Origin of the sequence: Thermomicrobium sp. CFH 73360, from assembly GCF_023806465.1 — a bacterium.
GTDB lineage: Bacteria > Chloroflexota > Chloroflexia > Thermomicrobiales > Thermomicrobiaceae > Thermomicrobium.
Genome location: NZ_JAMSLS010000001.1, coordinates 230,687 through 461,372, shown reverse-complemented (window position 1 = coordinate 461,372; position 230,686 = coordinate 230,687). Strand labels below are relative to the sequence as shown.

Annotated in this window: 207 protein-coding genes, 4 tRNA genes, 1 pseudogene, 1 riboswitch and 1 other annotated feature (2 of these 214 cut by a window edge); of the genes and pseudogenes, 113 read left to right on the top strand and 99 right to left on the bottom strand. The window is 60.9% G+C overall.

From position 1 onward, the window contains the following. Together mgtA and NET03_RS02040 are read right to left on the bottom strand one after the other, a co-directional pair. A protein-coding gene (mgtA, locus tag NET03_RS02045) for a magnesium-translocating P-type ATPase (protein ID WP_252127223.1) crosses the window boundary here: on the bottom strand, positions 1 to 2,129 show its 5' portion. The gene continues 403 nt to the left of window position 1, outside the view; 2,129 of the gene's 2,532 nt are visible here — the first part of the coding sequence; it begins with the start codon at positions 2,127 to 2,129; the stop codon falls past the left edge of the window. Next, complete coding sequence (locus tag NET03_RS02040) at positions 2,122 to 2,700, bottom strand: MFS transporter (RefSeq protein ID WP_252127222.1); 579 nt, start codon at positions 2,698 to 2,700, stop codon at positions 2,122 to 2,124. The genes mgtA and NET03_RS02040 overlap by 8 nt, the downstream gene beginning before the upstream one ends. A gap of 258 nt (positions 2,701 to 2,958) precedes the next feature. Between NET03_RS02040 and NET03_RS02035 the strand changes: the two genes are divergently transcribed. Next, complete coding sequence (locus tag NET03_RS02035) at positions 2,959 to 3,639, top strand: cyclase family protein (protein ID WP_252127221.1); 681 nt, start codon at positions 2,959 to 2,961, stop codon at positions 3,637 to 3,639. On the opposite strand, the gene NET03_RS02030 is transcribed toward NET03_RS02035, so the two are convergent. The 6 genes from NET03_RS02030 to NET03_RS02005 all read right to left on the bottom strand — a co-directional run bounded on the left by NET03_RS02030 (position 3,617) and on the right by NET03_RS02005 (position 6,424). Next, positions 3,617 to 3,883 carry a hypothetical protein gene (locus NET03_RS02030; protein WP_252127220.1) on the bottom strand — a complete coding sequence of 89 codons (267 nt, stop codon included), beginning with the start codon at positions 3,881 to 3,883 and terminating at the stop codon, positions 3,617 to 3,619. The two genes, NET03_RS02035 and NET03_RS02030, sit on opposite strands and share 23 nt — an antisense overlap. 3 nt (positions 3,884 to 3,886) lie before the next feature. Then, complete coding sequence (locus NET03_RS02025; protein ID WP_252127219.1) at positions 3,887 to 4,387, bottom strand: hypothetical protein; 501 nt, start codon at positions 4,385 to 4,387, stop codon at positions 3,887 to 3,889. Between the two features lie 46 nt (positions 4,388 to 4,433). After that, positions 4,434 to 5,036 carry a thioredoxin family protein gene (locus NET03_RS02020; RefSeq protein WP_252127218.1) on the bottom strand — a complete coding sequence of 201 codons (603 nt, stop codon included), beginning with the start codon at positions 5,034 to 5,036 and terminating at the stop codon, positions 4,434 to 4,436. A gap of 46 nt (positions 5,037 to 5,082) precedes the next feature. Next, entirely contained in the window at positions 5,083 to 5,982 is a 900-nt protein-coding gene (locus tag NET03_RS02015; protein WP_252127217.1) for a TIGR03560 family F420-dependent LLM class oxidoreductase, read from the bottom strand. After that, the gene (locus NET03_RS02010) at positions 5,979 to 6,170 is read right to left on the bottom strand and encodes a hypothetical protein (protein ID WP_252127216.1); all 192 of its coding nucleotides are present in this window, start codon (positions 6,168 to 6,170) and stop codon (positions 5,979 to 5,981) included. The genes NET03_RS02015 and NET03_RS02010 overlap by 4 nt, the downstream gene beginning before the upstream one ends. A 68-nt stretch (positions 6,171 to 6,238) precedes the next feature. Beyond that, entirely contained in the window at positions 6,239 to 6,424 is a 186-nt protein-coding gene (locus NET03_RS02005) for a hypothetical protein (protein ID WP_252127215.1), read from the bottom strand. Between the two features lie 179 nt (positions 6,425 to 6,603). Between NET03_RS02005 and NET03_RS02000 the strand changes: the two genes are divergently transcribed. Beyond that, positions 6,604 to 8,400 (top strand): hypothetical protein, encoded by a 1,797-nt coding sequence (locus tag NET03_RS02000; RefSeq protein WP_252127214.1) that lies wholly within the window; start codon positions 6,604 to 6,606, stop codon positions 8,398 to 8,400. Positions 8,401 to 8,464: 64 nt separating this feature from the next. Here the strand turns inward: NET03_RS02000 and guaB are convergent, their stop codons facing one another. The 4 genes from guaB to NET03_RS01980 form a co-directional block, all read right to left on the bottom strand. Then, positions 8,465 to 9,967: an IMP dehydrogenase gene (gene guaB / locus NET03_RS01995; RefSeq protein ID WP_252127477.1), complete on the bottom strand. Its 1,503-nt coding sequence runs from the start codon at positions 9,965 to 9,967 to the stop codon at positions 8,465 to 8,467. 53 nt (positions 9,968 to 10,020) lie between these two features. Then, positions 10,021 to 10,830, bottom strand: a complete 810-nt coding sequence (locus NET03_RS01990; protein WP_252127213.1) for a ParA family protein — start codon at positions 10,828 to 10,830, stop codon at positions 10,021 to 10,023. A gap of 33 nt (positions 10,831 to 10,863) precedes the next feature. Next, positions 10,864 to 12,081, bottom strand: coding sequence for a radical SAM family heme chaperone HemW (gene hemW / locus NET03_RS01985; protein WP_252127212.1), 1,218 nt, complete (start codon positions 12,079 to 12,081; stop codon positions 10,864 to 10,866). Positions 12,082 to 12,339: 258 nt separating this feature from the next. After that, complete coding sequence (locus NET03_RS01980; RefSeq protein ID WP_252127211.1) at positions 12,340 to 13,482, bottom strand: FtsW/RodA/SpoVE family cell cycle protein; 1,143 nt, start codon at positions 13,480 to 13,482, stop codon at positions 12,340 to 12,342. 397 nt (positions 13,483 to 13,879) lie between these two features. Here NET03_RS01980 and NET03_RS01975 point away from each other — a divergent pair, with 397 nt between their 5' ends. Continuing rightward, positions 13,880 to 14,356 (top strand): Hsp20/alpha crystallin family protein, encoded by a 477-nt coding sequence (locus tag NET03_RS01975; protein ID WP_252127210.1) that lies wholly within the window; start codon positions 13,880 to 13,882, stop codon positions 14,354 to 14,356. 122 nt (positions 14,357 to 14,478) lie between these two features. Here NET03_RS01975 and NET03_RS01970 read toward each other — a convergent pair whose 3' ends face one another. Then, the gene (locus tag NET03_RS01970; RefSeq protein WP_252127209.1) at positions 14,479 to 15,699 is read right to left on the bottom strand and encodes an MFS transporter; all 1,221 of its coding nucleotides are present in this window, start codon (positions 15,697 to 15,699) and stop codon (positions 14,479 to 14,481) included. A gap of 329 nt (positions 15,700 to 16,028) precedes the next feature. Here NET03_RS01970 and NET03_RS01965 point away from each other — a divergent pair, with 329 nt between their 5' ends. Both NET03_RS01965 and NET03_RS01960 read left to right on the top strand, forming a co-directional pair. Beyond that, positions 16,029 to 16,241, top strand: coding sequence for a hypothetical protein (locus tag NET03_RS01965; RefSeq protein ID WP_252127208.1), 213 nt, complete (start codon positions 16,029 to 16,031; stop codon positions 16,239 to 16,241). A gap of 104 nt (positions 16,242 to 16,345) precedes the next feature. Next, positions 16,346 to 16,433: transfer RNA gene (locus tag NET03_RS01960), tRNA-Tyr, on the top strand. Between the two features lie 584 nt (positions 16,434 to 17,017). Here the strand turns inward: NET03_RS01960 and NET03_RS01955 are convergent. Both NET03_RS01955 and argF read right to left on the bottom strand, forming a co-directional pair. After that, positions 17,018 to 17,383: a hypothetical protein gene (locus NET03_RS01955; protein ID WP_252127207.1), complete on the bottom strand. Its 366-nt coding sequence runs from the start codon at positions 17,381 to 17,383 to the stop codon at positions 17,018 to 17,020. Between the two features lie 66 nt (positions 17,384 to 17,449). Further along, a complete protein-coding gene (gene argF, locus NET03_RS01950) occupies positions 17,450 to 18,415 on the bottom strand; it encodes an ornithine carbamoyltransferase (RefSeq protein WP_252127206.1) in 966 nt (321 codons plus the stop codon). Positions 18,416 to 19,230: 815 nt separating this feature from the next. Between argF and NET03_RS01945 the strand changes: the two genes are divergently transcribed. From NET03_RS01945 to NET03_RS01920, 6 genes are all read left to right on the top strand, one after another. After that, on the top strand, positions 19,231 to 20,757 hold the full coding sequence (locus tag NET03_RS01945; RefSeq protein WP_252127205.1) for an Nramp family divalent metal transporter: 1,527 nt from the start codon (positions 19,231 to 19,233) through the stop codon (positions 20,755 to 20,757). Between the two features lie 294 nt (positions 20,758 to 21,051). Then, positions 21,052 to 21,375 (top strand): 50S ribosomal protein L21, encoded by a 324-nt coding sequence (gene rplU, locus NET03_RS01940; protein WP_252127204.1) that lies wholly within the window; start codon positions 21,052 to 21,054, stop codon positions 21,373 to 21,375. Positions 21,376 to 21,395: 20 nt separating this feature from the next. After that, positions 21,396 to 21,695: a 50S ribosomal protein L27 gene (rpmA, locus tag NET03_RS01935; RefSeq protein ID WP_252127203.1), complete on the top strand. Its 300-nt coding sequence runs from the start codon at positions 21,396 to 21,398 to the stop codon at positions 21,693 to 21,695. Further along, complete coding sequence (gene rpmE / locus NET03_RS13695) at positions 21,692 to 22,012, top strand: 50S ribosomal protein L31 (protein ID WP_252127202.1); 321 nt, start codon at positions 21,692 to 21,694, stop codon at positions 22,010 to 22,012. The genes rpmA and rpmE overlap by 4 nt, the downstream gene beginning before the upstream one ends. 110 nt (positions 22,013 to 22,122) lie before the next feature. After that, complete coding sequence (locus tag NET03_RS01925) at positions 22,123 to 22,332, top strand: hypothetical protein (protein ID WP_252127201.1); 210 nt, start codon at positions 22,123 to 22,125, stop codon at positions 22,330 to 22,332. A 150-nt stretch (positions 22,333 to 22,482) separates the two neighbouring features. Continuing rightward, on the top strand, positions 22,483 to 22,734 hold the full coding sequence (locus NET03_RS01920) for a 4Fe-4S dicluster domain-containing protein (RefSeq protein WP_015922371.1): 252 nt from the start codon (positions 22,483 to 22,485) through the stop codon (positions 22,732 to 22,734). Positions 22,735 to 22,815: 81 nt separating this feature from the next. Here NET03_RS01920 and NET03_RS01915 read toward each other — a convergent pair whose 3' ends face one another. From NET03_RS01915 to NET03_RS01905, 3 genes and pseudogenes are all read right to left on the bottom strand, one after another. Then, entirely contained in the window at positions 22,816 to 24,234 is a 1,419-nt protein-coding gene (locus NET03_RS01915; RefSeq protein ID WP_252127200.1) for an aspartate aminotransferase family protein, read from the bottom strand. A 516-nt stretch (positions 24,235 to 24,750) separates the two neighbouring features. Continuing rightward, a pseudogene (locus tag NET03_RS01910) lies at positions 24,751 to 25,305 on the bottom strand (EAL domain-containing protein); the annotation flags it as partial. Positions 25,306 to 25,320: 15 nt separating this feature from the next. Then, positions 25,321 to 25,725, bottom strand: coding sequence for a hypothetical protein (locus NET03_RS01905; protein ID WP_252127198.1), 405 nt, complete (start codon positions 25,723 to 25,725; stop codon positions 25,321 to 25,323). A gap of 376 nt (positions 25,726 to 26,101) precedes the next feature. Here NET03_RS01905 and NET03_RS01900 point away from each other — a divergent pair, with 376 nt between their 5' ends. Genes NET03_RS01900 through NET03_RS01890 form a run of 3 tightly spaced genes read left to right on the top strand, consistent with a single transcriptional unit; the run spans position 26,102 to position 28,601 of the window. Then, positions 26,102 to 26,245 (top strand): thioredoxin domain-containing protein, encoded by a 144-nt coding sequence (locus tag NET03_RS01900; RefSeq protein WP_252127197.1) that lies wholly within the window; start codon positions 26,102 to 26,104, stop codon positions 26,243 to 26,245. A gap of 27 nt (positions 26,246 to 26,272) precedes the next feature. Next, positions 26,273 to 27,604, top strand: a complete 1,332-nt coding sequence (locus NET03_RS01895) for an NHL repeat-containing thioredoxin family protein (RefSeq protein WP_252127196.1) — start codon at positions 26,273 to 26,275, stop codon at positions 27,602 to 27,604. A gap of 16 nt (positions 27,605 to 27,620) precedes the next feature. Further along, positions 27,621 to 28,601 (top strand): CapA family protein, encoded by a 981-nt coding sequence (locus NET03_RS01890; protein WP_252127195.1) that lies wholly within the window; start codon positions 27,621 to 27,623, stop codon positions 28,599 to 28,601. 12 nt (positions 28,602 to 28,613) lie between these two features. On the opposite strand, the gene NET03_RS01885 is transcribed toward NET03_RS01890, so the two are convergent. Further along, positions 28,614 to 28,826: a hypothetical protein gene (locus NET03_RS01885; RefSeq protein ID WP_252127194.1), complete on the bottom strand. Its 213-nt coding sequence runs from the start codon at positions 28,824 to 28,826 to the stop codon at positions 28,614 to 28,616. 175 nt (positions 28,827 to 29,001) lie between these two features. Here NET03_RS01885 and NET03_RS01880 point away from each other — a divergent pair, with 175 nt between their 5' ends. Beyond that, positions 29,002 to 29,313, top strand: coding sequence for a metal-sensitive transcriptional regulator (locus NET03_RS01880; RefSeq protein ID WP_252127193.1), 312 nt, complete (start codon positions 29,002 to 29,004; stop codon positions 29,311 to 29,313). Between the two features lie 19 nt (positions 29,314 to 29,332). Beyond that, positions 29,333 to 31,873 (top strand): heavy metal translocating P-type ATPase, encoded by a 2,541-nt coding sequence (locus NET03_RS01875; protein ID WP_252127192.1) that lies wholly within the window; start codon positions 29,333 to 29,335, stop codon positions 31,871 to 31,873. A 24-nt stretch (positions 31,874 to 31,897) separates the two neighbouring features. On the opposite strand, the gene NET03_RS01870 is transcribed toward NET03_RS01875, so the two are convergent. The 3 genes from NET03_RS01870 to NET03_RS01860 are packed head-to-tail and all read right to left on the bottom strand — an operon-like array spanning position 31,898 to position 36,152. Further along, positions 31,898 to 33,679, bottom strand: coding sequence for an ATP-binding protein (locus NET03_RS01870; protein ID WP_252127191.1), 1,782 nt, complete (start codon positions 33,677 to 33,679; stop codon positions 31,898 to 31,900). Beyond that, positions 33,676 to 34,827 carry a DNA double-strand break repair nuclease NurA gene (locus NET03_RS01865; RefSeq protein WP_252127190.1) on the bottom strand — a complete coding sequence of 384 codons (1,152 nt, stop codon included), beginning with the start codon at positions 34,825 to 34,827 and terminating at the stop codon, positions 33,676 to 33,678. The genes NET03_RS01870 and NET03_RS01865 overlap by 4 nt, the downstream gene beginning before the upstream one ends. Positions 34,828 to 34,853: 26 nt before the next feature. Continuing rightward, positions 34,854 to 36,152: a glycosyltransferase gene (locus NET03_RS01860; RefSeq protein WP_252127189.1), complete on the bottom strand. Its 1,299-nt coding sequence runs from the start codon at positions 36,150 to 36,152 to the stop codon at positions 34,854 to 34,856. A 382-nt stretch (positions 36,153 to 36,534) separates the two neighbouring features. Then, a riboswitch (cobalamin riboswitch) is annotated at positions 36,535 to 36,722 on the top strand. A gap of 154 nt (positions 36,723 to 36,876) precedes the next feature. On the opposite strand from NET03_RS01860, the gene NET03_RS01855 reads away from it, so the two are divergent. Continuing rightward, positions 36,877 to 39,183, top strand: a complete 2,307-nt coding sequence (locus tag NET03_RS01855; protein WP_252127188.1) for a ribonucleoside-diphosphate reductase subunit alpha — start codon at positions 36,877 to 36,879, stop codon at positions 39,181 to 39,183. Between the two features lie 34 nt (positions 39,184 to 39,217). After that, positions 39,218 to 40,204, top strand: coding sequence for a ribonucleotide-diphosphate reductase subunit beta (locus tag NET03_RS01850; RefSeq protein ID WP_252127187.1), 987 nt, complete (start codon positions 39,218 to 39,220; stop codon positions 40,202 to 40,204). Positions 40,205 to 40,479: 275 nt separating this feature from the next. Here the strand turns inward: NET03_RS01850 and NET03_RS01845 are convergent, their stop codons facing one another. From NET03_RS01845 to NET03_RS01770, 16 genes are all read right to left on the bottom strand, one after another. Beyond that, entirely contained in the window at positions 40,480 to 41,823 is a 1,344-nt protein-coding gene (locus NET03_RS01845; protein WP_252127186.1) for an amino acid ABC transporter substrate-binding protein, read from the bottom strand. A 310-nt stretch (positions 41,824 to 42,133) separates the two neighbouring features. Further along, the gene (locus NET03_RS01840) at positions 42,134 to 42,853 is read right to left on the bottom strand and encodes an ABC transporter ATP-binding protein (protein WP_252127185.1); all 720 of its coding nucleotides are present in this window, start codon (positions 42,851 to 42,853) and stop codon (positions 42,134 to 42,136) included. Next, on the bottom strand, positions 42,846 to 44,612 hold the full coding sequence (locus NET03_RS01835; RefSeq protein WP_252127476.1) for a branched-chain amino acid ABC transporter ATP-binding protein/permease: 1,767 nt from the start codon (positions 44,610 to 44,612) through the stop codon (positions 42,846 to 42,848). Before NET03_RS01835 ends, NET03_RS01840 begins: the two co-directional genes overlap by 8 nt. Beyond that, complete coding sequence (locus NET03_RS01830) at positions 44,612 to 45,490, bottom strand: branched-chain amino acid ABC transporter permease (protein WP_252127184.1); 879 nt, start codon at positions 45,488 to 45,490, stop codon at positions 44,612 to 44,614. Before NET03_RS01830 ends, NET03_RS01835 begins: the two co-directional genes overlap by 1 nt. A 282-nt stretch (positions 45,491 to 45,772) precedes the next feature. Next, positions 45,773 to 47,101: an amino acid ABC transporter substrate-binding protein gene (locus NET03_RS01825; protein ID WP_252127183.1), complete on the bottom strand. Its 1,329-nt coding sequence runs from the start codon at positions 47,099 to 47,101 to the stop codon at positions 45,773 to 45,775. Between the two features lie 95 nt (positions 47,102 to 47,196). Then, complete coding sequence (locus NET03_RS01820; RefSeq protein ID WP_252127182.1) at positions 47,197 to 48,216, bottom strand: catechol 2,3-dioxygenase; 1,020 nt, start codon at positions 48,214 to 48,216, stop codon at positions 47,197 to 47,199. A gap of 165 nt (positions 48,217 to 48,381) precedes the next feature. After that, positions 48,382 to 49,323: an amidohydrolase family protein gene (locus NET03_RS01815; protein WP_252127181.1), complete on the bottom strand. Its 942-nt coding sequence runs from the start codon at positions 49,321 to 49,323 to the stop codon at positions 48,382 to 48,384. 92 nt (positions 49,324 to 49,415) lie between these two features. Then, positions 49,416 to 50,024 (bottom strand): class II aldolase/adducin family protein, encoded by a 609-nt coding sequence (locus NET03_RS01810; RefSeq protein WP_252127180.1) that lies wholly within the window; start codon positions 50,022 to 50,024, stop codon positions 49,416 to 49,418. 131 nt (positions 50,025 to 50,155) lie between these two features. Beyond that, entirely contained in the window at positions 50,156 to 51,148 is a 993-nt protein-coding gene (locus NET03_RS01805) for a PhnD/SsuA/transferrin family substrate-binding protein (protein ID WP_252127179.1), read from the bottom strand. Between the two features lie 215 nt (positions 51,149 to 51,363). Further along, on the bottom strand, positions 51,364 to 52,080 hold the full coding sequence (locus tag NET03_RS01800; RefSeq protein ID WP_252127178.1) for an ABC transporter ATP-binding protein: 717 nt from the start codon (positions 52,078 to 52,080) through the stop codon (positions 51,364 to 51,366). After that, entirely contained in the window at positions 52,064 to 52,837 is a 774-nt protein-coding gene (locus NET03_RS01795; protein WP_252127177.1) for an ABC transporter ATP-binding protein, read from the bottom strand. Before NET03_RS01795 ends, NET03_RS01800 begins: the two co-directional genes overlap by 17 nt. A 2-nt stretch (positions 52,838 to 52,839) precedes the next feature. Then, complete coding sequence (locus NET03_RS01790; protein ID WP_252127176.1) at positions 52,840 to 53,889, bottom strand: branched-chain amino acid ABC transporter permease; 1,050 nt, start codon at positions 53,887 to 53,889, stop codon at positions 52,840 to 52,842. 18 nt (positions 53,890 to 53,907) lie between these two features. Next, positions 53,908 to 54,765 (bottom strand): branched-chain amino acid ABC transporter permease, encoded by an 858-nt coding sequence (locus NET03_RS01785; RefSeq protein ID WP_252127175.1) that lies wholly within the window; start codon positions 54,763 to 54,765, stop codon positions 53,908 to 53,910. Positions 54,766 to 54,914: 149 nt separating this feature from the next. Beyond that, entirely contained in the window at positions 54,915 to 56,267 is a 1,353-nt protein-coding gene (locus tag NET03_RS01780; protein WP_252127174.1) for an ABC transporter substrate-binding protein, read from the bottom strand. Between the two features lie 97 nt (positions 56,268 to 56,364). Beyond that, a complete protein-coding gene (locus NET03_RS01775; RefSeq protein WP_252127173.1) occupies positions 56,365 to 57,345 on the bottom strand; it encodes a VOC family protein in 981 nt (326 codons plus the stop codon). 33 nt (positions 57,346 to 57,378) lie between these two features. After that, positions 57,379 to 58,914, bottom strand: coding sequence for a 4-hydroxyphenylacetate 3-hydroxylase family protein (locus tag NET03_RS01770; RefSeq protein WP_252127172.1), 1,536 nt, complete (start codon positions 58,912 to 58,914; stop codon positions 57,379 to 57,381). A 221-nt stretch (positions 58,915 to 59,135) separates the two neighbouring features. Here NET03_RS01770 and NET03_RS01765 point away from each other — a divergent pair, with 221 nt between their 5' ends. From NET03_RS01765 to NET03_RS01725, 9 genes are all read left to right on the top strand, one after another. Beyond that, positions 59,136 to 59,957, top strand: a complete 822-nt coding sequence (locus NET03_RS01765) for an IclR family transcriptional regulator (protein WP_252127171.1) — start codon at positions 59,136 to 59,138, stop codon at positions 59,955 to 59,957. Beyond that, on the top strand, positions 59,894 to 60,820 hold the full coding sequence (locus tag NET03_RS01760; RefSeq protein WP_252127170.1) for an acetaldehyde dehydrogenase (acetylating): 927 nt from the start codon (positions 59,894 to 59,896) through the stop codon (positions 60,818 to 60,820). Before NET03_RS01765 ends, NET03_RS01760 begins: the two co-directional genes overlap by 64 nt. Before the next feature lie 5 nt (positions 60,821 to 60,825). Then, positions 60,826 to 61,887, top strand: a complete 1,062-nt coding sequence (gene dmpG, locus NET03_RS01755; RefSeq protein ID WP_353655766.1) for a 4-hydroxy-2-oxovalerate aldolase — start codon at positions 60,826 to 60,828, stop codon at positions 61,885 to 61,887. Beyond that, positions 61,847 to 62,395: a flavin reductase family protein gene (locus NET03_RS01750; protein WP_252127168.1), complete on the top strand. Its 549-nt coding sequence runs from the start codon at positions 61,847 to 61,849 to the stop codon at positions 62,393 to 62,395. Before dmpG ends, NET03_RS01750 begins: the two co-directional genes overlap by 41 nt. 36 nt (positions 62,396 to 62,431) lie before the next feature. Then, the gene (locus tag NET03_RS01745; protein ID WP_503007980.1) at positions 62,432 to 63,271 is read left to right on the top strand and encodes an alpha/beta fold hydrolase; all 840 of its coding nucleotides are present in this window, start codon (positions 62,432 to 62,434) and stop codon (positions 63,269 to 63,271) included. Between the two features lie 13 nt (positions 63,272 to 63,284). Next, the gene (locus NET03_RS01740; RefSeq protein WP_252127166.1) at positions 63,285 to 63,497 is read left to right on the top strand and encodes a tautomerase family protein; all 213 of its coding nucleotides are present in this window, start codon (positions 63,285 to 63,287) and stop codon (positions 63,495 to 63,497) included. 17 nt (positions 63,498 to 63,514) lie between these two features. Then, positions 63,515 to 64,243 (top strand): 2-keto-4-pentenoate hydratase, encoded by a 729-nt coding sequence (locus NET03_RS01735; protein ID WP_252127165.1) that lies wholly within the window; start codon positions 63,515 to 63,517, stop codon positions 64,241 to 64,243. 1 nt (position 64,244) lies between these two features. Continuing rightward, entirely contained in the window at positions 64,245 to 65,048 is an 804-nt protein-coding gene (locus tag NET03_RS01730) for a 2-keto-4-pentenoate hydratase (RefSeq protein WP_252127164.1), read from the top strand. A 245-nt stretch (positions 65,049 to 65,293) separates the two neighbouring features. Continuing rightward, positions 65,294 to 65,653, top strand: a complete 360-nt coding sequence (locus tag NET03_RS01725) for a hypothetical protein (protein WP_252127163.1) — start codon at positions 65,294 to 65,296, stop codon at positions 65,651 to 65,653. Between the two features lie 419 nt (positions 65,654 to 66,072). Here the strand turns inward: NET03_RS01725 and NET03_RS01720 are convergent, their stop codons facing one another. Then, positions 66,073 to 67,914: a methyl-accepting chemotaxis protein gene (locus tag NET03_RS01720; RefSeq protein ID WP_252127162.1), complete on the bottom strand. Its 1,842-nt coding sequence runs from the start codon at positions 67,912 to 67,914 to the stop codon at positions 66,073 to 66,075. Between the two features lie 201 nt (positions 67,915 to 68,115). On the opposite strand from NET03_RS01720, the gene hemE reads away from it, so the two are divergent. The 3 genes from hemE to hemG are packed head-to-tail and all read left to right on the top strand — an operon-like array spanning position 68,116 to position 71,657. Next, the gene (hemE, locus tag NET03_RS01715; RefSeq protein WP_252127161.1) at positions 68,116 to 69,150 is read left to right on the top strand and encodes a uroporphyrinogen decarboxylase; all 1,035 of its coding nucleotides are present in this window, start codon (positions 68,116 to 68,118) and stop codon (positions 69,148 to 69,150) included. A 21-nt stretch (positions 69,151 to 69,171) separates the two neighbouring features. Then, positions 69,172 to 70,128 (top strand): ferrochelatase, encoded by a 957-nt coding sequence (hemH, locus tag NET03_RS01710; RefSeq protein WP_252127160.1) that lies wholly within the window; start codon positions 69,172 to 69,174, stop codon positions 70,126 to 70,128. A gap of 8 nt (positions 70,129 to 70,136) precedes the next feature. Then, positions 70,137 to 71,657, top strand: coding sequence for a protoporphyrinogen oxidase (hemG, locus tag NET03_RS01705; RefSeq protein WP_252127159.1), 1,521 nt, complete (start codon positions 70,137 to 70,139; stop codon positions 71,655 to 71,657). On the opposite strand, the gene NET03_RS01700 is transcribed toward hemG, so the two are convergent. After that, positions 71,654 to 72,460, bottom strand: a complete 807-nt coding sequence (locus NET03_RS01700) for a tyrosine-protein phosphatase (protein ID WP_252127158.1) — start codon at positions 72,458 to 72,460, stop codon at positions 71,654 to 71,656. The two genes, hemG and NET03_RS01700, sit on opposite strands and share 4 nt — an antisense overlap. A gap of 433 nt (positions 72,461 to 72,893) precedes the next feature. Between NET03_RS01700 and NET03_RS13455 the strand changes: the two genes are divergently transcribed. From NET03_RS13455 to mrdA, 7 genes are all read left to right on the top strand, one after another. Next, on the top strand, positions 72,894 to 73,094 hold the full coding sequence (locus NET03_RS13455) for a Sec-independent protein translocase subunit TatA/TatB (protein ID WP_286207021.1): 201 nt from the start codon (positions 72,894 to 72,896) through the stop codon (positions 73,092 to 73,094). Positions 73,095 to 73,242: 148 nt separating this feature from the next. Further along, complete coding sequence (gene crcB, locus NET03_RS01690) at positions 73,243 to 73,611, top strand: fluoride efflux transporter CrcB (RefSeq protein ID WP_252127157.1); 369 nt, start codon at positions 73,243 to 73,245, stop codon at positions 73,609 to 73,611. A 10-nt stretch (positions 73,612 to 73,621) separates the two neighbouring features. Next, the gene (locus NET03_RS01685) at positions 73,622 to 73,990 is read left to right on the top strand and encodes a DUF190 domain-containing protein (protein WP_252127156.1); all 369 of its coding nucleotides are present in this window, start codon (positions 73,622 to 73,624) and stop codon (positions 73,988 to 73,990) included. 95 nt (positions 73,991 to 74,085) lie between these two features. After that, a complete protein-coding gene (locus NET03_RS01680; RefSeq protein WP_252127155.1) occupies positions 74,086 to 74,517 on the top strand; it encodes a hypothetical protein in 432 nt (143 codons plus the stop codon). 3 nt (positions 74,518 to 74,520) lie between these two features. Then, positions 74,521 to 75,279 (top strand): ribonuclease III, encoded by a 759-nt coding sequence (gene rnc / locus NET03_RS01675; RefSeq protein WP_252127154.1) that lies wholly within the window; start codon positions 74,521 to 74,523, stop codon positions 75,277 to 75,279. A 4-nt stretch (positions 75,280 to 75,283) separates the two neighbouring features. Continuing rightward, positions 75,284 to 76,258 carry a ribose-phosphate diphosphokinase gene (locus NET03_RS01670; protein ID WP_252127153.1) on the top strand — a complete coding sequence of 325 codons (975 nt, stop codon included), beginning with the start codon at positions 75,284 to 75,286 and terminating at the stop codon, positions 76,256 to 76,258. 516 nt (positions 76,259 to 76,774) lie between these two features. After that, a complete protein-coding gene (mrdA, locus tag NET03_RS01665) occupies positions 76,775 to 78,946 on the top strand; it encodes a penicillin-binding protein 2 (RefSeq protein ID WP_252127152.1) in 2,172 nt (723 codons plus the stop codon). Here mrdA and NET03_RS01660 read toward each other — a convergent pair. The 6 genes from NET03_RS01660 to NET03_RS01635 form a co-directional block, all read right to left on the bottom strand. Further along, positions 78,934 to 79,296, bottom strand: coding sequence for a hypothetical protein (locus NET03_RS01660; protein ID WP_252127151.1), 363 nt, complete (start codon positions 79,294 to 79,296; stop codon positions 78,934 to 78,936). The two genes, mrdA and NET03_RS01660, sit on opposite strands and share 13 nt — an antisense overlap. A gap of 51 nt (positions 79,297 to 79,347) precedes the next feature. Further along, positions 79,348 to 80,454, bottom strand: a complete 1,107-nt coding sequence (locus NET03_RS01655; RefSeq protein ID WP_353655765.1) for a phytoene desaturase family protein — start codon at positions 80,452 to 80,454, stop codon at positions 79,348 to 79,350. Positions 80,455 to 80,530: 76 nt separating this feature from the next. Then, positions 80,531 to 81,931 carry a cryptochrome/photolyase family protein gene (locus NET03_RS01650; protein ID WP_252127150.1) on the bottom strand — a complete coding sequence of 467 codons (1,401 nt, stop codon included), beginning with the start codon at positions 81,929 to 81,931 and terminating at the stop codon, positions 80,531 to 80,533. A gap of 79 nt (positions 81,932 to 82,010) precedes the next feature. After that, the gene (locus NET03_RS01645; RefSeq protein WP_252127149.1) at positions 82,011 to 83,381 is read right to left on the bottom strand and encodes a L,D-transpeptidase family protein; all 1,371 of its coding nucleotides are present in this window, start codon (positions 83,379 to 83,381) and stop codon (positions 82,011 to 82,013) included. 99 nt (positions 83,382 to 83,480) lie between these two features. After that, complete coding sequence (locus NET03_RS01640) at positions 83,481 to 84,977, bottom strand: hypothetical protein (protein ID WP_252127148.1); 1,497 nt, start codon at positions 84,975 to 84,977, stop codon at positions 83,481 to 83,483. A gap of 8 nt (positions 84,978 to 84,985) precedes the next feature. Next, the gene (locus NET03_RS01635; RefSeq protein ID WP_252127147.1) at positions 84,986 to 85,756 is read right to left on the bottom strand and encodes an MBL fold metallo-hydrolase; all 771 of its coding nucleotides are present in this window, start codon (positions 85,754 to 85,756) and stop codon (positions 84,986 to 84,988) included. Between the two features lie 155 nt (positions 85,757 to 85,911). On the opposite strand from NET03_RS01635, the gene NET03_RS01630 reads away from it, so the two are divergent. The 3 genes from NET03_RS01630 to NET03_RS01620 all read left to right on the top strand — a co-directional run bounded on the left by NET03_RS01630 (position 85,912) and on the right by NET03_RS01620 (position 90,190). Beyond that, positions 85,912 to 88,104, top strand: a complete 2,193-nt coding sequence (locus NET03_RS01630) for a sensor histidine kinase (RefSeq protein ID WP_252127146.1) — start codon at positions 85,912 to 85,914, stop codon at positions 88,102 to 88,104. Between the two features lie 116 nt (positions 88,105 to 88,220). Beyond that, entirely contained in the window at positions 88,221 to 88,898 is a 678-nt protein-coding gene (locus tag NET03_RS01625) for a response regulator (RefSeq protein ID WP_252127145.1), read from the top strand. Positions 88,899 to 88,999: 101 nt separating this feature from the next. Then, positions 89,000 to 90,190, top strand: a complete 1,191-nt coding sequence (locus NET03_RS01620; RefSeq protein WP_252127144.1) for a CaiB/BaiF CoA transferase family protein — start codon at positions 89,000 to 89,002, stop codon at positions 90,188 to 90,190. On the opposite strand, the gene NET03_RS01615 is transcribed toward NET03_RS01620, so the two are convergent. From NET03_RS01615 to NET03_RS01605, 3 genes are read right to left on the bottom strand one after another with little or no spacing between them, the layout of a single operon-like run. Next, complete coding sequence (locus tag NET03_RS01615; protein ID WP_252127143.1) at positions 90,187 to 90,993, bottom strand: ECF transporter S component; 807 nt, start codon at positions 90,991 to 90,993, stop codon at positions 90,187 to 90,189. The genes NET03_RS01620 and NET03_RS01615 overlap by 4 nt on opposite strands. 5 nt (positions 90,994 to 90,998) lie before the next feature. Further along, positions 90,999 to 91,931 (bottom strand): BtuF-related (seleno)protein, encoded by a 933-nt coding sequence (locus NET03_RS01610; RefSeq protein WP_252127142.1) that lies wholly within the window; start codon positions 91,929 to 91,931, stop codon positions 90,999 to 91,001. 19 nt (positions 91,932 to 91,950) lie between these two features. After that, entirely contained in the window at positions 91,951 to 92,331 is a 381-nt protein-coding gene (locus tag NET03_RS01605; protein WP_252127141.1) for a winged helix-turn-helix transcriptional regulator, read from the bottom strand. A gap of 406 nt (positions 92,332 to 92,737) precedes the next feature. Here NET03_RS01605 and NET03_RS01600 point away from each other — a divergent pair, with 406 nt between their 5' ends. Both NET03_RS01600 and NET03_RS01595 read left to right on the top strand, forming a co-directional pair. Then, entirely contained in the window at positions 92,738 to 93,301 is a 564-nt protein-coding gene (locus NET03_RS01600) for a YceI family protein (protein WP_252127140.1), read from the top strand. A gap of 884 nt (positions 93,302 to 94,185) precedes the next feature. Continuing rightward, a complete protein-coding gene (locus NET03_RS01595; protein ID WP_252127139.1) occupies positions 94,186 to 95,100 on the top strand; it encodes an LLM class flavin-dependent oxidoreductase in 915 nt (304 codons plus the stop codon). Positions 95,101 to 95,102: 2 nt separating this feature from the next. On the opposite strand, the gene NET03_RS01590 is transcribed toward NET03_RS01595, so the two are convergent. Next, the gene (locus NET03_RS01590) at positions 95,103 to 95,822 is read right to left on the bottom strand and encodes a PIG-L deacetylase family protein (protein WP_252127138.1); all 720 of its coding nucleotides are present in this window, start codon (positions 95,820 to 95,822) and stop codon (positions 95,103 to 95,105) included. 18 nt (positions 95,823 to 95,840) lie between these two features. Then, complete coding sequence (locus NET03_RS01585; RefSeq protein ID WP_252127137.1) at positions 95,841 to 96,653, bottom strand: serine hydrolase; 813 nt, start codon at positions 96,651 to 96,653, stop codon at positions 95,841 to 95,843. A 78-nt stretch (positions 96,654 to 96,731) separates the two neighbouring features. Here NET03_RS01585 and NET03_RS01580 point away from each other — a divergent pair, with 78 nt between their 5' ends. The 3 genes from NET03_RS01580 (at position 96,732) to metE (ending at position 101,059) form a co-directional block, all read left to right on the top strand. Then, positions 96,732 to 97,961, top strand: coding sequence for a DUF711 family protein (locus NET03_RS01580; RefSeq protein WP_252127136.1), 1,230 nt, complete (start codon positions 96,732 to 96,734; stop codon positions 97,959 to 97,961). An 80-nt stretch (positions 97,962 to 98,041) separates the two neighbouring features. After that, a complete protein-coding gene (locus tag NET03_RS01575) occupies positions 98,042 to 98,509 on the top strand; it encodes a hypothetical protein (protein WP_252127135.1) in 468 nt (155 codons plus the stop codon). A 258-nt stretch (positions 98,510 to 98,767) separates the two neighbouring features. Next, positions 98,768 to 101,059, top strand: a complete 2,292-nt coding sequence (gene metE, locus NET03_RS01570) for a 5-methyltetrahydropteroyltriglutamate--homocysteine S-methyltransferase (RefSeq protein ID WP_252127134.1) — start codon at positions 98,768 to 98,770, stop codon at positions 101,057 to 101,059. 87 nt (positions 101,060 to 101,146) lie between these two features. Here the strand turns inward: metE and NET03_RS01565 are convergent, their stop codons facing one another. Further along, the gene (locus tag NET03_RS01565) at positions 101,147 to 102,355 is read right to left on the bottom strand and encodes an MFS transporter (protein WP_252127133.1); all 1,209 of its coding nucleotides are present in this window, start codon (positions 102,353 to 102,355) and stop codon (positions 101,147 to 101,149) included. Positions 102,356 to 102,718: 363 nt separating this feature from the next. Here NET03_RS01565 and NET03_RS01560 point away from each other — a divergent pair, with 363 nt between their 5' ends. Next, the gene (locus NET03_RS01560) at positions 102,719 to 103,651 is read left to right on the top strand and encodes an LLM class flavin-dependent oxidoreductase (protein ID WP_252127132.1); all 933 of its coding nucleotides are present in this window, start codon (positions 102,719 to 102,721) and stop codon (positions 103,649 to 103,651) included. 294 nt (positions 103,652 to 103,945) lie between these two features. On the opposite strand, the gene NET03_RS01555 is transcribed toward NET03_RS01560, so the two are convergent. From NET03_RS01555 to NET03_RS01545, 4 genes are all read right to left on the bottom strand, one after another. Beyond that, positions 103,946 to 104,602 carry a DedA family protein gene (locus tag NET03_RS01555; protein ID WP_252127131.1) on the bottom strand — a complete coding sequence of 219 codons (657 nt, stop codon included), beginning with the start codon at positions 104,600 to 104,602 and terminating at the stop codon, positions 103,946 to 103,948. A gap of 251 nt (positions 104,603 to 104,853) precedes the next feature. After that, positions 104,854 to 105,501, bottom strand: coding sequence for an enolase-like domain-containing protein (locus NET03_RS13690; protein ID WP_353655764.1), 648 nt, complete (start codon positions 105,499 to 105,501; stop codon positions 104,854 to 104,856). A gap of 247 nt (positions 105,502 to 105,748) precedes the next feature. Then, entirely contained in the window at positions 105,749 to 106,810 is a 1,062-nt protein-coding gene (locus tag NET03_RS01550; protein ID WP_252127130.1) for a tartrate dehydrogenase, read from the bottom strand. A gap of 93 nt (positions 106,811 to 106,903) precedes the next feature. Next, positions 106,904 to 107,428 carry a macro domain-containing protein gene (locus tag NET03_RS01545; RefSeq protein WP_252127129.1) on the bottom strand — a complete coding sequence of 175 codons (525 nt, stop codon included), beginning with the start codon at positions 107,426 to 107,428 and terminating at the stop codon, positions 106,904 to 106,906. 422 nt (positions 107,429 to 107,850) lie between these two features. Between NET03_RS01545 and NET03_RS01540 the strand changes: the two genes are divergently transcribed. Further along, a complete protein-coding gene (locus tag NET03_RS01540; protein ID WP_252127128.1) occupies positions 107,851 to 108,999 on the top strand; it encodes an acyl-CoA dehydrogenase family protein in 1,149 nt (382 codons plus the stop codon). Positions 109,000 to 109,588: 589 nt separating this feature from the next. After that, a complete protein-coding gene (locus NET03_RS01535) occupies positions 109,589 to 110,707 on the top strand; it encodes a threonine synthase (RefSeq protein WP_252127127.1) in 1,119 nt (372 codons plus the stop codon). A gap of 1,008 nt (positions 110,708 to 111,715) precedes the next feature. Here the strand turns inward: NET03_RS01535 and NET03_RS01530 are convergent. Next, the gene (locus NET03_RS01530) at positions 111,716 to 112,543 is read right to left on the bottom strand and encodes a c-type cytochrome (RefSeq protein ID WP_252127126.1); all 828 of its coding nucleotides are present in this window, start codon (positions 112,541 to 112,543) and stop codon (positions 111,716 to 111,718) included. Between the two features lie 216 nt (positions 112,544 to 112,759). Between NET03_RS01530 and NET03_RS01525 the strand changes: the two genes are divergently transcribed. Continuing rightward, a complete protein-coding gene (locus tag NET03_RS01525; RefSeq protein ID WP_252127125.1) occupies positions 112,760 to 113,518 on the top strand; it encodes a hypothetical protein in 759 nt (252 codons plus the stop codon). An 812-nt stretch (positions 113,519 to 114,330) separates the two neighbouring features. Here NET03_RS01525 and NET03_RS01520 read toward each other — a convergent pair. The 6 genes from NET03_RS01520 to ggt all read right to left on the bottom strand — a co-directional run bounded on the left by NET03_RS01520 (position 114,331) and on the right by ggt (position 119,627). After that, the gene (locus NET03_RS01520) at positions 114,331 to 115,074 is read right to left on the bottom strand and encodes a plastocyanin/azurin family copper-binding protein (protein ID WP_252127124.1); all 744 of its coding nucleotides are present in this window, start codon (positions 115,072 to 115,074) and stop codon (positions 114,331 to 114,333) included. A gap of 89 nt (positions 115,075 to 115,163) precedes the next feature. Continuing rightward, entirely contained in the window at positions 115,164 to 116,006 is an 843-nt protein-coding gene (locus NET03_RS01515) for a sulfite exporter TauE/SafE family protein (RefSeq protein WP_252127123.1), read from the bottom strand. A gap of 1 nt (position 116,007) precedes the next feature. After that, positions 116,008 to 116,373, bottom strand: a complete 366-nt coding sequence (locus NET03_RS01510; protein ID WP_252127122.1) for a DUF1634 domain-containing protein — start codon at positions 116,371 to 116,373, stop codon at positions 116,008 to 116,010. A gap of 181 nt (positions 116,374 to 116,554) precedes the next feature. Continuing rightward, entirely contained in the window at positions 116,555 to 116,989 is a 435-nt protein-coding gene (locus NET03_RS01505) for a DUF1634 domain-containing protein (RefSeq protein WP_252127121.1), read from the bottom strand. A gap of 1 nt (position 116,990) precedes the next feature. Continuing rightward, on the bottom strand, positions 116,991 to 117,836 hold the full coding sequence (locus NET03_RS01500; protein WP_252127120.1) for a sulfite exporter TauE/SafE family protein: 846 nt from the start codon (positions 117,834 to 117,836) through the stop codon (positions 116,991 to 116,993). Positions 117,837 to 117,926: 90 nt separating this feature from the next. Then, positions 117,927 to 119,627 carry a gamma-glutamyltransferase gene (gene ggt, locus NET03_RS01495; protein ID WP_252127119.1) on the bottom strand — a complete coding sequence of 567 codons (1,701 nt, stop codon included), beginning with the start codon at positions 119,625 to 119,627 and terminating at the stop codon, positions 117,927 to 117,929. Between the two features lie 491 nt (positions 119,628 to 120,118). Between ggt and NET03_RS01490 the strand changes: the two genes are divergently transcribed. Next, entirely contained in the window at positions 120,119 to 121,081 is a 963-nt protein-coding gene (locus NET03_RS01490; RefSeq protein ID WP_252127118.1) for a tyrosine-type recombinase/integrase, read from the top strand. Positions 121,082 to 121,089: 8 nt separating this feature from the next. On the opposite strand, the gene NET03_RS01485 is transcribed toward NET03_RS01490, so the two are convergent. Then, positions 121,090 to 122,706: a bifunctional aminoglycoside phosphotransferase/ATP-binding protein gene (locus tag NET03_RS01485; protein WP_252127117.1), complete on the bottom strand. Its 1,617-nt coding sequence runs from the start codon at positions 122,704 to 122,706 to the stop codon at positions 121,090 to 121,092. A 451-nt stretch (positions 122,707 to 123,157) separates the two neighbouring features. On the opposite strand from NET03_RS01485, the gene NET03_RS01480 reads away from it, so the two are divergent. The 5 genes from NET03_RS01480 to NET03_RS01460 are packed head-to-tail and all read left to right on the top strand — an operon-like array spanning position 123,158 to position 128,910. Then, positions 123,158 to 123,925 (top strand): hypothetical protein, encoded by a 768-nt coding sequence (locus tag NET03_RS01480; protein ID WP_252127116.1) that lies wholly within the window; start codon positions 123,158 to 123,160, stop codon positions 123,923 to 123,925. A gap of 30 nt (positions 123,926 to 123,955) precedes the next feature. After that, positions 123,956 to 124,936 (top strand): metallophosphoesterase family protein, encoded by a 981-nt coding sequence (locus tag NET03_RS01475; protein ID WP_252127115.1) that lies wholly within the window; start codon positions 123,956 to 123,958, stop codon positions 124,934 to 124,936. Then, complete coding sequence (locus NET03_RS01470; RefSeq protein ID WP_353655744.1) at positions 124,933 to 125,592, top strand: cyclase family protein; 660 nt, start codon at positions 124,933 to 124,935, stop codon at positions 125,590 to 125,592. Before NET03_RS01475 ends, NET03_RS01470 begins: the two co-directional genes overlap by 4 nt. 36 nt (positions 125,593 to 125,628) lie before the next feature. Beyond that, positions 125,629 to 127,266: an APC family permease gene (locus NET03_RS01465; protein WP_252127113.1), complete on the top strand. Its 1,638-nt coding sequence runs from the start codon at positions 125,629 to 125,631 to the stop codon at positions 127,264 to 127,266. 24 nt (positions 127,267 to 127,290) lie between these two features. After that, the gene (locus NET03_RS01460; protein ID WP_252127112.1) at positions 127,291 to 128,910 is read left to right on the top strand and encodes an APC family permease; all 1,620 of its coding nucleotides are present in this window, start codon (positions 127,291 to 127,293) and stop codon (positions 128,908 to 128,910) included. Between the two features lie 200 nt (positions 128,911 to 129,110). Here NET03_RS01460 and NET03_RS01455 read toward each other — a convergent pair whose 3' ends face one another. Both NET03_RS01455 and NET03_RS01450 read right to left on the bottom strand, forming a co-directional pair. Beyond that, the gene (locus NET03_RS01455) at positions 129,111 to 129,899 is read right to left on the bottom strand and encodes a hypothetical protein (RefSeq protein WP_252127111.1); all 789 of its coding nucleotides are present in this window, start codon (positions 129,897 to 129,899) and stop codon (positions 129,111 to 129,113) included. Positions 129,900 to 129,916: 17 nt separating this feature from the next. After that, positions 129,917 to 131,737 carry a protein kinase domain-containing protein gene (locus NET03_RS01450; RefSeq protein WP_252127110.1) on the bottom strand — a complete coding sequence of 607 codons (1,821 nt, stop codon included), beginning with the start codon at positions 131,735 to 131,737 and terminating at the stop codon, positions 129,917 to 129,919. Positions 131,738 to 132,158: 421 nt separating this feature from the next. Here NET03_RS01450 and NET03_RS01445 point away from each other — a divergent pair, with 421 nt between their 5' ends. The 3 genes from NET03_RS01445 to NET03_RS01435 are packed head-to-tail and all read left to right on the top strand — an operon-like array spanning position 132,159 to position 133,858. Continuing rightward, the gene (locus NET03_RS01445) at positions 132,159 to 133,085 is read left to right on the top strand and encodes a PLP-dependent cysteine synthase family protein (RefSeq protein WP_252127109.1); all 927 of its coding nucleotides are present in this window, start codon (positions 132,159 to 132,161) and stop codon (positions 133,083 to 133,085) included. Positions 133,086 to 133,100: 15 nt separating this feature from the next. Further along, positions 133,101 to 133,379: a ubiquitin-like small modifier protein 1 gene (locus NET03_RS01440; protein ID WP_252127108.1), complete on the top strand. Its 279-nt coding sequence runs from the start codon at positions 133,101 to 133,103 to the stop codon at positions 133,377 to 133,379. Beyond that, the gene (locus tag NET03_RS01435) at positions 133,376 to 133,858 is read left to right on the top strand and encodes a M67 family metallopeptidase (RefSeq protein WP_252127107.1); all 483 of its coding nucleotides are present in this window, start codon (positions 133,376 to 133,378) and stop codon (positions 133,856 to 133,858) included. The genes NET03_RS01440 and NET03_RS01435 overlap by 4 nt, the downstream gene beginning before the upstream one ends. Positions 133,859 to 133,939: 81 nt before the next feature. Here the strand turns inward: NET03_RS01435 and moeB are convergent, their stop codons facing one another. Further along, on the bottom strand, positions 133,940 to 135,136 hold the full coding sequence (moeB, locus tag NET03_RS01430) for a molybdopterin-synthase adenylyltransferase MoeB (protein ID WP_252127106.1): 1,197 nt from the start codon (positions 135,134 to 135,136) through the stop codon (positions 133,940 to 133,942). Between the two features lie 113 nt (positions 135,137 to 135,249). Here moeB and NET03_RS01425 point away from each other — a divergent pair, with 113 nt between their 5' ends. Both NET03_RS01425 and NET03_RS13450 read left to right on the top strand, forming a co-directional pair. After that, on the top strand, positions 135,250 to 135,735 hold the full coding sequence (locus NET03_RS01425; RefSeq protein WP_252127105.1) for a PaaI family thioesterase: 486 nt from the start codon (positions 135,250 to 135,252) through the stop codon (positions 135,733 to 135,735). Continuing rightward, entirely contained in the window at positions 135,732 to 135,854 is a 123-nt protein-coding gene (locus NET03_RS13450) for a hypothetical protein (protein WP_286207018.1), read from the top strand. Before NET03_RS01425 ends, NET03_RS13450 begins: the two co-directional genes overlap by 4 nt. On the opposite strand, the gene ispE is transcribed toward NET03_RS13450, so the two are convergent. Genes ispE through selD form a run of 3 tightly spaced genes read right to left on the bottom strand, consistent with a single transcriptional unit; the run spans position 135,851 to position 138,661 of the window. After that, positions 135,851 to 136,744, bottom strand: coding sequence for a 4-(cytidine 5'-diphospho)-2-C-methyl-D-erythritol kinase (gene ispE / locus NET03_RS01420; RefSeq protein WP_252127104.1), 894 nt, complete (start codon positions 136,742 to 136,744; stop codon positions 135,851 to 135,853). The two genes, NET03_RS13450 and ispE, sit on opposite strands and share 4 nt — an antisense overlap. Further along, positions 136,744 to 137,622, bottom strand: coding sequence for a 16S rRNA (adenine(1518)-N(6)/adenine(1519)-N(6))-dimethyltransferase RsmA (gene rsmA, locus NET03_RS01415; protein WP_252127103.1), 879 nt, complete (start codon positions 137,620 to 137,622; stop codon positions 136,744 to 136,746). The genes ispE and rsmA overlap by 1 nt, the downstream gene beginning before the upstream one ends. Beyond that, a complete protein-coding gene (gene selD / locus NET03_RS01410; protein ID WP_252127102.1) occupies positions 137,591 to 138,661 on the bottom strand; it encodes a selenide, water dikinase SelD in 1,071 nt (356 codons plus the stop codon). Before selD ends, rsmA begins: the two co-directional genes overlap by 32 nt. Positions 138,662 to 138,998: 337 nt before the next feature. Here selD and NET03_RS01405 point away from each other — a divergent pair, with 337 nt between their 5' ends. Beyond that, on the top strand, positions 138,999 to 139,814 hold the full coding sequence (locus NET03_RS01405; protein WP_252127101.1) for a Nif3-like dinuclear metal center hexameric protein: 816 nt from the start codon (positions 138,999 to 139,001) through the stop codon (positions 139,812 to 139,814). Here NET03_RS01405 and NET03_RS01400 read toward each other — a convergent pair. After that, positions 139,811 to 140,983, bottom strand: coding sequence for a pyridoxal phosphate-dependent aminotransferase (locus NET03_RS01400; RefSeq protein WP_252127100.1), 1,173 nt, complete (start codon positions 140,981 to 140,983; stop codon positions 139,811 to 139,813). The two genes, NET03_RS01405 and NET03_RS01400, sit on opposite strands and share 4 nt — an antisense overlap. 211 nt (positions 140,984 to 141,194) lie before the next feature. Between NET03_RS01400 and groES the strand changes: the two genes are divergently transcribed. The 8 genes from groES to NET03_RS01360 all read left to right on the top strand — a co-directional run bounded on the left by groES (position 141,195) and on the right by NET03_RS01360 (position 149,741). Then, complete coding sequence (gene groES, locus NET03_RS01395) at positions 141,195 to 141,500, top strand: co-chaperone GroES (RefSeq protein ID WP_252127099.1); 306 nt, start codon at positions 141,195 to 141,197, stop codon at positions 141,498 to 141,500. A 49-nt stretch (positions 141,501 to 141,549) separates the two neighbouring features. After that, positions 141,550 to 143,172: a chaperonin GroEL gene (gene groL, locus NET03_RS01390; RefSeq protein ID WP_252127098.1), complete on the top strand. Its 1,623-nt coding sequence runs from the start codon at positions 141,550 to 141,552 to the stop codon at positions 143,170 to 143,172. A gap of 158 nt (positions 143,173 to 143,330) precedes the next feature. Then, positions 143,331 to 144,527 carry a glycosyltransferase family 4 protein gene (locus NET03_RS01385; RefSeq protein ID WP_252127097.1) on the top strand — a complete coding sequence of 399 codons (1,197 nt, stop codon included), beginning with the start codon at positions 143,331 to 143,333 and terminating at the stop codon, positions 144,525 to 144,527. Then, the gene (locus tag NET03_RS01380; protein ID WP_252127096.1) at positions 144,524 to 145,462 is read left to right on the top strand and encodes a lysylphosphatidylglycerol synthase transmembrane domain-containing protein; all 939 of its coding nucleotides are present in this window, start codon (positions 144,524 to 144,526) and stop codon (positions 145,460 to 145,462) included. The genes NET03_RS01385 and NET03_RS01380 overlap by 4 nt, the downstream gene beginning before the upstream one ends. Further along, complete coding sequence (locus NET03_RS01375; protein WP_252127095.1) at positions 145,459 to 146,772, top strand: hypothetical protein; 1,314 nt, start codon at positions 145,459 to 145,461, stop codon at positions 146,770 to 146,772. Before NET03_RS01380 ends, NET03_RS01375 begins: the two co-directional genes overlap by 4 nt. Continuing rightward, entirely contained in the window at positions 146,769 to 148,052 is a 1,284-nt protein-coding gene (locus tag NET03_RS01370) for an SH3 domain-containing protein (protein WP_252127094.1), read from the top strand. Before NET03_RS01375 ends, NET03_RS01370 begins: the two co-directional genes overlap by 4 nt. Then, positions 148,042 to 148,851 carry a class I SAM-dependent methyltransferase gene (locus NET03_RS01365; protein ID WP_252127093.1) on the top strand — a complete coding sequence of 270 codons (810 nt, stop codon included), beginning with the start codon at positions 148,042 to 148,044 and terminating at the stop codon, positions 148,849 to 148,851. The genes NET03_RS01370 and NET03_RS01365 overlap by 11 nt, the downstream gene beginning before the upstream one ends. A gap of 338 nt (positions 148,852 to 149,189) precedes the next feature. Beyond that, positions 149,190 to 149,741: a hypothetical protein gene (locus NET03_RS01360; RefSeq protein WP_252127092.1), complete on the top strand. Its 552-nt coding sequence runs from the start codon at positions 149,190 to 149,192 to the stop codon at positions 149,739 to 149,741. 31 nt (positions 149,742 to 149,772) lie between these two features. Here the strand turns inward: NET03_RS01360 and NET03_RS01355 are convergent. Next, positions 149,773 to 149,846, bottom strand: a tRNA-Glu gene (locus NET03_RS01355). An 87-nt stretch (positions 149,847 to 149,933) separates the two neighbouring features. After that, positions 149,934 to 150,752: a hypothetical protein gene (locus tag NET03_RS01350; protein ID WP_252127091.1), complete on the bottom strand. Its 819-nt coding sequence runs from the start codon at positions 150,750 to 150,752 to the stop codon at positions 149,934 to 149,936. Positions 150,753 to 151,208: 456 nt separating this feature from the next. On the opposite strand from NET03_RS01350, the gene NET03_RS01345 reads away from it, so the two are divergent. The 4 genes from NET03_RS01345 to NET03_RS01330 all read left to right on the top strand — a co-directional run bounded on the left by NET03_RS01345 (position 151,209) and on the right by NET03_RS01330 (position 155,355). Beyond that, a complete protein-coding gene (locus NET03_RS01345) occupies positions 151,209 to 151,670 on the top strand; it encodes a GatB/YqeY domain-containing protein (protein WP_252127090.1) in 462 nt (153 codons plus the stop codon). A gap of 124 nt (positions 151,671 to 151,794) precedes the next feature. Beyond that, positions 151,795 to 153,879 carry an HD family phosphohydrolase gene (locus NET03_RS01340; RefSeq protein ID WP_252127089.1) on the top strand — a complete coding sequence of 695 codons (2,085 nt, stop codon included), beginning with the start codon at positions 151,795 to 151,797 and terminating at the stop codon, positions 153,877 to 153,879. Continuing rightward, positions 153,876 to 154,358, top strand: a complete 483-nt coding sequence (gene ybeY, locus NET03_RS01335; protein WP_252127088.1) for an rRNA maturation RNase YbeY — start codon at positions 153,876 to 153,878, stop codon at positions 154,356 to 154,358. Before NET03_RS01340 ends, ybeY begins: the two co-directional genes overlap by 4 nt. Continuing rightward, positions 154,285 to 155,355 (top strand): glycosyltransferase, encoded by a 1,071-nt coding sequence (locus NET03_RS01330; RefSeq protein WP_252127087.1) that lies wholly within the window; start codon positions 154,285 to 154,287, stop codon positions 155,353 to 155,355. Before ybeY ends, NET03_RS01330 begins: the two co-directional genes overlap by 74 nt. Here the strand turns inward: NET03_RS01330 and NET03_RS01325 are convergent. From NET03_RS01325 to NET03_RS01310, 4 genes are all read right to left on the bottom strand, one after another. Beyond that, the gene (locus NET03_RS01325) at positions 155,270 to 156,496 is read right to left on the bottom strand and encodes a competence/damage-inducible protein A (RefSeq protein ID WP_252127086.1); all 1,227 of its coding nucleotides are present in this window, start codon (positions 156,494 to 156,496) and stop codon (positions 155,270 to 155,272) included. The genes NET03_RS01330 and NET03_RS01325 overlap by 86 nt on opposite strands. A 77-nt stretch (positions 156,497 to 156,573) precedes the next feature. Next, positions 156,574 to 156,646 (bottom strand) — tRNA-Arg (locus NET03_RS01320). 58 nt (positions 156,647 to 156,704) lie between these two features. Then, complete coding sequence (locus NET03_RS01315; protein ID WP_252127085.1) at positions 156,705 to 157,616, bottom strand: class I SAM-dependent methyltransferase; 912 nt, start codon at positions 157,614 to 157,616, stop codon at positions 156,705 to 156,707. 1 nt (position 157,617) lies between these two features. Continuing rightward, positions 157,618 to 158,625 (bottom strand): glycosyltransferase family 2 protein, encoded by a 1,008-nt coding sequence (locus tag NET03_RS01310; RefSeq protein ID WP_252127084.1) that lies wholly within the window; start codon positions 158,623 to 158,625, stop codon positions 157,618 to 157,620. A gap of 808 nt (positions 158,626 to 159,433) precedes the next feature. Here NET03_RS01310 and NET03_RS01305 point away from each other — a divergent pair. Beyond that, positions 159,434 to 160,636, top strand: a complete 1,203-nt coding sequence (locus NET03_RS01305) for an HAD-IIA family hydrolase (protein WP_252127083.1) — start codon at positions 159,434 to 159,436, stop codon at positions 160,634 to 160,636. Here NET03_RS01305 and NET03_RS01300 read toward each other — a convergent pair. From NET03_RS01300 to NET03_RS01235, 14 genes are all read right to left on the bottom strand, one after another. Beyond that, on the bottom strand, positions 160,633 to 161,637 hold the full coding sequence (locus NET03_RS01300) for a methyltransferase (RefSeq protein ID WP_252127082.1): 1,005 nt from the start codon (positions 161,635 to 161,637) through the stop codon (positions 160,633 to 160,635). The genes NET03_RS01305 and NET03_RS01300 overlap by 4 nt on opposite strands. A 10-nt stretch (positions 161,638 to 161,647) precedes the next feature. Beyond that, entirely contained in the window at positions 161,648 to 162,529 is an 882-nt protein-coding gene (locus tag NET03_RS01295) for a dimethylarginine dimethylaminohydrolase family protein (protein WP_252127081.1), read from the bottom strand. 82 nt (positions 162,530 to 162,611) lie between these two features. After that, the gene (locus NET03_RS01290; RefSeq protein WP_252127080.1) at positions 162,612 to 164,357 is read right to left on the bottom strand and encodes an ABC transporter substrate-binding protein; all 1,746 of its coding nucleotides are present in this window, start codon (positions 164,355 to 164,357) and stop codon (positions 162,612 to 162,614) included. A 20-nt stretch (positions 164,358 to 164,377) separates the two neighbouring features. Next, a complete protein-coding gene (nikC, locus tag NET03_RS01285) occupies positions 164,378 to 165,289 on the bottom strand; it encodes a nickel transporter permease (protein ID WP_252127079.1) in 912 nt (303 codons plus the stop codon). Between the two features lies 1 nt (position 165,290). Next, positions 165,291 to 166,301 (bottom strand): ABC transporter permease, encoded by a 1,011-nt coding sequence (locus tag NET03_RS01280; protein WP_252127078.1) that lies wholly within the window; start codon positions 166,299 to 166,301, stop codon positions 165,291 to 165,293. 336 nt (positions 166,302 to 166,637) lie between these two features. Next, a complete protein-coding gene (locus NET03_RS01275; RefSeq protein ID WP_252127077.1) occupies positions 166,638 to 168,659 on the bottom strand; it encodes a CocE/NonD family hydrolase in 2,022 nt (673 codons plus the stop codon). Positions 168,660 to 168,662: 3 nt separating this feature from the next. Next, a complete protein-coding gene (locus tag NET03_RS01270; protein ID WP_252127076.1) occupies positions 168,663 to 170,021 on the bottom strand; it encodes an FAD-dependent oxidoreductase in 1,359 nt (452 codons plus the stop codon). A 21-nt stretch (positions 170,022 to 170,042) separates the two neighbouring features. Continuing rightward, a complete protein-coding gene (gene rsmG, locus NET03_RS01265) occupies positions 170,043 to 170,789 on the bottom strand; it encodes a 16S rRNA (guanine(527)-N(7))-methyltransferase RsmG (RefSeq protein WP_252127075.1) in 747 nt (248 codons plus the stop codon). Then, positions 170,786 to 172,675: a 1-deoxy-D-xylulose-5-phosphate synthase gene (dxs, locus tag NET03_RS01260; RefSeq protein WP_252127074.1), complete on the bottom strand. Its 1,890-nt coding sequence runs from the start codon at positions 172,673 to 172,675 to the stop codon at positions 170,786 to 170,788. Before dxs ends, rsmG begins: the two co-directional genes overlap by 4 nt. 179 nt (positions 172,676 to 172,854) lie before the next feature. Beyond that, a complete protein-coding gene (locus tag NET03_RS01255; RefSeq protein ID WP_252127073.1) occupies positions 172,855 to 173,559 on the bottom strand; it encodes a hypothetical protein in 705 nt (234 codons plus the stop codon). 14 nt (positions 173,560 to 173,573) lie between these two features. Continuing rightward, a complete protein-coding gene (locus NET03_RS01250; protein WP_252127072.1) occupies positions 173,574 to 174,950 on the bottom strand; it encodes a sensor histidine kinase in 1,377 nt (458 codons plus the stop codon). Between the two features lie 147 nt (positions 174,951 to 175,097). Beyond that, positions 175,098 to 175,772: a response regulator gene (locus NET03_RS01245; protein WP_252127071.1), complete on the bottom strand. Its 675-nt coding sequence runs from the start codon at positions 175,770 to 175,772 to the stop codon at positions 175,098 to 175,100. Positions 175,773 to 175,778: 6 nt separating this feature from the next. Next, complete coding sequence (locus tag NET03_RS01240; RefSeq protein WP_252127070.1) at positions 175,779 to 177,614, bottom strand: hypothetical protein; 1,836 nt, start codon at positions 177,612 to 177,614, stop codon at positions 175,779 to 175,781. Beyond that, entirely contained in the window at positions 177,611 to 180,031 is a 2,421-nt protein-coding gene (locus NET03_RS01235; RefSeq protein ID WP_252127069.1) for a flippase activity-associated protein Agl23, read from the bottom strand. The genes NET03_RS01240 and NET03_RS01235 overlap by 4 nt, the downstream gene beginning before the upstream one ends. A 102-nt stretch (positions 180,032 to 180,133) precedes the next feature. Between NET03_RS01235 and NET03_RS01230 the strand changes: the two genes are divergently transcribed. Both NET03_RS01230 and sppA read left to right on the top strand, forming a co-directional pair. Beyond that, a complete protein-coding gene (locus NET03_RS01230; protein WP_252127068.1) occupies positions 180,134 to 181,009 on the top strand; it encodes a pyruvate, water dikinase regulatory protein in 876 nt (291 codons plus the stop codon). 18 nt (positions 181,010 to 181,027) lie between these two features. Beyond that, positions 181,028 to 181,984: a signal peptide peptidase SppA gene (gene sppA, locus NET03_RS01225; RefSeq protein ID WP_252127067.1), complete on the top strand. Its 957-nt coding sequence runs from the start codon at positions 181,028 to 181,030 to the stop codon at positions 181,982 to 181,984. A gap of 5 nt (positions 181,985 to 181,989) precedes the next feature. On the opposite strand, the gene NET03_RS01220 is transcribed toward sppA, so the two are convergent. From NET03_RS01220 to NET03_RS01210, 3 genes are all read right to left on the bottom strand, one after another. After that, positions 181,990 to 182,787, bottom strand: coding sequence for a slipin family protein (locus NET03_RS01220; protein WP_252127066.1), 798 nt, complete (start codon positions 182,785 to 182,787; stop codon positions 181,990 to 181,992). Positions 182,788 to 182,807: 20 nt separating this feature from the next. Continuing rightward, positions 182,808 to 184,205, bottom strand: a complete 1,398-nt coding sequence (locus tag NET03_RS01215; RefSeq protein WP_252127065.1) for an NfeD family protein — start codon at positions 184,203 to 184,205, stop codon at positions 182,808 to 182,810. A gap of 74 nt (positions 184,206 to 184,279) precedes the next feature. Beyond that, a complete protein-coding gene (locus NET03_RS01210) occupies positions 184,280 to 186,832 on the bottom strand; it encodes an AAA family ATPase (protein WP_252127064.1) in 2,553 nt (850 codons plus the stop codon). A 234-nt stretch (positions 186,833 to 187,066) separates the two neighbouring features. Between NET03_RS01210 and NET03_RS01205 the strand changes: the two genes are divergently transcribed. Continuing rightward, positions 187,067 to 188,101, top strand: coding sequence for a sigma-70 family RNA polymerase sigma factor (locus NET03_RS01205; RefSeq protein WP_252127063.1), 1,035 nt, complete (start codon positions 187,067 to 187,069; stop codon positions 188,099 to 188,101). Between the two features lie 86 nt (positions 188,102 to 188,187). Here NET03_RS01205 and pyrB read toward each other — a convergent pair whose 3' ends face one another. Continuing rightward, a complete protein-coding gene (pyrB, locus tag NET03_RS01200) occupies positions 188,188 to 189,156 on the bottom strand; it encodes an aspartate carbamoyltransferase (protein ID WP_252127062.1) in 969 nt (322 codons plus the stop codon). Between the two features lie 304 nt (positions 189,157 to 189,460). Between pyrB and NET03_RS01195 the strand changes: the two genes are divergently transcribed. Beyond that, the gene (locus NET03_RS01195) at positions 189,461 to 190,645 is read left to right on the top strand and encodes a site-2 protease family protein (RefSeq protein WP_252127061.1); all 1,185 of its coding nucleotides are present in this window, start codon (positions 189,461 to 189,463) and stop codon (positions 190,643 to 190,645) included. Between the two features lie 19 nt (positions 190,646 to 190,664). Continuing rightward, entirely contained in the window at positions 190,665 to 191,093 is a 429-nt protein-coding gene (locus NET03_RS01190) for an Hsp20/alpha crystallin family protein (protein ID WP_252127060.1), read from the top strand. A 9-nt stretch (positions 191,094 to 191,102) separates the two neighbouring features. Here the strand turns inward: NET03_RS01190 and NET03_RS01185 are convergent, their stop codons facing one another. Continuing rightward, positions 191,103 to 191,927 carry an acetyl-CoA carboxylase carboxyltransferase subunit alpha gene (locus NET03_RS01185; RefSeq protein WP_252127059.1) on the bottom strand — a complete coding sequence of 275 codons (825 nt, stop codon included), beginning with the start codon at positions 191,925 to 191,927 and terminating at the stop codon, positions 191,103 to 191,105. Next, on the bottom strand, positions 191,924 to 192,826 hold the full coding sequence (accD, locus tag NET03_RS01180; protein WP_252127058.1) for an acetyl-CoA carboxylase, carboxyltransferase subunit beta: 903 nt from the start codon (positions 192,824 to 192,826) through the stop codon (positions 191,924 to 191,926). The genes NET03_RS01185 and accD overlap by 4 nt, the downstream gene beginning before the upstream one ends. Positions 192,827 to 192,901: 75 nt before the next feature. Between accD and NET03_RS01175 the strand changes: the two genes are divergently transcribed. From NET03_RS01175 to NET03_RS01100, 16 genes are all read left to right on the top strand, one after another. Further along, complete coding sequence (locus NET03_RS01175) at positions 192,902 to 194,188, top strand: glucose-1-phosphate adenylyltransferase (protein ID WP_252127057.1); 1,287 nt, start codon at positions 192,902 to 192,904, stop codon at positions 194,186 to 194,188. A gap of 25 nt (positions 194,189 to 194,213) precedes the next feature. Beyond that, on the top strand, positions 194,214 to 195,701 hold the full coding sequence (locus NET03_RS01170; protein ID WP_252127056.1) for a glycogen synthase: 1,488 nt from the start codon (positions 194,214 to 194,216) through the stop codon (positions 195,699 to 195,701). Between the two features lie 49 nt (positions 195,702 to 195,750). Continuing rightward, complete coding sequence (locus NET03_RS01165) at positions 195,751 to 196,833, top strand: hypothetical protein (protein ID WP_252127055.1); 1,083 nt, start codon at positions 195,751 to 195,753, stop codon at positions 196,831 to 196,833. Between the two features lie 372 nt (positions 196,834 to 197,205). Further along, on the top strand, positions 197,206 to 199,146 hold the full coding sequence (locus tag NET03_RS01160) for a peptide ABC transporter substrate-binding protein (RefSeq protein ID WP_252127054.1): 1,941 nt from the start codon (positions 197,206 to 197,208) through the stop codon (positions 199,144 to 199,146). Positions 199,147 to 199,212: 66 nt separating this feature from the next. Beyond that, a complete protein-coding gene (locus NET03_RS01155; RefSeq protein WP_252127053.1) occupies positions 199,213 to 200,172 on the top strand; it encodes an ABC transporter permease in 960 nt (319 codons plus the stop codon). Positions 200,173 to 200,203: 31 nt separating this feature from the next. Next, the gene (locus NET03_RS01150; RefSeq protein ID WP_252127052.1) at positions 200,204 to 201,166 is read left to right on the top strand and encodes an ABC transporter permease; all 963 of its coding nucleotides are present in this window, start codon (positions 200,204 to 200,206) and stop codon (positions 201,164 to 201,166) included. Positions 201,167 to 201,177: 11 nt separating this feature from the next. Further along, positions 201,178 to 202,488: a threonine synthase gene (gene thrC, locus NET03_RS01145; RefSeq protein WP_252127051.1), complete on the top strand. Its 1,311-nt coding sequence runs from the start codon at positions 201,178 to 201,180 to the stop codon at positions 202,486 to 202,488. Beyond that, positions 202,478 to 203,422 carry a homoserine kinase gene (gene thrB, locus NET03_RS01140; RefSeq protein ID WP_252127050.1) on the top strand — a complete coding sequence of 315 codons (945 nt, stop codon included), beginning with the start codon at positions 202,478 to 202,480 and terminating at the stop codon, positions 203,420 to 203,422. The genes thrC and thrB overlap by 11 nt, the downstream gene beginning before the upstream one ends. An 806-nt stretch (positions 203,423 to 204,228) precedes the next feature. Next, positions 204,229 to 204,516 (top strand): hypothetical protein, encoded by a 288-nt coding sequence (locus NET03_RS01135; protein ID WP_252127049.1) that lies wholly within the window; start codon positions 204,229 to 204,231, stop codon positions 204,514 to 204,516. Between the two features lie 190 nt (positions 204,517 to 204,706). Beyond that, a complete protein-coding gene (gene rpsF / locus NET03_RS01130; protein ID WP_252127048.1) occupies positions 204,707 to 205,024 on the top strand; it encodes a 30S ribosomal protein S6 in 318 nt (105 codons plus the stop codon). Positions 205,025 to 205,061: 37 nt separating this feature from the next. Then, positions 205,062 to 205,520 (top strand): single-stranded DNA-binding protein, encoded by a 459-nt coding sequence (locus NET03_RS01125; protein WP_252127047.1) that lies wholly within the window; start codon positions 205,062 to 205,064, stop codon positions 205,518 to 205,520. Between the two features lie 27 nt (positions 205,521 to 205,547). Further along, complete coding sequence (gene rpsR / locus NET03_RS13685) at positions 205,548 to 205,871, top strand: 30S ribosomal protein S18 (RefSeq protein WP_353655743.1); 324 nt, start codon at positions 205,548 to 205,550, stop codon at positions 205,869 to 205,871. Between the two features lie 59 nt (positions 205,872 to 205,930). Further along, positions 205,931 to 207,313, top strand: a complete 1,383-nt coding sequence (locus NET03_RS01115; protein WP_252127046.1) for a peptidylprolyl isomerase — start codon at positions 205,931 to 205,933, stop codon at positions 207,311 to 207,313. Positions 207,314 to 207,377: 64 nt separating this feature from the next. Continuing rightward, positions 207,378 to 208,379 carry a DUF1648 domain-containing protein gene (locus tag NET03_RS01110; protein WP_252127045.1) on the top strand — a complete coding sequence of 334 codons (1,002 nt, stop codon included), beginning with the start codon at positions 207,378 to 207,380 and terminating at the stop codon, positions 208,377 to 208,379. 22 nt (positions 208,380 to 208,401) lie between these two features. Next, on the top strand, positions 208,402 to 209,064 hold the full coding sequence (locus NET03_RS01105) for a CDP-alcohol phosphatidyltransferase family protein (RefSeq protein ID WP_252127044.1): 663 nt from the start codon (positions 208,402 to 208,404) through the stop codon (positions 209,062 to 209,064). 26 nt (positions 209,065 to 209,090) lie between these two features. Next, complete coding sequence (locus NET03_RS01100; protein ID WP_252127043.1) at positions 209,091 to 209,915, top strand: lysophospholipid acyltransferase family protein; 825 nt, start codon at positions 209,091 to 209,093, stop codon at positions 209,913 to 209,915. Here the strand turns inward: NET03_RS01100 and rimO are convergent. Continuing rightward, positions 209,879 to 211,291, bottom strand: coding sequence for a 30S ribosomal protein S12 methylthiotransferase RimO (gene rimO / locus NET03_RS01095; protein WP_252127042.1), 1,413 nt, complete (start codon positions 211,289 to 211,291; stop codon positions 209,879 to 209,881). The genes NET03_RS01100 and rimO overlap by 37 nt on opposite strands. 336 nt (positions 211,292 to 211,627) lie before the next feature. On the opposite strand from rimO, the gene NET03_RS01090 reads away from it, so the two are divergent. Further along, a tRNA-Ala gene (locus tag NET03_RS01090) sits at positions 211,628 to 211,699 on the top strand. Between the two features lie 54 nt (positions 211,700 to 211,753). Further along, positions 211,754 to 211,968, top strand: a binding site (T-box leader). 49 nt (positions 211,969 to 212,017) lie between these two features. Beyond that, positions 212,018 to 214,507, top strand: a complete 2,490-nt coding sequence (leuS, locus tag NET03_RS01085) for a leucine--tRNA ligase (protein WP_252127041.1) — start codon at positions 212,018 to 212,020, stop codon at positions 214,505 to 214,507. Positions 214,508 to 214,514: 7 nt separating this feature from the next. Here the strand turns inward: leuS and NET03_RS01080 are convergent, their stop codons facing one another. Beyond that, positions 214,515 to 215,147, bottom strand: coding sequence for a YdcF family protein (locus tag NET03_RS01080; RefSeq protein WP_252127040.1), 633 nt, complete (start codon positions 215,145 to 215,147; stop codon positions 214,515 to 214,517). A gap of 58 nt (positions 215,148 to 215,205) precedes the next feature. Between NET03_RS01080 and NET03_RS13680 the strand changes: the two genes are divergently transcribed. The 16 genes from NET03_RS13680 to murA all read left to right on the top strand — a co-directional run. Further along, positions 215,206 to 215,919 carry a regulatory protein RecX gene (locus NET03_RS13680; protein ID WP_252127039.1) on the top strand — a complete coding sequence of 238 codons (714 nt, stop codon included), beginning with the start codon at positions 215,206 to 215,208 and terminating at the stop codon, positions 215,917 to 215,919. A gap of 360 nt (positions 215,920 to 216,279) precedes the next feature. After that, complete coding sequence (locus NET03_RS01070; protein ID WP_252127038.1) at positions 216,280 to 216,762, top strand: acyl-CoA thioesterase; 483 nt, start codon at positions 216,280 to 216,282, stop codon at positions 216,760 to 216,762. Beyond that, positions 216,756 to 218,873 (top strand): acetate--CoA ligase family protein, encoded by a 2,118-nt coding sequence (locus tag NET03_RS01065; RefSeq protein WP_252127037.1) that lies wholly within the window; start codon positions 216,756 to 216,758, stop codon positions 218,871 to 218,873. Before NET03_RS01070 ends, NET03_RS01065 begins: the two co-directional genes overlap by 7 nt. Positions 218,874 to 218,883: 10 nt before the next feature. Then, positions 218,884 to 220,167 (top strand): acyl-CoA dehydrogenase family protein, encoded by a 1,284-nt coding sequence (locus NET03_RS01060; RefSeq protein ID WP_252127036.1) that lies wholly within the window; start codon positions 218,884 to 218,886, stop codon positions 220,165 to 220,167. 535 nt (positions 220,168 to 220,702) lie between these two features. Further along, positions 220,703 to 221,344 (top strand): MBL fold metallo-hydrolase, encoded by a 642-nt coding sequence (locus tag NET03_RS01055; protein ID WP_252127035.1) that lies wholly within the window; start codon positions 220,703 to 220,705, stop codon positions 221,342 to 221,344. Positions 221,345 to 221,375: 31 nt separating this feature from the next. Further along, positions 221,376 to 223,031, top strand: coding sequence for a CTP synthase (pyrG, locus tag NET03_RS01050; RefSeq protein ID WP_252127034.1), 1,656 nt, complete (start codon positions 221,376 to 221,378; stop codon positions 223,029 to 223,031). Positions 223,032 to 223,074: 43 nt separating this feature from the next. Further along, complete coding sequence (locus NET03_RS01045) at positions 223,075 to 223,329, top strand: AtpZ/AtpI family protein (RefSeq protein WP_252127033.1); 255 nt, start codon at positions 223,075 to 223,077, stop codon at positions 223,327 to 223,329. Between the two features lie 7 nt (positions 223,330 to 223,336). Then, a complete protein-coding gene (gene atpB / locus NET03_RS01040; RefSeq protein WP_252127032.1) occupies positions 223,337 to 224,230 on the top strand; it encodes a F0F1 ATP synthase subunit A in 894 nt (297 codons plus the stop codon). Between the two features lie 108 nt (positions 224,231 to 224,338). Continuing rightward, positions 224,339 to 224,545 carry an ATP synthase F0 subunit C gene (gene atpE, locus NET03_RS01035; protein WP_252127473.1) on the top strand — a complete coding sequence of 69 codons (207 nt, stop codon included), beginning with the start codon at positions 224,339 to 224,341 and terminating at the stop codon, positions 224,543 to 224,545. Between the two features lie 120 nt (positions 224,546 to 224,665). Then, entirely contained in the window at positions 224,666 to 225,163 is a 498-nt protein-coding gene (gene atpF / locus NET03_RS01030) for a F0F1 ATP synthase subunit B (protein WP_252127031.1), read from the top strand. Between the two features lie 14 nt (positions 225,164 to 225,177). After that, entirely contained in the window at positions 225,178 to 225,720 is a 543-nt protein-coding gene (atpH, locus tag NET03_RS01025) for an ATP synthase F1 subunit delta (RefSeq protein WP_252127030.1), read from the top strand. Positions 225,721 to 225,739: 19 nt separating this feature from the next. Next, the gene (atpA, locus tag NET03_RS01020; protein WP_252127029.1) at positions 225,740 to 227,272 is read left to right on the top strand and encodes a F0F1 ATP synthase subunit alpha; all 1,533 of its coding nucleotides are present in this window, start codon (positions 225,740 to 225,742) and stop codon (positions 227,270 to 227,272) included. A 25-nt stretch (positions 227,273 to 227,297) separates the two neighbouring features. After that, complete coding sequence (locus tag NET03_RS01015) at positions 227,298 to 228,188, top strand: F0F1 ATP synthase subunit gamma (protein WP_252127028.1); 891 nt, start codon at positions 227,298 to 227,300, stop codon at positions 228,186 to 228,188. A 31-nt stretch (positions 228,189 to 228,219) separates the two neighbouring features. Next, positions 228,220 to 229,632: a F0F1 ATP synthase subunit beta gene (atpD, locus tag NET03_RS01010; protein ID WP_252127027.1), complete on the top strand. Its 1,413-nt coding sequence runs from the start codon at positions 228,220 to 228,222 to the stop codon at positions 229,630 to 229,632. A 13-nt stretch (positions 229,633 to 229,645) separates the two neighbouring features. Beyond that, complete coding sequence (locus tag NET03_RS01005) at positions 229,646 to 230,101, top strand: F0F1 ATP synthase subunit epsilon (protein ID WP_252127026.1); 456 nt, start codon at positions 229,646 to 229,648, stop codon at positions 230,099 to 230,101. Between the two features lie 11 nt (positions 230,102 to 230,112). After that, a protein-coding gene (murA, locus tag NET03_RS01000) for a UDP-N-acetylglucosamine 1-carboxyvinyltransferase (RefSeq protein ID WP_252127025.1) crosses the window boundary here: on the top strand, positions 230,113 to 230,686 show its start. Its footprint extends 701 nt past the window's final position; 574 of the gene's 1,275 nt are visible here — the first part of the coding sequence; it begins with the start codon at positions 230,113 to 230,115; its stop codon lies off the right edge, out of view.

Genomic DNA, 230,686 nt, shown 5'->3' with positions numbered 1-230,686 from the left:
AGCATCGCAGTCCGGACAAATCCGATATCCCAGCGACGTGGGGAGGCAGTCAGCTGAGGGTCAACCCGGTCGCGGGGAATGGCAACTTGCGCGAGATCGTACAAAAAGTTGTTCAGCAGAATCTGGTGCGGAAGCAGAGGTAAGAACGGCAATAATGCGGCCGCACCAGCCATGCTGAAGACATTGCCAAAGTTGGAACTTGTCTCCATGAGGAGGAACGTCATCACGTTGGAAAAGGCGCGGCGTCCCTCCAGGATTCCCTCATGGAGTGTCGAGAGGCGTCGGTCCAGGAGCACGATGTCCGCAGCCTCCCGTGCGATATCGACAGCGTTCACGACCGAGATGCCGACGTCCGCTGCGTGCAAGGAGGGTGCATCGTTAATCCCGTCCCCCAGGAACGCGACTGCATGACCGTGGGCCTTGAGCGCGAGTACAATGCGGTGCTTTTGTGCTGGTGTGACGCGTGCGAAGACATCTGCCTCCTCGACCAGACGCTCGAGTGCAAGGGGCTCAAGGTGTTCAAGTTCGCTGCCAAGAACAATTCGCTCAGCTGGGAGTCCAACGGCACGACAGATTGCCGCTGCCACGAGTTCGTTATCACCGGTGAGAAGTTTCACGCGTACTCCATCAGCGGCAAGCTGTGCGAGCGTTTCCCTCGCTTCGGATAAGGGCGGGTCGGCAAAGGCAAGGAATCCCGCTAAGACAAGCTCGTTCTCGTCCTCAGGACGAAGTGGATGGGGTGATTCCCACACTCGCCAGGCGACTGCGAGCACGCGGAGCCCTTCGGTGCTCAATTGCCGGAAGAGACTTGTGGCGTTCTGTCGCATCGTCTCTTCGAACGGGTGCACGATGCCACGTTCGTCTTCAAATGCGGTGCATGCTGGCAGGATCGCCTCCGGAGCGCCCTTGGTGATCAGGAGTAACGGCTCACCCAGGAGGCGAACGACGACCGAGACCCGGCGGCGTTCGAAGTCGAAGGGAAGTTCGTCTACTTTTGTGAAAGTCGGCAGTGTAGGAAGTTCGGTAGCCAGCAGGGCCTGATCGAATGGGCTTACCAAGCCAGACTGGGCGCGTGCGTTGATCCAGCCCAGCTGCAGTACTCGCGAAGAGTCGTTCCCTGCGAGGGTCAGTGCCCGCATCAGACGCATCTCGCCGAGCGTCAGCGTTCCCGTCTTGTCACTGCAGACAATGTCGATGCTGCCGAGGTTTTCGATTGCTGGCAGCGACTTGACAAGCACGCGTCGTCGCGCCATCCGGATTGCTCCCTGCGCGAGAGCGATCGTGACGATCATTGGCAAGAACTCCGGGGTAAGTCCAACAGCGAGCGCGACGGCGAAGAGCAAGGAGTCCAGAGGTGCACGACCAAGGGAGAGCGTGACGGCGAGGACGACGAGCACCAGCGCAACGATGGTACGAGTGATGAGATGACTAAACTCGCGAAGACCGCGTTGGAACGCGGTCTCAGGGGGCGGCGCACCGAGCCGGGCGACGATACCACCGAAGAGCGTGTTTTTCCCCGTCGCTACCACCTCAGCGATGCCGGAGCCGGAAACGACTGAGGAACCGAGAAACACCATGTGTGCAGCGTCCGGATCCTGGCTCGGCGGTGCAGTTGGATTCGCCTGTTTCTCGACCGGAAATGATTCGCCTGTTAACGCTGCTTGCTGGACTGTGAGGTGTATCGCTTCCAGCAGGCGTGCATCGGCGGGTACCAGATCGCCAGCCGTCAGGCGAATGACGTCGCCGGGTACGAGTGTCCAGCGTGGGAGCTCCTGCCAGGCTCCGTCACGAAGCACAGTCGCCGTCGGCACGATGCTGACTGACAGGCGCTCCACGGCGCGCTGCGATCGATACGCTTGGACGAAGTTCACTGTCGTGCTGGCAAGGACGATCGAGACAATGAGCGTGGCATCCACGAACTCCCCGAGGAGTGCTGCGATCCCGCTCGCGACGAGCAGGACAAATGTCAACGGCTCGATGAACAGCTGTAAGAACTGCACGAGCGCTCGGCGGCGCCGCGGGGGTACGGGTTCGTTCGGCCCAAAGCGCTGAAGGCGCTCGGCTGCCTCTGCGCTGGTCAACCCGAGCGGTATTTCGGTATCTGTCGCAGTACTCGTCTGTTCAGCCATCGTCTGTTCCAACCTCGTTGACGACAACGGACTGGAGAAGGGGCTTTGGTTCGGGCCAGCGAACGAATCCCCAGGCAAGGAAACTCATCACGACCATCATCGCGATTGTTCCACCCCAGAGTGCCAGGCTTGTTCCTCTCTCAAGGAGTGTTCCGGCGATCCAAGCCGATTCTCCCTCGCCGATCGCCCAAACGACACTGGAGAAGGCAAGAGACCGAGCTCGATGCTCTAGGTCAGCGAGCGCGATCACAACCCCACCCGCTGCAGGAACGAACAGGAGTTCAGCCACGGAGTAGAGCAGTGCCCCGAGGAAGGCGAGTAACGGCTCCTTCGGCGCGAATCCGATAACGGTGGAGGCAAGCGCCCATCCCAAACCGGTACCGGCAAGCAGGTATACCAGCGGTGTCTTGCCGATCCAGCGCGCCACCAGTACTTGGGCACCCACAACGAGCATATTGAGGGCGAAGAGCAGGCCGAGAGCGCGCTCCGGAAAATTCGCTTCAGAACGGAGAAAGGGAGGCACGCTCACTTGGAACTGTGTAAAGCCAGCGACGGCGAGGAGCAATACCACCTGGCTCGCCAGGAACCGCCGATTTCTCAGGACGTTTACCAGTCCGGTTCGACCTCGCGACGAGGCTGTGTGATGACCATTATGCATGGAAGTTCGTGCTCAAGCATTTGTTCATCCTTGTCCGAACGCCTTGTGCAGCCTACCTGTTTTCGCTCATCCGGTCACGAGGGCTGAAGAGGACGCTGTACGATCACAGTGTCACTCGGCGTCTTCTACGCTGCACTCGGTGTACGCGCGAACGAAAGAAGGGGGCTGCGGATGGTCGTCATCGATCTCACACATCCTTTCGATGCGAGTATTCCAATGTTCCCGGGGTTGCCTCAGCCAGAGCTCGTGGAGTATCGAACGCGTACAGCAACGGCTGCTTCGTATGCCAGCAGCACGAGCTTTGTGATCCACCGCTATACGTTCATCGGAAATTCCGGAACCTATCTGGATGCACCATTCCACCGGTACGAAGGTGGTGCAGACCTGGCGACGCTTCCTCTGGAGCGGACTGCCGACCTCCCAGGCGTTGTCATCGATGTCCGTTGGTTGGTTGCACAGGGGCGGCTTGGGGTCGGCGCGGAACGCTTTGCCGGCTTGGAACTGGCAGGATGTGCCGTTCTCATTTGCACTGGCTGGGATCGCCACTGGGGAACGGAGCGGTACTTGGCAGCAAATCCGCATCTGGTGGGTGAGGCTGCCGAGTCACTGATCGCGGCGGGCGCGGTGCTTGTCGGTATCGACAGCTGGAACATCGACAATGTCGCCGATCTCAGCCGCCCCGTGCACAGTAAACTGCTCGCCGCAGGCATACCGATCGTCGAGAACCTGCGGAATCTGAGCTCACTCGTTGGACGAGCGTTCCGTTTCCATGCCGCACCGATCCCGATCCGTGCTGGATCAGCAGTACCGGTGCGGGCCTACGCAGTGTTCAGCGAGACGGCGGGGCGGTAAAGTCGTGGGGCAGGCCATCAGCTGTCGGGAGCCCGACGAGTTGGCGGAACCGTGCCCACAGCTCTTCTTCGGTCCGTGCTGACTCGCTCTCCGCAGCTTCGCGGGCCTGGTGCCAGCGCTCGCGGAGCGATGCTGCCAATGCACGCCGTCGTTCCGAGGAGAGGGCGGCGGCGACCGCTGCTCCGGCCGCGATACCGAGAGCACTACTGGCGAGGAACCGGAGGAGTCGGTATGCTGTGGCCATCGCTCACCTCCGCTTCGCGGTGATCGAACGGTCCAAGAGTGCCCCAGCTAGTAGTCCGACGATAAATGTGGCCAGCGTTGCGAGAGGGAGGCGGAGGAGCGCCGGGCCAGAAAGGTCGCGTACGAGAGCGATCCCAATACGCCCTTGCTCGATGATCGCGTGGTCAGCTCGGAGGAGACCAATACGAGCACGCGAGGCACGGAGCTCCCGGACGCGAGCGAGGGCGATCGCACTGCGGAGGGTTACGGCCCGTTCAGCTTCCAGAGAACGAATCGCGCTGCGATCGACCTGCGCGCTGCGTGCTTCGACGTGGTTGGCCGTGGACTGTTCGAGACTGACACGGGCTCCGGTCAGGTGCTCGACGCGGCTCTGCTGCACAATGACCATCTGCCCCTCGACACGCTCGGCGTGTACGCTGGTGGCACCTGTCGCTTCTGTAGGGACATTTCCGCCGGGCTGCCGGTAGTGCGTGTGGTGGATGCCTGGCTGCTGCGTGTCATGCATCGATCCGATCCCTTCACGCGGCGCGGCCAGCGAGCGAAACCGCCCGTCAAGCCGCGCGGACTCGTGCTGTTTTGGCGATCTCGGCCAGATCCTCAAACAGGTAGCGTGTCCAGCGGTCGAACTGCTGTTCACGCCACTCGTTCAGGAACGCCCGAACGGCCAGACGTGTCTCCGGTGGCATCTCTGCCCATGGGCGTTCCACTCCTTCGAGTTCTGGGTGCGTACGGGCGAACTCGGTGAGCGCCGCGCGCAACTCCGCAGCAGCGCGTTCCGGTCGCTCGATGAGCACGCCCAGCTCTTGGAAGTCTGCGTCTAGCAAGACAAAGGTCGGAATAGCCTGTGTGCCATCTGGCCGCCGATAGTGTGCGGCGAGGTCTTGATGCTCACTTCGTCGCACAAGGCGCACCTCAACCGTTGGCACACGCTGGGCGAGCGCAATTACCATCGGGACGAACTGGACCGAATCCGGGCACCAGTCCTCGGTCATGATGAGAATGTGCAACGGTTCCTGTCCGAACGCTGCCCAGTCACCCGGCATGATACGCGTCCGGGTGATGTTCCGTTCGAACTCCGCGCGATACTGCTGCATCGAGGCGATATACTCGTCAGGCGTCATTGCCTGCTCCCAGCGTTCGGCTGCAAGGCTCATTGAGCCCACCCCCTTTCCGCTGGACTCATCCTACACCGGCAGCGTCTCAGACACTGAACTCACCCCGTGCCGCGCGGTGTCGCAATTCGGGAATCACTTCCCGTGCACAGCGCTCAAGTACCGGCCACTGTGCTTCCGGCGGCATTGGGAAAACGAGATCGGTGAAGCCGTGTTGGAGATAGGCGATCGCGAGCGAGCGAAAACGTTCCACACTCTCAAACGGCGGTCGCCACGTGAAGACCGAACAGCGGAGTGTCGCTGGATCTCGCCCGAACTCACGCGCTGCCTGGCGGACGAAGCGAGCGAGTTCGCCGACCTCGTCCGGTTCACCACGCGTGTTCCAGATGTCGGCGTAGTGTGCGGCGAGCCGAAGCATACGCGGCTTGAAGGCACCGACGATCAGCGGGATGCGAGGCTGTTGGAGCGGCTTCGGCTCGAATGGTGCGTCCTCGAAGCGGTAGAAGCGACCGTGGAAGGTGACGCGTCGCTCGCGCTGCAGTCGATCGATGATCTGGATCGCTTCCTCCAACATAGCGATCCGGTCAGCGACGCTTGGGAAGGGGAACGAATAGGCACGGTGTTCGCGCTCCCACCAACCAGCACCGATGCCGAGTTCGACCCGTCCGCCTGAGGCATGGTCGAGCGTGACCGCCATTTTGGCCAGCACGCCGGGGTTCCGGTAGGTGTTCCCACTCACCAGGACGCCGAAGCGGAGGCGCTGGGTCTGGACACCGAGCGTGGCGATCAGTGTCCAGGCCTCAAAGTACGGGGTGTCCTCATTGTCGGCCGCCAGAAAGTGATCAACGACCCAGGCGGTGTCGAAGCCGAGTTCTTCGATCCAGCGCCACTGGGCCAAGAGTTCGGGGAAGGGGCGGCGGTTACCGGTCCCGATGCCGAAACGCACGGGCGGAGAGCTGTTCGCCGGGGCAGCAGACTGCTCGCTCATCCGTTCCGTTCCTCTTCACCGAATTCTGGCGTCACCATGTGGAGCCGCCGCTCGTGCTCTGCAAGCGTCGCAAGGATCGTGTCAGCAACCCGTTCGGCGAATGCGCGGAGAGCAGGATACCGTTCCAGCTCGCGGTCGAGATCGCGGAGGAGAGATTCGACGAGACGGTCGCGGTCCAGATAGGTCATGGGTGCCTCCCCTGGTCGATACCGCGCTGGTGCTCAGTATCGACCACGGAGAGGCTACACGGCAAGTCTCAGACGATGAAGGCGCGCTCAATGAGGCGGCGGATCGGTTCAAAGTCACGGCGCGCTTCCTCAACGGTCGGTACGCCGCTGCCCGCCTCGGTAACCAAGGCGCTGTAGTAGGCGGCGAAGCCGGGGTCACTGATCGGTGGTCGATCGCGGTGCAGGATCCTCAGCAGTCGTTCGATGGTCCGCATGGTCTGGTTCCTCCTTTCCTGCCGTATCGGCAGCATCTTGAGGATATCACGATATCGCGATATCGACAAGGGACGGGTTGTTGCCATGTGTTGACTACTGCGCTAGGCTTCCAGAGAGCCCAGCGAGGGGGATGCGGGACGTGCTCGGCTCGTATCCGAGCGGGAAGGGAAGGGTGACCATGTGGCAACCGGCTCACCTGGTGGCGCGCGTTCGGCTTCTCGCGGTGGCGGTCTTACTCCTTGGAGCAGTTCTCTCGGTTCTCCCGGTTGCTGCTCAGGAGTCAATGGGCGGCTGGAGCGGTTACGTCGAGGCGTGTGGAACGAATGGCGGCTTCGCCCAGCAGGAGTTTGCGCCTGGACCGGGTACGCCGCCTTACGGGACTGGAAGCCTGCAGTTCTCTGTTGCCGTGGTGAACGAGGGTCGGATCTGGTCGCAATTGGTCCAGCCGACGGTCGCACGAACTGCGCTCGCCGTAGTGAGGGAAATTCGCTATTGGACGTTCGTAACGCGTGGCGGTGCCGTCGCCCCACACGTGTTTCTCGACGTGGACCTCAACGATGACGGGGTTGCCGATGACCGGTTGATCTACCAGCCGGAGCTGAACGGCACGGTGACGCCGCTCACCTGGCAGGAATGGGAAGCAGTCGGAGGGCGCTGGTGGTCGCAGCGAGGGCTCGGTGGGCTCTTGCCGAGCGCTCCCGGCCCGCTCGCAAGCTATCTGCAGGCCTTCCCTGGAGCTCGGCTGGCGGTGCCAGAGAGTGGGCAAGGAGGGCTCGGTGTGGGGGTCGGATGTCTCGGGAGCGGTTGGGGTGGCTGGCAAGGTGCCATCGACGCCCTGCTCTTCCGCAGTGATCCGTTCACTGTCTTCTGGAACTTCGAGTCGACCGGTGTCGTGACGACACGAGGCGGTGGTGTCACAGCCGGACCGACATTCCGGGAGTTAACTCCCCATCCCTGGGCGACGGTCGCTCCCGGTACCGTGCGCATCGCGGTGACCGCCACGAGTGACGTCGGTCTGCGCTTCGTACGCCTCTGGCTCAACAACAATGAGCTCTCCCCGACGGTCACTGGCGATGACAGGACAAAGATTGTGAGTGTGCAGCAGACCTTGCAGCCCGGCTTTTTTACCGTTCGTGCGACGGCAACCGATATTCACGGCCGTTCCTTTACGGCCCAATGGCAGTTCGTTGTCTCTGCGAACGCGCGTGACGGATGGTGGTTTACGGCCGACGGGACGCCGCGCCGGGTGCAAATTGAGCAGTCGCTGCGCGCGCTCAGCGAAGCATTTCGCTGGCACTTCTTTGGTATCTCCTGGGATGGCGCCTACCATCCGGAGATGCCGACCCATGGGACGGTTGCTTCGACGATCCGATTTGTCACGCGCTCCCCGATGCATTTCATGACGCTGCCACCCACGGATCCCGTTATGATCGCGGTCGAAGCGCGCTCGACTGACCAGCCGCTGGCGAGCGTCGAGCTCCGCTTGAACGGCCAACTCCTGAACGTCGAGATCTCGCAGGACGATGCGCGGAGTTGGTTCGTCTTTACCACGCGTCAGCTTGAGCCGGGGCTGTATGGCGTGACCGCGACCGCTCGCGACACGGCTGGTCGGACGCTCACGATGAGCTGGGGTTTCGTCGTGTCGAGCAATCCCAACGAGAGCCCATGGTTTACGCCTGATGGTCGCCTAAAGGCGGATACCGTCTCGCGGACTCTCCGTACACTGGTGGAGGGGTTCCGTTGGCACCTCTATGGCGTTTCGTGGGACGGGCAGCCGCATCCTGAGTTCCCCACTCATGCCACGAGTGTCTCTGGGCCGCAGCCACTCCGGCAATGGTTCGACAGTCAGGGGCGACCCAACCCCGAGGCGATCACTCAGGAGCTTCGCTCCCTCGAAGAAGTCTTCCGCTGGCACTTCTGGGGAATAAGCTGGGACGGCGGCCGCCATCCTGACATCCCGACTCATGCCAACTAAGATCGGGGGCGGCCGGTCGATCGACCGGCCGCCTGCTCAGCATGCGACATGGTCGGTGAGGCCGCTACGGGCTCAGACGGTAATTTGGTGCTTCCTTGGTGATGATGACGTCGTGTGGATGTGATTCGCGGAGGCCGGCGTTCGTCATCTGGATGAACCGGGCCTTTTCCTGTAGTTCGCGGATTGTTCGGGCACCGCAGTATCCCATCGCGGCACGCAAACCACCGACGAGCTGGTAGACGACATTCGCCAGCGGCCCCTTGTAGGGGACGCGTCCTTCGATCCCCTCGGGTACGAGTTTGGCGATGCTATCGACGTCCTGTTGGAAATATCGATCCTTGCTATACGAGCGGGCCTTCATCGCACCGATCGAGCCCATGCCGCGGTACTCCTTGAACCGCTCGCCCTGATAGAGGATCACTTCACCAGGGCTTTCGTCGACGCCCGCAAGCAGACTTCCGAGCATCACGGTGTCTGCTCCTGCCGCAATTGCTTTGGCAATGTCTCCGGAATACTGGATCCCGCCATCGGCGATCACCGGTACCCCGTACGCTCGGGCAACGCGCGCCACGTCCATGATCGCCGTGATTTGGGGAACGCCAACACCAGCGACGACCCGCGTCGTGCAGATGGAGCCGGGGCCGACGCCAACTTTCACCGCATCCGCACCGGCTTCGATCAGCGCTCGTGCAGCCTCACCCGTAGCGATGTTCCCCGCGATCACGTCCACATCCCAGCGTGCCTTAATCGCCTTCACCATCTCGATGACCGCACGGGAGTGTCCGTGCGCGGTATCGACGACGAGGACGTCGACCCCTTCCTCGATGAGTGCTGCTGCCCGCTCCAGTGACTCCGGCCCGACGCCCACTGCCGCGCCGACGCGCAGCCGTCCCTGGGCATCCTTGGTGGCGTTGGGATACTGGATCCGCTTTTGAATGTCCTTGACAGTGATGAGCCCTTTGAGGATGCCGCGTTCGTCGACGACGGGCAGTTTCTCAATCTTGTACTTGTGGAGGATCTCGCGCGCCTCATCAAGGGTTGTGCCGACTGGCGCAGTGATGAGGTTCTCCTTGGTCATCAGGTTGGCGACCGGCTGATCCAAATCGTCCTCGAAGCGGAGGTCACGATTGGTGAGGATGCCAACGAGCCGTCCCTGCTCGTCGGTAATCGGCACGCCCGAAATGTGATAGCGCTCCATCACCGCGAGTGCGTCGCGAACTTTGTCGGTCGGGCCCAGCGTCACCGGCTCAACGATCATGCCCGATTCGGAGCGTTTTACCTTGTCGACCTCAGCGACCTGCTCCTCGATGGAAAGGTTGCGGTGGATGATCCCGATTCCGCCCTCCCGTGCCAGTGCGATGGCCATCCGGGCCTCGGTCACGGTGTCCATCGCCGCTGAGACGATTGGAATATTGAGTTCGATCCTTCGCGTCAGCCGTGTCCGGGTGTCGACGTCCTTGGGGAGCACGGCCGACTCCGCAGGAACGAGCAGCACATCGTCGAACGTGAGGCCGATCCCAATGAGCTTCTCAGCCAAGACCTCGTCGAGCGTCGGCACATCGGTCATCGGTACGGGTATCGAGTCAGATGTCACGGTCATTGCCTGTCACCCCCTGGTTCTCATGGTGTTCCTTGGGCGGATTCGATCGGCTCTGGGACTGTGCAGAGCCCCAGTCGCTCGAGCAGTTCCGCGCCGAGTTCGTTGTACGCGCGGGCCGCGCGGGAAGCGGGATCGTACTCGAAAATCGTTTGCCCATGACTCGGTGCTTCGGCCAGCCGAACAGCGCGCGGAATGATCGCGCGGAAGACCCGGGCGCCGAATGCACGCCGAACTTCCTGGACGACCTGTAGCGCAAGTCGCGTCCGCGCATCGAACATCGTCAGTACCACACCGATGACGTCAAGCGGCGGGTTCAACCGCCGCTTCACAAGGTCCAGTGTTGTGACCAGTTGGGCCAGCCCCTCCAAGGGCAGGTACTCGCACTGGATCGGTACCAGGACAGCGCGTGCTGCGACCAGCGCGTTGACTGTCAGGAGCCCAAGCGAAGGCGGACAATCGACCAAAACGACCGCATACCGTGGTGCCAGGTGTTGCAAAGCTGCTCGCAAGCGGAATTCCCGTTGAGGCGTCGCGACCAACTCCACCTCGGCACCGGCGAGGAGCCCAGACGAAGGTAGAAGATCAAGCCCAGGCCGTACGTCAGCAAGGACGGCTGACTCGGCACCCTCCGGCTCCAGTAATGCCTCATACACGGTCGTCTCGAGCTGCCCGCGATCGATGCCCAGACTGCTCGTCGCGTTCGCCTGTGGATCGAGGTCAACCAGCAACGTGCGAAAACCACGGTGGGCAAAAAATGCTGCGAGCTGCACAGCGGTCGTAGTCTTACCAACACCACCCTTTTGGTTCGCGACCGCGATCACTCGCTCCACGCCGCCCATCCCCGCTTGCGCGGTCGGTGTTAATTATCCCAGTCTACCACGCGGATCCAAGAAGCGGACAGCAACCTCATTTGCGACCCACACACCGTGCGGTGTCAAGCGAAGACGCTCTCCATCCCACTCAATCAGATCGAGCGCTGCCAGTTCCGCGAGGACCGGGCCATAGAGCTCCACCAGGTCGGCACCATGCCGCGCTCGAAAGGCGGTCGCCGAGACGCCATCCACTACCAGGCGAAGCCCAAGAATCATCGTCTCGACGACTTCTGTCCGCTGGTCAATGAGTTCTGTCTGCACGACCGGGAGTTCACCGCGCCCCAGGCGTTCAATGTACCGAGCGGGAAGCCGCTCATTGACTGTTCGCCGTCCGTCGAAATAGCCATGAGCGCCAGCGCCAGCACCGACGTAGTACCCATTACGCCAGTAGATCTGATTGTGGCGCGAGCGCCAGTTGCCTGACCGTGTCCAGTTCGAGATCTCGTAGTGCTCGTATCCGTGAGCCGTAAGGAGTTCCGCTGCGAGCTCGGCAAACTCGGCCATCGTGTCATCGTCGAGTGGACGGAGCACGCCGCGGCGGACTCCGCGTTCGTAAGGGGTACCCGGCTCAATGGTGAGTGCATAGAGCGAAAGATGTTCGGGTTCCCAAGAGAGAGCGGTTCGGAGGTCACGCATCCAGTCTTCACGCAACTGTCCTGGCCAGCCGTAGATGAGGTCGAGATTGATGTTTTCGAATCCGGCGGCTCGCGCAGCACGGAAGGCCTCCACTGGTGTCTCGGGGCGATGAGCACGTCCGAGTACCTTGAGTCCGTGCCTGGCCAACGTTTGCACACCGATGCTGAGGCGATTCACCCCGGCAGTGCGGTATCCGGCAAGCTTCGCCACGTTGAGCGTCTCCGGATTCGCCTCCAGCGTCACCTCCGCCCTGTCGAGGACCATGAACTTTTGGAAGATCGTTTCGAGGAGTTCGGCGACCTGAGCCGGTTCGAGCAACGACGGAGTGCCGCCGCCGAGATAAATGGTTTGGAGCGGGCGTCTGTCCACCTGTTCGGCCCAGAGAGTGAGTTCGCGCTGTATGGCAGCGAGGTACGCAGGGACGAGCTGCTCCTGCCGTGCATAGACGTTGAAATCACAATAGGGGCAGATACGGCGGCAGAAGGGAATATGGATGTACAACCCCAACGGTGTCTCGCGTGGCTGTGGTGCGGCTTGCTCGAGCGCTGCCTGCGGAGTGGTGTGGGCCATCATACACGAGCTCCAGATCTTGCGCTATTCTGTCAATTATACTCCATCGGGCAATTGCGTGTTGGCCAGGCCGGCTCCAGGAGAGTCCCTCATCGAACTTTCTGGAATTCCAGCGGGCTGATCGGCAGTCGGTCCCTTCGCAGGTTCTTGAACCGTGTCCGGGCAGCTGACCTGGATTCGGCGTATTGCTCCCGATCTCGGCGTCGGGCGGTGTCCTGTTGCCTGAATCCTCCGAGCCTCTTCCCAGCGAGGAATCCCCAGTCACTGTCTGCCGAACGCGGTACGTCGTCGATGTGTGAGGAGTCCCTGAATAAGGCCGAGTGCGGCGAATTGTGTCCAGATAGCGCTGCCGCCGAGGCTGATGAAAGGCAGCGGAACGCCGGTCACGGGGAGCAAGCCGACATTCATCCCCATGTTGACAAATGCCTGGAAGAAGAAGAGGCCCGTCACCCCTGTTGCGAGTGCGCGGCTGAACAGATCGTCGACAAGGAGTGCCGCGCGACTGATCCGCCACAGCAAGAGGAGATAGGCCGCCACGAGTGCAACGCCACCGACGAAGCCGACCATGCCCATAGCGTGGGCAAAGATGAAGTCGGTATGCCGCACGCGTAAAAGACCGAGTTGGCTCTGCAGGCTCCCGGCGAGTCCATTGCCCAAGAGACCCCCCGTCCCGATGGCGATCTGGGCCTGGATGATGTTGAACCCTTCACCGAAGTAGTCCCGCTCCGGCTGGTACGAGATAAGGAGTCGCTCGCGCATATAGTCATGCAGCACAAAGTGCCAAGCGAAGAGCGCGGCAAACGGGCTCGCGCCCACCACACTCAGCAAGTGGAGACGCCGGACCGGACTCACCAGCATCACCACCAACCAGATGGCAGCGAAGCAACCAGCCGTCCCAAGATCGGGTTGTTGGTATACCAGGGCCATCGGGACGGCGACAATGAGGCCAGCCAAGAGGAAATTGCGAAAGTGACGCATCTCGACACCACGGTCGGCAACGAACGCGGCGAGTGCGATCAGGACAGCTATCTTGGCTGGCTCCGACGGCTGGAGCGTGAGTGGGCCGAGGTCGATCCAGCGGCGCGCACCGCCGATCGTCACGCCAAGAAGATCGACAGCGACGAGCCCGACAAGTGCGACGGCGTAGATCGCCCAGGCAAGTGCCTTCACGTACCGCGGGTCGACCCAACTGAGCACAGCCATCAGAAGCAGTCCGAGGACAATCGCGAAAGCTTGCCGAAAGACTGGCCCACCGAGGCGCAAGGGCCCAGCACCGTCGGCACTCCAGATCGCTACCAGCCCAAAGCCGGAGAGTACAAGTGCTGTGACGAGCAGCGCCCAGTCGAAGTTGCGGAAGTTCGCCTGTCGTTCATGCGAATGGAGTGAGAGACCAGCCGTGACCACGTGTTTCCCACCTCGGGGATGGCCCGCGCCGCCGCTGACAGGAGTGTACACCGAGCGTGTGTCAGGGGGATCGACTGCCAGGCGCTTTCAGGCAAGTGACGGGAGACGGAGGAGGGAAGCCCGGTCGAAGTCGGTCGTCCGGCGGTGCTCGCGAACGGGAGATTGTCATGGAGTCGCACTTGGAGACCGAGTTCCTCGCCAAACGGTATCCGGTCCCCCGATCGGCGAGCGCGGCGCTTCTCTGGTGCGGCAGCCGGGGAGCGTGTGGGGATCAATTGCCTCGCTAACTATGACATGCATGAGGACATGCTCTTGACACGGATTGTGCAGTCTACTATATACATTCCGTAGAAGCATCGATGAGCTCGTGCAGCCGCGATGCGAAAGGAGGAGAGCCATGGTGGAGCGCTGGAGTCCGATCGCGGAGTTCGAGCGGCTCTGGAGTGAGATGGATCGCCTGGTGAGCGAGGCCTTCGGCCGCACGACTCGACCGTTCTTCGCGCGAGCGCTCACAGCTCGGCCGGCGATCGATCTTTTCGACACTGGCGAAGCGCTCGTCGTCAGGGCGGCGGTGCCGGGGGCGAAGCCGGAGGATCTCGAAGTCAGCATTGAGCAGAATACCCTGACCATCCGCGGTCGTTGCGGTTCGATGCTTGACGAGGAGACTGCAAAGCACGTGACCTGGTACCGGCGCGAGCTTGGGTATGGTGAGTTCAGCGAGACGCTGACCTTGCCGGCACCGGTGGACGCTGACGCCGCCCAGGCGCACATCGAGCACGGGATTTTGACGCTAACCTTGCCCAAGACGAGTGAGGCACGCGTCAAGCGGATTCCGGTGCAGCAGCCGACGGCGTTAGCGGCCGCGGTCAACTGATCGCACTCGAGGCGTCCCTCAGGACGAGCCCGGGCTCCGGCCCGGGCTTTCGCTTTCGACGAGGGGCAATTCTTCCTGTTTCTTCGTATCAAAGACACTCGTCTGCCAAGGCTTGTCTCTTGTCAATGGCGTTGCGAGGGGGAGCCGGCCGAGGCATGGGCGGGCTGTTGAGCATGGCGTGTCTCCGGAACGAAGACCACGAGCATACCGGCTGCGAGCAGTCCGAGACCAGAACAGAGGCCGGCTGTCACGGCGATGCCGAGTGCATCGGCCGCGATTCCAACGGCGAGTGGTGCAAGGGCCTGTCCACCGTCGCCGATGAGACGCCACAGGCCGAGGAACTCGCCGGTGCGTCCTAGTGGAGCCAGGTCTGCACCGAGCGTCATCATCGTTCCAGAACCCAAGCCGTTTGCGAGGCCGATGAGGAGACCCACCAGGAGGAGCTCGGTATAGCTTGAGCTCAGAGGGACGAGTGCCATGCCGAGACCGAGTAGCAAGAAGGATGGGACAGCTGCCGCTTTGCGGCCCCAGCGATCCATGACCCATCCGGCTGGCCAAAAGAGTGCCATGTCGACCAGAGCCGAAAAGCTGACGATCTGCCCGATTGCAGCAGCACTGAGACCGAGCGCGTCTGCACCATAGAGTGGGATCGCAACTTGCCGGGTCTGTCGGAGCATCTGGCCGAAGAGTTGTGCTGTCCCAGCGCTTACCAGGACACTCCAGCGTGAGCGCAGCACGTCACTGATCGCGGCCAGCGGTGCAGGACGCGTCGTCACGACCGGTCTCGCAGCGGGCTCGAAGGCGACTGCGGCGATGACGAAGGCGACCACAGCCACAACCGCCGTGACAACGATTGCCCAGCGGAGGCCCAGCAGGGTACCGAGCCATCCTCCCAGTGCTGGCCCGAGGAACCATCCGAGCCGGTTGATTCCCCCGAAGACGGCAATTGCTCGCCCACGCTGTTCAACTGGCACGACGGTCGCGAGATACGCGTGCCGGGAGAGCCCCCACAACGCAATCCCCACACCGGTCGCCAGTCGAAGGGCGATGAGCACAGCGGGGACTTTTCCTGCGAATGCGACACCGACTGTCGCAGCGGCGTAGATGAGTGAGCCGGCTAGAAAGGCTCGACGGTAGCCGATACGGGTGAGGAGCGTGCCGACCGGCACGTCTGCCGCCAGCGTCCCGACCCAAGTTGCGGCAATCGCCAGCCCGGTAACCGTGTAGCTGGCACCGTGCTCGCGCAGGAAGAGCGGGAGCACTGGTACCATGACACCCTGCCCAAAGGCGAGGAGAACTGTGGGGAGATAGACTGGCCAAAGGAGATCCCGTGTCCCGCGCACTGCAGCCTCCGTACCCGCGCCACATGGTGGCATCGTCGAGCGCACGATGCAAGTGATTCGGTCGGCTCACTGGGGAGGCCTGATACAACTCTCTCGCCACAAGTGGCAGTGTATGGCTTTCTGATGACACGGTCGAGAACGGCTTTGGGATGGCAGTGGAGCTCCAGTGATCCTCCGTGGCCAGCGCTGCGCGAGCCGTGTTTCGGGTGTTGTCGCTTTGTGCCCAGCCCTGCGGAGCCAGGGCTTGCTCACGTCAAACTTTTTGCCAGTGATCGTGACGGTCGAAGGCTTCTGATCCCGCGCATCTCGGTCTACTCGGGAAGCGCGGTGTGCTGTATTGGTGGGATAAGGCAACATGGCCAATTCGGCCAATTGGCCAAGTGGCAACCTCGTGGGCCGAACCACCGGTTGGGCTCACGACTGGAACACGCACGCGCGTGGTGTCGCGGCGGCTGCCCAGCCTCAGCAACGTACGGGCGATGCGCAAGAAAAGCGACCACTATAGCGAACTGAAGGCAGAGATCGAAGAGGCGAAAGGCTAAGAAGACGTTTAGGTTTGCACAGGCTCCTTGCACTTTACAGAATCTATGGCGTATACTTTCTTCGCGACCCAGGGGTGAGGGGGACACCTCCGGGTCGCTTTTGTGGGGAGATGCCCGAGCGGTTCAAGGGGCCGGTCTGTAAAATCGGTGCGCTGACGCGCGTCGGGGGTTCGAATCCCTCTCTCCCCACCAGATCCGTCAACCTTGCAGCCGGAAAATGCCGGCCATCTCCTGGCGCTGCCCCCTCTTTCGCATCACTGGTGACCGCTTTCTGCGGACTACCCAAAGCCCGCCCGAGGTTTCGATTCCCCGATCGGCGGTTGTGGAGTCGGGGAGTGCAACAAGCACTTGTTCCGTGCTGCCTCGCGGTTTGCTCGGCATCGCGTCATTCGGCTGAACGATTCCGCCAGCGGGTGTTTTTCTCTTGTCGACGTGCCTAAGTCTGGTTTATCGGGATTGCTTGTCGGTGCTGCTCGTTACTGGGAGAGGGAGTGCATGCACGGTCGGCAGCGCTGACAAGCCTCCATGATTCGCTGTGTGACGGTCAATGCGTCGCAACGTCGAGCAATGCCACAGGGCCAAAGGCATCAGCCGAGCGTGCAGGATGCAGGTCTGTACCGCATGAGTCGAAGAAAGGCAAAGCTTTGCTCTGCGGGTAGCTCCGCTGCGGCAGGCTCTCGGTCGCAGCGGATACGGTCGATAACAGTATCTCCGAGCGGGCGCGCGCTCTTTTACCCTTGTTGTAAAACAGCGCAGCGACTCGTCCGGACGATTGATCACGACGACGCGGGGAGCGGAAGCGACCCTGCCGCTTCTGCCACAGTGATTGCGAGTTCTCTCGGCAAACCTGCATCGGCCAAGAAATCGTGTATCTCACCTGGCGTTGTTGCGGAGCCCCGGCGAACACGGAGACGCTGGTGCTCAGCGACGTCCTCCAATACCCAGAGCCGAGCCTGAATTTCCCAACCAGACTGTTGGCGGCCGACGATGATGCGCCCTGCGAGTGCCTCACCAATGGCTGCACCACGCCGGTCAGTGCGGTGCGTCACCAGTTCAAGGTTTGACCTCGCCGCCCGCCAATCGCATACCCAACCGGCGATCTCATTAGGAAGTTGCGGCGGTGCACCAGTGACACCGGTCATGCGTTCTCCTTTCGGCTTCATTGTATCTCGCGTCTACCGCAAGCCAGTGTCAAGGTATGCTCTGGACTACCGCAGCACCCCTGGGCCGGCATCGCTCAGGAGTTCGACCAGCAGCGCCTTGTGCAGGTGCAGCCGGTTCTCCGCCTGATCGAAGATCACAGATTGCGGCCCGTCTGCGACCTCAGCGGTCACCTCTTGCCCGCGGAACATGGGGAGACAGTGCATGAAGATCGCGTGTGGTGCTGCGGCAGCCATGATCGCTGGCGTGACCCGGTAGGCTTCCAGCGCCGCGAGCGCCTCATCCGGAACGGTTTGTCCCATGCTGACCCAGACGTCGGTGTAGACAACGTCCACCCCTCGTACAGCCTCGATCGGGTCAGTGAGTACCTCGATGCGTGCGCCGGTCCGGGCGGCGATCTGCTGCGCTCGCTGCACGATTTCTGGATCCGGTCGGCAACCTGGAGGCGTGGCTATACGGACCGAGAGCCCGACAAGCGCACCCGAGAGAGCCAGCGAGTGGGCCATGTTATTCGCGCACCCCAGATAGGCGAGGGTCCGCCCATTCCAGCCGCCAAGGTGTTCCTGAATGGTGAGCATGTCCGCCAGGCCTTGCGTGGGGTGCGCGAGGTCAGACAGGCCGTTGATGACCGGCACGCTAGCGTGGGTGGCGAGTTCGACAACGTCAGCGTGGCGGAAGACACGGGCCATAATCGCATCGACGTACCGTGAGAGAACACGAGCGGTATCGGCGATAGTCTCGCCGCGGCCAAGCTGGAGATCGGAAGTCGAGAGATAGAGTGCGTGGCCACCGAGCTGTGCCATCCCGGCTTCGAAGGCGACGCGAGTACGCGTTGACGGCTTCTGGAAGATCATGGCTAAAGTTTTCCCGCGAAGGAGATGGTGTTGTGGCTCGCCGGCGCGGTGCTGTGCTTTGAGCTGTGCGGCAAACTCGATGAGGGCAACCGCCTGCTCGGGCGAAAGATCGTCGTCAGTCAAGAGATGGAAAAGCTTGCGAACCGTCGGGACAGCCATGGCAACCTCCTCTTCATGCTGCACACGATCCGGCCTCGGACGAACCGGTGACGCCTGGACCTAGACCTGTGCCTCATGCGGAGGTGCACTGTCCCCATTCCTTTCCGATCGGGCAACCACGCCCTGCTCCGACTATCGCAAATCCAGGGCTGCGTGTCAAGAACCGCTGGCGTGATTGCGAGGTCATGCTGCCGGTTGTCTACCGCTTCCAACGTGGGTCGTGCAGGGGATCAAGGTTCTGATGGTTCCTATCATCACACTGGCCGTTTGACTGTTTATCGGAAGATGCCCGTGGTGTCCTGCGGCTGTCTCGTCAGATCGCGCGTGTGGCCGACGGTCGAGCCGAGGTCAGCAGTGCTGAATGGCGACGGGCGTCCGTCAACACCGGTCTGAAGCTTGCCCCCAGTCCCGTGATGACCGGACGCGGCAGGTTAGGCATCGAGCTCCCTCGGGCATGACCAGGCCTCTTTGGAGAATCAAACCACCGGAGGGGCTGGGCAAATCCGGTGGCGATCAACTGTCTGGGGGGGAAGTCTGATGATAGGTTGCCTGATCGGGCTGGTTACGGGGCGGGAGAGTGGTGAAGTGCGGCTGTCCCTGGGAAAGACCACGCTATTGACAGTGTCATGAGTTGAGTTTAGAGTACTATCGAGCGTCGTAACGCAACGGAACAAGGGGAGCTGCCGGGCGTTGTTGACAGTGCTCTCGCAGTTCTTGTCGGAAGACGACAAAGCGTGGGGCTGTCTTCCTCATGATTGTATCTGTGCGTCCAAAGAGCGGGTCGAAGCACTGTGGCCTACAGAGAGGAGGGTTCCATGGCTGTAGGAGGTGACGGTGGTGTTGTGCGTGAGGCGGTACAGCTCGGTCGCGGCCGTCCGCCACTTCCGCTGGTTGATCTCCCGGAGCCTGAGGAGGTGTTCAGGGTTCCGCGGATCAACTTCAAAGCGGCTATCACTGCCGTTATCGGACCCAGTCTCATCGCGCTGGGGTTGTCGATCGGTTCGGGTGAATGGCTTCTGGGACCGCTGGCCGTAGCGCAGTACGGCTTTGTTGGGATTGGCTGGGTTATCTTGCTCTCTGCACTCTTACAGACGTTTTATAACGTCGAGATCACCCGCTACGTCATGGCGACCGGTGAGGTTCCGGTGCTTGGCTGGGCACGTGTTCCACCGGGGTGGTGGCTATGGGTACCGGTCGCGCTCTTAATGGTGTATTTCGCGAATATTTGGGGAGGGTGGGCTGCAGGGGCCGGTGAGGGACTGTACGTGTTGCTCACGGGGAACCTCGTTGATCAGCCGAATGAGCGGACAGCAGCGCGCTGGCTTGCGGTCTTACTGCTGGGTATTGTGTTCCTGCTTGTGCTCTTTGGCCGGAAGATTGCCCGGACGCTGGAACTCGTCAATTGGGTAGTGGTTGGCTTTATCCTGATTACCCTTTTGCTGGTGAATCTCTTCATTGTCCCATTCGAGACGTGGTGGACGGCGTTGCGTGGCCTCCTGACGCCCGCGCTGCCACCAGCGGGAGTGGATGCAACACTGCTCGGTGGGTTGGCTGGGTACACCGCTCTTGCATCTGGATTGAACTGGTACAACATGAATTACTACCGCGACCATGGATACGGTATGGGTGCACGGGTCGGATTCATTGCTGGGTTGGTTGGTGGTAAACAGGAAGAAGTCTTGGCCAGTGGCGTGACCTTCCCTGACACGCCGGAGAACGAACGTCGCTGGAAGCGGTGGTTCCGTCTTCTCTTGCTGGATCAGTGGGTCGTCTTCTTTGGTGGTGCTCTGGTTGGTATGTATCTAACCACTCTCCTGGTCTATCACCTTGCCAATCTACCCGGGGTCGAGAAGCCAACGCGGGCAACAATGCCCACCTTCGCTGCCGATGTCTTGTCGCGGGAATACGGGAGCTTTCTGTATACGTGGGCGCTCATCGTCGGGTTCTTCATTCTGTTCAGTACCCAGCTTGGTGTTTTTGAGTCGTTGGTTCGCAACATGTCGGACGCACTGTATGGTCTGAGTCCTGCCTTCCGGCGGGCGATTGCCGGGGATCCCCGCCGCTTCTATTACCCGTTCATGATCCTCTTGCTCGTGGTTATTAGCTTCCTGATTTTCCAGGCACTGCCCACCGAGTTGATTCTGATCTCCGCCAACATGGCGAATCTCGGAACGCTCGTCTTCCCATTCCTTCTCATGTACTTGAACCGGCGCTTGCCACGGCCAGCTCGCCTACGCTGGTGGTCATATGTCCTGCTCGTGGCAAATACGGTGTTCTTCGGATTCTTCTTCGTGAACTTCCTGTGGACGCAGATCTTTAAGACGCCACTCGTGAAGTTCTGATCGGTGACAAATGAGCGCGGCGTCCCGGCGGCAGGTCGGGACGCCGCATGCTCGTCCACCTTCTGCGGGAGGGGGCTGCGAGGGGAAGATTGAGAACTCCCTGCTTGCCCGGTACCGTGAGAGCGATGAGGAGTTTTTACCGCCCCGCCAGCGCAGCCCTGGACGTGCTCCCCAGGCTGAGGATGACGCGACACCCAGAAAGTTGACGTGGCGCTCAGAGCACGCTAGGCTTGAACTCTGTGGGTGGGCACACCCACACGCTGGGACGTATTTGCCCTTGGGGAAGGAAGAGACGTGTACGCGGTCGTCCGAACGGGTAGCAAACAGTACCGAGTGCGCGTCGGCGACATCGTCGAAGTCGAAAAGCTCCCGGTTGAGCCCGGGCAAGAGGTCACACTCGATGACGTCCTGCTCGTCGAAAAGGACGGGGCAGTGACAGTCGGGCAGCCAGTCGTGCCGGGCGCTCGGGTTGTGGCGCGAGTGCTTGACCAGGTCAAGGGCCCAAAGCTGATCGTCTTCAAGATGAAGCCGAAGACGCGCTATCGCCGAAAGACTGGGCATCGTCAGGGCTACACGCGGCTCCAGGTGGAGGCGATCGAGCTCGGCATAGCATCCTGAGTGATGATTGGAGGACAACGATGGCGCATAAGAAGGGTGGCGGTTCGACAAGGAACGGACGTGACAGTCGTGCCAAGCGGCTCGGCGTAAAGCGCTTCGACGGACAGTTTGTCCATGCTGGAAGTGTGCTGGTGCGGCAGCGGGGAACCGTCTTTCGCCCGGGTCGTAATGTGGGGATTGGTCGTGACTTCACGCTCTTTGCGCTGGTCGATGGCTTTGTAAAGTTCGAGCCGATCTCGCGCGACAAGCGGCGGGTGAGCGTCTATCCTGCGCCAGTCGTCCAGGCACAGCCAGCTGTGGCAGGGAGTACAGTCGCATGAAGAAGGGAATTCATCCACAATACTATCCCCAAGCAACGGTGATTTGCACGTGCGGCAATACATGGACGACGGGCTCAACGAAGCCGGTCCTGCGCATTGAGCTGTGCCCCAAGTGCCATCCGTTCTTTACCGGCGAACAGAAGATTGTTGATACGGCTGGGCAAGTTGAACGCTACATGCGCCGCTTGGAGAAGGCGCAAGCTCAGCCGCGCAAGAAGAAGGAAGAGCGGCGGCGCAAGCGGCTCGAGCGGCGGGCGCTGCTTGTTGAGCGCGAAGAGGGGCAGGAAGTCGCCGAGACGGCTGAAGGAGAGGCCTGATCGCTGTTCGGTTGTCCAGTATGCTATACTTTTGGTGCGAGTCGTCCGAGTTTCTCCTGTTGGTGGCGACTCGACACCGCGCGGGGGGCGCGTGTACAGGGAGGCGGGTCATGACAGGTTTTAAGGCACTGACGCCGCGCCCCGAAGAGCAGCGCGAGCAGATGTGGCTCGAAGAGCTGGGCTTTACGCCCGAGCAGATTGCTCGCCTGCGTGAGCTGCGGGACATGTACCCCTACATCGAGTACATGGATTCGCGCAAGCAGTGGAATCGGTTGCGCTTCGTCAAGTGGCTTTACTCGCGGGGGGAGATCCCGCGGTAATCGTGGCTGTGGTGAGCGACGCGGGGCTTCTTGCTGTGCCTCGCGTTTTTGTTTTCGGGTTCTCACGAGAGTACACTTGCTGCACAACCAACGGCGGTTGGCGCGCGCCCGCGACGGCGTACAGAGACGGAAGGCGGAGGAGCAACACCGATGACATACGTGATCGCAGAGCCCTGCATCGGCGTAAAGGATGCCTCCTGTGTCGAAGTGTGCCCCGTCGACTGCATCAAGTCCGATCCGGAGGCAGAGCAGTACTTCATTAATCCAGACGAATGCATCGACTGCGGAGTGTGTGCTGAAGTCTGCCCCGTCGAGGCGATTTACTTCGAGGACGACCTCCCTGAACAGTGGCGACATTACCTGCAGAAGAACCGCGAGTACTTCCAGAAGCAGCGTGTATAGTACGATTGCGATTGGAACCGAAAACAGAGCGGGCGGGGATTACCCGCCCGCTCGCTGTTCTCCTCACAATGGTGCAATCCCTCACTGCGCGATACCCGGCATAGCAAGAGTGGCCGGATCAGCTACCGGCTGTTCACGGAGCGAGCGCGCCACTTCGAGCGCAGCCTCATGCGCAGCTTCCAGTGTCGCTCGCACATCGGCCTCGCTGTGGGCCGTGGAAAGAAACCATCGCTCCAGGTGATAGGGGTGGAAGTAAATGCCGCGCTTGAGCATCGCACGGTGGAATCGATCGTAAATATCAATACTTGTGTACGCATGAGCCTCGCGATAGTTGCGGATCCGATCCAGCGCGGGGGCATCTGGCTTGGCGAAGAAGATGTGCCACACCGGGCCAATCCCTTGGACGATGCAACGCAAGCCCGCTGCTTCACAGGCTTCGCGAAGCCCCTCCCGGACGCGTTCACCAAAGCCGTCCAGGATGGCCCACAGCTCCTGACGTCGTGTCTTCATCTCGGTCAGAACCGCGCGAGCAGCGGCCAGCGCGAGCACATTGGCGGTGTAGGTACCGCCATGCATCACCTGATTCGTTGCTTCCAGCTGCATCACTTCGTGTGAACCGCCGAAGGCGGCGATTGGGAAACCGGCTCCCAGCGCCTTGGCATAGGTCGCGATGTCTGGAATCACGCCGAGCCGCTCCTGAGCTCCCCCTGGTGCGAGGCGGAAGCCGGTGATCACCTCATCGAAGATAAGCAGTGCGCCATATGCGCGGGTGATTTCGCGGAGGAACTCCAGGTATCCAGGCTCGGGAAGGATCACACCGGAATTGCATTGAACTGGCTCGACCAGGACACCAGCGATCTCATGCCCATGCTCCAGGAAGAGCCGCTCCAGACTCTCACGCTCGTTGTACTGCGCGATGAGGAGTGCGTCGCCATAGACCTCGGGGATGCCTCGCGAACCGGGAATTGGCCGCGGACTGTAGGGCCGCAGTTGCGGGCGCCATACGTCGGGGTGACTCGACCACAGGTGGGTATCGGCCCAGCCGTGGTAGGCCCCCTCCATCTGGACGATCTTCGGCCGACCGGTGTAGGCGCGAGCGAGACGGGCAGCTGCCATTGTTGCCTCGGTACCGGAGTTGGCGAACCGCAGGAGCTCGACCCCTGGCACCAGCTCGGTAAACAGCTCGCCGACTTCGGCATCCAGTTCATAGGGGAAGGTTGCGAGAGTGCCGTATCGTTCGATCGCTTCGATGACGGCTTGGATCACGCGCCGTGGCTTATGACCGAAGATGAGGGGACCGTAACCCAGACTGTAGTCGATGTACTCGTGGCCATCGACATCCCAGAAGTGGGAACCCTCACCGTGGGAGAAGCAGAGTTCAAGACCTTTCTTCAAACGCGCGTAAGAGCTTTCTCCGCCAGCAATTGTCTGGCTAATTCGTTCAAAGAGCTTCCTACTCTGGGCGAAATAGTGATCGCCCAGCAAAAGTTCGGTACTCATACAATCCCTCCATGGTTGATCCAATGGCTGCGCAGTCACGGGGGCAGCCACGCCCGGGCGTATCCAGCCTGACGGTGGGTGACAGAGCGGGGCACCGTCGTGAGGTGGACCGCACGTACGGAGTCTAGCCGAGACTCCGGGGGGGCTGTCAAGGGGGCGGATCCGGCATTATCAGGGTACGGTAATGCACCTGCCGGTCATCCATCGGGGCAGAGCGCTGGCTATCTGGGATAGTGACCAAGCGTGGTCGCTTTCGTCGCTATCCCCTCTGATGACCCAAGTCTAACGGGCCTCTGGTAGTCACTGACACCAGACGGCAGAAAGGGTGATGACGCGATCATTGGCCGGATAACGGATCCAGAGTTCGAGAGACCGTTGCTGCGTTTCGGTGGGCACTGACTCCTCTCGGCCACAGGCCTGGGTACGGATCGGTATGGGGAAGAGAGTAGAATTCAGAGAGCGAATTGTCCGGTTGGGACAAGCACGGGTCGGGGTAAGGCTTATTGTGCCGCAACTTCAGTCAAGAATGCGCGGACGGCCGAAGAGGTATCCTTGGAGGAGATCAACCCCGAACTCCTCGCTCTTGCGTGCGTCCTCCTCTTCCTCAATGCCTTCGGCGATGACTATCGCTCCGATGTGGTGAGCCATGTCCACCACTTTACTCGTGATCGCCTGCTTAACGGGGTCTTCACTGACCCCTTGAACGAGCTGTCGGTCAATTTTCACGAAGTCCGGTTGGAGTGCACTCAGCCAAACGAGGCTCGAATAGCCTGACCCAATATCGTCTAATGCAACGCGAAAACCATGCCGCCGATATTCGGTTAAGACGTCATTCACATGACGCAGGTTGGTGAGGGACTCTGTTTCGATGACTTCGAACACGATGTGTGACGGATCAATATCCAGTTGTTCGGCAGCCTGCCAAGTTGCGCGCAGGCAGGTCGCTGGATCGTAAACAGCTGTGGGACTGAAGTTGATAAACACCAGCCCGGAGAGGGAGTGTTGTGCGACACGCTCCAATGCGACTAGACGAGCTTGAACGTCGAGCTGGACCAATTGCCCAAGTGCTCGGGCAGCGGCGAGGAGTCAAGCTGCAGAAATTTCCTCGCCGTTCGGCAATCGGGCCCGCAGGAGTGCCTCATGACCGACAACTTGATGTGATCCCGCTTGTACGATGGGTTGGAATGCAGAAGTCAGCTGTCCCTCTCTGATCACTCGCTCGAACCATTGATGCTCGAAAGCGGCGATGAGACGGCGAAGCGACCGTACCCTCGGGACGTCGCTAATTGAGAGCGAAACGCTTGAGCTCAGCAGGGCTTGTGTGGCGTCGAGCTCTTCCTCGGTGAGTAGATGAGTCAGGCGACGCAAGAGAGTCTCCCGGGTGGTTCCCGTTAAGAATTCGACTACCACGCAGGTCTGGTCGGCCGCATCCTTCACTGTGAGGCCGAGCTGGTTCGCTGCATTCCGAATCTTCTGCGCCGTGTGGAGCATGGGTGGCCACAACAGCAGGTATTTTCCCTCCCTTAGAGGGGAGCGACTCGTGAGCGGTCTCGTACACTCGCAGGCCATGTTACCGGGCTCCTATCGCACAGGGCACGCGGGTGCCCACTGACTCCATTTCAGTACTACGGCTGGTTATGGTCTTCAGAGGAGCCCATGTGCCACATGCCACGACGACAAACACAACTCGATTGTGATCTCGACCGGCCTGACCCAGGGGTCCTAGGACCGGCGACAATCTGCCATTATCTGTGTGCTGCGGCGTGCCGATTTTATGGTGACGTTCGCCTCGTTCCGGCTCAGGGTGATTCACGGTTGGTATGATCGACCCGATAACTGCGGAATGAGTGTTTCGGGGAGGACCGTCATGCGGCGGTGGGATGATGCGTACGGTCCAGTACGGGCCCCAGACTTTCCTTCCGGACTCACCTGGTTCAATGTGCGGCGCCCGTTAACGCTGGCTGATCTCCAAGAACGTCTGGTGATTCTCGACTTCTGGACATACTGCTGAATCAATTGCCTGCACGTCCTGCCCGCGTTGCGGGCGGTTGAGGAGCGGTATCCGGCGCAGGTCGTCGTCATCGGTGTTCACTCGCCAAAGTTTCCGAACGAGCGTGAGCCGGCAAACGTGCGGCAAGCGATCCTCCGCGAGGACATCACGCATCCGGTCGTGCACGACCCGGAGTTGCTCCTCTGGAGGAGGTATGCCGTGCGGGCATGGCCGACGCTCGTCTTTGTCGGCCCTGATGGTCGTATTCTCGGGGTTCACGAGGGGGAGATACCGGTTGAGAGCCTGGTGCGGGCGGTTGCCCAACTGCTCGCCCGCGCCGGTGTGACAGCAGCAAGCCCGCTCGATTTCCTGGCGCCTGAGCAGCGCCCGCGCACGCCACTCGCATTTCCGGGGAAGCTCGCTGTCAGCGAGGCGCGTGATCGGCTCGTGGTGAGCGATACAGGGCACCACCGGTTGGTGGTAGCGGCACTTGACGGGACAGTCTACCAGGTGATCGGGGATGGAACACCCGGTCTGCGCGATGGCTCGCTCGATGAGGCGCGCTTCTGCGAACCGCAGGGGGTCTTTCTCTACGGCGATTTCTGCTTTGTTGCTGATCGCGGCAACCACGCGATCCGTCGCGTCGATCTGGCACGGGGTGTCGTCGAGACGATCGCCGGAACGGGACGCTTAGGGCATGGTTTCCCAAGCGCTGGTCCAGCGCGCCAACTCGATCTTCGCTCGCCATGGGCGCTCTGGTATCGAGACGGTTTCCTGTTCGTCGCAATGGCCGGCAGTCACCAGATCTGGGCATTGGATCTGGCCACGGGTCTCTTTCAGCCCTATGCCGGCTCCGGTATGGAAGGGATTCAGGGCGGGCCGCTCGACCGTGCCTGGTTTGCTCAGCCTTCTGGTCTGACCAGCAATGGACACATCCTCTACGTTGCCTGTCCGGAGGCGAGCGCAGTCCGAACGGTCGATCTGCCTGGGACCCCGAACCCGAAAGTCGGGCGGCTCGTTGGGACTGGTCTGTTCGACTTCGGCGATCGGGATGGGACGGGCGATGCGGTGCGCTTGCAGCACCCGCTCGACGTTGCCTGGTCAGGCGGGGAGCTCCTGGTCGCCGATACGTACAATCACAAGGTAAAGCGTCTTGATCCCACAACGCGGACGTGCATGACGTGGGCTGGCGACGGACATCCAGGTCATGAGGATGGGCCGCTCGAGCGCACCCGATTTTGGGAGCCGGGCGGGCTCGCTGTCGCTGGCGATCGGGTCTTCGTCGCAGACACGAATCAGCACGCCGTCCGTGTGATTGACCACGTGCGGGGCGTGGTAGAAACCTTGGAACTGCGTGGACTGATGCCGCCAGGAAGCTGAAGTGAGATATCCGGCGATGGTGCGCTCGTCGATCCGGCTCGCTTTCATTGGCGACGTAATGCTCGGACGGCTCGTCAACCGGGTGCTGCGCGACGTGCCGCCATCCTATGTCTGGGGCGATGTGCTACCGGTGCTCCTCTCGGCTGATGCGCGGATTGCGAACCTCGAATGCGTCCTCTCTGACCGTGGTGAGCCTTGGCCAGGAAAACTTTTCGTCTTTCGGAGCGACCGCAAGAACGTCGCCGTGCTGACGGCAGCCCAGATCACGGCCGTTTCGCTTGCCAACAACCATGTGCTCGACTTTGGCGACATGGCGCTTAAGGAGATGCTCGATGCCCTGGATGAAGCTGGGATCGCTCATGCTGGTGCCGGGCGCGACGCACGGGAGGCACGGCGACCAGCTGCTTTTGTCGTCTCCGGTATACGCTGTGCCCTTCTCGCCGCGACGGACAACGAGCCGGACTGGGAAGCGGAGCCGAAAAGCCCAGGCGTGTTTTTTGTGCCTTGTGACCCCGGGGACGTGCGTTTTCAAACACTCTGCGAACTTGTTCGCCAAACCGCTGCGAGCCATGACCTCGTCATCGTCTCTTATCACTGGGGTCCGAACTGGGGTGAGCGACCACTTCCCGAGCATGTGCGGGTTGGGCGTGCGCTGATCGAAGCGGGAGCGCGCATCGTGTACGGGCACAGCGCACACATCACGCGTGGAGTAGAGTTCTACGGTGGGGGAGCGATTCTCTATAGTTGTGGCGACTTCGTCGATGACTACGCGGTGGATGAAATCGAACGGAATGACGAGTCATTCGTCTTTACGGTGGTAATGGATGGTACGATGCTCCGTGAGATTCAGCTGGTCCCGACCATTATCGCCGACTTTCAGGCTCGCCGCCCCGATCCGATCCGGGCAGCACGCCTGTCCGAACGGATGCGTCGCCTGTGTGCCGAACTTGGTACTCGCGTCGAGATTGTGCCAGAAGGATTGCGCCTCCTCCCCTGACGAGGGCAGCTCTCAGGTGCGTTCGAGTGGTCGGATGCCGCTCCCTTCATCCTTCCCTCCAAGTGAGGGTGGCAAGTTCGCGGCAGAGTGATTCATCTCTCGGGAACTCATGTCTTGCTCGCTGCGCCGTTTCGGCGTTCCTTGCAGGACCGAACAGTAAGGTGTTCCACCCATCAGCGGATCGAACAGTGCGCTCTCCTGGGCGCTGCCGCTAGCGGTGGTCATTGATTCCTCGTTCGTCTGCGACGTGGTGGGGCAGAGAGTCTGTCTCTTTCCTCGCGTCCGGAGTGATCAGCCGGTACCGATACGATGGTAGGGTCTTGTGCGCCGTGTTGTCGGGCAGTGGATCAAAGGTGTATCCTGCAACAGAGATACCCTGGAGGGGTATGTGGAGGCATCTATGGAGGAACAGCGCGAACAGCGGGAATGCGAACGGCGAGTCGATTCCTATCGTGCTGACAAGGCACGCATCCTTGCTCGCCTGCGCCGGATGGAAGGGCAGGTGCGTGGCATCATCCGCATGGTGGAAGATGATCGCTACTGCGTCGATATTCTCGTGCAGCTCTCATCAGTGATTGCCGCGGCGCGGAGTATCGGCTTGGTGCTGTTGGAGGACCACATCCGTGGTTGTGTCCTGAACGCCGAGGACAAAGAGGCGGCGATCCAAGAGCTGACCGAAGCGATCGAGCGCTTCACCCGGAGCGTGAGCTGACCTGGTTCGGGGGACGAGAATGAGCGAGCGAACAGAGCGCCCAATGGAGCGGCCGACGACGATACGGCTCGCGATTCAGGGAATGACCTGTGCGTCCTGTGTGCGGCGCGTGGAGCGGGCGATCACGGCCGTGCCAGGTGTAGCCGAAGCAAGTGTGAACCTGGCCACGGAGGAGGCTGTCGTTCAGCTGGCGCGACCCGACATCGCCCTCGACGAGCTTCTCGCCGCCGTCGAACGAGCTGGCTACCACGCCAGCCCGCTCGGCAGCGAGCCGCCTGTCAGCGAAGTGAGCGAGGCGACGGTGGAGTTCGGGATTGAGGGAATGACCTGCGCGTCGTGTGTTCGGCGTGTCGAGCGGGCACTTCTCGCGGTTCCTGGTGTCCACAAAGCCATGGTCAACCTGGCAAGTGAGCGAGCGTTGGTGCGCTTTGACCCAACGCGGGCGAGCATCGACCAGATGCTGCGGGCGGTTGAGGAGGCTGGATATCGGGCGGCAGTTGTCCCAACCGAGATACCGCTGGAAGAGGTGTCTGACGAGGCCGAGCAGCGGCGAGCGCGTGAGTTGGCACGACTGCGGCGGGACGTGAGCCTCGCCTGGGCGCTTGCTGTACCGGTGGTGACGGTGAGCATGCTCATGCCCTCTTTCCCATGGGTAGGACTCTTGCTGCTCGCCTTGACCGTGCCGGTATGGGGCTACTTCGGTCGACGATTTCACCTGACAGCACTTCGGAGTCTCCGGCATGGGCAGTTCACGATGGACACACTCGTGAGCCTCGGTACCAGTGCGGCCTTCTTCTCGTCGCTCGCGAGTACGATGCAAGTGCTTTTGACGGATCATGGACATGGGGCGCACTACTACTACGACGTTGCCACAGTCGTCATCGCTGCGATCTTGCTTGGCCGCTATCTCGAAGCGCGTGCACGCGGCCAGACGTCGGCAGCGGTGCGCCGGTTGTTGGGTCTTCAGCCGAAGACGGCGCGCGTCCGGCGCGGTGGAATCGAGGTCGAGATCCCAGTGCGTGAGGTGCGCCCAGGTGATCTCGTTATCGTTCGTCCAGGTGAACGAATTCCCGTAGACGGAATCATGGTCGAAGGAACTTCGACGGTGGACGAGAGCATGCTGACTGGCGAGAGCCTACCGGTCGAAAAGCAGCCGGGTGACCGGGTCTGGGGCGGAACGCTCAATGCGACGGGTTCGTTTGTGCTGCAGGCGACGGCAGTGGGGCACGCGACGGTGCTGGCCCAGATCGTGCGGCTGGTGCAAGAGGCACAGGGGTCGAAGGCGCCGATCCAGTCGCTCGTTGACCGTGTGGCGAGCGTCTTCGTGCAGGGTGTTATTCTCGTGGCGCTACTGACCTTTGGTGCCTGGTGGCTTGCCACGGGTGATCCGCTGCATGGGCTACTCCCGGCTGTCGCTGTCCTCGTGATCGCCTGTCCCTGCGCCATGGGACTAGCAACCCCCACCGCGGTCATGGTCGGCACAGGGAGGGGCGCGGAGCTTGGAGTACTGCTCAAGCGAGCAGATGTGCTCGAGCGGATCGAGCGCCTGACGACAGTCATACTGGACAAGACTGGTACGGTCACGGTTGGTGCTCCGAGCGTGACGGATATTGTCCCGCTCTCGGGGTGGGGCAGCGTGGACGTTCTGCGTTTCGCCGCGGCGGTCGAGTCGCGGAGTGAGCATCCGCTCGCGCGGGCGATCGTCCATGCGTTGGAGGGAGCAGTAGGCATAGCGGTCGAGCAGTTCGAGGCGGTACCTGGGCAAGGCGTGAGCGCCCTGGTCGACGGACGGACGATACTCGTCGGGACGGCACGGTTCCTGAGGGAGCGTGGTGTGGCTGTCACACCTGGTGAAGAGGAAGCGGCCGCGCTCGAAGCAGCCGGGAAGACGGTGGTCTTTGTTGCCATCGACGGGCGACTTGCCGGGCTGATTGCGTTGGCCGATCGGCCCCGTCCTGAGGCGGCAACGGTGGTGCGAGCGCTCCGTGAGCGCGGCCTACGGGTGGTGCTCTTGACTGGTGATAACGCGCGGACGGCGCGAGCCATTGCTCGCGAAGTGGGCATCGACGAGATGCGAGCTGAGATTTTGCCTGATCAGAAGGTAGCAGTTGTCCAGGAGTTTCGTGAAGCAGGACAGGTCGTGGCGATGGTCGGTGACGGCATCAACGATGCTCCAGCGCTTGCGCAGGCGGACGTTGGGATTGCAATGGGAAGCGGGACGGATGTTGCACTCGAGGCCGGCGACGTTGTCCTCGTTCGCCCCGACCTCCGCGGTCTCCTTGTGACGTTGGAGCTCGCCCGGCGCACGATGGCGACGATCCGCTGGAACTTGTTCTGGGCCTTTGCCTACAACACGATCCTCATCCCCGTTGCAGCGGCTGGTTTCTTGAACCCCATGCTCGCCGGGCTGGCGATGGCGCTAAGCTCCGTCTTCGTTGTGACGAACTCGCTGCGGCTGCGCCGCTTCATTCCGCGGACAATCACGATGGACGGTGGAGCGGGCGTGGCGACACCCGTCAAGGAACTCGTGGCAGCAGGGCGGTGTGAGCTCCGGCGATAGGCGGCTGTTGCCTGGCTGGCCGACTCAGGGGGCGAGCGCTCGCGTCGGTAGCGTGAGGCCGTTCGCCGTCAGGAACTCTTCAACGTCCGTGAACGCGTTAAAGAAGAGCGGGGTGCCGGCAAAGGAGAGTGGGGAGACGGGGCCAACGGTCATGAACGAGTACACACGGCTCGTGGGGGCAAAGCTCGAATGTGGATCCCGGAACAGCCGGTAGAGTGTGAGCGCATGTTCGTCACCACCGGCGAAACTCTCGAGCGCGCGGTATTCCTGACCAAGTCCCAGACCATAACCAAAGAAGGCGATGCGAAGCTGTGAGATGATCTCCGCATCGAGGCTGGCCAGCGTCTGACTAATGACGAGCCAGCCCACCCCGTACTTCCGAGTTGTTCGGACTGCGTCCTTGAGCAAGGTGCGAATCTGGGCTCGGGGAGTATCCGGATCAAGATAGCCAGACGGAGCGAGTCGATGGGCCTCGTCGATGAGGATAAGAGTATTCAGGTTTTGTGACTGTTGGTAGGCCTGCTCGGCTGCAACACGGATTGCTTCGAGGAGACGTCGGATAACAATCTCTTGAATCGTCTCGTTCCAAAGGACCGAATCGTTCTGCCCACTGCGATCAGTCCCCGAGAGGTCGAGCGCAATGATCAAGCGATCTTGCGGTCGGAACAAGCCGTTGACTATACGTGCGATCGTTCGTGCCCGAGTGTTCTGCCGGTCATTAAAGAGTAAGGTGAGGGGCCGCCAGGAGTGGTGATAGAGTTCATCACGGTCGGCGTTCCTCAGAGCCCACTGGAAACGCGTGCGAGCCTCAGCGGAACGGTAGAAAACGCGTTGCACCTGCTCGTCGCTCAGGATCTGCCAGACAAGCTGGAAACTTCTCGGCTCGTGTAGGGCCGTTAAGGCAAGCCCTTGCTTGCGAAGGCGTTGGGCGAGTTCCCGGGCAGCGAGTTGACGATTTTCGCGGGCGCCAAACGTGAGTTTGTCGAAGAACTCCGATGTGGTGAGGAGTTCTTCGAACAGTTCCCACTGATCCAGGATCAAGTCCCGCACGGACATGACAACAGTCGTTCGCTGGAGCCGTTCCTCGAGTAGATCGCGTAGCGGCAGGAGGAATTGACCTGGGGCTGGTTGCCCACGCAGGTCCTTGCTGTACTCGCCTTGTGGGTCGATGATGAGGATTGCCATTTCCGGATGACGCGCGTAGGCGACGAGTAGCATTTTGGCAAGGACGGATTTCCCCGAACCGGTTTTGCCGAAGATCCCGAGGTGGTACGCCTCGCCGGCACCACGCGGACCAATCCCAAAGTGCTTGAACCAGAGCGGCAGCTTCGGACCAGAGCCGTACACATGACCAAGATAGAAGAGATCTTCACGGGCATGGGCGAGCAGTTGCCCGAGCACGTCGTCAGTCACCGCATAAATCGGAGTACCGGTTGGCGGGACGGTACCGAGCATTGAGGGAAGGAAGTGTCCATTCTCCTCGCAGAATACCGCGCTGACTTCGAGGATCCCGCGATGAGTGTCTTGCCGCTCACTGACGGCATCAATGCGACCACGCTGCCGGACGAGACTGCGAATGGTCGGATCTTCATGCCACACATTGCGCAGTTCAACTTCGGTGATCTGCCCGAGTGCGTAGTGGCGGCGATCGTCTTGGAAGAACGGCAGAAGGACCAGTTCCCCGACAAGCTTGCGACGCGTCGCCGCATCGAGAAGTTCCAGAGTCAATTGTCCCGTCGAGGACGGGGAACCGACGACACCGATTGGCTCAATACCATCAACGGTGAGCAGCGCTGAGCCGTTCATGGTGAGCGGAACGCCTCGCTCCGGTAACTCTCCAGTGCCAGGAAGACCTCTTCGAACACAGGATACTCGCGGGAGGCAGCTTCGCGCACGGCATGACGCAAGGCGCGTGTCGCTCGACGCAGGTGGCGAATCATCCGATCGGCGAGGAAAAGTGGGAACGGCTCGAAAAGTGCTCCCGTGCTGCTCTGGAAGCGTACGACCTCAAGGACGGAAGCCAGGCGTTGATGGTCGGTAGCGGTCGCTCTGGGGAGCTCGATGCGAAGCGCTGGCAACCAGCGGTGGGGGCGGGTGTACACGGCTTGTAACGTGTCGACACGCTGGAGCACCTTGTGGACAAGGTGGTCAGTCCGGGCGCGGTAGTGGGCGGGTATTACTGAGATGCCGAAACCATGTGGACGACGCGCCTGGCGCAGTGGCATGGGACGCGTGTATTCGCCTGGCTCCAAAAGGGACGTCAGGAGGGCACGGTCATCGATCTTGTCCTTGACACCAAGGAGACTCGCCACCTCCCGTCGACTTGTGTACTTTGGGATGCCCACCCAGCTTTGGCGGTGATCTGGTGGATCCAGCAAGCGAAGCAGCAGTTCAAGTCGCTGCGGTAGGCTGTCCCAGAAGTGTTCGGCGCTTGCAGGCTGCTCAACTTGTGCTGCCAGCGCCCGAGCCGCCTGATCGAAGGCGATCAGGGGTGTCGCCAATGAACCGTCGAGAAGGACGACGTCATGCGGGGCCTGGACGGCGAGTTCGACTTCAAGTCCAGCCATCATGGCGCGCGTCAAGAGGTCGTTTGCGTCGGAGTGCGGCTCGAGGCTGACCCAGACGGCATGGCGTGGCTCAGGCCAGTAGCGTTGCTCTGAAGGGGGCGTTAATCCTTCGACGGCCAATGCGCCTGCGACCAGGAGGTCATGCGCCAGCAGCCGCTCGACGGCGACGGAGCCGTCAATCCCGCAGCTCGTGGGCGTTGGGACCGCTGGAAGGTCGTCAACCCGCGCAAGTAACCCCAGAGCAGCCAGCTGATCCCGGAGCTCGGCTCGCCGTGCTGTGCGCTCTTCAAGCTGCGCGACCACCGAGCGGGCCAGAGCTGGGGTCCTTGCGAGCAACGCCTCGACGAGCGCAGCAGGAAGGTCAAGGAAAAGCGTGTGCGTTCTCATCGAGTACCTGACTGCACCCCCTGTACTCACGTGCGGTAGAGCGGCTGTTTGGTGCGTGCGAGCTCGGCGATCAGGCGTGCTGCGCGTCGGCGTCCGTCTGCCGCCTGAATCCGGCTGCTCGCCGCTGCCAGGCGTGCCTTGCGCTCCTGGTTCGTCAAGAGGTCTTCAAGAGCACGGAAAAAATCATCGTCGCGGAACTGATAGGGGTGGAAACGATAGCCAAAACCGCATTCTGCCACGCGCTGTGCATTGTCATGCTGGTCCCAGAAGAGCGGCAGAACAAGCATCGGCTTGCCAAAATGCATGCACTCCGTCGTGGTGTTGTTGCCGCCATGGGTAATCACAGCATCGACCAGCGGTAGTATCGAAGGCTGAGGCAGATATTCGTCACCCCACACATTGTCCGGAAGGGCAAGTTTTCCTTTTTGAGGCCCGAGACTGATAATCACCCGGTAGTCGGTGCGCCCAAGCAAGTCAACCAGCCGACCCATCAGTTCCGGCTCAGCTGATCCCAAACTTCCGAGACTGACGTACAGCAGCGGACCACCGTCGTGCAGTTGTTCGGGGAGTTCAAACGGTGGTTCGGTGTCGCGAACTGAGGAGTCGATACGATGCCAGGTTGGCGCAAGTGGTTGGGAACGTGGGTAGTCAAGTTCTGCCGGATAGAGGTACAGGTTGAGATAGGAGCTTTCCCAGATGAACGCATGCTCAGGTAGTGGGGGAGCGCCCTGCTCACGGCAGAAGGAGTCGAGCTTCTGGTGGAGAGAGCCAACAGCGCACCAGTACTCACGCTGCCAGGCGTCCCACTGTGAACGGTCAGTGGTTGGTAGACCGCTCAAGGCCGGAGGGAGGTTTGGATCAGGAATTTCCAGTGGGTTGCAGGATACGATACGAACCCAAGGGACACCGGCTGTCACGACAGCTGGGAAGGCAACCACGTTGTCCTCGACGATGACATCAGGGCGAAGTTCGGCAAAGATCTCACGGAGTCTTGGTTCCACGTAGAGTGCACCGTCGATCAAGGACTCCCAGATCGGGGCGATGAGCGTGTGGATCTGCTCCAGCGTACTCTCACGGAAATGTGGCGCAGTGTTGGCGATAAAGTCTTTCCAAAACTGTCCAGGCTCTTCAGGTTGTTCGGGTGGTGGGGTCAGCCGCATCAGTCGCTCTTCGAACCCTTTGGCCTCGAGTGTTCCGGCAAACGACTCCTCGACAACGAAGACAACACGAACTCCGAGTTCCTGGAGGGCACGGCCGATGCCGATACAGTTATTGGTCGGTCCGTAGGCACCTTCAGGAAAGAAGACGACTGTCGGCTGAGCCATACACTCCCCCCTTGGTCTTTGGTCCTGCAGCCTTTGGCATCGTCATCATAGCAGAAGATTGGCTTGCACGAAGCCTATAGGGAGTTTCTGGAGGGCCTTCAGCTGTACTAAGGGGTTCCTGATTTTCTGGTCGTGTGGAGAGAGCTTCCATGCCGTCCTTGCCGCGCAGAACCGCTGCCCAATGTCTTTCTTGTTTGGTTTCCCGCGCGCTGTGCCAAGTGGCACAGGTGCACACGAACGGAGCTGGACGCTGCATTGCCCTGACTGAGCGATCGGGTGGGTCTTTCTGGAACATCTTGTCAGGCATACTACCTGCACGTACACTGTGGATGTGACCACGAGATGTAGCGGTGCAATTTGGGAGAAGCGCAACATCTTGTGGTCTCTCCAACCCAGGGCGGGTGCTGGGAAGTCCGGTGTAATTCCGGCGCTGCCCCGCAGCGGTGAGCGGGGACGAACACTGCACCTGGTCGTTGCGACCGGAAAGCCACTGGCGGAAGATCCGCTGGGAAGGCGCAGCTAGTAGGACGATCCGCAAGCCCGAAGACCGACCCGTCCTGCAGGACACAGCGGTACCGCGCCTCGCGGGTGGGTGCGGGCCGGAGATCGGTGACGCGCAGGCGAGCGCGCTGTCGCGGGTGCTGCGTTCCCCGGGGAAGTATCCGCACCGACTCCGTCCTACCCTGCCTCCTGGGCGCGGGAAGAGAGAAGGGAGGACGGAGCAATGGCAACGACGCTTCCACTCGAACTGCAAGCGGTGATCCCGCCGCAGACGAGTCTTCTGGAAGCCCAAATCCTTGCAGTTCTCCAGCAGTTGCCAGATCGCCCCGAGGCGGAGAAGGAGGCGGCGGCACTGCTCTTGCGGAAGATCGCCCTTGAGGCGGATAGCGGCGTTGTTCTGTCCTATCCGGAGCATTTCCGCCGGTACATCGAGCGCGGCATTGCGTGTGGAGCACTCGACGAACGGCTGGCCGGCTTCGATCTTGAGCAACTTGCAGGAGCCTTAGATCCGGCTCGTGACCGTTTGCTCGGATACATGGCTGTAGCCACGCTGGCGGATCGTTACCTGGTGCGAGATCCTGAAACACGGCAGATCCTGGAACGACCGCAGTCCCTCTTCATGCGCGTGGCCATGGGATTGGCGCTGGCCGAGCGGCCTGAGGAGCGGACCGCCTGGGCTCTGCGCTGGTATGACCTCCTCAGCAGCCTCCGCTACTTGCCGAGCACACCGACACTCTTCAATGCTGGGACGCCACACCACCAACTCGCCTCATGTTATCTGGCCGAGGTGGAAGACAGCCTGGAAAGCATCCTCGGCTCGGCCTACGAGTTTGGGATGTTGGCCAAATATGCCGGGGGCATCGGTGCTGCCGTGACTCGTATCCGGGCGGTCGGAGCTCCGGTGCGCGGAATCAACGGGACAAGCGGCGGCCTCATTCCTTTCCTCCATCTCTACGATGCGCTGATTGCCTCGATCAGTCAGGGTGGGCGGCGCCGGGGCACGATGTGTGTCTATCTTGAGCCGTGGCACCTTGAAGTGGAGGCGTTCCTTGATCTTCGGCGGAATGCTGGTGATCCGTACCGCCGCACGCACCAGCTCAATACGGCGCTTTGGATTCCCGATGAGTTTCTGCGTCGTGTTGAGGCAGATGAGCCATGGTACCTGTTTGACCCGGCAGTCGCCCCGGAACTTCCGGACCTCTTCGGAACGGCGTTTGCAGCCCGGTATCGCGAGCTCTGTCGGCAGGCTGAGAGTGGGCTTCTCCCGCGGCGTGCGTGGCGCGTGCTGCCCGCTCGCGAGCTTTGGCTGCAGATCTTGGCAAGCCTCATGGAGACCGGCCATCCCTGGATCACCTTTAAGGATGCGGGCAACCTCCGTTCCCAGTTGCGTGGGGTGGGCATCATCCACTCAAGCAATCTCTGCACTGAGATCTTTCTGCCGACGAGTCGAGAGGACGTCGCAGTCTGCAATCTCGGCAGTGTCAATCTGGCGCGGCATTGCGGGCCGAATGGTGAGCTGGCTTGGGAACGGCTTGCCGAGACGGTACGGCGAGCGATGCGCGCGCTCGACAACGTGATTGACATCAACCTCTACCCCTCTGAGCGGGCCGAACGTGCAAACTTGCGCAATCGTCCTGTCGGTCTGGGCCTGATGGGCTTTGCCGAGCTCCTGGCTCGGCGTGGGGTTTCGTACGCTGCTCCAGAGGCTGCCGAGATCGCCGACCAGATTGCCGAGTTCTTGAGCTATCACGCTATTGCCACCAGCTGTGAACTGGCAGTGGAGCGGGGAAGTTTTCCCACGTTCGCGGCATCACGTTGGGCAGAAGGGGTGCTCCCCCTGGATACGCTCGCGGAGCTCGAGGCGGAGCGTGGACTGCCCATCGAAGTCGCGCGCTCAAGCCGGCTGGATTGGGAGACGCTGCGCGAGCGCGTGCGGCGTGGCATGCGTAATGGCGCCGTAATGGCCATCGCTCCAACGGCGACCATTGCGCTGATTGCCGGGACGACGCCGAGCCTTGATCCCTACTATGCCAACGTCTTCAGTCGGCAGACGCTCTCTGGGAAGTTCCTCGAGGTGAATCCGGTGCTTGTCGAGGAGCTACGCCAGCGAGGGCTGTGGGAGACGCTCTTACCGGAGATCGTCGCTGCACGAGGTGACCTGCGGGCCGTACCAGGATGCCCGCCGGAGCTCGTCGACCGATTCCCGACAGCCTACCAGATTCCTGCGGAGGCGTACATCGAGGTTTCAGCTCGCGTACAGAAGTGGGTGGACATGGGGGTGAGCCGCAATCTGTACCACGCGGCCGATCGGCCGGGGCAGCTGAGTGCAGCCTACCTCTCCGCATGGCGCAAGGGCTTGAAGAGTACCTACTACTGCTTTGTGCGGTCACGAATGGAAGTGGAGCAGTCGACTGTTGCGGTGAATAAGGCGCGGCGGCGGCCGCAGTGGGTGCAGCGGGCCGAGCAGGATGTGCTGGCGCGAGAGAGTGTGGCCTGCACCCTGAACGGCGTTTGCGAGAGCTGTCAGTGAGGTCATGCATGACGCTGGAAGGAAGGGTACGGCAATGGGTCGGAAGCTACTCGGTGGTGATCCTCTCGCGGCTGTCGAGCTCTTCCCGCTGAGTCATCCGTGGGCCTATGCGCACGTGCAGCAGGCGAAGCACAACACCTGGTTTCCGGAGGAGGTGCCGTTGCACGACGATGTGCGCGATTGGTTCGAGCGGCTCACCGACGAGGAGCGGCGGGCGGTCGAGATGTTCCTCGGCTTCTTCAACCCGATGGAGTCGCTGGTCACGACGAACCTCCTCTTGAGCCTCTATAGGGTGGTGACTGCTCCCGAGGCGCGGCTCTATCTTGCGCGTCAGGCCTGGGAGGAGGCGAACCACGTGATGGCCTTCGAATATGTGATCAAGACGTTACCACTTGACCGCGAGCGGGTCTTTGGACTGCATCTCGAGTATCCCGCGGTCGCGGCCAAGGAGGCCTTCCAGCGTCGCCTGACTGAGGCGTGGCTGGCGTTGCCGGAGACGGAGACCGTGGAGGGGTTGCAGCGGCTGGTCCGTAACCTCGTCGGCTATTTCGTCGTGTTGGAGGGGATCTTCTTCTATTCGGGTTTTGCACTCGCACTGGCATTCCGGCAGCGCAACCTTCTGCGCGGTCTGTGCAGCATCGTCGACTGGGTGCTCAAGGACGAATCCCTGCATCTCTCCTTCGGGATCCATCTCATCACGACGATCCTCGAGGAGCATCCGGAGATCATGACCCCGGAGTTCGGGCGTGGTCTTCGTGAGCTCATTCTCGAAGCAGTCGCGCTGGAGGAGGCATACAACCGGGCCGTGTTACCGGAGCCGCTGATCGGGATCGACGCGGAGTCGTTGAACGGGTATGTGCGATTCATCGCCGACCGGCGGCTCGAGGAGCTCGGGTTACCGCCGGCCTTCGGGAATCCCAACCCACTGCGTTGGATGGCAACGCAAGTGGACGTGCCAGAGATCGTCAATTTCTTCGAAGCCCGGAATGTGCACTACGAAGTGGGACGAGAACGGCGCTAGAGGGGACACTTCGGCCCAATCGCGGGTAGCCGTCCCTGCTGGCGGCGAGAATGACCCGAAAGGCTGAGCTGTCCTCGAGAGCGTGGGAGAAGCGAGTACGCGATGCAGTACGCCTCACACGTTGTGACTTCTTCGAGGAGGTGGTCCGTGGACGTCCGAAAACGGCTTCTCCGCGTGCGTGTACACCCAGACGCCGCTCCGCTTTGGTGAGGGGAGCTGGAAGAGGGAGCGGAGGGGGGCGAGGACCTTCGCTCCCCCTCCGCAGTCGCCACCAATCAGCCCTTCCAGTTCGGCTTGGGAACGAGGGGCTCCGCGGCAGCCCGGTCCCGCGGCATGATAGCGACATACTCGAGCTTGCCGTCCGGTTGGCGCTGCCACTGCCCGATAAGCCAGTTGCCTAGGAAGGCGTTGCCAGTCAGCTTGACCGGCCCCATGATGGTGTCGAAGGTTCCATTCTTGAGTTCCTCGCCGATCGCCTTGCGGTCGACCTTGCCGACACGCTCGAACGCCTGCTGGATGGCCTGACCGACAATATAGTACACATGACCACCCCAGCGGTCGGCTTCCTGGCCGGTGAAATCGCGGTAACGGTTGTAGAAATCGACGATTTGGCGATTGCGGACATCGATGCCACCGAGCCCCATAACGCCTTCCGCATCCTCGCCATATGTGCCGATGAAGAATGTGTAGTTCGGTCCGTTGGCAGCGAAGAAGACGGTTGGGTTATAGCCGAGAACCTTCATCGCTGGCACGTACAGCATGGAGTCGTTCGGGTAGGAGATTGCCACGACCGCATCGGGATTGAGACGCATGATTTCGGTAATGATGGATTGCATGTCGCTGATTTCCATGGGATAGCCCTGGTCGTAGACGATCTCGAAGCCAGCGGCCTGCAGGGCCGGTCGGAGTGGCTTGACGAAGTCAAGTGCGAACTCGGCATCGACGTAGGGCATGGCGACGCGCTTGCCGACCTTCCCTTGCCCATTGAGGTACTTGAGCAGTTCGACAATCCCCTGCTCAGCGTACTGCTCCGGTCGCCCGAGGAAACTGAAGAAGTAGGGAAAGCGTCGTGCATCCTCCTCTGTGACCCAGGTTGCGACTGCAGCCTGCGGATAGCCGTTTTGATGGAAAATCGGTGCGACAGCGTGGTTGATACCCGTCGAATACGGAGGAATTAAGAAGTCGACCTTCTCCTGAGTGATGAGCCGCTGGACCTGGCGGATGCACTCCTCAGGATTGCTCTGGTCGTCGGCCCAAATGATATCGACCATGTAGCGGCCGTCACTGAGCTGGATGCCGCCTGCATCGTTGACATCCTTCTGCCACAGCTTGTAGCAGTTGACGATCGTCGCCTGGGCGCCGGCCGCGAAGATCCCGCTGAGCGACACCGCGCAGCCGAAGCGCAGTGTCTTCGTGGGCTGAGTGGCAGCGACCGTCGGCGTCGTGGCCGCGGCGGCCGGAGTGGGCGTTGCCGCTGGTTGCTGACCAGGAGGGGCGGTGGTCGGCGTGGGCTGCGGAGCGGGCGTTGGTGTAGCCTGGCCCGGGCCACATGCCGCCAAGAGGGCAGAAGCGCCGAGAGCTGCCGCGGTAACGAGGAACCGTCGTCGTGAGACACGCATACTCTTCTCCTCCCCGTTCACTGCCGAACGAACTCTGGACTGTGAGTCGGCGTACCCGAACACTGGAGAACTCGTAGTTACCCGCAGCCTCCTCTCCTCCAGTATGTGCCTGACCAGCAAACTACACTTTCGGTCAGGCGATCGCTTTGTCGTCTGTTCAGCTCTACGCTTTCGATAGTTTATAGGAAAACCATGCGTCCCGCAAGTCACGGATTCCGGTATTCTGAACGACCATCCGCGCAAGGGCCCGCGCTGACGGAGACGTACGTACCTTGTCCGGAACGATGAGGCGTAGCGTCGCGAAGCCGCGCTATTGGGTGCCCAGATAGGCTGCACGAACGACCGGGTCGTCCCGGAGTTCGGCCGCGCTCGCGGCATGGACGAGTTCGCCGTTACTGAGAACCGCGCCACGTTGGGCAACGGCGAGACTCAGGTGAGCATTTTGTTCGACGAGCAACACGCCGATTCCTTCCGCGGCGATTTGGGGTAGGACGCGGAGCAATTGTTTGGCGAGTACGGGGGCCAGTCCGAGCGTCGGCTCATCCAGGAGGAGGAAGCGTGGAGCAGAGAGGAGTGCCCGGGCCACGGCGACCATCCGCTGCTCGCCACCACTCATCGTACCGACTCGCTGGTTCCAGCGTTCCTTGAGGCGCGGGAAGAGACTGAGGGCGAACTCCATCAGTTCTTGCTCCCGCGCACGTGCCCGCCGTGGGAATGCACCGAGCAGGAGATTCTCGCGCACGGTGAGGTCCGTGAAGGTTCCACCCCGCTCCGGCACCAGAACCAGCCCTTGCTCGACCACCTGAGCCGTCAGGTTGCGGCGGACGAGACTGGTGAGATCGAGACCGTCCAAGAGCACGTGACCGCTGGCTGGACGAACCATCCCCATCGTCGCCCGGAGGAGAGTCGATTTCCCCGCGCCGTTCGCTCCGAGTACGACCACGATCTCACCCGGCGCCACCTGCAAGGACACATTGCGAATCGCCGCGTGGAGTCCGTAAAAGACCGTCAGATCGCGGATCTCAAGCATCGTCCGTCTCTCCGAGGTAGACTCGAACCACTTCCGGGTGCGCGAGCACTTCTTCTGGTGTGCCTTCGGCGATCTTCTGGCCGAAGCTCATGACGATACAGCGGTCACAGAGGCGCCGCACCGCCTGCATGAGATGCTCGATGAGCACGATCGTCGTTCCCCGTCCCCGTAGGGACTCGATGAGTTCCATCCCGATCAGCATTTCCGATGGATTGAGCCCGGCGAGCCACTCGTCAAGCAGGAGCAGTTTCGGCCGGAGTGCGAGGGCCCGTGCTAGTTCCAGGCGCTTCTGATCGATGAAGTTCAACTGGCCAGCGGGAACGTGGATAAATTGTCCCATCCCGAGTTCCTCGAGCAGCTCGCGAGCGTACACGCGGGCTTCCCCGAGTGAGCGGACGTGTCCGCCGAACAAGGCGGCCGGAACCACATGATCGAGGCACGTCAATGCAGGATAGATGCGGACGAGCTGGAAGGTCCGCGCGATGCCAGCTCGCGCGATTTCTTCCGGCGCTTTGTGTGCGAGCGACCGACCGAGGAAGAGAATCTTCCCGCGGTCCGGCTCGTAGACCCCGGAGATGAGATTCAGGACCGTCGTCTTGCCCGACCCGTTCGGCCCGATGATGCCGAAGACCTCACCTTCACGAATCGTGAATGAGAGGTCATCGACCGCAACGATGCCACCGAACGCTTTCCGGAGTCCCTGCACCTCGAGGAGAACCGACCCGTCCGGTGAAGGACTGCGTGTTGGGCTACTCATCCCATCGACGCTGGGACTCGCACCGCGTACGGGGGTCGAAGGCTCGAGGGGAGCACTGAGAGATGCTGGCGGCGCAGCGGGAGCGGGGGCTGCGCGACGCAGCTGCTGGAGTTTGGGTAGGAGGCCGAGGATTCCATCAGGGATGGCGAAGACGATCATCATGAAGAGGACACCGAGGATGAACGTGTAGGTCGTCGGAAAGCGTGCATTCAACTGGTCAAAGAGGAACACGAGCGGGACGGCTCCCACGAGTGGTCCCCAGAAACGCTGCATCCCACCGAGGAGCGCGATCACGGCCGGCATAAAGGAGAGCGTGGGATTGAACGCAATGTTGGGGTCCAGGTAGGTCCAACGGGGTGCGACGATCGCCCCGGTGACCGCCATGATTGCCGAGGTCAGGGCGAGGACGACGACCTTGACCGCAGTGGTCCGTACTCCACTATGCCGCGCTGCGAGTTCGTCCTCGCCGATCATGAGCAGCGCCAGACCGTACCGCGATCGAGCGAGCAGCCATCCACCGAAGAGCGTCAGTGCGAGCAACGCGGTGAGGCTCCAGTAGATTTGCCGCGCAGTGATGTCAGTAATGATGTAGACCCCAACCGATCCGGTGACGCTCCGCTGGTACCACGTCATTAGCTGGCGGATGAGCTCGGCGAGGCCGAAGGTGAAAATGGTGAAGTACATGCCTTGAATCCGTAATGTGGTAAGACCGACGAACACCGCGAGGACGGCCCCGATCAGTGCGGCGAGCGGGTAGAGTGCGATCATCGGCACGCGTTCGTAGAAGAGCCCGACCGTGTATGCCCCGACGCCGAAGAATGCCGCTGTGGCGAGACTGATGTACTTCGTCGGTCCGGCGAAAAGTCCCCACGCCGTCGCCAGGACGGCGTTGAGCAGAATCGAGAGGCCGAGTGCGATGTAGAAGTCGTTTCCAGCGAACGGTACGAGTGCTGTGAGCAGCAAGAGAACCGGCAGAACGGCGACACGCGCAATGGACGTCATCACCGGAGTGCCCTTCCGAAAATCCCCGTCCGCATCGTGAGGACTGCGAGAACGAACAAGCCGTAGACCGCAGCGAGCGTCAGGCCCGGGCTGATGAAACGGGCCACGAACGATTCGGTGACACCGAGGATCAAGCCGGCGAAGAGCGCTCCCACTGCATTGCCGACGCCACCCATGATCACGACGACGAGTGCCTTCAGCGTGAAGGTGACCCCCATCGGCACATTGAAGGTCTGGAACATGCTGATGAGCACACCCGTCGCGGCGCAAATGAGGCCGCCGAAGGCGAATGTGAATCCCGCCCAGCGACGAACATCGATCCCCGCAAGGGGCGCCCCGTCCGGATCGACAGCGATGGCGCGGATCGCTGTGCCAATACGCGTTCGGACGAGCAAAAGATACGCGAATGCACCAAAGGCGAGGGCGAGAATCAAGGCGAGCAGGCGATTCGCCGGGACGACGCTACCGAAGAGCTGGATGGGAACGAGCAAGTAGGAGTAGCTGAACAGCTGGCCACCGAAGATCGCGAGCATCGCCCCGGAGACCACGAACGAGAGTCCGAAGGCCAACAGGATGCTCGAGGCCTCCATCGCACGCCAGGAGCCTCGACGCCGCTCGAGCTGCACGAAGACGAGGTGGTAGACGAGGAGGTGAACGACGAAGCTCGCTGGCAGAAGGACGACGAGCGAGATGAGGGGACTGAGCTGATACCGCTGGTAGAGTAAGGTCGCGAAGACGGCTGCGGCGATGAGAAAGTCACCGTAGGCCAGGTTCAGGATCCTGGCAACCCCGTACTGCAGCGTCAAGCCGAGTGCCAATAACGCGTAGATACCACCGTAGACGATGCCTGTCACGAGTGCATCGAGTAGTGATGCCATCTCCCCTCCGTCGTTTTCGGCCGCACAACCGATCTCTCGGTTCCGACTCAGTGCCTCGGCAGCGGAACTTTAGCGATCAAGCAGATTGTAATGGACTTGGGCCACGGTTTTCAAGACCTTTTGCTCCCGCATGGGCTCGGTTGTGGCTGGTCGAAGCGGGCAGAGGCCTGGTCACGAAGGGGCGATGGTCGAGGTGCCCCCCGCACGCGTGCGGAAGGCACCTCGACGACGTGGCCCGCTCATCCCGCGCCCGCCACGGTGGTATGGCCGGGCGAGGCCCGGTCACTTCTTCCAGGCCGGCTTCGGCACCAGCGGTGCGGCTGCAGCCCTGTTCTTCGGCCACAGTGCGAGGAACTCCCCATTCTGCCACTGACCGAGCAACCAGTTTCCGTAAAAGATATTGCCCTCGAGTTTGACGGTGCCGATGATCGTTTGGAACGAGCCGGTAGCGATTTCCCGAATGATGGCCTGACGATCGATCTTGCCCACGCGCTGCAACGCTTGCTGAAGTACCTGTAACGACGAGTAGCAGATGGGACTACCCCATCGGTCGGGATCCTGGCCGGTAACCTGCTTGTGGCGCTTGTAGTAGTCCATGAGGCCGGGACTCTTCGGATCGATCCCACCAAGTCCCATAACCCCCTCGGCATTCTGACCGAACTTGCCGATGTAGACCGGGAATGCTGTGCCGACGGCGGTGAGGAAGACCGGCGGATTGAAATCCACTACCATCGCGGCTTCGGGGAGCGTCAGGGTATCACCCGGATAGCTGCAGGCGACGAATGCGTCTGGTTGCCGCTGCTTGATGTCAGTCAGAATCGGTTGGAAGTCCGTCGTGCCGAGCGGGTATCCCTGGTCGTACACAAGTTCGAATCCGGTCGCTCCGAACTTCTTGCGCGCAGCTTGGGACAACTCGAGGCCGAAAGCATCGTCGACATAGATGAGCGCGACCTTCTTCCCGATCTTCCCCTGGTTCACAAGGTCACCGAGGAGGTCGGCGATGGCCTCAGAGTACTGACTGGACGTGCCGAGGAACGTGAAATAGCCAGGCCACTGCTTGACGAGTTCGGGGGTCTTGTCGCTCAGGTTGGCGACACCAAGTTGGGGGTATCCGAACTCATGAAACACCGGTGCGACAGCGAGGTTCATCGCGGTACCCCATGGCGGCAGGAGGAGATCCACCTTGTCCTGATTGACGAGACGTTGGATTGCCTTGATTGCCTCTTCAGGGCTGCTCTGATCATCGTATTCGATCAACTCGACGGTGTAGACGCCGTCACTGAGGTCGATCCCGCCGGCGTCGTTGACATCCTTGGCCCACAGAATGTAGTTCGGATAGATGGTAATCCCGGCTCCGGCAGCGTACGGGCCACTCTTCGAGATGGCGAAGCCGACACGCATGGTCTTGCGCGGCTTCGTGGCGACAACGGTCGGTGTCGCTGCTGCGGCTTGAGTCGGCGTCGGCGACGGCTGCTGGACCGGTGGTGGCGTCGGCGATGGTTGCGGTGCCGGAGTGGGCGTCGCTTGGCCACCACCGCAAGCTGCCAACAGGGCCGAGACACTGGCTGCTCCAACGAGACCGAGAACCGCTCGACGTGTATACCGGTGCATCCTATTCCTCCTCCTCCATCAGAGAACCCGACAACCAGCAGTCAGCCCGCTTCTTTCCCGAGCGATATGCCGATCACCTCCGATGAGTGTGCAGCTCATTCAGTGGGCGCTGTAGCAGCACGCTCCACTCCGATCTGTGCTGCTGGCGTCCCGTACACCCAGTATTCGGCGGGGAAGCTGCCGCCGAGCCAGGGCAGGCCACCCTCCTGCGCAGCACGTTCGATGTGCTCCTCGGTCCAGCGGATGGGGCGCCAGTCAGGCTCGAAGATGAGGTAGCCTACATCGCCGAAGAGCTCGACCCGATTTCCGCCTGGCTCGTAGACGTAGAGCGGCATTGCTTGCGTGATGCCGTGCTTGGCTGGCCCGAGCTCAATATGGACGCGATTCTCACGGAAGAGGTCGCCGACGTCCCAGAGCTGATGTGGGTAACCGTACCAGTAGCAAATGTGGTGCAGCCGACCACCTGGACCCGCCTCGTCGTGCATGAACGCGATTTCATGCACCATCGGGCTGACCGAGAGCCACACACCACGGTATCCGCCCGCACGCGCTTCGATGTATTCGCGAAGCTGAAAGCCCAGCGCTTCCATCATGAAGTCACCGCAGCGCTTGACATCCTTGGCAAAGAGGTTGATATGGTCGAGGCGGCGGACCGGCACACCGCGTCCCGGCCGCTTTTGAGGCCGATTGGGGAGACGACTTTGAAGATCTCCGGGGGCCTCGTACCATTCGACCTCCCAGAAAATCTCCATCGGATGTCCCTCAGGTGTCGTGAATCGGTAGGCTGGGCCGTGCCCGATGTCGCCGTCGATCCATCCGTGACCGAGACCTGTCGCTTCGATGGCGTGGACGCGGCGCTCGAGTGCTCGAGGCGAGCGGGCCCGCCACGCGGCGTGTCCAAGCCCAGGCTTCTCAGAAGGGGTGAGCTTGAGCGAGGTGAGATAACGCTCGTCGTAGGCTCGCAAGTATGCTGACCCGTCCTTCCGCGCCACCTCTTCCATGCCTAAGAGATCGCGGAAGAACCAGAGCGACCGCTCAAGGTCCGGCGTCAGGAGTTCGATATGTGCGAGTTGTGCGACATCGAAGATGTACCCGTAATCTGCTGCGGCCGACATGCTGTACCTCCCCTGCCAACCACCTTCGATCGCCAGGGATCCGAACCGGGTGCTGTCTACTCAGTAAGATAAATGGCGATATTAAGAGCGTGCAAGCCCTGGGTTCAGATAATCAGAACCACTGGAAAGTTCAGGTCTCAATCATTCACTATAGCAGAACTCATCTCAGTCAATGAGAGGACTTTGTGTCGACTCCTGTGAGAGAACCGCTGGGGGCCACATTGCCAGATCGAACGGGAAGTCCGAGCCAGGTACAAGGCGATCCGGCCCCACTACGGCAGATAGGTACTCGATCGTCTCGTGACGCCACAATACAGTGTCGTACCAGAAGCGGCCGAGATACGCCGTTGGCGGCGCTGCAAGTTGCCGTCGCACCGCCTCCCAGACCTCATAGCCCTTTTCGAGTCGACCAAGCTGGTAGGGGAGGTACCCACCTCCATGAGCGAGAAGAATGCGCGCTCCCGGATATCGGTCGAGCACGCCACCGAAGATGAGGTCCACTGCGGCGACTGTTGTCTCCCACGGCACGCCGACAAGGTTCGGTAATTGAGGACGTGCGAGTCGTCCATCGCGGCTCAGAAGCGGATGAAGGAAGATAATCGCCTGTCGCTCGTCGGCAGCACTCCAGAATGGCGCAAAGAACGGGTCGCTGAGGAGGCGATCTCCGACACCTGGGCCGATAATTGCTCCACGCATCCCCTGCTCCATGGCCCAGACGAGCTCGGTTGCGGCGGCGTCTGGATCATTGAGCGGGACGGTCGCGAGGAGCGCGATTCGATTCGGGGCCCTGGTTCGCCAGGCGAGAAGTGCCTCGTTATATGCGCGTGCTGCTTCTCTCGTGAGGCTCGGCTCAGCGTCGTAAAGGAACAGTTGTGGGATGGGAGACAACAACGCTCGCTGAACACCCGCAGCTTCGAGCGCTTGGAGAAACTGATCACGGTCGTGGAAGACGGGTTTAAGCTCGAACGGCCAACGACCGCCGATGATCAGGAAGGGCGCCTTGCTCGGATCGCGTCGCTCGAAGCGCGCGTCAGCCTGCTCGCTGTGCTCCCGCAACCAATCCACCATCCCCTGAGGAATTGCGTGGATGTGGTGATCGATCGTCATCACACCTCTCCTTGATCCGTGCGAGCCGCTCTTGTCGAATCGTCAGTGCGGAGCATAGAGAACAGGAGACCGTCTGCCAGCCTTCCGTTCGCCTATACGGGACAAAGGTGCAATTTCAGCGGTCCCTTTCCCTCCGCCTCCGCTCCACACACCGTACAAGGAGTTCCCAGGCGGCCGAACGTTGCATTGGCCCGTCGCAATGTTCCCGCTTGTTCAGTGCTTCTGCGTCGCTGGACCATGTCTGAGGTCCTCCAGCAGCCATCGCGAGGAGCTGCTTGTGACAGGCTCGCTCGAGCAGAAGGGCGCGGAACACTGCAGTGGGAACATCTGGCCCCGACGATACCATGGTGAACGAGGAGGATCGCTGGCCGATCCCCAAGCGTGCCAGCGAACTGCTTGCCGAGGTCAGGTGTCGTGATCAGATCTCCGGTCAGTGTGAAGCGAGGAATATCGGGTGGAACGAAAACCGTCGCCTCGTGACTGATCGGCCGCAAAGGAACGCCGAGCGCGGCAAAGGCCAGCGCATGGGGCGGATGCGTGTGGACCACGGCGTTGACATCCGAACGGGCGCGCATGATTTCGGTGTGGATCGGGTATTCGCTATGACGTTTCCCGGAACCAACCAGGACGGTTCCATGCCAATCGACAAGGAGGACGTCACTGGGCGTGACTTCCTCGAAGCCGAGTCCCGCTGCTTTCATTCACACACCGCGACCATCCGGATCCCGTACTGACACGTGTCCTCATACATAGTCGTCCTGTCCCTCAAGGATGAGTACCTGACAGGCAAGTGCAACCAGCTCGCGAGGATCAATCCCCATACCTGCACCCCTCAGATCACGAACTCCTCCAACGTTGAAGGAGCGAAGAGATCCTCGACGCGGAACCGTTGTCGGATGAGACCCTGTTCGTGCGCGTAGCGGATCGCTGTCTCGAGGACGTGTCGATTCGCGTCGATGCCGTAGGGCCAGTAATCCTCACCAAGGAGCGTCCGTGTGCGCTCGACTTCTGCATGCAACCAGGGCAGCATCACTGCCAGTGCTGCGGTCTCTCGCAGGTCAGTCAGGGCGATACGACGAGCCGCTTCAAATGCCTCGAAGAGATTGCGGGCGACCCAAGGAAAGCGTTCCAAGACGTCATCACGGATCACGACGACGTGCATGATAGGGAAGATGCCGGTCCGGCGGAGGTACTCAGCCTCGACCTCGGGATAGTTGGGGAACAAGCGGCCCACTGCGGGATCTCCCTCGAGAAACACGGAGGGGGCGCGTGGAGCGATCATTGCATCGAGTTCGCCGCGGACGAGGAGCTCGGTCAACGTGGTGTTCGGGGGGATTGGATGGATCCGGAGTCGATCCGGAAGTTGGAGTGGTAACTTCTCTCGTCGTCCTGGCCGTTCTTCACCACCCACATACCACTCGATGTCTTCCGGACGGACGCCGTAATCGTCGGCGAGGATTCCACGTACCCACAGGAGTGCCGTAAGCTGGTATTCGGGTATCCCCACTCGTCGTCCAATCAAGTCACGCGGTTCCTTGATACCGGCGCGGGTGTTCACGTAGACAGCGGAATGCCGAAACATTCGGGAAGGGAAAACAGGAATTGCCGTAAGACGTGGCTCACCACGGTCCCGCGCGATGAGGTAGGAGGACAAGGAGAACTCAGCGACATCGTACTCCTGGTATCGAGCCATACGCCAGAACGTCTCTTCAACCAGTTGGGGTAAATAAATGAGCTCGATACCGCGGATCGTTACACGACCATCGACGAGCGGGAGGATCCGGTCATACGGCGCGGCAGCAAGGGTGAGCGTAATCCGCGACATCGTCGGGTTCCCTTCATCATGCCACCTCGGATGTTACCGAGGGCGCACGTTCACCCATCCGGCGCCTCTTCGGTCGTCGTCTGACGGCAAACGTCTCTCGGGCGCGAGGGGCGGGTGCACGGTTGCAGCCGAGGGCAGCCACCGGTCAACGACCGTTTCCACGTGCAGAGACGAAAGGATGGCGAGGAAGGCATTGCGGCCGGACCGTCTTGGTGTCACACCTCGACCCGCAGACCGAGGTACGTCTCCTGCAGATCCCGGTTTGCGAGGAGGTCTTGCGCCGAGCCGTGCCAAATGACTCGCCCCTCATCGATAATGTACGCAACGTCGATTACCGTGAGGGCAAGATCGAGGTTCTGCTCGGCGAGGAGAATCGAGAGCCCCGCCTGCTTGAGTCGCTGCAAGATTTCCCCGACGCGCTGCACCATCACTGGTGCTAGTCCCTCGGACGGCTCGTCGCAGAGCAGGACGACCGGTTGGGTCATTAACGAGCGTGCAATGGTGAGCATTTGCTGCTCACCACCACTGAGGAGCGTCCCGCGAATCTTCCCGCGTTCCTTAAGGATAGGGAAGAGGCGGTAAATTTCCTCGACTGTCCACCGCACGCGCTGGTCGGAGCGTGGTGGGCGAGCACCAAGGAGGAGGTTTTCCGTGACCGTGAGTGAAGGGAAGATCCGCCGACCTTGTGGGACAAGTGCGAGGCCCTTACTCGAGATAACGTATGGTGGCAAGCCGACCAGCGATTCCCCACGCAACCGAATTTCTCCTGCCAAGCGCGGAAGGAGCCCCATGATAGCACGCATCGTTGTTGTCTTGCCGGCCCCGTTGCGACCGAGCAGCCCGACGACTTGCCCCTCTTCTACGGTGAGGGAAAGACCGTTGAGAACAAATCCTTCACCATAGCCACCGTAAACGTCACGCAATTCCAGCATCGCGTCCTCGCATCGCTCCCGCGAGATAAGCAGCCTGCACTTCCTCATTCTGCTGGATTTCGTCCGGTGTTCCGTCAGCCAGCACCGCCCCGTGGTGCAGCACGGTGATGCGATCGGCAAAGGAGAAAACGACTCGCATGCTGTGCTCGACGAGCACAACCGTCATGTCTCGTGGGAGTTGTTTGAGCCGTTCGATAAACGCGGGTATCTCGTCGACGGCCAGTCCAGCGGCTGGCTCATCAAGGAGCAAGAGTCTGGGGCGCAGGGCGAAGCGTGCAGCGAGTTCCACCCGCCGTTGGTAGCCGTGGGGAAGATGCCGGACTTCGATGTCACTCACGTCGAGCAATCCCCACTCCTCAAGCACCTGCTCTGCCCGGCGCTGAATCTCACGGTCGCGCTCGACGAGTCCACCGAGTCCAAGGGGCGTGTGGCGTCCGCGCAGCAGAGCAATCAGGATGTTTTGGCGTGTCGTAAGCTCATGGAACACTGCCGGTTGTTGATTGGTTTTCAGAAGGCCCACGTCGACGCGACGATGGGCGGGGAGTTTTGTGACTTCTCGCCCGAAGACGTGGACACGACCGCGTGTGGCCGGGAGGAACCCCGCGATGACATTCAGTAATGTTGTCTTCCCCGCGCCATTTGGCCCAATGATTGCTCGCCGCTCCCCTGGCTGGACGGTGAGCGAGATGTCTTCGAGAATAGTGAGACCGCCTATGACCTTGCTGACGTGATCGAGCTGCAGTGCTGGTACGGCCATCGTTAGGACCTCTCGATGACTTGTTCGACCGCGCGTTCAGATGGCGTGTGATGTGCTGGTGCTGTCGGCCGAGGAAGCGGAGCTTCTCGCCGCAACTGGGCACGGATCTCACGAATGCGATTCGGCAACCGCACAATTCCCTGTGGAAGCAGGAGAACGGTTAGGATGAAGACAATGCCGAGAATCATCACCCAGCGCTGAGTGAAGGCGCTCACTTCATAACGCAGGAGAAGAACAAGGATTGTCCCGATCGCTGGGCCCCAGAAGGTGCCGGCACCACCGAGAATGACCATCACCATCCCTTCGCCAGCGAGAAGCCAACTAATCTGCCCTGGCCCGACAAAGCCTTTGAAGTACGCGAACAGGCCCCCGGCCAGCGCACCGTATCCGCCAGCGAGCGCATAGGCCACGTACTTCAACGTCCACGTCGGATAGCCAAGGCCTTCTAGGTACCGCTCATTTTCGCGGATACCCACGAGCGCAAGTCCAAAAGGAGAGCGGACCACCCATGCGATGGTAGCGATCGCGATGCCTACGACGATAAGCGTCAGGTAATAGAAGTTGGCGGTATCAGATACGCGGCCGAGGAGAAACGGCAGCTTTGGGGTCGGAATACCGGGAAGACCGTCGTCACCCCCGGTGACTCGACGCCAGAGCCAGACGATCCCGAAGAGTACCTGTGTCAAGGAAAGCGTCAGGATGAGGAAGTACGCGCCGTGGGTGCGCAAGACGAACGGTCCCGTGATGAGCGCGAGTGCGATTCCCGCACCGACTGCAATGAGTAAGGCTAGCGGTGCCGGGGTGCCAAAATATTTGGCAAGGAGCCCGACTGCGTAACCGCCGGTTCCGAAAAAGGCAGAATGGCCGAGCGATGGTAGGCCAGCGTACCCGAGCAGGATGTTGAGCGACATTGCGAAGAGCGTGAAGATCAGAATTTCTGTTAAGACGCTGAGAGGGTATGTCGGAAGGACGAACGGTGCGATGAGCAGCAGAACGAGCAGCCCGAGGATCGCGGCCGGTCGCCACTGAGCGGTGATGGACTTGGCGTTCATGGTCTCCTCCCCGTCCCTTCACGCTGCGCGGCCCAGTAGGCCTTGCGGACGAACGATAAGGACCAACGCAGCGAGTGCCCACACGGCGAAGAAGGAGGCCTCAGGCCAGAACGTCCGCACGATTGTATCGACCAGAGCGACAACGATGCTCGCGATAATGGCACCGGTCACTGATCCCAGACCTCCAAGGACAACGACGATGAGGGCCATGAGCTGCAATTGAATGTCCGTGCCCGGTGCCACGCCAGTCACCGGGGTACCGAGCGCTCCACCCAGGCCACAGAGCAATGCTCCGAGCGAGAAGACGATCGCGAAGATTCGGCGAGCATTGATGCCAAGGCACTCTACCATTTCGAGATCGTCGACTCCGGCGCGCACGTAGGCACCCCACTTCGTCCGTTCCAGGAGATACCAAACGAGGACAGCGAGCACTGCGCCAATTCCGATCAGTGCGACTCGATAAATCGGAACAACTGAGCCAAAGAGCTCCATCGAACCGCGCAGGAGTTCTGGTGGACGGAGTCGCAGGGGGTCACCACCCCAGATCCAGCGGGTCACGTCTTGCACAATGTACGCAACACCGAGCGTCAAGCAGACCTGCAGCAGCTCCTTTCGGTGGAGACGCTGCAAGAAACCGCGCTCAATCAGGACTCCGACGACGAGCGCAGCGAGGGCACCGGCGACAAGGGCGAGGAGGAAATTCCCCGTGGAGCGGGCCACCGACCAGCCAATGTACCCTCCGATCAGGTACAGTGATCCCGTCGCAAGATTGACAAACCGCATGAGCCCGAAAACCACCGAGAGCCCGACCGAAACCAAGAAGAGGAGGCTCGCATAGGACAACCCGATAACGAGGCTCGCAGTGTTGACCGGCACCGATCGTCCCTTTCCGCTCGCTTCATCGGTTCGTGTCTAGCCTTTGCGGCGAGCGCCGTCGATACCTCAACGATACTCGAGCGACTCAGAAGACGCAAAAGAGCGAGTGTTGAGGGTGGCGGTAGCAGCCGCCACCCTCAACGATGCGATCAGAACGACAGGTCGTCGACGTTCTCGCGCTTGCCGAGAACCACGTTGCCAAGCGTTCCGTCTGGCAGCCGTTGGACCTTACGGAAGTAGACCGTCAGCACGACGTTCTGCGTCTCCGGATGGAAACGGAACGGTCCAGCCGGGCCGACGAACTGGACATCCTTGATTGCCTTAAGAAGCGCCTGCTTGTCCTCGACTTTGCCCTGAACCTTGATGAGGGCTTCTGCTGCGACGCGACCAGCGAGGTAGCCCTGGTAGGCGAACTGGTTCGGAATTCGTCCGTACTTCTTCTTGAACGCGTCGACAAAGGCTTTGTTCTCAGGCGAGTCGATGTGTGGCGAGTAGTGCAATGAGGTGACCACATCGAGCGCTGCATCCCCTTGCTGGTCGAGGTAGGCCTCGTCCACAAGATCACCAACACCAATCAGCGGGAACTGGTCTTTCAGGCCGAAGTCCGCGTACTGCTGGACAAACCGAACGGCGTCGGCCCCAGCGAAGAACGCCCAGACTGCGTCGGCCTGCATTTGACTGATGCGCTGGAGGAACGGTGCGAAGTCAGCGGTGTCTAGTGGCGGATAGACTTCGCCAGCGATTTCTCCTCCTGCATTCTGGAACGCCTTCTTGATTGCTTCAGCCTTCTCGTGCCCGGCGACAAAGTCGGATGCGGTGAAGATGAGCCGCTTGTAGCCAAGCTGCTCAACGGCATAGGGGCCGAGGGGCCACTCGTACTGACCGTTGGCGAAAGAGACACGGAAGATGTAGGGACTTCGTCGTTGTGGATCACGCGTCAATGCCTGTGCACCGGCGTTGTCCACAATGGTGGGTACTCCAGACTGGTGAATGTAATCGCGGACGGCAAGTGCCACACCGCTGTGGTTGTAGCCGATAATGAGATGGACCTTGTCGCGCTCCACGAGCTGCTTGGTCTTGGTGAGGCCCTGCTCCGGATTTGAGGCGTCATCCTCTTGAAGAAAGGTCACCTTGCGTCCTGCTACGGTGTGGTCGATCGACTCAAAGTAAAGCTGAATTCCCCGGGTCAGGTTTTCGGCGAGCGCTGCAAAGACACCGGTATAGCCGTGAATAAGCCCGATGCGCACCGGCTCAGCCGCAGCAGCCGGTGTGACAACGACGGTGGGGGTTGCCGCCGCTGCTGGGGTTGGCGTGGCGGCAGGTGGTGTGGGAGTTGCTGGGGCGGGCGTCGGCGTAGCTGGTGCCGGGGTGGGCGTCGGCGTTGCCCCACCACCCGCACAGGCACTGAGTAACCCGCCAAGTGCAGCCACACCCACTCCAACGAGCATGCCGCGCCGCGATACTCGTCGACCGAGTACCGGATGGGGTTCTGGATGAGCCATCATTCCCCTCCTCACGTCATTGAGAACCGACCCGACCCACGCAACGTAGTGACGGAGCCAGCAGAGTTTACCCTGCCGGCTCCGTGACCAGCCCTACCTAGACACGCACAGTGACCTTTTCCGGTGTGCCATAGGTGTAGAACGACTCCGGCATGGTCGATGCGCCGAGCCAGACAGTACTCGAGTAGAGATCCGATTCGTGCGAGACGTCCCAGACAACTGTCTGCCAGTTGGGATCGAAGATCAGATATCCGGCGTCGCCCCAGAGTTCGACTCGGTTGCCGCCTGGCTCAAAGACGTAGAGGAACATCGCCTGCGTTGTGCCGTGCTTCCCCGGGCCAGCTTCGATCTTGATACCCCAGTCGCGGCAGGCGTCAGCGACGTCATAGCAATGTTGCGGATATCCGTACCAGTACGCGATGTGGTGCAGGCGGTTCCCCTGACCAGTGCCGTCGCGCATGACTGCAATTTCGTGAACGAGTGGGCTGACGGAAAGCCAGGATCCCACCTTCTTCCCGTTGCCGTCGATCTTTGTTTCGCGCAACTTGAAGCCGAGATACTCGCGCAAGAACGCTTCGTGCGTCTCGACGTCAGTCACAAAGCAGTTGATATGGTCGAGCCGGCGCACCGGCACGCCGTCGAGCGGTCGCCGCTGTGGACGGTTCTTGAGTGCGCTCTTCTGATCCTCGGGGGCCTGATAGTACTCCAGATCCCAGACCAGCTCCATACGATGCCCATCTGGCATGCGGAACTGGTACGCACGCCCAGCGCCGTACTCGCTCTCTTGCCAGCCAAGCCCCAAACCTGCTGCCTCGATTTTGGCCGCTGCCTCATCGAGGAGCTCCGGCGCCGAGACGCGCCATGCGGCGTGCCCTAAGCCGGCCTGCGGTGCTTCGGTCAGCTTCAGTGTCCAGAGGAACCAGTCTTCATAGGCCCGCAGGTACACCGACTGTCCCTCACGGTGCACCACGCTCATGCCCAGGAGTTTGGTGAAGAACCAGAGGCTTTCCTCTGGCTTTGGTGTGTAAATCTCGACGTGCGCAAGCTGCGCGACCACCGGAACGCGAACGTCTGCCATGACTCACCCTCCTTTCGGGCGATTTCCCCAACCTCACCGTCCGGTACCGTCCGGTTCCCACACCCATGTAGAGTCGCGCCAGCCTGTGAGATCGTACTGGTTGAGACAGTCGTCGACGAGGGCCTTCCACTGTTGCATGAACCCGCGTCGCTCTGCCCACTGCAGCGGATCGAGGTACTTCTGCTCGTGGTTGCCCGCGTAGTTCAATTCGTAGAGACCGTGGCGGCCACCGAATTCGGAATACAGTGCATCCCAGACGAGCTTGTAGAGCTTGCTGCGCTCCTCAGCCGTCATCCCGGTGCCGCGCAAGTAACGATCGAGGATCGGTCGCACCTCCGGATTAAGGAAGTCTCGGTAGCTTGAGACGTTGATAATGGGCGCACCGCCCAGGATGCGCTCGTAGATCTGGCGGATCCGATCCCAGGCGAAGTTGGTATAGACCCGCGCCGCAGCAGCATATTCGAGTCGCGGCACAACCGAACCACCGAGACTTGGCTCGGGATCGCTCACCATAGCAGTGACAATAGCCCACAGGAGGTGCCGCAAGGCGACGAGCTCGCCAACCAACACCTGATTACCACGGAAGTCCGCTGTCCCGTTGCACTCCAGCCCCTTCTGCAGGAGCCCAATCATGAACTCCAGCTTGATCATGAAGCGGATCGTTGTCTGGAGGTTGAAACGGTTGAAGAAGCCGGAATCGGCGTAGAAGCGCTTGCACTTGGCAACGTCGCGGTAGATGAGGACGTCTTCCCAGGGAATGAACGCCTCGTCGAGCACGAGGAAGGCATCGTTTTCATCGAAGCGGCTGGACAGCGGATTGTCGAAGGGGCTTTCGGCATTCAGCTCATAGGAGGCGCGCGAGATCAGGTATTGTCGCGGATTGTCCATCCGGACGAAGAAGACGAGCGCCACATCTTCGTCGCGCCCTTCCTGAAGCCGAGCTGCGCTTCCGCTATTGACACCGACGAAGGTACCGTGTGTCAACGCCGAAGCTGTCGCGACCTGTTTGGCGCCACTGACGATAATCCCGCCGTCCGTCTCCTTGACGACGTGGATATACACGTCGCGGACCTCGCTCGGCGGCCGGTTGCGATCAATGGGCGGGTCCACAATCACATGGTTCATGAAAAGGACACGGGTCGCGTATTCTCGATACCAGCGCCGGGCGGTCTCGCCGAAGGGTGCATAGTAGTCGGGATCAGCGCCGAGCGTCGCCATGAATGCTGCTTTGTACTCGGGCGTGCGCCCCATCCAGCCGAAGCTCATGCGCTGCCAGAGAGTGATGGCCTCAGCCGCCTCCTTCAGGTCCTGGACTGAGTAGGCTGGGGCGAAGAACTTGTGGGTCAATATACCCCAGCGATCGACCGTGGTTAAAGTGTCGCGGGTCTCGGGCGCGTGGAGCGCGTCATACAGGCGCGCAACCGACCGTGCGGCATTGCGGAACGCCGGGTGGATGGTGACGTCCTTGACCCATTCGCCGCGAAAGAAGACCTTGCGCCCGTCACGCAAACTCTCCAGGTACTCCTCCCCCGTCATCGGACGAGTTGGTGTCCCCACCACTTGTGTCATCGGCCCATCTCCTCGCGAACGTGTCCCTCGGGCAATTCTCCACTCCAGTCTCCAACCTAGAATGGCTGGCGGGCTCGTGTCAATGGCTGTGTTCAGTTATACTGAACTCGCAGCGTTGGCGGGCGTTCCTGAGCAGAATCACGCGTTGAGGGTTCGTGCATCCTGAACAGGGCGCTTGCTGGTTTGGCAACGCGCTGGTATCGTGAAGGTCGGAGGGCGTTATGCTCCAGACGGTGCAAAAAGCAGCACAAGTCCTTCGTCTTTTTACTCCCCAGCAGCCGGAGTGGGGCGTCACGGAAGTTGCCGCTGCGCTGGAGATTCCCAAGTCTGGGGCGCATGCGCTGCTCCGGACGCTGGCAGCGGAGGGACTCCTTCAGCGAACGGGAAACGGTCGGTATCGCCTGGGCTGGACGCTTTTCGAGCTCAGTCAGACGTTGCTTGACTCGAGCGCGCTCTTGCGAGCGGCCCGCCCGATAATGGAACGACTAGTGGCTGGCTGGGGGGAGACGACGCACCTGGCGGTGCTGGTGGACGGTCAGGTGCTCTACGTTGAGAAGCTCCAAGGCGACCGTGCATTGGAGATTGTACTCTCAGGGGTCGGCAAGCGCTTACCGGCTCACTGTTCGGGAGTTGGGAAGGTACTCCTCGCACACCAGCCATGGGAAAACGTGCTGCGGATTGTCGAGACAACCGGACTTGTCAGCTTCACGCCGAACACAATCACGACGGTTGAGCAGCTCCGCGCGGAGCTGGAGCGGGTGCGGCAACAGGGCTTTGCCTACGATCAAGAAGAAGTGATGGTCGGGCTGTGCTGCGCTGCCGCCCCAATCCGAGACGAGAGCGGGCAGGTCATCGCGGCAATGAGTCTCTCGGTGCCGGCCTATCGCTTCTATCCAAACCAACAGCGATTGACGACCGCGATCGTGGATGCGGCACGGCGGGTCTCAGAGGAACTTGGGTATTACCAGGAGGACTGGGCATGGGGGAACGGCAAGCGGTCAAAGTCGCGATCCTCGGGACAGGCAACATCGGTACTGACTTGATGTACAAGCTTTTGCGGAATCCCGGCCACATGGAACTTGCCATGTTTGCTGGGATTGATCCGCAGTCGGAAGGGATTGCACGAGCCAAAAAGCTCGGCATTCCAACGAGCTACGAGGGGATCAAGGGGATCCTCGACGATCCAGACATTCGCATCGTCTTTGACGCCACGAGTGCGAAGGCGCATGTCCGGCACGCCAAGATGTTGCGGGAAGCGGGCAAGATCGCGATCGATCTCACCCCGGCAGCGCGGGGGCCCTATGTGGTGCCGCCAGTCAATCTGGGGGCACATCTCGATAAGGACAACGTGAACCTGATCACCTGTGGCGGCCAGGCCACCATTCCGCTGGTCTACGCGGTCAGCCGTGTCGTGCCGGTGCGGTATGCCGAGATCGTTTCGACCGTGGCCAGCCGCTCGGCAGGGCCAGGAACGCGGCAGAACATTGATGAGTTCACCTTCACGACTGCCCACGGTCTAGAGGCGATCGGGGGAGCAGAACACGGGAAAGCGATTATTATCCTCAATCCGGCTGAACCTCCGATCATTATGCGCAACACGGTCTACGTCATTCCGGCGACTGAGGAATATGACGAGGCCGCAATCGTTGCCTCAGTCGATCAGATGGTCGCTGAAGTGCAGCAGTATGTCCCAGGGTACCGACTTAAGGATGCGCCAGTGTTCGATCGACGCCGCACGCCATGGGGCGAACGGACCGTCATTGCCATGCTCCTCGAAGTGGAGGGGGCCGGAGACTTCCTCCCGCCATACTCAGGGAATCTGGACATCATGACTGCAGCGGCCTGGCGAGTGGGTGAGCTCTTTGCGCAACACCTGCTCGGAATCCGGCAGGAGGTGGCGGCATGAAGGCGCTGAAACCACCGCGCGTCACCGACACCACCCTGCGAGACGGCTCCCATGCCATGCGTCACCAGTTCACTCGCGAGCAGGTGCGGGCGATCGTCTCCGCACTAGACGAAGCGGGAGTGCCGGTGATTGAAGTGACGCATGGCGATGGCTTGGGCGGGAGTTCGATCCAGTACGGGTTCTCTGGCACAAGTGAACTCGATCTGATCGAGGAGGCTGCGAAGGCGGCCAAGCGCGCCAAGATTGCTGCGCTCCTGTTGCCGGGAATCGGGACGCGGAAAGAGCTCGCGGCCGCGATCGAACGCGGCATCAAGGTCGTGCGGATCGCCACGCAGTGTACCGAGGCTGATATCTCCGAGCAGCACTTCGGCATGGCGAAAGAACTGGGGCTGGAGACGGTCGGCTTCCTGATGATGGCTCACATGCGTCCGCCGGAGTTCCTGGCCGAGCAGGCAGCGCTCATGGAATCGTATGGGGCCGACTGCGTTTATATTGTCGACTCGGCCGGTGCGATGCTGCCGGACGATGTTCGGCGGCGGGTGGCCGCGCTGAAGGAGCGGTTGTCGATCCAGGTTGGCTTTCACGCCCACAACAATCTCGGGCTTGCGATTGGCAATACCTTGGCAGCCATTGAAGAGGGTGCGGATCAGGTCGATGGCTGCCTCCGTGGGCTCGGAGCTGGGGCTGGAAACGCACCGACCGAGCTGATCGCGGCGGTTTTGGACAAGATGGGCCTGAATCCGGGGCTTGACGTGTTCAAGCTGATGGACGCGGCGGAGTACATCGTTGCTCCGATCATGCCCTATCAGCCCATTCCTGATCGGGATGCGATCACAATCGGATATGCAGGGGTGTACTCGACGTTCCTCTTGCATGCCCGGCATATCGCAGCAGAGTTCGGGCTCGATCCGCGTGAGATCCTGGTGGAACTCGGACGGCGCCAGGCGGTCGCGGGGCAAGAGGACTGGATCCTTGATGTCGCGCTTGACATCGTTCGTGCCAAGCGTGCGGCGGAAGGAGCGGGTGATGCACGCGAACCGGCAGCCGTCGAGCGACCAGCTGACTGAGGAAAGCGCTCCGGACATTGACCCCCGGCACTTCCGGCGCACGTTGGGACGATTTGCGACCGGCGTGACCGTGGTGACGGTGGCACGGCCGGAAGGGCCGCATGGGATGACGGCGAACGCCTTTCTTTCCGTCTCGCTCGATCCGCCGCTTGTGCTGGTCTCGGTTGACCGGCGGGCACGGATGCACGCCTACCTCGGCGAGACCAGCCGGTACGGGGTAAGCATCCTGGCTCGCGATCAGGAGATTGCCGCGCGGCATTTTGCGGGGAAGCCGCAGCCGGGATTCGATCCGGTCTTCCGCTGGGTGGCCGGGGTGCCCTTACTTGAAGGCGCAGTGGCACAACTCGTCTGTGATGTCTGGGAACGGGTAGCAGCTGGTGATCACACGCTCGTCCTGGGGCGGGTTCGCTGGCTGGATTACTGGGATCGGGAACCGCTCGTCTTTTTCGGTGGCGACTTCCGCTGTCTAGAGGTCCAGCTGCACGATACCAGCATGTGGTGGTGGTGAGCTGGTCGCCGTGGGGAAGGGGAGAGGCTCGTGACGGTGAGCGAGTTCGTTGTGCAGGCTGGCCGCCTGCCAACGCATCTGTATCGGGCTGGCCAGGGACAGCCGGTCATTTTCCTCCACGGTTCAGGACCTGGCGTGACGGCTTGGGCGAATTGGCGCTTTGCCGTGCCGGCACTGGCTGACCAGTTCGACTGTATTGCTCCCGACCTCTGGGGATTCGCCCGCAGCGGACACCCCGATCCGCCCCCTGTGGGTGCACGGGCGTGGATGGATCTGTGGGTTGAGCAGGTGATCGCGCTCATGGATCACCTTGGCATCGAGCGGGCGCACCTGGTTGGGAATTCAATGGGTGGCGCAATCGCTCTGCATCTTCTGCACCGCCACCGAGAGCGGTTTGGGCGTGTTGTACTCATGGGCACTGCGGGGGCACCGCACCGGATGACGCCGCAGCTCGATGTCGCGTGGGGATTCTACGAGGAACCGACTGCAGAGCGGCTTGCGCAGATCATACGGTGGTTCGTCTACGATCCAGCCAGCGTCGGGGGCGATCTGGACGCGATAGCGCGCGACCGCCTTCAGGCAGCGCTTGACCCAGTGGTACGTCGGAGCTACGAGGCGATGTTCCCAACGCCACGGCAGCAGCACCTGGATGTGCTGGTGCTCCCCGAAGAGGCGTACGGAGCGATGGATCGGGCGATCCTCCTCGTGCACGGACGCGACGACGTGGTGGTTCCGTTGGAGACCAGTCTGTGGCTCTTGCCGCGGTTACCGCGGGTACAGCTCCACATCTTCGGACAGTGCAGCCACTGGGTGCAGATCGAGAAGCGCGAGAGTTTCAACGCGCTTCTTCGTGCTTTTCTCAGCGGAGCGCTCTGACTGAGGTGCGACGATGCTGGTTCTCAAGATCACGATGGTCGAAGGCCGGACACCGGAACAGAAGGCTGAGCTGATCCGCCGTCTCGCTGAGGTAGCGGCACGGCATTTCGACGTGCCAATCGGTGAGATCCGGACAATTATTTACGAGGTTGGTCGTCACGAGTGGGGCATCGGTCCGATGACAATGGCGGAGCGCGACGCTGTTCCGCCCCAGACAGGGGCATGAGGAGGGATGGGCTGACGATGCTGAGCGAGTCGGAGAAAAAACTTCTGGATGCCATTGTGAGCGCGCGGCGCGAGCGCCGGCCACTGACACCGTTGGCAGAATCGCTTGGTGTCGATCTGGCCGGCGCCTATCGTGTCCAGGCCGCAGCGTTCGCTGGCCAGGAACTGATCGGCTATAAGCTCGGCTTGGTGAGTCCCGCCAAGCAGCGCCAGATGGGTCTTTCAAGCCCAATCTACGGTCGCGTGACGCGAGGGATGCTCCGTGAAGGAACCGTTTCGCTCGGAGAGTTTGTCCAACCGCGCATTGAGCCTGAACTCGCTGTGGTCCTGAGAGATCCGGTGGCGCCTGATGCCTCACCCGGTGCCGTGATCTTAGCTGTCGGCGCGGTCTTCCTCGGGATCGACCTCTTAGATAGTGTCTGGGAGGGCTATCGCTTCAGCGCGCCCGACGTTGTCGCGGATAATGCGTCGGGTGGCGCATTCTTCCTGGGCGATCGTGCGCTGCCCTGGCCGACGGAAGGTGAACTCACGCTTGCGCTTGACGGGAAACTCGTCGCGGCGGGACCGATTGCTGCTCTTGAACCAATCGCTGAGCACATCGCGTGGCTGGCGCATGCGGTTGGCGGGCTCGAGCCCGGTCAGGTGATCTACCTTGGGTCGCCGTCTGCTGCAGTGCCAGCCAAACCAGGACTACTCGAACTGCGTGGGCCGTGTGGGGCTGTCCTTCTGGCGCGACTGGAGGCGTGAGATGACGGAGCAGGTCGTGACGGTGGACATCCAGGCGGTGGCACAGCAACTCGAGGCGGCGCTCGTCAGCAAGCAGACGATCCCGCCGCTGACAGAGACGTTGGGACCTCTCACGTCCGAGCAGGCCTACGCGATTCAGACACAGTGGACAGAGCTCCGCGTCGCAGCGGGTGAACGCGTCATCGGACGCAAGATCGGCCTGACCAGTCGGGCGATGCAGGAGCAGCTTGGGGTACGGGAGCCAGATTACGGCAGTCTCTGGGCATCCCGGTATTTTCCCGCAGTGGGTGGTCGCGTCGAGGTGCCTCGGGGCCTTCTGATCCAGCCACGTCTGGAAGGGGAGATCGCGTTTCTCATCGGCCGCCGACTGCAGGGTCCTGGTGTGACCTTGCAGCAGGTTCTCGCGGCGACAGAAGCCGTGGCGCTCTCCGTCGAAATCGTCGATAGCCGCATCGAAGCCTGGAGGATCAAGCTGGCTGATACGATCGCTGATGATGCCTCGTTTGGCGCGTTCACGGTGGGTCCGTGGAGTCGTTCGCTCCTGCATGAGGATCTCCGGACAGTGGGCATGGTCATTCACAAGAACGGAGAACTCGTGACGGAGGGAATCGGCGCCGCCGCACTGGGGCATCCAGCTCGATGCGTGGCCTGGCTTGCGAACAAGCTCGCAGAGTTCGGGGTTGCACTTGAGCCTGGGGATATTGTCCTGTCCGGTTCGCTTGCACGTGCTGTGCCAGCTGAAGAGGGAGACATCTTTGTGGTCGAACTCCACGGACAGCCGCCGTTGACGGTGCGCTTTGTCTGATCACGTGCGTGTGGGGGCTGACACCCGCTTTCGTCTGGAAGGAGTGGGCGGAAGAAGGCCACATAGGTCTGTTCTTGGCTCCTCCAGCGCGTGAGCTGGTTGGCGGTTTGCAGTTGCTCCAGAAGACGCGGGAGCTCCTTGCGGCTGGACACGATGCCGCAGCGGGCATTTGTCCCAAACCATGGAGCTGGCTCTCCAAACGCGGGCAGCGGCGTTGGCAACGGCCACGACCGTGTGGTTACAAGGTGCTCGTCTTCGGGGTGGGGGGCTTCAGGTGCATCCGCTGGGAGGACGACGACCTGAAGCCGGGTAATGGTGAAGGGTATGTCGCGTTCCACCACTGTTTCCGGCGGAAGCCAGGAGTAGAGATCGAGTGCTTTACGAGCGAACTCGGCGAGTCGCTGCCGAGCGGCACGCTGTTCAGTGGTAAGTCGCGGGTCACTTGGGTCTTCCAGGCCGAGAGCATAGACAGAAACGTGAGAGAGACGTCCTCCGGCATTGACGGTGAAAAATGTAGTCGGCGCGTCGTAAATACCCTCGAGCGGATAATCTGCGTCGCCTGCAAGGAGACCAGCTGCGGCTGCCTCACGGAGGAGGAGTTGTAGTCCTTGCTCCGTAATACGGCCTTGGAGGACGTTGAGGAGGGCGGGCGGCGGGTAAATAGTGATCTGCGGGCCGAGTGTGACAACCGTGCCATCCCCGTACACCGAGAGCTGCGGGAATTCGGTTGGTAAGCGGAACGGTGGGATAAACCCACCACTCGTTTCGATACGTAGGACGAGTTCGTCCGAGCCAGTTGGATGAGGGATCGGTGTTGGCTCGGGTGTCGGGGGAGAGACTCCAGGGGCACAGGCTATAACAATCACAAGCGCGAGAGCAGCAAGTATTGCACGATTGCCGTCTAATCCTTGCCCCTGTTGGATGTCTCTTCCTGATGCTGGATACATGGGCGGGAACCTCCCAGCCTTGACGTCTCTTCTGATGAAGATAGACGTCGCTCCAGACCGCGAGGTTCCCGCGACGACTATTCGGCCGCGACCAAGAGTTGTCTGGGAGCAGACTGGCGGCCCCTCAGCTCCTCAGTTTCGGGGGCAAAAGCAGATGCTGCCTGACCGAGGGACTGCGATTGCTCCTCGATGAGTCTGGCGAGCCGAGCTGTCTCGCGGGCGACCTCGCGGAGGATGTCACCTTCACTCGCCAGTTGCTCTGCACGGCTCACATTGACTCGCAAATGGCCCTCGAGTTCTTGCCACTGGGCATGGACACTCTGCATCGTCGCCTGGAGTTGCTCAGCAGCTGCGGCGTGGTCGCGGGTGACGGCGGACACGATCTCCAAGAGATGCGTGACTTGCTGGGCGGCGTGGCGTACTCGTGCGCCTTCCTGATCGATCGCAGCGACAGCCCCAACGAGTGCTCTGGCTCGCTCGACAATCTGGGTGACCGCTCGTTCAGCGTCACCCGCTAACTCGGAGCCATGCTCAGCTCGTTGAGCACTCTGTCGCGCTGTGTGCGCTGCGCGACCGATCGACGCAGTGATTGCCCCGACCAGGTTGAGGATTTCGCTTGTCGCATGCTTGGCGCGTTCCGCGAGTTTGCGCACCTCCTCAGCGACGACCGCAAATCCCTTCCCGGCCTCGCCGGCTCGCGCTGCCTCGATGGCAGCATTGAGGGCCAAGAGATTTGTCTGCTCCGCGATCTCCTCGATCGCTTGTCCCATCTTGCCGACTTCATCGGCGAGTGTTGTCAGTTGCTCAACCTGCTCAGCCAATTCGCGCATGTCGCGCGTGAGAGCTCGGAGTTCCGCAAGCGTTGCGGTCACCACGCGGCCTCCATCCTCGGCGGTTTGCAGTGCCGTGTGTCCGTCTTCCGCGCCGCGGGTAGCCTGGGTGACAATAGCCTCTAAGCGGCTGGCCAGTTCGCCCATGGCCTCGTGGAGTTGCCGGGTGGCAACTTCCTGTTGCCCAGCTCCACGCGCAATGTTCGCTCCTGCCTGGTTGATCTGCTCGTGCAGAGCGGCGACACGGTCGACGAGCTGCTGGTCGCGGTGACTGGTCGCAGCGAGGTCTTGATTTGCCGAGGCAATTGCCTCAGCGATCCGCTCAAGGTCTGAACCGGTTCGAGCGAGCGAGCGACTCAAGGCCGCAGCGCTACTGCAGCTCCCAGTGAGCGTGGTTACTGCTTCAGAAAGCCGACGACGCAGCTCGCCATGCTGATCGGTCAGGTCTTCGCGACTGTCCTGTACTGGGATGGCATCCAGATCAAGGCCGACTGAGTGGAGATAGTCGAGAAAGAATGCTTCGGTGACAGCTTGCATGTCGTAATTGAACACGACAAAGAGTGCGCGTTCGGCGTGTGCGCGCAGGCGTGGACGAAGACGAAATGCACGGCGTAGCTCGTCACGGACGAGATCGAAGTAGAGCGCGTAACTCCCGAGGTACCACTTCAGCGGAAGGTTGATACGGTTGTGCACGGCGCCGATCTGAAGGCGCATAGCGTAATACTCCGCGCCAAAGGTGCCACCCCGTGCAGCTTCCTCAAAGATCGACCGAAAGTAGGCTGCCTGGGTGCGCTCCAAGCCGGTGCGCAGCTCTTGGAGCGTGATGCCCTTACGGCGTGCGAATTGTTCAAAGAACCGGCGCGTCTCAGAAAAGGCAAATTGATGGTCGTAGAAGCGGCGCGCAATCCGCTCGGCGACCCGTTCTCCCCAGGGTGCAAGCTTGGCCAGCACAGCAATGTCGGCAGGCGTTAAGCGGATGAATTCTCGGCGAAGATCCAGATTACGATCGTTCACACGTAGCGCGTGTGCCAGGCTCCGTCCGGCTGAGACCCAACGCTCCCGGGATGAGACGCTTTTCCCTGCGTCCATACCGCAGCTCCTTCCTTGTCTCATGGTGGTGATTCGGGCGTGCTCAGAGGGCCTGGTATAGCCAATCGTTCCTAGGATGCGTGTGGGAAACAGGACAGCGACACGGTACGCACAGTGGTAGACTCCGAGCCCAGAGAGAGCCCTCGTTCACGCGTCGTGACGGCGAGCGCGTGCGGGGAAGCTGCGAGACAGGAGTACACAATGACAGATTCACGATTCCTGCGTGCCTGTCGTCGTCAAGCGACGGACAGCACGCCAGTGTGGTTGATGCGACAGGCCGGTCGCTACCTCCCAGAATATCGTGCGCTGCGCGAGCGCTACAGCCTTCTCGAGCTCTGTCAGCACCCGGAACTCGCTGCCGAGGTTACGCTGCAACCGCTGCGACGTTTCTCGCTAGACGCTGCGATTGTTTTCGCGGATATCCTCTTACCGCTACTCGCGCTGGGAATCGAGGTCACCTTCGCCGTTGGTGACGGCCCGGTGATCGGGCAACCCTTGCGTGATCCGGCCAGAGTTTCGCGGTTCCCCGATCCAGATGAGACGGCACTGGTGCCAGTTGCTGAGGCGATTCGCATAGTACGCGGGGAGCTGCCAAGGGAAATTGCCCTGATGGGTTTCGCTGGTGCTCCGTTCACGCTGGCAAGTTATTTGATCGAGGGTGGGAGCTCACGCCAATTTCTGGCAACCAAGCGGTTCCTTCTCACGCATCGGACCGAATGGGAGTTGCTGCTCGATACGCTTACCGATCTCACGATCCGCTACCTGCGGTTGCAGGTGGCAGCTGGTGCCAACGCCGTGCAGCTCTTCGATAGCTGGGCAGGGGCACTGGCTCCAGTACTCTACCGAGAAGCAGTGCTCCCATGGACACAACGGATTGTCCAGGAAATCCGGTCCCTTGGCGTGCCAGTGATTGTCTTTAGTACGGGAACGGCGGGGTTTCTGGATCTGGTTGCGGAAACAGGTGCGGATGTCATCGGCGTCGACTGGCGAGTTGAGCTCGACCGTGCCTGGCAGCTGATTGGCGATCGAGCGATCCAAGGGAACCTCGACCCGGCGTGGCTGCTCGCCCCACGGTCCGATCTCGAGCGAGCTGTGCGGGATGTCCTGCGGCGGGCCGGTGGACGTCCTGGGCACATTTTCAACCTCGGGCATGGTGTTCTCCCAGAGACTCCACCTGACGCGGTCGCATACCTTGTGGAGTTGGTGCATGAGTGGCCGCTCGTGCCGCAGGACTGATGCAAGGAAAGGGGTGTTGTGATGGCGCCAGAGCGAGTCGCGGTCTTACTGATGGCTTACGGCGGGCCGAACAGTTTAGACGATCTGCCCGCGTATCTGGCCGATGTCCGCCACGGTCGGCCGTACACCCCCGAACTTCTGGCAGACCTCACCGAACGCTACCGTGCTATTGGTGGGCGCTCACCGATCCTTGAGTTGACGCGAGCGCAGGCGGAAGGCGTCGCGCGTGTTCTTCAGGAGACGGCGGCAGAAGACGGAGCGACGTACCAGGTGTACGTCGGCATGCGGCACTGGCATCCGTACATTCGTGAGGTAGTCCCGCAGATCCTGCATGATGGGGCTGATCGTCTGGTTGCTGTGGTCATGGCACCACACTATTCGCGGATGAGTGTCGGGGCATATCTGGCACGGCTCGAGGAGGCTCTGTCAGAGCACGGTGCCACCCTCCCGGTGCATGCTGTCGAGAGCTGGAAGGACGAATCGGACTTCATCGCCGCGTGGGTGGATCGGATTCATACGCTGTTACAGCGGATACCAGAGACAGAACGCGATGAAGTTGTGCTCTTGTTCACGGCGCACAGCCTTCCGACGCGGATTCTCGACTGGGGTGATCCATATCACGAGGAAATCTTGACGTCCGTGCGCCTCGTCGCCGCCGCTTTCCCAAACCAGCCCTGGCGATTCGCCTTCCAAAGTCAAGGTGCGAGTGAGGAACCGTGGCTTGGCCCGACCGTGGAGGAGACGCTGGACGAACTCGCGCGACTCGGTGTGCGGCGGGTGCTGCTCGTCCCGATTGGCTTTGTGTGTGATCACGTTGAGGTGCTCTACGATGTCGATATCGCACATCGGTCGCATGCGGAGTCGCTGGGGATTGTACTGGAACGACCAGCTATGCTCAATGACCATCCGTTGCTCTGCCGGGCGATCGCTGCGGCGGTCCGTCGCACCTTGCAGCAGGCTCGAGTCGGAACACCATGAGCAGCCAAGTGGAGATCGCAGTCATTGGAGGCGGCATTGCCGGACTGGCCGCGGCGTGGGAGCTGGAGCGCCTCAGTCCGGCGGTGCGCGTGACGTTGATCGAGGCGAGTGGGCGACTCGGCGGATGGATCCGGACAGAGCGCTGGGGTGAGCTACTCATTGAGCATGGCCCCGATTCCTGGGTCGCTTCGAAACCTAGTGCGGCCGAACTGGTCTGTGCACTCGGGCTCACACGGGAGCTTATTGGTCTACGATCTGATCGGGCTGGTGCCAGCATTGTGCGATACGGGCAAATTGTTCCCTTGCCGGACGGTTTGTCCCTTCTCGTGCCGACCCGCCTCGGGTCGCTGCTGGGCAGCCCGCTCCTTTCTCCGTGGGGCAAATTGCGTGTTCTCGCTGAGTTTCTTGTCCCTCCGCGCCGCGATGAGGCGGACGAGTCGCTCGCAGCGTTCGTGCGGCGGCGGTTCGGGCGAGAGTTCTATGAGCAGGTCGCCGAGCCGTTGCTGGCCGGTATTTATGGTGGTGATGCCGAGCAGCTGAGTCTTCTCGCGACCTATCCACAGTTCCGCGAACTTGAACAGCGGGCGGGGAGCCTCCTCCGAGCGATCGTCCGTGGGGCGACCAGGTCTGCCGTGTCAGCGCTGAGCGAGCCGTCCTCGGCGGCGCATGAATTGGAGAAGTCCTCATCGAAGCGAGTGACAGTGCAGCGACCGCACGTGAAAGACCCACAGACTGTCCAGGAGTCGGTATCTCGTCTGCCGCGCTCGCCGTTTCTGACGCTACGCGGTGGGATGGAACAGCTTGTCCTGGCCACCGTGGCAAGTTTCCGTTACACAAACCTTCGCGTCGGTGTTGCGGCGACGAACATCCGAGCACGGGCAACGAGCTTCACGATCGAGTTCGTCGACGGAACAGAACTCGAGGTCGACGGCATTGTCCTCGCGGTTCCAGCATGGAACGCAGCGGAACTCTTGCAGGAGCTTGACTCCGAGTCAGCAGAACTTTTGCGTGCGATCCCCTACACCTCAAGTGGTGCGGTGACGCTCGTCTATGAGCGTGAGGCGCTCGAACCGATCGCTCGGAACCGGGGCTTTCTCGTCCCAGCGCGGGAAGGGCGCCCGATCTCAGCAGTGACCTGGGTAACAAATAAGTTCGAGGGGCGGGCCCCAGAGCATCTCGCGGTTGCGCGCGTTTTCTTCCGGGGAAATCGCGGCTGGTCGGCAGGCGATGCCGTCCCGGAGGCGCTCGTCGCGGTGGCGCTCCGGGAACTCCGCGCCTTGACCGGTGTCCGAGCAGAACCTCTCCATGCTGTGGTCTCTGACCACGAGCGAGCTCTGCCACAGTACTTGGTCGGTCATCGTACACGGGTCACGACGCTGCGGCGGCGCTTGGCCAACTGGCCTGCGCTGGCGCTGGCTGGCGCGGCGTATGACGGGGTTGGGGTACCTGACTGTATTGCTAGTGGACAGCGCGCAGCGCGAGCGGTGGTCGCAGCGTTGGGGCTGTGCCAGACGCAGTGTCCGTCTTAGACCCCGACCCACGTGCGCAGGCGCTCGAGGAATGTCGTGGGTGCAGCAAGGAGTTCCGGATCGGGATTGGGCGGTGGAACCTCACGATCCCGCACGACGGCAAGCGCGGTATCCCGCAAGCGCTCAGCCGCCTCTGGACTCGCGAGTGTTGCGACGCGCTCGAGAGCATCCCGGAGACGGGGCGCTCGCCAGTCTGGACTGTGAGCATCGCTCGCCAGGATGCTAACCGCACCGGCACGCACCAAGCGAGCGGCCGCGTGCTGAGCGGCGTGACCGTTCCGTCCAAAGAGTGAGTCGGCATTCATCTGAAGAAGCGCACCGGCCTGGATGGCCTCAAGGACAAGTGCTGGCTCCCGCTGAATCGGGATGTATCGTTCGACATGAGCCAAGATCGGGCGAAAGCCAGCGGAGCGAAGTTCGAGGAGCTGTGCGGGGAGTGTCGTTGGCCACTGTGTCCAGTCGGGAAGTTCGACGAGCACCCATCGCGTGCCTCCGATTGGCAATGCGGCGCCACGCTGCAAGCGTTCTAGAAGATCGGGCAGGAGTTGTTCCTCCATACCGATAAGGAGTTCCAGGGGAAGTTCCTGTTGTGCCGCTCTCTCACGCAAGAGTTCGGCGGTTATGCGAACCATGTGTGCGTCGCAACGGCGAGCGTGCGGCGTGGCGACGAGGATGCTTGTCCCGTCCTGCACCGCAATACGAAGCATTGTCAGCGCCTGATCGAGGTCTCGCGCACCGTCATCGAGACCGGGCAAGACGTGACAGTGGATATCGACTTGTATGGAGAACGATCGCTGCTCCACGAGACGGACTCCTTTCCCCTCTGAGTCTACGCTCCCATGAGGGCTCCGTTTGTGGCAAGCTGATGTCGATCTCCGTGTCTGAACCAAAGAGAGAAGAGAGGGCACTCGCAGAGCCAGAGGGTGCAGCGCATCGGAGAACCGGACAATTCGTGACGAAAACGCAGCTCTCGAGTGAATTGCACTGCAGGATCGGCTCGCACAAAGACGAGCGGGGGCTAGCTGTCTGGAGGCGGTGCTCATGCTGGCGGGACATGCTGTGACACGGTGGGATGAAGCGAGAAGAGCATGCGAAATCGAGAAGATGGGCCTTGTCGACGGCGAGGGATCGGTCATCGAGGTGAACTCGCCAGAGTGGTTGCCAAGAGCGGGCTGCAGGTGTTCAATTGCCTCAGCGCGGGTGTGCCCGTGACGGCAGAGGAGGCAAAGGCGAGCTATGCCCAATATTGGATGGCAAGAGCTGCTGATCGTCCTGTTCATTGTGGTGATCATTTTCGGCGCGGGGAAGCTCCCGGAGATTGGTCGTGGTCTCGGGCAGAGTATCCGCGAGTTCCGCCAGGCGGCTCGCGAGGCGCAAGAAGCGCAAGCGCAGCAAGCCGAGCAAGCGCAGAGCAATTTGCCTGACAAGACTGCGTGAGCAGCTTCGTTTGATATTCTTGTTGCATCTGATTAGCATTGGGCGCTACCGCAAGCGTCAATGCGTCGTGTGCTGATTTCGGCTCCTGCGGTGCGCAGGAGTCTTTTCGTGCCTTTCGTCGGACGACTAGGTGGATTGGGAAGTGAAGATGGAATTCCTGCTCGTGGCGGTGGGCGGGGCGATCGGTGCGACTTTACGCTACCTTGTGACAAGTTGGATCCAGCAGCGTGTGGATTTCTTCCCTTGGGGTACACTGGCAGTCAATCTCATCGGGAGCTTGCTCATCGGTATGCTTCTCGAGATGACACTGCGCGGATATCTCTCCGGTCAGGCGCGGTTGCTCATTGCAGTTGGTCTTCTTGGTGGATTTACGACCTTTTCTTCTTTGAGTTGGGAGACACTCATGCTGCTCGAAGAGGGTGACATGATCCCTGCGCTGCTCAACGCATTCGGCTCGCTCCTCGCTGGTGTGATGCTTGCCTGGCTTGGCAGCGTGCTGGTCCGGTGGATGCTCTGAGGAGCGAACAATGCGACTGGTAGGTCCGGCAAAGTGGCTGCGCATTTACGTCGGAGAGCGTGATCACTGGCACGGAAAGCCGCTGTATGCGGCAATTGTCGATCTCCTGCGGCACGAAGGCATCGCCGGGGCGACCGTGCTCCGGGGCATGGCAGGATACGGTGCGAGCGGGCTCTTGCATACCGCGCGGATCGTGCAGCTTTCGGTCGATCTTCCTGTTGTCATTGAGGTGATCGATACCGCAGAACGGATTGCTCGAGTGTTACCGAAGATCGACAAGATGGTCAGTGAGGGGCTCATTGTTGTGGCGGACTGCGAGGTTATCGCCTATCGGTCCCGTCGGCAACGGGGTGATGTGACTGAAGGAACAGGGAGCTGACCGCGACGGTTTCAGAGAGCCTCGTGGTGTGCGAGAATAACGGTGCGTCAGCGCACGGGTTGTCAGAGCGGGTGGTGAACGGCGGGGGACGCAGAGTGGACGAGGCGCAGCGGTTGCTGCATTATCTCGCCGAGCACTATACCGGCCGCGAGGAGGCGAAAGATCTCGAGCGGAGCTCTGCGGGGCTCGAGGAACACGAGATCGCGGCCGAGCAGCGGCGCGTGATGCGGCGAGAGCATCAGCTCGCCGAAAAACTCGCGCGTGCGTTCCAGCGGGGGCTACGCCGGGCCTACGCGGCGTACCTGGCCGGTGGCAATGCGATCACGCTCGATGACCGCAAGCGTGATGAGAATGAGATGGCAGAGGCGCTGATCCACTTTCTTGTTGGCACCGGTTTGGCGAAATCGACGACGCGTGAAACTGAGCCGCTGCATTACCTCTACATCATCGCCGTCGACTGGGATGCTTTAGCCCGCGTCGCACGGGAAGCACAGATCGACTTGGCAGCGCTGCTCGAGGTTCACTGAAGGATGGGTGAGCACGAAACGGCGCGAGCAGAAGCTCCAGCTCGCGACGAGCGGCTCGAGCGAGCCATGGAGTCGCTTGGAATTCGGTTTCGGCGCCCTCACCTTCTGCGCCAGGCGCTTACCCACCTTTCCTATGTTCACGAACGAAGCCGCAGCCTTCGGACAGCGGTCCAAGAGGCCAACGAGCGACTCGAGTTCCTCGGCGATGCCGTGCTCGAGCTCGTCGTGAGTGAGTTTCTTTACCGACGCTTTCCGACTGCCAGCGAAGGTGAACTCACTGCGTTTCGCGCGGCGCTCGTCCGTACGCCAACACTTGCTCGCTGGGCGCGTCGGCTGGGGCTTGAATCGTTCTTGTACCTCGGACGCGGCGAGGAACCGCGGCCCGGCCGACCAGTCCGTGAGCGCATTCTGGCTGGGGCCTTCGAGGCGGTCTTGGCGGCAATTTACCTCGATCGCGGAATCCGGGCCGCGCGAGTCTTTCTGCAGCGGCTTCTTGTTGAGGAGGCAGAAGGGCTTATCGTTCTGGGTCAGGACGAGAATTACAAGGGAAGACTCCAGGAACTCACCCAGGAACGGTTGCACATCACACCGGTTTACCGCACCATTGCAGTGACGGGGCCGGCGCATCAGCGTACGTTCACGGCTGAGGTGCTGATCGGCGAGCGGCCGTACGGAGTCGGGCACGGTCCAAGCAAGCGAGCCGCTGAGCAAGAGGCAGCTCGGCGCGCACTCGAACGATTGCGGGCGGAGGGGATCGGCTGACCAAATGGGTGGACTCTACGACCAGCTAACGATCTTCGGCGGGAATTCGAATCCCGAACTCACCCGGGCGATCTGCGCCTATATCGATATTCCGCCTGGACGCATTGAGGTCTTCAAATTCAGTAATGAGAATATTTTCGTTCGTATCGGCGAGAGTGTCCGCGAGAATGATGTCTTTGTCATCCAGTCTTTTTCAAGTCCTGTCAACGAGAGTATCATGGAATTACTCATTATCATCGATGCACTGAAACGTGCCTCTGCCGGACGGATTACTGCGGTCATCCCGTACTACGCCTATGGTCGGACTGACAAGAAGGACCAACCGCGCGTACCGATCACGGCACGGCTGATCGCGGACATGATCACGGTTGCAGGAGCGGACCGGATTCTTACTGTTGACCTGCACGCAGGTCAGATTCAAGGCTTCTTCAACATCCCCGTCGATGAGATGACCGCACTCCCGATCTTGGCACGGTACTTCCAAGAGAAACGTCTTGAGAACCCGGTTGTGGTCTCGCCGGATCTCGGAAGTACCAAGCGTGCTCGAAACTTCGCCGAGGAGCTCGATGCGCCGCTCGCCATCATTGAAAAGCGGCGTCTGGGCAACGATGACCGCACGGAGGTCTTGAACCTCATTGGGTCAGTGGACGACGCTCAGGTCATCTTGATCGACGACGAGATCGATACGGCTGGGTCGATCACCCAGGCTGCCGAGCTCTGCATCGCTCGTGGTGCTCGTGAGGTCTATGCGGCCTGCACGCATGCTGTCCTGAGTGGCCCAGCAGTCGAACGACTCGCGCTCAGTCCGATCAAGGAGATCGTCGTCACTGATACCATACCCTTGCCGCCGCACAAGCGGTTAGACAAGATTACTGTTCTCTCGGTAGCACCGCTCCTCGGGGAATCGATTCAACGGATCCACACTGGGGCAAGCGTCAGTCTGGCCTACCGAAGTGCTGGGCGTTTGCCGCTACGTTGAATCCGTCATCCGCCAACCTGGACACACCCGGGAACCCCGGGGCCCGACTGCAATGCGTGAGAAGCGAAGCGGCTTCGTCCACGATGGTTGTCATGAGTGGACCAGCATTGGTTGCAGCCCAGCCCGCAAGGCGTCATAACCGGTACTCCGTGCATCGCCCGGAGTGAAGGCGCTCACTCAGGCTTTCAGTGGAGGTTTTCGGAGTTCAGGGCGGGATTTAAGCGGCGCCAATATCAGGCTACAGCCTCGGCTGCGCGTCTGGAAAGTTTTCACCCCGCCTGACACGGGGAACTGATGTCTTACAACTCAGAGTGAGCGAAGACAGCGGCCGTGTCACGTGACCCACTACTTCACGATCGTGTCGGGAACCGTGCCGCCGAGCGACAGTGTGCTGCAGGCAGTCGCCGGGAAGGAACTTCGCGCTCCGGATTCAGGCTCGCTGCTTGACGATACGCAGGGAAACATGGAACGATACTCGGGCGCTTGGGCGGGCGAGGAGCTGGTGAGGTGTGAACAATGTCCCGCTCTCCTTTTCGGTCTCCGAGACGACGGCGGAACCTTGGCCCACTGCTTGCAAGTTTCGTGGCTTTCCTCGTCGTGACCGGGGGACTCGCGGCTGTAGCGCTGCAGTACGGGGCAGCAACACGCGGGACAAACAGCACTCCCACTGGTGTTCCAGCGACTGTGTCGGCTTCTCCCCCGCAAGAAAGCCCCCAGACAGCGAAGGAGGCTGCTGAGGCATTTGTCCGCGCTTGGCAGTCCGGTGATTACCGATCAATGTACGCACTGATTACTCGCGCAGCGCAGCAGGCGATTGATGAGGACTCGTTCGTCGCGCGCTATGAAGGCATCGCCCGCGAGATTGGTCAAGTGTCAATGGAAATTACGCTCGGTGAGCCACTTCCTGGTACTCTGCGGTTTCCCATTCATGTGGTTCGGGAATCTGCACGTGTTGGTCGTCTTGAGGAAGATAACGCGATACCGGTGATTCGCGAAGGAGATGGATACCGGATTGACTGGACACCCTCGCTGATCGTTGCGGATTTGGGCGATGGGCGTGTGCGCTGGATTCCGACGGTACCACAGCGTGGGCGAATCCTGGACCATAAGGGGCGGCCGCTTGCAGAACTCGGCCTGGTGAACAGAATCGGAGTGATTCCAGGACAGATCCAAGACGAGAAGCTGCTGCTCGAGCGGTTGAGTCAGCTCTTGAACCTGGCGCCAGAGACCATTCGGCAGCGGTATGCTGGTGGGCAACCGGACTGGTTTATGCCAGTTGCGACACTCCCGGATCCGATCGATCCCCAGCTCTTGGAGCAACTCGCGGGGATTCCTGGGGTCGTCGTCCGGCAGTGGCCGGAACGCGTCTACGCACTGGGACCAGCTGCGGCTCATGTGACCGGCTATCTCTCTGAGGTAACGGCTGAGGAGCTCCGGACACTGGCTCGTGAAGGATACGAACCTGGCGATCGGATTGGCCGAACCGGGATCGAAGCCTGGGCCGAAGACTGGCTCCGCGGGCGGCGCGGAGGGCGTCTTGTGATTGTGGCCCCCGATGGACGCGAGCGGCGCGTGCTCGCCGAGGTCCCTGCCCAACCGGCGGCTGATGTCGTCACCACCATTGATCTGGATCTTCAACGTGCAGCCTATGAGGCGTTGGGTGATCGGGTTGGGAGTGTCATTGCTCTTGATCCCAAGACGGGAGCAATCCGCGCGCTCGTCAGTCGCCCAAGCTTTGACCCGAATCGCTTCATCCTCGGTCTGCGCCCGGACGAGTGGCAAGCGCTCAACGATGAACAAAGCCGGCCGTTGCTCGACCGGGCGACCCAGGTTGGCTATCCGATTGGCTCAACCTTCAAAGTCGTAACGATGGCTGCCGGGATGGAGTATCTCGGTGTGGACGCACAGCGTGTCTTTGACTGCCCACCGACGTTCAGCTTGCCGGGCGGTTCGGTCGTCTGGCGTGACTGGAATCCACGAGGCCAGGGAGCGCTGACGCTCCACAACGCACTGGTTCAGTCGTGTAACACGGTTTTCTTTCAAGTCGGGGCAGCGCTTGACGAACGTGATCCAAACCTGTTGCCTCAAATGGCACGTGCCTTCGGTTTTGGCTCGGAGACTGGCTTGTCTGAACTTCCTGAGAATCCTGGTCTCGTTCCCGATCCGGCCTGGAAGCTGCGCGAGCGGGGTGACTACTGGGCTCGCGGCGACGCGGTGAACCTTTCCATTGGGCAAGGATTCTTTCTTGGTACACCACTCCAGGTCGCGGACGCCTATGCGGCTGTTGCCAACGGGGGTACGCTCTGGCGACCGTATCTCATCGAACGGGTGACAGCGATCGACGGGAGTGATCGTGCACGGACAGAGCCAAAGGCCCGCGGTACGCTCCCCATTGCGGCCGAGCACATTGCGGCGATTCGCTCAGCACTCCGTGATGTCGTGGCACGACCCAATGGGACGGCGTACAGCGTGTTCCAAGGCTTTCCGTTGCCGGTTGCAGGGAAGACAGGAACGGCCGAGTCGGGTCAAGATGCTCCACACGCTTGGTTCGTGGCGATTGCGCCCGCAGACAATCCGCAACTGGTGCTCGTGGTGATGGTCGAACATGGGGGAGAAGGGTCCCGTGTGGCAGCCCCGATCGCACGGCAGATCCTTGAGGCAGCAGTCGAGGTCGGTTATTTCCATTGAGTCGTGCTGCGCATGACCCCGGGCTCCACGGCCAGCGATGGTTCGTCGGCCGAATGGTGGAGGTCCGCTCGGTACAACCGGGCAATGGCTCGAGCGACACGCAGCCCAGCAAGAGCAGAGGCTGGGATGGACTGGCCTGGGAAGACACTGTCGCCGACGAGCCACAGGTGTGCCCCGATCTCGGTGGGCCATCCGACGAAGGGGTGGCGCTGCGGGAATCCGCCGACCCAACCATACGGTCTCCGTGTAAAGCGTGCAAAGGCGAGGGGTGTGCCAGGAAGGACGAAGCGGATTGCTTGCCGCAACCACGGGAGCGCTGCACTTGCAGTGGCGACCATTTGCTCGATCATGCGGGCGACAGCCTCTTGGTAACTCTCGCGACTCTGGTGGGCGAGCTTCCACTATTGCGCATACTGGGTGTGGGTACTCATCGTGGCCGCTCTGCGACCAACTGGTGCTCTGGTGGAGTCCCACTCCGGGCTCAGGGAGAGGAAGATCGAGCGTCCTTCACCGAGAGGGCCTGACGCGACGACCTGGTGATGGAGAGCAATATCTGTTGGCACTATTGCATCCTCGAGAATCAGGTACAAGACGAATGCCCCCCATCCTTTGGGTGGAGTGGTGAGGCGTGCCCTGAACGAGGAGGGGGCATCGTACCAGATTTGACGAAGGCCCCAGGGGGTCAGCGCAGCGACAAGTTCGTCTCCCGTGAGAGTGAGGCCACGATTGGTTGTTACTTCCCATGTCTTCCCGCGGCGACGAATACTGGTTACCTCGTGTCGCAGCAGCACTGTGCCCCCGTAACGCTCGATCGTGGATACCAGGGTCCGGGCGATTCCCCCAACGCCACCAGCCACTTCCACCACGCCGCGATTAGGGAGGTCGAGTGCTGCGGCAGCGTAGAGTGCGTAAATCTCGTGCGACGTCGCCTGAGCCGCGATGAGGAGCTGCGCGTCAATGAACCGTCGGAATGTTGCATCGGCTGGCAAGCGATAGACGACGGGACGGAAGAGATCGGCGAGAAGCCGTGGGGAGGGGCGTGCTTGCAGGATCCACTGACCAACGGTCCCGAGCAGCTCCCGGAGTGACCAGAGACGGCGAGGATGGAGTTCCGGGAGTCTGAGGGCGAAATCCCAGAGCTGCGATGCTGTCCTTTCTTGCCAATGCCAGAACGGTAGGCTTTGCGGAAAGAGCGAGCCATAGACGTCCCACCGACGCTCATCACCCCAGCGCGGGACCATCGGGCCATCAAGCAAATGAACAACCATGGCGGGCTCGAGTGGTCGAACCGGCCAGGTGCTGACACCGGCGGCCCGACCCAGAAGTTGCATTGGCCCACCGGGGAGAAAACCAGCCGTGAGCGTTGCACCGGCATCGAACCAGTGCCCTTGGTAGCGGAAGGTTGCTGCGCAGCCCCCAGGATAGACGTGCGCTTCAAGGACGGTCACGGGGAACCCTGCATGGGCCAGCGCTGCGGCAGTGCTCAGCCCGGCGATTCCCGCCCCAATGATGAGAATATGCGGCTGAGAATATGCGGCGTCGTTCCCATCTGGTAAGGCTCCCTTGCCGCAATGTCAGTGCCGCTCATCGACCTGTGAGGACGCCCTGGAACCACTCGAGAGCGCGTTGGCGGGCGACTTCATAGGTGACGATTGGTCTTGGATAGTCGCGTCCAATCTGGCAACCGATCGCTCTTTGGAGCTGGTCTGGCATCCGCCAGGGAGCGAACAGGTAGTCATGGGGGACGTTACGAAGCTCGGGGAGCCACTGGCGAGTCCAGGAGCCAGAGGGATCGAAGAGTTCACCTTGGCGAATCGGGTTGAAGATACGGAAGTACGGGGCAACGTCGGTCCCAGTGCCAGCTGACCACTGCCAGCCACCGACATTGGCAGCGAGATCGCCGTCAATCAACTGCTGTCGGAAGTATCGTTCCCCGTGTCTCCAATCGACCAGGAGGAGTTTGGAGAGAAAGTTGGCGACGAGCATCCGCGCACGATTGCTGATCCATCCCTCCGCAGCCAATTGTCGCATCGCAGCATCAATGACGGGATAGCCGGTTACACCGTCGCGCCATGCGCCAAACAGTGGTTCCTGGCCTGGCCACGGAACGTGCCGAAACGGTTCCCGCATGCTTCTATAAACGCTCTCGGGGTATGCCGCCAGAAGGTGCTGATAGAACTCACGCCAAAGGAGCTCGTTGAGCCACGCGCGTACGCCGGAAGCCGCTTCCGCCTCATTCAGCAATACGGCTGCTCGGGACCAGGCCTCGCGTACGCTCACAAGCCCGAATCGGAAGTAGGGTGAGAGCTGCGAGCTTCCGCTTCCGTCGAGACGGTCGCGGTCGCTTGCATAGCGGGCGATATCACGCTGAAGGAAGGCATCGAGACGTCTGCGTGCTGCTGCTTCACCGGGGGGAAAACGGGTCGGCACAGCGGTGGGAGCGTTTGGGAGTGGGTCGCTCACCACGTTGGGAAGCGGTGGTAAGTGTTCCGGTGCCGGGATGAGATCGGCTGCCGATGGTTGAGGGAGGCGCCACCAGGCGCGAGCGAACTGCGAGAACACCGTGTAGGGGCGCCCCTCTGGCGTCAGAACGGTCCCCGGCGGATGGATGGTCAGGCCACAAACCAATCGAAGCGGTACCGTCTCGGCGAGTGCCATATCGCGTCTTCGGGCGTACGGAGTCACGTCGGCCTCGGCAACGACGAGGCGAGCACCGACCTCGCGAACCACGGCCGGAATGACGATTCGCGGATCACCGATGCGAACAACGAGGCGGCTGCCGCGCTGTTGGAGGTCACTGTCAAGGCTACGGAGCGAGGCCAGTAAGAAGGCAATGCGCCGATCGCTCTTGAGTGGTGCCTGGATGAGCGACGGGTCGATCACGAAAAGCGGGAGAACCGGCGCACCTTCGGAGAGTGCGACACGGAGGGCATGATTGTCGTGGAGACGTAGGTCTCGACGAATCCACCAGATGGCTGCTGTCATGGTTGCGTTTTCCGTTCGTGTGTCGCAAGTCAATGCAGAGCAAGAAAGCTGCACAGCTCACTCGCTATAAGCCCCAAAATCAGTAATGAATACTGACGACTGAGCCGATATTCAGGAAATTCCAGAACCACTCGGCGTCACTATTCTGGAGACCAACGCAACCGTTCGATGTAAAGCCACCAAACTGTGAGGGCGGAGTCCAGTAGTTCCCGTGGAGAGCATAGCCCCCCGACTTAAAGTATTGGGTGAACTGCACGTTCGTCAGGTAGTAGTAGCCCGGCGATCCCGGTGGAATGCCCACGGTGGCAGCGTCCATCGTCTCGTTGCGGACCCGGTAGAAAATCTGGAAGACCCCAACAGGTGTTTTGCCATCACGTCCCGCGGTGATGATAGCGACGTAGACCGGCCGGTCGCCGTCATAGGCGACGGCGTAAAAGGAACGGAGACTGACGTCGACCCAGCGGCCGCCGAAGCGCCGTGGCGGGACGTCCGGGACGAGTGGTTCCACCCAGGCGGCGGCGACGTAGCGGCCGTCACCGACTTCATACCAGATCGGATTACCCTCAACTGGATCGCCGAGGGTGAGACCTCGGATCGGCACCGGGTGGCGAGCGTACGTCCAGGCGAGGATCGGGGCGCTGTTCCTGGGTGCACTGCGGATCGCCAAGGTCGTCGCGGTCACTCGGCCAAAGACCGCTCCCTCATCGGTTGCCACGGCCCGCGACCATCGGTAGTCCAGGAGCTGTGATGGCGCCTCGATCGCGTCCGAGCGTTTGGGGACTGGACTGGTATCGACACCGCGTGCCTGCGCATACTGCGCACCGAGCCGACCGAGGAGCACTTCGAACGGTGTGCCCTTGTTTTCTGGGTGGTACTCAAAGCGCGCTCGTTCGAAGTACTGAACGGTATAGTACTGTCCTGTATCAGGATTCCATTCGGCAAATTCCTCCGAAATTGGGTAGCCGAACGTGTACAGGCCGCCGTTCGCTTCCCAATACGCTTTGAAGCCGTACGCAAGGGTGTGTCCGGTTTCCGGGAAGTATCGCCGCTGCGGATCGGTGTTGGCGATCTGTGGGTCGATCTGGATCGGACGGAAAGCCATCTCCTGACGCCGGGATTCCGTCAGCCAGTTTCCAAGAAGGGTCGCCAGCACGACATATCGGGTGCCCTGATGTTGTGGATGGTACTCGAAACGAGCACGCTCAAAGTACTGGACCACTAAGCCATCCTGTGTAAAAGGCTCGGTAATGGGAAAGCCAAAGGTCATCAGACCGCCATTACTTATCCAGGCCCATAGGAAGTCACCGCTCAGGTGGTGGCCCGTCTGGGGGAAGTACAGAACGAGTTGATGCCAGTCGGCAGCAGCAGCGGGTCGGGTTGTTGGCGCAGTGAATGAGACCAGAAACAACACGAGAAGTGCCACCGAGCTGGAGACCAGGCGACGAGGCATACGGAATCCCTTCCCTACCCTGTTGGAGGCCAACCAGGAGATCCCCTGACCTCCCTCTACTAGTCTAACGCAGTATTGTGCCGATCGGTTCCATCTCGTTTAGGAAGGGGCAGTGAACTCGCGGAGCTGCGCCGCGTACTGGTTGGTCGTCCACTGAATAATGCCCAGGTTTGGGCTGAACCAAAGCGTACTGTTGAGATAGGAGAGGACGAGCGTTGGCGGGTCACTGGACTGCACCGTGAGTCGCCAGGCAGGCACGACGCCATAGGGAGTACTGACGAGCGTCTGTTCGTCGACCTGGACACGGAGCGCCAGGGTATGTGCAGTTACCCGTGTCGAGAGATAGGTGACGCTCGTTTCTCGGACGGTCCCCTCAATGAGGTCGCCGGCGCCAAACAAACGCAAGGCTGGCCAGAAGACAACCGTCTCAATGAAGGTACCCGCGCGGGTGAAGCGTTCCCACCCGCAAAGCGCGATCCCGTTCTCCGTGACTGCCCAGTATGTGATCCAGCGGCTCGAACCGCGGAGTTCCTCACGAACAACCAGCTCCGAACCGGCAATGAAGCTCCTGTTCGGCCCACTGACCAGCCAAGTCTCATCAAGGCGACTACTCGATGCGAAGACTGCCCGTGTCCCTGGCTGCATACCGAAGTACCCAGCGCTCGGGTGGACGCGAACCGTTGGCGTCAACTGGTAACGCCACCGCCAGTAGTGCTGGCCAATATTTCCCATTTCCACCTGCCAGCCGGGGGGATTACTCGGGGTATACGTGAGGATACGGCGCTCAAACGGCTGAACCAGTACCCATGTGGGCTCGCCGCGGAGACGCACCTGAACCCAAAAGGGGTCGGCAATCGGATAGCCAAGCACAAAGAGCCAGTCGAAGAGCGGATCGACGAGCGTGGGCGCACCGTCTTGCCAGACAAGTCCAGGCTGTGTCATGAAGGCCCAGAATACTTGTGGGATGTTGTACCCAACCGGAGTGCCGACCGGGCCAGTGTAGGAAACATACCGGACCAACGCTACTCCGGGATCGCTCGCTGCCTCTGACCGCTCCCGCCAGCCTTCCGGTGTGAGCCAACTCGTTGCTGCTTGACCGGTTCGATCTGGTTGCGTTCGATCAACAACGGTTGCCAGATCAGCATAGGTAGGAAACGGATTGTCGGGATCGCCGGCGATTGGGATGCGAGCCCCAGAGCCGGCATTCAGGAACAGCTCGTCCCCGAGCTGGATTGTGCCACTGACCAGTTCGCGGGTGAGCAGTCCGCCGGTGACATACCAGGGGGAGGACGGGTCACCGGCGGGTCGCGTCAACTCCATGCGTCCCTTGTCAAAGTATTGGACGAGACGGGCACGTTGTGGCGACTCTTGATACCGCTCGGTCAACGCGCCACTCAGCGGTGCTGGCCCCCAGATCCAGGAGCGCTCTGTGACTCCCGCGGCAACTGGGCGATCGACGTATTCCCAGCGTGCCGCGAAAGCGGGATCGGCAAAGAGCGGCTCAGCACGTGCTGGGAGAGGGGGAACGCTCGGCTGGCCGAGCACGCCGACCAGAATGAGAAGGACCAACCATCGCAAGGAGCGGCTGTGCACCATCTCCTCCTTCACACCCAGACTTGTAGCCCATCGTGCGCCAAGGAGACACCAGCTGGGAGTCGCTCGCTCCATTCGATATGGACGACCTCGTGGCTCACGTGAGTGAAATAGGTTTGTCTTGGCCGAAGTTCCTCGACAATGACTAAAGCTTCCGCCAAACTCAGATGCGTCGGGTGCGGCCGGTCGCGAAGCGCGTTCAGCACCAGAACCTCGACGCCACGCAGCAGCGCGAGCGATGCGGGCGGTATCGTTTTCGCGTCAGTGACGTAGGCGAGCGGCCCACAGCGGAATCCGTAAACCGTCCAGCCGCCATGCAGAACTGGTACCGGAATAATGTGGTAGCCGAAGAGCTCGAAGGGACCGTCGAACTCATGCAAACGCAAGTCTGGTTTCCCGCCGTAGAATGGCAATGGATCGCTAAATGCGTATCCGAAGCGCGTGCGGAGTTCACGCGCTGTTGTCGGGTCGGCGTAGACTGGCAACGGGGCTTGCGCCAGGTAGTTGAACTGGCGGAGATCGTCGAATCCTCCGACATGGTCGGCGTGAGCGTGGGTGAACAAGACTGCGTCAACGCGGGTCAATCCAGTGGCGAGAGCCTGGAGCCGGAGCTCCGGCGCGGTATCGATGAGGATATTCCGTTCACCGAGATGCAGGACGACCGAACAGCGTGTCCGTCGGTCGCGCGGGTCAGCCGACGTACAGGCGCGGCAGTGGCAACCGATCACCGGTATTCCGTTCGAGGTTCCCGTTCCCAGAAACGTCAGTCCCAGCACAGTCATTGTCTCACTTGCCGGTCCCCGTTTCCGTCGAGGTTGTGGCTCGCGAAGGACCAGCCTCCCGTCCGGACCGGTACCGATGATACTCGTTTTCTCTCTCGATACTGTCGATCGTTTTGATGAGCGCGGTGGAGTGGCCGCGACTGTAGGATTGGGGCATGAATCATCGCTGTCTCAAGTGGCTGAGGCGGGAGAAGGTCATACCGCGAGAGGGCGCAGTGCGTGGCTCCGATAGTGCACTGCCATCCTGGTTCAACCACGTGCTCGACCTTGTGGTGCGTGTTCCGGTCGAGGGTCTGGCCTGGGATGAGCTTGCGGTTCTCGTGCAGCAGGCACTGACAGCTGATCTGGTTCGTCTCTGGACTTACCGCCCCGAGGAGGGGCTTCGTCTCCTTGCACAGCGGGGTGAAGCGACTGCACCTCCCAAAGACGTGACCCGTCCAGCTCCGTCCGGCTTTGAGCGTTTGTCACCATGGACACTTGTCACTGGCCCGCTCGTTGGCACATCGTGGGAAGCGGTGCTCGGCCAAGGGGATCAAACTGAGCTCTCGCGGGACAGGATCGCGCAGGTCCTCGTGCTGCCGCTTCATACTGGTGGGCGTGTCGTTGGTCGTGTAGATGTCGGCCGCCGACGCGCGCTGGCGTTCACTGAGCCGGACCGTGCGCATGCAACGCTTCTGGCTGGTCTGCTCGGTCTTCTCATCGGCCAATTGGTCAGCTGTTCAGAACCCAGCGCATCCGAACGAGCGGCGCGCCTTCTCCGTGACGCACTCGCCACGGCCACCAGCGCACGGGAGGCGATTGTGTGTCTCCTCGAGGCAGTGCGCTGGCGAAGTCGTGCCGAGGCGATGGTGCTTGTGCGCTGGACGGGTGAGGAGCGGGCAGAGCTCGTGGCGGGCGTTGGTGCCCCGGGAGTACAGCCGGACCCAGCCGCTATCGCGAGTACGCGCGTCGCAATGATCCTCCGCGGGGTGCTTCTACAGGGGCGAGCTCAGGAGTGGCGTGACAGGACGATCGTCGGTCTACTCTTTCCGACTGGTGTCTCCTCTGCCCTCGCGGTGCCACTTCCAGAACATGGCGAAATGACACGGGGGCTCATTCTCGCTGCCTGGCGTGAGAGCGATGCGGAAGGTGAGGAGGAGGCACGTGCGCTGTTGGCGACACTCGGAGCGAACTTGATGACGCTTCTCGTTCTGGTCAATGAGGAAGAGCAACTTTCTGGTGCTCGCGCACACGCTCAGTGGGTAGAAGAGGTTGCAGGAGCACTTGTCGAGCAGGGTGAACCAGGAGCGGTGGCTCGTGCAGTTTGGTATCTGCTTGTTGGACGCTTTTCGGTCTCCGCGGTCGGGCTGGCCCTCCGCCGAGGTACTGAGCTCACCCTCCTCTGGGTGACGAAGGGGAGACCACACTCGCTCCGCCGGGACGTCGCTGGGGAATCACCTCTTGCTCCGTATCTGACAGCAGGACGAGTGACTCGCCTTGACGCAGAGCAGTGGGAGCGGTGGCGTACGGTCTTGCCGCAGGATCTTCGGCCGGTTAGTGGGCTTGTCGCTCCCTTTCCGCATGGTGAGGGAGCAGTGGTTGTGTTAAGCGAAAGGACATTAGAGTCGGAGATTGAGGGCTGGCTGGAGCGTCTTGCAGCGGCGATCGGCGCGCACACGCAGGCACTCAACCAACGTGTTGATGAGGGTGTGGCCCGTGAGCGCCGGGAACGTGCACTCGTTGACACACTAACTACGGAAGAGCGGGAACGACGGGAACTCGTCGAGGCGATCCATGACCGAGTTCTGCAAGGACTCGCTTCCAGCCTCTATCGGATCGAATTCACTTTGCGGCGAGCTGAACAGCAACCGATCGAACAGACGATGCTCGAACTGGAACAGGTCCGTGATCTCCTGGCAGATCAGATTGCGACGTTACGCGATACAATCTTCCGGCTCCGGCCAGCATCGTTGGACCATTTGGGCCTCGTGGCTGCGCTGCGTGACTATTTCTCGCAGCTCAAACGCACACGGGGGCTCGATGTGGAGTTCTTAGGCGAGCTGCGTGAGCGGCCTGCACCGGACATTGAAGCACAACTCTATCGTATTGCGCAGATCGTGATCGAGCAGGCGCGGCTGCCAGCTGGGATCAGCCGGCTTGCCATTCGATTGCGACAGCGGCGGGATGGGGCAGTGCTGCTTGTGCTCGCCGATGACGGGCCGTGGGTGGGGCAGGAGATGTGGGAACGTCTACCTGGAATCGCGCTAGCCGAGGAATGGGTGCGCCTGAGCGGAGGAACGATGCAAGCCACAGGTTTAGCGGATGGCGGGACTGCAGTGGCAATCACAGTGCCAGCTCGTCGCGAATGAACCTGATCAGGGAATAGGACAATCCGGTGATGACAAATGGGCGGGTGGTGGGGTTGAATGGAGCAGGGCTTGGGCTGTCCCTGAGCACGACCAGAGCAGGTAAGCGGGAGCGAGAGATGGCAGGCGAGCAGCGGATTCGGGTGCTCATCGTGGACGATCATGATCTCTTCCGTGAAGGGCTACGACAACTCATCGAGAGTGACGGGACGATCGAGGTGGTTGGAGAGGCGGCGAACGGCCAAGAAGCCTTACGGCTCGTCGCCGAGCTCCAGCCGGATGTGGTACTCATGGACATTAACATGCCGGGTATGGATGGTATCCGGGCCACGGAGGCGATTGTCCAACAGCACCGTCACGTGCACGTCATCATGCTCACGATGTACGACGACGAGGAGTATGTGCTCCATGCAATCCGTGCTGGTGCACGAAGCTATCTCGTCAAAAACAGCAAACCAGAGGAGCTGCTCCGCGCGATCCATGTCGCGGCCGAAGGTGGAGCCACGATCGACCCCGAACTCGCGCCGATCCTGATGCGTGAGTATCAGCGCCTGCTCGCCAAAGCACCGACACGAGGTCAGGAGCTTTCGGATCGTGAGTTGACGATGTTGCGGCTCCTGGCCCAGGGATACAACAACCGCCAGATTGCCGATGCGTTGAACTTGGCCGAAAGCACAGTGAAGAACAACCTTTCGGCGCTCTTCCAAAAGCTCGGTGTCCGTGATCGCACCCAGGCGGTCATTTACGCGATCTCGCATGGCCTCGTCCCGCGCCCGACGGACGTCCCGCGGCGGTAGAGATCTAGCGCCTGGCGAGTGGATATGGCAGAGTAAGAGTGGCGCCACCGGGGAACGGTGGCGTTCGCTGTTACGGATGGATGGGTGGGAGGCGAGCAGGGATGGAGCGGCTTCCTCTGAGCGGTGTCCGCGTTGTTGATCTCACGCGTGTGATGGCTGGCCCATACTGCACAATGCTGCTCGGTGATCTCGGTGCAGATGTCATCAAGATCGAGCGACCGGGTGCGGGTGATGATACCCGGGCCTGGGGCCCGCCGTTCATCGATGGCGTGAGTGCGTACTATCTCTCGGTCAACCGCAACAAGCGCAGCATCACGCTCGATCTCAAGCATTCAGCGGGGCAAGAGGTCTTTTGGCGGCTTGTGGACCAGGCTGACGTTGTCGTCGAGAATTTCAGCCCTGGGACTGTCGATCGGCTGGGTATTGGATATCAGGCGGTGCGCGGTCGGCGGCCCCAGATCATCTATTGCTCGATTTCTGGCTTTGGGCAGACTGGCCCGGGCAAGGATCGTACAGCATATGACCTCATTGTCCAAGGCATGTCGGGCCTCATGAGCGTGACTGGTTTTCCTGATGGAGAGCCGGTTCGCTTCGGCGTGCCGATCGCTGATATCGCTGCGGGTATGTTCGCTGCGCTCGCGATCGTCGCGGCGCTCTATCATCGGGCGCAAACCGGCGAGGGCCAGTACATCGACACGTCGATGCTTGGTGGCCAGGTAGCTCTCCTGACGTATCAGGCTGGGATCTACTTTGCAACTGGAGAAGTGCCGAAGCGCACCGGGAATGCGCATCCAATTGTCGCGCCCTACCAGACCTTTCGAAGCGCTGATGGTCACGTGAACATCGCTGCAGGAAACGATGCCATCTTCACGCGCATGTGCCGGGCGTTGGGGCTGGAGGACTTACTTGACGATCCGCGATTTGCTTCCAATGCTGGTCGAATCACGAATCTGCCTGAACTCGTTGAGCGCATCGAGGCGGTGACGCGTACTCTGACGACAGCCGAGATTGTTGCCCGCCTTGATGCGGTGCAAGTTCCGTGTGGGCCAATCTACACCGTGCCAGAGGTCTTTGCCGACCCGCAAGTCCAGCACCTGGAGCTCGTTCAGCGCATCCCGCACCCGACTCTCGGGGCAGTGGATCAGACAGGTTTCCCCTGGCGGTTCTCGCGAACACCCGCGGCGATCCGTCGGCATCCACCGCTGCTCGGCGAGCACACCGATGAGGTCCTGCAGGATCTCGGCTACACCAGTGATCAGATCGCGGCGATGCGCCAGGTGGGAGCGATCTAGTCGGTGGCAACGAGTTCGTGCCACGGCCGCCAACCGAGACGATCTCGCCACCGTTCGAGCGCCTGACACACTGCCTCCCCCAGGAGTAAGGCCAGAAGGGCGTTCCCGAGGGCGCGTGTGCCGTCGAAAAGGAGTGAGGTGGTGAGATAAAAGCGGGCATAGGCGTGAAGGGTTTCACTGAGCGACATTCCTGGCGTCCAGTAGAGCCCACCACTTTCGGTGGCACCCGGCGCGGTGAACGGCCAGAACCAGAGGTTCATCAGTGCGCCGAAGAGGAAGCCCCAGAAGGCGCCAAACGCAGCCAGCCAGAATCGCCGGGCCCTTCCTGAACGCCGTGGTAACCATCCGGCTGTGGCACCCATCCATCCAGCAGAGAGCATTTGAAAGGGTAACCATGGGCCTATCCCACCGGTGAGGGCAGCCGAGATCAACAATGTCAGCGAGCCCATTAAAAAGCCGAATCGTGTGCCAAAGATGTAGCCGCTCGCGATGATCAACAGAAAGATTGGGCTTGCACCGATCAGACTGGGAATGAACCGCAAAACGGAGTCGATCGCAACGAGTGCCGCCAGCAGGGCGACCGCACGTGAGCGTTCCGTCTGGGCGCAGTGCTCATCGGTCAGCTGCGTGAGAAGCACAACGAGTGAGGTGATCGCAAGGAGCGCGAAGAGCAAGATTATTTCAACACCACGTTGCTGTGGGACTTCCAAACCGAGTGCCGCGAGCAAGAAAGGATAGAGGAAAGCGACAATTCCACCGATAGTGGCAAGTGCAAGGCTCACATGACTCGTGAGGGTTGCCACGCGACTCATACCGACGGAAAGAGCTGCACAGGCCGAAGCGGTGCGGCGTGCCGCTGGGGATCCAGAACGCAGCGCTCGGGGTGAAAGAGTGCGGCAAGAATTTCGACGCCGTGTATCACACGTGGTCCAGGACGACTGAAGAAGTTCGATGCGTCGACAGCCCAAACTGCGTCCCGGATGACGGCCGGTGTCAGGCGCAGTGCCGGATGCCCGAGCAGTTCGCTGCTCAGCCGCCGTGTTTTCTCAAGATCGTAACCACAGGGCATTGCCACAAGGATATCCGGGGCTGCTTCAGCCACGCGTTCCCACGTGACCGTGAAGGAGGGACGTCCGGGGATGCCGAGCACGTCTACACCGCCAGCGTGCGCGACCATCTCTGGGACCCAGTGGCCGGCGACGATCGGCGGATCGAGCCACTCTAAGCAAACAACACGGGGTCGGGTTGCTGGCTCACCAACGCGCTCTGCAATCCACGCGAGCCGCCGCTGGAGTGCGGTGACCACTGCATGCGCAGTGTGCGAGCGATCAGTGGCGGCTCCGACCGTGAGGATCGAATCAAAGATCTCTCGAAGAGTCGTTGGCTCGACGGAGACAACGCGCGGTGGTCGTGGAAGTGTGGTGGCGAGTTGGCAGACGTCGTCAACCGAGACGGCACAGACCGGGCAGAGCGCTTGGGTAAGAATCAGATCGGGCTCGAGCGCTCGAAGGAGCGCAGTATCGAGTTCATAGAGGGGGAGTCCAGCGGCAACGCGTTCTCGCACGGCGGCGTCGATCTCCGCTTGACTCAGTCCAGGCGGAAGTAGGCTGCGCGTGACGCGCGGCTTGGAGCGTACAGCAGGCGGATAGTCACACTCATGCGTGACGGCAACGAGTTGGTCGGCGAGGCCGAGTGCCCAAACGATCTCGGTCAAGCTCGGGAGCAGCGAAACGATGCGCACTGGCACGCATCCTCGTCGTTCACGCGGTCGACGCACCGGAGGCGTTGTGAGGAACCATCTCGTCCTCAGCGGACGGAGGCTCCGGGGCGAGCCACCGTTCTCCGTACTCGCGCAATTGCTCAATGACTGGTAGCGCTGCCCGTCCCTTCTCCGTCAGTGCATACTCCACACGTGGCGGAACCTCGGCATACGCATGCCGCGTTACAAGCCCCTCCGCCTCCAGATAGCGCAGCCTTTGGGACAAGACAGCGGGACTAATCCCGGTGCCGATCAGGAGCTCCTGAAACCGGCGGTTCCCTTGTGCCAGTTCGCGCAGGATCAACAGTACCCAGTGGTCGCCGAGTAGACGTGCCGCGCGAGCGATCGGGCAAGTCGCTTCTTGATGAGTGTCGCGTCGCATCGTTCATCCTCACTTCGTCATTGTACCGTATGAGGATCAGAGAGACGTGTCCGCTGTAGCTCAACACCCGCAGCAAAGTGTTGAACAGCCGAACGCAATACCATGCTCGTCGTTGCTTGTCTCCGCTCGGTGACGTTGTGCCCAAGAGGTGTGGGGAGACAGATGCGCATGCGGTTTTTCGTTCACCGAGCGTATGCCGTTCACGGGAAGGCTGCAACGCGCCAGCGGAGCTCGTGCTTCACGCGTCGCAGCGCTGGCGTGCAGGTGGACGCGGATTGCCGCGCAGGCGCACCAAGAGCGGTGCCGGGCATGACTGGGTCCTTGACAACCGATCATCATGAAACTATTATACGCGTAGTTGCTACGAAATACGTAGCTAAAGGGTGGTAACGGAAGGAGGACGGGAATGACATCTCTGACCCCGGAGCTAACGGGTCTTGCACGTTGGGAGATTGACCCCACGCACAGCCAGATCACCTTTGCTGTGCGGCATCTTATGGTGACCACAGTTCGTGGTCAGTTCAAGAACTTCTCCGGTTGGGTCGAGTTTGACCCGGCACATCCAGAGAACGGGAAGGTGGAAGTGACTATCGATGCTGCCAGCATCGATACACGTGAAGAGCGGCGTGATGCACATCTGCGCTCTGCTGACTTTCTGGATGTCGAGCACTATCCAACGATCACTTTCGTGAGCAAGCGGATTGAACCACTCGGTGGGAACCGATTTCGTGTGATCGGTGATCTCACGATTCGTGGTGTCACGAAGGAAGTTGCGCTCGACGCGGAGTTCCACGGCGTTGCCAGGGATCCATGGGGTGGCATACGAGCGGGTTTTGAGGCGCGCACAAAGATCAACCGGCATGACTTTGGCGCGAGTTGGAATGTTGCGCTCGAGGCAGGTGGTTGGCTGGTCGGTGAGACAGTGGACGTCTTTATCGAGGTAGAGCTCGTCCGCAAGGAGGCAGGCTGAGACTTCAGAACGGGACAAGGTTCTTCTTACCCCGTTCCATTTCCCAAGGAGCGCGAGGCGGGACGGGAAACTGCTATGTCGGTGAATGATGATCCCGCCCCGCCTCATGGTGAACAGAATTGATGAGTTCGTGGATTGTTGCATACTGGCTCGCTCCGCGGCTCGGAGAGCGTCCTTCGGGGGCGCCAGATGGTCAACGTCAATTTGGTTGCTTTCCGAGGGTGCGATTGTCATGACCGGATGTCCACCGGAGGTCGAAAATGTGTCTTGGCTCCTGCCGTGTGCTGGTCATCTCTCGGATGGCAACACTTGGGCAGAGCGCGGATCGGGTCCATGGGCTTAGGTAGTGCGGTCACCGATGGATCACGAGCGGCTGGTTCGCGCTCGCGGCCGTGACGGGTGTCGCCGGTGCCCTCGTCTTTAGGGTGCGTTGGAGAAGTGAGTGGATGGCTTGTGTCGAATACGCTGCAGCATGGACGCTCGAAAATTCTGGCTCGGGATAGTCGCGGGAAGTGTCAGCGGGGGGCTCGTGTGGGAAACTTGCAAACTTGCAACAATCGGCACGAGGTGCGTGCATCGTTAGGACTGCGGCAAGAAAGCTCGACCGGATATTCTTGACGGATGCACAGAGCGAACGAATCGCTCCCACGGTGCTGGATTCTTCACGGGTGATGACAGCTCGCGTCGTTCCCGGCATGCTCCGGCGGTGCTCTGGATTGCGGTCGCTCCCTGCCAGGCGTGTATGGTTGGCGGCAAATGTTCTGAACTGAGAGCGGACACGGGTACTGGCCGCTGAAGGCGCTCAGAAAGCGGCCCAATTTGCCGGCAATTAAACAGGAGCAGGGTCGGGGGCTGAGTTCGAACCGGGGTGAGCAGAGAACCGAATGAGCACTGAACGCACGATACGATTCGGGCTGAACATTGATCCGCTGGTCGATCGTCCAGAGGAGACAGCTGCGCTCTTCACACTGGCAGACGAAGCCGGTCTTGCACTGATCGCGATGCAGGATCATGCCTACAACCCACGGTTTGCTGAGACCTGGACGGTGTTGACGGCTGTTGCGCTTCGGACGCAGCGTGTCCACGTGCTCACGAACGTGGCCACCCTTGCCCTGCGTCATCCAGTGATGCTGGCCAAGGCTGCGGCGACACTCGATCGACTGAGTGGTGGGCGTGTCGAGCTCGGCCTTGGTGCGGGTGCCTTCTGGGACGGGATCGCGGCAATGGGTGGGCCGCGCTGGCCGCCGCATGAGGCGCTGACTGCACTCAAGGATGCAGTGCGACTCTGCCGCCTTCTCTGGGACGCTGCGGGTACTGGGCAGCCAGTGACCTATGAGGGACGCATCTTTCGAGTCAGTGGACTCACGTTCGGTCCAGCTCCAGCGCATCCGATTCCGCTCTGGGTTGGGGCCATCCGACCACATTCGCTGCGCCTCGCCGGAGCACTCGCGGATGGTCTGACGATCTCCACGCCGTATGTCCTGCCCGAACGGTTGGTCGAGGTGAATCGACTGGTTGACGAAGGTGCAATGAGGGCTGGCCGAGATCCGCGGTTCGTTCGCCGGCTTTACAACCTGCTTGGTGTGCTTGACGTACCGGGAAGTCGCCCGCTCCGGGTGAATCGCCCCGGCTTCCTCAGCGGCTCGGTTGAAGACTGGGCCGACGCGATTGCCCGATTCGCGGAAAGTGGAATGGACACCTTTCTCTTCTGGCCGGTGGCTGGGGACTATGTCACGCAAGCGCGTCGCTTCATTGAAGAGGTCATTCCACGCGTGCAGATACTGCTTGGCCAGCGTTGACCTCACTCGAGGTCGACCCAAAGAAATGCCTCGGCGAGTTCCAAGCCGACGGAAGCCCCCGCTTCACGTGCTCGCGTGCGGACGCGCGTTTCCATTCCGCCTGGGAAAGCTCCCAACTGGCTGGTGTGGCAGCGGAGTGCTGCCAGTTTGCGCTCAAAGACCGGCGCGATGTCAACGAACGTATCGGGGCGGTCGGAGCCGAAGAGCAAAGCGATCCGCACCACGTGCGGTTGCAGCCCTGCCGCACGTTGTTCCGGGAAGAACGTTGCCAATCGACTGGCGGGAAACGCTGCAGCGAGTGCCGCCGCGCCGACTGCCCGATGATCGGGATGTTGGCGGTAAAGGCGTGTCAGGGGATCGTGCGTCACCACAATGTCGGGTCGGAAACGGCGGATTTCTGCGGTGAGCTGTGCGCGGAGTGCAAGCGAGTCGAAGACCTCCCCGTCGGGAAGGCGCAAGAAGGTCACGCCTTGGACGCCGAGCTCGCGGGCTGCCGCGAGCTGCTCGGCCTCACGGACTTCGGCAGAGAACTCGTGGGTATCCCAGTCTCCAGGCGCACCCTTGTCCCCAGAGGTCACAATGACATAATGCACACTCGTGCCTGTCGTGACCCAGCGGGCAACAGTCCCAGCACAGAAGAATTCCGGATCGTCCGGATGGGCACCAATGATGAGGACACGTTCCGCAGTTGGTGGCTCACCGATAGAACGTGGTGTCGTCATCGATGATTCTTGCTCCTCTCATGAACGGTCGGATGGCTTACGGTTCGTCTCCATCCACCACTCGTCATAGATAACACGAGCCAGATCGGCGAGTGCACGGCGAGTGAACTCTGCATCGTGGACATCACTGGCGAGAAGGACGAGTGTGGCTCGGCCGTGCGGGGCCCACAGGAGCGTGGCATCGTGGAGAAAACCTGGTAGACTCCCGGTCTTGTTTCCTAGGCGGACATGAGCGGGAAGTCGCGCGGGGATAATGTCGCGAAACTGCTGCGCAGTCAGAATCGTCCGCAAATCCGTAAGCCATGGCCCTTCTGGGATGATCTCACCCTTTTCCACGGATACCAAGAGCTGAGCGAGATCGCGGGCACTTGTGACATTTTCTTCCGCGCCAGGGAGCGCAGCACGTCCGGCGAAGCGACGGCGGAGAGCGGTTTGGGCGAGACCGAGTTCGCTTGCCAGTGCGGTGAAGGCCGACCAACCCAGGCGGTCGATGAGGAGATTTGATGCGGTATTATCGCTGACAATCACCATCAAGACAGCGAGGTCGCGCAGCGTCAGAGTTGGCTGCTGTTGGAGCCAACGGAGGACACCACTGCCGGGAACAACCACGTCTGGCGTGACTGCTACTGGCTCGTTCGCGTCAAGATCACCGCGGGCGAATGCGCGGTAGAGGGTCACAAGGATGAGCAACTTGATAGTGCTTGCCGCAGTGACAGGGTGATCAGCGTCGTGTGTGATCTCCCACTGACGATCGAGATCGGAGAAGAAGAGCCTGACACGAGCCGGAACGCGTTCCAGAGCCAACTGGATTGCTGGGGGATGGGACGCCATGCCCGTCCGCACCTTCCGCCTCAGTGGCAGTATAGCGGTGTCGATACGACAGGTGAGGCCAGTTTGAGGGGAGCGACAATGCGCGTGCGAGCGGTGACGATTGGGTGGAAAGCGATCTGGCGTGCCGGCACGATCACGAATGGCGAGGAGATCGCGGGGCTTGCCACACAGATACGCGGGGCTCTTGCGGGGAACGAGCTCGAGCTTCAGACCGTGCGGTTAGCGACCCAACCTTTCCCGACCATTGTGTCACCGAAGGAGGTACTGGAGTTCGCACGGCAGCTGTGTGAACTGGCTCATACGTTTGGCTTCGACTATGTCTCGATGGGACCAGCTCGACCGCACGAACGGGCATGGTTCCCAGGGATGCTTGAGGCACTGGTGCGAGAAGAGCGACTCTTCGCTGCGATCGCAGTCACAGACGAGGGGGGAGCGATATCGTTGCCGGCTGTTGGTGACTGTGGACAGGTTATCGCGACCCTCGCCCAGCGGACTTCAGGGGGCTTTGGGAACCTGCGCTTTGCGGCACTTGCCCTTTGTCCACCAGGCATCCCGTTCTTCCCAGCAGCGTATCACGATGGAGGACCACCCGCATTGGCGATCGCTTGGGAAGTGGCGGATGAGGCAGTCGAGGTCTTGAGCACGGCGTCGAATCTCGCGGACGCGGAGCGGCGCTTAGAAGAACGCTTGACGCAAGTGGCGACGCGCGTGGTACGCACGGTGCAGGAACTTGCCGAGGCGGTGGGTGTGCGCTTCCTCGGACTCGACTGTTCCCTCGCTCCCTATCCCGAGGAACAGCGAAGTGTCGCCGCAGCATTTGAGCGGCTGGGGTTGGTACCGTTTGGAGGGCCGGGCGTGCTTGCGGTGGCGGCGATGATTACTCGTGTCCTGCAGCGACTCCCGGTGCCGCGGACCGGCTTCTGCGGTCTCATGGTACCGGTGTTAGAGGATGCTGTCCTGGGGCGGCGAGCGCGGGAAGGCCGTTTACATCTTCACAGCCTCCTCTTGGTTTCTGCGGTCTGTGGTGTCGGGTTAGACGTTGTTCCCTTGCCTGGTGACGTCACGGCGCCTCAGCTGAGTGGTATCGTGCTTGATATGGCCACACTTGCGACACGTCTCGGCAAGCCGCTGACAGCGCGTCTGATGCCCATTCCGGGTCATCGTTCCGGAGAGGGTGTACGTTTTGATTTTCCCTTCTTTGCTCCAGCTGGAGTCTTGGCAGTCGAAGGCTTGGTACCGACGCAGTGGTTCGGAAACGATTCTGGACAGAATACTGAGGCAGGTTTAGACGATAGAGGTACGATGTGAGTGGGGCTTGCATCAGCTCTTGTGAGAGAGTAGAATGTTGATGTTGACAGTGTAGGTTGGTGTTTTGACGGAGGATGACGATGGCCCGGATCGTGATCACTATCGAGGGTGATTCTCAGGAAATCGGTGCGATTCAAGAGGTTCTCCAGCGTCTCGCTGGCTTGGCGGCAGGAGAATTCGAAGTGAGTGAGCTGCCCCGGGTGCCTGGTGAGCGAGAAGCATGGACGTTCGAAGAGTTCCGGCAGTTCTGGAGTCGGCTGCAGGACGGAGCCCGACAGATCTTGGCTGAGATTGCGAAACGTCCCGAAGGGTATCCGATGGTCGAGCTCGAGCGAGCGCTTGGGGTGCCGGCTCGGGTGATTGGGGGGCGCTTGAGTTCGGTCGGGCATGCAATGCGGCGCTTCCCACATAAGGAGGAGCCAGTCGAGTTCCGTACCGGCGGTGACGAGGCACCAGGCCGGCGGATTTACTTTATGAGGCCAGAAATTGCACGGATGATTCGGCGCTTGGCCAGTGAAGGGGCTGCTGAGGAAGCAGCTGACTCATGAGTGGGCGCTGTGCGAAGAGCGAGTTCGCCCGGCGCTTCCCCACGTGGGCGGCTGCTAGGTAGTGTGGGCGGCGACGTTCGCTGCCTCATCAGGGCTGAGCAAGGTTCCTGCTCGCGCCCGAGTCTGGTGATGCAGTGTCTGCCCGTTAGCACATTTTGACGCATAGCGACGGTGCGTGTTATCGTCGCCCTTAAGGGGCGAGTGTCACCTCGGTTTCTCTGAACAGACGTGGGCTCCAAAGTTGGGGGGAAGCGTCCCATGGCCAAGAGTTCTCTCCTCGGCTACCCTCGGATTGGGAAACAGCGCGAACTCAAGCGTGCATTGGAGCGGTACTGGGCCGGCGAGAGCGACGAGGCGAAGCTGCTTGCGACTGGGCGCGCAGTACGCGAAGCTTCATGGCGCGTGCAACGCGATGCGGGGATCGATCTCATTCCATGTAACGATTTCAGCTTCTACGACCACGTGTTGGACACGATCTGCCTCGTTGGACTTGTACCGGAGCGCTTCGGTCCACCGGAACCAGAGGTGAGTTTCCGGACGTACTTTGCGATGGCGCGCGGCGCGCCCGGCATTCCCGCGCTGGAACTCACCAAATGGTTTGACACGAACTATCACTATTTAGTACCGGAATTCGATGCTCCCGGACCGCGCTTCGCTAGTGCCAAGCCGTTTGAGGAATTTGCGGAGGCGACGGCGATCCTCGGCCGCCCGGCCAAGCCGGTTCTACTCGGGCCGCTCTCTCTCCTGCTTCTCGGCAAGCGGCACACGCGTCCGCTGGTCGAACATCTCGAACAGCTGGTGCCGATCTACAGTGAACTGTTGGAGCGACTAGCCCGTGCTGGTGCGGAATGGGTCCAAATCGACGAGCCGGTGCTGGTCCAAGATCGAACTGAAGAGGAACTCCAGCTTCTCCGTCGGGCCTACCAGGCTCTCGGTCATGTCAGTACGCGCCCGCGGATCATGTTGCAGACCTACTACGGGAGTCTGGACGACGCCAGTTGGGACGTCGTCACTGGCCTGCCGATCGAGGGGATTGGCCTCGACTTCGTCCGTGATGATGAGAATCGCGCTTTGTTGAACCGACACGGCTTCCCACAAGGGAAGGTTCTCGGTGCCGGGGTGGTCAATGGGCGGAACGTCTGGCGGACGAATCTGGTCGAGGCGCTCGAGAAGCTGGAAGAGATCGCTGAGCACGTCACGCCGGATCGAATTTGGGTGCAACCATCCTGCACGCTCCTGCATTTGCCGCACGATGTACGGCTGGAGACCTCGCTTCCCGAACCAGTGCGCGCACTCCTGGCGTTCGCGGAGCAGCGTCTCGAAGAACTCGTCATCCTTACCCGCGCCTTGAACGAGGGACGACAGGCGATCCTCGAGGAGCTGGAACGGAACGCGGAGGCCTTCCGCGTTGCACTTGATGGGGCGCGTCTATACCGCCGCGATGTGCGCGAGCGGCTTGCTGCGTTGACCGAAGACGCCTTCCATCGCTCGTCTCCCTATGAGGTGCGCGAGCCTCTCCAGCGGGCACGCTTCCAGCTCCCGCTCTTTCCGACGACAACAATCGGGAGTTATCCGCAGACCCCCGACATACGGCAGGTGCGGGCTCGCTGGCGGGCCGGTAAGCTGAGCGACGAGGGGTACTGGGCGTTCATTCGCGAGCGGATCGCCGAGGTGATCCGGCGGCAAGAAGAGATCGGCCTTGATGTCCTGGTACATGGTGAGTTCGAGCGGCCGGACATGGTCGAGTATTTTGCCGAGCAGCTTGAGGGGTTCGTCCTCACCGAGCATGGCTGGGTGCAATCGTACGGGAGCCGTGTTGTCCGGCCGCCGATCATCTTCGGCGATGTCGCGCGTCCCAAACCAATGACGGTCGAGGTCAGCCGCTATGCCCAGTCGCTGACACAGAAGCCGGTCAAGGGGATGTTGACCGGACCGGTGACGATCCTCAACTGGTCTTTCGTGCGGGAGGACATTCCACGTCGTGAGGTCGCTTACCAGATCGCGTTGGCGTTGCGAGACGAAGTGCTTGACCTCGAGGCTGCTGGCATTCGTGTCATTCAGATTGATGAGCCGGCCCTCCGCGAGGGACTGCCGCTGCGGCGTTCCGGCTGGCCAGAGTATCTCGACTGGGCCGTGCGTGCCTTCCGGCTCGCGAGCTCCGGCGTGCGAGACGACACGCAGATCCACTCTCACATGTGCTACAGCGAGTTTAACGACATCATCGAGGCGATCGATGCGCTCGACGCAGATGTGATTTCTATTGAGAACAGCCGCAGTCACGGTGAACTCCTCCAGGCGTTCCAGGACTACCAGTACCCGCGGCAGATCGGACCCGGCGTCTATGACGTGCATTCAGCACGTGTCCCAAGCGTTGAGGAGATCGTGCAGCTCCTGGAGCAGGCACTCCAGTATCTGCGTCCTGAGCAGCTTTGGGTGAATCCGGATTGTGGGCTGAAGACACGTCGCCCTGAAGAGGTCTGGCCGTCACTGCAGAATATGGTCGAGGCGGCTCGTCGCCTGCGCGAGCGGTATATGGTGGCGGCCCATTAAATGCGTGCCATAGTTGAGTGGCCGATGTCTCGCAGGCCTCTGTGCAATGGAGGCCTGCGAGCCTTTTCGTGGTGTTTTCTGGACGTGTCAGCGACTCGTGGCCGTCAGGCGCTCGCCGGAAGCGCTGGCGAGTGCTGGGCGGCGGAAGACCCAGGCGGGTACGACCCAGCAGAGTGCGAGTGCAGCGAGGAGCGCCGTTGCATTCAAGGCCAGCGCGAGCTGGAGACCGATACGGTCCGCAATCCAACCGGTCACAGGCGCACCGATACCCCCAGTGACGAACCCCATACCGAGGATGAAGCCAGAAGCGACGCCGGTTCGGCCAGGCAAGAGTCGCTGCGCTGCCACGAGGGTGATCGAGATGGAGGCGTCGGCAAGTAAGCCGAAGGCCGCCGCAGCGATCAGCCCGAGCGGTCCTCCGCTTGCGGCGAAGGCCAAGAGAGCGGGGATAGCAAGTGTGAGCGAGCCCAGGAGGACCCGCCACGAACTGATTCGATCGGCCAAGATCCCACCCAGGAGTGTTCCCAGAGCACCACTTGCGACGATGACAGTTGCAACCACGCCGTACAGGAGTTCGTACCCCATTTCTCGATACCAGACCGGGGCGAAGGTCGCAACGGTCATGAACGTCCAGCTGCGTAACATAACGATCGCCAGAATGGGCGCGAGCGCGCGCCAGTCTGTCCGCTGCGGGGAAGCGTGGTACGGCCGCTGGCTGGACGAAACCTCTGTGAAGCGTCCGAGTCCCCAACGGACGAGTACGGCGGCGACGAGTCCAAGGGGGAGCGCAACTAGTGTTCCAGCCGACCCAAAGGAGCGAAACAGCAGGGCACCAACCAACGGACCAAGCGCGTACCCCACGGTGCCGCTGACGGTGTAAACGGACATCGTCGTGTTCCGATGGTGTTCCGGAGCAAGTTGTGCAGCACGGGAGGCACCGACCGGGTGATATGCCCCTGAACCAAGGCCAGCCAGAAACGCCAATGGATAGAGGAGTTCAGGATGATGCACAAACCCGTAGAGACTTAGAAAGAGTCCGGACCAGGCCAGGCTCAGCGGTGCGAGACGGCGTACGCCCCAGCGGTCGGCAAGATACCCGAAGAGCGGCTGGGTCAAGGAGACAGCGGCGGTATAGGCAAGGGCGAGTGCGCCGATCGGCCCGTAGTCGAGCTGGAGTTCGAGTGCTAAGAGCGGGTAGAGGGCTGGCAGGAGCCCACTCATCAAGTCGACGCTGAAGTGCCCGAGCATGAAGGTCGCCAGCCGGGCACGTTGCCAATAGCCTCCAGCGCGGCGCATCTCAAACCTCCCGTGCGATCCTAACGCAACGAGACGTCCATGCGCAGGGGAGAACGTCGGTTTCGTGACCGGGCTTGGGCTCAAAAACTTATCCACTGTGGGCATGGTCGTTGTCTATCAATGGTTCAGGGTGCCGGTGTAGCGGCGTAAGTGGATCGGGCGCTGCAAGCAGTCGACACATGAGGTCCTCGTCCGTGGAGAAAGCTACCAGATGTGATCTGCACAATCGTCTTCACTGTGCGTCGAGCGGGGGTCGTTCGGCGAAGATCTTCGCCACTCCGCGGTCTTGCCCCCTTGTCGAAGGTGAGGTTCTCGGCGAAAAGTGAGGTGCACAATGCGACGGACCAGAGGGGAGGGAGCAGGATGCCTGAGCCGAGGCGTCGGAGACCACTTGAGGTCGGTATCCTCGTGCCACAAGGCGAATTCCGCTGGAATGGACGGCTTCCGCGCTGGACTGACCTGAGGGCGATGGCCCGTTTGGCCGAAGATATCGGTCTGGACTCGCTGTGGGTTGTGGATCACCTGCTGTATCGAACGCCGGATGGTGAGCCAGAGGGAATTTGGGAGTGCTGGTCCTTGCTTTCCGCCTTTGCCGCTGTAACCGAGCGGATCACACTGGGAACGCTCGTTGTCTGTACGAACTGGCGCAACCCTGCGCTCATCGCCAAGATGGCTGAGACGGTCGACGAGATCAGTGGTGGTCGTTTGATCCTGGGTCTCGGTGCGGGGAACACGGAGCACGAGTTCCGCCGGTCTGGCTTTCCTTGGGAGCGACGTGTGAGTCGTTTTGCTGAGGCGCTCCATATCATCCATGGCCTGCTGCGGAATGGCTGGATCGATTTTTCAGGGGAGTTCTACACTGTGCGTGACTGTCTCTTGCGCCCGCGTGGTCCGCGCCCAGAAGGCCCGCCGATCCTCATCGGTGGTAATGGACCAAGGGTTCTACGCCTGGCTGCACGCTACGCGGATATTTGGAACACCTATTACGACTTCACTGGGAATCGCGCGGCTGGTCTTGGTCCACAGTTGGAGGCATTCCGGGCTGCGTGCGTGGCCGAGGGGCGGGATCCGAGCACGGTGACGCTCTCTGCCTCCGCCCTTATCGCTTTTCCTGGTCATGGCCGGATCTACGGGGTGGTTGCTGACCCAGTCAGTGGGACGCCGGAGGAGATCGCGGAAGAATTTCGGGCCTACGCGCGTGCTGGCATCCGTCACTTGCAGCTGCGCATCGAGCCTAATACGCTCCAGGGACTTGAGCAGCTTGGTCGGGTGCTGGAGGTCCTCGACCGCGGGTGAGGTGCGGCTGGACTGGCGCGCCCGCCCCGCCGCCTTCTCTGAACATGCTGTACTTGTTTTCGCGATAGTGTACGGCTGGCTTTCAAATTATAGACACGATAGTGTTTTGTTCTTAGCAAGTATTAATGGAGTGGATGAGGCTTATCTCTTATGGATTCTCGAGCATACTTTGTGGTCGTGAGTGTGCATGATGGCTTATCGAGTATCCGGTGCATACATCAGTGCAACCAAAATCCGCAAAGCATGAAGTCGCCGCTGCTGCGACACGTCCTCAGTTTCGCACGGAGTGTTGTCTCACGGTCGTTCCGTGTGGCGTGCCTCCCACGGGTGGCGATCGAGCGAGTGCGACCGCTGTCGGCGCGTCCGTCGGTGCCGGTAGATGAGGATCGCAAAGATGATGCCGGCGGCAGCAGCAACCGCCGCGACGGCCGCTGTATACCGATCTACCCAAACAACAACAACTTCCCAATTTTCTCCGAGGAACCAGCCACTCCCGATCAGAAGCGTGTTCCACGCTGTGCTTCCGACAATCGTCAGAACACTAAATCGCCAGAACGGTAACCGAAATGCACCGGCGGGAACGGACACCACGCTTCTGGCAACAGGAACTAACCGGCCCCAGAGGACAAGCAGCGGTCCCCAGCGGAGAAACCAACGATCAGCAGTGCCTAGCTTGTGTGCGTCCAGTTGGAGCCAACGCCCGTAGCGGAGAAGGAGCGAGCGCCCACCATAACGTCCAGCTGCATACAGAATGACGGCTCCAGTGTACGATCCGAGCGTTGCGATCCCGATGGCAAAGCGGATGTCGAGGTAATTCCGACCAGCAAGAAAGCCGGCCAAAGGAAGGATCACCTCGGAGGGAATTGGTGGGAAGACTGTTTCCAAAACGAGTAAGAGGAACAACCCGAGATAGCCAAGTGTGGTGAGGATCTCGCTGACCCAGTTCTCCACGCCTCTTCCATCCTCTCTCCCTGCCCCAGTTTCCTCGGGCTGTCACATGCTCCGCTTGGCGGACAGTCGAAGAAACGGCATCGACCGATACGCCGCCCGTGTCTTGCGAAGCATACAGGCCCTGATCAGGAAGGCAGTAGAACAGGGTAACTAAGGCCGAACATGCGCGGATCGATCAGGTGAGAGACGTCGTGCTGTTCTGTTGCCCTGTTGCGTTTTCCTATGCCTAGCGTAATGATTTTCAGGATCGCTCAAATCCCCGGCAGGGGATGAAGACATCGACAGCGCGTCGGAGGAACCACGGCTTTCATCCCTCGCGTCTCTCTTGTGTTCATTATCAGCAATTGGAGTTGCTGCGCGAAGGCCGAGCGCCGCGTCCAGCCAATGAGGCAAGAACGGCGCCCCGATCCAACTGAAGCGTAGGGGATGCGCTGGCGGACTGTGGCGCGTTTCTCCACTGAGCTCCAGCTTGTCCCGGCGTCGCTTCGCCTCCGTCTGCGCCCAGCAACGCGCTGAAGCGTGCCACAGTGCGGCGCAGCCCCTCGCTGCCGTTGGCTGGTTCCCAGAGCGGGAACTACTTCTGCGCGCGAAAACTTTTCGGCGTTGCGCTGACGGGCACGTGCTGTTGCCCGCTCCAGTTCACGCGAAAAACCGAGCGGACTGGCGCAGACAGGTAGCTTGGTGCGGACTGGTGCCCCGAACAATGGGTGAACTGAAGCGTCGTCCCAGTACCGAAGCAGATCCCAAAGAGCGCAGTCGATGGCCGAGATCGCCATCATGACGGCTCCCTTACGTCCGTGCACTTGGGATCGGTCGAGTTCGCCCCACCGGCGTTCGATGACGAGCAGATCGGTGCTGAGGCGAGGTGGGCGGAGCTGCGTTCGTCCCCAATGAATCACCAGTACAACGTCACAGGTGAGTGGACCGAATAGGCCGTGTACTTCCACGTCCCACCCAGTTTCAAGGAAGCGTTGCCGCTACTGGTACGGGGCAGGGCTGTCCTGCTTGGGATGGCATCTCTTGCGCGGGTCGACCCGGTATTCGGCGCAAAAATCCAGCCTGTGCACAAGACGCTGCTCCCAGAAGTTGCCGCTGTGATCCGGCTCACTCCATTCCCCGCCGCACGTCTGTGTTGTGGTGGGGATCCTAGCCCATGAGCAGCTCGATGACCCGCTCGGCGACCTCGTCAGTTGTTGCGTTTCCACCCAAGTCTGGCGTTAAGACTTTCCCTTCCTGGGTGAGCTGCTCGAGGGCCCGCATGATGCGCGCTGCTGCGCTGTGGAGTCCGAGGTGCTCGAGCATCATCGCGCCGGCCCAGATGGAACCGATGGGGTTGGCGATCCCCCGCCCTGCGATGTCGGGGGCACTGCCATGCACCGGCTCAAAGAGGGAGGGGTACCGTCGATCGAAGGCGAGGTTAGCACTGGGTGGCAGGCCCAAGCTTCCCATGAGAGCACCGCCAAGATCGGTGAGGATGTCAGCAAAGAGGTTACTCCCCACGATGACATCGAAGCGCTCTGGAGCTCGGACCATGAGGGCAGCTGCGGCATCGACGAGCAGGGACGTGACGGTGACGTCGGGGTAGTCACGTGCGACCTCGCGGACGACCTCATCCCAGAGCACCATCCCGAAGCGCTGGGCGTTGGACTTGGTGATGCTGGTCAGATGCTTGCGTCGCGTGCGGGCAAGCTCGAAGGCGTAGCGGACAACCCGTTGGACGTTGAAGCGGGAGAAGACAGCGGTTTCGAGAGCGACCTCGTGAGGTGTTCCTTCATGGACGCGTCCACCGACACCGGCGTACTCGCCCTCGGTGTTCTCACGGATGAAGACCATGTCGATGTCCTGTGGACCCTTGTCGCGGAGTGGCCCGCGGATGCCGGGGAGGAGCCGGATGGGACGGACATTGACGAACAGGTCGAAGCGCTTGCGGATGGGCAGAAGGAGGCCCCAGAGCGTGACGTGGTCTGGGATGCGCGGGGGGTCGCCGACTGCGCCGAGGTAGATGGCATCGAACTGGCGGAGTTGATCAAGTCCGTCTGGGGGCATCATGGCGCCGGTGGCGCGGTAGTAATCGGATCCCCAGGGAAAGACCTGCCAGGTGAGTACCGCCTGGCCAGCCACGGCTGCTTCCAGAACGCGTTGGCCGGCAGGGATGACCTCCTTACCTATGCCGTCCCCTGGAATCACAGCGATGCGAAACTGTTGCATGGCACCTCCTTGCTCGGTCGAGCCACTCTCCTGCCATTCGGCGGCATCATACTGAGTGTGGGACCTTGGGCAAAGTACGTACGGGTGCCCGGATCATGAAGCGACTGCGTGGCGGAACGCCGCAGCAGCCTCCTCATTGCGCACCACGAAGACGATGCGCTGAGGGAGGTCTGCGCCGCTGGCAGCGTGGTCGTGCACGGCGCGGACCATGGCCCGAGCGCAGGTAGCCAGGTCGAGCCCGCCGACGCCGGTGCCGAGAGCTGGGAAGGCAACAGAGCGCAAGCCTCGTTCTGCGCAGCGCGTCAGTGCGGCACGGGTTGCGGCGTAGACATGCTCCGCAGTGGCGGGGATCAGCGAGCCGTCGTCTGCGTAGCCCATTGCTGCAGCGTGGATGACGGCACGGTAGGGCAAGCGACCGGCGCTGGTGACGACTGCCTCTCCCACACGGATGGGGCCTTGGGCCACTGCCTCGCGCTCGATCTCTTCACCCCCAGCACGCTTGATGGCACCAGCCACGCCTGACCCCATCCACAGTCGATTATTCGCAGCATTCACAATGGCTTCTGTATCAACCGTCGTGATGTCGCCGATCTGGATTTCGATGGTCGGCTGGGTCATGGCCGTCCCCCTTCCTTCGGTGGCAGTATTGCTCGACCACTCTGTCAGCCGAATCGTACCGCGCGGGAGCACGCTGAGGGTGATCATCCGACCCGAAGCTATGGCGTGAGGCAGGTTGTTTCCCTGCTGCACAGTCGAGCGTCGTGCTGCTGGAGGCGCCAAAGATTCTGACATGTGAGGGGTGTTCTCAAGCCGATAGACACTGGTGTGTGAGAGAAGTTGCCTTGCACAGGGACACCCTACCGCACCCCGGAACCGACCTGGGCAGAAGTACCGTATCTCTTACCTCTTGAACGCAGACGACCAGTCAAGCAATGCAGGGTGAGTTGTGGTCGAAGCGGATCGACGCGGAAAGCTGGACATGGAAGTGAGTCTATGCCTAAATCGTGGGCGGGTGGCAGGAGCGTGAATGGGGGGTTCACATGGACTTCAGGCTGACACCCGAGCAGGCGGAGCTCCAGGCTCGGGCGCGTCGCTTTGCTGAAGCGGTTGTCAAGCCCATCGCTGCGCTTTACGACCAGGAAGAGCGACATCCGCACGAGCTGATTGTGGAGGCGCGTCGCGAGGGATTGACCGAGATCACCATTCCGCGGGAATACGGGGGCCGGGGGCTTGGTGTCATTGAGTTGGTGTTGGTCGCGGAGCAGCTGGCGTGGGCCTGCGCAGGCTTCACTGCGGCGGCGTGCTCCAGTTGCCTGGCAGGTGAGCCGATCGTCGTCGCTGGAACGGAGGAGCAAAAGCAGCGATGGCTATCGAGACTCGCAGCAGGCGAGTATGCGAGCTTTGCGTTGACAGAGCCTGACGCAGGTTCTGATGTGGTAGCACTGACGACGGTCGCCAGGCGGCATGGTGATACATATGTCTTAAACGGACACAAGCGCTGGATCGGGAATGCGCCGATCGCCAGCTTCTTCGTCGTCTTTGCCAAGACCGACCCGACTGCCGGGCGGAACGGCATCAGCGTGTTTGTCGTCGAGCGTGAGAGCCCGGGGATCACGACAAGACCACTCCGCAAGCTGGGGCAACGCGCGATCTCCAACGGAGAGATCGAGTTCCAGGACGTCGTCGTGCCGGCAGCACAGTTGATCGGGCGCGAAGGGGATGGGTTTGCCATCGCCATGCAGACCTTGCGGCGGACCCGCCCCATGGTTGCTGCCTTTGGCGCGGGGATCATTCAGCGATGCTTGGACGAGTCGTTGGCGTATGCCCAGCATCGGCGGGCCATGGGCCAGCCGATCATTCGGCATCAGGCGATCGGCCATAAGCTAGCCGACATGCGGATCCGGCTTGATGCGGCCCGCCAGTTGACGTATCTCGCGGCGTGGTTGGCAGATCGGGGCGAGGACAATACGCTGGCTGCGGCAGTGGCCAAGGCTTTCGCTGCTGATGCGGCAATGTGGGTGGCGACGGAGGCAGTACAGATCTTCGGCGGGAATGGATACAGCCCTGACTATCCAGTGGAGAAACTCTTCCGGGATGCAAAGCTTCTCCAGATCTATGAGGGAACGAGTGAGATTCAGCGCAACGTGATTGTCCGGGAGTTGGTCCGGCTCGCTGGAAATCGGCGCTAGCTCGGTTCGAAACGAGAAGCGTGGCAGCGACGCTGCACGCTGCACTCCGCCATCTCAGCCGCGGACGTGCATGGCCGCTCGAGGTGAGATGAAGTTCTCAGGGTGACTGTCGTGCATTCTCCGTCTCACCACGGTCGCGATGACACGTCGAAGCGGGACAGTGCATCGTGGCCAGGATCTGCCATGGTGGTGTCATTGGCGTCCAGCGAGATGGGCGAAAACGGTAGTTGAGGCAGAATGCACAGCGAGGTCGAGCAGTAGTACCGGAGGAATGGTCACGCACCGGTCTCGGGCGACCGTAGGCTGTAGGCTTTGACACCGCGGTGCTGTGGCGCGAGCGTTTCATCGGTGGCCAGGCTCTGGGTTCTCGGGTACCAGCTGCCAAGCCGGCTCTTTCCTATTCGCGGCGCGCGTGGTGGTGTGGGCAGAATGGGACCGATGGTTTGCTGTACCGAGAGGCCAGAGTCTGTGGGGCATGTAGGAGTAGGTCGCACGGATGAGTGGGGCAGGCTGGCCGCGGTCGACCGGTGTGTCACTATGCTACCTGTTGAGTGTTGCGAGCGAGTAAACGATGAGAGAGGGAGCATTCATGGAATGGCGGTACCGCTGCACGCGTTGTGAGGGGTTGTTGGTACCCGAAGCGACAACGTGGTGCTGTCCACGCTGCGGTGGTGTGTTGAGGATCGATCCGCCACTCCGACTCGTCAGGGACGCAATTGATGCCGAAGACAGAACACTGTGGCGTTATGCTGCAGCATTGCCGGTCGCACGACCACCGCGCACACTCGGCGAAGGCCTGACGCCTTTAGTCGAGGGAGAACTCGATGGGGAGCGAGTGCGCTTTAAGCTGGACTTTCTGTTACCAACCGGTTCGTTCAAAGACCGAGGGGCAAGCGTGCTTCTCGCCTTCTTGGCTGCCCAGGGTGTCCGCAGGGTGACGGTGGATTCGTCCGGGAATGCCGCGGCGGCTTTTGCCGCCTACGCGGCGCTACACGGATTGGAGGTATCGGTCTTTGCTCCCGCTGGAACGTCACCGGAGAAGATCGTCCAGGCCCGTGCCTACGGAGCGGAGGTCAACTTCGTCGCTGGACAGCGTGACACGGTCGCCGCTGCTGCGCAGGCGGCGGGACGAGCTCCGGAGACAGCGTACGCGAGTCACAATTGGCATCCTCTTTTTGTCGAAGGCACGAAAACTTGGCTGCTCGAGGTGTGGGAGCAACTCGGTCGACGTTGGCCGACAGCGTGCTTTATACCGGTTGGTGGAGGGAGTTTACTGCTCGGGGCATACCTCGCTCTCCAAGCCCTCGGCGGGAATGGGCCGGCCCTCGTGGCTGCCCAGCCGGAAGCCTGTGCGCCGCTGGTGCGGGCCTGGACGCGTCCAGATCAGGTGTTGGAGCCGGTAGAGCCAGGGGTGACGCTCGCTGAGGGGACACGGATCGGCCGGCCACCAAGAGGCGAGCTCCTACTCGAGACGCTTCGGATGAGTGGTGGTTGGCCAGAAGCGGTGCCGGAACCATTGTTGATCGAAACGACTCGGCTGCTGTGGCGGCAGGGCCTGTTTGTGGAACCAACCGCAGCGCTGGGAGCGGCGGCTTATCGGTTAGTACGGCGACGTGGTTGGCTGCCAGGAGAGCCGGTTGTGATCGTTCTCACTGGCAGCGGGCTGAAAGCAGCGGGTGCAGTGAAACACATGCTGGATCAGCGGTGACTGAACCGGAGCACGATCGGCCTCATCGTGCCTTGTTTTGGGCGACTCTTTGTCTGTCTGCACCGAAGGTTGTGTCGCGCTGTACGGTGGATCCTCGCCGAATCTCGTCGTTCGCGAGGCGGGAGATTCCTCACCAGGGCTGTGGGTGGAGCCGACGGCATTGCCGGAAACTTGGAGACATGCCAAACCGTTGCAGCAGCCCGATCGGATCGTGAAAAGCGGTGCAGACCGGTCAGTGTGATCTCTGATCCAGAACAGTGGGGACATGGTACCAGTGGCAGCACTCCGCATTCCTCACTTGGCCAGCGGGTCGTTACCCTGCGTTGCACCTTCACACGCAAGCCACCGCAAGTGACGATAGAGGAACGTTGGCTGAAAGAACGTTGGCTGCAAGGTGGCTCGCTTCTGTCGGTTGGCCGAGGAAATCAAGCCGGGTGTTGATCTGGGGAACAGCGACAGCGGGAAAAAGCGGTTCCGACGAGCCTCGGTTCCCGCCCCTCCGTAAGCCGTGACGAGGTTTCACCTCCCCACTCGACGCCGGCCGGAATCATCACCGCGCACGTTCCAGGGCCATGCGCAGGAGAACGCCGTCCGGATGTCCGGAGCAGTCACTCAGCTGACGCTAAGTGCTTCCGAGCGGGCCGTTGCCGACTCCTCGGAACCGCACTCTTAGTACAGCACATCAGTGACCGGTTGTCAAGAGGGTCTTGCGTAGCCGACGGAGGCGCGCTGATTCGGCGAAGAGTTGCCTGCGCACTGGCGTAGCTTGAGATGTTGAACAGCCGGACAACGTGCTCCTGGCATGCCCCGAGGGGCGCGGAGAACGTTCCTGGAACTGCGCTGCTTTGGGAAAGCACGCTCAGCGAACCAGATGTGGCGATGAGCCGCACGGAAGCGCTGTGCGCGACGTTCTTTGTTCTCTTGAGGGCACGCGTCTGACAGGAGAGCGGCTGGTGAGTGAGGCGGGGGCTACTCGTGTGTCGGCGATTACGGTGATGTGCTGCTGATTTAGGGACGCGACATGCGGAATGTGGCGATGTACTGAAGCAGCGCACGAAGATCGGCTTCCGAAAGGATGTCGCTTGAGTACGCGGGCATTCCTTCCTCGGTTCCTTCCCGAATTACCCGCACCGCCCGCTGGTCGGTAGCGCGAAGTTGGAGGCGACCAGGCGCATTGCCGCCAGCCCCATGACAGTTGACACATCCGAGTGCCACATACAGCGCGGCGCCGCGAGGTGCTCCATCCTCTGTTGGGTCAGCGGCAGCGAGGTCTTCAGTCGTCGGAGTTGGTATGGCGGGCAGGGGAGGCGCCGTGCTGCTGCCGAGATGGCGGAGATAGGTCACGACAGCCCAGATTTGTTCATCCGAGAGCCGATCGCGAAAACCGGGCATACCGGTAAAGCTCAAGCCATTTGCGATGATCCAATACAGTTCTGTATCGGAGCGCGCCTGGGTGTCAGCATCATTCAGCGCGCTGGCTGGTGGATAGCTGAGCACCCCAAGCCATCCTTTGCCATCGGCATCGGCTCCGTGGCACTGGGAGCAGGCGCCGAGATACACGATACGTCCTGTCTCAAGTGCCCGCGGAGGAGCGCTGCTTGGCGGAGTCACCCGAACCGCACCTCGTGCCGCGGCCCGGTCAATCATCGTGCGTGCGAGTTGGCGCTCAAAGGCCCAATCGGTGCGGTGCGCAAGCAGGGCAGGCCCCCAAAGCCAAGCACTGAGGACGAGGAGAAGAAGCGTCAGAAAGCTCCCAGCAAGGAGCCAGGCGGCGCGACCGAGCCATGCCCGTCTCCGCTGGCGACTGGGCGTCAATGTCTCGATCTGTTCAGCCACGGTTTCGACCCCTTCGTTGCCCTCGACGTCTGTCCTGGGCGAGGAGAGTGTTGCTTGACTACCAAAAGGTCAACAAGTTTGGGGAGCGGTACCACCGTGCTGGATGCCAAGCGCTACACTACCGTATGATCACCTGCATACTACTCCATTGGCGGCAGAGGGATGGAGCCCGAGCCTGGAGGACCCGGATCCCCGTCGGCTAGTCACACCCCTGCGGTGAATCAGCGCGCTCCTCGCGTTCGTGGGTTGCTCGCCGTCTTCCTGACCGTTCTGTGGCCAGGCATCGCACACCTTGTGGTCGGACGCTGGCAACACGGCGTGACAGTTGCTTTGCTGCCTGCGCCTGTGCTCGGGGTGAGCGCTGCGCGAGTGGTCCTCTTTCTGGCGCGAGGCATCACGATGGCCCTCTGGCCGGGGACGATTGCACTCCTCCTTTTCGCAATTGCGCCCTTCTTCGCCGACCGGCTCGTTGCGTTGCTTGATCGCGCTCGCCTCAGCGGTCTGTGGCATCGTCAAGGGTCGCAGTGGCAGCGTCCGGTGTTGGCGACCGGCTGGGTCGCTCTGTGCCTCCCACGTGCTCTTCCACTTGTTATGGTCGGCAATGAGCTTCTCCGGTGGCACCGTTGTCTCATGACAACCCTCCCGTCTGGGCGGGCAACCGCCTCCACGGCCAGCTGGAGCACAACACGGGCCCGGTTGGTCACACCAGCAATGCCCCGGCAGGGTTTGTCAACCACACCCTTCCCCCGGATGGCTGTTCCGGCGGAAGATAGTGCGCATTTGCCACCGGCCCGCGAGCTCGTGCCACCGCAACCCACAGACGAGCCGCCTGCAACCCCGACAGGACCTCTGATGGTGGTGCCGACACCTGTTCCAACATCAGTCCCCCATCCACTTGCGGTGGTACTCGAGGATGGATGTCTGGTGCTCTGGCTGGTTGGGACTGCTGCTCTTCCAGGTCTTTGGAATCTGTGAGCGGACATTCTCATTATGGCTCTCGCCGATATCCGTACGGGACGTGCAGCGCTCTTCGGTGTGCCGCGCAATTGCGTTAAGCTTCCCATACCACAAGGGTTCGCTATGGAGGATCCACTGTCCCGATCTGGCCAACGCACTCTCCACAGCAGGCTTGCAGTGGGCTGACTGATTCCTTGGTGCGGTCAATCCGGGAGTGACGGCGCGAGCCAGTTCGCTCGCCAAGCGTCTGGGGCAACCGCAAGATGACCCAGCGACGGTTGATCTGAGTGAATTGGTACAGTGGTCGATGCGCTCGACGGCGTGACACTCGACATCTCACGCCCAGTCACGACATGGTGCTCACCGCCGCTTCCAGGTGAGGAAAGGCGCTATTCTGAGATTCCAACGAGACGACAACACCTGGATGGGCAGTAAGCACTTGCGTCGGTGCGGTCGTGCACCGAGGTGAGCGATAATGACCCAGATGCAGCGACAGCGATGCGCCCTGGTGGCGCTCCACCGGTAGGCTGATCTCCCGGTTGTCCTCCTACGACTCCCACAAATCCTTGACGCCATGGAGGGGGGCGGTCCGGACGGATGTGCCGTGGGATGCGCTTCTCCCTCGGAGAGCTCGCGCTTGCCATTGAGGCGACGGCAGGCGTGACCGTCGGGTTGATGCCGTCCGCCGAGAGCAGGCCTGGACGGCCGGGGGATACTCCTTTACGGACTCAGCACGCACCCAAGAGGCGGTCGAGCAAGCGTTCACCGTCGACACGATCCCGCCTGCTGAGATGCTCCCAACTGCCTGTGCCTGGATGCCGTGACAGCTGTCACAGCCAGGTGCGCCGTCTGGCTGCCCATGCTCTCGTCACTCCTACTGCAAGGAGCAGTGCCAGGCCGACGAGTGCTACGAGTGTGCTGCTGCCGCGTTGCGCTCTCCCTGTCGCCGGCACCACCTGGGGGCACAGCGTCGGAGTTGCGCTCGGGGGCGGCGGAAGTGTCGGCGAGGGGACAAGAGTCGGTGCAGCTGTCGGGGATGGCTGTGGGGCTACAGTCGGCGACGGGATCGGTGTGATCGCTATCGGTGTCGGTGTTGGAGGCTGTGGTGTGGCGGTCGGCGCAACGGTCGGTGTTGGTGTGGCGGCTTGGGCTACGCTGATGGTGCCCTGCATACCGAGTGCGCGATGGTTACCGACCGGACAGTACATGATCCATTGTCCAGGCGCGGTGAAGGTGAATATTGCCTGACCTGTCTCGCCGGGCATCAAGGACGTGTCGAAGAGTTGTTGTTTGATCCCTTGGCCTTCGAACTCGACTGTGAGGGTGTGTTGTGCTCCTCCAGTGTTTGTGACGATGAAGGTGACCGGCTTACCAGGTGGGACGGAAAGCGACGAGGGGGTGATCGACAACTCGGTACGCATGACGGTGACCGTGACATTGGGTGCTCCCTGGAAGCGCGTTGCCACGCTAAAGAGCGATCGTGCAGTAGAGGCGGTAGATGGGATGAGGAGCGCTCGCACTTCGTCAACGGCGAAGACATGGAGATGGCTCCACCAGTTGCGAACGATCGTCATCACATGACCTCCCCTCGATGTGGTGTCGACACAGCGCTGAGAGCACCCGTAGGCAGCAGGTTCGAGGCGCGAGTATGGTTCGCTGGGTGTCAGCGAGTCCCGGGGACCGGAACACCAAGGGCCTGCAGCAGGAGCGTCGTCGCGAGATAGAGAAGGATCACCATCAGGATGCGCTTGAGCCATCGACCATGGACACGGCGGCCCAATCGTGAGCCAACTTGCGAGCCAAGAAAGACACCGAGCGCAGCAGGCACCGCAACCTGCGGGACAAGAAGCGCGTTCGCATAGTAGAGCAGCACACTGCCGACAACAGTGACGCCGATCATGTACGCACTCGTCGCGGCGGCCGCTTTCACCGGGACGCGCATAAGGACGTTCATCAGGGGAACTTGGACAAAGCCACCCCCTACGCCGAGGAGGCCAGAGAGTAACCCGGCAATCGTGCTCGAAGCAGTGCCGAGGAGTACGCGCTGGGGGATATAAGAGACGACGCCTCCTACGGCGGGGTCAAAGAAGTTCGCCGCAAGTTGAAATCGGTCAGGGCCGGTCGTGACCGGACGTGCGGTGGCACGCTGGAGACTGAGCAGGACAATCATCGCGTAGAGCGCCAGCGAGAAGACCAGTCGCAAGGCGTTGACCGGTGCAGAGGCAACGAGAAGCGCGCCGAAGATCGCGCCGAGCGCTGTGGCAACGAGCATCAGGAGGGCAAGCCTGAGGTTGACCATACGGTGCTGCAAATAAACAGATGCACCGCCGAGTGAGTTAACGATAACGGCGAGTGCGCTTGCAGCAATCGCGAATTTAATCGGCACTCCGAGGAACGCGGAGAAGATTGGCACCATGAAGACGCCGCCACCCAGACCGACCATCGCACCGAGGGTCCCCGACAGGGCAGAGACGAGGAAGATCGCAATTTCCGTCCAATGCGTCAACTCATCGGCCCCCAAGTGAACGGACAATCGGGAGTACTGCGACAACAACCAGCAGCAGCACAGCGACGCCTGCGGTCCGGCGATCGCCCTGCCGGACCGTGCTGACAATAATGGTGAGGAGCCCGGCTACTGGCCCGAACGCGACGATGAGGAGTGCTAAGCTCTCAAACGCGGCAGGATCCATGTGGATGAGAGCTCTAGGGAGATCGGCGAGAGGGACTGTTTCGGTCGCGAGTGTCCTATCATCAACAAGATCGAGAACTGTCCCGATACTGAGGAGGAGCAGGGCGAGAGCAAGCCAAAACCGATACAGCCGTGCGAGCAGCTGCGAGAGGCGGCTGAGGGTCCGCGTGTCGCCGGCCGTCAAATTCCTTGCAGAGGAGTTCCCTCGGGTTTGTTGCACCGTTGCAGCCAATCGTCTCAAGTGTTTACAGTTCCACACACCGGCCCGAGGCTGGGCCAGTGTCAGCGATCGTAGCACAACACAAGCTGAGAGACTCTTCCCTGCGCTGCCCGAATGATGCCGTACGGTCAGTGTACACCTCGCTTTATCCGCCCACGAGGCCTGCCAACCCGAGGAGCAAAATGACAAGGACAATCGAGGCGATCACGACGAATACGAAGTTTCGTTCAAGTAGGAAAAGGATGACGGTCAGTGTAACTCGAGCGGTGGGAGTCAGGATAAGAACGAGGAGGCCGAGTCGCATAATGTCCTCTGGCTTGCCGGTGAGGATTCCCTGCACGAGCTGCGAGGGGCTCGTGGCTAATGAACCGGCGCGCAGCGTGAGGAGTTCGTGGAGTGACTGCGGTTCCCCAGGCTGCGGACCGCGGAGAAAGAAGAGGAGGAGGCCAACCGCCCCAATAGCGGCGGCCAGTAACACGCCGAATCGGAGAACCTGGCTGATTAAGAGGTTGAGCTGCTCTTGCGCTGCAGTTCCCTGAAGAGCGGTATCGGAAGACATTTTCGTTCCATGCTCGTCCATCTCACCACACTCCCAGTCCCCGAAGCAGCATCTGGAGCGCGATTACCAGAATGATCGGGATGAACAGTTGCCGCACACGCCGATTGGAAAGCCGGAGCAAAAGCTGTGCACCCACGAGCGATCCGGCCAACACACCCAGCATCACCGGTGTTGCAATGACCGGAACAACGTCGCCGCGCCAGAAGTAAATACCGGCGCTCGCCGCGGCAGTGACGCCAATCATGAAGTTGCTGGTTCCGGTCGAGACTTTCATCGGCATCCGCATGCCCCAGTCCATCGCCAGTACCTTGAGCGCTCCCGCGCCGAGCCCAAGCAGTGCGGAAGCGAGCCCAGCGACGAACATCATGGCAAATCCGACCGGTACGCGCGTGACCTCGTACGCCACGACGCGTCCGAGTACGCGATCGGGATACGCCCCGCCAAGCTGCAGATGCCGTGCCAACCAGTCTGGACGCACCCCACTCGGCACTTCTTCGCCTAACCGCCGCGCCATCGGTCCGAGCGATAAGAGCAAAAAGGCGGAGAACAAGAAGTAGAGTGTCCGGCTCGACAAGAACGGGACGAGCAGTGCTCCGAGCACGGCACCCGTGCTGGTTGCGAGCTCAAGGAAGATGCCGGCACGGACATTGGTGAGATGGTCCCGCACGTAGGCAGCGGCTGCACCGCTCGAGGTGGCGATAATCGAGACGATACTTGCTCCGACAGCCAGGTGAATGTCCAGTCGGAAGATCAAGGTGAGGACTGGTACAACGAGGATCCCTCCGCCGAGACCAATCAATGATCCCAGCAATCCAGCGAGGAAGGAGACGACAAAGAGGAACACAACAAAGAGTTCGATGCCAACCATGCTCTCTCCCGCACAGTACGGACTGCGACACCAGATGGGGGCGTCGCGGCAGGGGGAGAGCGCTCGCCGCAACTGAACACAGCACGGTCCTCAGTCCAAGCCGATGGCCATGGCTGGATAGTACGGGTTCGCTCCGCCATGGAGCACTCCCTCGCGGTCGCGGAGAATGCCGACGGGACTTGCGAAGGGCGAGTCTGCAAAGTCCTCCCGGACGACCTGGAGCTCGTGCCCGCGCTTGCGGAGTTGGGCGACCACGCTGGGATCGAGCCGAGCGCTCACTGCGGTCGGCTGGACGCTACAGTCAATCCGGGGTGCTGTGATGGCTGCCTGGATTCCGAGACCATGGTCAATGACGTTGCTCACAATCTGCGCGATCGCATTGATGATCCGTCGTCCGCCCATGGCGCCGAGAACCAAGAAGAGCTCCTTCTCGGCAAAGACAAGTGTTGGTGTCATGTTCGAGAGCGGTCGTTTACCGGGCTCGATCGAATTGGCATGCCCGGGCTCCGGGTCGAACCAGAACATGCCATTGTTCATGAGAATGCCGGTATCTGGTGCGACGACGCGTGAGCCCCAGGCAGAGAGGAGCGTCTGGGTCAGCGAAACCGCATTCCCCCAGTGGTCAACGACACAGATATGGGTTGTCGCGCCACTGCCATAGTTCGGCAGCGAGCGCGCGAAGACTCGCTCCACGCCAAGCCGTTCCGGTATGCCTGGGGTAATCACCGGACGGGCTCGCTCACCAATTTCCGTAGCATGTTCCTGTGCATACGCAGGGTCAGTTAGTGCCTCGACTGGTACGGGAACGAAGGCTGGATCAGCAAGGTACGTGAACCGGTCGACAAAGGCCTGGCGGAACGCCTCAATCAGAACGTGGAGCGTCCGTTCATTGTTCTGCCCCCACGAAGCAAGATCGAAGCAGGCCATGAGATTGAGCGATTCGAGCAATGTCGGCCCGCCACTCGGGGCAGGAGCGGTCGCAATGTGTAAGCCACGATACGTCCCCCACAACGGCGGTCCGATGCGAACGGTGTACGCTTCGAAGTCCTGTTCGCTGAGAATAGCACCGAGACTCCTGAGCCCCTCGACAAGCGTCTTGCCGAGTTCACCTCGGTAGAAAGCGTCTGGCCCTCCCCTGGCGATGGCTTCGAGTGACCGAGCGAGGTCCGGTTGACGCAGAATGGTTGGCTGCAAGTCGGTGAATACCGGGAGGGGTAGTCCCTCGCGGGTGAAGATCGCGCGGGTGGAGGGATAACGAGCGAGCAACGCAGCATCTTGGGCGATCTCAAGGCTTGTGTGCCAGCTCACAGGGAAGCCCTCACGAGCAAGGCGGATGGCTGGCTGGAGGAGTTCGGCAAGTGGTCGCGTTCCGTACCGTTGGGCCGCTGTAGCAAGCCCAGCGACCGTCCCTGGGACAGCAATTGCAAGTGGCCCATGAACATTTGCGTTGTCCTTGACCGCTCGCCAGCCGAAGCGGGTCGCACTCTGGCCGGGGAGGAGCTCGTAGAGGTCAGGCCGGGCAGCGAGTGGTGCGCACATCCCAAAGTCGATCGCCACCGTCTCATTGCGCTCAGCAAGAAAGACAAGCATGAGTCCTCCGCCGCCGATCCCGCTCATGAAAGGTTCGACCACGCCAACGGCGAACGCAGTGGCAACGGCGGCGTCAACTGCATTTCCGCCATCTTCAAGAACGGCAACACCGACCTCTGCAGCGAGTTCATGTTTCGCGGCCACCATACCATTTCTTCCGAGTGCCTCGGCGCGGTCGATCACCCACTCGCTGCGGCTCATGGTTCCCTCCTTGCCCTCTATCCCTTAGGCCCGCACCAGCCTACTCCCAGTCGAGGAGAGGAGCAAGGCAAGAGGTCGACGAGGAGCAGGGCGCAACGCAGTGCTTGCAAAGCGTATGACCTGGCGTCACGCAGGGCATGCCGTGCAACCGCTGACAAACATGGGCTGGCGGCACCCATGCCAGTGGGTGGTTCGCCTCTTGGCGGGCGGCGTGCATCCAGCATGGGAGGTTAAGCCTCGTCGCTCCAAGACTGCGCCTTCCGATCTCGATTCCACGTGCCGAGTAGCACCGCAAGGTGTGATGCACAAGCAAGAGGTCCACGGTGAGTATCGCGGTGCGTTCAAGGGTGGGCCGGAGAAGAATAGGGAGCCTGCCAGTCAACAGAGCTCTTCTTATGCTACTGGTTCGGGATGAGCACTTTCCTTGACATCGGCGTGAGTTGTCGAGTACGCTGCCTACGAGCAGAACATTTGTGCGCCGGGAGGCCAGAGTGCAGCGCGACGGAGAGCAGCGACCAGCGGTCATACAACCTCCGCTGTTCGAGTTCGGACGCGATGGCAAGCTGCGCGGCAGCGTCGGGCTCTTGCCGGTCCTCACGCCCGAGTCCTCGCTCGATGTCGCACGCTTCTGGTTCCGGCGATATCTCGAACAGTCGGGCCATCCGCCGAATACCGTCAAATCGTATAGTTACGATCTCTCGGTCTTCGAGTCGGTCGTTGGCCCAAAACCAATCAACCAGATTGATGAGCGTGATATCGCGACCTTCTTGAACGAGAGTCGAGGGCGCTCAACTCGGAAGCGCCGCCTCACCACGCTCTCTAGCTTCTTCAGGTTTCTCATCATCCGGGCGAAGGTGTTGGAGCACGACCCAACAGCAGTCTTTTATTCCGACCGAATCCCGCTCAAGACGCCGCAGCCGCTCTTTCCCGAGGAGCAAGCGCGCCTGCTGGCTGCGGCAGCCGCAGAGAATCCGCGAACGCACCTGGCCATCTGGCTCATGCTGCGTCTGGGCCTTTCTCGCCATGAGGTGTTGGCACTGCGCGCTTCCCATATCGACTGGAGTGACCCGGATCGCCCGATCGTCTACATCTTTGCTGAAGGACAGAAGCGTCGTCTGCGCGAGCGCAAGTTGGCCGGAAGCCGCGAGCTGACAGACATCTACCAGACACTGGTTGCGCAGGAAGGCCAGCTGGATCGCTTAGTTCCCATCCTGCCACAGTCTTTGAACAAGATGGTGGAGCGGGTTGCCGCTGCGGCAGGGATTGCCAAGCCCGTCACGCCGCAAACGTTGCGGCATACCTTTGCCGTGGAGCAAGCAAAACGGGGTGCGAGCGAGGACGAACTCCTCGAACTGCTTGGTCTCGCTGATGATGCGCGGAACCGTCTCAGTGTGCGCCGCTATCTCCGACTCGCCGCGCCACCGCTCGACCCGTTAACGCATGCGCAGCCCTGACGCGCTTGTTAGAGCCGCTCACGCAGCGGGAGCGAAGCCAGGACGTCATCGAGCACCAGGGGAAGGGGTTGGCTACTGTCGACGACGAGGTGCTGGAGGCCGGGCAGAGACTCCATCTTCTCGCCGAATCGTGCTCGCTGCTCCACATAGATGGTCCACGTCGCTTCGCTCACCTGCCCGGGTTCCTGCGGGCGATAACGCAACCGCCGTTCCACGATATCGGCTGGGCAACGACATTCGACGAGGATGGCGGTCGCCGCGTAGCGCCCAGCGAGTGCGGCTGCTGCTTTGCGCCACTCTGGGTCAAGAAAGGTTGCATCGAGGATGACAGACCTGCCGCTGCTCAGAATGCGCTCAGCTCGCGCCAGCAGGGTCTCATAGGTGGCGTGGGTAAGGTCCGGACCGTAGATCTCAGCTCCGTAGGGAAGTTCTTGGCGCCGCTCGAGCGCGACACCAGCAAGTTCCTTTCGGACAACGTCAGAGGAGTAGACTGGCAACCCGAGGCAACGGCCGAGCCGGCGAGCGAGGACGCTCTTGCCGGTTCCGGAGAGACCACCGATGAGAAGAAGCAGCGGTTCACTCGGTTCGACCAGGTACGAGGTCGCAAGATCAATATAGCGTTCAGCCTGAATGCGAACAGCGGTATACTCATCGCTCTCTGGCGCGAGCTCGTCAAGGCGAAAACAGTTGACCTTGGCCCGCACGTGTGCACGGTAGACACTGTAGAAGTGTATAAGCAGCGGGAGTTCTGGGTCGTCGAGTGCGTCACTCGCGCGGAGCACAAACCACTGTGCGAGATCGCTGCGTCCGTGGTGATCGAAGTCCATGCTCAGGAAGGCGAGATCAACCGCGACATCACCGCAGCGGAGCCGGGGATTGAACTCGATGCAGTCGACGATCTGAAAGCGCGGCGGCGCCTCTGATTCGACGAAGATGTGCGCGAGGTGCAGATCGCCGTGGCCTTCGACAATCTGTCCTTCGGCAAGACGGCGCTGAAAGAGCTCCAGCCGCTCGCGCAGGAAACGCTCACTCGCCACGCCAATCCAGTGGTGCTGCAACGGCGCAAGCACGATGCCAATGTAGGGCTGGGTCTGTTCCAGATTCTCACGGATGTTAAACCAGACTGCCTCCGGAGTGCCCCACTGATCGATCTCGGGCCCGCGCGCTGCATCGCGGTAAAACGCAGCCAGACGGTTGGCAAGCGCCGCGACGAGCTCGGTCGAGACGGCATCGCGTTGGAGCCGCCGCAAAAGTGTCTGATCAAAATCCAGCCGGCGCATCTTGACCGCGTATTCGACAACTTCCCCCTCCCCTTCGAACTGTAAGTGGTTCCCGATTCGAACGATCGGGACGACGTCCAAATAGACGCCTTCAGTGAGTCGCTGATTCAGCAGGACTTCCTGTTCGCAGAAGAAACGACGTTGCTCGAGCGTGGTGAAGTCGAGGAAACCAAAGTTCACCGGTTTCTTGACTTTGTATGCGTAGTTGCCGGCGAGAAACACCAAAGAAATGTGCGTTTCCTCAATGTCGATTTGATCGACAGGAAAAGGATAGGCCTCGGGCCGACTCAGCTCGCTGAGCAGCCAGGACTGGTGTGCTCTTCGTTCGTCGTCTTGTACCATCATCCGGCTCCCCCGCTGCCGCCAACGCTAGCGCATCAGCGACATCACGGCAAGTCATCGCCGTATGGCGTCATTGGGGGAAGAATCTCCCCGGGGAGCAGAGCGACAAAGACGGCCGAGTGGGTTGGCGGTCTTGCGTGACTCCGTCGGGCTCGGCCGGCACGCCCGCATCACTACTTGAGCGGACACCAGAGGGGGAAAGTTACCGTTCTGGTGAGCGCTCAACAACTTTATGCCTGCCGGGAGGATGGATGAGGCGGATCCGAAGAGGTTTGCACCCCTTGTGCTGGCGGTTCCTTGTAGCCCGTGGAGTCCCGCCCTATACTTCTCGGGGATTGTCTCACCCGGCGCCAACGGTGGGCGGTGTGATGAAGAACGGATCGCGATCACCCGTGTAATTGCCGAATAGGCCGAAATGTCACAAATCGAGTGGTCGAGAGTGAGAGGATTGTCAGTGGGACCAACCGTCGTCTCAACTATGCCGCTTGATGACATTCGCGATGAGGTCCGACGGATTCTCGAAGCTGCCGAGGCGCGTGGCATCACACTTCGGGTGCTTGGTGGTGTAGCAGTGTTTCTCCATTCACCGAGCGCAGCGCATCGCCAACTGCAACGGATCTACCGTGATGCGGATCTGGTTGGCCTCTCCTCCCAAAAGCGTGGTATTGAGACGCTCTTTGCGGAGCTGGGGTATCAAGCGGACCGTGAGTTCAACACGCTGCATGGTCACCAGCGGCTGTTCTTCTGGGATCCACACCATGAGCGGCAAATCGATGTCTTTCTCGATCAGCTGCGCATGTGTCATGCCCTCGATCTACGGCAGCGTCTGACCCTCGATCGCCGGACCGTGCCGCTCGCTGACCTGCTGCTCACCAAGTTGCAGATCTGGGAGGCAAACGAAAAGGATCTCGTAGACATCGTTGTGTTGCTGCACGATCATCCGCTCGGCTATGGGGACGAGGAGACAATCAATATTCAGCGGATTATCGAGGTGCTGGCGAATGACTGGGGCTGGTACCGGACAGCGAAGGAGAACGTCGAGCGTGTTCGTGCGCTGATCCTCGAGCGTGACCTGAGCGAGGAGTTCCTGTCGTTGCGTCGTCTGGAAGAACTCTGGCGAGCCGTCGAGGAGGCGCCGAAGAGTCGGAGCTGGAAGCTCAGGGCGGTGGTGGGGGAGCGCAAGCGCTGGTACGAGCTCCCGGAAGAGGTCAGACGCGACTGAGCATCGCGGAAACGTTGAGGGTGTGGAACGATGGTCTGGTTCCGCAAGGGGAAAGCGCGTGCGTCGCAACGGCTGGCGCTGTATTACACGAGCGATGTGCACGGCTCAGAGCGTTGCTTTCTCAAGTTCCTGAATGCTGCCAAGTTCTACGGTGTCGATACATTGATTCTTGGGGGTGATCTCACCGGAAAGGTTCTTGTCCCAATCGTCCAGACTGACGGCCGTTGGGAGATGACCTTCTTGGGGCGACATGAGGTGCTGAGGAGTGTGGAAGAGGTTGAAGAGGCGGAAAAGCGGATCCGGTTCAATGGCTTCTACCCCTACCGCTGCGCTCCAGATGAACTGGCACGGATGGAGGCTGATCCCGCCTATGCAGACCGGATCTTCCGGCAGGTCATGCGGGAGTCAGTCGAACGCTGGGTGCGTCTCGCCGAAGAGCGCCTTCGTGGTACCGGGGTACGATGCTTCGTCATGCCGGGAAATGACGACGAGTTTGAGATCGACGAGGTCTTGAACCGGAGCGACGTCGTGATCAATCCTGACGGAGCGGTCCTTGAGATCGATGGCTACCAGCTGCTCAGTCTTGCCTGGGCCAATCCGACCCCGTGGAACAGTCCGCGCGAGCTGCCGGAGGAGGAGCTCGCAGTGCGGATTGAGCGGCTGGCCCGCGAGCTCGATCCTCACCGACCCGCCATCTTCAATCTGCACTGTCCTCCCTATGACTCCACTTTAGACAGCGCGCCGCAGCTGCGTGAGAATCTTTCGATTGTCATGGTTGGGGGGCAACCGAACCTGATCCCGGTGGGAAGCCGAGCTGTCCGCGACGCAATCGAGCGGTACCAGCCGGTGCTAAGCCTCCACGGGCACATCCACGAATCGCGAGGTGCCGTCCGAATCGGTCGGACACTCTGCATGAATCCGGGATCAGCCTATGGGGAGGGGGTGTTACACGGAGCTCTTGTCGTGCTGGAGGACGATCGCGTTGTGAGCTATCAGCTCGTCAGCGGATGAGTACCATGCGCTGCTACGACCTCTCACATCCGATCGAGAGCGCGATGCCGGTCTTTCCAGGAGATCCGGAAGTGCGGCTGGAGCCATCCAGTGCGGTCGCCCCGTGGCGGGTCACGCGTCTGATACTCGGGAGCCACTCGGGGACGCATGTCGATGCGCCGGCTCATTACTTTGGCCATGGACGATCGATTACCGATTATCCTGTCGAGCGCTTTTTCGTGTCGGCGGTTGTCATTCCGTTTCCGGAGCTCAATGAAGACGAGCCGATCCCTGCGGCACCGCTCCTCAGGGTGCAAGAGCGGCTGCGGCCGGGTCATGCCGTGCTGCTCGCCACCGGCTGGGATCGGTATTGGGGGACGGAGCGGTACTTCCGTCATCCGTTTCTTTCCGAGGAGGCAGTGGACGTTCTTGTCGCTTTGGGAGTAGGACTGGTAGGAATCGACGCATTGAACGTCGATTCGACTGTCCGCGGGACAGAGCACGCACATGCCCGCTTGCTCGGGGCGGATGTGCTGATAGTCGAGAATTTGCGTGGGCTGACCCAACTCTCACCGAGTCAGAACTACCTCCTTGTCTGCCTGCCGTTGGCCGTGCGTGGGGCTGATGGTGCACCGGTGCGTGCGGTGGCCTGCCAGTGGGACCGTGAAGCAAGTTGATTGAGCGGGACATCGGGATGATGGGAGGAGGAGCAGATGCGGGAGTCAGGGCAGGGGCGAGGGCCACACGTCTTCACGCGGGCAGCCACTGGACTCGTCCGCGAGGCGGGATTGTTCGACGCGCTGATCTACAATGTGAACTTCATCTCGATCGGCCTGATGGTCGCGTTGATGTTCCTCTACATGCCGTCGTACGGTGGAGTCAGCCTGCCGCTTTCCCTTGTGTTCTGTGCGTTGCTCGCGCTCCCGACGGCGGCCACCTATGGAATGCTTGCTGCCATCATGCCACGGAGCGGTGGGGACTATGTCTATGTGAGCCGTGTCCTGGGGCCAGCCTGGGGCATGATGTCCAACTGGAATACGACCGTCTGGTGGATTCTCTATGGTGGTGTACCCTCGGCATTTCTTGCGAGTTTCGGTATTGCCCCGTTCATGCGTATTCTCGCTGCCTTGACTGGAAATGAGAGTCTCCTGCGCTTTGCTGACTGGGCAGCCTCAGCTACCGGTATGTTTGTGATCGGTGCGCTCCTCATTGTCGTGCTGGTTGGACTCTTCATCCTTGGGCTGGGTGTCTATTTCCGCGTGCAGAATGTGCTCTTTGCCTTTGCCATGCTCGCGACGGTCCTGGTCATCGTGGTGGCTCTGTTCCGCTCGCCAGCGGTTCTCCAGTCGAGTGTGGCGCAGCAGCTGGCAGTACTGACCGGGCGGAGCGACATTCTCGAGGCGCTGATCCGCGAGAGTGGCTATCAGCCGCAGCCGTTCAACTTGCGGAACACCCTCATCACCATGACCTGGATTTATCTGACGATGGGATTCAGTTTCTCCAGTGCGTACATCGGCGGTGAGGTGAAGCAAGCGAGCAAGATCCAGATCTGGGTGATTCCGGGAACGGTCATGTACGCGCTCGTGTGGGGGTTGCTCCTCGTCTGGAGCGTCTCCCGGGCGTTTGGTGAGGATCTCATCGGCGCCATCAGCACCCTCGGAGATGGTGGAGCCAGTGCGGTCGGATTGGCGGCTGCCCCGCGCTTTCACGAGCTCGTTGCCCTCGGGAGCGACAATCTCCTGCTTGCATTCCTGATCGGGTTCGGCTTCATCTTCTGGAGCTATGCCTGGCTACCTGGACAGATCTTGAATGCGTCACGAAACCTGGTCGCTTACGCGATTGATGGCTTGATGCCCTCAGCGCTTGCAGCGGTCAGTCCGCGGTTCCATACACCGATCGTCAGCTTGGTGGTTATGGGGGCGCTTTCCATCGTCTCTCTCGCGATCTATGTCTTTACGCCGTACTTTGCGACGCTTGTCGGGATTTTCGGTTTCTTACTGACCTTCATTATGGTGTCGCTCAGCGCGGTGCTGCTTCCGTATCGGCGGCCGGAGCTGTTTGCGAGTTCGCCGGTTGCCTGGCGGTTGGGTCGGCTGCCGGTAGTGAGTGTGGTGGGTGCTCTTTCGATTGTGGCCTGTGTGATCATGCAGTGGGCGTACTTGAACGACCCATATTCGGGGATCAGTCTGGATCCAAGCACGCTTCGTGAGGGCATTCTTGGGTTTGGGATGTTCCTGTTGAATGTGGGGATTTTCCTGTCTGGGCTCGTGATCTATGGGATTGCACGGTGGTGGCGAGGCCGACAAGGGATTGATCTCTCGCTGGCCTACCGGGAGATCCCTGTGGAGTGAGATTGTGGTAGAGGAGCGGGATGAATGAGTGAGCAGGAAGTGGGGAGTCGTTTGCCGGGTCGACCGCGCGTGTTTGTGCGTGAGGCGACGGGCTTGACGAAGGAACTCTCCCTGATCGACATCTTTATTTACAACACGAACAACCAGAATATTGGGATCGGAGTATTGTTCATTCTGCTCTTTGTACCGGCCTTTTATCCTGGTGCGAGTATGCTTGGCGGTGCACTTATTGCTGGGATTCTTGCGCTTGCACACGCAACGACGTATGCGCTGTTTGCGGCGGCGATGCCGCGCAGTGGTGGTGACTACGTGTACATTAGCCGGACGCTCTCCCCGGTGCTGGGATTTGTCAGTAGTTTCAACTGGCTGGTCTGGCTCAGCGTTTACATCGGGATTCCCGCGGCCTATTTCGGACAGTACGGGCTGTCCTCACTGTTCCGAATGCTCGCTGCAAATGCCGGAGAACCTGATCTCATGCGTTTTGCAGACTTCTGGCAGACGCCACTCGGTATCTTTGTAGCAGGGACAGTGTTGATTGTCGGGTTCGGTGCAGTCTTCGCCCTCGGCACCAAACTGTACTTCCGCATTCAGAACGTCACCTTTCTGATCGCGACGATCGCCGTGGCGATCCTTGGGCTGATCGCGCTTGTGACCCCGCGCGAAACATTCGTCGCCCGGTTCGATGAGTACGTACAGGCTGTCGGTGGGGTGGCGAATGCCTTTCGGGTGGCCCAAGAAGCTTCGGGCTCTCAGCAACCCCAACCGTTCGATGCATATCAGACATTCCTCTCACTGAGCCTGCCACTCTACATTGTCCTCTACTCGATTACGTCGAGCATCATCGGTGGCGAAGTAAAGAATGCGCGGCGCGCGCAGCTCTTCGGGATGCCCGGCTCGGTCATGTACTGTACGTTGTGGATCCTTGTGCTTGTGGCGGCGTTCCAGAAGATGGTTGGCTATGAGGGACTGGCTGCAATTGGGGCAGCCGACCCGGCTGCGCTCGGGCTTGCCTTCACTCCGACGTTCGTGGAGCTTGCCGGGTCGGTGGTGTACCGGAGCTTGCCCCTCGTTGTCTTTTTGGGAATCGGCTTCCTCCTCTGGACCTACGTGTGGTTGCCGATCAACTACTTGGCTTCAACCCGCATACTGCTGGCTTGGTCGTTCGACCGGTTAATGCCGGAACGGCTGGCGTATGTGAGTCCGCGTACTCACACGCCGCTCATAGCAATTCTCGTCGTCGGGATCCTCGGCGAAATCTGCCTTGCGCTCTATGCGTGGAAGATTGTGCTCGCAAGTATCGTGGGGATCTTCGGATGGATTATTTCTTTCCTCCTCACCGCTGTCGCAGCGATCGTCTTTCCGTACCGGCGACGAGCCGATTTTGAGGCGTCCCCTGTGCGCTGGCGGTTGGCTGGGATTCCCTTGATGTCGATTGTCGGAGTAGTGGCCGTGTTGAGCCTGCTCATCTGTGAAGTGGTATTCTGGCTCGATCCGTTTGTGGGGCTTGCGTACTTCCCGAATGTGCAGGCACTGACGGTTGGCGTCTTTGTGGTGGGAGCATTGCTGTACTGGGGTACCCGCATGATTCAGGCACGGCGGGGCATTCGCATCGAGTATGCCTTCCGAGAGATACCTCCGGAGTGAGGTCGAGTGATGACCTCGTCTGGGGGAGGAGGGACCTCCCTGCCAGGGCGTGAGCATGTAGTCTGCTGCGAGAGCTGAGGCCGGGGCGGTTGCGCGAGTGTGTTCCGTGTGCTTCCCCCACCTCCTCGGGGCGCATGAACCTTTGCAGCGGGCCTCTGAAGCGGTTGGCGACCTAGACCGTTCGGCACGTACTGACACCGTCACTGCCCCTGCGTCCCACCAGGAGCAGCGGTTGGGACGGTAACCACCTTGTCTCGGCGAACGCGGAGTTCGCTTGTACCGAGCCGAAGGGTCACTCGTTCACCACGGTCAAGCTGAATCTCGTAGCGAGCGGAGTTGACAAGTTCTTGGGCGCGGCGTGGTCGTGGCCGAATCAGGAGTGATGCATCGACCGATGATGCTTGTCGCAGGGATACCACGGCTGCGGATTGGCCACAGTTGGCAGGGAGTTGTGCACTTACACGTTGATCACGCACTTCAACCACGAGCGAGCCTGACCGCAGGCAGGTCACCAACCCAGCCTCGCTGGGTAAGAGCTCAAGGGTCGTGTTCTGGTCAAACAGGAGACGTGAGGGCGCCGTGATGAAACGCACGGTAGCGTGATGGAGCTCGGCCTGGCGCTCAAGGATAGTCCAGACTGGATCGCTTTTCACTGGTCCGACAATCGCAACTGACCGAAGAGTACCGCGCTCGATGAGGCTCAAGGCTCCCGGTACGTGCTCGGTATCCCAACTGGGAATGATCAATAGTTCATACGGGCGCTGCCAAGGGACAGTGGAGCGATCGGCAAGTTCTACGACGTCGTTGGGGACAGTACCGCCGCCGACAATGATCTCGCTATCGCCAAGCAAGAGAACGACGCTTAAGGTCCGTCCGGTTCCCCCCACCACAATATGCCCATTTGGTTGGTAGCTGCTTGCAAAACTGCCAAAGAGGAGACCACCGATGAGGCCAATGAGTAGCCAGCCAAGGGATCGAAACCAACCCATTGGGGGTATCCCAACCATTAGGGTGGCGGTTGTTTCTGGTAGTACGCAATGTCAATCGGAGAGCCACGAGGAACCCAGCTATTCCATTGCAGCGTCGCGCTCACCACACCACCCTCGGGAAACTGTTCGCAGTCGAAGGTCGGGAACGCTCGCCGAATCTCGTCGCAGGTTTGGGGGATGACATCTCGGACGACGAGTCCGGCCTGCTGCAAGGTCACGATAGCCTGTTGATAGGGCTTGCCGTACATGTCCGGCACCCGCACGCGATCTCCGACGCTTACGTAGACGGTGACAGTTCCGCCGTTCCGAACTTGCTCTGCTGGCTCAGTACGGATCACGTAGCCTTCGGGAACGGTGCGGCTCCCTTCTTCGACCTTCTCGACAGTTACCGGGAGACTTTGGAGTTGCTGAAGCACTTCGGTGTAGGGTCGTCCCGCCAGTCCGATCAACGTGATCCACTCTGGTCCTTTGCTCACCCAAATTCGGATCGTGCTTCCCTTCTCAAGGAGTTGACCAGCCAGAGGATCCTGGCGTACGATGACCCCAGCAGGGATGACGTTGTCAAAGACTTCCTCGATGCTGAGCTGGAAGTCGCCAGCTGCGGCTGCGGCTTCTGCTTGGCGGAGTGTCGAGTTCACAAGGTCGGGAACCCGCGCCATTTCCGGCGTCGGTGAGGGGCTGGGCGTTGGCTCAGCGGTTGGGGTAGGGGCAACCGTTGGTGACACTTGTGGCGTCGGCGATGGAGCGAGTGTCGGGCTTGGGACCACGGCGACAAGTGTCGGTGAGGGTTCGGGCTGGTTACTGGTACCAGTGAGGGCACGCAAGTCGACGAGCTGGAACGCGAGAACGACCAGTGCCACAATTCCGGCGAGGATCGCACTACCCACGAGCCACGTCGCGCATCCAATATCAGTGGCAGAGGTTGTGGCTCGCGGTGGACCGCCGCGGGTACGACTACGGCTCGCAGGAGGGCGATACAGTCCGCCACTCGCTCTCGGCGAGGCCTTCGGAATGCTTGGAGAATAGTGCTGCCACTGGGCTAGGGCCTGGGCAAGTGCACCAGCTGTCGGAAAGCGCTGCCGTGGGTCTTTTGCCAGTGCTCGGAGGATGATGGCCTCCACAGCCGGCGGGAGGGTGGGGTTGAACTGCCGAGGTGACGGAGGGGGTTCGTGGACATGTTTCATGGCGAGGCCGATCGGGCTGTCGGCCTCGAATGGCAGCCGACCGGTCAGCATCTCGTAGAGCACGACTCCAAGGGAGTAAATGTCACTGGCAGGGGTTGCGGGTTCGCCACGTGCCTGTTCTGGTGAGACATAATGCACTGTCCCCATGCCGAAGCCAGCCTCGGTGAGGCTCACGTCACTGAGGCCTTTGGCAATACCAAAGTCGGTCACCTTCACAAAACCACGCTCGTCCACCAGGATGTTCTGCGGCTTAATGTCCCGGTGTACCAGACCGTGCTGGTGCGCGTAGTCGAGCGCTGCCGCCACTTGCCGGAGGATGTGGATGGCTTCATCGAGCGGGAAGGGAGCTCGTTCCAGGATCAGTCGTTTGAGCGTCGTGCCAGGCACGTATTCCATGACGATGTAGCGTGTGCCATCGTCCCGGCCGACATCGTAGACGCTGACAATATTGGGATGGCTGAGTCGTGCCGCGGCCTGGGCTTCACGCTCGAACCGGCGGAGGAAGCTCGCGTCGGCAGCAAATTGCCCGCGGAGAACCTTGATCGCGACGGGGCGATCGAGTACAAGGTCGTAACCGCGGTAGACGACCGCCATACCGCCTTCGCCGATCGGTTCGTCGAGCCGGTAACGGGCATTCAGGATCCGTGTCTGCACGCGATGCTGCCTCTCCCCACAGACGAGAAAGCACTCCCCGCCAGTGGCTCGCTACCAGGGTTATCCTACTACGCCCTCTGCCTTGTTGCCTTCAAGGCAACACCATAGGACGAAGGGGTTGCCTTGGGGGCTGCGATGCTCTCCGCAGCAATCGGCCCCGGCAGGTGGCTGGAATGGCCGCTCTTGTCAGTGCCCTTCGCTGTCTCACTGGATCGCGCTTTCCAGGTGGCCAAGGAAGCTTGAGGAAAGGCATCTGGCGGTGAGCGAGTCGATGCTGTCCGATATCTCTCGAGCGGCCCTGCACCCAGAATGTCCAGAAGGCTGCCCTGTCCGCGCGATCCTGTGGCAAGATGGAGCGCTGAAACGAGGCGGAGGGTGAGTGGCCATGGGTTCCTCAATGCGATGCCGGTTGGGCGAAGCGATGACTGAGCGGATCGGGCGAACACCGCTCTTTTGTCTGCAGCGCCTGCCGGCTGCCCATGGTGTTCCCGCAGGCGTCCAGCTCCTGGTCAAGGCAGAGTGGTACAACCCTGGTGGGTCAGTCAAAGATCGTGCGGCCTGGCGCATTGTTCAAGAGGCACTCCGCTCCAAAGCGCTCGGCGCAGGGAAACGCCTGTTGGATGCCACTTCGGGAAACACCGGGATCGCTTATGCCATGCTGGGTGCAGCGTTAGGGTTTGGCGTCACTCTGGTCGTTCCGGGGAGTATTGGTGAGGAACGGCGGGCGATCCTGCAGGCCTACGGTGCGGAACTGATCTTCAGTGATCCGTATGAAGGAACCGATGGTGCGATTCGGCTTGCTCGGCAGCTGGCAGCGGAGCAGCCTAATCGATATTTCTACGCCGATCAGTACAGCAACCCAGCCAACTGGCTCGCCCATTATGAGGGTACTGGTGTCGAAATCCTCGAGCAGACCCGTGGCGAAGTGACCCACTTCGTCGCTGGACTCGGCACAACAGGGACGATGATGGGGACAGGGCGTCGGCTCAAGGAAGCGAATCCGGTAATCGTCCTCGTTGGCGTCCAACCCGATGACCCGTTTCACGGTCTGGAAGGGTTGAAGCATCTGCCGACAGCGCTCGTGCCAGCGATCTACGATCCCACCCTGGTCGATCGTATGGAATTCGTTAATACTGAAGAGGCATATCAGCTGGCGCGGGAATTGGCACGGGTCGAGGGTTTGCTGGTTGGGCCGTCGGCGGCGGCAGCAGTCGTGGCTGCTTTGCGTGTAGCGCGTGAATTGGATCACGGCGTTGTCGTGACGATCCTGCCCGATAGCGGGCTCAAATATCTGAGCACCCCACTGTGGCATCCAGAGCGCGGTGAGGAGCACACTGAAAGCCGGTGAAAGGAGCGAGGAGCGGTGACGGTAACAATTCTAATTCCGGCACCTTTGCGGCGGTTCACAGAAGATCGCGCTTCTGTGCAGGTCGAAGCGAAGACGGTTGGTGAAGCGCTGACCAAGCTCGACGAGCTCTATCCTGGTATCCGCGAGCGGATTTGCGAGCCGGATGGGCGTGTGCGACGTTTTGTCAGCATCTTCGTGAATGGGAAAGACATCCGGTCGCTCCAGGGCGTCGAAACGCCTCTCGCTGACGGTGACGAGGTCGGGATTATTCCGGCGATGGCAGGCGGGCGATGATCCGAATTCCGCGCGAACAGTATGAGGCAATCGTCGCTCATGCGCGGCAGGAGGCACCACGCGAGGCGTGTGGCCTGCTGGCCGGGCAGGGGGATCGTATTGAGCAGGTCTATCCGGTCCCCAATCGGGCTGAGCTCGCGGTGGAGTTCTTCGCTGAGCGCGGCTTAATTCCACCAGGGCGTGACTACCGACCAGATGCACCAGGCGCGATCGCGGTCGAGCGATTCTTTATGGATCCAGAGGATCAGTTCCGGGCACTCCGCGCGATTGAAGCGGCGGGACTGGAGCACCTCGGGAGTTACCATTCTCACCCAGCCACTGAGGCGTATCCCTCACGGACCGACATCGAGCTCGCAGCGTTCTGGCCAAACATGCTCTTGATGATCTGCTCGTTGGCCGACCCAGCCCGACCAGTAGTCAGGGCCTTCCGTCTGGTTGATGGCCGGGTGCAGGAGGAGGACATCGTCATCGAGGAGTAGGTGCGCAGCAACCGATGGGAAATGAAGACAGGCCGCGCTTGTCCGCGGCCTGTCCACTTCCTGGAACGCTTAGCCGGATCGTCAATCAGCGACGCTCCGTCGCACCGGCAGAATGCAGCTCTGCTGGTAGTCGATCTGGCCGATCGTCTCCACGGTAAGTGTCGAGTTCGGCCCACACGCGGCGCACTCCGGATCCCGCTCGACGTGGAGTTCGCGGAAGGTTGCCACCAGGGCGTCATAAAGGAGCACGCGGCCAACCAGCGGTTCGCCGATGCCAAGCAGGAGCTTCATTGCTTCAGTGGCCTGGAGAACGCCGATCACACCCGGCAAGACGCCCAAGACGCCCGCCTGGTCACAGCTGGGAGCAAGTTCCGGTGGCGGTGGTTCCGGGTAGAGGCAGCGGTAGCATGGCCCCTCGCCAGGCTTGTAGACAGTCACCTGGCCGTCAAAACGGAAAATGCTGCCATCGACAACCGGCTTGCCAAGGAGCACTGCTGCGTCGTTCACCAGGTATCGTGTGGGGAAGTTGTCCGCTCCATTGACGATCACGTCGTAGTCTCGAAGGACATCAAGGATCGTCTGGCTGCTCAACCAAACATCGTGCGTCACAACGTTGACGTCTGGATTGAGCGCCTGGATGGTATCACGAGCCGATTCGGTCTTCGGGCGTCCGACACGGTCGGTCGTGTGCAGGATCTGACGCTGCAAGTTGCTGAGGTCGACGACGTCTGCATCAACGATACCGATTGTGCCCACCCCAGCCGCAGCGAGATACAGCGCTGCCGGTGAGCCCAAACCTCCTGCTCCGATGATCAACACTTTGGAGTCAAGCAGCCGTGCTTGACCCTCTTCGCCGACCTCAGGGATCAGGAAGTGCCGACTGTAGCGCTGGAGTTGCTCGCGCGTCCACTGCCGCGGTGTCACAAACGGGTAACCGGCATGCTTCCAGGCGCTGAATCCGCCCGCAACCGAATACACGTTCTGGTAGCCGAGTTCCTCGAGTGTCTTGGCAGCAAAGGCCGAGCGGACGCCGCCTGCGCAATAGATGTAGATCGGTGTCGACTTCTCTGGCACCTCTTCCTCGATGCGCATCTCGAGATAGCCGCGGGGAATGAAGATGGCGCCGGGAATGTATCCCTGCTCCCACTCTTCTCGTTCGCGCACGTCAATAATCACCGGGCGCCGACCAGCGCGCAACTGCTGGTACACCTGGTGCACATCGACTTCGCGAATTGCACGCTTGATCTCCTGAAAAAGCTGTTCGTATCGTCTCGCCATTGACCGGTCCTCCGCGTTAGGCTCGTGCACTGGTAGGCAGTGCCGAGAGAGCCACCGACGCAACGATTGTACCCCATTGGGGTACTTTGAGTGCAGTCCGAAAGGAATTGTGCATGGAGGGTGAACGCGTCAATCGCGTGACCGATCACGCGTGCTTCGGGTGCGGCGAACTGAATCCGATCGGTCTTCGCCTCGCCTTCTACCGGCAGGGAGAGTCAATCGAGGCGATGTTCACGGCGCGGCCCGAACATGAGGGGTACATCGGTCTCGTGCACGGTGGTATCTTGGCGACCGTGCTTGACGAGGCGATGAGTTGGGCAGTGATTGCCACGACCAAGCGTCTGATGGTCACGGCGCGTATGGAACTTGCCTACCGGCACCCTGTGTGCGTGGGTCAGCTCCTCGTGGTCCGTGGCTGGGTTGAGGAAGACCGTGGCCGTCTGGTTCGCGCCCGGGCCGAGCTCCGAGATGCAGTGGATGGCCGGTTGCTCGTCGAAGCCCAAGGAACCTTCTTGCGTGCTCCGGCGGAGCAAGAACGTGCCTGGTGGGTGCGGTATGGTGGATCCGCTTCTGCTGCTGAGGACGAGGGTCACCGGTGAGCCCGCAACGACTGACAGCCTGTTCGTTCGACGAGGCACATCGCTTGCTTGTTGGTACCACGGGGCTCGCTGGTTTGGCTGAGGTACAACGACCTGCGGCAGTGTCGGCGCTTGATTAGTGGAGTTGTTCCACAGTTATCGCCGTTCTCACTTGTTCCCAGCTTGGCTTCAGGGGTGCTGTGAGGATGGGTCGAAGACCGCTGGTTTCCAGCGCCAAGGTGAGCTGTTCGGCAGCCTCACGCTGTGGACACCATGTGAAGACTGCGGGGCCGGATCCACTTGGCCAGGCCCAGCGAGTTCCCGCAGTTACGAAGGCATCGAGTGCTTGCCGAACCGCTTCGAAGGCGAGTAAAGGCCGCAAGAATGCATTGCGCACGAGCCGTGGGTCGAGATCCTGGCGGAGCCTCAAGCGCTCCGCTTGGCGGAGGGTAGCCAGGCCGTCGCTGTAATCGGCCGGGGTCAAGGCAGCATAGAGCTGGCGCGTCTTGTGCGCGAGTGTCAGCTCGGGCACCACGAGAACGAACCAACCGTTTGGCGGCGGGAGGGGTTCTAGGTCCGTGCCGCGACCGCGTGCGAGTGCGGTTCCCCCGTCCAGAAAGAATGGAACGTCACTCCCAAGTTGGGTGGCAATCGGAGTAGCGAGCGAACGTGGGAGTCCGGCATGCACGAATGCTCCAAGCAACGTTCCCGCATCGCTTGAGCCGCCTCCAAGGCCTGCCGCGACTGGGATGCGCTTCTCAAGGCTGAGGCGTGCCTCGATCACCACTCCCTTCGCAGCAAGTGACCGCAAGGCCCGGGCGACAAGTTCGTCGCCAATCCCGGACGGCGGTTGGTAGGTGAGGCGCGGAGCTGGCTCGAGCACAAGGCGATCGGAGAGGTCGATCGTCTGGAGAATGGTCACGAGGTCGTGGTACCCGTCGGGGCGTCTCCCAAGTACTTCGAGCCCGAGGTTCAGCTTGGCTGGAGCGAGCACGACGAGTGGTTCCCGCACAGTGACACGATACGGCATCACTCGTGCTCCTCGCGAAGTGCGTGGTAGAGGCGTAGCCACTCGTCGAGCGTCAGCGTCTCTGCTCGTCGGTCCGGAGCAATGCCGGCGCGGTGAAGGGCAGCTCGCACGTGTATCTTCGCGAGGTCCAGTCCTGCAGAGAGCGCGTTGAGCAGCTGTTTGCGGCGCTGGGCGAAGCCAGCTCGGACAATCTCGAAAAATGCCTCCCACTCACTGCGCGGCAGCGGTGTTTCTCGGCGGTCGAGCACGAGAACGGCACTCTCGACCTTCGGCGGGGGGGTGAAGGCGCCCGGTCCAACGCGAAAGGCAATGCGTGGCCGAGTGAAAAACTGGACAAGTATGGAGAGGTAACTCATCGCCGGTGGTGAAGCGACCATCCGCTCAGCAACTTCCCGCTGCACCATGACGACAAGACGTTCTGGCGGATGCTCGCTCGTCAAAAGTCGCTGCAGAATCGGCGTTGCGACATTATACGGTAAGTTGGCAACAACAAGATATGGCCGACGATTGGTCAGCATGGCGAAATCGACAGTGAGGGCGTCGCCCTGTACGATTCGCACGTTCGTTCCACGGAATCGCTCGTCAAGCCACGTCGCCAAGCGTCGATCGAGCTCGATCGCGATGACTGTTCCCGCTCGTTGGGCGAGTTCTTCGGTCAAAGTACCGAGTCCGGGCCCGATCTCGACAACAAGCGCATCCGGTGGTGGCTGGGCGACCTCGACAATGCGTCGAACGATGGAGGGATCATGCAGAAAGTGTTGTCCTAGTGCCTTCCGCGGTCGGATTCCGAGAACCTGAAGCGCTTGCCGCACGTTTGCTGGCGGCGTGGCAGCAGAAGAAGGCGCGTTAGCCTGGGAGTTCGGCGACGATCTCAACACCGGTGCCCTCGTCGTCCACGAAACCGATCCGCCACAACGGCTCGTGCGCTGCAGCGAATGCCTGTTCAAGGGCGGCGGCCCGCTCGCGCGCGATGGTGAAGAGTAGGCCACCGGACGTGACTGGATCGAACAGGAGGTCCCAGAGAACGGTCGGAATGCCACGGCCGCGCCGGACGACCGCGTCAGGTCCCTCAGCGTAATAAGAGCGGTTTCGCTGCGCGCCGCCAGGCAAGCGTCCGGCACGGGCATAGCGTTCCGCCCCCTCGATGACCGGGACACTCCGCGCTCCAATGACCAGTCGAACGCCACTCTTCAGTGCAATCTCGCTTGCGTGGCCAGCGAGGCCATAGCCCGTCACGTCAGTGCAGGCACGCACTCCGTGTGCCAGCGCGAGCTGGCTCGCCGTACGGTTGAGACGTAACATCCAGGAAATGGCCGCTTCAACATGCTCCGGCTCAGCGACACCGGCTTTCAAGGCGGTTGTAATTGCGCCAGTACCGATTGGCTTGGTGAGATACAAGAGTTCACCCGGGCGCGCGGCCGACTTGGTGAGGATACGCGTTGGGTCGACGCGCCCAGTCACCACCAGGCCGTACTTGGGCTCGTCATCGGTGACGGTGTGCCCACCAGCGATCGCGACGCCCGCCTCACGTGCCTTGTCAAGCCCCCCACGGAAAATCTCAGAGAGGAGTTCGAGTGGTTGGTCGTCGGGCCAGGCTGCAATGTTTAGCGCCAAAAAGGGTTCGCCACCCATTGCGTACACGTCACTGATCGCGTTTGCCGCAGCGATAGCTCCATAGATGTAGGGATCATCGACCACAGGTGGGAAGAAATCGACCGTTTGGACGAGCGCGACGCCCTCCTCGAGCAGGTAAACCGCCGCATCGTCGCTCGTCTGTAGACCGACGAGCAACCGCGGATCATGATGGAATTGGAGCGGGCGCAGCACCTGCGCCAGGGCCGCAGGGGCCAACTTCCCCGCTCAACCGGCGCAGCTGGCCAGCGCGGTTAGTCGCACGAGTTCGCGGCGGTCGCTCACGCTCACGCTCCGTTCCGCAACGATCCCTGCGAGGAATGGTACTGCGTCTACGCTCGCAGGGCGAGCCAATCCGTCAGGGATGGTTGGAGGTGTCTACTTTCCACAGTACTCGGCATTCCGCTTTGCCAGGTGCGAGGGATGAACTGGCACTGAGAAGGGGGTTCTGCGCATTGCGGCTTTGGCTGGACGGTACCCTGCTCGCGCTGGCTGTGTTCGAGTCTGCCCAGCGCTCACGACACGAGGTCGAAGAAGACGACGGACCGTGAGCGCTGCCAGCAGGTGGCGAGAAGGGGTAAGTGTGCGAGAATCCAGGAGAGAGGGGGAAGAGATGGTTGGGATGAGTACAGATGAGCTGGTGTCGATTGCCCTTGAGATGGCGGGCTTCCGGAAGCTTCCCCCGGACAGTGAGGTGTACGTGCCCGGCGAACAGATCCGGCGACTCCTTGTTGCCCTCGATGTTGGTGTCGCCGAACTCCTCTTGGCACGCGAGCTTGGCTGTGACGGGGTACTGGCCCATCACCCGGCGGGTGGGCGTGCAGTGTTGCGCTTCCCAGAGGTGCTGGCCCGACATGTGGAGTTCATGGTCGAGCACGGGGTTACGCCGGACGCGGCCAAGGCAGCGTTACAACCGCTGGTGAACCGTGCGGTCTTGCGGGCGCAAACCGCCAACTACGACCAAGTTCCCGCAACGGCGCGTTTGCTCCGGCTGCCGTTCCTGAACCTGCATCTCCCGTTGGACGAGATCGGGCGCCGTGCGATGGTTGAGGCGATCGAGCGATATCAGCTCGAACTCGGTCGGGACCTCACTGTTCAGGATGTCATCGAGGCGCTTCGAACGCTTCCAGAGATTGCCGAGGCGGCGACACAGATCATGGTGCCGGTCGGCACGATCGATCGTCCAGCAAAGCGTATCGCGGTCGTGCATGGGGCGGGCACGAATGGCGGTGCCTCCGTGGCGCAGGCCTATTTCGCGCACGGCGTCGACACAGTGATCTACCTGCACCTTGCACCAGAGGAGGCGGAGCGACTTCGGGCCACCGGATCCGGCACGGTCATCGTTGTCGGTCATGTTGCCGGAGACCGCGTTGGGATGGCGCCCTATCTCGCCGAGCTCGAGCGCCGTGGCCTCGAAGTCGTCCGCCTCGGAATCTAGCCGCCAAAGACCCGCGCGATGCGCTCGAGTGCGCGCTCGAGCAGATCGTCCGCTGTCGCGAAGCTCAAACGGATACAAGTCGCGCCGGACTCACCGAAAGCATCACCGGGAGTCACACCAACGTGTGCTTCCTCGATCAGCTTTTGGGCCACTTCCTGGCCAGAGTATCCGGTACCACTAACATCCGGAAAAGCGTAGAAGGCGCCTTCTGGCAACGGACAGCGGAAGCCGGGGATTGCGTTGAGTCGCTCGGTGACGAAACGACGGCGTCGGTCCCACGCAGCGACCATCTCAGTGATTACATCTTGTGGCCCCTCGAGTGCGGCAACGCCGCCCCACTGGGCGAATGAAGTTGCACAAGTCGCGGAGTGGCTGTGAACCTTCATAATCTGGCGGATGAGTGGTCCAGGACCGGCGACGTAACCGAGACGCCAGCCGGTCATCGCGTAGGCCTTGGAGAAGCCGTTCACGGTGAGCGTCCGCTCAGCCATACCCGGGAAAGCGGCGAGGCTGAAGTGCTCTCGTCCGTCATAGATGATCTTCTCGTAGATCTCGTCGGAGATGACGAGGAGATCACGTTCCTGAGCGACCGCGACGATCGCCTGCGCTTCTTCCCGGGTCAGGACGCGGCCGGTAGGGTTGTTCGGGCTGTTGACGATGAGGAGACGCGTCTGCGGCGTGAGGACTGCCTCGATTGTGTCGCGAGTAATCCGGTAATTCTCGGCAGGCTGCAGGGGAACGTGGAGACAGCGAGCGCCAGCCATGACGACCATCGGCTCGTACGAGACCCAACCCGGGTCGAACATCACCACGTCATCACCTGGGCCGACGAGGGCCAGGATGGAGACGAAGAGCGCGGCTTTGCCGCCCGGTGTGACAATGATCTCGTCGGGACTCACCTGGATCCCGTTTTCAGTCGCCAGCTTGCGCGCAATCGCGCGGCGGAGTTCTGGAATACCCGCGCTTGCCACATAGTGCGTCTCACCGCGGAACATCGCGTCAGCCGCGGCCTGGCAGATATGACGGGGAGTCGGGAAGTCGGGATCACCACCACCGAGATCGATGACATCGATACCCTGTTGGCGAAGAGCGCGCGCGCGATCACTGACGGCGAGCGTCGGCGATGGGCGGAGTTGGCGGACGCGCTCAGCGAGATGATACTGGAGCACGGTTCCTCCTCTCCAGCAGGAACGATCCGCTTTGATGGCGATTATGCCCTGTGAAGGCGTTTACCGTCCTGACATGACTCAGCGCAAAGAGTCGATACTGGACCCTTGAAAACTTGTGGCGCGCTGAGTAGGATACATGTCGGTTAGCACTCTCCACCGGTGAGTGCTAACCGACTGGCTAGGGAGATTGCTATATGAGGGAGGGACGGTCATGACGGCGACAGCGACGAAGATCCGACCGTTGGGTGACCGGGTCGTGGTGAAGCCGATCCAGCGTGAAGAGGTGACGAAGAGCGGGATCGTGCTTCCCGATACGGCCAAGGAGAAACCGCAGCGCGGCCAGGTTGTCGCGGTGGGCCCGGGCCGCATGACGGATGACGGCAAACGTCTGCCGATGGAGGTCAAGGTCGGCGACGAGGTGCTGTTCGCCAAGTATGCGGGTACGGAGCTTAAGATCGACGAAGAGGAATATCTGATCCTCAGTGAGAAGGACATTTTGGCTATTCTCACTGAATAATGCTCGATGGCGTGTGGTGCGGACCTAAATCGGAGACGGGAGGGAAACGATGCCGGCGAAAATGATCCGCTTCCATGAGCAGGCTCGGCAGTCCTTGAAAGAAGGCGTTGACATTCTGGCCAACGCGGTGAAGACGACTTTGGGGCCCAAGGGGCGCAACGTCGCGCTAGACAAGAAGTACGGCGCTCCGACGGTCAGCCATGACGGTGTGACGGTCGCCAAGGAGATCGAGCTCGAGGATCCGTTCGCCAATATGGGTGCGCAGCTCCTGAAGGAGGCGGCGACGAAGACCAACGACGTCGCCGGTGACGGGACAACCACGGCGACCGTGTTGGCGCAGGCGATCGTTCATGAAGGGCTCCGCAACGTCGCTGCGGGTGCCAACCCGATGCTGCTCAAGCGGGGGATCGAGCTGGCGACCAAGGCAGTCGTGGAGCGGCTCAAGTCGATGGCGAAGGAGGTCCGCGGGCGCGAGGATATTGCGCACGTGGCGACGATCTCGGCGGCTGACCCAGAGATTGGGAACCTGATCGCCGAGGTGATGGAGAAGGTTGGTAAGGACGGCGTCATCACCGTTGAGGAGTCCAAGGGCCTGGCCTTCGAGGTTGAGTACACCGAAGGGATGGAGATCGACCGCGGCTATATCTCCCCGTACTTCGTGACCAACCCAGAGCGAATGGAGGCCGTGGTCGAGGAGCCGTTCATCCTGATCACGGACAAGAAGGTCTCGGCCGTCTCTGACATCTTGCCTGTCCTGGAGAAGGTGCTCCAGGTCAGCAAGAACTTCGTGATCATCGCCGAGGATGTTGAGGGCGAGGCGCTGGCCACGCTCGTGGTCAACAAGCTCCGCGGAACGCTCAATGCTCTGGCAGTCAAGGCGCCAGGCTTTGGTGACCGCCGGAAGGAGATGCTGCGCGACATAGCAATCCTTACTGGAGGCACGGTCATCTCTGAGGAGCTTGGGCGTAAGCTCGAGACTGCGCGCCTGGAGGATCTCGGTCGTGCCCGCCGCGTCGTTGCGACCAAGGACAAGACGACGTTCGTCGAAGGGTATGGCCGGGAGGAAGACATCAAGGCGCGCATCGAGCAGATCAAGGCCCAGATCGAGCAGACGACCAGCGACTTCGACCGCGAGAAGCTGCAGGAGCGGTTGGCCAAGCTCGCTGGTGGCGTAGCGGTCATCAAGGTTGGCGCTGCCACCGAGGTAGAGCTGAAGGAGAAGAAGCACCGCGTCGAGGACGCGCTGAGTGCGACCCGCGCAGCGGTCGAAGAGGGAATCGTCCCAGGTGGCGGTGTAGCTCTGCTGAACGCGATTTCGGCGCTGGACGATGTCCAGGCTGAGGGTGACATCAAGACCGGTGTCTTGATCGTCAAGCGGGCACTCGAAGAGCCGCTGCGTGGCATTGTCGAGAACGCTGGGCTTGATGGCTCGGTCGTCATCGAGACGGTGCGGCGCCTGCAGAAGGAGCAGAACAATCCGAACATCGGGTACGATGTCATCCGCGAGGAGTACGGCGACCTCCTCGAGTGGGGTGTCATCGATCCGGTGAAGGTGACCCGCTCGGCGGTTGAGAATGCGGCCTCGGTGGCGGCGATGATTCTAACGACCGAGGCATTGATTACCGAGAAGCCGGAGAAGGAGAAGGCGCCAACGCCGAGCATGGAGTACTAATCCCGTCAGCAAGTTCCGGCGAAAAACCGGGTGCGCGCGAGCGCACCCGGTTTTTCCTTTTCACCCGCTTCCCCTACCTGGCGGTTACACTCCTGGCAGCGTGACGGCGTCACGTCCGCGAAACGACCGGTATGGCAAAGGCAGGGAAAAGATCGGGAATGTTCGCACGGCCGCCACGAGTTCTTCGCTTCGGTCTTTTTGACGCGCACTATTCGCGCAACCGCACGACCGCCGCAGCATTCAGTACAGCAGGAGCAGAACTGCGCGAGCTTCGCATCCGTGTGCTCGACGATCTTGGAGATCGCTTACAGCCCTCGCGTGACGTCGGAGCTCTGGCACGTCTAGGCATCCGAGTCCTCCGTGGTGAACTTCAACTTGCGCTCGCTGTCCCGCGCCCCCTGGTTTGGGCAGACGCTGTCCTTTTCGGGTATCCCGGGCAGTGGGATGTCGCATTCTGGGCTCCACTTCTTCGTCGCGCTTGTCGTCGGATCGTTTTCGATCCGCTCGTGACGCTGACCGAAACCTTTGTTGAAGATCGTCGGCTGGTTGCCCCAGGATCCTGGCGAGCTCGTGTGTTGCGGTTGTTGGATCGACAGGCGTTGCGGACTGCTGATCACATTCTTGCGGATACACCACAACAGGCCACCTATTGGGCGGCATTGTCTGGGGTCTCCCTTGAGCGGTTTGTGATTCTGCCAGTCGGGGCGGACGAATCACTTTTCCGAGTGCAGCGGCGCGCCGCAGTTGGGGCACGAGACGACGCGCCGGAACGTCTCCGCGTTCTCTTCTATGGGACATATAGCCCCTTGCATGGCGCGGAGACGATTGTGGATGCGCTGCATCGACTCGAACGTGCTGGTGAGCCAATCTCGCTGGTCATGATCGGCACAGGGCAATTCGAATCGGCCGTCAGGCAGCGCGCCGCGGCACTTGGCCTCCGTGCGGTCGAGTTCGTGCAGTGGGTTTCCGAGGCGGAGCTCGCCGACTGGATCGCGTGGGCTGATGTGGTGCTGGGAATCTTTGGCGCGACCGCCAAAGCGGCGCGCGTCGTACCGAATAAGGTTTACCAGGCGATGGCAATGGGCGCGGCGATCGTAACGCGCGACAGCCCAGCGATACGCTGGCTGGCTGGTGGCGAGGAGATCGCACGACTCGTGCCCCCAGCGGACCCCGATGCTCTTGCCGACGCCCTGCGCGAGCTCCGAATACCGGAGCGTCGTGCGGCGCTGGCTGTAGCCGCACGTACCCGCTATGAAGCAGTGGCGTCTGACCGTGCCCGAGCTTCCTGTCTTCGGCCGTTGCTCCAGGAGTTGTCGCGCAGGCATTCAGGGGAGCGGGGGGAGGAATGCGTATGACCCAGACCGCTCGCCGGCGAAGGACTCTTCAGCGTAGTTGGCGGCTTCTGGTCGGTGTTACGCTGGTGGCAGTTGTCATCTGGCGTCTCGGACCGCGTCAGTTGTTCACGGCACTCACCACCGTGTCCCCCGTTGTCCTCCTCCCAGCGATGATGGTCGGGTGTCTACCGCCCGTTTTCCACGCGTGGCGATGGCGGCGGTTGCTGGAGATTTCCGAGGAGCGGGTCTCGATCTTGGACGCAGTGCGCGTCACGGTGGCGGCCTCAGTGGCGAACTATGCGCTCCCTGCGTTTGGTTGGGCGCCAGCGAAAGTGGTGGCTACCAAGCGATGGCTCGGCATTCAGGCGACGAGTTCTGTTCCCACCGTACTGATTGAGCATGCGCTTGACTCGGCGGTATTGCTATTCCTCGGTTTCACAGGCCTCGTCGCACTTGGCGTGCCAGTAAGGGTGCTGACGGTTAACCTCCCGAACGACACGCAAGGATGGTTCGTCGTCTTTGGGGCGACAGCGTTTGGTCTTGCTGTCGCAGCACTAGCGGGCCTCCGGTGGGGAAGCCGATTGGTTGTGACGAGCGTACGGCAGGGCTACCGAGTGGTGCGAACGCTGTGGCGCGATCCCGTCGTCTGGATCGCGACGGTTGGACGGTGGGGTGCGGAGTTTGTACTGCTTGCGATCTTGACATGGGCCACCGGCCTCCACCTTCCCGTAGCGGCACTCCTTGTCTTGTTGGGGCTACCGGGTATTCTCGGTCTCTTGGCGCCGGTTCCTGGTGGGTTGGGGATCCGAGAGGCGACCGGCGTAGTACTGGCCACAGCGCTTGGTTTGGGTGCAGTCGGTGTTGTTGCGGTACTCACCTGGCAGCGGCTTGCAGCACTCGCCGGTCTTGCAATTGTTGGCGTTGCGAGTTCGTTCGTGCGGAGGTACGTGCTGTGAAGAGTCTGGCCGGTGCCCTTGTCTCGCGAATTCTGGTTCCGCCCGATCCGATCCTTGCTAGCATTTGGGGCGTCGGTTTAGCGATTCGGCTCGTCCTTTTGCCGATAACGCTGCATAGCGATCTCTACCAGATCTACTCGCGTGCCCATGTGGCGATCACAATGGGAGCGTGGTTTGCCTGGAGTTCTCAGCTCATTGCACAGCTGTTCCATGACGGGTGGTTGTTTCTTGTCGTTTCGCTCTTGCCGGATAGCGATGACATTTGGTCTGTCACGGCAGGGGTGGCTGGGATTGGCGCCCAACCGCACGATCTCGCCCGTTTCCTCGCTTATCCGTATTTGGCACGTGCACTCGTGTTACTCAAGCTTCCCTATGTGGCCGCCGATGCCGTGGTGGGATGGCTTCTAAGCCGTGACATGCCAGTGAAGCAGCGCCGTTGGGCGTTGGCACTCTGGTGGCTTAATCCAATCGTCATCTATACCAGTGCAGTGTTCGGTCGGCACGATAGTGTCTGGGTGGCGTTGCTGCTTGGTGGTGCGCTCATTGCCCGGCGTGGCTTTCGCTGGACTGGTTTTGCGTGCAGCGCCCTGGCGGCGGGGGCGCGGTTCTTTCCAGTGTTTTTACTCCCCGTGTATCTGGTGGCGTTTCGGCGCTCGTGGCGCAGCGTCGCGCTTGGTGGTGTGGCGGTTGTTGGCAGCTGGATTGTCCTCGATCTCTTCGTCGTTGTCTGGAGCGGTACCAGCCCAACACTCACCCTGTTAGGGGATTACCCACATGTCCGGTATCTGGTAGCGCTTTCCCTTCCGGTCAGTGAGGATGTACCACTTCCGCTCTTCCCGTTGGCCTATACCGTATTCCTCTGCTGGTGGTTCACTGTAGCCCCGCGTGGCTGGACTGCGTACCAAGCGGCGGCTGGTGCCACGCTTTGTGGGGTTGTTGCTCTAACGCCGTTTCATCCACAGTATGTGATCTGGGCGCTACCGTTCGCGGTGCCGGTACTGGCGCGTCAACTGTCGGGCCGCCTACTCGCTCTTCTGCAGGCAGGGCTCTTTCTTGTTTGGTTAACGCGCTGGGGTGCAGCGGCGACGACTGCGTTGCTCTCACCGCTTGGAGACGATTTTGTGTCTGCTCTGCCCGATCCACAACTTGTTGCAGCAGCATTGGTTCCTGCTTCCGTCTGGCAGCCGGTGCTGCGTGCAATGTTCGCCGGGGTGACATTGTGGATCGGGTGGCTTGTGCTGCGAGAGCAGATAGGCATGATGCGCGAGATGACGAGCAAAGAGATGGAGCTGGCGGGACGGGAGCGATGAGGATCGGAAGGTGGGGTTCTCTCTGCGTCCTCTGCATCCTGGCCACGTCACTGGCGGCTTGTCGTACCCCTCTGGCACTCGTCCCGAGTTTGCCGGAGTCGACAAGCACGGTGACAGTGCGCACGCGACTGGAGCAACCGTTCTACTCCCCAGCCGATGGTCTCGCCGCAGTTGAGCTCAGAATAAACCTTCCGTCCAGTTTCGGCCCTGAAGAGCGACCCTCGCTCGGTGGGGGTGGTGTCCTCCGTGTGTTCTACGCGCCCGAACACGATCCGCGCTATCCGGACACCGACTTCTATGCATGGCCAGAGTCGCAGGGTTGGCTTGGCGAACTCCTCCCGGGGCGGCTCGTGGGACAAGTATTTCTTTCACGGTACCCGTATCTCGACGGGATCACCGTTCGCGTGGGGACGTATGGTGCGGATATCGGTCGAGGTACCGGCCGTTTACGAACGGATGTTTCGGCCATCGTGCGTGAAGCCCCCATCGCTGGCCGAGAACTTGCAGCCCTCCCAGGCGGGGGCGCAGTCGAGGTGATCGGAAGCCGCGAAGGATGGATCCGTGTCCGCTTGCCAGACGGTCGCATCGGGTACATTGATCGCGCGCTCTTCGCGGAGCTTCCTCCGCCAACCCGCGAGAACACCGGTCTGCTCGTGTTGCGTCTTTACCGTGCCGGCGATGGGGAGTTGCTCCGCGAGGCACACCTCGACGTCCGTGCGCTAAGCGACGAGAGCCACGTCACTTTTCGTTTCGCACCGGTACCTGATTCCTACCGTGTTGAGTACCGCTTCACTGTTGAAGCCGTTGGCTCTGCTCCTGGCCACGCTGTGACACTCTGGGGTAATCCATCCACGGGAGAACTCGTCTTTCGTCCGAGCTACGCGCCAGTGGTGCTGGCCGAAGTATCACTCGATTCAGGACGGTGGTCAGGGGTGCAGAACACGCTCGAAGTACGGTTTCCACCGATCCGGCCGACGCGCGACACCTATCTCCGTTTCGTGATCGAGTCCGGGGAGCGCCCACTTGTGGTGCACTGGTCAATGGTGCGACCGCCGGGAAACCTTCCGCTGAGGAGTCAAGACGATCCAGGCATCTGGGGTGGAGTGGTCTTCAACGCGCGCTATCTCGACGATGTTCCCATGGCGACGGTGTTCCAAGCTGGAGTGGGGCGGGCCATTCGGCTATTCCTGAACGATCCGCCGCTTGTGGCTGTCTATGCACTGATCCTGGCAAGCATCGCTCTGCTCGTTGGGTGGAGCTGGAGGAGCCGTGGTCGTTGAGCGTTCCCATCGTGAGTGTGTCCTCTGCGGCGCATGCTTTACAGGGAGAAGTTTTCTTTGTCGTTCCTGCAGCGCGCGGTATCGCCGTGAGCGTCCGAGCCGTCAACTGCGGCGGCGGTTCTACGAGGGAGTCGACCGGCTGTATCCTGGGTGGGCGAACACGTATGGCTCGTACAATCCGCCGCTGGGTTTACTCCGTGTCCTCGATCGATTGCCGCGTACGGTGCGGATCCTCGAGCTCGGTTGCGGAGGCGGTGCGCTGCTTCGTGAGTTGGCGGCGCGGGGATTTTTTGAACTCGTAGGACTCGATCTTGCACGCACTGCGCTCGTGGAGGCACGCCAGCGGCAGACACCGGCAAGTCTTGTCCTCGCTGAGGCCGAACGCCTTCCGTTCCATGACCGGAGCTTCGATATTGTTCTGGCGGCCGATCTCATCGAGCACGTCGATGATGTTGACGAACACCTGGCTGAGGTAGCGCGCGTGCTGCGTGAGGGTGGGCAGTACCTTGTGAAGACACCGAACCGGCCGCTCGCAGAAGCCTACTATCGTCTCGTCGGACTCGATGACTACCCCTTCTGGCATCCGTCGCTCTTGTCTCCAGGAGAACTTCGGGCGGTTTTTGCGCGCCACGGCTTCACTGCCTGCTTCGTAGCGCAACCGGGGCTGACACCTGCTCAGCTTCGGAAGATTCCTTCGCGATTGCTGCGGCGGCTCGCCCAAACGCTGCCGGTCTCGTGTCTGCCGGTGTGGCTGCGTCCTCACCTCGAGGTTGTCGCCGTGCTACGGGTTGGGCGCTGACGGTATTGTCCCGAGCAGGATCGTCGAGTTGTGTGGTGCAAGGGCGCGAGTTGTTGGGTTGGAGTGCTGCTCTCTGGTGCACTGTGGGAACGAAGAGCAGCGTTACTCGGAATATCGTCCAGACCGAACCCTCGAAGAGTTGGAACCGCAAGCGTCGGAGGGTAGACCTGGTTTCGTTCGATTCAGCCACGGTGACGCGAAGCGCAACCGTTTCATCGATGTGCAGCCGCCCCAGGGCGAACAGGTCGGGTAGTGGGCTCATGAGTCCTCGGAAGCAAAACCAGGTCGCGTAGCGTACACTCGTGGTGGCGGAATCTCGCAGCGAAAGGAGAGCGCCGGTGCGGTTTACTATTTCCCTAATCCTCGCGGTGGTTTGCACCGGTTGCCTCGCTGCCCAACCACTGGGTGGACCGGTGAGTCTGCGTATCCCGGCAAGCCCAACGCCGCAGTATGACGAATCGTTGTCCTTCCCATTGCCGGGGAGTGACCGTGGGACCTTTTCGGTGTTTGGACCGCCGGAGGTGGTGACACCAGTCTCCGATCCAGCAGCATACCGCGACGACGTTGACGTCCGAGAACTCTATCGGGATCTTACGGCCTACGCGGACGTCCCACTGCGCTATCGCGGCACGGTCTGGACAGTGGTAGAGCAGAACGAGTTGGTTTTTGTACAAATCAAGGTGCATTTCGGATCGGGACCTGATGAGTGGCGAGCGATCGTCGTGATGTTTCCAACGTACCGGATCCCGGTCGATACGAGCCTCGTACGCGAGGGAGTAAGGGTTGTTGTCTGGGGTCGACCGCGGACGATGCTTCGCTTCAGCGATGACGCCGGACACGAGGTAGAGCAACCGTTACTCCTCGGCGACCGGATCGAGGTGATGGAATAGAAACGCCCCGCTCACGCGGGGCATCACTACGTGGCGCATACGGGATTCGAACCCGTGATCTCCGCCTTGAGAGGGCGGTGTCCTTGGCCGCTAGACGAATGCGCCGCGGCACCGCACAGAGTATAGCAGTTCCCAGGTATTGCTGTCCAGGTTCGCAATGCGGAGAACATCACGGACGGTTTCTCTTGTTCTTCAATTAGTGTGAGGCACGCTGGGCGTTTGGGAGAGCACTCGCTGCAGGCGCTCGGGATCGTCGACGGCCACACAGATCGATCGGAATGGCCTCGTCGGGGTCAGGTAACGGAGGCCGACTGCTGGTTGGGTCAGGGTGAGAGAGATATCTGTGCGGCCGCCGACGGCGAGGAAGGCACGCTCGTCGTCGAGGATGAGTCCATCACGTCCCTTTGGTGGCGCAGCCGGCTCAATCATGACCTGTTGAATCGACGCGAGCGGCAACCGAATCTCGTGAAGAAAAAGCCAACGAAGAACCAGCACGTCACCCACCACCTGATGAGGCCATACTCGCTCAGCAGCCCACAACGCCACCAGCCAGAGTAGCCCGTAAAGCGAGAGACCGATCGCGAGCCAGCGGATCCAATCCCAGGGCAAGAGTAGGTGGACAAGCAAGATCTCTGCGGGAGCAGTCAAAAGCACGAAAACCGTGAGAGCACCGAACAATGAGCGCCTGGCATACGAAAATGAGCGTTTCGGATCCGGCCGCCGCCGGCCAATCCATCGTGCCAACGTCCAAAGCATAGAGATTTCCAATACGATGAACCGGGCAATGTGTTGCGGTACCAATGTGGTGAGAATGGTCAGCAATTTGCTCTGGTCATTCGTGTTGCGTGCCTGTCGAAAAGCTTGCCAGCCAAGCATGAGCGCAACCCCAGCTGCAGCCAGTTCGATCGCTGCAACCAAACTCATCGCGACCACCGCGTCGATCGTTCCGCTTAGTAAGAGGATTGCGTTCAAGAGGAGCAGACCCCAGAATGTGCGGCGCAGCCATTGCATACCAATCGCCCTCTCCCATCAGTTTCGTAAAAAGTGCGTCGATGTTGCCACAGAAATTGAGACGTTGCCCGGGTAATGTTCATTTCCAAGCCCAGATACGCTATCTGGACGGTCCAGCTTCAGCCGCAAGAGTAGTTTACCTGTGTGACTGCATCGGTGTTCACTGCACAACTGCCAGGTAGTGGGAACTGCTACGACGAACTTTTGATATGTCTGTCGGTCATGGACTCGCAGAGTTCCGAGATCGGCAAAGCCGATGAGCGCAGCAGACGACTGACACGCGGGAACGGAGAACCACGCGGGATCCCTGTTGCTGAACGAGTTCGTCAGCTTACCGTGCGATTTGACAGAGATCGTGTTGCTCCACTATACTCCGCCGGAAACCTAACCGATGTGACTGCTCCTCGACGTGGGGCAGCGAATTGTAGTTTTCTTCGGTTGGATGAGAGGGCAGGTGTGAGCGCACTCGCCGAACGGCTCCTCGCCGATCTGCAAGATGCGGTACGATCGGGAGATGTCACGAAGCGCGAAGTGATTCGCTTTCTCCGTGCCGAGATCAAAAACCGCGAGATCGAGCGGGGTCGTCCGTTGACCGATGACGAAATCATCGAAGTGATTCGCCGCCAGATCAAGATGCGGCGTGAAGCAATCGAGCAGTTCGCCCAAGGAGGCAGACAGGACCTGGTCGAGCGGGAGGAAGCGCAGATCCGCGTTCTTGAATCGTATCTTCCGCAGCAACTCTCGCCGGAAGAGCTTCTCGAACTGGCGCGGGCCGTGGTTCAGGAGGTCGGTGCCACTGGTCCACGTGATATGGGACGGGTGATGCCGGTGCTGCGCGAGCGAGTGGGCCCGCGTGCCGAGGGGCGTGCGATCGCGGAAGCAGCGCAACGGGCACTCGCCGAGGTCGCCGGTCGCTGAGCCACGGGTGGAGCTGCTCGTACGAGCGAGGTGACGAGCGGCAGTGCGTTCGTTCTTCCAGCGCCTAGCAGAACGCACACAGTCTCCGCTGAGGATGCGGCCTTCTCGGGTACGCGAGTGGTTGTTGTGGATCACTGTCGCGTTGACCCTGTGGCTCCCGTTAGTCGCCCTCGTGTATGGAGCTTGGGAGGCAAGCGGCGTCAACTTCCGACCAGGGCAGATCGCTGACCGCACGATCAAGGCTCCGTACACGGCAACGTTTGAGTCGCAGCTTCTCACGCAGCAAGCACGGCGGGAGGCTTACGACGACGCACGGAACGTTGTCCTTGTGCGTGACCCCTCGGTGGAAGCGGCACAGCTCGAGGCGCTGAACCGTGTCTTGACGCAGCTTGAGAACATCCGTAGCCAACGAAGTACTGACCTGGTTGCCACGACGCAGCAGGCGCAAGCTGCGCTTGAAGGGCTGAGCCCAGAGGACGCGCAACTGCTCGTCAGCTTGTCCGACGCGAGTTGGGGGCGGATCGAAGCAGAGGCTCGCCGAGTCTTGGCGACAGTGCTGGCGGAAGAAGTTCGCTCCGACAATGTCGCTCAGGTCAAGGAACAGCTACCTGAAAGGGTGTCACTCTCCTTAAATGCGGTGGAACGCCGGTTGGTCGTTGTCCTCGTTCGGTCCTTTGTCCGGCCGAATGTCCGAGTGGATGAGCAAGCGACACGCGCTGCCCGTGAAGCGGCGGCACAGGCCGTTGCGCCGATCATGGTGACCGTGCAAGAGGGGCAGGTGATCGTGCGCGATGGCGATCCAGTCACTCCCGAGGCGCTCGAGAAGCTCGAGTTCTTTGGCCTACTCTCCCCGCGGCAGTCGTGGCCGGAGTTCCTTGGCATGCTGGCTCTACTTGGTCTGTGGGCGGCGGCGTTTGTGCTCGCTCTCTACCGCTCGACCCAGCATACACGCCAGTCGCGGCAACTCCTACTTATTGTCGGTTTGGTCGTGGTCACGCTGTTGGCAGGCCGCTTAGTCGTTCCGGTCCCGGAGCTCCGATATGCTTTTCCTGTTGCTGGGACGGTGATGCTCCTCGCTGTCTTGCTGGATTTCCGGACTGCGACGCTGGCGAGCTGGTTCCTCGCGTTGGCGCTCGGCATACTCGACGGCTTTTCGCTTGTCACGACGCTCGTCGCTGGATTTGGAAGTCTCGCCGGAGCGGCAGTTGTCTGGCGTGCTGAACGAACCATGACGTTCCTCTGGAGTGGGCTCGCGGTCGCAGTATCGACAGCAGCGACCGCATTGGCGGGCTTACTCGCGCTCGGTCGACAGCCAGTTGATATCTCGCTGGCGGGGAACGTGGTGCTGCAGAGTGGGATCAATGGGGTGCTTTCGGCGAGCCTCTGCTTCCTCTCTTTCAGTCTGCTCGGGCGACTCCTCGGGATTACAACTCATTTGCAGCTCCTTGAGTTGGCGCATCCGACCCAGCCACTCTTGGCACGATTGGCTCGCGAAGCACCAGGGACGTACCACCATAGTCTCGTCGTCGGAAATTTGGCGGAGGCAGCGGCCGAAGTGGTGGGAGCTGATCCGCTCCTTGCTCGTGTCGCCTGCCTTTATCACGACATTGGCAAGGTTCTCCATCCCGAGCTTTACGTCGAGAATCAGACCAACCGCATGAACGTCCACGAGGCGCTTGACCCTCAGACGAGTGCTCGGCTGATCAAGGAACATGTGACCGAAGGTGTGAAACTGGCGAAGCGTGCGCGACTGCCTAAGCCGATCGTCGATATTGTGCAGCAGCACCATGGCACAACTTTAATTAAGTATTTCTATGTTAAGGCGCAGGAGCGTGGGCTGCCGGTCGATGAGCGGGACTTCCGGTACCCAGGACCGCGTCCACAGTCGAAGGAAGCGGCGGTCGTGCTGCTCGCCGACAGCGTGGAGGCAGCCGTGCGGGCGGCTGCGCAGGCTGGAAAACTCTATGAGCCAGGAGATCCGCAGTGTGTTTCCAATCGTCTGGCAGAGATCGTCGATCGGATCATCCGGGATCGGCTCGAAGATGGTCAGCTCGACGAGGCCGACCTCACGCTCCGGCAGATCAGTGAGATCCGCCGTGTCTTCCTGTCCATGCTCGAAGGTGTCTACCATCCTCGGATCGAATACCCTGAACCACCGCGTGAGCCTGTCACGCCGGTGATCGACGAGCGAGCGGCAGCTGAAGCATGAAGAGGAAATCGCTTCGGGTCGGCATTCGCCTAAGCGAGGGACTCAACCGGCCGGTGGCGGTGCGGCGGTTAGCGCGCTTGCTGCGCTTTGCAGCCGAGCGAGAGGGCGTGACTGGCGAAGTTGGAGTTTGGATCTGTCGCGACGATGAGATCGCCGAACTCCACGAGCGATTCCAGGGTATTCCTGGGCCGACCGATGTGCTGAGCTTCCCAGGCGACCCGCCGTACTTGGGCGATATCGCCGTGTCGGCCGAGACTGCGGCGCTGCAGGCCGCTGAGGTCGGTCATTCGGTCGGTCGCGAAATCGCCTTCCTCGTCCTCCATGGCTTCCTTCATCTCATCGGCTACGATGATCTGAGTGAGCCGGATCGGTCGCGGATGTTCGCGCGTCAGGAGGAACTGCTGCGTGCGTTCGAAGGTGAAGAACCTGGAAGCTGGGAACCAGTTCCGCGTCAGCGTAGTGCTCACGGTGAAGGATGAGGCTGAGTCCTTGCCAGGATTGCTTGCTTCACTGGAGCGGCAGACTCGCCCGGCTGACGAAGTGATCGTCGTCGATGGGGGATCGAGCGATACGACGGTCGACGTCTTGCGTGCGTGGCAGGAGCGTCTTCCGCTGCGCATCCTAGAGGCGCCCGGTTCGACGATCGCCCACGGCCGTAATTTGGCGCTTGCTGAGGCACGGGGCGATATCGTCGCGGTGACCGACGGAGGTGTGGTGCTGGCGGCGGATTGGCTCGAGCGCTTAATTGCGCCATTTGCGTACGACACTGCGCCAGATGTGGTTAGCGGTTTTTTCCGTGGTGCCCCGCAGACGCCGACTGAGCTTGCTCTGGCCGTGACGACGTTGCCGGATGCCGACGAGATCGATCCTGTTCGCTTCTTACCATCCAGTCGCTCGGTGGCGTTTCGCCGGAGTCTCGTCCTGGCAGGAATTCGCTATCCTGAGTGGCTCGACTATTGTGAGGACGTCGTGTTTGATCTGCGGCTCCTTCGGGCAGGTGCGCGCTTCACCTTTGAGCCGCGGGCACTCGTTTTCTATCGACCTCGCCCGTCGCTCCATGCCTTTGCCGTGCAGTACTTCCGCTACGCGCGAGGCGATGGGAAAGCAGGGCTGTTTACAGCGCGTCATGCTGTGCGGTACGCGACCTATCTCGTCTTTCTGCCGCTCGTCGCATGGGTGCGACGCTGGCTGCTCGTCGCGCTTGCCATTGCCGGTGCTGCAGTCTATCTCCGGCGCCCCTATCGCCGTCTCTGGCGACGAAGAGCGGAGTTTCCCATGAGCTGGATCATGCGGGCAGCGTTTCTCATTCCAATTGTGCGGCTAGTCGGGGATCTTGCAAAGCAGATCGGGTATCCGGTCGGGTTATGGTGGCGCTGGCGCCACTATGGTCTTAGGCGGACGTGGCGCTCGATCCCAGAATCCGTTGCGTCGCCTCCAAGAGTGATAGCCGTAAGAACTCCGCAGCCCAGAGCGTGACACGTCGGCGGATTTCCTGGGGATGGGCGACGAGCTCGTGCGTGCGGTCCCGTGTCGTGACAGGCGTGATACTGACGAAGGCGGCCTCACCACGACACCGGTCAAGCGGTTCCCTGGAATCAATCTGGAGCACGACCGCAAAGGAACAGTTTGTGCTTGTCACAATTCGCGCCTCTTCGGCCAGGGCATGCGCTGTTTCCACACGCGCTGCCCCCGTGTTCGGGATAGAGGTGAGCACGGTCGCATGGCGTAAGAGCGTGGTCGCTAGAGGCTCTTCAGCGAGGAGAGAAACCAGACGTCCAGCACTGCCCTGCTCGACCAGCGCGAGCGTCCAGCCGACTGTCGCCAGCGGAGTGAGAATTGCTGCGCCCAGTGTCGTCTCGTCAGTGCCATAGACGCGAATACCAAGGCGTGCCCGCACCTCTCGCTCGGTATCGTCCAGGAGAGCCCGTGCCGTAGCCACGTCACTCGCCTGCGCGGTAATGCGCACGTGGACGCCGTCATCCTTTGCGTACGTTGCAAGGCGCGGCACGCTGCGTTCGATAAGGTCACGCAATCGTTCCTCGACCAGTGATTCACCAAGGCCAATCGTCTTGAGCGTGCGGAACCGAATCACACCACCGCCGAGCTGCGGTACCAAGCGGGGGAGCACTTGTTCGCGCCACATTCGCGTCATCTCGCGGGGAACACCAGGCATGGAGACAATCATGCGCCCCTCGCGTCGCACGAACCAACCAGGTGCGGTGCCAATCGGATTGGGAAGCGGTTCACACGAAGGGATACGGTACGCCTGCTTGACATTGCGTTCCGGCATTGGTAGCCCGCGAGCCGCGAAGAAGGAGCGGATACGCTCGACGAGCTCCGGATCGATGGAAAGCGGCTCGTCGAGAAGCGTGGCGATTGCTTCGCGAGTGAGATCGTCCTCGGTCGGACCGATACCGCCGGTTGTGACGATAATCCGTGCATCGTCCCAGGCCCGGCGCAGAATGCGCACCAGAAGGTCCAGGTTGTCGCCGACTTGGCTACTCCAGAGTAAGGGGACGCCAAGTGCAGCGAGTTCCTGGGCAAGGAACGTCGCATTGGTGTCTGTCAAGTGCCCATCAACCAATTCAGTGCCAACTGAGAGGACGACGGCTTCCATTGTTTCGGAGCTCCTCTAGCGATTCTGCGGCACACCAAACAACGAGCGAGCAGGAAATCACCCTGCTCGCTCGACCGTACCCTCGGAGGGATTCGAACCCCCAACCTCTTGGTTCGAAGCCAAGCGCTCTATCCCTTGAGCTACGAGGGCCCACGCCCGCCAACTAGTGTAGCAGACAACGGCTCCTCCCGGCTAGTCGGCCCGGCAGCTAAGCCAGTTGCCTCCGTGCGATGATGCGAATACGCCCCGACCGGCGGGCTCGGCTCGCTATGATACCGATGGGCGTGGTTGCGAGAATGAGCACGAAATGCAGCCGAGTGAGAAGACGGTCCGCTCTTCTCCATCCCCGTGCCCGCGCAAGAAGCCGCAAGCCCCATGCCCATTCCAATCCGTGCCACTCGTGGTATTCATCGACAATTGTGAAGCCTGCCGCTGCAAATGCGCGGTGCAGCGTTTCGAGGGTGAAGACACTTCGATGTCTAGGAGGGTCATAGCCCATCCAGGCCTCGCCCAAAACAGCGGCCGCCCACGAGTCGCCATTTGGGAGCCAAGTGATGACAGTTCCACCCGGGCGGAGGAGTGCCGCGATCCTCCTTAACGCACGCTGCGGTTCCGTCAGATGTTCGAGAACGTGTTGGAGGAGAACCGTGTCGAAGGCCGGGCCTGGAATGAGGATGTGGTCGAGTGTCCCTTCAATCACGTCAAGCCCGCGTGCCCGCGCCAGCTGGGCTGCTTCGGCATCGGGTTCGATACCGAGGACGCGCGGATTCCCTGTCTCACGGATGAGTTGCAGGAGTTCACCCGTCGCGCAGCCGATCTCGAGGATCCGGCGTGGGGGGGCAAGATACGGCCAGAGTCGCCGGATCTCCAGTCGGAGCGCAAAACGACGTGCCCAGGCAGTGGTTCCCCGGCGTCGATATGGGTCGTACTCATTCGGGTAGAAGCGAGTTTCGGTGCCGGGTCGCGGTTGCGGTGTCAGATAGCGGAAGCCGCAGTGTCGGCAAATGACGAGTTGTACGGGAGAAGGAAGGGTCCCGTAGCGAAGATCGTCCAACCAGCGGAGCGGCTCGGCGTCGTCAGCTCCGCACAGCCCGCAGGAGACGGGTTCGAGTAGAGTCATGTCACTGCTCATCGTCGTTGTGCCGGAGATGGCGGCGTATGCTGTAGTCCTGCCGGGGAGCGGTGTGGGTGATGAGTTCGGCGAGAAGTCCGGTAAGAAAGAACTGCGCGCCGAGCGTCATCAGGAGGACGCCAAGTGTGAGGAGCGGGCGATGCCCGATAGGGTTCCCGAGGAACCATTGCACAGAGAGGTATGCGTTGATGGCTGTGCCTAGGCCAAGTGCCCCGAGGCCAAACCAGCCGAAGAGGTGGAGCGGCCGAGGACTATATTGGGTGAGGAACAGCACGGTCAGCAGATCGAACAATCCTCGTGCGAACCGCGCTAGGCCATATTTGGAACGGCCATAGCGGCGAGGGCGATGAGCAACGGGTAGTTCCATGACGCGAAACCCGCGAGCGTGGGCGAGGATTGGGATGAAACGGTGGAGTTCCCCATAGAGTGGGAGTTCGCGTACCACCTCAGCGCGGTATGCTTTCAAGCCGCAGTTCACGTCATGTAGCCGCACGCCGGTGAGGAACCGGATGGTGGTATTGAAGATCCAGGAAGGAAGACGTTTCGTCCACGGGTCCCGTCGTGGCGACTTCCAGCCGCTGACAAGGTCGGCTTGTTCGAGCGCAGCGAGTAGCCGAGGAATCTCCCGGGGATCATCCTGCAGGTCGGCATCGAGCGTTACGATGATTGCTCCCTGGGCGGCACGGAAGCCTGCGGCGAGGGCAGCCGACTTGCCGAAGTTGCGGCGGAACTCGATGACCTGCACACGAGGATCTGAAGTGAAGAACCTTCGCAACACATCGGGCGATCCATCAGTGCTGCCGTCATCGACAAAGATAAGTTCGCTTCGATACGGTACGCCTGCGAGCGTCTCGCACAGCTCGCGGTAGAGTTCGGGAAGGCTCGCTGCCTCGTCGTACACGGGAACAACGATTGAGAGTTCAACCGCGCCCGTCTTCTGCTTCTCCGGCTCCGAAGTAGACAGCAGAGTCGCTTGGTTTGTCGCCGGAACCGTCATCGCCCCTGTCCCCTTCCCGGCTTCCCTGATAGTAGCTGACAGCGGGCCGAACTGACTAGCATGACGGAATGTGTCTGGGGGTATCTCTCGGGCCGCACGGCGCATCGCTCTTGGTGTGAAACCATGCAGCCAACTCAGGCTCAGGAAAGGTGGTGTGGCAAGCACGCAGTCCTTGACGACCATCGGCGTTGGGACGCGGACGTCGTGGTTCGCTCGGATCATGCTGGAGAAGTTTCGGACGGCACGTCGTGCGGTCCAACGGTGGCGTGCTGACCTTGTTGCACGAGTGAACCGCCTGCCGGAGTGTGAGCAGCCTGCACTACTCTCCTGGTCGGTTCAACGGTCGTGTGGCTGGTGCTGCTCCCGGCCGTCGAGCCACGAACGAGCGTGTCCGCGGGGGTATTGAGCCATGACGAGGTCGTGTCTGGTCCGAACAGATGTGATGTCGTACGCGAGGCTGTGACACTGTAAAGGACGGTACCAACATGGCCGTGGTGCGAGGATCCTCGTGGCAAAGGCGCTGCGAGCTCGGTGCGAAGTGCTCGGCAGAAGGAAAGGAGACTTACCTATTGCTCGTAGCAAGTGCCGGATGCTTCCGACGCTGCGGGACATCTGGGTGGGGCTAGGTCCTACGGGAGAGGCGTTCAAGCACGCTGCGATGCGGGCACCATGGTTGGTGGATTGTCAGGTAGAGTGCGCTAAAGTCGGTTCCTGCGGGGCGCAGGTGTCTCCTCGCAGAGGGGGACGCAATGCCACATAGGCACATGCCTCATCGGCATACTGGTGCAGCGGAGCGAAGGGGGACGTCATGCGTGCAACAGACTTCGATGCCTGGTTGCTCGACCTCGACGGGGTGGTGTACGTCGGGCACGAGCTCCTACCGGGTGTGCGCCAAGCGCTCGCCGAATGGCGTAACGCCGGGAAGCATCTCCGTTTTCTCACCAATGATCCACGACCCACGCGCGAGGAACTTGCCGCTCGGCTACAGCGACTTGGTGTTGAGACATGCGCTGAGGAGATCGTGACCTGCGGTTGGGCGTCTGCCCAGTTACTGCCGCAGCTGGGTGTGCAGAGTGCCTTTGTCGTCGGAAGTCGCGGCCTTGCCGAGGAACTCCAGCGAGCGGGCATCACCGTCACGCGTGATGGTGTTCCCGATGCGGTGGTTGTGGGAGCTGATGAGGAGCTCCGTTTCCTCGATGTTGTGCAAGGATGTCTGCTCGTTCAGCACGGTGCACGGTTTATCGCCACGAATGCTGACCCGTCCTATCCCATGCCGTTCGGAACCGTTCCAGCGACTGGGGCAGTGGTGTGCGCGATTCGGCTCGCCACCGGACAGCGCCCTTTTGTTGTTGGGAAACCGGAGCCGTTGATGTTTCAGCTCGCGCTGCGGACACTCCCGCCTGGTTCGAAAGCTCTTGTTGTCGGCGATCGAATCGACAGCGATATCCTGGGAGCACATCGCGCCGGTCTTCCAGCGGTGCTTGTGGCTGAGACAGTTCCGGACTTGCCAGCGGCTCGAGACTTACGACGACCAGATGCAGTCGTTCGGTCGCTCGCGGAGCTCCTCAAGCAGCCCCCGGAACTTCGTATGGGATCGAGCGCGCCGGATCCTTGGCCCGAGCGGGTGGTCCCTGGAGTGGTGCTCCTACTTGTCGATGAGATAAGGGAACGACTTGCACTGGTGCCAGCTGGAGGCGCGTGGTCATTACCGTGGACGATACTCGAGCCACTGGAGACGTTCGAGGAAGCTGCTTCGCGTGTTCTCAGGCAAGTGCTCCCTGGTGAGGCACGACGCTTTGACCTTGCGGCGCTCGTCTCGGAGCCGGAGGTCATGCTGGTGACGGATCGGGACGGTGCGCTCGTCCGGTTAGCCGGGCCCGCGTTCCTCGCGCAGACGAATGCAGTCACACTGTCGGGAGATGCACGCTGGCATCCGGTCGATCGGTTGGAGGCACTTCTGCCCTCTCCGTGCGCGCGGTGGGTCTGGTCGGCGCTGGCGTCGTTTGCTTAGCGTCGTGCCAGGAGCAGCGTAACGTTGCCCTCGGGAACGGAACGCCATTGCTGATCGGTGAAGCCGGTTTCGTGGAGCCAGCGTTCCAGCTCTGCGGCTGTTGGATGATGGCCGTGTTCGGTAGCGAGGAGCATCTGGAGGTCGAGCAACGCATGCTGGAGGCGGGCTTCGGGAGTTGGGTGAGGTGGAGTAGCGCGGATTGCGAGCCATCCACCTGGAGCAAGTGCTTGGTAGACGAGGCTCAGAAGTCTGCGTGCCTCCTCCTCGTTCATGCTGTTTAAAACGCCGAAGAGGAGGACCAGGTTGTACCCCTGGCCAATTGGGTCACGGAAAAAGTCACCTGGAAGGGGGCTCACTCGGTCTGTCAGCCCACTCCGGGCAATGAGTTCGCTTGTGATCTCCGTGACAGGCGGAAGATCGAAGACCACTGCCTCGAGAGTCGGATGTGCCCGGGCAAGGGCCATCGCGTACTCGCCGTGGCCACCACCGAGATCGAGCACACGCGGTCGCTGGATTCCCTCGATGAGCGGCACCAATGCTGCCGCAACATCGTCACTAACCGTGCGTGCAGTCTCGTACAGCATGAGCGTGAAGTGGCGCACCCACTCCGTTGGTGCTTCTTCGCGTCGGCTTGCTTCCGGAGCGCGACCGCTACGAACTGCGTCGGTGAGTAATCCCCATCGACGGTAGAAGGCAGCCTGTGCGGCAAGGAAGTGTGCCAGGGAATGTGGAGAATCAGGCAGGAGCGTTTCGGTGGCCAAGGTGGAGAGCTGCCATCCCTGAGAGGTCTCGGACACAAGATCGAGTGCAGTCGCTGCCCGAAGGAAGCGAGCAAGGGCTTGAGCGTCCACGCCGGCCGCTTGCGCGAGTTCGGCAGTCGAGAGCGGCCGCGCTGCAAGGTGACGTGCGAGGCCCAATTCGGCGAAGGTGATCAAAAGGGCAGAGATTCGAAAACCTTGGGCGAACTCGAGGATACGGCGCTGGGCCTGTGTCGGCGGCATTGAGACCCCCCTAAGGGTCGTCAGTGCGGAGAAGTGGACGGGTGAGACACGTTGGTCCCCCAGAACGATTGTGGGAGATCTCCCCACCGTCGTACGGGTAGACGACACACCCGGCCTCACGAAGCATTTCGATCGTCCGCCGGTTTTCCCGTAGGATGACACAACGGCGGGGAGCGATGGCGAGCACATTAGGTGCCTGCGTCGGGAACTCTTCATCGGGAACTCGAATGATCTGCATCCTCTGCGCTTGCAGGAGCTCGACGAGCCGAATGGGGAGCAGTGGCGGATACGCGACAACGAGGTCTCGATCAACTGGACTGAGGAGCGAAAGCAAATGCAAGCATTCTCCGGGCCCATGCCAGTGCGGAAGGTCGACGGCGACCGTTCGCACGCCAAGTGGTCGAAGCAGTTCATCCAGCTGGGCGATACCAGCATCGTTTGTGCGATAGCTGCGTCCGATGACGAGTGTCTGCTCGTCGAGCCATAGGCAGTCGCCGCCTTCTACTGTGCCTGGCGGCTCGATCCGACCGAGAATCGGAATACCCAGAGTAACAAGGGTGCGTTCCAAGAAAGCGACTTCTGGTCTGCGGAGTTCCTTGCCCAGGCGCAGCAGAATTGCGCCCGCATCCGTAAGAAGGACAGGATCGAAAGGAAAAATTGCATCCTGGAGTGCCGGGTCGTCCGGCTCGACGATGATCGTCTCCACGCCCTCCTGTTCGAGGAGTTGGCAAAAGGAAGCGTGCTCGGCTCGGGCACGCTCGGCGTCAATTGGGTGGGCGTAGCCGAAGGCTTGCCAACATTCGGGGTCGCGAGGCGGAATCGGACGAACGAGGAGAACCCGGCGTAGCGGTGTGACCATCGACTGACCACCCCAGGGGCGTCTCTCTGGCATCACTGCCTCCTCGTTGGGTCCTTTCGAAGGGAAGCCCGGTGGGCTCTCGGTAGCCCACCGGGCCAACCGTTGAACAAAGCCGTTACAAGGCCTCGCGCCACATTGCCCAGAAGTTGTAGCTGTTGATGTAGATCGGGTTAGGAACAAACCCACGGATGTCCTTCTGGAGGACGGTCGCCTTCCGGATTTGTGCGTAGAAGATCGCTGCCGGGTCGTCCCAGGTGAGGATCTTGACGATTTGCCCTGTGAGACGACGGATCTCATCTTCGCTCGCGGCGTCTTTGAGCTGATTCATCAGCCGATCGACCTCTGGGTTGCGGTAGAACATCGCGTTTGAGCCCTTTGAGCCGACCGAGTCGGAGTGGTAGTTGGGATAGATCTGGTTCCACGAGTCGTTGTAGTCTGGCCACCAGCCGCCGGACATAAAGTGCGGGCGTTGCTCAGGTGGCGTGTCGCCGTAGGCGAGCTCCAAGAGTGCGGCACGCTCGACCTGCTGTAGCTCAAGCCGAATACCGATCTGGGCGAGATTTGCCTGGAAGAGCTGCGCCATTGCCGCGTCCGTCTGGTCGCCGCTCGAGTACATATAGGTGAACGTATCACCTTCCTTGATACCGGCCTCGGTGAGAAGCTGCTTGGCCCTTTGGAGGTCGGTCGTGTAGGTCGGAATGGATGGATCGTAGCCAATGACGGTGTCGGCGATCGGCCCATTGATCGGTCTGGCGAAACCACGAAGCACCTTTTCGATCACTTCCTGGTAGGGCCAGGCATAGCAGAACCCTTGGCGTGCCTTGGTGTTGAGGAGCGCGTAATTCATGCGTACCCAGTCAACCTCTGTTGTGTCGTACTCGATGACCTGAAGGTTCGGATTCTGCTTCATGGCGAGCAGATCTTCCGGGTTAATGTAGGCGCAGCCATGTGCCTCACCGGTCTCCATGAGCTGGCGGCGGGTTGCGTCCTCGGGAACGACGCGTGCTATGATGCGATCGAAGAACGGTCGCTCCCCATGGTACTGATCAAACCGCTCGAAGACGAACCGCTCCTGTTGGAGCAGTTCGACCGGCTTGTAGGGACCAGTACCGACAATGTTTTGGCTAAACCAGTCATGAGCGAACTCGTCGCCTGCTGTTTTGTGCTCGTCCCAGGCCTTGGGCGAGACGACCAACGGGCCGTATTCTGAGGCCATTGCGGCAAGAAAGAGCGGTTGTGGCTTGGCCATTACGAACTTGATCGTCGTAGGGTCAACGACCTGAATCTGTTCGTCGGGGTCCTCGACGAAGCGCGAGATGACGTTGACCGGTCCGCGACCCATCTTGAGGAAACGGGTGAATGAGCGCTTCACGGCGTCCGCATCGCAAGGAGACCCGTCATGGAAGACAGCGTTCGGTGGGAGCTTAAAGGTGAATTCCGTGAAGTTTTCGTTCTGTGACCACTCGCGAGCAAGCATGGGCTCATACTCGAAGGTTGATTCCCCCTTGAGTTTAATCAGCATCTCGTAGCAGGCAAGGAAGAGTGCGGAGGCCTGATTGTCATAGGCTGACTGTGGGTCGAGGTCTGGGACACCACCGAAGAAGAGTACGACGAACTCGCGGTTTTCCGATTCGCGTCGCCCAGCGGTGGGAGTCTGCGCGGCTTGTGGTGTGGCACCTGCTGGTGCTGCGGTTGGCGTTGTCGTCCCGCCGCCCCGTTGACATGCGGCGAGTAGCGCGAGAATTGCGGGCGTCGAGAGTCCAAGCTGCAGACCCCGACTGAGGATTTGCCGGCGCGTGAGCCGGCCCGTTCTCGCTGCCAACAAAAGACCGAGTGCGTCTTCAGGTCGTCGCGAATCCATGGTCCTCCTCCTCTCGCATCTCACCGTCGTCGTGTCCGTGGGTCAAGGAAGTCGCGCAACCCATCGCCGAGCAAGTTAAAACCAAGCACTGTCAAGGTCAGTGCCAGACCGGGGAAGGTAATGTACCACCATGCCTCACGGAAGAAGGTGCGTGCTCCCGCGATCATCGTACCCCACTCGGGTGTCGGCGGTTGGGCGCCGAGTCCAATAAAGGAAAGTCCGGAGGTCGCCAAGACAGCGTACCCAACATCGAGTGTGAGTTGCACAATCACCACCGCGAGCGTATTGGGCAGGATGTGTCGTCCCAGGATACGGAACGGCGAAGCTCCAATCGCGCGCGCGGCCTCGACAAACTCACGCTCTTTGAGCCAGAGTACCTGGCCACGCACCAGCCGCGCGTACCATGGCCAGTAAACGGCCGTCAGTGCGATGACAGTGTTCTCTAAAGTGCGACCGAGCGTGGCAGCGATGGCCATCGCTAAGACAAGTGCGGGGAACGCAAGAAAGAGATCAGTCACACGCATCAGGAACTCGTCGACGATGCCTCCCGCATACCCAGCGATCAAGCCGACCACTGTACCAACCAAGACGGCGATCGAGAGGATGATAAACGCGACACCTAACGAGTACTTCGCCCCACTCATGACACGGCTTAGAACATCTCGACCAAGTTCGTCGGTACCAAACCAGTAGGTCGACGATGGTGGCTGGAGCTTGACAGCGACGTTCGGCTGAACCGGATCGTGTGGGGCGAGCAGGCTTCCAAATGCCACGAGGAAGAGAAACAGCGCGATGAGCACAACTCCTACGAGATTAAGCGGACTCTGGGTGAGGAAGTCGCGGACACTGTCGAGAAGCGAGCGGGTTCGAGTCGGCCGCTCAGCCAACGTGCTGATCGTTCGCGTCGTTGGTGCGTAACCTGTTCGCTCCATGTCACGTCATCCGAATGCGTGGGTCCAGCAAGACGTAGATGATGTCCACAAGGAGATTGACCAGCACGTAAGCTGCGCCGATGACGAGAGTCACGGAGATTACCGCGTTGTAATCGAAATTCTGGATCGCTTGGAAGGCGTACCGGCCAATGCCAGGCCAGGAGAAGATAATCTCCACCAGGACTGCACCGCCCATTAATAGGCCGAACTGGAGCCCAATCACAGTGACGGCTGGCAGCAGCGCGTTCTTGAGTGCGTGGCGCAAGATCACGACGCGAGGTTGCAACCCTTTGGCACGGGCCGTCCGGATATAGTCCTGCCCGAGGACTTCAAGCATGCCTGAACGGACCATGCGTGTCACGATAGCCAGCGCCGCCAGTCCGAGGACGAGTGAAGGCATGAGCAGGTGCTTCAAGGCAAGGAGGAACAAGCCAAGGTTCCCCGCCAAAAGCGCGTCTACGGTAAAAAGACCGGTTACCCGTGGTGGTTCCTTCACACCGACAGGAAGGCGTTGGCCATCCGGCAGAAGACCCAGCTGAGCGAAGAGAAAAAACTGCAAAATGAGTGCGAGCCAGAACGAAGGAATCGAGAGCCCAAGAATAGAAATCGTACGTCCAATCAGATCGAGGAATGAGTTGCGGCGGACAGCCGAAAGAACGCCGAGTGGAATTCCAACGACCACCGCAAACAGCATTGCATAGAGCGCAAGTTCAATCGTGGCCGGAAGATAGCGTGCCAAATCCTCCGACACTGGTCGCCGTGAGGTCAGCGACTTACCAAAGTCAAGGTGGATGAGGCCATTCAGATACCGGACATACTGCCGCCAGAGTGGCTGATCAAGCCCGTATTCCTTGCGGATCTTTTCAACCGCCTCGGGACTTGCACGGGGCCCAGCAATAACTCGAGCCGGATCTGCAGGGACGATGTGGGACAAAACGAAGGTAATCAGTGACAGCCCGAGAAGGACGAACACGAGGAAGAAGAGTCGCCGTACGATGAGCTGGACGATCATTCCCTCTTAGTCCTTCGTACCCTGCCGACTAGGGACTTCACCCGTGTTTCCTGCCCGGAAACGTCAGAACAGACCGTCAAGGGAAACCGAACACATCATCCCATTGCACTGTGACTGCACCAACACGTGTGTGCAACCATGCCCACTCTACCGATCACCGGTGGGCATTGTCAAGCGCAACTGTCGGCACCGCGGTCAGAGGATGTGAAGAGGTGTGAGAGCGTCACTGCCCGAGCAATAGGCACGGTACCATGGTGCAGAAGCGCTATGCTACGAGGCGGAGGAGGGTAGACTGTGCTGCGCTTCTCAGTCGAGCTCGTGTTGCGGTTCGTCCGTTCAAAGCGCATCGCGGGCGATTGACTCAGCCCAACGACGCTCCGCCACTGGGTGTCCATTCCAGGTGGCAACGAGTTCCACAGTGAGATGAAAATGCTGACTCGTGCTCTCCATCGAGACGTTGGCCCGTGTTTCGGCCACGCCAACAGGCCACTCGATGCGGTAAACTTGTTGACCGTGTGCTTGACAACGACTTGGCCGGTCGAGATCAGCCCAGAGTTCGACAGTGGAGAGGTCGGTCACCAGGCTTTCTCGGCCAATGGGTCGAATGACCTCTTCGGTGGAGCGGCGTATGCCCACTCGACCTCCAAGTGGATCGAAATTGTGCTCAAAGTGAGGCGGTGATGACCAGGTCACTGCCGTCATGGGAAGAGGTTGTGGGTCGGGAAGTGTCACGCTCCGTAAGAGACCGTGATCGCGCAAGAGAGGTAACCGGAGTTCGAGTGCTTTTCCTCCAGCCCGCACACAGGGTCCCTGACGGTACGGGGCTGGCCACAGCGTGGGAAAGTCGGCTCCGCTGAGTGCCAAGCGGAGGCGATGCCCAGCTGGTATCCGATAGCAGCATGCTTTCAGAGGGACACGCACCCGCGCGAGCTCGCCGGGGCGCAGTGGCTGAACACGCTGGAGACCCTGACGCCTCGTGAGGTTGAGTACACCCCGCGTGATGAGTGTTGCTTGACCATCTTCCCAAAGGTGACTGAGGCGCACGCAGAGGAACGCCACTGGCACTTCAGCGGTAACGACTGCGCAAAGCTCGGGAAAGCCAAGAATTGTCAGTGCTTCCGGTAGAGGATCTGAGTCGAAAGTGACTGCGAAGAGGTCGTCTAGACGCTGGTCAGCCGCAAGGTGGTCTGGTGGCGCCGTGGGGCACCAGCTGGGACCAGAGAGACCGACACGAACATCGTTGGCGACAGTGCGCCAGGTGTCGCCACTCGCAGGGGACAAAGCGAGCTTGCCCTCTGTTGTTGCAAACCAGCTGGTCATGTGCACACCCGGGGGTGGCCAGCGTTCCACCGCATACCAGTGTCCCGGAATGGCAGAGGGATATCGCTGTGGCCGGTATGCCTCCTGCAGATAGAAGCGGATCGGTGCAGTATCATCGGGCTGGTTGAGCAGCCAGCGTCGCCACCAGGTCAGGAGTTCGCTCAAAAAGTCAATGCGAGGACCAACAGGGCTTGCGTCAGGCCGCTCGTGTGTCCAGGGACCAATCAGCCCGCGGACTGGAGCAGACAGCCGATCAAGCATGCGCAGGGCTGCATCGGTATACCCGTCGTGCCACGCTCCGACCACAAAGACCGGGCAAATGATCTTCTTGTAATCAGTCGCTAACGAATTTTGTAGCCAATAGTCGTCCTGTCGCTGGTGGCGGAGCCAGAGAAAGAGCCACGGCTCGACCTGCTCGATCCTTTGCCGCCATGTTTCAAGCCACTGAGCGTCGTCAGGTTCAGGATCCGGCGGTAAGGCGTTCAGTGCGACCATCCAGAGCGGGTAGCTAAGAAACTCCATTGCCTGTAGACATCCACCCCAGTAGTGCACGTCGGTCGCGTAACGATCGTCACTGCCGGCATGAGCAACGATCGCTGCAAGGTGCGGCGGGCGTCGCATGGCAATCTGAAGGGCATTGAACGCTCCATAGGAAGTGCCCCAGAGCCCAACTCGTCCACTGCACCACGGTTGGGCGGCCAGCCAGGCAAGGACGTCTTCCCCATCCTGAAGTTCTTCCTCACTGTACTCGTCGCGCGTGATGCCACCCGACGACCCCGTTCCCCGGACATCCACGCGTACGCCCACAATGCCGTGTTGTGCGAGGGCAATGGGCACGTTCCAACGCGGTGCGGTGAGGTCGTCCTTGCGATAGGGGAGGTATTCGACGACAACTGGCCAAGGGCCGGCACCCTCCGCCGGAAGGTAGAGATCCGCGCGTAAGCGTGTCCCATCACGCATTGGGATGGGGACATGCCGAGCGAGACGCACGCCGGACCACGGGGACGGTGCTGCGAGATCGAGGTCGCTCATGCCCATCGATCAGACCTCGCGGGCCAGCTTTCGCGCTGCGACGACGACTGGATCCCAGACCGGAGAAAAAGGTGGAGCGTAAGCCAGATCCAGGTAGATAAACTCGTCAAGCGTCAGACCGGCCGTCAAGGCCGTCGCGACCGTATCAATTCGCTTCCCGGCTCCGGACCCACCCACAATTTGGGCCCCGAGTAGACGGCCTGTCGACTCCTCAGCGACTATCTTCACGGTCATCCAGGTCGCGCCGGGAAAGTAACCGGAGCGTGTCGTCGAGCGTACCTGTGCGGTAACGACCTGGAATCCTGCTGACTGAGCCTCACGCTCAGTGAGTCCTGTCCGTGCGATTTCCGTCTCACCAAAGCGGGTGATGGCTGTCCCAACGATGCCAGGAAACCGTGCCTCTCGGCCGGCCAAATCGAGGCCGCAGACACGTCCTTGCTTGTTCGCCGTTGTCCCGAGGGGGAAGTAGATCGAGCGACCCAGGAGCCGATGGTACGCATCGGCACAGTCTCCGGCAGCCCAGACGCCTGGTGCGGACGTCCGGCAATGCTCATCGACATGGATGGCATTGCGATCGCCGAGAACGATTCCTGCGTCCCGGGCCAGTTCGCTGTTTGGCTCGACTCCGACACCGAGGGCGACAACCTCCGCTTCGAAGGTGCCGACGGGCGTGACAACACCAGTTACGCGACCCTGGCGTGTCTCAAATCCCTCAACCGGCGCTTCGAGCACGAGGCGTACGCCTGCCTCCCGGAGCTCCCGCTCCACAAGCTCTGCCATGTCACTGTCGAGGAGGGCCATGACGTGCGGTGCCGCCTCAAGCAACGTTGTCTGGAGTCCGCGAGTGATAAATGCCTCAGCGATCTCAAGTCCCACGTAGCCGCCCCCAACGACGACCGCGGAGCGGGGGCGCTGACTTTCGAGCCACCGGGTGAGACGCAGCGCCTCGTCGAGCGAGTGGATCGTAAAGATGCCCTCCGCGTCCCGACCAGGTACGAGAAGCGAGCGTGGACGAGCACCAGTCGCGATGACCAACCGGTCAAACGACTCGCGGTACTCGCGTCTCACCTCATGGTCGACAACGGTAACTTGCTGTAGGGCGAGATCGATCCCGATCACCTCACTGTGGAGTCGTACGTCGATTCCGTTGCGTCGGTGGGCCTCGGGTGTCCGGGCGACGAGCTGGCTTGGCTCGGCGACGAGACCAGCCACCAGATAGGGCAGGCCGCAAAGCGCGTATGACGTGTAGGTCCCGCGCTCGAAGGCAATCACCTCAACCTCGGGCCGAAGACGGCGGAGCTGCGATGCAGCACTCATTCCTGCCGCATCGCCTCCAATGATCACCACTCGTTCTCGATGTGTGCTCATCAGTCGAGCTCTCCTTCTGCTTCAACGGAGCGGACGCTTTGCTGGCAATCCAACACGACGTGGGTACTGTGATGGGGCCGGGCGCACCACTCGGACGACAACGATGGTGCCCGTAGCACCGACGAGGTCGGTGAGTGGCATTGGCTCAACAGCCTCGATTTCTCCCCCAAGGATTTCCAGTGCGCGTCGACTGTCGCGGAGCTCCAACTCGATTGCTGGACCCTTCGGGAAGACAGCGAGTCCATCGACACGAAGGAAAGGCAAGGTGAGCTCGAGTGCGGTCGCAAGATGCGCTACTGCCCGCGCAGTCGCAAGATCGTATTGGCCACGGTGTTCAGGGTTGTGTGCTAGTGCCTCTGCCCGGTCGTGGATCGGTGTCGTGTCCAGGAGCGCAAGCTCGCGCACGACAAGCTCGAGGAAATGCACCTTTTTTGCGGTCGCGTCCAGAAGCGTGAGTGAAATTTTTGGGCGGAGAAGTTTCAACGGGATACCGGGGATACCCGCCCCAGTGCCCACATCGATCACTCGGCACCTTTGCGATTGCGCACAAGCGCGATCGACCCATGGAAGTAATCCCAGTGACTCAACCAGCAGACGTCGCTGGATCTCCGACCAATCATCGAGTCCTGTGAGGTTGATCCGCTGATTCCACTCGAGCAGGAGTTCAGCATAGCGCCGGAAGGCTCGCTCTGCCTCGGGTGTGAGTTCCTCACCCAAGCGAGCCGCGGCGGTGCGAAGGAGTGTGAGATCGATGGTGGAGCGACTCACGGTTCTCGCGACGATCCAACTGCGATGCGACCCTGGGCCGCGAGGAAGGCTAGTGTGCGATGCGCAATCGATTCGGCATCGATGCCAGCCTGACGGCGAAGGGAGGCCTGCGACGCGTGATCGAAGAAACGGTCTGCAAGACCCAAGCGCAATACCGGGACGCGAAGGTCGGCATCGTTGAGCGCTTCAAGAACGGCACTACCAAAGCCTCCGGCCAACTGGGCCTCTTCAACCGTCACAACACATCCACATTCGCGTGCGGCGTCCAGTATCAATGTCCGGTCGAGCGGTTTCACGAAGCGGGCATTAATGACAGTAGCCCGAACTCCTCTTTCCTCCAGAATTTGAGCAGCGCGTTCAGTGGGAAGAACAGTGGTGCCGAGCGCAATCAGCGCGACGTCCTGTCCCTCGCGGAGGAGCTCTCCTCGGCCGATCGGGAGAACATGTGGCTCGCCGAGCAGCGGTACACCGACACCGCTCCCGCGCGGGTAACGAAGCGCGATCGGTCCCTCCTCGTAAGCCAGCGCTGTTGCGAGCATGTGCCGGAGTTCATCCTCATCTTTCGGCGCCATCAAGACCATGTTCGGGATGCAGCGGAGATACGCAACGTCGAAAACGCCGTGGTGTGTCCGTCCATCCTCACCGACCAGGCCGGCCCGGTCCATCGCGAAGACAACTGGAAGGCGCTGGATGCACACATCGTGGATGACCTGATCATAGGCCCGTTGCAGGAATGTCGAGTAAATGGCGCAGACCGGACGAAAGCCCTGTGTCGCGAGTCCTGCAGCAAAGGTGACCGCATGTTGCTCTGCGATCCCAACGTCGAAAAAGCGCTCGGGGTAGGCAGCGGCAAACGGGAGAAGCCCCGTGCCATCTGGCATGGCTGCTGTGATGGCGACGATGCGCTCGTCACGCGCCGCGAGCTCGACCAGGGTCTGACCGAACACGTCCTGATACCGTGGAGGACTTGGTGGAGCACCGGGTACCTTCACCGCAGCGCTGTGGTGCTTGAAGGGGTCGTCCTCAGCGGGACGGTAGCCTTTGCCCTTCATGGTGAGAACGTGCACAAAGACTGGTCCTGGCAGTGTCCTGACAAGCTGGAAGGTTTCAATGAGTTCACGGAGGTTGTGTCCGTCGATTGGGCCAATGTACGTGAAGCCAAGTTCTTCCCAAATCATCGTGCGGTAGATGACTTCTTTAAGCCCATCGAGGAAGCGGTGAGAAAGCTCCACGAGTCGTTCGCCTTGCGGGAGTCGCCGCAGCAGCCGCTCGACTTCGGCTTTCGCCTGGCGGTACCGCGCATCAGTGCGAATGCGCGTCAGGTACCGGGCAACGGCCCCCACATTCGGAGCGATCGACATCTCGTTATCGTTGAGGACGACGATCAGCGGAACCTGGAGGGCACCAGCATGGTTTAGCGCTTCGTAAGCCATACCGCCGGTGAGCGCCCCGTCGCCGATCACGGCGATCGTGTGATAATGCTCACCACGCAGTTTTGCGGCAACGGCCATGCCGAGGGCGGCTGAAATCGAGGTTGAGGCATGACCAGCTCCGAACTGGTCGTGGGGGCTTTCCTCACGCTGGAGGAAACCGCTGAGCCCTCCTTCTTGGCGGATAGTAGGGAAACGGTCCCGCCGGCCCGTCACGAGCTTATGCGGATACGCCTGATGGCCGACGTCCCAGACGATCTTGTCGTGCGGCGAGTCGAAGACGTAGTGGAGCGCGAGCGTCAGTTCAACGGTGCCCAGGTTCGGTGCAAAGTGTCCTCCCGTCTTACCGAGGACGACCTCAATAATCGCCTCGCGGATCTCCTCGGCGAGCTTTTCGAGTTCAGGAAGAGTCAGCTGTTTGAGATCCTGTGGGCTGTCGACTCGCTCCAAATACATTGTGCTCCTCCTCGCATGAACCGCCAGCCGCTGCGGTGTACCGGGCCGACGGTGCGGGACAAGCTGATCCTAACAGGCATACCACTCCTCGTCAAAGTACTGTGCCGGATTCGGCGCAACCTGGACAAGACGAGGGAGGAGACAACGCCTCCTCCCTCGGGCGAAGTGTGTGAGAGAGGTTACTGCCGGGAGGCTCTGATGCTTGGCACCAACCGAGCGCCGCTCTGGGATGTACCTTGCTGATCCTGCTGTTCCCGATTCCAGTCTTTGAACCACCCGTGTCTAAAGCCCCGGTGCCAGCCGTGTCCCCAGAAGCCGCCCATTCCCGTCTTATCGAGTAACGTGTCGAGATTGTTCTGTAGGTCAGTGATGGCACGCTCGGCCTCTTCCTGCGTCAGTACGCCCTGCTGGACCAGTGCATTCGCGTTGGTCCGTGCGGTCTGCAGGAGCGCGTTCTTCAGGTCGTCACGAGAGACCCCGTGGTCACTTGCGACTTGCGCAAGGCTCTTCCCTTGGCGGAGTTCCGCACGCAACTGACTCGTCGTCAACCCGAGCTTGTTGGCAGCCGTGCTCAGGATATCAGCTGGTGGCAGGATGGCAGCTTGGTAGCAGCGGCTTTGCGCTTGACGCTGGAGGTAGTTGCGGATGGCATCAGCCTGACTCTGGTTGATGATGCCTTGGTTCACGAGGTCGGTCAGCAACGTATCGAGCCGACTACCCTGCTTTGTCCCGATTGCCGCGCAGCGGTTCGTGCTGCCTGCCGATGGGGTCGGGGTTGCTGTTTGAGCGGCGACTAGTCCAGCAGTCACCAACAGTCCCGCCAGCGCTGCAACACCGATCGCAACCAACCAGGTACGTCGAAGACCAAACCATTGTCGAAGCATTGCGTTCCCCCTTTTCAATCCTGACCGGTATCAGCGGGGAGGAGCAGCGTGAAGGTGGTGCCTTCCCCAGGGGTACTCGTCACTTCGATTGCACCACCGTGCAGGGCTACGATTTCCCGCACGATGGCCAGTCCAAGCCCGAAGCCGTTGGGCTCTCCCTTGTCACTGCTTCCCCGGTAGAACCGATCGAAAATATGCGGCAGGACGTCAGGTGGAATTCCTGGTCCAGTATCCCGGACAGTGAGCTGGACCCGGGGTGGGGCGCCGGGCAGGCGCTCGGCGCTGAGCGCGAGCGTCATCCCATCTCGACCGTGGACCAGCGCATTCTGCACCAGGTTCTCGAGAGCCTGCTCGAGGAGTTCCGGATCCCCTGCCGCGGTCAGAGACTCCGGAACGTCTCTCTGGAGTTCGATGCCGCGTCGCTGGATCGTCAACCGGTGACGCGCCACCACACGCTGAACCAGCGCGGCAAGTGCAACCGGTTGACGCTCGAGGCGCACCTGGCCGGTCTCGAGCCTGGTGAGGTGTAGAAGCTGGGTCAAGAGACGAGCCGCACGCTCGCTTTCCTCAGCGATCAGCCGCAGCGCCTCCTCGCGCTCATCCTCTCCGCGGAGCAATCCTTCACGGACAGCCTGGGCATAACCCTGGATGACGGTGAGCGGGGTGCGAAGTTCGTGAGCCACATTGGCCAGAAGATTTCGCTGCCCCTCAACGAGACGGCGCAAGTTCCCGACCATGGTATTGAAACTCCGCACGAGGCGTGACACCTCATCCGGTCCGCCGCCGGTGGCCTGCCGCGTGAGATCCCCGGCTGCGATCGCGTCTGCGACTGCGGCAAGGCGCGCGATCGGTCCGGCGATCGAGCGCGAAAGGAACCAGGTCACGGCAAGCGAGACTGCCAGGCCTGCGAGGATGGCGAGCCCCAGCCACGGGAGCAAAATCCGCAGAAGCAGGCGAGTCGGTGCGGGTGCTAATACAACCAGCGTGGACCCGGGCACGCTCCCAAGCGGAGCAACCGCGACGTAGTAGTCGCCGACCTGACCGGCGAAGTGCGCCGCTGTTCCGCGCTTTCCGCGTCGATTATCCTCGGCGCCGGAGACACGGTCTACCTGCTCGCGCAGGGCGGCACGCGTGCTGGCGGGAAGTGGCTCCTCAGCCGAGTCCACCAGGATCTGCCCCTGCGGGCCCATGATCAGGAGCCGCGTACCGGTTCGTTCCCCGAGTTCGTGCAGTAGTTCCTCGTCCAGGAGCGGCCGCAGTCCTGGACGACGGTAGACGGTATCCACGCCGACTGCGATCTGGTCTGTGAGTTCCTCCAGCTGACGCTCCTGAAGCACCCGCTGGGCGTGGGCGATCGGCCAGATAGCAGCCAAAGCGGTCGTGGTTACCATCACGAACACCACTACGACGAAACTCGCGAAGAGCCGACCATGCAGGCTCCTGATCACTGCTCACCCTACCCGGCAACCGGAGTGGGATCCACCCCGCCTGCCGCTTTCAGTGTCAACGGCGATCGTAAACGCAACGTAACGTGATACTCAGGAATCGCTGAGAGTGAGACGATAGCCGACACCGCGTACGCTTTCAATGCGTAGTGTGCTCCGTTCAAGTTTCTGGCGTAAGCGATTCACGTGGACGTCCAGTGTCCGAGAGTCTTCGTCGAGGAATTGGGTCCCCCACACTTGCTGGAGCAGTCGTCGCCGAGGAACAACACGTCCCGCCTGGCTTGCCAGGGCGACGAGCAGGTCGAACTCGCGTGGACGGAGAGTGACCGGCTCGTTCCCGATGAAGACTTCACGGCTCTCACGATCGATGCGAACATCGCCGACCGCGAGTTCGCGCACGGGTGGTCCGCTGGCGCGACGGAGCAGGGCGCGCACTCGTGCTAGGAGCTCATTGGGTTTAAAGGGTTTCGTGACGTAGTCATCGGCCCCTAGGTCGAGGCCTTCAACGATATCTCGTTCGTCATCGAGTGCGGTGAGCATCAAAATGGGGGTGGCGTGACGAGTTCGGATCGCACGGCAGACGTCTCTTCCATGCGCACCAGGGAGGAGCAGGTCAAGGATCACGAGGTCTGGCCGCTCTTGTTCAAACACTGCCAGCGCAAACCTCCCATCGGCGGCAGTCGCCACGGTGTGGCCGTCACGCCGCAGGTAGAGCTCGAGGAGCTTGGCAATTCGAGCGTCATCTTCGACAACGAGAATGTGCGCCATCTGTCTTCAGGGCATCGCCGGAAATCCAGCGTGCGGTGCCACATCCGGTGACAATCCTACCAGCACGGAATCAGGTCGTGCGGGCACAGCGACACGCCGGTACAGGAGGAACGAAATGTACTCTCGCCACTCACGTGGGTCGATGAGTCCAGCGAGGAGAGGTCTCCACGGCGACTCGAGCGTCGGTGGCACTCTGAGCTGGTAGGGAAGCGGTTGCCAGACGAGTTCAGGGCGAACATCTGCAATCACGGTTTGCTGGCTAACAGGGACGATCACCACTTGAGCAGTCTGTGCTGCTGTGGCGAGTTCGGTCGAGGTCGCGAGCTGCAGTCGGGGGAAGTCGCGCAGGTACCATGCAAACGGCTGTGCGACCGTGGACTCGAGCACAAGCACAAGTCCGTGCCCACCGGTCGGATCTCGCGGGTCGAACTGGAACATGGTGAGATCCGTACTCGCGCGGCGGATGCGCTCGATTGTGATGAGCAAGCCGGGGGCGGTGTCGCCATCATGGAGAACCGTCCCGGGGCGATACGTGGTGGTCGCGTTGACGAGCATTGCGTTACGCGAGGCGAGGATGGCGAGGGCCACAAGAGGTAGGACCAGCAGTGTGCGCTGGGGAGCCTCAGCTCGGCGCCAGATGTTCAGCGCAATCCAGAGTGTCACGGCGAGCAGGAGGATAAGGCTCGCGAGACCCGCAATCCAGGGGAGTGCGGTTCCCTCGGGCCCCGCAAGGATTCGTCCCAACAAGCTCAGGCTGACCAGCACAACGAGCGTGCTCGCACCCAGGGCGGCGGAATCCCAGGGACGCCGCAGCGCTCGCCACGGAATGTGTGCAATGAGTTGCGAGAGGCCGTAGCCTGCGAGGAGTGAGAGAGCGAGGCTTTGGAGTGCCAGTGCGGCAAGCGAGCCGTGGCCAAAGAGCACCAGGCTCAACGCGCCGACAGCAGCGCCGAGCGCGAACCAGCTCGATACCCCGTGCCGAATGATGAGAATCGTTCCAAGGATGGCAAGGACAAGCATCGGGAACTCGTCCGTTGCAAGAAGCACCAGGGGGCGTGTCCAGTGAGCTGCTGGAACGCCGAGAAAGTCACGCCACAACGCTGTCCAGCTTTCCATAAGGAATAGTGCAAATCCCTGAGGTCTGGTGAGGAGTGCACTACTCGTCAGCCCAAGCGTTGCGACGAAGCTGGTGGCGGCCAAGGAAAGCGATCCGGGATGTGAACGCCAGCGCGACGTAACGGCGAACGCGCAACCAAGGGCCAGTAACCAACCGAGCGGATGGGCTAAAGGAAGGGCTGCCGCCAGAACTCCCAAAGGAAGGGCCGGTCGTTGTTCCAGCGACGATCGAACGAGGGCCGTGAAGGTCAGGAGTGATGTGGTGACAAGTACGATTGCACCGTCCAATCGTGTACTTGCTAGGACGAGTGTCGGTGAGAGAGCAAGGAGCCAGGCGTTTGCGAGGGTGACTGGACGGCCGAGTACCGACTGCAGCCGTGCCATGCCAATGATTGCTACGAGCCCCGCAAGGAGGCTCGGGAGCCGAGCGGCACCGTCTCCAGGGCCAAACAGAAAGAAGGACAGAGCAGCCAGAATCGTCGGGAGAGGTTGTGTCCAGCTGACCGGGGTGAGATCACCACCCGTCACAAGTGCGACAGCGTCCGACGCAAGCGCTGCCTCATGCGGACTCAGTGGGTAGGTGCGCAAACCATAGAGGCGAACCGTAAGCGCGACCGCGAGGACAAGTGTCCACGGTGCTATCCGAATTGCCCATCCCACGAGAGGGAGCTCGCGGTCCAGGCCAATTGATACCGAGGTGCTCGGCGGGACGGTTGGAGTATTCATCCGGCAGTCTCCTTCCCGACTGGAACAGGTGGTGCAGCCCAGACGGGATCAAGTCGTGGTTGCTCAAGCCGCAGTTCACGAAGCGTTGGTACAAGATCGTGACGCACGTACACACGGAACCGGTAGGAGCCGATCGGCGACGGAAGTTCGCGGAAGGCGACAAGTCGGAAGAGCTTGGCTTGTTGATCGGGCTCGCGAGCGGTTGAGATGCTCCGCCAGATACTCCGAAGTACGTCGCCAAGCGTGAACGGCGGGAGTTCGTTGGTCTGAAGGTTCTGCCGCGCTGGGTTTTTGAGTTCCGGTGCAATAGCGAAAGCCCGGTATGTCGTCTCTTCTGGATACCACCAGCGCATTGGATAGTCATACGCGGTGTACTGGTTCCGCAGGAGTGCATCAGTCTCTGGACGCAAGTACTCGAGTGAGTACAGGATTACCGGTGGTGGATGTTCGGGAAGGTTTGAGAGGGTCGTGCCGAAATAGCGGCGGTTGGGGAACTCTCGCAAGTACCAGTTCACCGGCCACTGCGTGCCGGAATCGTACCAGATCTCAAGGTCCATGCCTCCAGTGAGCTCAAGCGAAAGTCGTTCTAGGTCGCGGATCAGCTGGATAACGTGCGGCGAGGTCTGCACATAAATGAGCATGTCGCGCGGCACATCGCCTTCGCGATAGGTGACCCGCCATCCAGCATGGATCTGAAAGAGGAGTGCTCCGGTCAGGAAACCAAGCGTCACCACTCCAGCGTAGCCACGCCAGCGCCGGTCAACAGCGGTGGCGACGAGGAGGACGAGTGCGCTCAGCATGGGTACCCAAGCCAGGCGCAAGACGCCCGTCGTGTCTGATCGGATTGTCCGGTGTGGGAGCCCGCCCGTTGTGTCGAACGGGCCAGCGGTCACCCAGGCCATTGTGAGGAACCACTGGGCGAGGAGGATGAGGGTCACGGTGCCGAGCGCGAACCCAATGCGTCGCTGTGTTGGCGAACACGTCTCCCACCAGAACAGGCACCGCTCAAAAAGGCGCCCGGTGAACTGGCCGGTGAGAAGAAGCAAGGGCACGACGATGTGGATGACCAGCCAGGGCATCTTCTCTCCGGCCCACGAGAGGACGGCGAGCATGACAGTGCTCCAGTACACCAGGAACGCCTGCGTCCGCCACGCGGGAGAGAGTTCATGGCCTCCGAAAAGCGCGCGGAGGCCACTCAAACCAGTCACGACGAGCCCGACGCAGAAGCCAGTAACCGCGATCGGCTCATACTGCGGCAGCATGACGAGGTAGTAGAACCACGGCTGTTCACCACGCTGGACGCCGTGCTGCCCAAGCCAGTACCCGATCGCACCAAATGTCCCGCTGGCAATCCCGCCAATGTTGGTAAACAAACTCGTGTACAGCACCACAAAAACTGCGGTGCCGACCGCAAATCCCCATGCCAAACCACTGCGGTCGGAAAGGGCGTAACCCACCGCTCGGGCCATTGAACCCTCGGGAGCAGCTCGATGCAACCACGCTGACCAGGACTCCCCTGGAGCTTTGCGCTGCGTGAGCAGCCGCCAACTCCACAGTGCCCACAGCAAGACAACAGCAAGACCGGCGAGGACAATCGGATGTGTGACAAGACGGATTGTGAAGGAGATGATTGCGTCGGCCGACGGATTCTCCCACGGGATGGTAGGAAGGCCGGGAACGCCGAGCCGTTCAAAGACGAGCAGAATGCCCCCAAACACCGTGACAGCAAGCCCGCTCGTGGCCAAGAGCACCGGAGCCACACGTGTGGCGATCGCCAGAGCCGCGAAGGTGACGAGAATGAAGAGCGCAACGAAGGTCACCTCGTGGGTTGTCAACATGAAGCCGCCCGAGACAAGTGCACCGACAAGCCAGCGGCGGGCGGGTCTTTCGACATAGCGCAGGACGCACACGAAAAGGAGGACGGTCGCTGTGACCGCGAAGATGTCGTGCCGGATGAAACGACTGAAGTAGAGAACCGAAGGCGAGATCAAGAGAAAGGCGCTAGCTGCAAGTGCACCCCAACGGCCAAGAAGCGACTCACCCCGTAGCAAGGCTGGGGAGAGCACAAGAACCACCCCAAACAGTGCCGCTGGAATCCGCGATGACCAATCACTGCTGCCGAGGAGGAGGTAGGCTAGCGCATCGAGGTGGAAAAGTGAGGGGCCGTGCATCATTGGGTGATGAATGTATCCATTCCCCTGTTCGTAAACCCAGGAAAAGTAGGTGTGGAGTGACTCATCGTGGTGGAGGGCACGTGACCCAAGATCCCAAAACCGTGTGACGACGCCCAGCAGCGCGATGAGGACATACGCCAGCTGTTCCACCGTCGGTCGGAGGAGGCGATGTACTGGTTGCAGCATCGCCAAGCGATTCGCAACGGTGTAAGTGGTCGGTTCCCGTTCTGAAAAGCTCATCATGCAGGTCCTCGCGCATGGCGCGCGGAAGAAACCGTCGCTGGGGATTCTACCAGTCGAGTATGCTGGAAGACGGAGGACGAGAGTCATTCGTTGGACAGGGAAATGGGAGAGTCATTCCGGCCGCGCTGCACAGTCTTTCTGGTCTCTGACGGTGTGGGGACAACGGCCCAGGCCGTTCTGGATGCAGCGATGGCGCAGTTTCCTCACGTCGAGTTCGAGATGCGCCGCTTTCCGGGCGTACGGAGTGTGGAGCAGATCAGAGAGATTGTTGAAGAAGCCGAGCGATCGAACGGCATCATTGTCCACACGGTGGTGATCGTTGAGATCCGTCGCTTACTCGTGCGAGAGTGTCATGCTCGGCTGATCGATCACGTTGATCTCTTAGGGCCGCTGCTTGGGCAGATCTCGCAGAAGGTTGGTGTTGAGCCCCTCTTAAGACCTGGAGCGGCGCGCGGGGTTGGACCTGAATACTTCCAGCGTATCGAGGCAATCCAATACACGGTCCGTCACGACGATGGGCAAGGTCTTGAGACACTGGGTGAGGCTGACATTGTGTTGGTCGGTGTCTCCCGGACGTCCAAGACGCCGCTCTCCGTCTACCTCTCAATGTCAGGCTGGAAAGTCGCCAACGTGCCCATCATATTGAACGTCCCTCCGCCGCCGCAACTTCGGCAGATCGATCAGCGCAAGATTGTTGGGTTGACGATTGACAAGGATGAGCTTCTTCGGATTCGTCAACATCGCTTGCAGGCGCTCGGTGGCACCCTACCAGGAGAATACGCCGATCCGGAGAAAGTCGCGGAAGAACTGATTTATTTTCGGCGTGTGGCTCGGATTGGCTATCCCTGGCCGCTGGTCAACATTACTGGCAAGTCGATCGAGGAGATCGCAAAGGAGGTTGTCTCTATCATCCAGCGCCAACGCCTGCGGGGGTTGGTTGCTCCGGGGGACAGTGAGGCTGAAGACGGTGACAGGTAAGGAGGGTGAGACGCTGCGATGAGCGGTCGGAAGCGGCGCACATGGTGGTTGATTGGCCTGGCGGTTGCCTTGGTACTGAGCTGCGGAATAACGACGGTTGGTCTTGTCTGGCTCATTTCTGGCGGAATGGATCGATGGCTGGAAGAGCCTCACGTGGCGGAAATACGGGTGCGAGGGCCGATCACCCTGCGAGGGGGTGCAGGACTGTTGACTGGTGAGACGGCGAGCGCGGAGCGGATCGTCGATCAGCTGGAGCGAGTTCGCAAGAATCCAAATGTGAAGGTCGTTTTGCTCCGAGTGGACAGCCCGGGTGGTGGCATTAACGCGTCACGCGAAATCTGGGCCGCTGTGAAGAGGGTACAAGAGTCAGGGAAGCCGGTCGTTGCCTTCTTTGAGGACACCGCAGCATCTGGGGGCTACTACATCAGCGCGCCGGCAGATCGGATCGTTGCGATGCCGGACACCATTACCGGGAGCATTGGAGTGATCGCTGTCATCCCCGATCTCTCCGGGTTGTACGAAAAGCTCGGTATCCGGATGCAGGTGGTGAAAAGCGGGGAGTTTAAGGATATGCTGTCCAGCGACCGCCCGCTGACAGGCGAGGAACGGGCGCTGCTGGAGCAGTTGATTCGCGAAGCCTACGACGAGTTCGTCCGTGTTGTTGCGCAGGGGCGGCGGATGCCCGAGGATCGGGTACGTCAACTTGCTGACGGACGAATCTATACGGGACGGCAGGCGAAAGATCTGGGCCTGGTGGACGAGCTCGGTGGCTACCGCGAGGCGATGGCGCTGGCTGGTCAACTTGGTGGTTTGGGACCGGAGCCGCGCGTGCGCGTCTATGCGCCTGAACCAAGCTTGTGGGAGTCACTGACGGGAGCGTCTCTCAAGCTGCTTTTCGGGGAAGTAGCGAAGGGGCCAGCAGTGATGCTGCCTGCTGGCCCGATCGAACTCCGATACGAACTGGCGGTGTGGTAGCGAGATCAGTCGTCGGCACTCGGTTGCACTGCCGTCGTGAGCCGTGCACGCCGGTCTTCGAGGAACGGCGTGATGAGGTCAATTGGAACCGGGAAAATGATGGTGCTGTTGCGCTCGGCGGCGATTTCGGTCAGTGTCTGAAGGAAACGTAGTTGGAGCGCCCCCGGTACGCTAAGCAACGTGCGGGCGGCCTCTGCTAACTGGCTCGCTGCTGCAAGTTCACCTTCGGCATGGATGATCTTGGCGCGCTTCTCGCGCTCGGCCTCGGCCTGCCGCGCCATGGCGCGTTGCATCATTTCAGGTAGTTCAACGTCCTTGATCTCAACGATGCTGACCTTAATACCCCAGGGCTCCGTTTGCTCGTCGATGATCTCCTGGAGCTTCTGATTGATCTTCTCCCGCTCGGCGAGGAGTTCGTCAAGTTCGACCTGCCCGAGCACGCTTCGCAATGTCGTCTGTGAGATCTGCGATGTCGCTCGGATGTAGTCTGCGACGTTCACCACTGCGGCATTGGGATCGACGACGCGGAAGTACGCCACAGCATTGACCCGAACCGTGACATTATCGCGGGTGATGACTTCCTGTACGGGGATGTCCATCGTCACAACGCGGAGATCGACTTTCACCATTCGCTCGATGACTGGAATGAGGAGGATCAACCCAGGCCCACGTGGGCCGACCAACCGACCGAGGCGGAAGACGACGCCTCGCTCATATTCCTGCACGACTTTGATCATCGAACTAAGCAACATGAGGACAACAAGGACAACGACTGCACCAGTGATCAACGACGTGAGTCCCATCGTCTGACTCCTTTCTCTTCTCAACCTCGCCGGAATAGCACTTCCAGTGGGCGCCAGCGGCGCGTCGCGGGAGCAGTGATCGGCGCCGAATCGGCAACTTCTTTGGTGAACGGTTCAACGAGCAAGGCAAGTCCCTCCATGCCGACGATGCGTACGTGCTGTCCTTCCGGAATCGGTCCCGAGAGACTTCGGGCGCGCCACAGTTCACCTTCCACAAAGACTAGGCCCTCCGGCGCAAGCGCGCGACGGACTACCGCGCGTGCTCCGACGAGTGCCTCGCGGCCGGTCGTTGGGCGGCGGGCATGGGCGCGGGCCACCAAGTAGACGAGCAGCAAGAACACAGCGGCCACGGTACCAGTGACGGCGATGATGACCGAGCGTGAGAGCTGAAAGGCGGGATTCGCTGGTGACTGGAGGAGCAAGAGCGAACCAAGCGCGAACGAAATGATGCCGCCAAGTGTGAGGACGCCGTGAGTCGGCACGTAGAGGTCGATGAGGAAGAGCAAGAACGCGAAGCCCATGAGAAGGACACCAGCCCAATTCACGTCAAGCATGCCCAATGTATAGAGGCCAAGAAGAAGCAGGATGCCGCCAAGGACGCCAGGCAAGATGGCGCCGGGATTCGCTAGTTCAAAGAACAGCCCAAGCATCCCGAGACTGAGCAGGATATATGCGATATTCGGGTCACTGAGGATTTGGAAAAACCGTTCGAGCACGGTCATGTTGATCGGAACAACCTGAGCGTTCTTGGTTCGCAGGGTGACCTCGCCTGCGGTCGTCGTGACTGTGCGTCCGTCAACGGCCTCAAGTAAGGCATCAAGTGAGGGGGCGACGAGGTCGACGACATGCAGCGCTGCTGCTTGTTCCGCGGTGATGTTGACTGCCTCGCGAACAGCCTGTTCCGCCCAGTCCGCGTTTCGTCCGCGCCGCTCGGCGAGGCTGCGAATTTTGGCCACGGCATCGTTGACTACCTTGCGCTGCATCGTTTCGTCGGGTGTGGTTGTTTGTCCGTCCTGGCCGATGAGGACAGGACTCGCCGAGCCGATGTTTGTTGCCGGTGCCATTGCCGCAATATGTGCCGCATAGGTGATAAAGACGCCCGCTGAGGCGGCCCGAGCTCCTTCCGGGGCGACATAGACGACGACCGGTACAGGGCTCTGCAAGATGTCCTGCACGATGTCGTCCATCGCCGAGCTCAGCCCTCCAGGGGTGTTCAGCCGAATAACAACTGCCTCAGCTCCGAGATCAGCAGCCTGTTTGAGCGAGCGATCGACATAGTCGGCGATGACAGGGGTAATCGGCCCGTCGACCTCAACGAGGTAGACCCGTTCTCCAACGGCTGCACTGCTGGGGACGAGGAGGAGTCCCAGGAGCCAAGCGAGCAGGGAGAGCGCCCGAATTCTTAGAAAGTACTTCATGATGCGTCCGTTCCTCAGACAACACAGCGTTCGTCGTGGGTTCCCACATTCAGTATAGACGACTGCAGGGAAACTCAGATGACAATGGAGACACGGGAGCCAGCGGGCGTCTTGTACACCTCAATTCGTTGCGGAAATTGCTCTTTCAGCTCCTCGATGTGTGTGATGACAAGGATTAAGGCGAAGCGATCCTGTACTGCTTGCAGCGCCTGAACGAGTCCTTCGCGTCCTTTCGCGTCCTGCGTACCGAAGCCTTCATCGATGACTAACGTCTCCAGACGCCGACCGGCGCGTTGTGCCAGGAGCAGGCTCAAGGCAACTCGTAGAGCAAAGTTAATCCGAAAGGCCTCGCCACCACTGTAGAGTTCGTACGGCCGCTGTCCGAACTCGTCGCTGATCAGGATATCGAGTGTTTCAATTGCTCCGTCACCACTGGCCCGATCGCGCTGGGTGGCGAAGTCGACCCGCAAGGTGTTCCCGGGCAGGCGATCGAGGATCTCGTTGGTCACATCGGCAAGTTCGGGGAGCACGTTCTCGAGGATAAGCGTCTGGATGCCGTGCTTCCCGAAGGCATGCTCGAGCTCCTCGAGAACGATATGCTCCTTGGCCAGGCGCTCGAGGTGGGCTTCGATCTCGCGAGCTATCGCTGCAGCGTTTTCGGCATCTTCCAACCGCTGGCGCGCTGCCCCTCGTTCTGCTTGGGCTTGGTAGAGTTCCTCCTCGGCCATCGCCACTGTCTCTTGTGCCGCTGCCACGGCTTGCTCGGCTTCCACTAGCTCAGCTTCTGGGTTGGGTAGCTGCGCGAGTTCGTTCTGGAGTTCGGCGAGCTGCTGCTCAATCGTTGCGCGTTGCGCCGCAAGCTGGCTCAGTTGCTGGGTTCCAAACTGAATCGTGAGCCGGGCCTGTTCGAGCATTCGAAGTTCCTCCTGGACCGGCTCGAGTTCGCGGGCGCGGCGCTGGAGTTCGGCGTGACGATTGGCATCGTACGGCAGTTCCGCAAGCTGGCGTTCTAACTCCGCGAGTCGGGTGGCGAGTACACCAATTTGCACGTCATGCTCTTGTGCCCAGAGAAGTTCCTCATGCTGTCGTTCGAGCCGGGCAAGTTCCTGTTGTACGACCTCAAGCCGCTCGAGGCGGGCGGTGACGCGACCAATTTCCGCTTGAAGATCGGCCTCGCGTTGCAGTGCATTCGCAAGTTCCTCCTGGCGCCGTTGCAATTCCTTCACTTGAGCATTGAGGCGATTCACCTCCTGGCCCAAGGAGTCGAATTCCTTGCGAACCGCTTGGCCCTTTGTGAAGAGTTCTGTCCGTTGTCGTGCCCGATCCTCCTCAGAGAGCGGACGGAGGCAGACAGGACACACCGCACCAATCTCGTCCAAGCGCGCCAACTGTGCAGCCAGATCCTCCAGCTCTTTCCGAAGTTGCTTGCCAAGCGTCATGAGCTCGGCCTGTTGTGTGCGCAGATCTGATAGCCGATCGCAAAGTGCCTGGTATTCCTGACGGAGTGCCGCGAGCCGCTCGAGTTCTCTGGAAAGGCGGGCACGCTCCGCTTCGAGTGCCGGCTGCTGGCGAAGTTCCTGTTCTCGCTGGCGCCGCTGCGTTTCGACGGCATGCAGTTGAGCGACGAGTTCGCGACGGCGAGCTTCGAGGTCACGTTCGGTCCGGCGAATCTCGTCGCCGAGCTTCTCGCGAGTGATGGCAATGCGCGCGATCTCGTCGAGTTCTCGTCGAATTCGCTCGAGTTCACCCGCGCGCTGGCGGATGTCCGCCTCGTGCCTGAGAAACTGCTGGTACCGTTCGAGATCCTGTGCGAGGCGACCTTCTTCTTCGCGCAGGCGCTCGAGGTAGTTGGTAAGTTCGTTCTGCAGCTGCTGGCGCTCTCGATACCGTGTCACCTCGAGCTTGAGCCGTTGCAGACGCTCTTGCCGAGCGGCGAGATGCTCGCGGTGGTGCGTCAGCCGCTCTTGGCGGACGCGGATAACTTCATCCAGTTCCCGCACTTGAGCCTGGAGAACCGGGACCATTTCTGCCCGAGTACGTAAGAGTGCGAGTTCCTGCTCGCGACGGATCCGCTCCTCGCGGAGTCGTTTCCCTTCGTCTCGGGCCAGTTCGCGATAGCGCTCGTAGCGGTCTAGTTCCAGGAGTTCGGCGAGAATCCGTTTCCGCTCGGCGGGCGTTTTGCGAGTAAACTCGTCTGCCTTGCCCTGCAGAAGGAAGACCGAGTTAACGAACGTGGTGTAGCTGATCCCGAGCAGGCGGTCGATCTCTCGCTGTACGGCCTGTTTCCCACCGGACGCCAGTGGATACCAGCCGTCACCACGACGAACATGTAGTTCGAGGAGCGACCGTGTCCGGCCAGCTGCGGTGTAGCCGCGGACGACACGGTACTCCGTTCCGTCCAAAACAAAGCTGAACTCCACACGAGTCTCGAGTTCACCAAGACTGACAAGGTGTGTGTTGCCAGCTCTGGCCTGCTCCCAGAGAGCCCAGGTGATGGCATCCAGGAGTGCAGATTTGCCAGCCCCGTTCTCACCACAGAGGCAGGCGAGGCGAAGCCCCGTGAAGTCAACCTCGACGGGGTCGCGGTAACACAGGAACTGCCGAAGCTCCAGGCGTGTCGGGATCATGGAGGGCCTTTCGTTCGTCCTCTCCCGCTGTGAGTATACTCAGAGCGTACGGAGTGACCGCTCAGCCCCGACGTCAAAGTCGCGTCGCCTGGGCGGACCAGCGGTTGGCGCGACATTGATGCGGGTGATTGCTGAAATTCCCCTCCCCCGAGCCCGACGGGTGTGCACCGTTGCCCAGATGGTCGTGGGGCGACGGGGCGAGGGGCACGGGGATGGTGAGTGGAGGGGGCTATGATGAGCGCGGGGCAGTCGGATCGGGAGCAGCGGGATAGAGGGCGCAGGCGACCGTCTGTTCGCGGCGAGGAGGAACAGGAACCGTCGTCCGGAGCGAGTACCGAGCCGGAGCGTGCGCTCGAGCCGGTCGAGGGTGAAGTTGTTGAGGCTGAGCCGTTATTGAGCGACGAGGAGCTGGAGGACCTCTTTCGAGCAGATCCCTCGCTGGCAAGCGACCCGTTGCGCCTGTACTTGCGGGAGATCGCGGAAGCACCTCTCCTGACCCCTGAGGAAGAGGTCGAGCTTGCCAAACGCATCAAGGAGGGGGATACCGAGGCTTTGCAACGCTTTGTTCGCTCGAACCTCCGGCTGGTAGTCAGCATCGCCAAACGCTATGGTGGGCGCGGCCTCTCGCTACTGGACTTAATTCAGGAGGGGAATATTGGGCTGATGCGCGCCGTGGAAAAGTTTGACTGGCGGCGCGGCTACCGGTTTAGCACTTATGCGACCTGGTGGATCCGTCAGGCCATTACGCGCGCGATCGCTGACCAGGGGCGTACGATCCGCTTGCCCGTGCACATGACCGACTCGATCACCCGCTATCACCGGACGATGACGCAGCTGGCGCAGGAGCTCGGGCGGCAACCGACTCCGGAGGAAATTGCGGAGGCCATGAGCGTACAACCGGAAAAAATTGCCCAAATCGTCCGAGCTGCCCAGCGGGCGGTCTCGCTCGACCAACCCTTGAGCGAGGAAGACGAGACGAGCCTTGGCGATTTGATCGCTGACGAGCTAGCGCAGTCGCCCGAGGAGCTTGCTGAAGAATCCCTGATGCGGCGTGATATCGCTGAGGTGCTCGAAATGCTCTCACCCCGTGAGCGACTGGTCCTGCAGCTCCGCTATGGCCTCTCCGACGGTGAACCGCGAACTCTCGCCGAAGTGGGTGATCTCCTGGGAATCAGCCGGGAACGCGTGCGGCAGATCGAGAACGAGGCGCTTCGTAAGCTCCGCCGGATTGCGCGTGAGCGCTTGGCCGAGTATTACGCCGGCATTTGAGTGAATAGAGATGCGAGTGTAGGAAACAAAAGGGAGATCCGCCCGCTCTGGGCGGATCGAGGAGAGGTACCCGCTGTGACGCACCACTAGCGGCGATGGTGTCCGTTACTCGATACGACTTCTGCCGGGCGTCGTTGCAACATCCACTCAATCAAGGCCATACGGAGTGCCACACCGTTCCGCGCTTGCCGGAAGTATGCTGCTCGCCGGTCGTCATCGACGGCAGGATCGATCTCGCCGACCCGCGGCAGCGGGTGCAGAACGATTGCCTCCGATGGCAGGTGCTGCATGAGTTCCCGGTTAACCACATAATGGCCACAGGCCTGGGTGTAAGACTCGGCATCACTGAAACGCTCACGCTGGATTCTTGTCTGATAGAGTACGTCCAATGTAGGCGCAATTGCATAGAGATCGTCCGTCTCCTCAACGCGCAAACCTGCTGCACGGAGTTCGTTGACGACGTCAGGGGCCATGCGTGTCACAGGTGGTGCAACGAGGAAGACCGTTGTATCGACTGTTTGAGTCAGCAAGCGCGCGAGGGAGCGTGCTGCGCGTCCATACCGCAGGTCTCCCACCAGCGCAATGGTCAGCCCGTCGATCCGCCCCAGTTCACGCCAGATCGTGTAGAGGTCGATCAGCGCCTGGGTAGGATGTTCATTGGCTCCGTCTCCTGCGTTGATAACCGGGACATCAACGACCGATGCGGCACGGGCGACTGATCCTGCTTCCGGGTGACGGATGACTAGAAGGTCGGCGTAGCCAGCGACGACGCGCGCGGTGTCCTCGATCGATTCCCCTTTCGCAGCGGACGAAGTCGCTGCTGCGTATTCAGCCGAGATCACGGCGCCCCCAAGGCGTGTCATCGCCGCCTCGAAGCTCAGGCGAGTCCGCGTACTCGGCTCATAGAAGAGCGTCGCCATAATCGCACCTTTCGCCGTTCCCACTGCCTCGCGGGCGCCGAGCGTTGCGAGTTCGTCCGCGCGGCGGAAGAGTTCGAAGAGAAACGGCCGTTCGAACTGTGCGACGCTCAGTACATGGTTCACCGTCGATCTCACGCGCACCCCCCTTTCGCGTTTTGCCCACTGGAGCGCACGCAAACGCGTGGCGCTCTCGCCGTTTCGCTCGGGGGAGGTTGCCTGTGCGGAGGAACCCATAGCAGATCATACCCTACCTTGCGACACCTGGCAAGAGGCGAGACGAAATTGGGCCGCGTACGAACGCGAAAATATCGATACGATGCGAAAAATGTCAGTGGACTTGCGTGACACGAGGACGGAAGGCCGATAGAATCGAGGTGAGGTAGTTCGTGCTCCAGAAGTTGTTCAGGTGTGCCGATAGATTCGAGATGAGAGTGGCGCGATGAGCGCGAACGTTTGGTTCGATGACTGGGGATCGACGGTGGGACGCGCATTTCACATCGCCACGGTGCGTGGGGTGGCGGTACGTCTCCATCCTACTCTCCTGCTCGTCATCCCCTGGGTGCTCTGGCATTGGGGGGGCCGGAGCGTCGACCCACTCCGAGGAGCGCTGTTCGGTGTTTTCGTTTTGGTTGCAGTCTTTGTGAGTGTCGTGGGACACGAACTTGCGCATGCACTGGTCGCGCATCGGTTCGGTCTGGCAGTGCGAGACGTCACTCTCCTGCCTATCGGCGGCTTAACGCGTATTGAGCAAGGGCCCTTGCCACCGCGGCGGGAGGCGATCATTGCATTGGCTGGGCCGGCTCTGAATCTGCTCGTCGCAACTGCCCTTGTCCCGATCGTCTCCGGGATGTTGGTGCTCCGTGACGCGACGTCACTCCCTGCTCTTGCGCAACTTGTCTCGGAGACAAGCGTGGCAAGTCTGCTGGCGCTGACGATGGTGAGTAACGTTCTGCTTGCGGTCTTTAATCTGATCCCGGCCTTCCCGATGGACGGTGGTCGTGTGCTCCGGGCCTGGCTCTCAACAGTGAGCGAGCGCTCGCGGGCGACGCGTATCTCGGTAACCGCGGGGTACGTGGTGTCGCTCGGGGCACTGGGACTCGGTGTCTGGTTGCGCGATCCAACATTGCCGATCGCTGGCCTGTTTTTGGCGACCGCTGCATTCCTCGAGCAGCGCACGCTAGAACTCGAGCGGGCGATGCAGCGACTACCGGTCGGGCAGTTTGCTGTCTGGGATGGCGGTGGGGTGGATCCCGAGGAACCTCTGGCGCATGCGCTTCGAGGTGGCCCGCGTGACCTTGCAGTCGTGCGTGATGGTATCGTTGTCGGAATGCTGTGGCGCGAAATCGTGCTTCGGCATGCCAACATTGCTCATCTGTTGCGTGCAGCCGACGTCATGGATCGAGCCTTTGCTGCGGTGAGTCCGCAAACGTCGGTCTATGAGGCGCACCGGCGAATGCTGGCAAGCGGGCATCCTGCGGTTCCCGTGGTTGATCCTGGGAACCGCTACCGGGGCATTTTCACAAGTGATCGTTTGACTCACGTCTACCGCTACGTCCAGTCGCCGCGCCGCACGACGGCACGGTGGATTCTGCTTGCTCGAGCGCTCGGATTGCTCGGACGGTGACAACGGAGGGACGACGGCAGTGGCAAGTGGGCGGTCTTTCGACCCCTGGTCCGAGGGCTTTCCCTGGCGGGAGGTCATGGAGCACGTGCTGGGAACGGCGAGTCGCCCGGGACCCATGGTCGCTGGGATCGGTGTTCCGGTCGATGTGGCTGAGGTGGAGGATGCCTACATTATCTACGCGGTGATTCCGGGTGTCGAACCGCAGGCGCTCGATCTCCAGGTAGAGGATGATCGCATCGTGCTCCGTGGCGAGGTGCGTGAGCCCGCCCTTGAGGGCCAATGGGTGAGCCGCGAGCGCCGGTTCGGGCGGTTCCAGCGGACAGTCGTCCTACCCGGCCCAATCAACCCGGAGCACGCGGAAGCGCACTATGAGCATGGGGTGCTCGTCATCCATCTGCCGAAGGCAACGGGAGCGCGGGCGCGGCGGATACCGGTTCGGGGAGTGTGAACCCGCGACTCAGGTCACTGGTTCCTCGTGCCAGAGCCCAATGGCCCGATAGCGTGCCCAGCGCAGCCGACGGGCGTGCGCGGGGCCGTGCTTATGCCAGAGTTGCAGAAGCTCCTCGAGATGTCGTTCTAATACTTGTCCGACGCGGCGGATTGTCCCACTGGCATCCAGATGAGCCGGTGCTGGTTCCGGGATAACCTCGTCGGCGATGCCGAAGCGAAGGAGCTCCTGGGCGGTGATACGCATCGTCTCTGCTGCCTCAGGAGCACGTGCCGCGTCACGCCAGAGAATCGCTGCACAGGCTTCTGGAGAAGCAACAGCGAAGATTGCGTTTTCTAACATGAGGAGGCGGTCACAGACAGCCAGTGCAAGTGCTCCACCGCTTCCTCCTTCGCCAATGACGACTGCTAGCGTGGGTACCTGGGCGCGCAGGAATGCCTGCAAACAGCTGCTGATCGCCCACGCCTGTCCGCGCTCTTCGGACTCTAAACCCGGATCTGCGGCAGGCGTATCGATGAAGGTGATCACCGGCAAGCCGAATTTCTCAGCTAAGTGAAGAATACGGATCGCTTTCCGGTAGCCCTCAGGGCGTGGCATACCGAAATTGCGGGCGACGTTCTCCGTTGTCGAGGCACCTTTTTGGTGTCCCAGGACGATGACAGAGCGGGTACCGAAGCGGCCAATCGCGGCGACGACTGCCGGATCGTCTCGGAACAGACGATCTCCGTGCAGTTCACGCGGTTCTTCAAGTAATTCCGTGATGTAGTCGAGCGTATGGGGGCGCGCTTGATGACGCGCAAGTTGGACGCGATCCCAGGCAGTGATCTGCATCATCTGTCTGACTCCTGACGCGTAACGAAGGACACCGGCGATGCGCTGTGCTGGTTCGTTAAGAGGCGAATGTAGTGTGCCAACTCCTCTCGGAGGCGCGGTCGTGGGACGATGGCATCGATCATCCCGTGCTGCAAGAGGAATTCAGCGCTCTGAAAGCCTGCCGGGAGTTTCTGCCGCGTCACCTGTTCGATGACGCGTGGGCCAGCGAAGCCGATCATCGCCCCCGGTTCAGCCAGTATCAGATCGGCGACCGTTGCGAAGCTTGCCGTCACACCGCCGTAGCAGGGATCGACCAGCACAGTGATGAACGGTAGGCGCCGTTCGCTAAGCGATTCCACCGCGACGATCGTCTTGGGGAGCTGGAAGAGCGAGAAGACGCCTTCGTGCATCCGCGCACCGCCGGAACTGGCGAAGACAATGAAGGCACGATCCTCAACAGCTGCGCGTTCGGCAGCGCGTGCAAATTTCTCCCCAAAGACAGAGCCCATACTGGCTCCGAGAAAGCCGAATTCGGCAACCGCAAGTCCGACTGGAACACCAAGAATCGTGGCGGCTCCGGTCACGAGTGCTTCACGCTCTCCGGAGCGCTCCTGTGCTTCAGCCACTTTGCGGGGATACGGCTCGCCTAAAGCGACAAATTGAAGTGGATCGGCTGGTGAAAGCCCAGCATCCCACTCCACGAAGCTCTCCGGATCGACAATCAGTGCGATTCGTTGCCGGGCGGTGAGGCGGGCGTGATAACCGCATCGCGGGCAGACGGAGTGGTTCCGCTCGAACTCGCGGGTATAAATGAGTTCCCGGCAGCGTGGACACTTCGACCAGAGACCATCAGGGATGCTGGGACCCAGCGATTCGGTTCCCTCGCTCGCCACATTGCGTCTGCGGAATCGCGGTCGCACGATGACTCCTCTCAGTGCGCTCGCCTGTCGGGCTATGATACACAGGGAAACGGTCAAGCTGGGGCGGGGGCTGTCATGAGTGATGTCGCGGTGATGATCCTTGCGGGTGGTCAAGGGGAGCGGCTCAGCATACTCTCGCGTCAGCGTGCCAAACCGGCTGTTCCATTTGGAGGGAAATACCGCATCATTGACTTTGCCCTCAGTAACTGTGTGAATTCTGGACTCTATGATGTGGCAGTCCTCACCCAGTATCGACCACACTCGCTGAATGAGCACATTGGCCATGGTCGCCCGTGGGATCTGGATCGGGAGCGAAGCGGGGGCGTTGTGATCTTGCAGCCGTACCTGGGGCGGTCGACGTCCGGGTGGTACCGTGGGACTGCCGATGCAGTCTACCACAATCTCTTTTACCTTACGCGGCGTCCCTACCGTGATGTCTTGATCCTTGCTGGCGATCATGTCTATGCCATGGATTACCGTCCGATGATCGCGTGCCACCGTGAACGTGCTGCAGATGCGACAATTGCTGTCCAGCCCGTGGAGTGGCGAGAGGCTTCCCGCTTCGGCGTTGTGATTGTGAATGACGAAGGATGGGTCATCGATTTCGAGGAGAAGCCGGAGCGGCCGCGGTCCAATCTTGCCTCAATGGGGATTTATCTCTTCCGTCGGGATCTCTTGCTCCATCTCTTCACTCGCGACCATCCAGATGCGCCGGAGTTTATTGACTTTGGCCGCGATGTGATTCCGTACCTGATCCGGACGGCTAAGGTTGCGACGTACCGGTTTGAAGGGTATTGGCAGGACGTTGGGACGGTGCAGTCCTATTGGGAAGCGAACATGGCGCTCCTAGAAGACAAGCCAAAATTGAACCTTTACGATCCAAACTGGCGAATCCATACCCGGAGTGAAGAACGTCCGCCGGCCAAGATCCTTGAAGGGACAACGGTCGTGCGGAGCCTGATCTCCCACGGCTGCATTCTTGACCGTGCCACAGTGATCCGCTCGGTTCTGTCTCCGGGGGTGATTGTTCAGCCAGGAGCCGTCGTCCGCGATTCGATCGTGATGACCGACTCAGTGATCGGGCCAGGGGCGGTGGTCGATCGCTGCATTATCGACAAGAACGTGCGGATCGGCGCGGACGCGTATCTCGGGTGGGGCGACGATGAAACGCCGAACTGGCTGGAGCCGACTCGCTTGAATACTGGCATTACTCTTGTCGGTCGGAATGCCGTTGTTCCAGCAGGTGTGCGGATCGGGCGGAATGTGCTGATCAGCCCCGACACCAAGGAGAGTGATTTCCCTGGACTGGTGATCCCGAGTGGAGAGACGGTGAGCCCGGTTGCGACCGTGGTATGGTCGTGAGGAGGAGGCGAGGAGCGCTGTGAACGTGTTCGCCACCAGCGAAAGGCGGGAGGGAGCGATACCGCCGGTCCTCTACCTGAGTGCCGAGGTGGCGCCGCTCTCCAAAGTAGGAGGTCTCGGCGATGTTGCTGGATCGCTTCCGGCGGCTCTGGCTGCTCTGGGTGTGCCGATGGTGATCATCACACCCTGGTATCAGGGGATCGAAGAGCGCGTCCCACTTGCACGACTTCCGATCGAACTCAGCGTGCCGCTTGAGGGAAGAGTTGAGCGATTTCTCGTCGGTCGTGCCTGGTTACCCTCGGGAGTTACGGTCTTTGCGCTGGCGAATGACCGGCTGTTCGGGCAGCCGGTGATTTACGACGAGCCGCGTGACCGGGAGCGCTTCTTTGCCTTCTCGCGCGCTGCGGCCGAGTTCGCGCGGCTCTTTCCGCCGGGGATCGTGCACGCGAACGATTGGCACACCGCGCTGGCGCTCGTTTGGCTTCACCGATGGTTCGATGACCGGCGTGATGGCCCGCGCCATGCGCTTGTCCTGACGATTCACAATCTGGCGCACCAAGGCATTACCGACATCGGCTATGCACGCCGCTTAGGTTTTGAGGCGGAAGAACTTCTCTTTGAAGAGTGGCAACGGTATCCGGGAACAATCAATGTACTGGCACGGGGTATCCACGTGGCGGATGCCATAACGACGGTCAGCCCAACGTACGCAGAGGAGATCCAGACTCCCGAGTTCGGCGAAGGGCTTGATGGACTGTTGCGGTACCGCCGCGAAGCACTTTGGGGCATCCGCAATGGGATTGATGTTGAACTGTATGATCCGGCAACTGACCCAGTGTTGCCGGCTCGCTACAATGCGGAACATCTCGAAGGGAAGGTCCACTGCAAGCGAGCGCTCCAGGCGGAGTTGGGACTGGTTGAGGACCCTACCGCGCTGCTTGCTGGTGTCGTTTCGCGGCTCGATCGCCAGAAGGGACTTGATCTGCTCCTCGAAGTCATTGACGAAGTCATCGCGCGCGGGGTGCAGATTGCGCTGCTCGGAGCAGGCGACCCGGAGCTCGGCCGAGCGTTTCAGGCTCTCGCCGATCGTTCTCCTGGACAGGTTTCGGTTCGCTTAGGGTTCGATCCTGTCCTTGCACGACGGATCTATGCAGGAGCGGACGTTGTGCTCCTACCTTCACGCTTCGAGCCGTGCGGGCTGGGACAACTGATTGGTCTCCGGTACGGGGCCGTTCCCGTCGTGCGGCGAACAGGTGGGTTGGCCGATACCGTGCAGGAGTGGGCAGGCGGCCAAGGGAATGGGTTTCTGTTCGATGCACCCACTCCCGCAGCACTCTTGGAGGCAATGGAGCGTGCCCTCGCGGTGTATGGGCGCCCTCATGAATGGCGCCTGCTCGTTCGGGCGGCGATGCAAAGCGAGGTGAGTTGGGAGGGGCCGGCTCAACAGTATCTGGAGCTTTACCGGAGTGTCGCATCGGCGCGCTCATCCATGCTCGCGCCTGCCCAACGGTGACGGAAGGGGAGGACACATGCCCTGTTCGAGTGACGGAGTGCCGAGTGGCGTGGAGCAGAGGTCGATTCTCTGGCTCCTCGACGCCGTCGCCGGTTTAGACGCAGACCTCCAAAAGGCATTCTGGGACCTCTTCGACGTCGATGTGACAGTCGGAGAACTTGTCCTGCCGGATCACATGCAGAAGTGGGTCGAGCGGTATTTTGGCTCGGCTGAGGCCGTGCTGCGGCAACGCATCGTGAAGGTGACCAATCGGTGGACGCTCGACTCGACCTTGTTCAACGAGTTGCGAGCTCGACGACCCTTGGAAGCGCGGATTCCGGTCGAGCTGGCTGACGAACTGGCCCGTACAGCCCCAGATCCTTTCTGTGAGCCAGAGTACAACACACCAGAGGATGTCTTCGGGCGTATCCGGGGACGCTATGTCATCACGGCAAGTAACATAGCGAAGTACGATGGTTTGCACGGCGTGATCGTTTTCCGAGACCATGATCCGCTGGCCTTCGACGAACCGCTCGTCCGCGAGATGGTGGCGGTTGTGCGTGCTTGGTTCGAACAAGCCCGTGCGGTCGACTCGGAGGCTATCTATCCGTTGTTCATGTGGAATTGTCTGTGGAAGAGCGGTGCCTCGATTCCGCATGGTCATGCACAAGTGAGCCTGACTAGGCGGATGCACTATGGGAAGGTCGAGCGGGAGCGGCGCGCCGCGACGGCGTACTGGCGAGAGACAGGACGAGGGTATTTTGACGATCTGTTCCGGATTCACGAGCGACTTGGGCTTGGGCGTCGTGTGAACGGTGTACGCGTCTATGCCAGCCTGACCCCTTTGAAGGAGAAAGAGACAGTCTTGCTCGCGGCTGCTTTCGATGAGGAGCTGGCACGCATTATGAATCGGGTCGTACGCTGCTTAGTGGATGATCTCAATGTCACGTCCTTCAACCTTGTTGCGTGGCTGCCTCCGCTCGGGACAACGGTCGAGGACTGGTCACAGATGCCAGTAGTTGTTCGCATCGTTGATCGTGGTGACCCGCTGTCACGGACGTCGGACTTTGGGGCCATGGAGCTCTACGCCGCGAGCGTCGTTGCCAGCGATCCGTTTCGTGTCGCGGAGGCGCTTTGGCGCTGCCTTGAATGAATCCCTTGCGTGACAGAGCACTGATTAGTGATACTCAGAGTGTGCGAGGCGCGAGAATCGACTCTGGAGGTTACGGCCGCCGAAAAGGAGTAACGATTGCGGATCGTTGTTCTTTTGACGGTTGGACGAAGGAAACGGCGGGTCTCCAGGGGCTGTGTCGTGGGTTGACGTGTCGAGGGTGAGTCAATAGAATCGCGCCGTTCGCGGACGGTTCGAGGTTGGCGGTGGCCGAATCGTCCAAAAGGATGCAAGTTCGGGTGGTAGCAGGTTGCCCAAAGATCGGAGGTTTGAGCGCCCAGGCAGGTATGCGCGGGGCACGAGCAAGTCGGTCGGGTCTATCGGTATCGTGAGGCAAGCGAGGAGGTGAGATAGATGCGGCGTGGGATCCCCGATGGTGGCGACGAGTTGGGTGCAACACGTGAGGAGGGTGTTGTAATGGATGAGCTGAAACAGCTTGAAGCAGCAGCACGAACAGGTCAGCTGAATCGACGTGAAGTGCTCAAACGCGCAGCGGCGCTTGGGTTCAGTGCGCCGGCAATTGCCGCCCTTCTTGCTGCCTGTGCGCGACAAGAGGCAACCCCCACCACGGCTCCGGCGGCGCAAACGCCTGCTCCAACAACGCCAGCGCCTGCTGGAACCCCAACACCAGCAGCGGCAGCGAGCCCGACGCCTGCGCCAGTAGCGCAGCGGGGGCAAGGTGGGCTTGTCAAGCTGCTCTGGTGGCAGGCACCGACGATCTTGAACCCGCACCTTGCCCAGGGAACAAAGGATTTCGACGCTTCGCGGATTGTGATGGAACCGCTCGCCGACGTGAACGATGCTGGCGAGTTGGTGCCCATTCTGGCTGAGGAGATCCCCTCGGTTGAGAATGGCGGCGTAGCAAAGGATGCGAAGTCCGTCACTTGGAAGCTTAAGCGTAATGTCAAGTGGTCAGATGGGACGCCTTTCACCTCCAAAGACGTGAAGTTCACCTACGAGTATGTCATCAACGAAGCGACGACTGCGACCACCATGGGGAACTACCAAGTCATTGAATCGATTGAGACACCGGATGACTACACGGTTGTCATTAAGTTCAAGAATCCCAACCCGGCGTGGATGAACGTCTTTGTCGGCCCATACGGGATGATTTTGCCGGAGCATGTCCTGCGCGACTATGTCGGGGAGAAGGCGCGCAACGCGCCGTTCAACCTCAACCCGATCGGGACGGGCGCGTACAAAGTGAAGGAATTCCGTCCCGGTGATGTAGTCGTGTACGAAATCAATGAGAATTACCGGGAGCCGGACAAGCCGTATTTTGCCCAAGTCGAGATGAAGGGCGGCGGAGACGCAACGACTGCTGCGCGGGCTGTGCTCCAGACTGGTGAAGTGGATTATGCGTGGAATCTTCAAGTTGAGGCTACGGTGCTTGACCAGCTGGAGAAAGCCGGCGTTGGCGTGGTTGAGGTGATCGAAGGGGTGAACGTCGAGCGCATCCTCATCAATATGACCGACCCGCGGAAAGAGGTTGATGGGGAGCGCTCGAAGTTGGGTGTCCCACACCCGTGGCAGTCGGATCTTCGCGTGCGTCGAGCGTATGCGCTGGCGTGCCAGCGAGACGTGATTGCCAATACGCTTTACGGTCGAGCGGGGAAGGCAACGTCAAACATCCTGGTGGCTCCGGAGCGGTTCGTCTCGAAGAACACGTCGTGGAAGTTCGATCTCAATGAGGCGGCCAAGCTGCTCGATGAGGCGGGTTGGACAAAGGGGCCGGACGGCGTTCGGCAGAAGGACGGCGTCCGCATGGAGATTGTGTACCAGACGTCGATTAACCCGGTGCGGCAGAAGACTCAGGAAATCATTAAGAATGCCTTTGAACAGCTTGGTATCAAGGTTGAGCTCAAGTCGATTGAGGCGTCAGTGTTCTTCTCGTCGGATCCCGGAAATCCAGACACCTATGCACACTTCTACACGGATATTGAGATGTTCACGAACGGTCCTTCTTCCACGTATCCGCTCGATTACATGATCTCCTGGTATGGCAAGGAAGATAACATTGCCCAGAAGGCAAACAATTGGGCTGGCAACAATATCGAGCGCTGGCAGAATGAGGAGTATGACAAGCTCTTTGAGCAGGCACAGACAGAGCTTGATCCAAAGAAGCAGGAAGAGTTGTTCATTAAGATGAATGATCTGGTCGTCAACAATGTGGTGATAATACCGCTCGTGCACCGGAATGGTGTGAGTGGGCGAAAGAAGAATCTCACGGGCCTGGAGCTCTCGCGCTGGACGGACGAGACCTGGAACATCGCCAACTGGCGACGCTCGGGCTGATGCCCGAGGGGGTGGGGCGGTCGCCCCACCCCCTTCATCGGTCTGGCATGGGATGTGAGGTACAGGATGACGCAGTACTTGATCCGGCGGATTCTCATATCCATTCCGACCTTGGTCGCCATCAGTATCGTCATCTTCACCATTTTGGCTTTGGCGCCCGGTGATCCCTTGGCCGAATTCGCGATGAACCCTGCGGTCCCACCGGAGGTGCGCCAACGCATCCGCAAGAGCATGGGGCTGGACGATCCGATCCCGGTGCGCTACGTCAAGTGGGCTTCTTCGATGCTGCGCGGTGATTTCGGGTACTCGTTCCGCTCAAAGTCCCCGGTCATCGATCTCATTCGGCAGCGGTTGCCGACAACACTCTACGTTATCGGAACCGCCTACCTGGTTTCGGTTCTCATCGCGATCCCAGTGGGGGTGCTGTCCGCGATCCGTCAATATTCCATCTTCGATAACGTCGCGACGACGCTTGCCTTCATCGGGTTCTCCTTGCCTACCTTTGTGACCGGTATTTTGTTCATTCTTCTTTTCAGCGTGAAACTTGGTTGGCTTCCCATGATTTATCGCACCACCATTGAGACTGAGGGGCTGGCCGGGCTGTGGGAAAGGGTGAAACAGGCACTGATGCCGATCATGGTTCTGGGGCTGTTCGAGACGGCAGCGTTGACACGGTACACGCGTGCAGCAATGCTGGAAACGATCCATCAGGACTACGTGCGAACAGCCCGGGCCAAGGGGTTGGCCGAGAGGGTGGTCATCCTGCGCCACGCGATGCGCAATGCGCTGATTCCTGTCGTAACGATCGTAGCCCTCAGTATTCCCGGTATCTTCACCGGTGCGGTGATCACCGAGCAGATCTTCCGTGTGCCAGGTATGGGATCACTCTTGATCAGCGCAATTCGCGATAACGATACGCCGGTGATCATGGCGATCACGATCATCTTCTCGGCCCTCGTGGTGCTCTTCAACTTGATCGCTGACATTCTCTATGGTGTTCTCGACCCACGGATCAAGTACGAGTGAGTTCGGCGAGCGTGCGAACGGGGGTGATGCAATGTCGGAGGTGACCGAGCAGCGCCGGCTCAAGACTCCAGCGGGAGCGGTCGGCATGGCGGTGACGCTCCCGGCTCGCAAGCCGCGCTCCCTTTGGAGCGACGCTTGGCGGCAGTTCCGACACCATCGGCTCGCCGTCGCCGGCTCGTTCGTGTTGCTTTTTATGGTGATCGCAACGATCGTCGGGCCGTTCTTGTGGCCGATTCCTTGGAATCATTTCGATATGGCAGAGGCTCTCCAGGGTCCGTCACTCCGGCATCCCTTTGGGACGAGTGATCTCGGGCACGACATCTTTGCCCGTATTCTCTGGGGTGGACGCATTTCAATTGCTGTTGGCGTGGTTGCCATGTTGGTCGCAGTCATTCTTGGGACCCTGATCGGTGCGGTCGCAGGCTACTTTGGTGGCTTTCTCGATTCCTTGCTCATGCGGATGACCGATATGTTCATCTCCATCCCGAGCTTGCCGCTGCTCCTCCTGATCACCTATCTCTTCCAAGACCGAATGAAGGCAATGTTCGGGATCGAGCTCGGGATGTTCCTCTTGATTGTCCTTGTCATCGGCGGGCTGAACTGGATGCCGGTCGCCCGTCTGGTGCGAGCGTCGTTCTTGTCGCTCAAGCAGAAGGAGTTCGTTGAGGCCGCGCACTGCATTGGTGTTGGTACTGGCGGGATTATTTTCCGGCACATCCTTCCCAATACACTGAGCCCGGTCATTGTCGCGGCGACACTCGGGGTGGCGCAGGCGATCATTACCGAATCCGCGCTGTCCTTCCTCGGACTGGGGTTCCCACCTGACATCCCGACATGGGGTCGGATGCTGTACGATGGAATCAACTGGATCGAGTTCGCGCCGTGGATGGTCCTCTTTCCTGGTGGCGCGATTTTCCTCACGGTACTGAGCATCAACTACGTGGGCGATGGCCTCCGAGACGCACTCGATCCGCGGCGTATGTTTGCCGTGTGAGGGACACAGTCGTGGCAGATGAGGGAGAACAGCAGCTTACAGGTGAGCTAACCATCAGCGCCGAAATTTGGCTCGTCTGTGAACGGTGTGGAGGCCGCATTCGGCCGACTGGATCACCCGGACGGTGCCTATGCGGCGGCCTCTATCACGTGGAGTTCCCGCGGCCGGCGGTGCTGAGCACTGCGTTGTTCGAGCAGCGACTCGGCAGTTGGCAGCCACTCGATCGGAGCGGCGTTTGGCGGTACCGGGAGCTTTTGCCGCCCTTGCCGATTGACCGGATCATCACGCGGCCGGAGGGCAATACAAACCTCTATCACCATCCCCGCTTAGCCGAGTGGACCGGTTGTCCAGACCTGCTCCTCAAGCATGAGGGTGAAAATCCGACTGGCTCCTTCAAAGATCGAGGGATGACCGTAGCGATTTCCCACGCCCGCGCACTGGATGCGAGGGCCGTTGCGTGTGCCTCAACGGGGAATACCGCTGCTTCTGTTGCTGCCTATGCCGCACTGGCTGGTCTCCCAAGCATCGTTTTCCTCCCATCAGGCAAGATTGCGACCGGGAAACTCAGTCAAGCCATCGCTTATGGCGCCCGGATCGTGCAGATTGCGGGCGAGTTCGATGCAGCGATGCAGCTTGTGCAAGAGGCGAGCAGTGCGCTCGGGCTCTATCTCCTCAACTCGGTGAACCCGTTTCGTCTGGAAGGACAAAAGGCAATAGTCTTTGAGCTATTGCACCAACTTGGCTGGGAGCCGCCAGACTGGATCATTCTGCCAGGTGGAAATCTGGGGAATACCGCGGCGTTTGGGGCAGCAGTGATGCAGCTCCGTGCTTGGGGCCTTCTTGACCGCCTCCCTCGGCTAGGAGTCATCCAGGCAGCGGGAGCAGCACCGTTCTATGCTGCGTTTCGCAGCGGATTTCGCGACTTCCGTCCGGTTATGGCTGAGACGGTCGCGACTGCTATCCGCATCGGAAATCCGGTGAGTTATGAGCGAGCTCGGCGAGCGATCGAGTTCACCGACGGCGTGGTCGAAGCCGTAACAGACGATGAGATTCTGGAAGCGAAAGCGCAGGTCGATCGCTGCGGGATTGGATGTGAGCCAGCCTCTGCCGCGGCAGTGGCGGGGGTGCGCAAGCTGGTCGCTCGGGGTATTATCCGCCCAGGCGAGCGCGTTGTTGCCGTGTTGACCGGACACGTCCTCAAGGATCCAGACGCAATCTTGCAGTACCATCTCAGTGAGGAGCAGCGCCCGCTTGCCAATCGTCCGGTCACCATTGAGCCGACACTTGTTGCGCTGCGAGGAGCGCTCGAGCATGCGCTTTGAAGTCTCCGTCCCAGCGTCGAGTGCGAATCTTGGACCAGGCTTTGATGTCCTCGCGCTTGCTTTGGGTTGGTATCTCGTCGCGCGCTACGAAACGGATGGCCTTCCTGGGAGCGTGCGTGTTGCTACAACCCCTGAGCTCCACGGGGGACCGAATCTCGTCCTGGAGGCGATGCAGGCGCTCGTGAGGGAGAGCGGTCTCACACTCCCCGGGGGCGTACTAAATGTCGCGTCGGACATCCCGGTCGCACGAGGACTCGGAAGTTCGGCCGCGGCAGTCGTCGCTGGCCTTGTGCTCGCGAACGAGCTTCTCGGCCGGCCCTGTGAGGAGTCCACACTCTTTCGTTTGGCTTGCTCCCTTGAAGGGCATGGTGACAATGTCGGTGCAGCCCTTTTCGGCGGTGCTGTGCTCGCCGTAGAGGGGATCAACGGCCCGCTGGCCGTCCGTATTCCAATCGCAAGCCCGCTGGTTGCCGTCGTACTCGTACCAGATGCGCTCGGCTTCACGAGTGATGCACGCGCGGTCTTACCACGACGGATTCGGCGCGTGACGGCCGTGCGGACGGCGGCTCGCACCGCACTACTCGTGCTCGCACTGAGTACGGGGCGCGCGGAACTTCTCGCGACCGCGATGCTGGACGAACTCCACCAGCCGTACCGTGCTGTGCTCTACCCACATCTAGAGGAGACGATCAAGGTGGCACAAGAGGCAGGGGCCTATGGAGCGGCGCTGAGTGGAGCGGGCCCGTCTGTCCTCGCTTTGGTCCATCCGAGACGGGCTGAGGCCGTCCGGCGAGCACTAGAGGAACTCATCGCGCGTCGTGGTCTCGCAGCACGTGCGGTGATTTTGCCGATCGACGAGCAAGGCGCGCGCGTGATCCGGGAAGTGGAACTTGAGCGTTCAGGGGTGCATGACCCCTCGAGCGCAGGTGAGTAACGAGCGTCTCGTTTCCGCGCAGGCGCACTGCCCCAGCTGGTCAACGCATCCATGGTCTTGAGCTTGATGTCCTGCGAGGTGTGTGGTTAGCTCGTCGGACTGACCAGGAGACGCCTTCCCCGCAGCAGTGCCTCGATGTAACTGGCCAAACCTTGATCGAGCGAACCCTGACAAGCCCGCCGATGCTGAGCGACACGTAAGCGAGTGCCGGTAGCGATGTCACCAAGCACTGTTTCCCTCTGACTGTGGAATCCCTTGTGCATGAGGCTGCAACAAGCATGCTGCTCGAGCGGTGAGGTTGCCTGCCTTCGGGCGTGCCGTGCTTCTCGATAGACGAGGAACGCAGCCGCGTACAGGGCCGACGTTGCGTTGGACAGAGAAGGCTCCTAAATGGTGATATCCGTGTCGCCGGCAAGTTGTGCACCTGGTCATGGCGACAAGTGGGCTGGGCATCTGCTTGCTGCGCGAGCGCCGGGGGTTCACAACGTGCCGCGTTTTGAAGCGGTGATTGGTGGCTGGCAGGCTTTGAGCGTGTTGCCGAGGCGTCGTTCGGTCGATTGGGCCAGATAGTGTCCATGAAGATTTCGGCTTGGGAACGAGCGGTTCGTGGTTGATGAGGTTGGGAGTATCCCAGTGGGGACGGCAGTGAAGCAGGGCGGAAGGCCCAGGTGTTGGCAGCATCATGAGGAAGGTGGTACGGGCGGAGTAGGCTTTGTGTCTTGCCAGTCTCTCGAGCGATGATGCATAGTTATTGTAGAGCTACCGCGATGGAGCCCGGCCTCCGTGGAGAGAAACGGAGGTGCGCTGTGGAGTTTGGGACATTCCTGCTCATGCTGGTCTTGAGCTACGGCTTTGGAGTCCTCTGGTACGATCTCCTCCCTGGTCGACTGCCTGAGCGAGTGTGGCGAGTAGCGGCGTATCCCTTCCTTGGCATTTGGATTGCGGAGCAGCTTCCGACCTTTGGGCCGTCGTTCGGTGGCCTGCATCTGGTTCATGCCGCGGTCGGTTCGCTGGTCGCGGTCATTGTGGACTGGGTCATTAACCAGGCGCGGCGGCCGGCGGTGGTCCAGCAGTTCGAGGCGCGGACGGCGTGACCGAGAGTACGGCCGGGTGCCGTCGCGGCAGCGAGCCCTGGGGCAGAGCTCCAGGGCTGATCTGCTATACTGGGCATGCTTGCGGTCGGACGACCGCATGAGAGTGTTATTCCTTTCCGCGCTGACGCCGCTCGGCTAGGGCAACGGCCGGAGTTGAGCGCAGCGCGTACCCGAGGAAAGGAGGAGAACGTTGCCACGTTATGAGCCTGAGCCGCGACCATACGAACTCATGGTCTTGCTCCGTCCGGATCTTGCAGAGGAGCGGTTAGATGCCGCGATTGAACGGATTCGGACAACAATTTCGGATCAAGGTGGGACAATAACCTTCGAAAAGCGAGATACGCCGTGGGGACGACGGCGGCTCGCGTATCCGATTCAGAAGTTCCAAGAAGCGATCTATGTTCTATTCCAATTAACTTGTCCGCCATCGAAAGTGCGGGAGGTCGAACGCGAATTGCGGTTAAATGATCAAGTGTTGCGACATCTCGTGGTACGGATGGACGAGTGAGCGGTCTCCTTGGGGACCGGAGCCCGGAGGATAAACGATGTCGCGCGGTCTCAATAGAATTGAACTCATTGGGAATGTTGGCCGCGACCCCGAGATGCGCTACACACCATCTGGGGCTCCGGTCACGCAGTTTCGCGTCGCGGTGAACTCGACCCGTCGTGGTGCAGAGGGTGGCCAGCCGGTCGAAGAGACTGACTGGTTCACGGTCGTCTGCTGGAATCGTCTCGCTGAATTTGCGGATCAATACATCCGCAAGGGGACAAAGGTTTATGTCGCAGGCCGCCTCCGTGTACGACGGTATACCGGGAACGACGGTTCGGAGCGCACCGCGGTGGAAGTGATCGCCCGTGAGGTGTTACTGCTCAGCCCACGGCCGGCTGATGCTGTCCCTGCGGCTGCACCGCTTGCAGCTGAAGAGGAGTCAGTGGTTCCGGACATTCCTCCAGAGCTATCGCCGTTCGACGATGATCCGTGGAGCGACCAGGTGCCATTCTGAGATCAAACGTGAGGAGTGGGGAAAGCGATGGTGGACGAACTGGAGACAACACCTGTGCCTGATGACGAGGCAACGGCGGAATCTCCCGAAACAACCGCGGCTGCAGCGCGGCCAAGCCGCCAGGCGACCACACGGTATTACCCGCGGAAGAAGGTTTGTGCCTTCTGTATGGATGGAATCAAGAAGATCGATTATAAGGACTTTGGTCGTCTGCGACGGTTTCTCTCGCCCCAGGCTAAGATTGAGCCCCGGCGATCGACCGGGACGTGTGCAAAGCATCAGCGCCAGCTTGCTCGTGCGATTAAACGGGCACGGCATCTCGCGCTCCTACCGTTTGTCCCGGAGCGCTAAGCTGGACAAACGGCTGCGCCGAGGTTGGGGAGTTGGGACACGAGCTGGCGAGGTGCTGAATGCAGGAGTGGATTTGGCGGTGGCTGCCCGGCCGTCGACGTGGGACGACACCGAGTGTTCGGCGCCGCCGTGTGCCACGGCGTGAGCGAGAGCGGGTGCAGGAGCGAGCTGCACTCGTCGGAGTTACTGTTGTACTTGCGCTTGTGGCGACGCTCCTCGGAGGTGGTGCAGTTTACCAGTACTGGTACTTGCCCCGCCAGGTAGTCGTTGAGGTGAATGGTGAGTCAATCACCCGTGGTGATTATTGGAAGGTGCGTAAGCTCGAACTGCTTAACCAGATCTCCCAGTATCAGCAACTCGCAAACCTCACCACCGGGCAGCAGAGTGTGCAGTACCAGCAGTTGGCCGATCAGGCACGACAGCAACTCCCGACCGTCGAACGCGATCCGATCAATCAGGCGACGGTTGAACGCATGGTCGACGACCTGATCACCATCCAGCGGATGGGACAACTCGGCCTTTCGCTCGACCCGCAGGAAGTTGGAGAATACACGCTGAGTCTCTTCAGTAGTGTTCCGATCCTCACCCCGGCGCCGACCTTGGGTGTCGACCCGACTGCCGCCGCTTGGGCCACAGCGACTGCTGCAGTGACGCCCACTCCTGCTCCAACACCGACACCGGAACCCGGAAGGACCCCAACACCAACGCCTACCCTGACGCCGACTCCGCTCGTTACTCCGACGGCGACACCAACGGTTCCACCGGAGGAGGCGAGAGCGACCGCCACGGCCGTCATGGGGGAATATCAGCGCAACGTGCTGAAGGAGGCTGGGCTCTCATTAGCAGACTTCCAGCGCCTCGTGGTTCGGCCAATGCTGGCGCGTGAAAAAATTCAGCGTGCGCTGGAGGAAAAGATTCCCTTGCGTGGCGAGCAGGTTCATGCCACACATATTCTTCTCGCCACCCGGGAGGCTGCTGAAGAAGCGCTGGCGGATATTCAAGGAGGAGCGGACTTCGCGACTCTTGCTCGGGAGCGATCAACGGATAGGGACACAGCGCCGAACGGGGGTGATTTGGGCTGGTTGCCGCGGGGATACATGCCGCCAGAATTTGATGAAATCGCATTTGCGTTGCAACCTGGCGAGGTCGGCGGGCCGGTGCAGACAATCTATGGCTGGCATATCATTAAAGTCCTCGAGCGCGATCCGGATCGTCCGGTCAGTATCCGGATGTTGGAGGCACTGCGTGGGCAGGCTTTCAGCCGTTGGCTTGACGAACAGCGACGGACATCGGTGATCCGCTGGCATCTCGGGTTGTCACCGCTGCCAACGCCGGGCACCCAGCCGTTCGTCGCACCCCCGGATGCACCGCCGACCCCAACCCCAACACCAATGCCGACAGCCGAACCGGGAGCAACACCGGGAATAACTCCAACGCCGTGAGCGTTGCGCAAATGTCGGCCCAGTGTTGGGGCGAGCGAGAATGATCCGTGAGGAGACGGGCAGCATGCGCGCCCCGAGTTCGATCCGTTATCGCGCGCGAGCAGCTCCTTCAGCAGGCGGATTGATCGGCCTCGGACTCTTTGGCGTATTTGCAGCAACCGCAGTACTCGCACTTCTTGGGCTCCTTGAGGTCACGCGGTCGACGCTCTCTTTACCAATCCTCTGGGTGGTCTTCCTTGTGAGTGGTGTTGGCACCGTCAGCATGGGCTATCTCCTAGTTGGGTACTTTTCCCTCGGTTACGATGTGACAGATCGGTCGATCCGTATCCGGTGGGGAGGGCGGATCGACGAAGTACCGCTTGATCGACTCACGTATGCTGGTCCTGCTGCGCCGTTGCTTGGTGGAGCGATGCAGCGGTGGCAGCCATTCTGGCCTGGCTACTATGTGGGCTGGTTACGGTCTCCTTTTGGGCGTGTTCGTGTAGCGGCCACGCAACCGACCAGTCGGCAACTTCTGCTCTCCACAGGGACGGAGCATTGGGCAATCTCCCCAGCACAGCCGGTCATTTTTCTGGAACAGGTTGCGGCGGCTCGAAGACAACGCGAGTTGGGAACCGCGCCGGTTACCATCGCGGGCCGCGAGCAACTGGCCGAAGCGGGCTGGACGGCGGCTTTCCCGACAGTGGGCGACGCTAGGGAACCGCGAACTACGCAAGACTTCGCTTCTGCACTACGGTCGGTGTTCTTGCGCGATCCTGTGGCGCTTGGTCTTGCCGCGCTGTCGCTTGGCTTACTCGCGGGGCTCGTTGTGTTCCTGGTCCTCCGCTCGGTTCACTTGCCGGAGACGCTGGTCCTTCACTGGAACGCCGCAGGACTCCCAGATCGGATCGGCACGCGCCGCGATCTGTGGTTGCTGCCGATAGTGGCGGCGATTGTCACCATCGCCAATTTTGCGCTCGCTTTCCTTGCTGAGCCCCTCGAGCGCTTTGCGGCTCGACTCTTGCTGGCCGGCACGGTTGTTGTACTCGCCCTGACCTGGATCGCACTGTTGATGATCACACTCTGAGACGAAGTGAAAGGGGCCAGCCGTGGCCAACGCGATCACTGCCGGCCGAGTCGCGCTGCTGTTTGTAGCTATCGGGCTCCTGTATAGCCAACAGCGCTGGCTGTCGCTCCTCGCGTGGCTGGTGCTCTTCGTCGTCTTCCTGGGGGATGCAGTCGATGGCATCGTCGCCCGGCGACGAGGACAGTCAACTGTCTTCGGCGCAGTCTTCGATATCGCCGGAGATCGTGTCGTCGAGAACGCGTTATGGATCGTTTTCGCCGATCTCGGCCTGATTGGGGTGTGGGCCCCCCTGCTTGTCATGACGCGTGGTTTTCTCGTCGACGGGCTCCGGAGCGTTGCGCTCCAGGCTGGGCGGACGCCTTTCGGTGAACGAACGATGGCCCGGACTCGACTGACGCGCTTTCTCACTGCCTCGCGAGCCATGCGGGCCCTGTACGGTGTCGCGAAGCTGGTGGCCTTTCTCTTTCTTGGTGGATTGATCGTCGAGCAAAGTGGTGGATTTCCAGGTGCCAGTTGGTTGTTCCATTGGCCGGTCTCACTCGCTCTTGGGTGGGCGAGCGTGTACGCGACGCTCGCGCTGACGGTGGTGCGTGGCCTGCCCGTGATAGTGGACGCCTGGCCCTATCTTGGATGGTCGGCGGAAGATTTCCAACGAGCCTCGGCCGAGGAACCGACTGCAGGCTAATCTGTTGCCGAGCGATGCGATGTGGAGTGGAGACCTCTCGTCCGCCACTGCTCGAATTCATTGGGGGATGGATCGCTGATCGGATTGCCGACCTGGCGTTCGCTGTCCTTCGTTGTCAGCGGCGGGCTGCAGCGGCAAACGTCGCACGTGTCCTCTCCGTGGTGCCCGACTCGCCTATGGTGCACGCCGTGGTACGCCAAGCATTTCGTAGCAGCGTGAGAAACGTTTTGGCGCTCGTAGCAATTCGCCTTCTCCGCCAACTGTGGCACCCACCTATCGTGTTCGAATTCGCAGATGATGAAGGGAGAGAGGTTGGAAGACCAGCCATCGTCATCTCAGCGCATCTCGGCCCTTTTGATGTTGTTGGAGCACTCCTGGGTGCCCAGGGTTACCGGATTTCCGCGTTGGCGGCGCCTATGCGGCCGCGGTGGCTCGACCTAGTCGTCCGCGCGTTGCGGAGTGCTCCTGGCATCACGCTGGTGACGCCGACGCGGGAAGGGCTCCGTCAAGCCATTGAGGCGATCGCATCGCAGCAAAGCGTCGTTTTCCTGGTCGATCGAAATGTCCTGGGAAATGGTCGGACGATTAAATTCTTTGGCGTTCCGACGCAGCTGCCTGACGGACCGGTTCGGCTGGCGCGTCGGCTCGGCTGCTCGCTGGTTCCTGTCTTCTGCTACCGGATAGGCCGCAGCTATGTGGTGCGTATAGAGCGGCCGATCGTTGTACCACGGAGCGATGATGCAGAGCAGGACGTGCACTCCGCATTGGAAACAATGGTGCAGGTGCTTGAGCAGGCTATCCAGCGAGCTCCCGATCAGTGGTTGGTGTTCAGCCCCGTGTGGTCGTGCTGACGAGTTCGCGACAGTGTGCGCCGTGAGGGCTTCAGCCGTGCTGACGGGTACTCGGCCCACAGGTCGTAGGGCTCGGCATGGGTCACCCGTACCCTGACGAGTTCACCGATTGGAAGTTGCCCCGGTACGAAGACGAGGCCGTCGACTTCCGGCGCATGCCGCGCGGCTCGCCCGGCTGACAGTGGCGAGCGCCGCCCCAACTCGTCTTCCAGCTCGCCGTGACCCTCAATCAGGATTTCGAGTTCCTGGCCAACAAGCGTTTTGTTCTTCGCGAGCGAGATACGCTGCTGTAGTTCCATGAGCGCTGCCCGGCGCCCTTCCGCGATCTCGCGTGGTACGGGTTGCCCAACGCGGGCGCTGGCTGTCGGCTCTTCACGGGAATAGACGAAGACACCGACGTGATCGAACTGCATTTCCTCCACAAAGTCGTAGAGTCGCTGGAAGTGTTCGTCCGTCTCACCGGGAAAGCCAACGATGAACGTCGTACGGAGTGCCACGTCCGGGATGCGTTGGCGCGCATAGGCGATAAGCCGGCGGTAAAAGTCAGGGTTGCTCGGGCGAGCCATGGCGCGCAAGATGGCCGGATCTGCGTGTTGGAGTGGGATGTCAAGATACGGCACGCATGGCGGAAGTTCCGCCATGGTATCGATCAAACGGAAAAGCAGCGGGGTGGGATAGAGGTAGAGTAACCGCAGCCAAGGAAGTTCGGGGACCTCATCGGCGATGAGACGGAGGAGACCAGGGAGTCCGTCGCGGAGCCCCAGATCGGCGCCATACCGGATGGTGTCCTGGGCCACTAGCACAACTTCTTTGGTTCCGACATCGACGAGCTCGCGGATCTCGCGAACGACATCAGACGGCCGTTTACTGACCTGCTGGCCCTTTATCAGTGGAATGGCACAGAATGAGCAGCGGTGGTCACAGCCGTCGGCGATCTTGACGTAGGCGCTTGGTCGCGCTGTGGGAAGACGACGAAATGTCGGCAGTGTCTCTTCGGGTGGGCGGACACTCGGAACTGGCAAATCAAGAAGCGTGGCGACAAGTGAATCGATGCGCGTCCACTCTCGGGTGGAGAGGAGCGCATCGAGGCCGTCTGGAAGCTCTCGGCGGTGCTCATCGAGACTGACCATGCAGCCTGCCGCGATGATGACTTGACCGGGACGGCGGCGAGCCAAAAGGCGTTCAATCGTGGCACGTGACTCGGCGCGTGCGGCGCCAAGGAAGCCGCAGGTGTTGATGATGACGACGCGTGCCTTGCGGGGATCATCTGTTGGCTCAAACCCTTGGGCGATGAGGCGTTGTGCCATCCCCTCAGAATCGACCTGATTCTTTGAGCAACCGAGCGTCACGATATGGAATCGAATCGGTGCCTTCATTCTTGTTCCTCGGCGATACGGCCGCCCTGTCTGAGCAAGTATGCCTCGACGGCCAGGAGGAACCAACATCTGGCGAGCTCTTGCAGGCAGAGTGCGTGCTATGCCCTGGCATTGTCCGGGATCGTTCGCCTCAGGCAGGGGGTGTTGTTTTGAGAGCTGGTAGGTTGTGAGGAGAACGATGCAGTCATGGTGTTCACAGGAGGTGCTCGAGTCTCGGTACATTGAACGGCTCACAGGGTGAACACGGAGCGCGTTGATTGAGCCGCGCAAGTGCGAGCGGGGCGTTGCGACAAAGCTGAGAGTGTGCTAGACTGTCTTGTGCGCCAGCGAGGGCGCGGGGCTGTAGCTCAGTGGGAGAGCACAACGCTGGCAGCGTTGGGGTCAGGGGTTCGAGTCCCCTCAGCTCCACGACCATAGCGAAGCCGGTCCACCGCCCGGTGTGACCGGTCATTGTCGTGCTGGGGAAAGGCGACGACGAGGAGAAGTAGCGCACCGTGGCTGTCGAGCGAGCTGGGGAGAGTGTGAGCCTGGCCAGCGTGGGTGCGTGAACTCGCCTCGGAGCTGCGCGGGTGAAAAGGAGTAGCTCGCGCCGGGTCGTGCCCGTTAGCGCACGCCAGAGTGGGTGTCGCACCAGCGACACCAAGGAGGGTGGTACCGCGGGTCGGCCCGTCCCTTCGTGGACGGGCCGTTGTGCGTTCGAGGCGCGAGAACGTGGGAGGCAGAGGGATGGCGACGACGCAGCAGGAGCGGCAGACCGAGCGCTACGAGCCCCTAGTCATTGAACCGAAGTGGCAGAAGATCTGGGAGGAAACAGGGATCTACGCCGATGTGCGTGAGGATCCGACCCGACCCAAATGGTACCACCTCGTGATGTTCCCCTATCCGTCAGGGAACCTTCACATCGGTCACTGGTTCTCCTATGCGCCCGCGGATGCAGCTGCTCGCTACAAGCGCATGCGCGGGTACAACGTTTTGTTCCCATTTGGCTTCGACGCATTCGGTCTCCCCGCGGAGAACGCGGCAATCAAGCACGGGATTCATCCAAAGGTCTGGACGATGCAGAACATCGCCCACATGAAGAAGCAGCTGCGCTCGATGGGGGCGATGTTCGACTGGTCAAAGGAAGTCATTACCTGTCTACCAGAGTATTATCGCTGGAATCAGTGGTTCTTCCTGCAGTTCTACAAGCACGGACTGGCCTACCGTGCCAAGGCGCCGGTGTGGTGGTGTCCGACTTGCCAGACGGTGCTCGCGAACGAGCAAGTGATTGACGGTCGCTGTGAACGCTGCGGTACAGAGGTCTACCGGCGTGACCTCGAGCAGTGGTTCCTGCGTATCACCGCCTATGCTGAGGAACTCCTGCGCTTTGACGGCATCGAATGGCCAGAGCGCGTGATCACGATGCAGCGCAACTGGATCGGCCGCTCGGAGGGCGTGCGGATCGTATTTCGGTCGGAGCGCGGTGATCCGATCGAGGTGTTCACAACGCGACCGGACACGCTGTGGGGCGCCACCTTCTTGGTGTTGGCACCAGAGCACCCACTTGTCGAGACGTTGACGACACCCGAGCGTCGTGCCGATGTGGAGGCCTACGTTGAGCAGGCGCGGCGCCGCAGTGATATCGAGCGGACGTCGACCGAGCGCGAGAAGACCGGTGTCTTCATCGGGGCCTATGCGATCAATCCAGCCAACGGCGAGCGGATTCCGATCTGGATTGCTGACTACGTACTGATGCACTACGGCACGGGAGCGATCATGGCTGTTCCGGCGCACGACCAACGCGACTTCGAGTTTGCTCGTGCCTTCGGTCTACCGATCGTCGTCGTGATCCAGCCACCGGATCGTACGCTTGACCCCGCGACGATGGAGGAAGCGTACGACGGGGAAGGCGTTATGGTGAACTCCGGGCCGTTCGATGGGACGCCGACTGCTGGGGGCGAGGCGGTCCGCAAGGTCATCGCTTGGCTGGAAGAGCAGGGAATCGGCCGTGGCGAGGTCACCTACCGGTTGCGCGACTGGCTGATCTCGCGCCAGCGTTATTGGGGTACACCGATTCCGATCGTGTACTGTGACCGCTGTGGCATCGTGCCGGTGCCGGAGGAGCAGTTGCCGGTTCTGTTGCCTGAGGACGCTGAGTTCATGCCGACAGGCCAATCACCGCTCGTAACCCACGAGGCATTCGTGAACACCGAGTGTCCGCAGTGCGGTGGTCCCGCGCGGCGCGAGACGGATACGATGGACACATTCGTCGATTCGTCGTGGTATTGGTATCGCTATCTCAGCCCGCATGAGGATCAGCGGCCATTCGACCCTGACAAGGTCGCCTATTGGACGCCAGTTGACCAATATACCGGTGGAATCGAACATGCCATTCTGCATCTCCTGTACAGCCGATTTTGGACGAAGGCGCTTGCTGACCTGGGGCTGGTGAACCATCGCGAACCATTTCTGCGGCTCTTCAACCACGGGGTGATCCTCGGCGAAGACGGGGAGAAGATGTCGAAGAGCCGCGGGAATGTTGTTGATCCGGACGATCTCGTTGCACGTCTTGGGGCAGATACGGTTCGGTTGTATCTCATGTTCATCGGCCCATGGAGTCAGGGCGGGCCGTGGAGTTCGCGGGGAGTAGCCGGCGTCCAGCGTTTCCTGCAGCGTGTCTGGTCTTTGGTGAATGAGACACGAGATGTGCCCGTGCAACTGGAAGACGACGACCAGGCTCGGGCATTGCGGCGTCTCTTGCACCGCACGATTAAGCAAGTGACGGACGATTTCGAAACCTTCAGCTTTAATACGGCGATCGCGCGGATGATGGAGTTTGTCAACGAACTCTCGCGCCTGCGTGAAACGCCGGTCGTGCAAATGCCAGTCTGGCGGGAAGCGCTGGAGACGCTCGTTCTCCTGCTAGCACCGGGTGCGCCACACATCGCTGAGGAGCTGTGGGAGCGGCTTGGCAAACCCTACAGTGTGCATCAGCAGGCATGGCCTGCCTACGATCCGGAGCTCGCTGCGGAGGAGACCCTCGAACTCGTGATTCAGGTCAACGGCCGTGTGCGCGACCGGATCGTCGTCCCTGTGACGATCAGTGAGGAAGAAGCTGTTGCCCGAGCACGGGCAGCCGAGCGCGTGCAGGCGTATCTTGCTGGCCGACGGATCGAACGGGTGGTGTACGTTCCGGGGCGACTGGTGAATTTCGTCGTCAGCGAAGCGGCAGATTGAGGACGGTTTAGCGTCGTCCAATGAGATAGGCGAGGGTGGCAACTGCCTCGCGGATCATGTACCAGCGTTCGAGCAAGGATCCCTGGCGGATGGGGCTGTTCGGTGCTGGTGATCCGAGTGCCTGGAAGCCGAGATCGTTCGCCATGAGTTTGCTCCGGAACAAATGAAAGCCATCGCTGACGAGGAGCACGCGGCGCGCACCGATGGCACGCAGCGGCCTAGCTGCAGCCTGAAGGCTCTGCCAGGTGTTGCGGCCCTCAGGCACGACAAGCAAGGCATCCGCCGGTATGCCGAGTTGTTCAAGATACCGCGCCCCGACTTCGGCCTCGCTCGGTTCGCTTGGAGCAGCCGTTCCGCCGACGAGGACAAGAGTACGGGCGTACCCTTGACGGTAGAGGGCCGCGGCGTGGTCGAGCCGTGCACGGAAGGCACGGGTGGGCCGACCATTGTACTGCGCCGCACCGAGAACCAGAATGGCATCGGCGGGAGCTCGCTCGTCGTTGCGTGCTTGCGTTTCGATCGCTAGGCCCAGAACAAGCAGTGTCGCGCCAGTCGCGAGTGCACCGAGGCCGAAAAGCCCCGTTATGAGTAACCGTGCTCGTGATCGGATTCGGTGCGATGCAGGGACTGATCGAACCATCCCTCCGCCCTCCGGCGCTAACTGTGCCAGAGGAGCCGGGCTGTGGGGAGGATGAACGGTGGATGAAGCTCCTCAGACCATTACACAAGTAGTTCCCGATCCTCGGCGAGCAGATCGCTTTCGGATCGAACGGAACGGCATCGCATGGGTGACGTTGAGTGCAGCGCGGGTCGCTGAACTTGGGCTCCGTGTTGGCGAGGTAGTGACGACCGAGCGGCGCGCGGCGATCGAGCACGCAGCGGCAGTCGATGCGGCGCTGGAGGTGGGCCTGCGCCTCCTCAGTGTTCGCCCGCGCAGCGAAGCGGAGCTCCAACAGCGTTTGCGGCAAAAACGGTTTAGTGAGCCAGTCATCCAGGAAGCACTCGCTCGCCTACGCATGCTCGGCTATGTGGACGATCGAGCCTTCGCTGAAGCGTGGGTCGCACAGCGGCAGGCGACCAATCCTCGCGGTGCAGCAGCTTTGCGTCAAGAACTCCGGTCTAAGGGTGTGTCTCCTGAGCTGATCAATGAGGTTGTGGTTGAGGATCCTGAGAGTGAGCTTGCGGCTGCTCGTGAGCTCGTGCGGAAGCACCAGCAGCGCTTGCAGCGCGTTGATGCCAAGACAGCGCAGCGACGACTTGCGGGGCTCCTTCAGCGGCGCGGATTTTCGTGGTCGGTCATCCGCGCGGTTCTGCGAGAGTACCGGATGGATGGAGAGAGCGATGCGGAGGTCACCGACGAGATGGAGCGAGATACGGATTGGCCGTCGAGGATCGACCACGAGGAAAGGTGACCCGTTTCACTGCAAGCTGAGACACCGCATCCCACAAGTAATTGGGAACGAAAAGCACTGTCAAAGGGTGGTCTCCGTGATTACCGGCGGAACAAATCATTGGAGCGCTTCATCTGGTGCTGGACAAGCGGTAGGTGACCTGGCCGACTGAGAGCTGATCGTTTCTGCGTTCAACTCCTATCTTCCCCCAGAGGTTGGTGAACAGACGGAAGAAGATCGCGCGTTCTGCCCGAACGGTCTTCAGTGGACGGGAGATGCCCAGATGCACGGAACTCCTCTTGCCAGTCCGGGTGGTCCCTGGTAGTGTGTTGCCTGATCGTATCCGGTAGGGTTTAGCGAGCGTACGAGACGATCACGGTGATGAACGAGACGACAAAAGCGCAATCGGCATCGCCATCGTCAACAGATTTTGGAAAGGATGTCTTTCGATTCTGGTTTCCCTGGCGCGTGCGATACCGCGATTGTGACAAGCAGGGAGTCGTCTACTTCGCGGTGTATTTGGAGTACATCGAGCAAGCATTGATGGAGTATTTTCGGACGCTCGGGATCGACCTGCGCCGCACGATCGAGGAGGGGAGCTTCGATTGGGCGGCAGTTCACGCGGAGATTGACTGGCGAAGCCCGGCAGTCTTTGACGACGAACTCGCGATTGGTCTCCGCATCAGTCGGATCGGTGGGTCGAGCTTCGATGTCGAGTTCGCAGTGATGAACGGGGAGAAGAAGGTGCCACACGCATCGGGTCGTTTGGTCCTCGTCTGTTTCGACGTGCGGACGCGCCAGGCTCACCCGGTGCCTGATTTTGTGCGCCAGGCCGTGGAGCGATTCGAGGGGTGGACATGCTGACCAAGAGAGCGCTTGGTTTGCTATTGCGTCCCCGCTCGGTTGCGGTCGTTGGTGCAAGTCCACGCCGCCGTATGGCGCGGACAGTGCTGGCGAACCTGCGACGGTTTGGCTACCGTGGGACGGTTTGGGCAGTTCATCCAAGTGGTCAACCGGTTGAAGGCTATCCCTGCTACCGATCTATCGGTGAATTACCGGCAGTGCCAGACTGTGCGGTGATTGCCCTCTCACCGGAGAACACGCTGTTTGCGTTCCGTGAGTTAGTGGAACTTGGTGTGCGGGCTGCTGTGATCCTGGGGTCGGGGTTCGGTGAGGCAGGACCGGATGGGCAAAGGATCCAAGCAGAGCTCGTGAGCCTGGCCGAAGAGCATGGAGTCGCTGTCTGCGGACCGAATTGTCTTGGCTTGATCGTGCCTGACGAAGGGGTGACGCTCACTGGCTACCACCTCCCGGAGGATCTCGCATCTGGTGCGGTGGCAGGAGTCGTCCAGAGCGGTTCGGTCTTCTGGTCACTTGCCCACAACACACGCGGCATTCGCTTCCGGTATCTCGTTTCGAGTGGGAACGAAGCGGTTTTAGATGCTGCGGAATACTTGGCCGCTGCGCTCGAAGATCCTGCGGTCAAACTTCTGGTGGCCTTCCTGGAGACAGTGCGTGATGGACCTCGCCTCCTCGAGGTTGTTGAGGTGGCTCACCGTCGTGGTGTTCCGGTGGTCGTTCTGAAGGTGGGGCGCTCGGAAGCAGGTCGGGCAGCGGTGCTGGCCCACACCGGAGCGCTGGCTGGATCACACGAGGTTGTGGCCGGAGTCCTAAACCAATACGGAGTGATCCGAGTTGACACGCTCGACGAGCTCTACGATGTTGCCGAGTTCCTCTTGGCTGGTCGCCTGCCGGCGACGAATCGAGTCGGCGCAGTAACCGATAGTGGTGGCGAAAAGACACTGATCTTGGATTGGGGAGAGCGAGTTGGTATCGCCTTCCCGCCATTGGACATACAGACTGCGGAGCGTCTGCGCGGCGTCCTCGCACCGTACGTGCCGATCAGCAATCCACTTGATGCGTGGGGGGCCGGGAACTTCGAGGAGGTCTACCCCGTTGCACTGCAGGCGTTGGCGGACGATCCTGCAGTGGACACCGTGGTGCTCGGTACGGATATGGTGCGGGAGACGGAGGAAGCGCAACTCTATGCGCAGGCTCTGCTGAAGCTCTCTCGATACACAGCAAAGCCGATTGCCGTGGTAACGAACCAGGCAAATGGGCTCGACAATACGGCCGTGAGCATGTTACGAAGTGCCGGTGTCCCAGTCTTGCAAGGAACCGAATACGGCTACCGGGCTATCGCTCGCGCAGCGTGGTACCGGCAATGGCGCGAGCGACCGAGACCTCAGCCGCAGCGACCCAGCGGACTGGACGAGCTCCGTGCGGCACTGTCCCGCGTGCTGAGGAGTAGTCCGGTACTCGGTGAATACGAAGCAAAACGGTTGTTGGCGCTCATCGGCTTACGGCATCCGCAAGAATGGCTGGTGCACACGCTGGGGGAAGCGCTGGCGGCAGCCGAAGAACTCGGGTATCCGGTTGTCCTCAAAGCGGTCGGACCGCATCTGCTGCACAAAACGGAGCGTGGGGCGGTGCGACTGGGGATCGGTGGGCCGCGCGAATTGGAGCGAGCATGGCTGGAGATGAGTGAGCGAATCGCTGAGTTCCAGCCAGGGGGTGTGACGGGCTTCCTTGTACAGGAACAAGTACCTCCGGGATTAGAGGTGATTCTCGGCTGTCATGACGATCCGACGTTCGGCATGGTGGTGAGCGTGGGGCTCGGCGGGGTTCTGGTGGAACTCCTGCGGGACGTGGTCTACCGACGTGCTCCAATCACTGCAGAAGAAGCAGAAGAGATGCTGAGTGAGCTGCGAGGTGCAGCGCTCCTTGCTGGCTACCGAGGGAAAGCACCACGCGATCGAGCGGCGCTGGTGGATGCGCTGGTGCGGTTCAGCTGGTTCGCTCAGGCAGGAGAGGGACTGATTGAGGTGGCGGAAGTGAACCCGCTCATTGTCAGGGAAGACGGGGCGGGGGCATGGGTCGTGGATGGGCTCATCGTGGCTCGGCACCATGGATAGGGGGTGTGCCATGGAGGGTGTTCGGCCTGAAGTGCTCGAGTTCGTCGAAGAGACGAAGCGCTATGTCTATGAGGAGCTAATGCCCCTCGAGGATGAGATTGAGCGAACGGATTACTTGCCGCCCGAGGTGATCGCCGATGTCGCAAAACGCGGGTACTTTGGAATGACGATCCCGAAAGAGTACGGTGGGCTGGGGTTCAACCTCCTCGAGACATGCCTCGTTTTGGAACAGATCCATAAGGCTCCGCTAGCGATCGGGTACGTCATCGACCTAAACAATGGGATCGGTAGCCTGGCCATCCTGCATGGTGGGACAGAAGAGCAGAAGCGCGAATATCTTCCACGGCTGGCGCGGGGAGAGATCATCGGGGTCTTTGCAATGAGCGAACCCGGTGTAGGTTCCGATGGACAGGGTATTACGACGCGTGCCGAGCGCCGGAATGGCCATTGGGTGCTGAATGGTGTCAAATATTGGATCACCTGGGCCGAGAGGGGCGATGTGTTCACCGTCGCTGCGACAACCGACCCCGGCAAGGGAGCGCACGGCGGGATTACGGTGTTCCTTGTGCCGAAGGGGACTCCAGGAATGCGCGTTGAGCGACGGCAGAAGATGATGGGGAATGCGGGAATCGACGAGAGCATTCTGGTGTTTGAGGATTGTGTCATTCCGGATGAGCATGTCCTTGGGGAAGTCGGCTGGGGCTTCAGGTTGCTCATGCGCACACTCGATGAGGGACGGACGAAGTGTTGTGCGCTGGCGATTGCCTATGCTGAACGCGCGTGGGAGCTCGCTCAGGCCTATGTCAAGCGGCGCCGTGCCTTTGGGCAGCTTCTGGCGGACCTCCAGGGTATTCAATGGATGCTTGCCGATGCAGCGACCAAGATTTGGCTGTCGCGCCTGGCGATGTATGAGGCAGCACGGAAGATCGACCGGGGTGAGTTTGCTGCTAAAGAGGCGGCAATGGCTAAGTTTTACTCGACTGAGGCCTGCCAGGAAGTCGTCGATGCCGCTGTGCAACTGTTCGGTGCGCGAGGGTATTGCCGGGACTACCCACTGGAGCGGATCTACCGTAACTATCGTAGCCTACGCATCGTTGAGGGGACGAGTGAAGTCCAGCGGCGGATTATCTGGAAGCAAATGAGCAAGCTCTATGATCCAGAGCGGGCACCGGACGAGCGGGCGCGGGAGCATGCGATCCGGGTCGAGCGGATGCTGGAGCGCGCGTTGCTCCCCGATCGCCCGTATCTTGATTGGGGCTACCAGCATTTGGACGAATTGGCAGCGGACGACTGACAGCCAAGTAGTCTTGCAATTAGCAGTGCGGGCGAGAGTGTACACTCGCCCGCACTGACTGCTTACATGCTCCCGATCTGTTCGCTTCTGGGAAAGAGTGTCCGCGCCGACTAGCAGGAATATCTGAGATGTCCTTTCGGGGGTTGTCCTACAGGGGGCTTCTCCTGCAGAGCATTGGAATATCGGGGACGTCACGTGCTGCGTCTCTTGCTTCCGTCATACTGAGGTCGATGAGCCTGGGCCTTCTTGTGCAGTCCAGAAACGTGGCAGAAGTGACCCTTCCCAGAGCCGGAGGTGGCGAACGATCGCCAATGAGGAGCGGTGTGCTGTCGATCCCGAAGGACGCGCAAGTCCTCTCCTCACACCGATTTCCCTCTCTTCCCTCTTGACACCGGGCGTGGCCCACCGGTGCTTCGGAGCCCCTGGCTTGCGAGGGTGAACGGACACAGGGTATACTGGGGTCCCGATGTGAAAGACGGACCCTCGTCGATCACCCAGTCCCGTGTTGTGTTCAGTGCGAACGGACGGCTGGTCGATGGCTGAGATCAAGTGGCTGGGGCATGCGTGTGTCCGCTTGCGGGGTCGCGATGTGACTGTGCTCATGGACCCGGTCGGACCAGAGACAGGTTATCTGCCAAGCAAACAACGTGCGGACATCGTGACCGTGAGTCATCCCCATCCTGGACACCGCAACTTAGAGCTTGTCCGTCCCGGCTACCGACTCATTGAGGGGCCCGGGGAGTACGAGATCAAGGGCACGTTCATCACCGGGATCAGGACATACCACGATGATGAGCAGGGACGGCGACTCGGCAAAAACACCGTCTACGTCGTCGATCTCGATGGGGTGCAGGTGTGCCATCTTGGTGATCTGGGCCACGTGTTGAGCGATGAGCAGGCCGAGCTCCTCAGCGATGTCGACGTGCTGCTGATTCCGGTCGGTGGTGGGCCGACGCTCGATGCAGACCGTGCTGTTGAGGTGATCGGGCAGATTGAACCGCATATAGTGATCCCGTTGCAGTTTCGAACGGAGCACGGAGATGCCGCACGCGATCCGCTGGAGCGGTTCATGCGAGCGATGGGCGTCACCGAATGGTCGACGCGCGAGACCTTGACCGTGCGCAAGGGGGAATTTGGGGAGGCGGTCGAGGTGGTGGTGCTTGCGCCCGATCCATGATGGTGAAAGACACGTTCTCGGAGGTGTGGCGATGCCGAAATATGTGTTCGTGACTGGTGGCGTCGTGTCGTCGGTCGGGAAGGGAATCGCGACCGCCGCGATCGGGCGCCTTCTGAAGAGCCGGGGATTGCGGGTCGCGTTGATGAAGCTCGACCCGTATCTCAACGTTGATCCGGGAACGATGTCTCCATACCAGCATGGAGAGGTGTTCGTCACGGAGGACGGTGCGGAAACGGATCTCGATCTTGGGCATTACGAGCGGTTTACTGACGAGAATCTCAGTCGGGCCTCGAACGTAACAACCGGGCAGGTGTACTCGGCAGTGATCGCCAAGGAGCGCCGGGGTGATTATTTGGGTGGCACCGTTCAAGTGATCCCACACATCACGAACGAGATCAAGGCGCGTATCCGCCAGGTGACAGAGATTCATCAGCCGGATGTGGTCGTGGTGGAGGTCGGTGGGACGGTTGGAGATATTGAGGGGCAGCCCTTCCTCGAAGCGATCCGTCAGATGCGACGGGAAGAGGGGCGGCGCAACGTCTTGTATATCCACGTGACACTGTTGCCGTATATCCAGAGTACTGGTGAGGTCAAGACCAAACCGACACAGCACAGCGTTAAGGAACTCCGCGCACTTGGGATTCAGCCGGACGTAATTATCTGTCGAACGGATCACCCGGTCAGTGACGACGTTCGCGCCAAGGTGGCGCTGTTTGGGGACGTCGATGAAGATGCGGTGATCCTCTTGCCAACCGCCGAGACGATCTATGAGGTACCGCTGATCCTCGAACGTGCGGGACTCGGACAGTACATTGTCGAGCACTTTGGCTTCCCAGATCGGGAGCCGGAACTTGGCGACTGGGAACGGATGGTCGCTCGCCTGAAGGCGCCACGACGGCGTATACGTATCGCCCTCGTTGGAAAATATGTGGAACTGCACGATGCGTACCTTAGTGTGGCTGAAGCTTTGACCCACGCGGGGTTGGCACACGATGTTGCCGTTGAGATTATTTGGGTGAACTCGACCGCCGACCGGTCGGAGATTGAGGAAGCATTGCGCCATGTGAACGGTATTCTGGTTCCTGGTGGCTTTGGTCCGCGAGGTGTCGAGGGGAAAATTCTGGCCGCACGGTACGCGCGGGAACGAGAGATTCCGTATCTCGGCTTGTGTTATGGGCTACACATGGCGGTGATTGAGTTCGCCCGAAATGTGCTCGGATTGTGCGGTGCAAACAGCACAGAAATCGACCCGGAGACACCTCATCCGGTCATTGATCTCATGCCGGATCAACGGGGCGTCGAGATGGGTGGAACGATGCGGCTTGGGCGTTACCCGTGCGCGCTGATTCCGGGAACGAAGGCGGCGTTCGCTTATGGAGAACCGCTCGTCTACGAACGGCATCGCCACCGCTGGGAAGTGAACAATGCCTATCGCGAGCTGTTCGAGGCAGCGGGCTTTGTGGTGAGTGGGCAGTCACCGGATGGACGCTATGTAGAAATTATGGAGCTGCGTGACCATCCGTGGTTCGTGGGGGTGCAGTTCCATCCAGAGTTCAAGTCGCGTCCGAACCGGCCGCACCCGCTGTTCACCGCCTTCGTGGGCGTGGCGAAGCAAGTTCTGCGCGAGGGAGATCAGCGCCCGTTGCCACTGGAGGCACCTGTTACGGCTGAAGTCGCGGACGACTGAGCACGTTGCCGTCGTCAGACCGTTTGTGATAGGATGCGCAATCGTGAGCGGGCCGGGAGCGCGCCCGCCGCAAGGACGAGACTGGCAAGCGATCGGGACAGCCCTGGGACTCGGCTTCTCGGTTGTGTCTAGTCTTGTACTCTGTATTGGTGGGGGTGTGCTCCTCGATCGGTGGCTCGGTACGATGCCGCTCTTCACACTCGCCGGGGTTGTCCTTGGGCTGGCGACGGCATCGTACGCCCTGTACGAGTTGGCGCGCGTGAGCGGTGGCCACCGTGATCAGCGTGGCAGGAGGTAAGGCGGGCGTGGAGCTCCATATCTCGGTGAAGCCGGAGACGTTGTGGACGGTGTCGATCCCCGGCACAGGCTTCGATCTCCGTATCACGAATTCCTTTTTGACCATGCTCCTCGTAATGGCCTTTCTCGTGATCTTTGGCGCGGTCGTGGCACGGGGTGCCCAACTTGTTCCTGGTCGTCTGCAATCGATCTTCGAGATGGTGGTGGAGTTCCTGCTCGGGCTGGTGGAGGGAACCGCGGGCAGGCGGCTTGGGCGCCGCATCTTTCCTCTGATCGGTGGGCTGTTCATTTTCATCATCGTTGCCAATTACACTGGTCTGTTGCCGGGTATTGGAACGATTGGGATTTGGCACGAGGGGAGTCATGCTCTCGTCGCGGCGAGTGAAGGAGCGGCTGGAGGAGAGCCACACGGCAAGACACTGGTGCCGCTGTTTCGTCCGCCGAGCGCTGATCTGAACATGACCTTGGCGATGGCACTGATCAGCTACGTGGCTTTCCAGATCGCTGGGTTGTCGGCCCATGGGCTCTGGGGGCGAATTAAGCACATGGCGAATCCACCGTTCCTTCTGCCGATCGAGATTATTAGCGAACTGTCGCGAATTGTTTCGCTCTCGTTCCGTCTTTTCGGCAACATCTTTGCCGGGGAGACATTGTTAACTGTGATGTATGGCATTGCCAATGCGATCAAGATAAGTGTCATTGGTCTCCTTATCCCCGTGATCTTCCTGTACCTGGAAGTCCTTTTCGGATTCATTCAGGCCCTCATCTTTGCGGTACTCACTCTGATCTACATTGCGCTTGCTTCAGCTGACGGGCATCACGAAGAGGAACACGAGAGCGGTGACCGGCATGCATCTCATCATGCGGCTCATGCTGCTGCGCGGGGTGCTGGTGGCGACTGAGCGATGTGTGATCGAGTAGCGAGTGATGGTTCGAGTCGTCGGGTCGGTTGGTGAAGGGAGGACAGGAGCGTGTTTTCGAATGTGACCGAACCCGGTGTAGTCGTGCCGATGGCGGCGGCCCTGGCGATTGGGTTGGGAGCGCTCGGGCCTGGTATCGGCATTGGTCTCGCCGTCAAGGGTGCGATGGAGGCGATTGGTCGCAACCCTGAGGCTGAGGGTGCGGTGCGTTTGACGATGATCATCGGCGCGGCGCTGGCGGAAGCAATTGCGATTTACGCATTCGTCGTCGCGGTGATCATAGCGTTTGTGTTGTAGTCATTGTGGAGTGAATTGCCCACGCTGGTGAGGTCGCGCCAGCAGCTGGCAAGACGAGCTGCTGGCGCCGTCCGCCAGCGGGACAAACGCAGCATGTCGTAGGAGGGGCTAGGCAGGAGCATGGACCAGCTGGGAATCTCGGGTGAAAACCTACTCGTCCAGCTCATCGCCTTCCTGCTCTTTCTCGCGGTGTTTTGGCGCTTCGCGCTCGGGCCGATCACGCGGATGATCGATCAGCGGCAGGAGCGGATCCGCGAGGGGTTGGAGGCAGCGGAGCGGATGAAGCGCGAACTTGCCGAGACCCAGGCGCGGAACGAAGAAATTCTCACTGAGGCGCGGCGAGAGGCACAGCGAATCGTGGCGAGTGCTCGCGAGAGCGCCGAACAACTTATCGCGCGCGCTCGTGAGGAGGCGCAGCAGCAGGCGCAGCAACTGATTCAGCAGGCCCAGGAGGCCATTGAGGCGGAACGACAGCGTGTCTGGGCAGAGCTGCGCCGAGAGGTGGCTGATCTGGCCATTCTCGCCGCGACGCGTATCCTCCGTGAAGAGCTGGATCGTGAGCGACATCTCGCTCTCGTAGAGCGGGCGCTCGCAGAACTCGATGGTGCTCGTCGGTAGGGCAGGGGGGCAGCGTGGCGGTTGCTGGAGTCGCCAAACGCTATGCCCAGGCTGCGTTTGCGGTCGCCAAGGAACACGGACAACTGACCCACTGGGAGCAGCGGTTGCTCGACCTGATACGGGTCGCGGAGGACACGGATCTCGAAGAATTTGTGGAGAATCCAGCGATCCCGCTCGAGGCGAAGGTGCAGGTGATCGAACGGTTGTTTCCGGATGAGGACGATCGCTATCTGCGCAGCCTGCTGGTCTTGTTGCTCGAGCGGGGACGATGGCATCAACTACGGGATGTCGCAGAAGCGTTTCAGCAGTTGCTCCGCGAGGAGCGAGGTGTCCTCGACGTCGAACTGGTGACCGCCGTATCGCTCGAGGAGGCGGAGATCGAACGGGTGCGTCAGCAATTGGAGACGCGCCTCGGGCGGCCGGTCCAGCTCCGGACATCGGTTGATCCTGAGTTACTCGGCGGCGTGGTGCTGCGGATCGGCGACGAGGTTTTCGATGCTAGTGTGCGGACGCAGCTGACCGGACTGCGCCGACAATTGATCGGAGCAGCAGCCTGAGCGTGGCGAGGGAGGCAGCATGTCGGTGCGACCAACCGAGATCACAGAGATTCTGAAGCAGCAAATCGAACAGTATGGCAGCCGGATGGTGGTGACCAACGTTGGCTACGTAGTACAGGTCGGCGATGGCATCGCCACGGTACATGGCCTGCGTGATGTGATGGCCAGCGAGCTCGTCGAGTTCGAGAACGGCGTGCTCGGCATCGCGTTCAACCTGCAGGAAGACTCGGTCGGTGTGATCATCCTTGGCGACTACACCGGCATCGAGGAAGGCGACGAGGTCCGGGCGACCGGGCGGATCGCCTCAGTACCAGTGGGTCCGGCTCTTGTTGGGCGGGTGGTAAATGCCCTGGGTGAGCCGATCGACGGGAAGGGACCGATCAAGACCGATAAATTCCGTCCGATCGAGCGGATCGCTCCCGGTGTGGTGATGCGCCAAGACGTCGACACCGCGCTCCAGACAGGGATCAAGGCAATCGACTCGATGATTCCAATTGGTCGTGGACAGCGCGAGCTGATCATCGGTGACCGCCAGACCGGAAAGACCGCGATTGCGATCGACACGATCATTAATCAAAAGGGGAAGGGCGTCATCTGCATCTATGTCGCGATCGGACAGAAGCGCGCTCAGGTGGCGCAGACGGTCGCGACGCTCGATCGTTACGGGGCGATGGAGCACACGATCGTGGTGGCGGCGACGGCGTCCGATCCAGCGGCGCTGCAATATATCGCCCCCTACGCTGGCTGTGCGATGGGTGAAGAGATCATGGAGAGTGGCGGGCATGCGCTCATCGTTTACGATGACCTGTCCAAGCATGCCTGGGCCTATCGTCAGGTTTCGCTCCTCATGCGGCGACCTCCGGGGCGCGAGGCGTATCCGGGTGATATTTTCTACCTCCACTCGCGTCTCCTGGAGCGTGCTGCCCGTCTCCGGGACGATCTTGGTGGCGGTACGTTGACTGCGCTTCCGATCGTGGAGACGCAGGCCAATGACGTCTCGGCCTATATTCCGACCAACGTCATTTCGATTACCGATGGGCAGATCTATCTCGAGCCGGATCTGTTCTATGCCGGAATTCGCCCGGCGATTAACGTGGGACTCTCGGTCTCGCGGGTGGGTGGTGCGGCACAGATCCGCGCGATGCGGCAAGTGGCTGGTCGGCTGCGCCTCGAGCTTGCGCAGTTCCGCGAACTTGCCGCGTTCGCGCAGTTTGCAGCCGAGCTCGATCCAGCGACAAAGCGGCAAATTGACCGTGGTTTGCGGTTAACCGAAGTCCTCAAGCAGCCGCAATACCAGCCAATGCCTGTCGAGGAGCAGGTTGCCATCATCTGGGTGGCGACGAACGGCTATCTCGACGATGTGCTGGTGGAGCATGTACGGGAGTTTGAGAAGCAGTTCCTCGAGTATCTGCGGACGAGTCACCCGCAGATCCTGCAGCGAATCGCCACGGAGCGGGAGTTGAAGGACGATTTGATCCAGCAACTCCACGACGTTACACGTGCCTTTAAGCAGAGCATTTGGACACCGCCGCAGGAGCGGGTGATCGTGTAACGGTCCAGAGAGGGGGCCAGAGGCTGTGCCGCAGGCAGTCACGCCGCGTGAGATTCGGCGCCGTATTCGTTCGATCAAGAACACGGCGCAGATCACACGCGCGATGGAGATGGTGGCCGCATCGAAGATGCGGCGAGCGCAACAGGCAGTCCTGGCTGCGCGGCCATACGCCGAGCGGATCCGGGCAATGCTCGGCGATTTGGCAGCGATGAGCAGCCCACAGGAAGAAGTGCGAGCGTTTCCGCTTCTCCAGCGGCGCCCGATCCGGCGAATTCAGCTGATCCTGGTGACATCGGATCGAGGATTGGCTGGCTCACTCAACACGAATGTTATCCGGCGAGCGGTCGATTTTATGACGCATGAGCGGCCAGAGCTGTTGGAGAACTTCGATATTGTAGCGGTTGGTCGTAAGGGTCGCGAATTCCTCGTACGGTACGGGTGGCCGATGGTCGCTGAGTTCACCCGGATCACAGACCGACCATCGATCGAGGCGGTGCGTCCTCTCGCTGAGTTGGCGACACAAGACTTTACGACTCGGCGAGTTGACGCGGTATTCGTTGTTTACACCCACTTCATTAACACGCTGAAGCAGGAGCCGCGCGTGTTGCAACTGCTTCCGATTGAGCCACCGGAAGGGACCGGCGCGATCAGTGATTACATCTTCGAGCCGGATCCAGTCACGGTGCTTGAGGCGTTGTTGCCGAGATTCATCGAGATGCAGCTTTATCGTGTGCTTCTCGAGGCGTCGGCCTCCGAGCACAGTGCGCGGATGGTCGCGATGCGGAATGCAACCCAAAATGCGCTGGACCTTGTGGCGGAATTGACGTTGACATACAACAAGGCGCGGCAAGCACAGATCACTCGCGAGGTGAGCGAGATCGCTGCCGGGGCGAACGCCCTTGGTGCGCTGCAGTGAGCTGCGCGGCAGAACGAGCGAGGTGAGAAGGATGACAACGAAGGTAGCGACTGGTCGTATCGTGCAGATTCAGGGCGTCGTGGTCGATGTGGAGTTTCCACCGGGACAGTTACCTGACATCTACAACGCGTTGATTGTCGAGCGCCCTGACGGAGGGCGGCTTGTTCTCGAAGTGCAGCAGCACCTTGGGAACGACTGGGTCCGAGCGGTTGCGATGTCGACTACCGACGGTCTCAAGCGAGGCATGCCGGTTATCGACACTGGTGAGCCGATCAAGGTGCCGGTTGGTCCGGCAACACTTGGCCGTATCTTCAACGTGGTCGGTGAGCCGATTGATGAGCAGGGTCCAGTTCACTCCGAGGCGCCGTTCTGGCCGATTCACCGTCCTGCACCATCGTTTGAGGAGCAATCGACCCAGGTCGAGGTGTTCGAAACGGGTTTGAAGGTCATCGACTTGGTGGCTCCCTTCACCAAGGGTGGAAAGGTCGGCGTCTTTGGGGGAGCCGGTGTCGGTAAGACGGTCATCATCATGGAGCTGATCCGGAACATCGCCGCTGAGCACGGTGGTTACTCGGTATTCTGCGGCGTAGGGGAGCGAACCCGCGAGGGAACGCAGCTGTGGCGCGAGATGCGCGAGTCTGGCGTTATTGACAAGACCGTCCTCGTCTTTGGGCAGATGAACGAGCCGCCAGGCGCTCGTCTACGAGTTGGGCTGACTGGGCTGACCATGGCCGAATACTTCCGAGACGAGGGGCGGGACGTCCTTCTCTTTATCGATAACATTTTCCGCTTCGTGCAGGCTGGTTCGGAAGTCTCGGTGCTCCTCGGGCGGATGCCGAGCGCTGTGGGGTACCAGCCGACGCTCGGGACTGACATGGGACAGCTCCAGGAACGGATTACCTCCACCAAGCGCGGATCGATCACGTCGGTGCAGGCGATTTACGTCCCGGCGGATGACTACACTGACCCTGCTCCGGCCACAACCTTCGCGCACCTTGATGCGACGATTGCGCTGGAGCGGTCAATTGCCGAGCAAGGGCTCTATCCAGCCGTTGATCCGCTGGCGTCGACGTCGCGTATCCTCGATCCGAATATCGTGGGGATAGAACACTACACGGTGGCACGGGAAGTGCAACGCGTCTTACAGCGGTACCGTGACTTGCAGGATATCATCGCAATTCTGGGCGTCGAGGAGCTCAGCGAAGAGGATAAGCTGATCGTTGCGCGGGCACGCAAGATTCAGCGCTTCCTCTCGCAACCAATGTTCGTCGCCGAAGCCTTCACCGGTCGTCCCGGTCGATACGTGCCGCGTCATGAGACTGTGCGGGGCTTCAAGGAGATTCTCGAGGGCAAGCACGACCACCTGCCGGAGCAGGCCTTCTACATGGTTGGTACGATCGACGAAGCGGTCGAGAAGGCCGAGCAGATGGCCCGCGAGGCGTGAGCGGGGGAGGATTATGGCCGGGAAGCTCCGCGTCGAAGTGGTCACCGCCGAGCGACTTGTCTACCAGGTGGATGATGCCGACATGGTCCTCGCGCCGGGGGCAGAGGGGACGCTCGGCATTCTCCCACGTCATGCGCCGCTTGTCTCGCTCCTCAGTATGGGCGAGATGCGTGTCAAGCGGGGGCGGGAAGAAGACAGCCTGACGATCTTTGGCGGCTTCCTTGAGGTCGCGAACAACGTTGTCCGTGTCTTGGCGGACGTGGCGGAGCGAGCTGAGGAGATCGACCTCGCACGGGCGGAGGACGCGAGACAGCGGGCGCTTGCACGGTTGCGTGAGCGCCGAGCCGATATTGATCGCCGGCGGGCCGAAATGGCGCTCCGGCGGTCAACGGTGCGACTCGCAGTGGCGCGGAAGCGACGGGCGCGACCTGCACCTGGCGGGCCACCCTTACCGGAGGCCCAGCCCTGAAGGAGGATGCCGTGGTAGTCACAACGGCCACTGAACGGATCGTCACGGTTGGCGGACGAACGTTGCGTGGTCGTGTGGCGATTAGTGGAGCGAAGAATGCAGCGCTTCCTGCTATGGCCGCGGCGCTCCTAACGGAGGAGGAGTGTGTCCTTGAGAACGTGCCTTTGCTCGATGACGTCTTCGTAATGGCGGAACTGCTGCGGGCCCTCGGTGCCGAGGTCGATCTCGACACCGAGCGGCATCGTGTCCGAATCAGAGCAGCGGAGATTGAAGTCTTCGAACCGCCGCCAGAACTCGTCGCGCGCATGCGAGCATCGTTCCTGGTGACTGGCCCACTCCTCGCGCGGTTCGGTCGGGCTCGCTCCGTACCTCCAGGGGGATGCCAACTGGGGACGCGACCGGTCGACGTCGATCTCCGCGGTTTCCGCAAACTGGGTGCCCAGGTTGAGGTCGGAGAGCGAGCATTCGAGTTTCGTGCCGGACGGCTACGAGGCTGTGAGATCTACATGGACTATCCAAGCCACACCGGCACGGAAAATCTTCTGATGGCCGCTGCCCTGGCCCAGGGGCGCACCACAATTATCA

What these genes read in the sequence shown, in the direction of transcription:
- NET03_RS02035 (WP_252127221.1), top strand. Translation starts at nt 2,959, where the DNA reads ATGGTCGTCATCGATCTCACACATCCTTTCGATGCGAGTATTCCAATG.
- NET03_RS02030 (WP_252127220.1), bottom strand. Translation starts at nt 3,883, where the DNA reads ATGGCCACAGCATACCGACTCCTCCGGTTCCTCGCCAGTAGTGCTCTC.
- NET03_RS02025 (WP_252127219.1), bottom strand. Translation starts at nt 4,387, where the DNA reads ATGCATGACACGCAGCAGCCAGGCATCCACCACACGCACTACCGGCAG.
- NET03_RS02020 (WP_252127218.1), bottom strand. Translation starts at nt 5,036, where the DNA reads ATGAGCCTTGCAGCCGAACGCTGGGAGCAGGCAATGACGCCTGACGAG.
- NET03_RS02015 (WP_252127217.1), bottom strand. Translation starts at nt 5,982, where the DNA reads ATGAGCGAGCAGTCTGCTGCCCCGGCGAACAGCTCTCCGCCCGTGCGT.
- NET03_RS02010 (WP_252127216.1), bottom strand. Translation starts at nt 6,170, where the DNA reads ATGACCTATCTGGACCGCGACCGTCTCGTCGAATCTCTCCTCCGCGAT.
- NET03_RS02005 (WP_252127215.1), bottom strand. Translation starts at nt 6,424, where the DNA reads ATGCGGACCATCGAACGACTGCTGAGGATCCTGCACCGCGATCGACCA.
- NET03_RS02000 (WP_252127214.1), top strand. Translation starts at nt 6,604, where the DNA reads ATGTGGCAACCGGCTCACCTGGTGGCGCGCGTTCGGCTTCTCGCGGTG.
- guaB (WP_252127477.1), bottom strand. Translation starts at nt 9,967, where the DNA reads ATGACCGATGTGCCGACGCTCGACGAGGTCTTGGCTGAGAAGCTCATT.
- hemW (WP_252127212.1), bottom strand. Translation starts at nt 12,081, where the DNA reads ATGATGGCCCACACCACTCCGCAGGCAGCGCTCGAGCAAGCCGCACCA.
- NET03_RS01975 (WP_252127210.1), top strand. Translation starts at nt 13,880, where the DNA reads ATGGTGGAGCGCTGGAGTCCGATCGCGGAGTTCGAGCGGCTCTGGAGT.
- NET03_RS01955 (WP_252127207.1), bottom strand. Translation starts at nt 17,383, where the DNA reads ATGACCGGTGTCACTGGTGCACCGCCGCAACTTCCTAATGAGATCGCC.
- argF (WP_252127206.1), bottom strand. Translation starts at nt 18,415, where the DNA reads ATGGCTGTCCCGACGGTTCGCAAGCTTTTCCATCTCTTGACTGACGAC.
- NET03_RS01945 (WP_252127205.1), top strand. Translation starts at nt 19,231, where the DNA reads ATGGCTGTAGGAGGTGACGGTGGTGTTGTGCGTGAGGCGGTACAGCTC.
- rpmA (WP_252127203.1), top strand. Translation starts at nt 21,396, where the DNA reads ATGGCGCATAAGAAGGGTGGCGGTTCGACAAGGAACGGACGTGACAGT.
- rpmE (WP_252127202.1), top strand. Translation starts at nt 21,692, where the DNA reads ATGAAGAAGGGAATTCATCCACAATACTATCCCCAAGCAACGGTGATT.
- NET03_RS01925 (WP_252127201.1), top strand. Translation starts at nt 22,123, where the DNA reads ATGACAGGTTTTAAGGCACTGACGCCGCGCCCCGAAGAGCAGCGCGAG.
- NET03_RS01920 (WP_015922371.1), top strand. Translation starts at nt 22,483, where the DNA reads ATGACATACGTGATCGCAGAGCCCTGCATCGGCGTAAAGGATGCCTCC.
- NET03_RS01915 (WP_252127200.1), bottom strand. Translation starts at nt 24,234, where the DNA reads ATGAGTACCGAACTTTTGCTGGGCGATCACTATTTCGCCCAGAGTAGG.
- NET03_RS01905 (WP_252127198.1), bottom strand. Translation starts at nt 25,725, where the DNA reads ATGCTCCACACGGCGCAGAAGATTCGGAATGCAGCGAACCAGCTCGGC.
- NET03_RS01900 (WP_252127197.1), top strand. Translation starts at nt 26,102, where the DNA reads ATGCGGCGGTGGGATGATGCGTACGGTCCAGTACGGGCCCCAGACTTT.
- NET03_RS01890 (WP_252127195.1), top strand. Translation starts at nt 27,621, where the DNA reads ATGGTGCGCTCGTCGATCCGGCTCGCTTTCATTGGCGACGTAATGCTC.
- NET03_RS01885 (WP_252127194.1), bottom strand. Translation starts at nt 28,826, where the DNA reads ATGACCACCGCTAGCGGCAGCGCCCAGGAGAGCGCACTGTTCGATCCG.
- NET03_RS01880 (WP_252127193.1), top strand. Translation starts at nt 29,002, where the DNA reads ATGGAGGAACAGCGCGAACAGCGGGAATGCGAACGGCGAGTCGATTCC.
- NET03_RS01875 (WP_252127192.1), top strand. Translation starts at nt 29,333, where the DNA reads ATGAGCGAGCGAACAGAGCGCCCAATGGAGCGGCCGACGACGATACGG.
- NET03_RS01870 (WP_252127191.1), bottom strand. Translation starts at nt 33,679, where the DNA reads ATGAACGGCTCAGCGCTGCTCACCGTTGATGGTATTGAGCCAATCGGT.
- NET03_RS01865 (WP_252127190.1), bottom strand. Translation starts at nt 34,827, where the DNA reads ATGAGAACGCACACGCTTTTCCTTGACCTTCCTGCTGCGCTCGTCGAG.
- NET03_RS01860 (WP_252127189.1), bottom strand. Translation starts at nt 36,152, where the DNA reads ATGGCTCAGCCGACAGTCGTCTTCTTTCCTGAAGGTGCCTACGGACCG.
- NET03_RS01855 (WP_252127188.1), top strand. Translation starts at nt 36,877, where the DNA reads ATGGCAACGACGCTTCCACTCGAACTGCAAGCGGTGATCCCGCCGCAG.
- NET03_RS01850 (WP_252127187.1), top strand. Translation starts at nt 39,218, where the DNA reads ATGGGTCGGAAGCTACTCGGTGGTGATCCTCTCGCGGCTGTCGAGCTC.
- NET03_RS01845 (WP_252127186.1), bottom strand. Translation starts at nt 41,823, where the DNA reads ATGCGTGTCTCACGACGACGGTTCCTCGTTACCGCGGCAGCTCTCGGC.
- NET03_RS01840 (WP_252127185.1), bottom strand. Translation starts at nt 42,853, where the DNA reads ATGCTTGAGATCCGCGATCTGACGGTCTTTTACGGACTCCACGCGGCG.
- NET03_RS01835 (WP_252127476.1), bottom strand. Translation starts at nt 44,612, where the DNA reads ATGACGTCCATTGCGCGTGTCGCCGTTCTGCCGGTTCTCTTGCTGCTC.
- NET03_RS01830 (WP_252127184.1), bottom strand. Translation starts at nt 45,490, where the DNA reads ATGGCATCACTACTCGATGCACTCGTGACAGGCATCGTCTACGGTGGT.
- NET03_RS01825 (WP_252127183.1), bottom strand. Translation starts at nt 47,101, where the DNA reads ATGCACCGGTATACACGTCGAGCGGTTCTCGGTCTCGTTGGAGCAGCC.
- NET03_RS01820 (WP_252127182.1), bottom strand. Translation starts at nt 48,216, where the DNA reads ATGTCGGCCGCAGCAGATTACGGGTACATCTTCGATGTCGCACAACTC.
- NET03_RS01815 (WP_252127181.1), bottom strand. Translation starts at nt 49,323, where the DNA reads ATGACGATCGATCACCACATCCACGCAATTCCTCAGGGGATGGTGGAT.
- NET03_RS01810 (WP_252127180.1), bottom strand. Translation starts at nt 50,024, where the DNA reads ATGAAAGCAGCGGGACTCGGCTTCGAGGAAGTCACGCCCAGTGACGTC.
- NET03_RS01805 (WP_252127179.1), bottom strand. Translation starts at nt 51,148, where the DNA reads ATGTCGCGGATTACGCTCACCCTTGCTGCCGCGCCGTATGACCGGATC.
- NET03_RS01800 (WP_252127178.1), bottom strand. Translation starts at nt 52,080, where the DNA reads ATGCTGGAATTGCGTGACGTTTACGGTGGCTATGGTGAAGGATTTGTT.
- NET03_RS01795 (WP_252127177.1), bottom strand. Translation starts at nt 52,837, where the DNA reads ATGGCCGTACCAGCACTGCAGCTCGATCACGTCAGCAAGGTCATAGGC.
- NET03_RS01790 (WP_252127176.1), bottom strand. Translation starts at nt 53,889, where the DNA reads ATGAACGCCAAGTCCATCACCGCTCAGTGGCGACCGGCCGCGATCCTC.
- NET03_RS01780 (WP_252127174.1), bottom strand. Translation starts at nt 56,267, where the DNA reads ATGGCTCATCCAGAACCCCATCCGGTACTCGGTCGACGAGTATCGCGG.
- NET03_RS01775 (WP_252127173.1), bottom strand. Translation starts at nt 57,345, where the DNA reads ATGGCAGACGTTCGCGTTCCGGTGGTCGCGCAGCTTGCGCACGTCGAG.
- NET03_RS01770 (WP_252127172.1), bottom strand. Translation starts at nt 58,914, where the DNA reads ATGACACAAGTGGTGGGGACACCAACTCGTCCGATGACGGGGGAGGAG.
- NET03_RS01765 (WP_252127171.1), top strand. Translation starts at nt 59,136, where the DNA reads ATGCTCCAGACGGTGCAAAAAGCAGCACAAGTCCTTCGTCTTTTTACT.
- NET03_RS01760 (WP_252127170.1), top strand. Translation starts at nt 59,894, where the DNA reads ATGGGGGAACGGCAAGCGGTCAAAGTCGCGATCCTCGGGACAGGCAAC.
- NET03_RS01750 (WP_252127168.1), top strand. Translation starts at nt 61,847, where the DNA reads ATGCACGCGAACCGGCAGCCGTCGAGCGACCAGCTGACTGAGGAAAGC.
- NET03_RS01740 (WP_252127166.1), top strand. Translation starts at nt 63,285, where the DNA reads ATGCTGGTTCTCAAGATCACGATGGTCGAAGGCCGGACACCGGAACAG.
- NET03_RS01735 (WP_252127165.1), top strand. Translation starts at nt 63,515, where the DNA reads ATGCTGAGCGAGTCGGAGAAAAAACTTCTGGATGCCATTGTGAGCGCG.
- NET03_RS01730 (WP_252127164.1), top strand. Translation starts at nt 64,245, where the DNA reads ATGACGGAGCAGGTCGTGACGGTGGACATCCAGGCGGTGGCACAGCAA.
- NET03_RS01720 (WP_252127162.1), bottom strand. Translation starts at nt 67,914, where the DNA reads ATGGACGCAGGGAAAAGCGTCTCATCCCGGGAGCGTTGGGTCTCAGCC.
- hemE (WP_252127161.1), top strand. Translation starts at nt 68,116, where the DNA reads ATGACAGATTCACGATTCCTGCGTGCCTGTCGTCGTCAAGCGACGGAC.
- hemH (WP_252127160.1), top strand. Translation starts at nt 69,172, where the DNA reads ATGGCGCCAGAGCGAGTCGCGGTCTTACTGATGGCTTACGGCGGGCCG.
- NET03_RS13455 (WP_286207021.1), top strand. Translation starts at nt 72,894, where the DNA reads ATGCCCAATATTGGATGGCAAGAGCTGCTGATCGTCCTGTTCATTGTG.
- crcB (WP_252127157.1), top strand. Translation starts at nt 73,243, where the DNA reads ATGGAATTCCTGCTCGTGGCGGTGGGCGGGGCGATCGGTGCGACTTTA.
- NET03_RS01685 (WP_252127156.1), top strand. Translation starts at nt 73,622, where the DNA reads ATGCGACTGGTAGGTCCGGCAAAGTGGCTGCGCATTTACGTCGGAGAG.
- rnc (WP_252127154.1), top strand. Translation starts at nt 74,521, where the DNA reads ATGGGTGAGCACGAAACGGCGCGAGCAGAAGCTCCAGCTCGCGACGAG.
- NET03_RS01670 (WP_252127153.1), top strand. Translation starts at nt 75,284, where the DNA reads ATGGGTGGACTCTACGACCAGCTAACGATCTTCGGCGGGAATTCGAAT.
- mrdA (WP_252127152.1), top strand. Translation starts at nt 76,775, where the DNA reads ATGTCCCGCTCTCCTTTTCGGTCTCCGAGACGACGGCGGAACCTTGGC.
- NET03_RS01660 (WP_252127151.1), bottom strand. Translation starts at nt 79,296, where the DNA reads ATGATCGAGCAAATGGTCGCCACTGCAAGTGCAGCGCTCCCGTGGTTG.
- NET03_RS01650 (WP_252127150.1), bottom strand. Translation starts at nt 81,931, where the DNA reads ATGACAGCAGCCATCTGGTGGATTCGTCGAGACCTACGTCTCCACGAC.
- NET03_RS01645 (WP_252127149.1), bottom strand. Translation starts at nt 83,381, where the DNA reads ATGCCTCGTCGCCTGGTCTCCAGCTCGGTGGCACTTCTCGTGTTGTTT.
- NET03_RS01640 (WP_252127148.1), bottom strand. Translation starts at nt 84,977, where the DNA reads ATGGTGCACAGCCGCTCCTTGCGATGGTTGGTCCTTCTCATTCTGGTC.
- NET03_RS01635 (WP_252127147.1), bottom strand. Translation starts at nt 85,756, where the DNA reads ATGACTGTGCTGGGACTGACGTTTCTGGGAACGGGAACCTCGAACGGA.
- NET03_RS01630 (WP_252127146.1), top strand. Translation starts at nt 85,912, where the DNA reads ATGAATCATCGCTGTCTCAAGTGGCTGAGGCGGGAGAAGGTCATACCG.
- NET03_RS01625 (WP_252127145.1), top strand. Translation starts at nt 88,221, where the DNA reads ATGGCAGGCGAGCAGCGGATTCGGGTGCTCATCGTGGACGATCATGAT.
- NET03_RS01620 (WP_252127144.1), top strand. Translation starts at nt 89,000, where the DNA reads ATGGAGCGGCTTCCTCTGAGCGGTGTCCGCGTTGTTGATCTCACGCGT.
- NET03_RS01605 (WP_252127141.1), bottom strand. Translation starts at nt 92,331, where the DNA reads ATGCGACGCGACACTCATCAAGAAGCGACTTGCCCGATCGCTCGCGCG.
- NET03_RS01600 (WP_252127140.1), top strand. Translation starts at nt 92,738, where the DNA reads ATGACATCTCTGACCCCGGAGCTAACGGGTCTTGCACGTTGGGAGATT.
- NET03_RS01595 (WP_252127139.1), top strand. Translation starts at nt 94,186, where the DNA reads ATGAGCACTGAACGCACGATACGATTCGGGCTGAACATTGATCCGCTG.
- NET03_RS01590 (WP_252127138.1), bottom strand. Translation starts at nt 95,822, where the DNA reads ATGACGACACCACGTTCTATCGGTGAGCCACCAACTGCGGAACGTGTC.
- NET03_RS01585 (WP_252127137.1), bottom strand. Translation starts at nt 96,653, where the DNA reads ATGGCGTCCCATCCCCCAGCAATCCAGTTGGCTCTGGAACGCGTTCCG.
- NET03_RS01580 (WP_252127136.1), top strand. Translation starts at nt 96,732, where the DNA reads ATGCGCGTGCGAGCGGTGACGATTGGGTGGAAAGCGATCTGGCGTGCC.
- NET03_RS01575 (WP_252127135.1), top strand. Translation starts at nt 98,042, where the DNA reads ATGGCCCGGATCGTGATCACTATCGAGGGTGATTCTCAGGAAATCGGT.
- metE (WP_252127134.1), top strand. Translation starts at nt 98,768, where the DNA reads ATGGCCAAGAGTTCTCTCCTCGGCTACCCTCGGATTGGGAAACAGCGC.
- NET03_RS01565 (WP_252127133.1), bottom strand. Translation starts at nt 102,355, where the DNA reads ATGCGCCGCGCTGGAGGCTATTGGCAACGTGCCCGGCTGGCGACCTTC.
- NET03_RS01560 (WP_252127132.1), top strand. Translation starts at nt 102,719, where the DNA reads ATGCCTGAGCCGAGGCGTCGGAGACCACTTGAGGTCGGTATCCTCGTG.
- NET03_RS01550 (WP_252127130.1), bottom strand. Translation starts at nt 106,810, where the DNA reads ATGCAACAGTTTCGCATCGCTGTGATTCCAGGGGACGGCATAGGTAAG.
- NET03_RS01545 (WP_252127129.1), bottom strand. Translation starts at nt 107,428, where the DNA reads ATGACCCAGCCGACCATCGAAATCCAGATCGGCGACATCACGACGGTT.
- NET03_RS01540 (WP_252127128.1), top strand. Translation starts at nt 107,851, where the DNA reads ATGGACTTCAGGCTGACACCCGAGCAGGCGGAGCTCCAGGCTCGGGCG.
- NET03_RS01535 (WP_252127127.1), top strand. Translation starts at nt 109,589, where the DNA reads ATGGAATGGCGGTACCGCTGCACGCGTTGTGAGGGGTTGTTGGTACCC.
- NET03_RS01520 (WP_252127124.1), bottom strand. Translation starts at nt 115,074, where the DNA reads ATGACGATCGTTCGCAACTGGTGGAGCCATCTCCATGTCTTCGCCGTT.
- NET03_RS01505 (WP_252127121.1), bottom strand. Translation starts at nt 116,989, where the DNA reads ATGGACGAGCATGGAACGAAAATGTCTTCCGATACCGCTCTTCAGGGA.
- NET03_RS01500 (WP_252127120.1), bottom strand. Translation starts at nt 117,836, where the DNA reads ATGGTTGGCATCGAACTCTTTGTTGTGTTCCTCTTTGTCGTCTCCTTC.
- ggt (WP_252127119.1), bottom strand. Translation starts at nt 119,627, where the DNA reads ATGAGCCGCAGCGAGTGGGTGATCGACCGCGCCGAGGCACTCGGAAGA.
- NET03_RS01485 (WP_252127117.1), bottom strand. Translation starts at nt 122,706, where the DNA reads ATGATGGTACAAGACGACGAACGAAGAGCACACCAGTCCTGGCTGCTC.
- NET03_RS01475 (WP_252127115.1), top strand. Translation starts at nt 123,956, where the DNA reads ATGGTCTGGTTCCGCAAGGGGAAAGCGCGTGCGTCGCAACGGCTGGCG.
- NET03_RS01470 (WP_353655744.1), top strand. Translation starts at nt 124,933, where the DNA reads ATGAGTACCATGCGCTGCTACGACCTCTCACATCCGATCGAGAGCGCG.
- NET03_RS01465 (WP_252127113.1), top strand. Translation starts at nt 125,629, where the DNA reads ATGCGGGAGTCAGGGCAGGGGCGAGGGCCACACGTCTTCACGCGGGCA.
- NET03_RS01460 (WP_252127112.1), top strand. Translation starts at nt 127,291, where the DNA reads ATGAGTGAGCAGGAAGTGGGGAGTCGTTTGCCGGGTCGACCGCGCGTG.
- NET03_RS01455 (WP_252127111.1), bottom strand. Translation starts at nt 129,899, where the DNA reads ATGGGTTGGTTTCGATCCCTTGGCTGGCTACTCATTGGCCTCATCGGT.
- NET03_RS01445 (WP_252127109.1), top strand. Translation starts at nt 132,159, where the DNA reads ATGACTGAGCGGATCGGGCGAACACCGCTCTTTTGTCTGCAGCGCCTG.
- NET03_RS01435 (WP_252127107.1), top strand. Translation starts at nt 133,376, where the DNA reads ATGATCCGAATTCCGCGCGAACAGTATGAGGCAATCGTCGCTCATGCG.
- moeB (WP_252127106.1), bottom strand. Translation starts at nt 135,136, where the DNA reads ATGGCGAGACGATACGAACAGCTTTTTCAGGAGATCAAGCGTGCAATT.
- NET03_RS01425 (WP_252127105.1), top strand. Translation starts at nt 135,250, where the DNA reads ATGGAGGGTGAACGCGTCAATCGCGTGACCGATCACGCGTGCTTCGGG.
- ispE (WP_252127104.1), bottom strand. Translation starts at nt 136,744, where the DNA reads ATGCCGTATCGTGTCACTGTGCGGGAACCACTCGTCGTGCTCGCTCCA.
- NET03_RS01405 (WP_252127101.1), top strand. Translation starts at nt 138,999, where the DNA reads ATGAGTACAGATGAGCTGGTGTCGATTGCCCTTGAGATGGCGGGCTTC.
- groES (WP_252127099.1), top strand. Translation starts at nt 141,195, where the DNA reads ATGACGGCGACAGCGACGAAGATCCGACCGTTGGGTGACCGGGTCGTG.
- groL (WP_252127098.1), top strand. Translation starts at nt 141,550, where the DNA reads ATGCCGGCGAAAATGATCCGCTTCCATGAGCAGGCTCGGCAGTCCTTG.
- NET03_RS01385 (WP_252127097.1), top strand. Translation starts at nt 143,331, where the DNA reads ATGTTCGCACGGCCGCCACGAGTTCTTCGCTTCGGTCTTTTTGACGCG.
- NET03_RS01380 (WP_252127096.1), top strand. Translation starts at nt 144,524, where the DNA reads ATGACCCAGACCGCTCGCCGGCGAAGGACTCTTCAGCGTAGTTGGCGG.
- NET03_RS01370 (WP_252127094.1), top strand. Translation starts at nt 146,769, where the DNA reads ATGAGGATCGGAAGGTGGGGTTCTCTCTGCGTCCTCTGCATCCTGGCC.
- NET03_RS01350 (WP_252127091.1), bottom strand. Translation starts at nt 150,752, where the DNA reads ATGCAATGGCTGCGCCGCACATTCTGGGGTCTGCTCCTCTTGAACGCA.
- ybeY (WP_252127088.1), top strand. Translation starts at nt 153,876, where the DNA reads ATGAAGAGGAAATCGCTTCGGGTCGGCATTCGCCTAAGCGAGGGACTC.
- NET03_RS01325 (WP_252127086.1), bottom strand. Translation starts at nt 156,496, where the DNA reads ATGGAAGCCGTCGTCCTCTCAGTTGGCACTGAATTGGTTGATGGGCAC.
- NET03_RS01315 (WP_252127085.1), bottom strand. Translation starts at nt 157,616, where the DNA reads ATGACTCTACTCGAACCCGTCTCCTGCGGGCTGTGCGGAGCTGACGAC.
- NET03_RS01310 (WP_252127084.1), bottom strand. Translation starts at nt 158,625, where the DNA reads ATGACGGTTCCGGCGACAAACCAAGCGACTCTGCTGTCTACTTCGGAG.
- NET03_RS01305 (WP_252127083.1), top strand. Translation starts at nt 159,434, where the DNA reads ATGCGTGCAACAGACTTCGATGCCTGGTTGCTCGACCTCGACGGGGTG.
- NET03_RS01300 (WP_252127082.1), bottom strand. Translation starts at nt 161,637, where the DNA reads ATGCCGCCGACACAGGCCCAGCGCCGTATCCTCGAGTTCGCCCAAGGT.
- NET03_RS01295 (WP_252127081.1), bottom strand. Translation starts at nt 162,529, where the DNA reads ATGCCAGAGAGACGCCCCTGGGGTGGTCAGTCGATGGTCACACCGCTA.
- NET03_RS01290 (WP_252127080.1), bottom strand. Translation starts at nt 164,357, where the DNA reads ATGGATTCGCGACGACCTGAAGACGCACTCGGTCTTTTGTTGGCAGCG.
- nikC (WP_252127079.1), bottom strand. Translation starts at nt 165,289, where the DNA reads ATGGAGCGAACAGGTTACGCACCAACGACGCGAACGATCAGCACGTTG.
- NET03_RS01280 (WP_252127078.1), bottom strand. Translation starts at nt 166,301, where the DNA reads ATGATCGTCCAGCTCATCGTACGGCGACTCTTCTTCCTCGTGTTCGTC.
- NET03_RS01275 (WP_252127077.1), bottom strand. Translation starts at nt 168,659, where the DNA reads ATGGGCATGAGCGACCTCGATCTCGCAGCACCGTCCCCGTGGTCCGGC.
- NET03_RS01270 (WP_252127076.1), bottom strand. Translation starts at nt 170,021, where the DNA reads ATGAGCACACATCGAGAACGAGTGGTGATCATTGGAGGCGATGCGGCA.
- dxs (WP_252127074.1), bottom strand. Translation starts at nt 172,675, where the DNA reads ATGTATTTGGAGCGAGTCGACAGCCCACAGGATCTCAAACAGCTGACT.
- NET03_RS01255 (WP_252127073.1), bottom strand. Translation starts at nt 173,559, where the DNA reads ATGCTTCGACAATGGTTTGGTCTTCGACGTACCTGGTTGGTTGCGATC.
- NET03_RS01250 (WP_252127072.1), bottom strand. Translation starts at nt 174,950, where the DNA reads ATGGTAACCACGACCGCTTTGGCTGCTATCTGGCCGATCGCCCACGCC.
- NET03_RS01245 (WP_252127071.1), bottom strand. Translation starts at nt 175,772, where the DNA reads ATGGCGCACATTCTCGTTGTCGAAGATGACGCTCGAATTGCCAAGCTC.
- NET03_RS01240 (WP_252127070.1), bottom strand. Translation starts at nt 177,614, where the DNA reads ATGAATACTCCAACCGTCCCGCCGAGCACCTCGGTATCAATTGGCCTG.
- NET03_RS01235 (WP_252127069.1), bottom strand. Translation starts at nt 180,031, where the DNA reads ATGATGAGCTTTTCAGAACGGGAACCGACCACTTACACCGTTGCGAAT.
- NET03_RS01230 (WP_252127068.1), top strand. Translation starts at nt 180,134, where the DNA reads ATGGGAGAGTCATTCCGGCCGCGCTGCACAGTCTTTCTGGTCTCTGAC.
- sppA (WP_252127067.1), top strand. Translation starts at nt 181,028, where the DNA reads ATGAGCGGTCGGAAGCGGCGCACATGGTGGTTGATTGGCCTGGCGGTT.
- NET03_RS01220 (WP_252127066.1), bottom strand. Translation starts at nt 182,787, where the DNA reads ATGGGACTCACGTCGTTGATCACTGGTGCAGTCGTTGTCCTTGTTGTC.
- NET03_RS01215 (WP_252127065.1), bottom strand. Translation starts at nt 184,205, where the DNA reads ATGAAGTACTTTCTAAGAATTCGGGCGCTCTCCCTGCTCGCTTGGCTC.
- NET03_RS01210 (WP_252127064.1), bottom strand. Translation starts at nt 186,832, where the DNA reads ATGATCCCGACACGCCTGGAGCTTCGGCAGTTCCTGTGTTACCGCGAC.
- NET03_RS01205 (WP_252127063.1), top strand. Translation starts at nt 187,067, where the DNA reads ATGAGCGCGGGGCAGTCGGATCGGGAGCAGCGGGATAGAGGGCGCAGG.
- NET03_RS01195 (WP_252127061.1), top strand. Translation starts at nt 189,461, where the DNA reads ATGAGCGCGAACGTTTGGTTCGATGACTGGGGATCGACGGTGGGACGC.
- NET03_RS01185 (WP_252127059.1), bottom strand. Translation starts at nt 191,927, where the DNA reads ATGATGCAGATCACTGCCTGGGATCGCGTCCAACTTGCGCGTCATCAA.
- NET03_RS01175 (WP_252127057.1), top strand. Translation starts at nt 192,902, where the DNA reads ATGAGTGATGTCGCGGTGATGATCCTTGCGGGTGGTCAAGGGGAGCGG.
- NET03_RS01160 (WP_252127054.1), top strand. Translation starts at nt 197,206, where the DNA reads ATGCGGCGTGGGATCCCCGATGGTGGCGACGAGTTGGGTGCAACACGT.
- NET03_RS01155 (WP_252127053.1), top strand. Translation starts at nt 199,213, where the DNA reads ATGACGCAGTACTTGATCCGGCGGATTCTCATATCCATTCCGACCTTG.
- NET03_RS01150 (WP_252127052.1), top strand. Translation starts at nt 200,204, where the DNA reads ATGTCGGAGGTGACCGAGCAGCGCCGGCTCAAGACTCCAGCGGGAGCG.
- thrB (WP_252127050.1), top strand. Translation starts at nt 202,478, where the DNA reads ATGCGCTTTGAAGTCTCCGTCCCAGCGTCGAGTGCGAATCTTGGACCA.
- NET03_RS01125 (WP_252127047.1), top strand. Translation starts at nt 205,062, where the DNA reads ATGTCGCGCGGTCTCAATAGAATTGAACTCATTGGGAATGTTGGCCGC.
- rpsR (WP_353655743.1), top strand. Translation starts at nt 205,548, where the DNA reads ATGGTGGACGAACTGGAGACAACACCTGTGCCTGATGACGAGGCAACG.
- NET03_RS01115 (WP_252127046.1), top strand. Translation starts at nt 205,931, where the DNA reads ATGCAGGAGTGGATTTGGCGGTGGCTGCCCGGCCGTCGACGTGGGACG.
- NET03_RS01110 (WP_252127045.1), top strand. Translation starts at nt 207,378, where the DNA reads ATGCGCGCCCCGAGTTCGATCCGTTATCGCGCGCGAGCAGCTCCTTCA.
- rimO (WP_252127042.1), bottom strand. Translation starts at nt 211,291, where the DNA reads ATGAAGGCACCGATTCGATTCCATATCGTGACGCTCGGTTGCTCAAAG.
- leuS (WP_252127041.1), top strand. Translation starts at nt 212,018, where the DNA reads ATGGCGACGACGCAGCAGGAGCGGCAGACCGAGCGCTACGAGCCCCTA.
- NET03_RS01080 (WP_252127040.1), bottom strand. Translation starts at nt 215,147, where the DNA reads ATGGTTCGATCAGTCCCTGCATCGCACCGAATCCGATCACGAGCACGG.
- NET03_RS01070 (WP_252127038.1), top strand. Translation starts at nt 216,280, where the DNA reads ATGAACGAGACGACAAAAGCGCAATCGGCATCGCCATCGTCAACAGAT.
- NET03_RS01065 (WP_252127037.1), top strand. Translation starts at nt 216,756, where the DNA reads ATGCTGACCAAGAGAGCGCTTGGTTTGCTATTGCGTCCCCGCTCGGTT.
- NET03_RS01060 (WP_252127036.1), top strand. Translation starts at nt 218,884, where the DNA reads ATGGAGGGTGTTCGGCCTGAAGTGCTCGAGTTCGTCGAAGAGACGAAG.
- NET03_RS01055 (WP_252127035.1), top strand. Translation starts at nt 220,703, where the DNA reads ATGGCTGAGATCAAGTGGCTGGGGCATGCGTGTGTCCGCTTGCGGGGT.
- pyrG (WP_252127034.1), top strand. Translation starts at nt 221,376, where the DNA reads ATGCCGAAATATGTGTTCGTGACTGGTGGCGTCGTGTCGTCGGTCGGG.
- atpE (WP_252127473.1), top strand. Translation starts at nt 224,339, where the DNA reads ATGGCGGCGGCCCTGGCGATTGGGTTGGGAGCGCTCGGGCCTGGTATC.
- atpF (WP_252127031.1), top strand. Translation starts at nt 224,666, where the DNA reads ATGGACCAGCTGGGAATCTCGGGTGAAAACCTACTCGTCCAGCTCATC.
- atpA (WP_252127029.1), top strand. Translation starts at nt 225,740, where the DNA reads ATGTCGGTGCGACCAACCGAGATCACAGAGATTCTGAAGCAGCAAATC.
- atpD (WP_252127027.1), top strand. Translation starts at nt 228,220, where the DNA reads ATGACAACGAAGGTAGCGACTGGTCGTATCGTGCAGATTCAGGGCGTC.
- NET03_RS01005 (WP_252127026.1), top strand. Translation starts at nt 229,646, where the DNA reads ATGGCCGGGAAGCTCCGCGTCGAAGTGGTCACCGCCGAGCGACTTGTC.